Source organism: Streptomyces sp. NPDC052107, from assembly GCF_040680215.1.
GTDB lineage: Bacteria > Actinomycetota > Actinomycetes > Streptomycetales > Streptomycetaceae > Streptomyces.
On sequence record NZ_JBFAWG010000009.1, the window covers coordinates 1 to 223903 of the forward strand.

At 71.5% G+C, this 223903-nt stretch carries 216 protein-coding genes, 1 rRNA gene, 11 pseudogenes and 2 riboswitches (1 of these 230 cut by a window edge); of the genes and pseudogenes, 107 read left to right on the forward strand and 121 right to left on the reverse strand.

Features of this window, described 5'->3' with window-relative positions:
- From rrf to AB0M27_RS12230, 11 genes are all read left to right on the forward strand, one after another.
- Positions 1 to 95: ribosomal RNA gene (gene rrf, locus AB0M27_RS12180) — 5S ribosomal RNA — on the forward strand; the annotation flags it as partial.
- 107 nt (positions 96 to 202) lie between these two features.
- Entirely contained in the window at positions 203 to 811 is a 609-nt protein-coding gene (locus AB0M27_RS12185; RefSeq protein WP_365720635.1) for a CDP-alcohol phosphatidyltransferase family protein, read from the forward strand.
- A gap of 114 nt (positions 812 to 925) precedes the next feature.
- Complete coding sequence (locus AB0M27_RS12190) at positions 926 to 3421, forward strand: mannose-1-phosphate guanyltransferase (RefSeq protein WP_365720637.1); 2496 nt, start codon at positions 926 to 928, stop codon at positions 3419 to 3421.
- A 149-nt stretch (positions 3422 to 3570) separates the two neighbouring features.
- Complete coding sequence (locus AB0M27_RS12195; protein WP_365720639.1) at positions 3571 to 4485, forward strand: DUF881 domain-containing protein; 915 nt, start codon at positions 3571 to 3573, stop codon at positions 4483 to 4485.
- Entirely contained in the window at positions 4482 to 4814 is a 333-nt protein-coding gene (locus tag AB0M27_RS12200) for a small basic family protein (protein WP_003988855.1), read from the forward strand. Before AB0M27_RS12195 ends, AB0M27_RS12200 begins: the two co-directional genes overlap by 4 nt.
- A gap of 5 nt (positions 4815 to 4819) precedes the next feature.
- Positions 4820 to 5677, forward strand: a complete 858-nt coding sequence (locus AB0M27_RS12205; RefSeq protein WP_365720641.1) for a DUF881 domain-containing protein — start codon at positions 4820 to 4822, stop codon at positions 5675 to 5677.
- 190 nt (positions 5678 to 5867) lie between these two features.
- Positions 5868 to 6695 (forward strand): FHA domain-containing protein, encoded by an 828-nt coding sequence (locus tag AB0M27_RS12210; protein ID WP_365720643.1) that lies wholly within the window; start codon positions 5868 to 5870, stop codon positions 6693 to 6695.
- A 43-nt stretch (positions 6696 to 6738) separates the two neighbouring features.
- Positions 6739 to 7476 (forward strand): MerR family transcriptional regulator, encoded by a 738-nt coding sequence (locus AB0M27_RS12215; RefSeq protein ID WP_365720645.1) that lies wholly within the window; start codon positions 6739 to 6741, stop codon positions 7474 to 7476.
- 86 nt (positions 7477 to 7562) lie between these two features.
- Positions 7563 to 8036 carry a bifunctional nuclease family protein gene (locus AB0M27_RS12220; protein ID WP_053666762.1) on the forward strand — a complete coding sequence of 158 codons (474 nt, stop codon included), beginning with the start codon at positions 7563 to 7565 and terminating at the stop codon, positions 8034 to 8036.
- A 225-nt stretch (positions 8037 to 8261) separates the two neighbouring features.
- Complete coding sequence (locus tag AB0M27_RS12225; RefSeq protein WP_365720647.1) at positions 8262 to 8945, forward strand: MerR family transcriptional regulator; 684 nt, start codon at positions 8262 to 8264, stop codon at positions 8943 to 8945.
- Between the two features lie 66 nt (positions 8946 to 9011).
- Positions 9012 to 10502 carry a DNA polymerase IV gene (locus AB0M27_RS12230; protein WP_365720649.1) on the forward strand — a complete coding sequence of 497 codons (1491 nt, stop codon included), beginning with the start codon at positions 9012 to 9014 and terminating at the stop codon, positions 10500 to 10502.
- Here the strand turns inward: AB0M27_RS12230 and AB0M27_RS12235 are convergent.
- Entirely contained in the window at positions 10424 to 10795 is a 372-nt protein-coding gene (locus AB0M27_RS12235) for a PRC-barrel domain-containing protein (protein ID WP_365720651.1), read from the reverse strand. The genes AB0M27_RS12230 and AB0M27_RS12235 overlap by 79 nt on opposite strands.
- Before the next feature lie 119 nt (positions 10796 to 10914).
- Positions 10915 to 11009, forward strand: a riboswitch (glycine riboswitch).
- Positions 11010 to 11181: 172 nt separating this feature from the next.
- On the opposite strand from AB0M27_RS12235, the gene gcvP reads away from it, so the two are divergent.
- Positions 11182 to 14067 carry an aminomethyl-transferring glycine dehydrogenase gene (gene gcvP / locus AB0M27_RS12240; RefSeq protein ID WP_365720653.1) on the forward strand — a complete coding sequence of 962 codons (2886 nt, stop codon included), beginning with the start codon at positions 11182 to 11184 and terminating at the stop codon, positions 14065 to 14067.
- Between the two features lie 52 nt (positions 14068 to 14119).
- On the opposite strand, the gene AB0M27_RS12245 is transcribed toward gcvP, so the two are convergent.
- From AB0M27_RS12245 to modA, 4 genes are read right to left on the reverse strand one after another with little or no spacing between them, the layout of a single operon-like run.
- Entirely contained in the window at positions 14120 to 14539 is a 420-nt protein-coding gene (locus AB0M27_RS12245; RefSeq protein ID WP_365720655.1) for a TOBE domain-containing protein, read from the reverse strand.
- A gap of 28 nt (positions 14540 to 14567) precedes the next feature.
- Positions 14568 to 15830: an ABC transporter ATP-binding protein gene (locus AB0M27_RS12250; protein WP_365720657.1), complete on the reverse strand. Its 1263-nt coding sequence runs from the start codon at positions 15828 to 15830 to the stop codon at positions 14568 to 14570.
- Complete coding sequence (gene modB / locus AB0M27_RS12255; RefSeq protein WP_365720659.1) at positions 15827 to 16687, reverse strand: molybdate ABC transporter permease subunit; 861 nt, start codon at positions 16685 to 16687, stop codon at positions 15827 to 15829. Before modB ends, AB0M27_RS12250 begins: the two co-directional genes overlap by 4 nt.
- Positions 16684 to 17505, reverse strand: coding sequence for a molybdate ABC transporter substrate-binding protein (gene modA / locus AB0M27_RS12260; RefSeq protein WP_365720661.1), 822 nt, complete (start codon positions 17503 to 17505; stop codon positions 16684 to 16686). The genes modB and modA overlap by 4 nt, the downstream gene beginning before the upstream one ends.
- Positions 17506 to 17711: 206 nt before the next feature.
- Between modA and AB0M27_RS12265 the strand changes: the two genes are divergently transcribed.
- Positions 17712 to 18200 (forward strand): molybdopterin-dependent oxidoreductase, encoded by a 489-nt coding sequence (locus tag AB0M27_RS12265; RefSeq protein ID WP_365720663.1) that lies wholly within the window; start codon positions 17712 to 17714, stop codon positions 18198 to 18200.
- Here the strand turns inward: AB0M27_RS12265 and AB0M27_RS12270 are convergent.
- Positions 18115 to 18395: pseudogene (locus AB0M27_RS12270) on the reverse strand (aldehyde oxidase); the annotation flags it as partial. The gene AB0M27_RS12265 and the pseudogene AB0M27_RS12270 sit on opposite strands and share 86 nt — an antisense overlap.
- Before the next feature lie 90 nt (positions 18396 to 18485).
- Here AB0M27_RS12270 and AB0M27_RS12275 point away from each other — a divergent pair.
- Positions 18486 to 18611, forward strand: a pseudogene (locus AB0M27_RS12275) (hypothetical protein); the annotation flags it as partial.
- A 147-nt stretch (positions 18612 to 18758) separates the two neighbouring features.
- On the opposite strand, the gene AB0M27_RS12280 reads toward AB0M27_RS12275, so the two are convergent.
- A complete protein-coding gene (locus AB0M27_RS12280) occupies positions 18759 to 19154 on the reverse strand; it encodes a molybdopterin-binding protein (protein WP_031174036.1) in 396 nt (131 codons plus the stop codon).
- 125 nt (positions 19155 to 19279) lie between these two features.
- On the opposite strand from AB0M27_RS12280, the gene AB0M27_RS12285 reads away from it, so the two are divergent.
- Entirely contained in the window at positions 19280 to 19861 is a 582-nt protein-coding gene (locus tag AB0M27_RS12285; RefSeq protein ID WP_365721086.1) for a DUF1707 domain-containing protein, read from the forward strand.
- Positions 19862 to 19911: 50 nt separating this feature from the next.
- On the opposite strand, the gene AB0M27_RS12290 is transcribed toward AB0M27_RS12285, so the two are convergent.
- The 3 genes from AB0M27_RS12290 to AB0M27_RS12300 all read right to left on the reverse strand — a co-directional run bounded on the left by AB0M27_RS12290 (position 19912) and on the right by AB0M27_RS12300 (position 23427).
- Positions 19912 to 21867: an amino acid transporter gene (locus tag AB0M27_RS12290; RefSeq protein WP_365720666.1), complete on the reverse strand. Its 1956-nt coding sequence runs from the start codon at positions 21865 to 21867 to the stop codon at positions 19912 to 19914.
- 303 nt (positions 21868 to 22170) lie between these two features.
- Positions 22171 to 22728 (reverse strand): hypothetical protein, encoded by a 558-nt coding sequence (locus AB0M27_RS12295; protein WP_365720668.1) that lies wholly within the window; start codon positions 22726 to 22728, stop codon positions 22171 to 22173.
- Positions 22729 to 22896: 168 nt separating this feature from the next.
- On the reverse strand, positions 22897 to 23427 hold the full coding sequence (locus AB0M27_RS12300) for a universal stress protein (RefSeq protein WP_365720670.1): 531 nt from the start codon (positions 23425 to 23427) through the stop codon (positions 22897 to 22899).
- 207 nt (positions 23428 to 23634) lie between these two features.
- Between AB0M27_RS12300 and AB0M27_RS12305 the strand changes: the two are divergent.
- The 5 genes and pseudogenes from AB0M27_RS12305 to AB0M27_RS12325 all read left to right on the forward strand — a co-directional run.
- Positions 23635 to 25142: pseudogene (locus AB0M27_RS12305) on the forward strand (glycoside hydrolase family 43 protein).
- 112 nt (positions 25143 to 25254) lie between these two features.
- Positions 25255 to 26550 (forward strand): extracellular solute-binding protein, encoded by a 1296-nt coding sequence (locus tag AB0M27_RS12310; protein ID WP_365720672.1) that lies wholly within the window; start codon positions 25255 to 25257, stop codon positions 26548 to 26550.
- A gap of 8 nt (positions 26551 to 26558) precedes the next feature.
- Positions 26559 to 27575: a sugar ABC transporter permease gene (locus AB0M27_RS12315; protein ID WP_365720674.1), complete on the forward strand. Its 1017-nt coding sequence runs from the start codon at positions 26559 to 26561 to the stop codon at positions 27573 to 27575.
- Positions 27572 to 28402 (forward strand): carbohydrate ABC transporter permease, encoded by an 831-nt coding sequence (locus AB0M27_RS12320; protein ID WP_365720676.1) that lies wholly within the window; start codon positions 27572 to 27574, stop codon positions 28400 to 28402. Before AB0M27_RS12315 ends, AB0M27_RS12320 begins: the two co-directional genes overlap by 4 nt.
- 29 nt (positions 28403 to 28431) lie before the next feature.
- Positions 28432 to 28593: pseudogene (locus AB0M27_RS12325) on the forward strand (1,4-beta-xylanase); the annotation flags it as partial.
- Between the two features lie 112 nt (positions 28594 to 28705).
- Here AB0M27_RS12325 and AB0M27_RS12330 read toward each other — a convergent pair.
- Positions 28706 to 28912 (reverse strand): DUF5999 family protein, encoded by a 207-nt coding sequence (locus tag AB0M27_RS12330; protein WP_361699339.1) that lies wholly within the window; start codon positions 28910 to 28912, stop codon positions 28706 to 28708.
- Between the two features lie 271 nt (positions 28913 to 29183).
- Complete coding sequence (locus AB0M27_RS12335; protein ID WP_365720678.1) at positions 29184 to 29783, reverse strand: hypothetical protein; 600 nt, start codon at positions 29781 to 29783, stop codon at positions 29184 to 29186.
- Between the two features lie 569 nt (positions 29784 to 30352).
- Here AB0M27_RS12335 and AB0M27_RS12340 point away from each other — a divergent pair.
- Together AB0M27_RS12340 and AB0M27_RS12345 are read left to right on the forward strand one after the other, a co-directional pair.
- Positions 30353 to 31870, forward strand: coding sequence for a glutamate--cysteine ligase (locus AB0M27_RS12340; protein WP_365720680.1), 1518 nt, complete (start codon positions 30353 to 30355; stop codon positions 31868 to 31870).
- Between the two features lie 172 nt (positions 31871 to 32042).
- Positions 32043 to 32843 (forward strand): type II CAAX endopeptidase family protein, encoded by an 801-nt coding sequence (locus AB0M27_RS12345; protein ID WP_365721088.1) that lies wholly within the window; start codon positions 32043 to 32045, stop codon positions 32841 to 32843.
- A 19-nt stretch (positions 32844 to 32862) separates the two neighbouring features.
- On the opposite strand, the gene AB0M27_RS12350 is transcribed toward AB0M27_RS12345, so the two are convergent.
- The gene (locus AB0M27_RS12350) at positions 32863 to 33675 is read right to left on the reverse strand and encodes a PhzF family phenazine biosynthesis protein (protein ID WP_365720682.1); all 813 of its coding nucleotides are present in this window, start codon (positions 33673 to 33675) and stop codon (positions 32863 to 32865) included.
- Positions 33676 to 33851: 176 nt separating this feature from the next.
- Here AB0M27_RS12350 and AB0M27_RS12355 point away from each other — a divergent pair, with 176 nt between their 5' ends.
- Both AB0M27_RS12355 and AB0M27_RS12360 read left to right on the forward strand, forming a co-directional pair.
- Positions 33852 to 34031: a hypothetical protein gene (locus tag AB0M27_RS12355; protein WP_365720684.1), complete on the forward strand. Its 180-nt coding sequence runs from the start codon at positions 33852 to 33854 to the stop codon at positions 34029 to 34031.
- Between the two features lie 130 nt (positions 34032 to 34161).
- Positions 34162 to 34788, forward strand: coding sequence for a PadR family transcriptional regulator (locus tag AB0M27_RS12360; RefSeq protein ID WP_365720685.1), 627 nt, complete (start codon positions 34162 to 34164; stop codon positions 34786 to 34788).
- A gap of 63 nt (positions 34789 to 34851) precedes the next feature.
- On the opposite strand, the gene AB0M27_RS12365 is transcribed toward AB0M27_RS12360, so the two are convergent.
- Entirely contained in the window at positions 34852 to 35280 is a 429-nt protein-coding gene (locus AB0M27_RS12365; protein ID WP_365720687.1) for an SRPBCC family protein, read from the reverse strand.
- A gap of 355 nt (positions 35281 to 35635) precedes the next feature.
- Between AB0M27_RS12365 and AB0M27_RS12370 the strand changes: the two genes are divergently transcribed.
- The 3 genes from AB0M27_RS12370 (at position 35636) to AB0M27_RS12380 (ending at position 38344) form a co-directional block, all read left to right on the forward strand.
- The gene (locus tag AB0M27_RS12370) at positions 35636 to 36124 is read left to right on the forward strand and encodes a Clp protease N-terminal domain-containing protein (protein WP_365721090.1); all 489 of its coding nucleotides are present in this window, start codon (positions 35636 to 35638) and stop codon (positions 36122 to 36124) included.
- Positions 36125 to 36194: 70 nt separating this feature from the next.
- Complete coding sequence (locus tag AB0M27_RS12375; protein WP_365720689.1) at positions 36195 to 37199, forward strand: EamA family transporter; 1005 nt, start codon at positions 36195 to 36197, stop codon at positions 37197 to 37199.
- A 194-nt stretch (positions 37200 to 37393) separates the two neighbouring features.
- On the forward strand, positions 37394 to 38344 hold the full coding sequence (locus AB0M27_RS12380; protein ID WP_365720691.1) for an EamA family transporter: 951 nt from the start codon (positions 37394 to 37396) through the stop codon (positions 38342 to 38344).
- A gap of 14 nt (positions 38345 to 38358) precedes the next feature.
- On the opposite strand, the gene AB0M27_RS12385 is transcribed toward AB0M27_RS12380, so the two are convergent.
- On the reverse strand, positions 38359 to 39039 hold the full coding sequence (locus tag AB0M27_RS12385) for a pyridoxamine 5'-phosphate oxidase family protein (RefSeq protein WP_365720693.1): 681 nt from the start codon (positions 39037 to 39039) through the stop codon (positions 38359 to 38361).
- 76 nt (positions 39040 to 39115) lie between these two features.
- On the opposite strand from AB0M27_RS12385, the gene AB0M27_RS12390 reads away from it, so the two are divergent.
- Positions 39116 to 40447: an aminotransferase class I/II-fold pyridoxal phosphate-dependent enzyme gene (locus AB0M27_RS12390; protein ID WP_365720695.1), complete on the forward strand. Its 1332-nt coding sequence runs from the start codon at positions 39116 to 39118 to the stop codon at positions 40445 to 40447.
- 84 nt (positions 40448 to 40531) lie between these two features.
- Here the strand turns inward: AB0M27_RS12390 and AB0M27_RS12395 are convergent, their stop codons facing one another.
- On the reverse strand, positions 40532 to 41467 hold the full coding sequence (locus AB0M27_RS12395) for a DMT family transporter (protein WP_365720697.1): 936 nt from the start codon (positions 41465 to 41467) through the stop codon (positions 40532 to 40534).
- 74 nt (positions 41468 to 41541) lie between these two features.
- On the opposite strand from AB0M27_RS12395, the gene AB0M27_RS12400 reads away from it, so the two are divergent.
- Complete coding sequence (locus tag AB0M27_RS12400) at positions 41542 to 42444, forward strand: LysR family transcriptional regulator (RefSeq protein ID WP_365720699.1); 903 nt, start codon at positions 41542 to 41544, stop codon at positions 42442 to 42444.
- 10 nt (positions 42445 to 42454) lie between these two features.
- On the opposite strand, the gene AB0M27_RS12405 is transcribed toward AB0M27_RS12400, so the two are convergent.
- Entirely contained in the window at positions 42455 to 42925 is a 471-nt protein-coding gene (locus AB0M27_RS12405) for a pyridoxamine 5'-phosphate oxidase family protein (RefSeq protein WP_365720701.1), read from the reverse strand.
- A 147-nt stretch (positions 42926 to 43072) separates the two neighbouring features.
- On the opposite strand from AB0M27_RS12405, the gene AB0M27_RS12410 reads away from it, so the two are divergent.
- Complete coding sequence (locus AB0M27_RS12410; RefSeq protein WP_365720703.1) at positions 43073 to 43717, forward strand: cysteine hydrolase; 645 nt, start codon at positions 43073 to 43075, stop codon at positions 43715 to 43717.
- A gap of 6 nt (positions 43718 to 43723) precedes the next feature.
- Here the strand turns inward: AB0M27_RS12410 and AB0M27_RS12415 are convergent, their stop codons facing one another.
- Positions 43724 to 44230, reverse strand: a complete 507-nt coding sequence (locus AB0M27_RS12415; RefSeq protein WP_365720705.1) for a Rieske (2Fe-2S) protein — start codon at positions 44228 to 44230, stop codon at positions 43724 to 43726.
- A gap of 228 nt (positions 44231 to 44458) precedes the next feature.
- Between AB0M27_RS12415 and AB0M27_RS12420 the strand changes: the two genes are divergently transcribed.
- From AB0M27_RS12420 to AB0M27_RS12450, 7 genes are all read left to right on the forward strand, one after another.
- Positions 44459 to 45223, forward strand: coding sequence for a HipA family kinase (locus tag AB0M27_RS12420; protein ID WP_365720707.1), 765 nt, complete (start codon positions 44459 to 44461; stop codon positions 45221 to 45223).
- Positions 45220 to 45669, forward strand: a complete 450-nt coding sequence (locus AB0M27_RS12425; protein ID WP_365720709.1) for a DUF3037 domain-containing protein — start codon at positions 45220 to 45222, stop codon at positions 45667 to 45669. The genes AB0M27_RS12420 and AB0M27_RS12425 overlap by 4 nt, the downstream gene beginning before the upstream one ends.
- A 148-nt stretch (positions 45670 to 45817) precedes the next feature.
- Positions 45818 to 46579: a 3-oxoacyl-ACP reductase FabG gene (fabG, locus tag AB0M27_RS12430; RefSeq protein ID WP_365720711.1), complete on the forward strand. Its 762-nt coding sequence runs from the start codon at positions 45818 to 45820 to the stop codon at positions 46577 to 46579.
- Positions 46580 to 46592: 13 nt separating this feature from the next.
- Entirely contained in the window at positions 46593 to 47360 is a 768-nt protein-coding gene (locus AB0M27_RS12435) for an SDR family oxidoreductase (protein ID WP_365720713.1), read from the forward strand.
- Between the two features lie 187 nt (positions 47361 to 47547).
- On the forward strand, positions 47548 to 49125 hold the full coding sequence (locus AB0M27_RS12440; RefSeq protein ID WP_365720715.1) for an ABC transporter substrate-binding protein: 1578 nt from the start codon (positions 47548 to 47550) through the stop codon (positions 49123 to 49125).
- 106 nt (positions 49126 to 49231) lie between these two features.
- Positions 49232 to 49915, forward strand: coding sequence for a uracil-DNA glycosylase (locus tag AB0M27_RS12445; RefSeq protein WP_365720717.1), 684 nt, complete (start codon positions 49232 to 49234; stop codon positions 49913 to 49915).
- A 209-nt stretch (positions 49916 to 50124) separates the two neighbouring features.
- A complete protein-coding gene (locus AB0M27_RS12450; RefSeq protein ID WP_365720719.1) occupies positions 50125 to 50574 on the forward strand; it encodes a hypothetical protein in 450 nt (149 codons plus the stop codon).
- A gap of 41 nt (positions 50575 to 50615) precedes the next feature.
- On the opposite strand, the gene AB0M27_RS12455 is transcribed toward AB0M27_RS12450, so the two are convergent.
- From AB0M27_RS12455 to AB0M27_RS12465, 3 genes are all read right to left on the reverse strand, one after another.
- Positions 50616 to 51080: a hypothetical protein gene (locus AB0M27_RS12455; RefSeq protein ID WP_365720721.1), complete on the reverse strand. Its 465-nt coding sequence runs from the start codon at positions 51078 to 51080 to the stop codon at positions 50616 to 50618.
- A gap of 115 nt (positions 51081 to 51195) precedes the next feature.
- Complete coding sequence (locus AB0M27_RS12460) at positions 51196 to 51708, reverse strand: DinB family protein (RefSeq protein WP_365720723.1); 513 nt, start codon at positions 51706 to 51708, stop codon at positions 51196 to 51198.
- 43 nt (positions 51709 to 51751) lie between these two features.
- Positions 51752 to 52342, reverse strand: a complete 591-nt coding sequence (locus AB0M27_RS12465; protein ID WP_365720725.1) for a TetR/AcrR family transcriptional regulator — start codon at positions 52340 to 52342, stop codon at positions 51752 to 51754.
- A gap of 81 nt (positions 52343 to 52423) precedes the next feature.
- Here AB0M27_RS12465 and AB0M27_RS12470 point away from each other — a divergent pair, with 81 nt between their 5' ends.
- Entirely contained in the window at positions 52424 to 53593 is a 1170-nt protein-coding gene (locus AB0M27_RS12470) for an FAD-dependent monooxygenase (RefSeq protein ID WP_365720727.1), read from the forward strand.
- 10 nt (positions 53594 to 53603) lie between these two features.
- Positions 53604 to 54515 carry a Gfo/Idh/MocA family oxidoreductase gene (locus tag AB0M27_RS12475; RefSeq protein ID WP_365720729.1) on the forward strand — a complete coding sequence of 304 codons (912 nt, stop codon included), beginning with the start codon at positions 53604 to 53606 and terminating at the stop codon, positions 54513 to 54515.
- On the opposite strand, the gene lnt is transcribed toward AB0M27_RS12475, so the two are convergent.
- The gene (lnt, locus tag AB0M27_RS12480) at positions 54433 to 56007 is read right to left on the reverse strand and encodes an apolipoprotein N-acyltransferase (RefSeq protein ID WP_365720731.1); all 1575 of its coding nucleotides are present in this window, start codon (positions 56005 to 56007) and stop codon (positions 54433 to 54435) included. The genes AB0M27_RS12475 and lnt overlap by 83 nt on opposite strands.
- Positions 56008 to 56191: 184 nt before the next feature.
- Positions 56192 to 56668, reverse strand: a complete 477-nt coding sequence (locus AB0M27_RS12485) for a nuclear transport factor 2 family protein (protein ID WP_365720733.1) — start codon at positions 56666 to 56668, stop codon at positions 56192 to 56194.
- 92 nt (positions 56669 to 56760) lie between these two features.
- Here AB0M27_RS12485 and AB0M27_RS12490 point away from each other — a divergent pair, with 92 nt between their 5' ends.
- Positions 56761 to 57372, forward strand: a complete 612-nt coding sequence (locus AB0M27_RS12490) for a DUF4291 domain-containing protein (RefSeq protein WP_365720735.1) — start codon at positions 56761 to 56763, stop codon at positions 57370 to 57372.
- A gap of 27 nt (positions 57373 to 57399) precedes the next feature.
- On the opposite strand, the gene AB0M27_RS12495 is transcribed toward AB0M27_RS12490, so the two are convergent.
- From AB0M27_RS12495 to AB0M27_RS12505, 3 genes are all read right to left on the reverse strand, one after another.
- Complete coding sequence (locus AB0M27_RS12495) at positions 57400 to 57579, reverse strand: hypothetical protein (protein WP_365720737.1); 180 nt, start codon at positions 57577 to 57579, stop codon at positions 57400 to 57402.
- Positions 57580 to 57670: 91 nt separating this feature from the next.
- The gene (locus tag AB0M27_RS12500; protein WP_365720739.1) at positions 57671 to 58111 is read right to left on the reverse strand and encodes a hypothetical protein; all 441 of its coding nucleotides are present in this window, start codon (positions 58109 to 58111) and stop codon (positions 57671 to 57673) included.
- Between the two features lie 7 nt (positions 58112 to 58118).
- Positions 58119 to 58994 carry an undecaprenyl-diphosphate phosphatase gene (locus tag AB0M27_RS12505; protein WP_365720741.1) on the reverse strand — a complete coding sequence of 292 codons (876 nt, stop codon included), beginning with the start codon at positions 58992 to 58994 and terminating at the stop codon, positions 58119 to 58121.
- A 246-nt stretch (positions 58995 to 59240) separates the two neighbouring features.
- Here AB0M27_RS12505 and AB0M27_RS12510 point away from each other — a divergent pair, with 246 nt between their 5' ends.
- Genes AB0M27_RS12510 through AB0M27_RS12520 form a run of 3 tightly spaced genes read left to right on the forward strand, consistent with a single transcriptional unit; the run spans position 59241 to position 62070 of the window.
- Positions 59241 to 60422 carry a Gfo/Idh/MocA family oxidoreductase gene (locus tag AB0M27_RS12510; protein WP_365720743.1) on the forward strand — a complete coding sequence of 394 codons (1182 nt, stop codon included), beginning with the start codon at positions 59241 to 59243 and terminating at the stop codon, positions 60420 to 60422.
- Positions 60419 to 61348, forward strand: a complete 930-nt coding sequence (locus tag AB0M27_RS12515; RefSeq protein ID WP_365720745.1) for a PmoA family protein — start codon at positions 60419 to 60421, stop codon at positions 61346 to 61348. Before AB0M27_RS12510 ends, AB0M27_RS12515 begins: the two co-directional genes overlap by 4 nt.
- On the forward strand, positions 61342 to 62070 hold the full coding sequence (locus tag AB0M27_RS12520; protein ID WP_365720747.1) for a cupin: 729 nt from the start codon (positions 61342 to 61344) through the stop codon (positions 62068 to 62070). The genes AB0M27_RS12515 and AB0M27_RS12520 overlap by 7 nt, the downstream gene beginning before the upstream one ends.
- Positions 62071 to 62227: 157 nt before the next feature.
- Here the strand turns inward: AB0M27_RS12520 and AB0M27_RS12525 are convergent, their stop codons facing one another.
- Entirely contained in the window at positions 62228 to 62698 is a 471-nt protein-coding gene (locus AB0M27_RS12525) for a helix-turn-helix domain-containing protein (protein ID WP_351807960.1), read from the reverse strand.
- Between the two features lie 123 nt (positions 62699 to 62821).
- Between AB0M27_RS12525 and AB0M27_RS12530 the strand changes: the two genes are divergently transcribed.
- On the forward strand, positions 62822 to 63991 hold the full coding sequence (locus tag AB0M27_RS12530) for a thiolase family protein (protein WP_365720749.1): 1170 nt from the start codon (positions 62822 to 62824) through the stop codon (positions 63989 to 63991).
- A 12-nt stretch (positions 63992 to 64003) separates the two neighbouring features.
- Here AB0M27_RS12530 and AB0M27_RS12535 read toward each other — a convergent pair whose 3' ends face one another.
- Together AB0M27_RS12535 and AB0M27_RS12540 are read right to left on the reverse strand one after the other, a co-directional pair.
- Complete coding sequence (locus AB0M27_RS12535; RefSeq protein ID WP_365720751.1) at positions 64004 to 64771, reverse strand: VTT domain-containing protein; 768 nt, start codon at positions 64769 to 64771, stop codon at positions 64004 to 64006.
- A 101-nt stretch (positions 64772 to 64872) separates the two neighbouring features.
- Positions 64873 to 66024 carry a glutathione-independent formaldehyde dehydrogenase gene (locus AB0M27_RS12540; protein WP_365720753.1) on the reverse strand — a complete coding sequence of 384 codons (1152 nt, stop codon included), beginning with the start codon at positions 66022 to 66024 and terminating at the stop codon, positions 64873 to 64875.
- 139 nt (positions 66025 to 66163) lie between these two features.
- Between AB0M27_RS12540 and AB0M27_RS12545 the strand changes: the two genes are divergently transcribed.
- From AB0M27_RS12545 to AB0M27_RS12555, 3 genes are all read left to right on the forward strand, one after another.
- Complete coding sequence (locus AB0M27_RS12545) at positions 66164 to 66886, forward strand: DNA alkylation repair protein (protein ID WP_365720755.1); 723 nt, start codon at positions 66164 to 66166, stop codon at positions 66884 to 66886.
- A 270-nt stretch (positions 66887 to 67156) separates the two neighbouring features.
- Positions 67157 to 68329, forward strand: a complete 1173-nt coding sequence (tuf, locus tag AB0M27_RS12550) for an elongation factor Tu (RefSeq protein WP_365720757.1) — start codon at positions 67157 to 67159, stop codon at positions 68327 to 68329.
- A gap of 91 nt (positions 68330 to 68420) precedes the next feature.
- On the forward strand, positions 68421 to 69266 hold the full coding sequence (locus AB0M27_RS12555) for a fused MFS/spermidine synthase (protein ID WP_365720759.1): 846 nt from the start codon (positions 68421 to 68423) through the stop codon (positions 69264 to 69266).
- Here AB0M27_RS12555 and AB0M27_RS12560 read toward each other — a convergent pair.
- Both AB0M27_RS12560 and AB0M27_RS12565 read right to left on the reverse strand, forming a co-directional pair.
- Positions 69228 to 69365: pseudogene (locus AB0M27_RS12560) on the reverse strand (MFS transporter); the annotation flags it as partial. The gene AB0M27_RS12555 and the pseudogene AB0M27_RS12560 sit on opposite strands and share 39 nt — an antisense overlap.
- A 14-nt stretch (positions 69366 to 69379) precedes the next feature.
- Positions 69380 to 70390 (reverse strand): zinc-binding dehydrogenase, encoded by a 1011-nt coding sequence (locus AB0M27_RS12565; RefSeq protein ID WP_365720761.1) that lies wholly within the window; start codon positions 70388 to 70390, stop codon positions 69380 to 69382.
- Positions 70391 to 70784: 394 nt separating this feature from the next.
- On the opposite strand from AB0M27_RS12565, the gene AB0M27_RS12570 reads away from it, so the two are divergent.
- Positions 70785 to 71675, forward strand: coding sequence for an NAD(P)H-binding protein (locus AB0M27_RS12570; RefSeq protein ID WP_365721092.1), 891 nt, complete (start codon positions 70785 to 70787; stop codon positions 71673 to 71675).
- A 94-nt stretch (positions 71676 to 71769) separates the two neighbouring features.
- On the opposite strand, the gene AB0M27_RS12575 is transcribed toward AB0M27_RS12570, so the two are convergent.
- Entirely contained in the window at positions 71770 to 72786 is a 1017-nt protein-coding gene (locus AB0M27_RS12575; RefSeq protein ID WP_365720763.1) for a hypothetical protein, read from the reverse strand.
- Positions 72787 to 72934: 148 nt separating this feature from the next.
- Between AB0M27_RS12575 and AB0M27_RS12580 the strand changes: the two genes are divergently transcribed.
- Positions 72935 to 73387, forward strand: coding sequence for a DUF4442 domain-containing protein (locus AB0M27_RS12580; protein WP_365720765.1), 453 nt, complete (start codon positions 72935 to 72937; stop codon positions 73385 to 73387).
- Positions 73388 to 73447: 60 nt separating this feature from the next.
- On the opposite strand, the gene galU is transcribed toward AB0M27_RS12580, so the two are convergent.
- The gene (gene galU / locus AB0M27_RS12585) at positions 73448 to 74401 is read right to left on the reverse strand and encodes a UTP--glucose-1-phosphate uridylyltransferase GalU (RefSeq protein ID WP_365720767.1); all 954 of its coding nucleotides are present in this window, start codon (positions 74399 to 74401) and stop codon (positions 73448 to 73450) included.
- 286 nt (positions 74402 to 74687) lie between these two features.
- On the opposite strand from galU, the gene AB0M27_RS12590 reads away from it, so the two are divergent.
- From AB0M27_RS12590 to AB0M27_RS12620, 7 genes are all read left to right on the forward strand, one after another.
- Positions 74688 to 76604, forward strand: a complete 1917-nt coding sequence (locus AB0M27_RS12590; protein ID WP_365720769.1) for an RICIN domain-containing protein — start codon at positions 74688 to 74690, stop codon at positions 76602 to 76604.
- A 386-nt stretch (positions 76605 to 76990) separates the two neighbouring features.
- On the forward strand, positions 76991 to 84166 hold the full coding sequence (locus AB0M27_RS12595) for an SDR family NAD(P)-dependent oxidoreductase (RefSeq protein WP_365720771.1): 7176 nt from the start codon (positions 76991 to 76993) through the stop codon (positions 84164 to 84166).
- Position 84167: 1 nt separating this feature from the next.
- Entirely contained in the window at positions 84168 to 88985 is a 4818-nt protein-coding gene (locus tag AB0M27_RS12600; RefSeq protein WP_365720773.1) for a beta-ketoacyl synthase N-terminal-like domain-containing protein, read from the forward strand.
- The gene (locus AB0M27_RS12605; RefSeq protein ID WP_365720775.1) at positions 88982 to 89302 is read left to right on the forward strand and encodes an acyl carrier protein; all 321 of its coding nucleotides are present in this window, start codon (positions 88982 to 88984) and stop codon (positions 89300 to 89302) included. The genes AB0M27_RS12600 and AB0M27_RS12605 overlap by 4 nt, the downstream gene beginning before the upstream one ends.
- Before the next feature lie 3 nt (positions 89303 to 89305).
- A complete protein-coding gene (locus AB0M27_RS12610; RefSeq protein ID WP_365720777.1) occupies positions 89306 to 90106 on the forward strand; it encodes an alpha/beta hydrolase in 801 nt (266 codons plus the stop codon).
- A complete protein-coding gene (locus AB0M27_RS12615) occupies positions 90103 to 91284 on the forward strand; it encodes a glycosyltransferase (RefSeq protein WP_365720779.1) in 1182 nt (393 codons plus the stop codon). The genes AB0M27_RS12610 and AB0M27_RS12615 overlap by 4 nt, the downstream gene beginning before the upstream one ends.
- Positions 91281 to 92411, forward strand: a complete 1131-nt coding sequence (locus tag AB0M27_RS12620) for a class I SAM-dependent methyltransferase (protein WP_365720781.1) — start codon at positions 91281 to 91283, stop codon at positions 92409 to 92411. Before AB0M27_RS12615 ends, AB0M27_RS12620 begins: the two co-directional genes overlap by 4 nt.
- An 80-nt stretch (positions 92412 to 92491) precedes the next feature.
- On the opposite strand, the gene AB0M27_RS12625 is transcribed toward AB0M27_RS12620, so the two are convergent.
- Positions 92492 to 93553: a lysylphosphatidylglycerol synthase domain-containing protein gene (locus tag AB0M27_RS12625; protein ID WP_365720783.1), complete on the reverse strand. Its 1062-nt coding sequence runs from the start codon at positions 93551 to 93553 to the stop codon at positions 92492 to 92494.
- A gap of 250 nt (positions 93554 to 93803) precedes the next feature.
- On the opposite strand from AB0M27_RS12625, the gene AB0M27_RS12630 reads away from it, so the two are divergent.
- On the forward strand, positions 93804 to 94451 hold the full coding sequence (locus AB0M27_RS12630; protein WP_365720785.1) for a DedA family protein: 648 nt from the start codon (positions 93804 to 93806) through the stop codon (positions 94449 to 94451).
- Between the two features lie 90 nt (positions 94452 to 94541).
- On the opposite strand, the gene AB0M27_RS12635 is transcribed toward AB0M27_RS12630, so the two are convergent.
- Positions 94542 to 95069 (reverse strand): gamma carbonic anhydrase family protein, encoded by a 528-nt coding sequence (locus AB0M27_RS12635; RefSeq protein WP_365720787.1) that lies wholly within the window; start codon positions 95067 to 95069, stop codon positions 94542 to 94544.
- Between the two features lie 108 nt (positions 95070 to 95177).
- Between AB0M27_RS12635 and AB0M27_RS12640 the strand changes: the two genes are divergently transcribed.
- Positions 95178 to 95942, forward strand: a complete 765-nt coding sequence (locus AB0M27_RS12640; RefSeq protein WP_365720789.1) for an acyltransferase — start codon at positions 95178 to 95180, stop codon at positions 95940 to 95942.
- A gap of 81 nt (positions 95943 to 96023) precedes the next feature.
- Here the strand turns inward: AB0M27_RS12640 and AB0M27_RS12645 are convergent, their stop codons facing one another.
- Positions 96024 to 96881, reverse strand: a complete 858-nt coding sequence (locus AB0M27_RS12645; protein ID WP_365720791.1) for a DMT family transporter — start codon at positions 96879 to 96881, stop codon at positions 96024 to 96026.
- Between the two features lie 107 nt (positions 96882 to 96988).
- Between AB0M27_RS12645 and AB0M27_RS12650 the strand changes: the two genes are divergently transcribed.
- Positions 96989 to 97561 carry an XRE family transcriptional regulator gene (locus tag AB0M27_RS12650; RefSeq protein WP_351807939.1) on the forward strand — a complete coding sequence of 191 codons (573 nt, stop codon included), beginning with the start codon at positions 96989 to 96991 and terminating at the stop codon, positions 97559 to 97561.
- Positions 97562 to 97593: 32 nt separating this feature from the next.
- A complete protein-coding gene (locus AB0M27_RS12655; RefSeq protein WP_365720793.1) occupies positions 97594 to 98151 on the forward strand; it encodes a YbaK/EbsC family protein in 558 nt (185 codons plus the stop codon).
- Positions 98152 to 98290: 139 nt separating this feature from the next.
- On the opposite strand, the gene AB0M27_RS12660 is transcribed toward AB0M27_RS12655, so the two are convergent.
- The 3 genes from AB0M27_RS12660 to AB0M27_RS12670 form a co-directional block, all read right to left on the reverse strand.
- The gene (locus AB0M27_RS12660) at positions 98291 to 99514 is read right to left on the reverse strand and encodes a 4-hydroxybenzoate 3-monooxygenase (RefSeq protein ID WP_365720795.1); all 1224 of its coding nucleotides are present in this window, start codon (positions 99512 to 99514) and stop codon (positions 98291 to 98293) included.
- Positions 99515 to 99578: 64 nt separating this feature from the next.
- Positions 99579 to 101222 (reverse strand): APC family permease, encoded by a 1644-nt coding sequence (locus AB0M27_RS12665; protein ID WP_365720797.1) that lies wholly within the window; start codon positions 101220 to 101222, stop codon positions 99579 to 99581.
- 214 nt (positions 101223 to 101436) lie between these two features.
- Positions 101437 to 101844, reverse strand: coding sequence for a CoA-binding protein (locus AB0M27_RS12670; protein ID WP_365720799.1), 408 nt, complete (start codon positions 101842 to 101844; stop codon positions 101437 to 101439).
- Between the two features lie 107 nt (positions 101845 to 101951).
- On the opposite strand from AB0M27_RS12670, the gene AB0M27_RS12675 reads away from it, so the two are divergent.
- The 3 genes from AB0M27_RS12675 to AB0M27_RS12685 all read left to right on the forward strand — a co-directional run bounded on the left by AB0M27_RS12675 (position 101952) and on the right by AB0M27_RS12685 (position 104269).
- Positions 101952 to 102950, forward strand: coding sequence for a hypothetical protein (locus tag AB0M27_RS12675; protein ID WP_365720801.1), 999 nt, complete (start codon positions 101952 to 101954; stop codon positions 102948 to 102950).
- Complete coding sequence (locus AB0M27_RS12680; RefSeq protein ID WP_365720803.1) at positions 102947 to 103486, forward strand: histidine phosphatase family protein; 540 nt, start codon at positions 102947 to 102949, stop codon at positions 103484 to 103486. Before AB0M27_RS12675 ends, AB0M27_RS12680 begins: the two co-directional genes overlap by 4 nt.
- Positions 103487 to 103642: 156 nt before the next feature.
- Positions 103643 to 104269 (forward strand): YigZ family protein, encoded by a 627-nt coding sequence (locus tag AB0M27_RS12685; RefSeq protein WP_365720805.1) that lies wholly within the window; start codon positions 103643 to 103645, stop codon positions 104267 to 104269.
- A 1-nt stretch (position 104270) separates the two neighbouring features.
- Here the strand turns inward: AB0M27_RS12685 and AB0M27_RS12690 are convergent, their stop codons facing one another.
- From AB0M27_RS12690 to AB0M27_RS12730, 9 genes are all read right to left on the reverse strand, one after another.
- Complete coding sequence (locus AB0M27_RS12690; RefSeq protein ID WP_365720807.1) at positions 104271 to 104729, reverse strand: hypothetical protein; 459 nt, start codon at positions 104727 to 104729, stop codon at positions 104271 to 104273.
- Positions 104730 to 105504: 775 nt separating this feature from the next.
- The gene (locus tag AB0M27_RS12695) at positions 105505 to 105930 is read right to left on the reverse strand and encodes a hypothetical protein (RefSeq protein WP_365720809.1); all 426 of its coding nucleotides are present in this window, start codon (positions 105928 to 105930) and stop codon (positions 105505 to 105507) included.
- Positions 105927 to 106631: a vWA domain-containing protein gene (locus AB0M27_RS12700; RefSeq protein WP_365720811.1), complete on the reverse strand. Its 705-nt coding sequence runs from the start codon at positions 106629 to 106631 to the stop codon at positions 105927 to 105929. The genes AB0M27_RS12695 and AB0M27_RS12700 overlap by 4 nt, the downstream gene beginning before the upstream one ends.
- 55 nt (positions 106632 to 106686) lie before the next feature.
- Positions 106687 to 107904, reverse strand: a complete 1218-nt coding sequence (locus tag AB0M27_RS12705; protein WP_365720813.1) for a lipopolysaccharide kinase InaA family protein — start codon at positions 107902 to 107904, stop codon at positions 106687 to 106689.
- Positions 107901 to 109223 (reverse strand): serine/threonine protein phosphatase, encoded by a 1323-nt coding sequence (locus tag AB0M27_RS12710; protein ID WP_365720815.1) that lies wholly within the window; start codon positions 109221 to 109223, stop codon positions 107901 to 107903. Before AB0M27_RS12710 ends, AB0M27_RS12705 begins: the two co-directional genes overlap by 4 nt.
- The gene (locus AB0M27_RS12715) at positions 109220 to 109639 is read right to left on the reverse strand and encodes a hypothetical protein (protein WP_365720817.1); all 420 of its coding nucleotides are present in this window, start codon (positions 109637 to 109639) and stop codon (positions 109220 to 109222) included. Before AB0M27_RS12715 ends, AB0M27_RS12710 begins: the two co-directional genes overlap by 4 nt.
- A gap of 171 nt (positions 109640 to 109810) precedes the next feature.
- Complete coding sequence (locus AB0M27_RS12720; RefSeq protein WP_365720819.1) at positions 109811 to 110575, reverse strand: hypothetical protein; 765 nt, start codon at positions 110573 to 110575, stop codon at positions 109811 to 109813.
- 45 nt (positions 110576 to 110620) lie between these two features.
- Positions 110621 to 112963, reverse strand: coding sequence for a hypothetical protein (locus tag AB0M27_RS12725; RefSeq protein ID WP_365720821.1), 2343 nt, complete (start codon positions 112961 to 112963; stop codon positions 110621 to 110623).
- Between the two features lie 161 nt (positions 112964 to 113124).
- Positions 113125 to 113523 carry a hypothetical protein gene (locus tag AB0M27_RS12730; RefSeq protein ID WP_365720823.1) on the reverse strand — a complete coding sequence of 133 codons (399 nt, stop codon included), beginning with the start codon at positions 113521 to 113523 and terminating at the stop codon, positions 113125 to 113127.
- A 256-nt stretch (positions 113524 to 113779) separates the two neighbouring features.
- Here AB0M27_RS12730 and AB0M27_RS12735 point away from each other — a divergent pair, with 256 nt between their 5' ends.
- Positions 113780 to 114943 (forward strand): exonuclease SbcCD subunit D, encoded by a 1164-nt coding sequence (locus tag AB0M27_RS12735; RefSeq protein WP_365720825.1) that lies wholly within the window; start codon positions 113780 to 113782, stop codon positions 114941 to 114943.
- Entirely contained in the window at positions 114940 to 117930 is a 2991-nt protein-coding gene (locus AB0M27_RS12740; protein ID WP_365720827.1) for an SMC family ATPase, read from the forward strand. Before AB0M27_RS12735 ends, AB0M27_RS12740 begins: the two co-directional genes overlap by 4 nt.
- A 12-nt stretch (positions 117931 to 117942) precedes the next feature.
- Here the strand turns inward: AB0M27_RS12740 and AB0M27_RS12745 are convergent, their stop codons facing one another.
- Positions 117943 to 118389 (reverse strand): Lrp/AsnC family transcriptional regulator, encoded by a 447-nt coding sequence (locus AB0M27_RS12745; protein WP_365720829.1) that lies wholly within the window; start codon positions 118387 to 118389, stop codon positions 117943 to 117945.
- A gap of 94 nt (positions 118390 to 118483) precedes the next feature.
- On the opposite strand from AB0M27_RS12745, the gene AB0M27_RS12750 reads away from it, so the two are divergent.
- Together AB0M27_RS12750 and AB0M27_RS12755 are read left to right on the forward strand one after the other, a co-directional pair.
- Positions 118484 to 118969: a rhodanese-like domain-containing protein gene (locus tag AB0M27_RS12750; RefSeq protein WP_365720831.1), complete on the forward strand. Its 486-nt coding sequence runs from the start codon at positions 118484 to 118486 to the stop codon at positions 118967 to 118969.
- Between the two features lie 26 nt (positions 118970 to 118995).
- Positions 118996 to 119511 carry an immunity 21 family protein gene (locus AB0M27_RS12755; RefSeq protein WP_365720833.1) on the forward strand — a complete coding sequence of 172 codons (516 nt, stop codon included), beginning with the start codon at positions 118996 to 118998 and terminating at the stop codon, positions 119509 to 119511.
- 6 nt (positions 119512 to 119517) lie between these two features.
- On the opposite strand, the gene AB0M27_RS12760 is transcribed toward AB0M27_RS12755, so the two are convergent.
- The 5 genes from AB0M27_RS12760 to AB0M27_RS12780 all read right to left on the reverse strand — a co-directional run bounded on the left by AB0M27_RS12760 (position 119518) and on the right by AB0M27_RS12780 (position 123562).
- Positions 119518 to 120738, reverse strand: a complete 1221-nt coding sequence (locus tag AB0M27_RS12760; RefSeq protein ID WP_365720835.1) for a cytochrome P450 — start codon at positions 120736 to 120738, stop codon at positions 119518 to 119520.
- Between the two features lie 34 nt (positions 120739 to 120772).
- On the reverse strand, positions 120773 to 122164 hold the full coding sequence (locus AB0M27_RS12765) for an FAD/NAD(P)-binding oxidoreductase (RefSeq protein ID WP_365720837.1): 1392 nt from the start codon (positions 122162 to 122164) through the stop codon (positions 120773 to 120775).
- Positions 122154 to 122384 carry a ferredoxin gene (locus tag AB0M27_RS12770; protein WP_365720839.1) on the reverse strand — a complete coding sequence of 77 codons (231 nt, stop codon included), beginning with the start codon at positions 122382 to 122384 and terminating at the stop codon, positions 122154 to 122156. The genes AB0M27_RS12765 and AB0M27_RS12770 overlap by 11 nt, the downstream gene beginning before the upstream one ends.
- Positions 122385 to 122553: 169 nt before the next feature.
- Positions 122554 to 123231, reverse strand: a complete 678-nt coding sequence (locus tag AB0M27_RS12775) for a hypothetical protein (protein ID WP_365720841.1) — start codon at positions 123229 to 123231, stop codon at positions 122554 to 122556.
- Between the two features lie 130 nt (positions 123232 to 123361).
- On the reverse strand, positions 123362 to 123562 hold the full coding sequence (locus tag AB0M27_RS12780) for a hypothetical protein (RefSeq protein ID WP_365720843.1): 201 nt from the start codon (positions 123560 to 123562) through the stop codon (positions 123362 to 123364).
- 716 nt (positions 123563 to 124278) lie between these two features.
- On the opposite strand from AB0M27_RS12780, the gene AB0M27_RS12785 reads away from it, so the two are divergent.
- Positions 124279 to 125121 (forward strand): SDR family oxidoreductase, encoded by an 843-nt coding sequence (locus AB0M27_RS12785; RefSeq protein ID WP_365720845.1) that lies wholly within the window; start codon positions 124279 to 124281, stop codon positions 125119 to 125121.
- Between the two features lie 10 nt (positions 125122 to 125131).
- On the opposite strand, the gene AB0M27_RS12790 is transcribed toward AB0M27_RS12785, so the two are convergent.
- The gene (locus AB0M27_RS12790; RefSeq protein WP_365720847.1) at positions 125132 to 126823 is read right to left on the reverse strand and encodes a DUF885 domain-containing protein; all 1692 of its coding nucleotides are present in this window, start codon (positions 126821 to 126823) and stop codon (positions 125132 to 125134) included.
- 52 nt (positions 126824 to 126875) lie between these two features.
- Complete coding sequence (locus tag AB0M27_RS12795; protein ID WP_365720848.1) at positions 126876 to 127361, reverse strand: Lrp/AsnC family transcriptional regulator; 486 nt, start codon at positions 127359 to 127361, stop codon at positions 126876 to 126878.
- 60 nt (positions 127362 to 127421) lie between these two features.
- On the opposite strand from AB0M27_RS12795, the gene AB0M27_RS12800 reads away from it, so the two are divergent.
- A complete protein-coding gene (locus AB0M27_RS12800) occupies positions 127422 to 128621 on the forward strand; it encodes a PLP-dependent transferase (protein ID WP_365720850.1) in 1200 nt (399 codons plus the stop codon).
- A 160-nt stretch (positions 128622 to 128781) separates the two neighbouring features.
- Here the strand turns inward: AB0M27_RS12800 and AB0M27_RS12805 are convergent, their stop codons facing one another.
- From AB0M27_RS12805 to AB0M27_RS12820, 4 genes are all read right to left on the reverse strand, one after another.
- The gene (locus tag AB0M27_RS12805) at positions 128782 to 130230 is read right to left on the reverse strand and encodes a GNAT family N-acetyltransferase (RefSeq protein ID WP_365720852.1); all 1449 of its coding nucleotides are present in this window, start codon (positions 130228 to 130230) and stop codon (positions 128782 to 128784) included.
- A gap of 304 nt (positions 130231 to 130534) precedes the next feature.
- Entirely contained in the window at positions 130535 to 132118 is a 1584-nt protein-coding gene (locus AB0M27_RS12810) for an alkaline phosphatase D family protein (protein WP_365720854.1), read from the reverse strand.
- Between the two features lie 596 nt (positions 132119 to 132714).
- A complete protein-coding gene (locus AB0M27_RS12815; protein ID WP_365720856.1) occupies positions 132715 to 133545 on the reverse strand; it encodes an alpha/beta fold hydrolase in 831 nt (276 codons plus the stop codon).
- Positions 133546 to 133650: 105 nt separating this feature from the next.
- A complete protein-coding gene (locus AB0M27_RS12820; RefSeq protein ID WP_365720858.1) occupies positions 133651 to 134304 on the reverse strand; it encodes an NAD(P)-binding domain-containing protein in 654 nt (217 codons plus the stop codon).
- Between the two features lie 121 nt (positions 134305 to 134425).
- Here AB0M27_RS12820 and AB0M27_RS12825 point away from each other — a divergent pair, with 121 nt between their 5' ends.
- Both AB0M27_RS12825 and AB0M27_RS12830 read left to right on the forward strand, forming a co-directional pair.
- Positions 134426 to 135310: an RNA polymerase sigma-70 factor gene (locus AB0M27_RS12825; protein WP_365720860.1), complete on the forward strand. Its 885-nt coding sequence runs from the start codon at positions 134426 to 134428 to the stop codon at positions 135308 to 135310.
- 254 nt (positions 135311 to 135564) lie between these two features.
- Positions 135565 to 136326, forward strand: coding sequence for a GntR family transcriptional regulator (locus tag AB0M27_RS12830; RefSeq protein ID WP_365720862.1), 762 nt, complete (start codon positions 135565 to 135567; stop codon positions 136324 to 136326).
- Between the two features lie 356 nt (positions 136327 to 136682).
- On the opposite strand, the gene AB0M27_RS12835 is transcribed toward AB0M27_RS12830, so the two are convergent.
- The 3 genes from AB0M27_RS12835 to AB0M27_RS12845 form a co-directional block, all read right to left on the reverse strand.
- Complete coding sequence (locus tag AB0M27_RS12835; RefSeq protein WP_365720864.1) at positions 136683 to 137840, reverse strand: ROK family transcriptional regulator; 1158 nt, start codon at positions 137838 to 137840, stop codon at positions 136683 to 136685.
- A gap of 92 nt (positions 137841 to 137932) precedes the next feature.
- Positions 137933 to 138589, reverse strand: a complete 657-nt coding sequence (locus AB0M27_RS12840; protein ID WP_365720866.1) for a response regulator transcription factor — start codon at positions 138587 to 138589, stop codon at positions 137933 to 137935.
- Positions 138590 to 138603: 14 nt separating this feature from the next.
- Entirely contained in the window at positions 138604 to 139758 is a 1155-nt protein-coding gene (locus AB0M27_RS12845) for a histidine kinase (RefSeq protein WP_365721094.1), read from the reverse strand.
- A 117-nt stretch (positions 139759 to 139875) separates the two neighbouring features.
- On the opposite strand from AB0M27_RS12845, the gene AB0M27_RS12850 reads away from it, so the two are divergent.
- Genes AB0M27_RS12850 through AB0M27_RS12860 form a run of 3 tightly spaced genes read left to right on the forward strand, consistent with a single transcriptional unit; the run spans position 139876 to position 141994 of the window.
- Positions 139876 to 140796, forward strand: coding sequence for an ATP-binding cassette domain-containing protein (locus tag AB0M27_RS12850; protein ID WP_365720868.1), 921 nt, complete (start codon positions 139876 to 139878; stop codon positions 140794 to 140796).
- Positions 140797 to 140798: 2 nt separating this feature from the next.
- Positions 140799 to 141509, forward strand: a complete 711-nt coding sequence (locus AB0M27_RS12855; RefSeq protein WP_365720870.1) for an ABC transporter permease — start codon at positions 140799 to 140801, stop codon at positions 141507 to 141509.
- Positions 141510 to 141550: 41 nt separating this feature from the next.
- The gene (locus AB0M27_RS12860; protein WP_365720872.1) at positions 141551 to 141994 is read left to right on the forward strand and encodes a hypothetical protein; all 444 of its coding nucleotides are present in this window, start codon (positions 141551 to 141553) and stop codon (positions 141992 to 141994) included.
- Between the two features lie 81 nt (positions 141995 to 142075).
- On the opposite strand, the pseudogene AB0M27_RS12865 reads toward AB0M27_RS12860, so the two are convergent.
- Positions 142076 to 142147 (reverse strand): annotated as a pseudogene (locus AB0M27_RS12865) (mismatch-specific DNA-glycosylase); the annotation flags it as partial.
- Positions 142148 to 142510: 363 nt separating this feature from the next.
- On the opposite strand from AB0M27_RS12865, the gene AB0M27_RS12870 reads away from it, so the two are divergent.
- Positions 142511 to 142792 (forward strand): hypothetical protein, encoded by a 282-nt coding sequence (locus tag AB0M27_RS12870; RefSeq protein WP_365720874.1) that lies wholly within the window; start codon positions 142511 to 142513, stop codon positions 142790 to 142792.
- A 51-nt stretch (positions 142793 to 142843) separates the two neighbouring features.
- Positions 142844 to 143788, forward strand: coding sequence for a restriction endonuclease (locus tag AB0M27_RS12875; RefSeq protein WP_365720876.1), 945 nt, complete (start codon positions 142844 to 142846; stop codon positions 143786 to 143788).
- A 399-nt stretch (positions 143789 to 144187) separates the two neighbouring features.
- Here the strand turns inward: AB0M27_RS12875 and AB0M27_RS12880 are convergent, their stop codons facing one another.
- From AB0M27_RS12880 to AB0M27_RS12895, 4 genes are all read right to left on the reverse strand, one after another.
- Positions 144188 to 144775 carry a hypothetical protein gene (locus AB0M27_RS12880; protein ID WP_365720878.1) on the reverse strand — a complete coding sequence of 196 codons (588 nt, stop codon included), beginning with the start codon at positions 144773 to 144775 and terminating at the stop codon, positions 144188 to 144190.
- Positions 144772 to 145014 carry a hypothetical protein gene (locus tag AB0M27_RS12885; RefSeq protein WP_365720879.1) on the reverse strand — a complete coding sequence of 81 codons (243 nt, stop codon included), beginning with the start codon at positions 145012 to 145014 and terminating at the stop codon, positions 144772 to 144774. The genes AB0M27_RS12880 and AB0M27_RS12885 overlap by 4 nt, the downstream gene beginning before the upstream one ends.
- On the reverse strand, positions 144992 to 145597 hold the full coding sequence (locus tag AB0M27_RS12890; protein ID WP_365720881.1) for an ATP-binding protein: 606 nt from the start codon (positions 145595 to 145597) through the stop codon (positions 144992 to 144994). Before AB0M27_RS12890 ends, AB0M27_RS12885 begins: the two co-directional genes overlap by 23 nt.
- A 141-nt stretch (positions 145598 to 145738) precedes the next feature.
- The gene (locus AB0M27_RS12895; RefSeq protein WP_365720883.1) at positions 145739 to 145942 is read right to left on the reverse strand and encodes a hypothetical protein; all 204 of its coding nucleotides are present in this window, start codon (positions 145940 to 145942) and stop codon (positions 145739 to 145741) included.
- 220 nt (positions 145943 to 146162) lie between these two features.
- On the opposite strand from AB0M27_RS12895, the gene AB0M27_RS12900 reads away from it, so the two are divergent.
- Entirely contained in the window at positions 146163 to 147035 is an 873-nt protein-coding gene (locus AB0M27_RS12900) for a helix-turn-helix transcriptional regulator (RefSeq protein ID WP_365720885.1), read from the forward strand.
- Between the two features lie 9 nt (positions 147036 to 147044).
- The gene (locus tag AB0M27_RS12905) at positions 147045 to 147239 is read left to right on the forward strand and encodes a DUF397 domain-containing protein (RefSeq protein ID WP_365720887.1); all 195 of its coding nucleotides are present in this window, start codon (positions 147045 to 147047) and stop codon (positions 147237 to 147239) included.
- Positions 147240 to 147390: 151 nt separating this feature from the next.
- Here the strand turns inward: AB0M27_RS12905 and AB0M27_RS12910 are convergent, their stop codons facing one another.
- Positions 147391 to 147699, reverse strand: coding sequence for a hypothetical protein (locus tag AB0M27_RS12910; RefSeq protein ID WP_365720889.1), 309 nt, complete (start codon positions 147697 to 147699; stop codon positions 147391 to 147393).
- Positions 147700 to 147732: 33 nt separating this feature from the next.
- On the opposite strand from AB0M27_RS12910, the gene AB0M27_RS12915 reads away from it, so the two are divergent.
- A protein-coding gene (locus tag AB0M27_RS12915) for an IS5 family transposase (protein ID WP_365720891.1) occupies positions 147733 to 148589 on the forward strand; the annotation gives its coding sequence in 2 pieces (ribosomal slippage) (positions 147733 to 148122 and positions 148125 to 148589; 855 coding nt in all).
- 12 nt (positions 148590 to 148601) lie between these two features.
- Here AB0M27_RS12915 and AB0M27_RS12920 read toward each other — a convergent pair.
- The 3 genes and pseudogenes from AB0M27_RS12920 to AB0M27_RS12930 all read right to left on the reverse strand — a co-directional run.
- A pseudogene (locus AB0M27_RS12920) lies at positions 148602 to 148682 on the reverse strand (mismatch-specific DNA-glycosylase); the annotation flags it as partial.
- 330 nt (positions 148683 to 149012) lie between these two features.
- A complete protein-coding gene (locus AB0M27_RS12925; RefSeq protein WP_365720892.1) occupies positions 149013 to 149306 on the reverse strand; it encodes a hypothetical protein in 294 nt (97 codons plus the stop codon).
- Between the two features lie 42 nt (positions 149307 to 149348).
- Complete coding sequence (locus tag AB0M27_RS12930; protein WP_365720894.1) at positions 149349 to 149648, reverse strand: hypothetical protein; 300 nt, start codon at positions 149646 to 149648, stop codon at positions 149349 to 149351.
- Between the two features lie 30 nt (positions 149649 to 149678).
- Here AB0M27_RS12930 and AB0M27_RS12935 point away from each other — a divergent pair, with 30 nt between their 5' ends.
- Positions 149679 to 149804, forward strand: coding sequence for a hypothetical protein (locus AB0M27_RS12935; protein ID WP_365720896.1), 126 nt, complete (start codon positions 149679 to 149681; stop codon positions 149802 to 149804).
- Positions 149805 to 149999: 195 nt separating this feature from the next.
- Complete coding sequence (locus AB0M27_RS12940; RefSeq protein WP_365720898.1) at positions 150000 to 150323, forward strand: LysM domain-containing protein; 324 nt, start codon at positions 150000 to 150002, stop codon at positions 150321 to 150323.
- A 390-nt stretch (positions 150324 to 150713) separates the two neighbouring features.
- Here the strand turns inward: AB0M27_RS12940 and purB are convergent, their stop codons facing one another.
- From purB to AB0M27_RS12985, 9 genes are all read right to left on the reverse strand, one after another.
- The gene (gene purB / locus AB0M27_RS12945) at positions 150714 to 152159 is read right to left on the reverse strand and encodes an adenylosuccinate lyase (RefSeq protein ID WP_365720900.1); all 1446 of its coding nucleotides are present in this window, start codon (positions 152157 to 152159) and stop codon (positions 150714 to 150716) included.
- A 73-nt stretch (positions 152160 to 152232) separates the two neighbouring features.
- The gene (locus tag AB0M27_RS12950) at positions 152233 to 152610 is read right to left on the reverse strand and encodes a DUF4326 domain-containing protein (RefSeq protein WP_365720902.1); all 378 of its coding nucleotides are present in this window, start codon (positions 152608 to 152610) and stop codon (positions 152233 to 152235) included.
- A 10-nt stretch (positions 152611 to 152620) separates the two neighbouring features.
- Positions 152621 to 153409 (reverse strand): SGNH/GDSL hydrolase family protein, encoded by a 789-nt coding sequence (locus tag AB0M27_RS12955; RefSeq protein ID WP_365720904.1) that lies wholly within the window; start codon positions 153407 to 153409, stop codon positions 152621 to 152623.
- A 498-nt stretch (positions 153410 to 153907) separates the two neighbouring features.
- Positions 153908 to 154921, reverse strand: a complete 1014-nt coding sequence (locus tag AB0M27_RS12960) for a hemolysin family protein (protein ID WP_365720906.1) — start codon at positions 154919 to 154921, stop codon at positions 153908 to 153910.
- Positions 154918 to 156261, reverse strand: a complete 1344-nt coding sequence (locus AB0M27_RS12965; protein ID WP_365720908.1) for a hemolysin family protein — start codon at positions 156259 to 156261, stop codon at positions 154918 to 154920. Before AB0M27_RS12965 ends, AB0M27_RS12960 begins: the two co-directional genes overlap by 4 nt.
- 152 nt (positions 156262 to 156413) lie before the next feature.
- On the reverse strand, positions 156414 to 156875 hold the full coding sequence (locus AB0M27_RS12970) for a GNAT family N-acetyltransferase (protein ID WP_365720910.1): 462 nt from the start codon (positions 156873 to 156875) through the stop codon (positions 156414 to 156416).
- A gap of 45 nt (positions 156876 to 156920) precedes the next feature.
- On the reverse strand, positions 156921 to 157844 hold the full coding sequence (locus AB0M27_RS12975) for an LLM class F420-dependent oxidoreductase (RefSeq protein WP_365720912.1): 924 nt from the start codon (positions 157842 to 157844) through the stop codon (positions 156921 to 156923).
- A 46-nt stretch (positions 157845 to 157890) separates the two neighbouring features.
- Positions 157891 to 160461 carry an ABC transporter permease gene (locus tag AB0M27_RS12980; protein ID WP_365720914.1) on the reverse strand — a complete coding sequence of 857 codons (2571 nt, stop codon included), beginning with the start codon at positions 160459 to 160461 and terminating at the stop codon, positions 157891 to 157893.
- A gap of 4 nt (positions 160462 to 160465) precedes the next feature.
- Positions 160466 to 161266, reverse strand: coding sequence for an ABC transporter ATP-binding protein (locus AB0M27_RS12985; RefSeq protein ID WP_365720916.1), 801 nt, complete (start codon positions 161264 to 161266; stop codon positions 160466 to 160468).
- A gap of 116 nt (positions 161267 to 161382) precedes the next feature.
- On the opposite strand from AB0M27_RS12985, the gene AB0M27_RS12990 reads away from it, so the two are divergent.
- Both AB0M27_RS12990 and AB0M27_RS12995 read left to right on the forward strand, forming a co-directional pair.
- On the forward strand, positions 161383 to 161634 hold the full coding sequence (locus tag AB0M27_RS12990; RefSeq protein WP_365720918.1) for a toxin-antitoxin system HicB family antitoxin: 252 nt from the start codon (positions 161383 to 161385) through the stop codon (positions 161632 to 161634).
- A gap of 4 nt (positions 161635 to 161638) precedes the next feature.
- The gene (locus tag AB0M27_RS12995; RefSeq protein WP_365720920.1) at positions 161639 to 162013 is read left to right on the forward strand and encodes a fic family toxin-antitoxin system, toxin component; all 375 of its coding nucleotides are present in this window, start codon (positions 161639 to 161641) and stop codon (positions 162011 to 162013) included.
- 55 nt (positions 162014 to 162068) lie between these two features.
- Here AB0M27_RS12995 and AB0M27_RS13000 read toward each other — a convergent pair whose 3' ends face one another.
- The 4 genes from AB0M27_RS13000 to bioB all read right to left on the reverse strand — a co-directional run bounded on the left by AB0M27_RS13000 (position 162069) and on the right by bioB (position 166552).
- Positions 162069 to 162758 carry a class I SAM-dependent methyltransferase gene (locus tag AB0M27_RS13000; RefSeq protein WP_365720922.1) on the reverse strand — a complete coding sequence of 230 codons (690 nt, stop codon included), beginning with the start codon at positions 162756 to 162758 and terminating at the stop codon, positions 162069 to 162071.
- A 588-nt stretch (positions 162759 to 163346) separates the two neighbouring features.
- Positions 163347 to 164072, reverse strand: a complete 726-nt coding sequence (bioD, locus tag AB0M27_RS13005; protein WP_365720924.1) for a dethiobiotin synthase — start codon at positions 164070 to 164072, stop codon at positions 163347 to 163349.
- A gap of 1 nt (position 164073) precedes the next feature.
- Positions 164074 to 165363: an adenosylmethionine--8-amino-7-oxononanoate transaminase gene (locus AB0M27_RS13010; protein ID WP_365720926.1), complete on the reverse strand. Its 1290-nt coding sequence runs from the start codon at positions 165361 to 165363 to the stop codon at positions 164074 to 164076.
- Positions 165356 to 166552: a biotin synthase BioB gene (bioB, locus tag AB0M27_RS13015; RefSeq protein ID WP_365720928.1), complete on the reverse strand. Its 1197-nt coding sequence runs from the start codon at positions 166550 to 166552 to the stop codon at positions 165356 to 165358. The genes AB0M27_RS13010 and bioB overlap by 8 nt, the downstream gene beginning before the upstream one ends.
- 147 nt (positions 166553 to 166699) lie before the next feature.
- Between bioB and AB0M27_RS13020 the strand changes: the two genes are divergently transcribed.
- Positions 166700 to 167827, forward strand: coding sequence for an 8-amino-7-oxononanoate synthase (locus tag AB0M27_RS13020; protein WP_365720930.1), 1128 nt, complete (start codon positions 166700 to 166702; stop codon positions 167825 to 167827).
- Positions 167828 to 167889: 62 nt separating this feature from the next.
- On the opposite strand, the gene AB0M27_RS13025 is transcribed toward AB0M27_RS13020, so the two are convergent.
- The gene (locus AB0M27_RS13025) at positions 167890 to 168111 is read right to left on the reverse strand and encodes a DUF397 domain-containing protein (protein WP_365720932.1); all 222 of its coding nucleotides are present in this window, start codon (positions 168109 to 168111) and stop codon (positions 167890 to 167892) included.
- A 9-nt stretch (positions 168112 to 168120) separates the two neighbouring features.
- Positions 168121 to 168981 (reverse strand): helix-turn-helix transcriptional regulator, encoded by an 861-nt coding sequence (locus AB0M27_RS13030; protein WP_365720934.1) that lies wholly within the window; start codon positions 168979 to 168981, stop codon positions 168121 to 168123.
- A 214-nt stretch (positions 168982 to 169195) separates the two neighbouring features.
- Here AB0M27_RS13030 and AB0M27_RS13035 point away from each other — a divergent pair, with 214 nt between their 5' ends.
- Complete coding sequence (locus AB0M27_RS13035; RefSeq protein ID WP_365720936.1) at positions 169196 to 169654, forward strand: ATP-binding protein; 459 nt, start codon at positions 169196 to 169198, stop codon at positions 169652 to 169654.
- Between the two features lie 746 nt (positions 169655 to 170400).
- Here AB0M27_RS13035 and AB0M27_RS13040 read toward each other — a convergent pair.
- From AB0M27_RS13040 to AB0M27_RS13050, 3 genes are all read right to left on the reverse strand, one after another.
- Complete coding sequence (locus AB0M27_RS13040) at positions 170401 to 170874, reverse strand: C40 family peptidase (protein ID WP_365720938.1); 474 nt, start codon at positions 170872 to 170874, stop codon at positions 170401 to 170403.
- A gap of 3 nt (positions 170875 to 170877) precedes the next feature.
- Positions 170878 to 171099, reverse strand: a riboswitch (cyclic di-AMP (ydaO/yuaA leader).
- Between the two features lie 350 nt (positions 171100 to 171449).
- Positions 171450 to 171755, reverse strand: coding sequence for a hypothetical protein (locus AB0M27_RS13045; RefSeq protein ID WP_365720940.1), 306 nt, complete (start codon positions 171753 to 171755; stop codon positions 171450 to 171452).
- A gap of 7 nt (positions 171756 to 171762) precedes the next feature.
- On the reverse strand, positions 171763 to 172398 hold the full coding sequence (locus AB0M27_RS13050; protein ID WP_365720942.1) for an ATP-dependent Clp protease proteolytic subunit: 636 nt from the start codon (positions 172396 to 172398) through the stop codon (positions 171763 to 171765).
- A gap of 86 nt (positions 172399 to 172484) precedes the next feature.
- Here AB0M27_RS13050 and AB0M27_RS13055 point away from each other — a divergent pair, with 86 nt between their 5' ends.
- From AB0M27_RS13055 to AB0M27_RS13090, 8 genes are all read left to right on the forward strand, one after another.
- A complete protein-coding gene (locus AB0M27_RS13055; protein ID WP_365720944.1) occupies positions 172485 to 172790 on the forward strand; it encodes a type II toxin-antitoxin system Phd/YefM family antitoxin in 306 nt (101 codons plus the stop codon).
- A gap of 226 nt (positions 172791 to 173016) precedes the next feature.
- On the forward strand, positions 173017 to 173319 hold the full coding sequence (locus AB0M27_RS13060; RefSeq protein ID WP_365720946.1) for an urease subunit gamma: 303 nt from the start codon (positions 173017 to 173019) through the stop codon (positions 173317 to 173319).
- A gap of 9 nt (positions 173320 to 173328) precedes the next feature.
- On the forward strand, positions 173329 to 173640 hold the full coding sequence (locus AB0M27_RS13065; protein ID WP_351807854.1) for an urease subunit beta: 312 nt from the start codon (positions 173329 to 173331) through the stop codon (positions 173638 to 173640).
- The gene (locus AB0M27_RS13070; protein ID WP_365720948.1) at positions 173633 to 175354 is read left to right on the forward strand and encodes an urease subunit alpha; all 1722 of its coding nucleotides are present in this window, start codon (positions 173633 to 173635) and stop codon (positions 175352 to 175354) included. The genes AB0M27_RS13065 and AB0M27_RS13070 overlap by 8 nt, the downstream gene beginning before the upstream one ends.
- Positions 175354 to 176028, forward strand: coding sequence for an urease accessory UreF family protein (locus AB0M27_RS13075; protein WP_365720950.1), 675 nt, complete (start codon positions 175354 to 175356; stop codon positions 176026 to 176028). The genes AB0M27_RS13070 and AB0M27_RS13075 overlap by 1 nt, the downstream gene beginning before the upstream one ends.
- A 177-nt stretch (positions 176029 to 176205) precedes the next feature.
- Complete coding sequence (ureG, locus tag AB0M27_RS13080) at positions 176206 to 176883, forward strand: urease accessory protein UreG (RefSeq protein ID WP_365720952.1); 678 nt, start codon at positions 176206 to 176208, stop codon at positions 176881 to 176883.
- A complete protein-coding gene (locus AB0M27_RS13085) occupies positions 176871 to 177638 on the forward strand; it encodes an urease accessory protein UreD (RefSeq protein WP_365720954.1) in 768 nt (255 codons plus the stop codon). Before ureG ends, AB0M27_RS13085 begins: the two co-directional genes overlap by 13 nt.
- A gap of 146 nt (positions 177639 to 177784) precedes the next feature.
- Positions 177785 to 179383 (forward strand): alpha/beta hydrolase, encoded by a 1599-nt coding sequence (locus AB0M27_RS13090; protein ID WP_365720956.1) that lies wholly within the window; start codon positions 177785 to 177787, stop codon positions 179381 to 179383.
- Between the two features lie 76 nt (positions 179384 to 179459).
- Here AB0M27_RS13090 and AB0M27_RS13095 read toward each other — a convergent pair whose 3' ends face one another.
- Both AB0M27_RS13095 and AB0M27_RS13100 read right to left on the reverse strand, forming a co-directional pair.
- Positions 179460 to 180482, reverse strand: coding sequence for an NAD(P)-dependent oxidoreductase (locus AB0M27_RS13095; RefSeq protein WP_365720958.1), 1023 nt, complete (start codon positions 180480 to 180482; stop codon positions 179460 to 179462).
- 61 nt (positions 180483 to 180543) lie between these two features.
- Positions 180544 to 181269, reverse strand: a complete 726-nt coding sequence (locus tag AB0M27_RS13100) for a lysophospholipid acyltransferase family protein (RefSeq protein ID WP_365326940.1) — start codon at positions 181267 to 181269, stop codon at positions 180544 to 180546.
- Positions 181270 to 181817: 548 nt separating this feature from the next.
- Here AB0M27_RS13100 and AB0M27_RS13105 point away from each other — a divergent pair.
- Positions 181818 to 182561: pseudogene (locus AB0M27_RS13105) on the forward strand (transposase).
- Positions 182562 to 183276: 715 nt separating this feature from the next.
- Here the strand turns inward: AB0M27_RS13105 and AB0M27_RS13110 are convergent.
- Complete coding sequence (locus AB0M27_RS13110) at positions 183277 to 183483, reverse strand: hypothetical protein (RefSeq protein ID WP_365720960.1); 207 nt, start codon at positions 183481 to 183483, stop codon at positions 183277 to 183279.
- Positions 183484 to 183657: 174 nt separating this feature from the next.
- Here AB0M27_RS13110 and AB0M27_RS13115 point away from each other — a divergent pair, with 174 nt between their 5' ends.
- Positions 183658 to 185211: a hypothetical protein gene (locus AB0M27_RS13115; RefSeq protein ID WP_365720962.1), complete on the forward strand. Its 1554-nt coding sequence runs from the start codon at positions 183658 to 183660 to the stop codon at positions 185209 to 185211.
- Positions 185212 to 185305: 94 nt separating this feature from the next.
- Here AB0M27_RS13115 and AB0M27_RS13120 read toward each other — a convergent pair whose 3' ends face one another.
- The 10 genes from AB0M27_RS13120 to AB0M27_RS13165 all read right to left on the reverse strand — a co-directional run bounded on the left by AB0M27_RS13120 (position 185306) and on the right by AB0M27_RS13165 (position 197862).
- Positions 185306 to 186253: an alpha/beta hydrolase gene (locus tag AB0M27_RS13120; RefSeq protein ID WP_365720964.1), complete on the reverse strand. Its 948-nt coding sequence runs from the start codon at positions 186251 to 186253 to the stop codon at positions 185306 to 185308.
- 48 nt (positions 186254 to 186301) lie between these two features.
- Positions 186302 to 186946: an LUD domain-containing protein gene (locus AB0M27_RS13125; RefSeq protein WP_365720966.1), complete on the reverse strand. Its 645-nt coding sequence runs from the start codon at positions 186944 to 186946 to the stop codon at positions 186302 to 186304.
- The gene (locus AB0M27_RS13130) at positions 186943 to 188382 is read right to left on the reverse strand and encodes a lactate utilization protein B (protein WP_365720968.1); all 1440 of its coding nucleotides are present in this window, start codon (positions 188380 to 188382) and stop codon (positions 186943 to 186945) included. Before AB0M27_RS13130 ends, AB0M27_RS13125 begins: the two co-directional genes overlap by 4 nt.
- Entirely contained in the window at positions 188379 to 189143 is a 765-nt protein-coding gene (locus AB0M27_RS13135) for a (Fe-S)-binding protein (RefSeq protein WP_365720970.1), read from the reverse strand. Before AB0M27_RS13135 ends, AB0M27_RS13130 begins: the two co-directional genes overlap by 4 nt.
- Complete coding sequence (locus tag AB0M27_RS13140; RefSeq protein WP_365720972.1) at positions 189140 to 190054, reverse strand: carbohydrate ABC transporter permease; 915 nt, start codon at positions 190052 to 190054, stop codon at positions 189140 to 189142. Before AB0M27_RS13140 ends, AB0M27_RS13135 begins: the two co-directional genes overlap by 4 nt.
- The gene (locus AB0M27_RS13145) at positions 190051 to 190983 is read right to left on the reverse strand and encodes a sugar ABC transporter permease (RefSeq protein WP_365720974.1); all 933 of its coding nucleotides are present in this window, start codon (positions 190981 to 190983) and stop codon (positions 190051 to 190053) included. The genes AB0M27_RS13140 and AB0M27_RS13145 overlap by 4 nt, the downstream gene beginning before the upstream one ends.
- Complete coding sequence (locus AB0M27_RS13150; RefSeq protein WP_365720976.1) at positions 190980 to 192365, reverse strand: extracellular solute-binding protein; 1386 nt, start codon at positions 192363 to 192365, stop codon at positions 190980 to 190982. Before AB0M27_RS13150 ends, AB0M27_RS13145 begins: the two co-directional genes overlap by 4 nt.
- 95 nt (positions 192366 to 192460) lie before the next feature.
- The gene (locus AB0M27_RS13155) at positions 192461 to 193558 is read right to left on the reverse strand and encodes an enolase C-terminal domain-like protein (protein WP_351346749.1); all 1098 of its coding nucleotides are present in this window, start codon (positions 193556 to 193558) and stop codon (positions 192461 to 192463) included.
- A gap of 49 nt (positions 193559 to 193607) precedes the next feature.
- Positions 193608 to 196628: a discoidin domain-containing protein gene (locus AB0M27_RS13160; RefSeq protein WP_365721096.1), complete on the reverse strand. Its 3021-nt coding sequence runs from the start codon at positions 196626 to 196628 to the stop codon at positions 193608 to 193610.
- A gap of 385 nt (positions 196629 to 197013) precedes the next feature.
- On the reverse strand, positions 197014 to 197862 hold the full coding sequence (locus AB0M27_RS13165; protein WP_365720979.1) for an FCD domain-containing protein: 849 nt from the start codon (positions 197860 to 197862) through the stop codon (positions 197014 to 197016).
- Positions 197863 to 198238: 376 nt separating this feature from the next.
- On the opposite strand from AB0M27_RS13165, the gene AB0M27_RS13170 reads away from it, so the two are divergent.
- The 9 genes and pseudogenes from AB0M27_RS13170 to AB0M27_RS13210 form a co-directional block, all read left to right on the forward strand.
- A complete protein-coding gene (locus AB0M27_RS13170) occupies positions 198239 to 199072 on the forward strand; it encodes a fumarylacetoacetate hydrolase family protein (protein ID WP_365720981.1) in 834 nt (277 codons plus the stop codon).
- Between the two features lies 1 nt (position 199073).
- Positions 199074 to 199823: an SDR family oxidoreductase gene (locus AB0M27_RS13175; RefSeq protein WP_365720983.1), complete on the forward strand. Its 750-nt coding sequence runs from the start codon at positions 199074 to 199076 to the stop codon at positions 199821 to 199823.
- A 4-nt stretch (positions 199824 to 199827) separates the two neighbouring features.
- A complete protein-coding gene (locus AB0M27_RS13180; RefSeq protein WP_365720985.1) occupies positions 199828 to 200151 on the forward strand; it encodes an L-rhamnose mutarotase in 324 nt (107 codons plus the stop codon).
- Positions 200152 to 200255: 104 nt separating this feature from the next.
- Positions 200256 to 201089 carry an amidohydrolase family protein gene (locus AB0M27_RS13185; protein ID WP_365720987.1) on the forward strand — a complete coding sequence of 278 codons (834 nt, stop codon included), beginning with the start codon at positions 200256 to 200258 and terminating at the stop codon, positions 201087 to 201089.
- The gene (locus AB0M27_RS13190; protein WP_365720989.1) at positions 201086 to 202090 is read left to right on the forward strand and encodes an aldo/keto reductase; all 1005 of its coding nucleotides are present in this window, start codon (positions 201086 to 201088) and stop codon (positions 202088 to 202090) included. Before AB0M27_RS13185 ends, AB0M27_RS13190 begins: the two co-directional genes overlap by 4 nt.
- Before the next feature lie 51 nt (positions 202091 to 202141).
- Positions 202142 to 202247: pseudogene (locus AB0M27_RS13195) on the forward strand (IS5/IS1182 family transposase); the annotation flags it as partial.
- A gap of 249 nt (positions 202248 to 202496) precedes the next feature.
- Positions 202497 to 203033, forward strand: coding sequence for an isochorismatase family cysteine hydrolase (locus AB0M27_RS13200; RefSeq protein WP_365720991.1), 537 nt, complete (start codon positions 202497 to 202499; stop codon positions 203031 to 203033).
- 153 nt (positions 203034 to 203186) lie between these two features.
- Positions 203187 to 203417, forward strand: a complete 231-nt coding sequence (locus AB0M27_RS13205; protein WP_365720993.1) for a hypothetical protein — start codon at positions 203187 to 203189, stop codon at positions 203415 to 203417.
- A 47-nt stretch (positions 203418 to 203464) separates the two neighbouring features.
- Positions 203465 to 203815: pseudogene (locus AB0M27_RS13210) on the forward strand (restriction endonuclease); the annotation flags it as partial.
- A gap of 60 nt (positions 203816 to 203875) precedes the next feature.
- Here the strand turns inward: AB0M27_RS13210 and AB0M27_RS13215 are convergent.
- From AB0M27_RS13215 to AB0M27_RS13260, 10 genes and pseudogenes are all read right to left on the reverse strand, one after another.
- Positions 203876 to 204022, reverse strand: a pseudogene (locus AB0M27_RS13215) (protein phosphatase); the annotation flags it as partial.
- A gap of 68 nt (positions 204023 to 204090) precedes the next feature.
- Positions 204091 to 206559, reverse strand: a complete 2469-nt coding sequence (locus AB0M27_RS13220) for a SpoIIE family protein phosphatase (RefSeq protein WP_365720995.1) — start codon at positions 206557 to 206559, stop codon at positions 204091 to 204093.
- 109 nt (positions 206560 to 206668) lie between these two features.
- Positions 206669 to 207889 carry an ornithine--oxo-acid transaminase gene (gene rocD, locus AB0M27_RS13225; protein ID WP_365720997.1) on the reverse strand — a complete coding sequence of 407 codons (1221 nt, stop codon included), beginning with the start codon at positions 207887 to 207889 and terminating at the stop codon, positions 206669 to 206671.
- The gene (gene ddaH / locus AB0M27_RS13230) at positions 207889 to 208698 is read right to left on the reverse strand and encodes a dimethylargininase (protein WP_365720999.1); all 810 of its coding nucleotides are present in this window, start codon (positions 208696 to 208698) and stop codon (positions 207889 to 207891) included. The genes rocD and ddaH overlap by 1 nt, the downstream gene beginning before the upstream one ends.
- A 153-nt stretch (positions 208699 to 208851) precedes the next feature.
- The gene (locus AB0M27_RS13235; protein WP_365721001.1) at positions 208852 to 209337 is read right to left on the reverse strand and encodes an Lrp/AsnC family transcriptional regulator; all 486 of its coding nucleotides are present in this window, start codon (positions 209335 to 209337) and stop codon (positions 208852 to 208854) included.
- A 36-nt stretch (positions 209338 to 209373) separates the two neighbouring features.
- Positions 209374 to 209541, reverse strand: coding sequence for a hypothetical protein (locus AB0M27_RS13240; protein ID WP_107093214.1), 168 nt, complete (start codon positions 209539 to 209541; stop codon positions 209374 to 209376).
- A gap of 70 nt (positions 209542 to 209611) precedes the next feature.
- Complete coding sequence (locus AB0M27_RS13245; protein ID WP_365721003.1) at positions 209612 to 210562, reverse strand: cytochrome c oxidase assembly protein; 951 nt, start codon at positions 210560 to 210562, stop codon at positions 209612 to 209614.
- 102 nt (positions 210563 to 210664) lie between these two features.
- Entirely contained in the window at positions 210665 to 211690 is a 1026-nt protein-coding gene (locus AB0M27_RS13250; RefSeq protein ID WP_365721005.1) for a 6-phosphofructokinase, read from the reverse strand.
- A 237-nt stretch (positions 211691 to 211927) separates the two neighbouring features.
- Positions 211928 to 212656 carry a glutamine amidotransferase gene (locus tag AB0M27_RS13255; RefSeq protein WP_365721006.1) on the reverse strand — a complete coding sequence of 243 codons (729 nt, stop codon included), beginning with the start codon at positions 212654 to 212656 and terminating at the stop codon, positions 211928 to 211930.
- Positions 212657 to 212685: 29 nt separating this feature from the next.
- Positions 212686 to 213924, reverse strand: coding sequence for a MurT ligase domain-containing protein (locus tag AB0M27_RS13260; protein ID WP_362122277.1), 1239 nt, complete (start codon positions 213922 to 213924; stop codon positions 212686 to 212688).
- Between the two features lie 151 nt (positions 213925 to 214075).
- Between AB0M27_RS13260 and def the strand changes: the two genes are divergently transcribed.
- Positions 214076 to 214615 carry a peptide deformylase gene (gene def, locus AB0M27_RS13265; RefSeq protein WP_365721008.1) on the forward strand — a complete coding sequence of 180 codons (540 nt, stop codon included), beginning with the start codon at positions 214076 to 214078 and terminating at the stop codon, positions 214613 to 214615.
- A 95-nt stretch (positions 214616 to 214710) separates the two neighbouring features.
- On the opposite strand, the gene AB0M27_RS13270 is transcribed toward def, so the two are convergent.
- Positions 214711 to 215355: a TetR family transcriptional regulator gene (locus AB0M27_RS13270; protein ID WP_365721010.1), complete on the reverse strand. Its 645-nt coding sequence runs from the start codon at positions 215353 to 215355 to the stop codon at positions 214711 to 214713.
- A gap of 169 nt (positions 215356 to 215524) precedes the next feature.
- Between AB0M27_RS13270 and AB0M27_RS13275 the strand changes: the two genes are divergently transcribed.
- Entirely contained in the window at positions 215525 to 216751 is a 1227-nt protein-coding gene (locus AB0M27_RS13275; protein WP_365721012.1) for an acyl-CoA dehydrogenase family protein, read from the forward strand.
- On the opposite strand, the gene AB0M27_RS13280 is transcribed toward AB0M27_RS13275, so the two are convergent.
- The 3 genes from AB0M27_RS13280 to AB0M27_RS13290 are packed head-to-tail and all read right to left on the reverse strand — an operon-like array spanning position 216748 to position 219560.
- Positions 216748 to 217269, reverse strand: coding sequence for a cupin domain-containing protein (locus AB0M27_RS13280; RefSeq protein ID WP_365721014.1), 522 nt, complete (start codon positions 217267 to 217269; stop codon positions 216748 to 216750). The two genes, AB0M27_RS13275 and AB0M27_RS13280, sit on opposite strands and share 4 nt — an antisense overlap.
- Positions 217270 to 217276: 7 nt before the next feature.
- Positions 217277 to 218491: a cytochrome P450 gene (locus AB0M27_RS13285; protein ID WP_365721016.1), complete on the reverse strand. Its 1215-nt coding sequence runs from the start codon at positions 218489 to 218491 to the stop codon at positions 217277 to 217279.
- Positions 218492 to 218498: 7 nt separating this feature from the next.
- Positions 218499 to 219560, reverse strand: a complete 1062-nt coding sequence (locus tag AB0M27_RS13290) for a type III polyketide synthase (protein ID WP_365721018.1) — start codon at positions 219558 to 219560, stop codon at positions 218499 to 218501.
- Positions 219561 to 219745: 185 nt separating this feature from the next.
- On the opposite strand from AB0M27_RS13290, the gene AB0M27_RS13295 reads away from it, so the two are divergent.
- On the forward strand, positions 219746 to 220393 hold the full coding sequence (locus AB0M27_RS13295) for a transcriptional regulator (RefSeq protein ID WP_365721020.1): 648 nt from the start codon (positions 219746 to 219748) through the stop codon (positions 220391 to 220393).
- Here AB0M27_RS13295 and AB0M27_RS13300 read toward each other — a convergent pair.
- The 4 genes from AB0M27_RS13300 to AB0M27_RS13315 all read right to left on the reverse strand — a co-directional run.
- A complete protein-coding gene (locus AB0M27_RS13300; RefSeq protein WP_351811608.1) occupies positions 220390 to 220623 on the reverse strand; it encodes a DUF6213 family protein in 234 nt (77 codons plus the stop codon). The two genes, AB0M27_RS13295 and AB0M27_RS13300, sit on opposite strands and share 4 nt — an antisense overlap.
- A gap of 26 nt (positions 220624 to 220649) precedes the next feature.
- Positions 220650 to 222035 carry an NADP-dependent succinic semialdehyde dehydrogenase gene (locus AB0M27_RS13305; protein WP_365721022.1) on the reverse strand — a complete coding sequence of 462 codons (1386 nt, stop codon included), beginning with the start codon at positions 222033 to 222035 and terminating at the stop codon, positions 220650 to 220652.
- A gap of 74 nt (positions 222036 to 222109) precedes the next feature.
- Positions 222110 to 222583, reverse strand: a complete 474-nt coding sequence (locus AB0M27_RS13310) for an NUDIX domain-containing protein (RefSeq protein ID WP_365721024.1) — start codon at positions 222581 to 222583, stop codon at positions 222110 to 222112.
- On the reverse strand, positions 222580 to 223903 hold the 3' portion of the coding sequence (locus AB0M27_RS13315) for an ATP-dependent DNA ligase (RefSeq protein WP_365721026.1). It continues 215 nt past the right edge of the window; the window shows 1324 of its 1539 coding nt (coding positions 216–1539); its start codon lies beyond the right edge, outside the window; its stop codon occupies positions 222580 to 222582. Before AB0M27_RS13315 ends, AB0M27_RS13310 begins: the two co-directional genes overlap by 4 nt.

The window sequence follows — 223903 nt, forward strand, 5'->3', positions numbered from 1 at the left end:
AAACGCCCGGTTACATTCCGAACCCGGAAGCTAAGCCTCACAGCGCCGATGGTACTGCAGGGGGGACCCTGTGGGAGAGTAGGACGCCGCCGAACTCCTTTTACAGCTCCGGCCCTTGGGCACTGCCCAGGGGCCGGAGCTTTTTTGCGTTGAGGTAGGGTCAGGGGGCATCGTTGGCTCGTTTCGCACAGGAGGCCCCCGGGTGGAGGTCCAGGAGACGCGTGTCCAGACGGACCGTGTCCTCACCATCCCCAACATCCTCAGCATGGCACGGCTCGTCGGCGTACCCCTGTTCCTGTGGTTGATCCTCAGGCCCGAGTTCGGGGGCCCCAAGAGCGACGGCTGGGCTCTCCTCGTGCTGGCCTTCAGCGGGATCAGCGACTATCTCGACGGCAAGCTCGCCCGGCGCTGGAATCAGATCAGCAGTCTCGGCCGGCTTCTCGATCCCGCCGCCGACCGACTCTATGTTCTTTCCACGTTGGTCGGTCTCACCTGGCGGGAGATCCTGCCGCTCTGGCTGACCGCCTTCCTGCTCGCGCGAGAGCTGATGCTTCTGGTGATGGTGGGCATCCTCCGCCGGCACGGGTATCCGCCGCCCCAGGTGAACTTCCTCGGGAAGGCAGCCACCTTCAACTTGATGTATGCCTTCCCGTTGCTGCTCCTTAGCGATGGGAGCGGTTGGATCGCGTCACTCGCCGCTGTTTTCGGATGGGCGTTCGCCGGATGGGGTACAACGCTCTACTGGTGGGCAGGAGTGCTCTACGTGGTACAGGTCCGCCGTTTGGTTCGTGCGGACGCCATGGTCGATTGAGCTCGGCGATTGTCCGGACGTTACGCCACATGGCCCGCGGTGGAAAAGTGCGGGACAATCTGGACGGGTGAAGTCGGCTAGACCGTCGTCTCTTGTGAGGAGGACGCTTCCGACATGAAGGCCGTCGTGATGGCCGGGGGCGAAGGCACCCGCCTGCGCCCCATGACCTCTAGCATGCCCAAGCCGCTCCTGCCCGTGGCCAACCGCCCGATCATGGAGCACGTGCTACGGCTGCTCAAAAGGCACGGGCTCACCGAGACCGTTGTCACCGTCCAGTTCCTGGCATCGCTCGTCAAGAACTACTTCGGCGACGGTGAAGAGCTCGGAATGGAGCTCACTTATGCCAATGAGGAGAAGCCACTCGGTACCGCCGGAAGCGTCAAGAACGCCGAAGAGGCGTTGAAGGACGATGCCTTCCTCGTCATTTCCGGTGATGCCCTGACCGACTTCGACCTCACGGAGCTGATCAATTTCCACAAGGAGAAGGGCGCGCTGGTCACGGTCTGTCTGACCCGGGTGCCCAATCCGCTGGAGTTCGGCATCACCATCGTCGACGAGGAAGGCAAGGTCGAGCGTTTCCTGGAGAAGCCGACCTGGGGACAGGTCTTCTCCGACACGGTCAACACGGGCATTTATGTCATGGAGCCCGAGGTATTCAACTACGTCGAAGCCGATGTTCCGGTCGACTGGTCCGGTGACGTCTTCCCGCAGCTGATGAAGGAAGGCAAGCCGATCTACGGCTTTGTCGCCGAGGGCTACTGGGAGGACGTCGGCACCCACGAGAGCTATGTGAAGGCCCAGGCCGATGTTCTCGAGGGCAAGGTGAACGTCGACATCGACGGCTTCGAGATTTCCCCTGGGGTCTGGGTGGCGGAGGGCGCCGAGGTGCACCCCGATGCCGTACTGCGCGGGCCGCTCTACATCGGCGACTACGCGAAGGTCGAGGCCGGCGCGGAGATCCGGGAGCACACGGTCGTCGGCTCGAACGTCGTCGTCAAGAGCGGCGCCTTCCTGCACAAGGCCGTCGTGCACGACAACGTGTACGTCGGGCAGCACAGCAATCTGCGCGGCTGTGTCGTCGGCAAGAACACCGACATCATGCGGGCCGCGCGGATCGAGGACGGTGCGGTCATCGGTGACGAGTGCCTGATCGGTGAGGAATCGATCGTCCAGGGCAACGTCCGGGTCTATCCGTTCAAGACCATCGAGGCCGGTGCCTTCGTCAACACGTCCGTCATCTGGGAGTCCAGGGGGCAGGCCCATCTGTTCGGCGCCCGTGGTGTGTCCGGCATCCTGAATGTGGAGATCACGCCGGAACTCGCCGTGCGGCTGGCCGGCGCCTACGCGACCACCCTCAAGAAAGGCTCCACGGTCACCACGGCCCGCGACCACTCCCGAGGCGCCCGTGCGCTCAAGCGGGCGGTCATCTCCGCTCTGCAGGCCAGCGCCATCGACGTACGCGACCTGGAGAACGTACCGCTGCCCGTTGCCCGGCAGCAGACCGCGCGCGGCAGCGCCGGCGGCATCATGATCCGGACCTCGCCGGGCGTGCCGGACTCGGTCGACATCATGTTCTTCGACGGCAACGGCGCCGACCTGTCGCAGGGCAGCCAGCGCAAGCTGGACCGGGTGTTCGCGCGGCAGGAGTACCGCAGGGCGTTCCCCGGAGAGATCGGCGACCTGTACTTCCCGGCGAGCGTCTTCGACTCCTACACCGGATCGCTGCTGCGGAACGTCGACACGACCGGGATCGCCGAGTCCGGCATGAAGGTCGTCGTCGACGCCTCCAACGGCAGTGCCGGGCTGGTGCTGCCCAGCCTGCTCGGCAAGCTGGGCGTGGACTCCCTGACCATCAACCCCGGTCTCGACGAGTCCCGGCCCACGGAGACGGAGGAGATGCGGCGCAAGGGGCTGGTGCGGCTGGGGGAGATAGTGGCGTCCTCGGGGGCCGCGTTCGGGGTCCGGTTCGACCCCGTCGGCGAGCGGCTGTCGCTCGTGGACGAGAAGGGCCGGATCATCGAGGACGATCGCGCGCTGCTGGTGATGCTGGATCTGGTGGCCGCGGAGCGGCGCAGCGGCAGGGTGGCGCTGCCGGTGACCACGACCCGGATCGCCGAGCAGGTGGCCGCCTACCACGGCACCCAGGTCGAATGGACGACGACGTCGCCGGACGACCTCACGCGTGTGGGGGGCGAGGAGGGCACCATCTTCGGCGGTGACGGCAAGGGCGGGTTCATCGTCCCCGAGTTCAGCAGCGTCTACGACGGCACTGCGGCCTTCGTACGGCTGATCGGGCTGGTGGCGCGCACGCAGCTCACGCTGAGCCAGATCGACGCGCGGATCCCGCGGGCGCACGTCCTCAAGCGGGATCTGGCCACGCCATGGGCCGTCAAGGGTCTGGTCATGCGGCGGGTCGTCGAGGCTGCCGGGGATCGCTTTGTCGACACCACGGACGGTGTGCGGGTCGTGGAGACGGACGGGCGCTGGGTGATGGTGCTGCCCGACCCGGCCGAGGCCGTCACCCATCTGTGGGCCGAAGGGCCGGACGACGCCTCGGCGCAGGCCCTGCTGGACGAGTGGTCGGCCGTAGTGGACAGCGCCGGGAGGTAAGGCCGGAGTAGGTAAGGCCTGGCGTAGGGAGTGCACGTCGCCGGGCGGCAAAACCCACGCACGCGCGCGTGCCGGACAAGTGTCCTTCAAGGGGGCCTGTCCGGCACGCCGGTGGGGCCATTCGGAGGTACTCCTCGCGACATGCGACGATGTGCGGCATGCCGCAGCAACCCGTTCGGAGCAGCCCCACGCGGGCGCAGCGTCCGGACGCCTCCATGTCGTTGATCACCAACGTCATGGATCACAGCCTCGACGACGGGTACGCCGAGGCCGCAGCCCGCAAGAAGTCCCAGGGCGAGGGCGGCCTGCCCAAGACCCTCAGGGCGAAGCTCGGCCTCGCGGCCGGCCTCGTCCTCGCTGCGCTGGTCGTGACCGTCGGGGCGGCACAGACGCGGGCGGCGGCGCCAGTGGTGGCCAAGGAGCGGCAGGAGCTGATCGACCGCATCGACAGCGAGACCGCGAACGCGGACAAGCTGGAGGGCACGGTCGACAAGCTCAGGGACGACGTCGGCGCGCGCCAGCGGGCGGCGCTGAAGTCGAGCGGCGGCAGCGCACAGGCGGACCTGGTGGGCGTGCTGTCGGGCGCCACGGCGGTCCACGGGCCGGGCCTCAAGCTCGTCGTGAACGACGCCAAGGAGGCCAGCACCGGCGGTGACGGCACCAACCCGCGGGAGACCTCCGGGTTCTCCGACACCGGCCGGGTGCGCGACCGGGACATGCAGCGCGTGGTGAACGGCCTGTGGGGGTCCGGCGCCGAGGCCATCTCCATCAACGGGCAGCGGCTGACGGCCCTGTCCGCGATCAGGGCCGCGGGGGACGCGATACTGGTCGACAACAAGCCGCTGGTGCCGCCGTACACGGTGCTGGCGGTGGGGGACGGGGAACGGTTGAGCACCGAGTTCCAGAGCAGTGCGGACGGCCTGTATCTGCACGCCCTGGAGCAGAACTTCGGCATCCGCGCCACCATCTCCACGGAGGGCGACGTACGGTTGCCAGCCGCACCGAGTGTGATCGTACGCACAGCACAGCCGAGCACCGAGAAGACTGAGAAGGGCACATCGTGATCGCCGTACTGGGCCTCGTCGTGGGAGTCGTGGCCGGCCTGTTGGTCCGGCCAGAGGTTCCGGCGGTCGTGGAGCCTTATCTGCCGATCGCCGTCGTCGCGGCGCTGGACGCCGTCTTCGGCGGTCTGCGGGCCATGCTCGACGGGATCTTCGACGACAAGGTCTTCGTGGTGTCGTTCCTGTCGAACGTGGTCGTCGCCGCGCTGATCGTGTTCCTGGGCGACAAGTTGGGCGTGGGTGCTCAGCTGTCCACAGGCGTCGTGGTCGTCCTCGGCATCCGGATCTTCTCCAACGCCGCGGCTATCCGGCGGCACGTGTTCCGGGCGTGACACCGATGAGCGAGCAGAACGAGCCGAACAAGCGGAACGAGCAGCCGGAGAAGCCGGAGCACAGGCTGCGCAAGGAACTGCCCGAGGAGGTGCCCGCGCGGGCACCGGAGCCGGTGCCGGTGCAGAAGGCGGAGGAGCCGCTGACCGGTCGGCAGCGGCTGGTGAAGGGACTGTGGCCGCCACGGGTGTCCCGGGCCCAACTCATCGTCGCCCTGCTGCTGTTCGGCCTCGGCTTCGGCCTGGCCGTGCAGGTGGCGTCCAACAGCGACAGCGACAGCGCGCTGCGCGGCGCACGCCAGGAAGATCTTGTTCGCATTCTCGATGAACTGGATTCGCGTACGCAGCGTCTTGAGGACGAGAAGCAGGGACTCGAAAAGCAGCGCCAGGAACTGCAGAGCAGCTCCGACCAGGCGGCGGAGGCTCGTAAGCAGACGGCCGAGAAGGAGAAGCAACTCGGCATTCTGGCGGGCACGGTGGCGGCTCAGGGTCCCGGCATCACGATGACGATCGAGGACACGAAGGGGACGGTCAAGGCGGACATGCTGCTCGACGCGATCCAGGAGCTGCGTGCGGCCGGTGCGGAGGCGATCCAGGTCAATGGGGTCCGGGTGGTCGCTGGCACCTATTTCACGGACTCCGGCAAGAGCGTCGGTGTCGACGGGAACAAGATCAATGCCCCCTATCGTTTCAAGGTCATCGGCAAGCCGCAGGACCTGGAGCCGGCGTTGAACATCCCGGGAGGCGTGGTGCAGACGCTGGAGAAGGAGCAGGCCACGGTGACGGTCCAGCAGTCGGGCAAGATCGTCGTGGACGCCTTGCGACAGGCGAAGCGGCCTGACTACGCTCGGTCGTCCTCCCAGTGAACCGGTGGTGCATGGGGGACGTCCGGCAGGGGCATGAGGTTGCGGGGGGTCGGCGCACCGAACGGGTGGTGCGTGGTGGAAACTGTCTGATGGATACGGACGTTGTGAGAATGTCCGGCTCGGCCGGTGTAGGCAATCAGGGTTCGTCCTGCCCCACGGGCGGGTCTGTTTCGGTCAAGGGGAATCGCCCGTGAAGTTGTTTGCGAAGTTGTTCCGCAAGAGCGCGCGAGAGGGCAGCGACAACGCCACCGCTCGTCACCGCGCACAGCCTGACGCGGAGGGTCGGCGCCCGCTGTTCCGGGACCAGGTCGCTGGTCCGGGCGGTGACATTTCCGGAGGTCAGGGCGGGGCGTCGGTTGACCCTGCCCAGTCCGGCGGCATAGGTTTCGGGCAACCGTCAACCTCAGGTGCGGGTGGAGGGTTCGCCCCCGGTCCGTACGCGTCCAACGCCCCGGTGGGGCAGCCGCAGGAGGATCCGTCGATGTCGGTCCTGGTGTGTACGAGGTGCGGTAACCGCAACGCGGAGAACGCCCGCTTCTGTTCCAACTGTGGCGCGCCGCTGCGCCCCGGAGTGGCGCCGGAGCGTGCCTCCGAGACGACGTCCACGATCTCGATCTCCGGTCTCGAGGCCTACGACTCCGAGGTCACCGGCCAGACGCAGATGCCGATGCTGTCGCCCGAGGCACAGGCCGCGGTGGACGCGCTGCCGATGGGCTCGGCGCTGCTGGTGGTGCGCCGGGGACCGAACTCGGGCAGCCGCTTCCTGCTGGACAGCGACCTGACCACGGCCGGCCGTCATCCGCAGAGCGACATCTTCCTGGACGACGTCACGGTCTCGCGCCGGCACGTGGAGTTCCGGCGCTCCCCGGATGGCTCGTTCACGGTGGCCGACGTGGGCAGTCTGAACGGCACGTACGTCAACCGCGAGCGGATCGATCAGGTCCCGCTGTCGAACGGCGACGAGGTGCAGATCGGCAAGTACCGGCTGGTGTTCTACGCGAGCCGGCAGGGCATCTGACCCGCCCCCGGACCGGTGTCCGGGGGGACCCCAGGGAAGGTCCATGCTTCAAACACCGAGCGGCGGTGCCGGAAGCGGTACCGCCGCCAGGGACAGTGGGCTGATGAGCATCGGCACGGTGCTGAACGTGCTGCGCGACGAGTTCCCCGAAGTCACCATCTCCAAGATCCGTTTCCTGGAGTCGGAGGGGCTCATCGAGCCGCAGCGGACCCCTTCGGGATATCGCAAGTTCAGCGCCGGGGATGTCGAGCGCCTGGCGCATGTGCTGCGGATGCAGCGGGACCACTACCTGCCGCTCAAGGTGATCCGCGAGCACCTGGACGCCATGGAGCGGGGCGAGGCCGTCCAGCTGCCCGTGGTGGGCCTTCAGCGCACCACTGGGGACGTTCCGGAGCCGTCCGTGGCGCGCACGGTGGCCCGGATCGGCAGGGCCGAGCTGCTGGCGGCCGCGGAGATCGACGAGGGCGACCTCAAGGAGTGGGAGTCGTACGGGCTCATCGCTCCCCTGGAGGACGGGGCGTACGACGCCGAGGCGGTCACCGTGGCCTCGCTCGTCGCCGAACTAGGCCGGTTCGGGATCGAGCCACGCCACCTTCGGGTGATGAAGGCGGCCGCCGACCGCGAGGCCGGACTGGTCGACCAGGTGGTGGCCCCGCTCAGGCGCCACCGCAACCCGCAGACCAGGGCCCATGCCGAGGCCCGTGCGAAGGAGCTGGCGGCGCTCACGGTGAAGCTGCACACGGCACTGGTGCAGACCGCTCTCGGGGTGCGGCTGCCCTGAACAGCGGGGGGCCGTGAGCGGCCGGATCGGCCACCTGTTCCCGGCCCGACTACCCAAACGTCCCGAGCACGGCCTAGGGTTGCTGTGTGAACGAGCTCGATGTCGTAGGTGTCCGGGTCGAAATGCCCTCCAACCAACCGATCGTGCTCCTGCGCGAAGTGGGAGGCGACCGTTACCTCCCCATCTGGATCGGGCCGGGGGAGGCGACGGCGATCGCGTTCGCCCAGCAGGGCATGGCCCCCGCCAGGCCGCTGACCCACGACCTGTTCAAGGACGTGCTGGAGGCCGTCGGCCAGGAGCTGACCGAAGTACGCATCACCGATCTGCGGGAAGGTGTTTTCTACGCGGAGCTGGTCTTCGCCAGCGGCGTCGAGGTCAGCGCCCGCCCCTCCGATGCCATAGCGCTGGCCCTGCGCACCGGAACGCCGATCTACGGCAGTGACGCGGTGCTGGACGACGCCGGCATCGCCATTCCGGACGAGCAGGAGGACGAGGTGGAGAAGTTCCGCGAGTTCCTCGACCAGATCTCGCCCGAGGACTTCGGCACCAGCAGCCAGTGAGTCGGCCGGTGAGCGTCGGCGCCCCCTGCGCGCGGGCAATTGCCACCGGCCATTGAGAGCGTCCTACGGCCTCCCCCGAACGCATTCGGCTAGCCTTTCCCCGCGGTGGGACACGGGAAACCACTCCTAGGGTGATTATCACTCGGCGTGCCGAGTGTGGCGATCGTTGACGCACCCCTGGTGACTGCCTACCGTCGTGAAGGCAGGTCAAGGACGGAGGTCGGCGTGAGCACCAGCGGCGACGGTACGGCTGGGGGTGCCCCCGGACGCGGGTTCGGGGACAGCGGTCCGTACCCTCCCCCGAGCTCTCAGCTGCGTTCGAACAGCGGGTATCCCCAACCGAGCAGCGCGGTCGGTCACGCTCCGCAGCGGCCGACGGTGGTGCCGAACGGCGGAGGGGCGGCGTCCATGGCGGCGGAACAGATCGGCTACCGCGGGCCGACGGCCTGCGCGGCCGCGGGCATCACTTACCGGCAGCTGGACTACTGGGCGCGCACCGGCCTGGTCGAGCCGAGCGTGCGGCCCGCGTACGGGTCGGGCACGCAACGGCTGTACAGCTTCCGTGACGTCGTCGTCCTGAAGATCGTCAAGCGGTTCCTGGACACCGGGGTCTCGCTACAGAACATCCGCACGGCCGTGCAGCACCTCAGGGAACGCGGTTTCCGTGATCTGGAGCGGATGACCCTGATGAGCGACGGCGCCACGGTGTACGAGTGCACCTCGCCGGACGAGGTCCACGCCCTGCTGCAGGGCGGCCAGGGGATCTTCGGGATCGCCGTCGGCGTGGTGTGGCGGGACGTGGAAAGCGCGCTCTCCCAGCTGCACGGCGAGCGCATCGACACCGGCGAGACGCTGGTCGGGCACAACCCCGCGGACGAGCTGGCGCGGCGGCGCAACCGGGCGGTCTGAGAGCGGTCCGGACCCGGCGCGCTCCGGACCCGGGCGTTGTCAGTGCCGTGGTGCAGCATCGGAGATGTGAGAAACGCGCCCACGATCCTGCATCTCGACATGGATGCCTTCTACGCCTCGGTGGAGCAGGCATCCAAGCCGAGCCTGCGCGGGAGGGCGGTCGTCGTGGGCGGGCTCGGGCCGCGCGGGGTCGTGGCCACCGCTTCGTACGAGGCACGTGTCTTCGGGGTCCACTCGGCGATGCCCATGGCCCAGGCACGCCGGCTGGCACCGAATGCCGCGTATCTGGTGCCGCGCTTCGCTGTGTACCGGGCGATCAGCGAGCAGGTGATGGCACTGCTCCAGGAGCTGTCGCCGCTGGTGGAGCCGCTCAGCCTGGACGAGGCGTTCGTGGATCTGGAGGCCGGGGGGACGGCCTGGGACGAGGAGTCGGCGCGGCTGGCCGGGATCAAGCTGCGCGCGGACATCCGGGCGGTCACCGGGCTGACCGGATCGGTGGGGCTCGCCGCCTCCAAGATGCTCGCCAAGATCGCCTCGGAGCAGGCCAAGCCGGACGGCCTGGTGCTCATAGAGCCGGGCTCCGAGCGGGCCCTGCTGGGACCGATGCCGGTGCGGACCCTGCCGGGGGTCGGGCCGGCCACCGGGGACCATCTGCGCCGCGCCGGGATCACCACGGTCGAGGAGCTGGCCGAGGCGGGCGAGGACGAGCTGGTCCGGTTGCTGGGCAAGGCACACGGGCAGGCGCTGTACGCCATGGCCCTGGCCCATGACGAGCGGCCCGTGGTGGCCGAGCGTGAGGCGAAGTCGGTGTCGGTCGAGGACACCTACGACGTGGACATCCATGACCGGCTCCGGATCGGGCTGGAGGTGCAGCGGCTCGCCGACCGGTGTGTGGGGCGGCTGCGCGGGGCCGGGCTGTCGGGGCGGACGATCGTGCTGAAGGTGCGCCGGTACGACTTCTCGACCTTGACCCGCTCCGAGACGCTCAGAGGGCCCACGGACGATCCCGTGGTCGTGCGGGAGGCGGCCGCGCGGCTGCTGGACTCCGTGGACACCACGGGTGGGGTACGGCTGCTGGGCGTGGGCGTCTCCGGGCTCGCCGACTACACCCAGGAGGACCTGTTCGCGCAGGCCATGCCCTCGCGGACGGCGGAGGCGCCGGAGGAGGCTGGGGCCGAGGTCGTCGTGGAGCGGCCGGAGCCCGCCGAACGGCACTGGCGCGCGGGACAGGACGTACGGCATGCGGAGTACGGGCACGGGTGGGTGCAGGGGAGCGGGCTGGGGCGGGTGACGGTGCGGTTCGAGACGCCGCAGTCCCCTCCGGGGAGGGTGCGGACGTTCTTTGTCGAGGACCCCGCGCTGGAGTCCGCCGATCCGTTGCCGCTGGTCGCGGATCCTGCCCAGCCGCCGGCCTGTCTCGGTCCGTCAAGCAGTGGCCGACCCGGGGCTTTGCCCCGGACCCCGGAGGAATTCGGCGATCAGGTCTCCTCCGATCCCGCCAGCTTGCCGAAGTCGTGGTCCGGGGCCGAGGAAGGTGATGCCACGTCCAGACCGTAGTGATGGTAGAGCTGGAGCTCCTGCTCGGGGGAGAGATGGCGGCCCACGCCGAAGTCGGGTGCGTCCTTGATCAGGGCGCGGTCGAACGGGACCTGGAGGGAGCCCTCGATCAGCTCGCTCGGCTCCAGGGGTACGAAGGCGTCGCGGGAGAACAGGCCGGTGCGTATCGCCGCCCACTCGGGCACGCCGGTCGCGTCGTCGAGGTACACCTCGTCGATGGTGCCGATCTTGGTGCCATTGCGGTCGAACGCCTTGCGGCCGATCAGGTTGCGCGGATCGATCTCGGTCTGCACGGTCCCTCTCCCTCCACGTGGTCGCAACTCATCCGTAAGCACTACGAAAGAGCAGATTCGGGGAGGCGGCCACTCGAGGGCCCGGGCGTCGACCTCGCTGGTAGGCTGACAGCGGCTGCTGACCCCGTGCGGGAGAGTCCTCCGACCACCTCGGAGGCGCCGAAGGAGCAAATCCTCCCCGGAATCTCTCAGGCTCACGTACCGCACGGACGAGGTCACTCTGGAAAGCAGGGCGGATGTCGACGGCTTCCGCTCTCACCGACGGTGAAAACCGGGACCTCCAGGCCCCGGTGAAGCTCTCAGGTTGAGATGACAGAGGGGGAGGCCGTCCGGGCACCCGCGTCGTGGTGCCCTCGAAGGTCGCGTCAGACCAGGAGGCCTCCGCAATGACCGCCCATCGTATTCCGCTCTCGGAGCTCGAAGCGGGCATCCCGTTCGAGCAGCGCCACATCGGGCCCGACCAGGAGGCGCGGGCCAAGATGCTCGCGCAGGTCGGCTACGGCTCGCTGGACGAGCTGACCGCCGCGGCGGTCCCGGATGTCATCAAGAACGCCGACGCGCTCGACCTGCCGGGCGCCCGCACCGAGGCCGAGGTGCTCGCCGAGCTGCGCTCGCTCGCCGACCGCAACCAGGTCCTCGACTCCATGATCGGCCTCGGCTACTACGGCACCTTCACCCCGCCGGTGATCCTGCGCAACGTCATGGAGAACCCGGCCTGGTACACGGCCTACACGCCGTACCAGCCGGAGATCTCCCAGGGCCGCCTCGAAGCGCTGCTGAACTTCCAGACGACGGTCGCCGACCTCACCGGGCTGCCCACCTCCGGCGCCTCCCTGCTGGACGAGGGCACCGCCGCCGCCGAGGCCATGGCGCTGTCCAGGCGCATGGGCAGGAACAAGAAGGGCCTGTTCCTCATCGACGCGGACGCGCTGCCGCAGACCATCGCCGTCATCCAGACCCGCGCGGAGCCGACCGGTGTCGAGGTGGTCGTCGCCGACCTCAGCGAGGGCATCCCGGCCGACATCGCCGCGCGTGAGATCAACGGCGTGCTCATCCAGTACCCGGGCGCCTCCGGTGCCGTACGTGACATCAAGCCGGTCATCGACCAGGCGCACGAGCTCGGCGCGCTCGTCACCGTCGCCGCCGACCTGCTCGCGCTGACCCTGCTGACCTCGCCGGGTGAGCTGGGCGCGGACATCGCCGTCGGCACCACCCAGCGCTTCGGTGTGCCGATGGGCTTCGGCGGCCCGCACGCCGGCTACATGGCGGTGCACGAGAAGTTCGCTCGCAGCCTGCCCGGCCGTCTCGTGGGCGTCTCCGTCGACGCCGACGGCAACAAGGCCTACCGGCTCGCGCTGCAGACCCGTGAGCAGCACATCCGCCGGGAGAAGGCGACCAGCAACATCTGCACCGCGCAGGTGCTGCTCGCCGTGATGGCCGGCATGTACGCCGTCTACCACGGGCCGGAGGGGCTGCAGACCATCGCCCGGCGGACGCACCGGTACGCCACGATCCTCGCCGCGGGCCTGAAGGCCGGCGGTGTCGAGATCGTGCACGGCGCCTTCTTCGACACCCTCACCGCGCGGGTGCCAGGCAAGGCCGCCGAGGTCGTCGCCACCGCCCGGGAGCACGGCGTCAACCTGCACCTGGTCGACGCCGACCAGGTCTCGATCGCCTGCGACGAGACCACCAAGCGGGCCCAGGTGGCCGCCGTGTGGTCCGCCTTCGGGGTCGAGGGCGACATCGAGGCCGTGGACGCGACGGCCGAGGACACCCTGCCCGAGGCGCTGCTGCGCACCGACGCCTACCTCACCCACCCGGTCTTCCACCAGCACCGCTCCGAGACCGCGATGCTGCGCTACCTGCGCAGGCTGGCCGACCGCGACTACGCGCTCGACCGCGGCATGATCCCGCTGGGCTCCTGCACCATGAAGCTCAACGCGACCACCGAGATGGAGCCGGTCACCTGGCCCGAGTTCGGCCAGCTGCACCCCTTCGCCCCGGCTGAGCAGGCCGGGGGCTACCTCACCCTCATCCGCGAGCTGGAGGAACGTCTCGCCGAGGTCACCGGCTACGACAAGGTCTCCCTGCAGCCGAACGCCGGTTCGCAGGGCGAGCTGGCCGGTCTGCTCGCCGTCCGCGGCTACCACCGCGCCAACGGAGACGAGCAGCGCACCGTCTGCCTGATCCCGTCCTCCGCGCACGGCACCAACGCCGCCAGCGCCGTGATGGCCGGCATGAAGGTCGTCGTCGTCAAGACCGCCGAGGACGGCGAGATCGACGTCGAGGACCTGCGCGCCAAGATCGAGCAGTACCGCGACGAGCTGGCGGTGCTGATGATCACCTACCCGTCCACGCACGGTGTGTTCGAGGAGCACGTCGCCGACATCTGCGCCCAGGTCCACGAGGCCGGCGGTCAGGTGTACGTCGACGGTGCCAACCTCAACGCCCTGGTCGGCCTCGCCAAGCCGGGCCACTTCGGCGGTGACGTCTCGCACCTGAACCTGCACAAGACCTTCTGCATCCCGCACGGCGGCGGCGGCCCCGGTGTCGGCCCGGTCGCGGTCCGCTCGCACCTGGCGCCGTACCTGCCGAACCACCCGATGCAGCCGGCCGCGGGCCCCGAGACGGGCGTCGGCCCGATCTCGGCCGCTCCATGGGGCTCCGCGGGCATCCTGCCCATCTCCTGGGCGTACGTCCGGTTGATGGGCGGCGAGGGTCTGAAGCGGGCCACGCAGGTGGCCGTGCTCTCGGCGAACTACGTCGCCAAGCGCCTGGAGCCGCACTACCCGGTGCTCTACACCGGCCCCGGCAACCTGGTGGCGCACGAGTGCATCATCGACCTGCGCCCGCTGACCAAGGCGACCGGTGTGAGCGTGGACGACGTGGCCAAGCGCCTGATCGACTACGGCTTCCACGCGCCGACCATGTCCTTCCCGGTGGCCGGCACGCTGATGATCGAGCCGACCGAGTCGGAGGACCTCACCGAGCTGGACCGGTTCTGCGACGCGATGATCGCCATCCGCGCGGAGATCGAGAAGGTCGGCGCGGGCGAGTGGCCGGCGGAGGACAACCCGCTGCGGAACGCGCCGCATACCGCCGCCGCGCTCGGTGGCGAGTGGAAGCACGCCTACAGCCGCGAGGAGGCCGTCTTCCCGGCCGGTGCCTCGACCGCCGACAAGTACTGGCCGCCGGTGCGTCGTATCGACCAGGCCTTCGGTGACCGCAACCTGGTGTGCTCCTGCCCGCCGCTGGATGCGTACGAGGACTGAGCAAGCCGTGCCACAGGGCCCCGTCCGGTTTCCGGGCGGGGCCCTCGCCGTGTCATGCCGTCGCCAGAGACACCTCGGTCGCCTTGATCAGGGCGATCACGTCGGAGCCCACGAAGAGGCCGAGGTCGGCGACTGCGTCCTTGGTGATCGCCGCGGTCAGTTCGCCGCCGTCGACGGTGATCTTGACGGTGGCCATGACGGTGCCGGTCGTGAGGCCGGTGACCGCGCCGGGAAGCTGGTTGCGGATCGACAGGCCCTGGACCCGCTGCGTGGCCAGGGAGACCTCGGTCGACTTCACCAGCGCGTGGACGGGCGTGCCGGGGGCGAGGGAGAGGTCCTCGGCGGATTCCTTGGTGATGGCCGCCATGAGTTCCTGGCCGCCGTCCAGCCGGAGTCTGACGGTGGCCATGGCCTCGCCCGGGTGGACCTCGGTGACGGTGCCGGGGAGCTGGTTGCGGATGCTCAGGGTCATGGGCACTCACGGTAGAGCGCTCGTCCGGTCAGGCAGGGTATGCGTGCGTCTGGGTCGCTTTCACCGTCGCCCATACAGCGGCGCCGGGATGCAGGTCGAGTTCGGCGGCGGCGACCGTGGTGAGGTCGGCGGCGAGGGAGAGTTCCCCGGTGAGGTCGGCACGGATCTGGTCGCCGTGCGTCTCCAGGCCGGCCACCTCGCAGCGCCAGAGGTTCCGGGCGCTGGCGCCGGTGGGGCGGTCCCGGAACAGGGTGACGGCGGACGGCGGGAACGCCACGAACGCCGGACCGGACAGGTCTTCGGTGGTCGTGATCGCCGGACCCGCGTCGAGTCGTACCGTGTGTCCGTCCGCCTGGCCGCGGTAGAGGTTGAGGCCGACGAGCTGGGCGATGTAGTCGGTGCGTGGGTGGCGGGCGATGTCGGCGGGGGTGCCCTCCTGGACGACCCGGCCGTGCTCGATGACGATCAGCCGGTCGGCGAGCACCATGGCGTCCAGCGGGTCGTGCGTGACCAGGACGGCGACCGCCTCGAAGTCGGCCAGGTGGCGGCGCAGTTGGGCGCGGACCTCAAGTCGGGTGCGGGCGTCCAGGGCGGCCAGGGGCTCGTCCAGGAGCAGCAGCCTCGGGTGGGTGGCCAGGGCGCGGGCGAGGGCCACGCGCTGGGCCTGCCCGCCGGACAGGCGGCGCGGCTTGGCGCCCGCGTGGTCGGCGAGGCCCATGCGGTCCAGCCAGGCCGCGGCCTGTGCGCGGGCCTCGGTTCTGCTCGCGCCCTGGCAGCGTGGGCCGAAGGCGACGTTGTCCAGGGCGGAGAGATGGGGGAAGAGCAGGTAGTCCTGGAAGACGACACCGACTGGGCGGGACTCCGGGGGAGTGCGCTCCAGAGAGGTGCCGTCCAGGCGGAGGTGGCCGGCGGCGAGCGGGGTGAGGCCGGCGAGGGCGCGCAGGGCGGTGGTCTTGCCGGCGCCGTTGGGGCCGAGGAGGGCGAGGACGTCGCCGGGGGCGGCGGTGAGGGTTATGTCCAGGCGGAACGTGGTGCGGTCGACGACCAGGTGGGCGTCGAGTCCGGCCGTGGGCGGGTGCGGGTGCGTGGTGGGGCGCCGGCCTTCGGCCGGCTTCGGGTTCCCACCCGCACCACCCGTGCGGCTTTCGTCGTCGGGTGCGGGTGGACCCTGTGGGGGTGCGGCGCCGTCGTCGGGTGCGGGTTGTGGCGGTGGGGGTGCGGGGTGTCCCGGCCGGGCTGCGGCTGCGTCGGTAGGTGCGGGTTGTCCCTGCGTGGGGTGGGGGTTCGTCATGGTGTTGTCATCCAGCGGTCTCGCAACCCCGCCAGCACCGCGATCGACACCGCCAGGAGGACCAGGCTGAGGGAGATCGCGGCGTCGGGGTCGTTCTGCAGGGCCAGGTAGACCGCGAGCGGCATGGTCTGGGTGCGGCCGGGGAAGTTGCCCGCGAAGGTGATCGTCGCGCCGAACTCGCCGAGCGCACGCGCCCAGGCCAGGACCGCGCCCGCCGCGATGCCGGGTGCGATCAGCGGCAGCGTGACCCGGCGGAACGCCGTGAAGCGGGACGCGCCGAGCGTGGTCGCCGCCTCCTCGAAGCGCGGGTCGGCCGCGCGCAGGGTGCCCTCGACGCTGATGACCAGGAAGGGCATCGCGACGAACGCCTCCGCGATCACGACCCCGGCGGTGGTGAACGGCAGCGTGATCCCGAACCAGGAGTCCAGCACCTTGCCGATCACCCCGTTGCGACCGAGGGCCAGCAACAGTGACACACCGCCGACCACCGGCGGCAGCACGAGGGGCAGCGTCACCAGGGCCCGTACGAGGCCCCGGCCGGGGAACTCCGTGCGGGCCAGCAGCCAGGCCAGCGGCACGCCCAGGACGAGGCTGACGGCCGTTGCCGCTGTGGCGCTGACCAGCGACAGCTGGAGCGCCTGCCACACCTCCGTGCTGGACAGCTGGTCCGGCAGGCTGCGCCAGGGCGCGCGGATGATCAGCGCGACCAGCGGCAGCAGCAGGAACGCCAGCGCCAGCAGGCCCGGCAGCAGCAGCGGCAACGGCACCCCGCGTCGGCCCCCCGCGCCGACGCGGCGACGCCGCGGCCGGTCCGTGCGGGGACCGGTCGCGGCGCCGGGCTTGTGGAGCGAGGTCACGGCTTGAGGAAGCCCGCCTCGCCGAGCACCTTCTGGCCCTCGGCGGACTGCACCAGGGCGATGAACGCCTTGGCGGCCTTGGCGTTCGGCGCGTTCTTCAGCAGGACGATCGGGTAGTCGTTGATCGCCTCGGCGGACTCGGGGAACTCCACGCCCTCCACCTTGCCGGCCGCGGACTTCACATCCGTCTTGTAGACGACCGCGGCGTCGGCTTCCTTCAGTTCCACCTTGTTCAGGGCGGCCTTGACGTCCTGCTCGTAGGAGGCCGGGGTGAGCTTGAGCTTGCTGGCGTCCAGGGCCTTCTGCGCGGCGGCGCCGCACGGCACGGTCTTGTCGCACAGCACGACCTTCAGGCCGGACTTGGTGAGGTCCTTCAGGGAGGACACCTTGTCGGGGTTGCCCGGCAGGGTGGCGATCTCCAGCTGGTTGCGCACGAAGGTGGCCGGGGTGCCGACCGCGTCCTTCTTGTCCGTCACGATCCCCATGGTCTTGGGGCTGGCGGCGGCGAAGACGTCCGCCGGGGCACCGCCGGTGATGCTCGCGGCGAGCGTGTCGCTGCCGCCGAAGTTGAAGCTGACCTTGGTACCCGGGTGCTGCTTCTCGAACTCCTTGCCCAGGGTCGTGAAGCTCTCCTTCAGGGAGGCGGCGGCGAACACGGTGATGTCGCCGGACAGCTCCGGGGAGGCCGAGGTCGACTTGTCCGACGTCGTGTCCTTCGCGTCCGAGGACGAGGAGCAGGCGCTGAGGGCCATCAGGGCGGCGGCTCCCGCGCCGGCCAGCTGCAGCAACCGCCGGGTCCGGCGCACGGAACGGGTCATCACGGATCTACTCCTCAGGTTCTGTGGAACGACTGTCGCGCCCTGTCACGGCCCGGAGAACCGGCCGTGCGGCGATGATACTGCCGCATCTGCCAGCCGTAAGCCTCCTGTCTCATCGCATGAGCTGCGAACTCGCGACTTGGAGCTTGCATGTGCGTTTGCACGGTGTGCCGCGGCGGGTACGGTGCTGCGGGAGGTGGTCGCAGGTGACGCTCGCGGAACTCGCCCTGGCCGGCGATCTGGCCCGGCCCGCCCGGCTGACCGTGCCGGACCTGCTCCGCTGGCCGCAGCACCGGGTGGACGTCAGCTTCGAGTGCGCGACCAGCGGCATCCAGCACCACCGGTTCGCCGGCCCCCGGCTGTACGACGTCCTCGCCGACGCGGGTCCCGGCTTCGACCCGGCGCGGCGCAAGGACCGGCTGCGCTTTCTCATCGCGGTGACCGGCACCGACGGCCATCACGCCGTGCTGTCCTGGGCCGAGATCGACCCGGATTTCGCGGGCGCGCCCGTCCTGCTGGGTGTGCGCATCGACGACACCCCGCTGGACGAGGCCGGGCCCCAGCTGGTGCTCCCGCAGGACCGGTGCGGGGCCCGGCACATCAGCGGGATCACGGCGATCCGGGTGGACGGCGGCTACCGCTGTGCCGGTCCAGCGCCCGCCATACCCGGTCACGCAGCAGCGGCAGCTCGGTGACCGCACGCCCGTGGCGTCCCGCAGTGCGTTGGCCAGGGCGGGGGCGACCGGATTGAACGGGCTCTCGCTCATCGACTTCGCGCCCTGCGGGCCGATCGCGTCGGCGGTCTCCATGAAGTGCACCTCGGCGCGCGGCATGTCGGCGTACTGCGGGAACCGGTAGCGGCGGAAGGCAGCCGTGTCGACCGCCCCTCTCGGCCCGCACCACCGCGCCCGACGCCTCCCGCCTCACCGACGCCGGCTCCCTCACCACCCTGGACGCCCTGCTCACGGGGGGCGGCCGATGTGCGTGCCGCCTTCAGCCGTACGGTCCTCGGCCCGTTGCTGGACGCCGACCGGCCCGCCACCGCCGTCCCGCTGAGCACGCTGGAGACCTTCCTGGCCTGCGACGGCTCCTGGGCGCGCGCGGCGCAGGCGCTGCATCTGCACGTCAACACCGTGCACTACCGGGTGGAGCCATCGAGCGGCTCACCGGGCGTCACCTGTCCCGGCTGTGGGACCGGCTCGACCTGTGGGCGGCGCTGCTGTGCCGGTGATACCGGCGATGCCGGTGACGGCTCAGACGCGGTCGATGTGCACGTTGGTGGACTTCACGCGCGCGGTGGCCTCCATACCGACCTCCAGGCCGAGTTCCTCGACGGCCTCCCGGGTCAGCAGCGACACCAGCCGGTGCGGACCCGCCTGGATCTCCACCTGGGCGGCGACGTCACCGAGCTTGATCGCCGTGACGATGCCGGGGAAGGCGTTGCGCACGGAGGTGTAGGAGGCGTCCTCCTCGCCGCCGCCCGCCTTGGCCAGTTCGACCGAGAACGCGGCGAGATCCCTGCCGTCGATGAGCCGCCGCCCGGACTCGTCGCGATGGGTCGCCACCCGGCCCGCGTCGGCCCAGCGGCGTGCGGTGTCCGGGCTCACGCCGAGCAGCCGTGCCGCCTGGCCGATCGTGTAGGACTGCATGCCGGTCACGATAGGGCCACGCCGGGGGAACCGTGGACATGGGGTTGGCCGTTGGGTATAACGCGATATAGCGTTAGTTCGTGACGATGGGCCCCTGCGGGGACGTGCTGAATCGGGGTGAGGGTATGGCGGCCGAGCTGCTGCACACGGAGATGCCGTCCGGGCTGCGTGCCTCGCACGCGGACCGGGACCGGGCGGTGGACGTGCTGACGGTCGCCGCGGGCGACGGCCGGATCACGGCCGAGGAGCTGGACGAGCGCGTGACGGCCGCCCTGTCCGCCCGCACACTCCGCGAGCTGGCGGCGCTCACCGCCGATCTGCCGGACGCGGGCGGCGCCGCACCGGCCAAGGGCGTCGTGCGGATCGAGCAGCAGGGCGCATCGGCCGTACGCGCGGACGGCTGGGCGGTGCCGCGCCGGATGGAGATCGCGTCCGCGTGGGGAGACGTGACCCTCGACTTCACCAGCGCGGTGATCACGCACGACATTCTCCGCATCGACCTCGACATGCGCGGCGGCAACCTGCGGCTGATCACCCGGCCCGGTGTCGTCGTGGACGCCGACGAGCTGGTGATCGGGTACGGCAAGACCAAGGTGCGGCCCGCCGGCGATCCGGGGGCGCCGGCCGTGCTCCGCGTGGAGATACACGGCCGGCTCGGCCTCGGGCGGCTGGAGGTACGGCCGCCCAGGCGCTGGTTCGGCAGGTAGACCGCGCGCTCGACTGAAGCGGGCCGACCCCTGCCGAAGCCTGTCCGGCCTCAGCCGGTGTGGACGCGGGGGCGCAGCGGCCGGTTCGGTTCCGCCTCGCGCAGGACCTCGCGGGTGACCGGGGCGACCTCGCCCTGGCCGAAGAGGAAGAACCGGAGGAAGTTGGCGAAGGGGTTGCCCTCGGTCCACTCGAAGTAGATGTGCGGGGTGCAGCCGGTCATGTCGCGCACATGGAGGAGGAGCGCGGCAAGGGCGTTGGGGATGGAGGAGGACTCCAGGGTCAGGACGCGGTAGCGGTCGTGCAGGACTTCGCCGCGCACGGTCAGGCCCGCCTCGAACTCGGACGGGTCGGTGACCGTGACCTCGACGAAGACGAAGTCCTCCTGCTCCGGCATGTCGTTGTCGGCCCGGATCTGCCCGACCTTGTCGCGGTACTCGGCCTTGTCGCGGTGGCCGGGCTCGTTGGCGATGAACCGTATCTTCCGGCTGGCCATGTCCCGGATGAAGCGTTCCGCCATCGGGTCGAGCGTCAGGCTGGTCACGCGCAGTTCGAAGGCACGGGCGAGCCGGGACAGCAGCGAGACCAGGATGATGCCGACGATGAAGCAGGCACCGATCTTCACACCGTCCGGGCGCTCGATGACGTTCACCACGGTCGTGTAGAGGAACACCGCGGAGATCACGGCGAACCCGATGGTCCACTTGCGCTGCCCCGCCTTGTTCGCGGCGATGGTCACCGCGATCGCCGCGGAGCTGATGAGCACCAGCACACCGGTGGCGTAGGCGCCGCCCTGCGCGTCGACGTTGGCGTCGAAGAGCCAGGTGACCAGGAAGGCGATGAGCGTGAAGACGATGACCATCGGTCGCACCGCGCGGGCCCAGTGCGGCGCCATGCCGTAGCGGGGCAGATAGCGCGGCATCAGGTTCAGCAGGCCGGCCATGGCGGAGGCGCCGGCGAACCAGAGGATCGCGATGGTCGAGACGTCGTAGACCGTGCCGAAGGCATTGCCGAGGTACTCGTGCGCGAGGTACGCGAGTGCGCGCCCGTTGGCCTGACCACCGGTCTTGAACTCGTTCTCCGGGATGAGCAGCGTGGTGATGAAGCTGGAGGCGATCAGGAACGCGCTCATGATCAGCGCGGCCGTGGTGAGCAGCTTCTTGGTGTCCCGGATCCGGCCGGTCGGCTTCTCCTCGGTGTCCCCGGGATCGCCCTGGACGTGCGGCATGACGGCGACGCCGGTCTCGAAGCCGGACAGACCGAGCGCTAGTTTGGGGAAGACGATCAGCGCCAGGCCGATCATGACGAAGACGTTGCCGTGCTGGGCGGTCAGCGCGCTGGACCAGTCGGTGATCACATGTCCCGCGGTGACCACGTGATAGAGGCCGACTGCCACGACCACGACGTTCAGGGCGAGGTAGACACCGACCAGTGCCGTCGCGACGCCGATCGCCTCCAGGAAGCCCTTGAGGAACACCGCGCCGAGCAGCGCCACCAGGATCAGGGTGATCAGCATCTGCTTGCCGTGCAGGGCGTCGGCCAGATGCGGGTTCTCGATCAGGTGGGTGGAGGCGTCGGCGGCCGACAGGGTGATCGTGATCAGGAAGTCGGTGGCGGCGAAGCCCAGCAGCGTGAGGACGAACAGCTTGCCCTTCCAGAAGGACAGCAACCGCTCCAGCATGGCGATCGAACCCTCGCCGTGCGGGCTCTCCTCGGCGACCCTGCGGTACACCGGAAGCGCACCGGCCAGGGTGACGATGACGAGGACGATGGTCGCGATCGGCCCCAGCAGTCCCGCCGCGAGCGCCGCGATGCCCGGCTGGTAGCCGAGGGTCGAGAAGTAGTCGACACCGGTCAGGCACATCACACGCCACCAGCGCTGGCCCTTGTGCGGGGGTTCCGGCTCGGCGTGGGGCCCGGTGTGGCCGCCGTGCTTGCCCATGTCGGAGAGCCCCTCCAGCATCCAGTTGCGCAAGCGACTGGGAGGGGGGTGCTCGGTCGTGGCCATCGGTGGGCTCCTGTGTGCGGCTCAGCTCTTTTCCCGGCCATCGCGGACGGCGGGCACCAGCGTATGCAGAGAGTGACGCCTGGGCCCACGGATCCGGGGTGGGGAGGCGTCAATCTTGCGTTAAGAATGGCGCGGGAGCGGCAGGGCCGCAGCAAGAAGAGGAGGCCGGAGAGGCTTGCCGGGAGCACGGCCGCTCGGTCGACGGCCCGCGGCGCGGAGCCGGGGACGGCCACCGAGTGTCATTGTCCCGGGAGCCGTGCAGAGCCACCGATCGTCAGGTCGCAGGGCCTCGGACGCACCACCTCATTCCATGCCGGAGGCCCGGAACACCGCCCGAGCCGTCTCGCGGTCGAGGCGGTGCGCGAGGCGGTGCAGGGCGGTCGTGCCGCACAGCAGGGTGCCGGCGGCCTCGGATCGCCGGGCCCCCTCGTCGAGCAGGTGCCACAGGGCCGGGTTGCGGATCAGGACCTCGGGGTCGATCTCGGCCCGGTTGCCGAGGGTGTCCCGCAGGACCAGCCGCTGGGCGACGCCGTCCAGCGGGCGCACCGCGACGAGCAGATCGGTGCGGACCCGGCGGATGCGCAGCAGACGGCGCGTGGTGAGCCAACCCGCACCGGCCGAGACCCGCGCCGGGACCAGAACCAGGAACAACAGCAGGGCGATGCCCGCCCACAGGGCACCCCGCCACCAGGTGAGGGTGCCGGCCGCCCGGTCGATGAAGAGCAGCATCCCGAGCAGCACGGCCGCGCACCGGAGCGACGCGCGCACATCCGCTTCCCAGTCACGGTCGTACGCCGTGCCGGCGGTGCCGGTCGGGTACGAGCCCGTGAGCGGGGCGTGGGTGTCGTCGCGGTGCCTCATGACCGAGACGGTAGACACGCCCGGGCCCGCCGGAGCACTGCTGCTGGTCACCTTGACGGCGCCCTGACGGCCGGCGGGCCGTTCTTGACGCGACCCCAGCACGCCCGGCGCATCGAGATCCCGGGCCCCGTGGCGGCTCATCGCGCGATCAACGCGCCGGGGCCGGCCTCACAGGCGCCGGATGTCCATGCGCAGATGCCAGGTGTTGCGTCGGTGGACGGACAGCAGTTCCGACTCCAGCGGCGAAGGGGGCACCGCGAGCACCGGGCAGACCGCGTGCGCCAGGCAGTGCCGGGAGACGCGGCCCGAGAAGGCGCGCTGCAGACCGCGCCGGCCCGCGCCCACCACCAGGACGTCGTCCTCCCGGTCCGCGGTCGCCACCAACGCCGGGCCCGGGGCACCGCGGACGACGACGGCGTGTATCGGCACACCGGGGGCGTCCCCGCCGAAGATCTCCTCGAGCACCGAGGCCAGCCGCTGTCTGGCCAGCCGCTGCCAGTCCTCCACCAGCAGACGGGCGGCGGGGGAGCGGCGCGCGGCGGGGTCACCGCCCGGCGGCTCCCAGGCCAGCACCGGCCACAGTTCCGCGCCCAGCCGGCGGGCCAGCGCGGTGGCCCGCCGCAGGGCCGCGACGCTGCCCAGGGAGCCGCTCACACCGACCACCACCCGAGCGCTCGCCGAGCCGTCGTAACCGGACATCACTCCACCGTTCCTCGCGGGCGACCCCGGGGTGTCTCGCGCGCGGACGTGCCCGCCCTGCAAGGCCCTTGCTTCCTTCCATCCCACTCCCGTACCGGCGATTCGACCAGTGGGGCGGACGGTGTCTTTTCCACGGCAACCCGCACGACCGCTCGCTAGGATTCGGCGCCGCAGTCGAAACTTTCGAGCCCCTGATGGGGGCGAACCATGCGGACCTACGACAACCCCGTCCTCCCCGGCTTCCACCCCGACCCGAGCGTGTGCCGGGTCGGGGACGGCTACTACCTGGTGTGCTCCGGCTTCGAGTACTTCCCTGGCGTCCCGTTGTTCCACAGCCGGGACCTGGTGCACTGGCGTCAGATCGGCAATGTGCTCGACCGGCCCCGGCAGTTGACGCTGCCCGACGACACACCGGCCTCGGGCGGCACCTAGGCGCCGACGATCCGCCACCACGACGGGCTCTTCCACGTCGTCACCACGAACGTCAGCGCCGGCGGCACCTTCCTCGTCACCGCCGAGCGCCCCGAGGGCCCCCGGTCGGACCCCGTCTGGATCGACCTGCCCGGTATCGACCCCGACCTGTCCTGGGACGAGGACGGTTCCTGCTGGTGCGCCGTGGCCGGGGTCAGCGTGGCCCGGATCGACCCGCGCACCGGTGAGGTGCTCGAAGGCCCGCTGCGGATGTGGTCCGGCACCGGCCTCAGGGACCCCGAGGCACCGCATCTGCACCGGATCGGCGACTGGTGGTACCTGCTGCTCGCCGAGGGCGGGACCGCACTGGGTCACGGCGTCTCGGCCGCCCGCGCCCGCTCGCCGCGCGGCCCCTGGGAGCCGGCCCCCCGGCAACCCGTTGCTGTCCCACCGCGGCACCGGCCTGCCGATCCAGTGCACCGGCCATGCCGACCTGGTCCGGGCGGCCGACGGCACCTGGCGGGTGCTGCTGCTCGGCACCCGGCCGCGCGGCTCCTTCCCGGAGTTCCATGTCCTGGGCCGGGAGACCTTCCTGGTCCCGGTGGAGTGGGCCGACGGCTGGCCCCGGGTGGGCCCCGGTGCGTGAGCGGCATCCCGCGCCGGCCGCCTGGTCCCCCCGCGAACCGCCGCCGGTGCGCGACGACTTCACCTCGCCGGTGCTCGCGCCGTACTGGATATCCCCGCGCCGCAGGACCGAGGGGTGCTGGTCGCTCACCGAGCGGCCCGGCCGGCTCACGCTGACCGCCACCGGGGACAGCCTCGACCGGCCCGGGCACACCTTCGTCGGCCTCCGCCAGCAACACCACGACTGCCGGGCCGCCGCGCGGCCGGCGGACTGGACGGGCCGGGCGGGGCTGTCCGTCCGCCTGGACGAGGACCATCACTACGACCTGGAAGTGGCCGCGGGGCACGGCCTGGAGGCGGGAACCGCGGCCGTGATCGCCCGGATCGGCCCGCTGCGCCAGTGCGTCGCCGAACTCCCGCTGCCCGCAGGCCCGTTCACCCTGGTGGTCGACATCCGCGCGACTCGCGATCCCGAGCCCGGGAGCGGCCCCGACACCGTCGCCTTCGTCGTCGAAACTTCCGAGGGATCCGTCCGACTGGCCGAACTGGACGGCCGTTGTCTGTCCACCCAGGTGGCCACCGGATTCACTGGCCGCGTCCTCGGCATGTACGTCACCGAGGGCCGTGTGGCCTTCGACTGGTTCGAGTACGCGCCCGCAACCTCTTGCACGACACCTTGACGCTCTCAACGCGCGTTTCTAGAGTCGCGGTCCGGAACGTTCGAGGTTTTCTTCGAATGTTTCGGATCCAACTCTTCGAAGCAACTCCGAAACTTTTCGAAGGAGCGCAAAGATGGGCGACCCTGCACTGTCCCGCCGCGGCTTCCTGGCGGCCTCCGTCGCCGCCGGTCTCGGTGTGACCGCACTCAGCGGCTGCGGCGGCGACTCGGACGGGGGGTCGTCCTCGGGGACGACCACGATCGAGTGGTGGAACATCTCGACCACCGAACCCACCAAGACCGTTTGGGCCGGTCTCGCCAAGAAGTTCGAGGCGCAGAACCCCAAGGTCAAGGTCAAGATCGTCCAGTTGGAGAACGACGCCTACAAATCCAAGATGACCGCGCTGACCGCCTCCGGGAAGCTGCCGGACATCTTCCACACCTGGGGCGGCGGCGTGCTCAAGCAGCAGGTGGACGCCGGGATGGTGGAGGACCTCACCGACCGCACCAAGCCCTGGGCCGACGGACTGCTGTCGGTGGCCAAGCAGCCGTACCTCCTCGACGACAAGCTGTACGGCATCCCGTTCGACATCGGCATGATCGGCTTCTGGTACGACAAGGCGCTCTTCAAGAGGGCCGGGATCAGCGCGCCCCCGACCACCTGGAGCGCATACCTGGACGCCGTGAAGAAGCTCAAGTCCGCCGGGATCACCCCGCTCGCGCTGGCCGGCAAGGAGAGCTGGACCGGCATGTACTACTGGGCGTACCTCGCGATGCGCACCGCGGGTGTCGACGCCCTGCAGAAGGCCGGCGAGAAGAAGGACTTCAGCGACGCCGGCTTCGTCCAGGCCGGGCAGCATCTGAAGGACCTGGTCGGTCTCGAGCCCTTCCAGAAGGGCTTCCTCGGGGCCGCCTACTCCTCTCCGACCGGGCAGGCCGCGACCGTCGGCAACGGCAAGGCGGCCATGGAACTCATGGGCCAGTGGGCGCCGGTCGTGGAGGCGGACGCGGGCAAGGGGCTCGGCGCGGACCTCGGCTTCTTCCCGTTTCCCGAGGTCGAGGGCGGCGCGGGCAAGATCACCGAGGTGTTCGGCGGAGGTGGCGGCCACGCCCTGCGCAAGGGCGCCCCGCAGGCGGCCGTGGACTTCCTGAAGTTCTTCGCCTCCGAGACCACCGACACCGAACTGGTGAAGAAGACCGGCGTCCTGCCCGTCGTACCGGCGGCCGAGAGCGCCCTCACCGATCCCAACATCAAGGCCGTGCAGGCCCAGTTGAAGGGCGCAACCGGCTTCCAGCTCTACCTCGACCAGGCCTACGCCCCGGCGCTCGGCCAGCAGGTCAACGACAGCGTGGCCGGACTGATCGCCGGGTCCAAGTCCCCGCAGCAGGTCACGGACGCGATCACCAAGACGGCGAAGGAAGAGCAGTAGGCCGCCCGATGACCTCGACCTTCCTCCCGGACCACCAGGGCGAACGGGGCAGGCGGAGCGGACCGGACGCCGTCCTGCCGCCCCCCGTCGCCGGCGCGGCAGGGCAGCGCTCGCGCCGGCGGGCGCTGCACTGGCTCACCGCCGTCGGCCTCCAACTGCCCGCCCTGATCCTCTTCGGCGTGCTGGTCCTGCTGCCGATCCTGTTCGCGCTGTACGCGTCCTTCTTCCGCTGGGGCGGCTTCGGGATGCCGTCCGACTACACCGGCATCGACAACTTCAGCCGTCTGCTGCAGGATCCCGTCTTCCTCGGCGACCTGTGGCGCTGTCTGCTGCTGGTCGTGCTGTCACTGGCGCTGCAACTGCCGTTCGCGCTCGCCATGGCCGTCCTGCTCAACCAGAAGGTGCGCGGCCGGGCGGTGTACCGGATGCTGTTCTTCGCGCCGTACGTGCTGTCCGAGGCCATCACCGGCGTGCTGTTCAGCATGATCTTCGCCCCGGACGACGGTCTCGCCGACCACGTTCTCGGCGCGATCGGGCTCGACGGGTTCGGCGGCCAGTGGTTCGCCGGCACCTCCACCGTGATGGCTACGCTGTTCCTCGTCATGACGTGGAAGTACTTCGGCTTCCACATGATGCTCTACCTGGCCGGACTGCAGTCCATCCCGGCCGAGTTGACCGAGGCGGCGATCGTCGACGGCGCGAACCCCTGGCAGCGCTTCCGGCACGTCACGCTGCCGCTGCTCGCGCCGACGCTGCGGATCAGCGTCTTCCTGTCCGTGATCGGATCGATCCAGCTGTTCGACCTGGTGTGGGTGGTCACCGCGGGCGGGCCCGACCACCACTCCGAGACGATGGCCGTGACCATGTTCCAGTACGGCTTCAAGCGCTACCAGGTCGGCTACGCCAGCGCGATCAGCGTGGTCATGTTCGCCATCAGCCTCGTCTTCGCCCTCGCCTACCAGCGGTTCGTCCTGCGCCGCGACCTCGAAGGGGCCACCACGAACTTGAGGGGAGCCGGAGCATGAGTGTCCGCCGCAGGGGTCGCACGCTCCCTTTGCACGTCGTCCTGGTGGCGGTCGGCGCCGTCATGGCCGTACCGCTGCTGTACGCGCTGCTCTCCGGCTTCAAGTCCACAGAGCAGCTCTCCCGCAACCCGGTCGGGCTGCCCGAACCATGGGTGTTCTCCAACTACGGCGACATCCTCGGCTCGGGCTCCTTTTGGCGGCTGGTCGGCAACAGCACGCTGATCGCGGTCGGTACGACGGTCATCGTCGTCGCCGTCTCGGCGCTCGCCGCGTTCTCCTTCGCGCGGTTCGCCTTCCGGGGCCGGGAAGGGCTGTTCACGCTGTTCACGATCGGGCTGATGTTTCCCTTCGCGGTGGCGGCGCTGCCGCTGTTCCTGCTGCTGCGCTCGATGGGTCTGCTGGACAACCCACTCGGTGTGATCCTGCCGCAGGCCGCGTTCGGGCTGCCGATGACGATCATCATCCTGCGCGGCTTCTTTCGGCAGATCCCGGGCGAACTGGAGGAGGCGGCCACGCTCGACGGCTGCGGGCCGCTCGGCTTCTTCTGGCGGGTGCTGCTGCCGATGGCCCGCCCCGCGCTCGGCACGGTCTCCGTGCTCGCGGTCGTCACCAGCTGGAACAACTTCTTGCTGCCGCTGCTGGTGTTCACCGACAGCACCTGGTGGACCATCCCGATCGGCGTACAGCAGTTCCAGGGCCAGTACTCCGCCGACACCGCGCGCGTCTTCGCCTACCTCGTCCTCGCCATGGTCCCCGCCCTCGCCTTCTACTCGGTCGCCGAACGCCAGCTCGTCGGCGGCCTCACCGCGGGCGCGACCAAGGGCTGAACACACCGTTGAGAGACAGGAGTCGCACCATGCCCAGCAAGAGCACACGTCTCAGACTCACCGGCGCCCTCGCGGCCGCCCTCGTGGCCGCCGGACTCGCCGCTCCCGCCGCCCAGGCCCACGAGCGGCAGCCCACCCTCGCCGACCTCGCCGAACGCCACGGCCGTTACTTCGGGAGCGCCACCGACAACTGGGACGCACTCCGATAGCGCCCGGCTACGGTCGTAGCCGACCCCGGACACACGTCGGGGCCGGTGCGCACCGGATGTGTGCGGCCGGCCCCTCAGGTCGCTCTTCGTCCGCTCAGGCGGCGGTCATCACCTGGTCCGCACCGAGCGGGCGGTGCGGGGCGATGATCCGGCCGTCGGGCAGCAGCTCACCGGTGTCCTCGAAGAGCAGGACGCCGTTGCACAGCAGACTCCATCCCTGCTCCGGGTGGTGCGCCACGAGACGGGCGGACTCCCGGTCGGCGGACTCGGCTGTCGGACACGGCGGCTGGTGCTGGCACATGGGTGGGATCTCTCGCTCTGTCGTGGTCATGGCCGTCCCCCGTGGTGATAAGTCGGTCGGAACCCAGTGTTGCCTTCTCGGCGTCGTTCCGCAGGGATTTCGCAGCACCGCTTCTCACAGGTTCATGACGCGTCACCCGCGCGGACGGTTCAGTGCAAGTGCACTGTCACTTCGGGTGGTTCCCAGTGGCCGGATCGGGCTAGTCCCAGCAGGCCGGACCCCTGACGTACCCCGCTCGCCGTCCGGGCAAGCGGGGTACGCGGGCGTTCGGTCAGGCCGGCGAGCCCAGCACGGGCGGGCCGAGCAGCGGCAGCGGAGTCGCGCGATGGGTCAGTACCGGAAGCAACTCGGCGACCCGGAACGGGCGGTGCGCCGGGATGCCGGGTGGCGCCGGCGCCAGCGGGACGAGCAGATCGGTGCCGGCCGGGTGTCCCTCGGCTCCGTCGGCGGTGGTGTCGCCGTGCAGCCACAGGGTGAGCATGTACAGACCCGGCACGGACAGCAGCCGGGCCTGGTAGGGCTGTTGCAGCGCCTCGGCCTGCTTCAGGGCGCGCTCGGTGGAGGGGACGTACGGGCCCTCGAAGAAGTGCGAGAAGGCCCAGCCGTCAGGGGTCAGCATGGTCTCCGCCGCGGCCACCGCCCGGTCGCCACAGCGGATCAGGAAGCGCCAGCCGGCCAGCCGGGTCGCGGACAGGCCGGGTGCGGTGATGCGGTCCAGTACATGCACGGGCAGCGGGAGTTCGGGTGTCGTCGGCCCCTGCGCGGCGCGCAGGGAGGGAGTGCGGGCCTCACGCACCGCGGTGGGGGAACCGAGGGCGGTGAGGACGGAACGCAGTGCAGGCGCAGGGGCAGGGGGCACGTGAAGCGGCATGTGGGTCGCCTCTCTCGTTCGACAGGCGCGGCGGCGCGAGGAGGGGTCGGGCGGACGGCGCTGTCTGCTCACGGGAAGGCCGGAAGGGTGGAGGCCCGGGTCGGTGAACATGGGTGCGGCTCGGCCTGCCGCCCGTCACGGGACGGCCTGAACACGGCAGGAACCAGGACCGAGGCGTCAACCTTCCGCCTTGTGGGCGAAGTTTATATGACGCGTGTTCGGCCGTTGTTTCGTCTATCTCATCTCGGGAAGTCGCGCAAGGCGGTAATACGCCGACGATTTGCGGGACTCCTCCCGATTCCCGGCCGCCCCGCCGCCGCTGACCTCGTAATACGCACCGGTAACGGTCGGCCGAATGTCGTCGGCGTTTTTCACGAGGTGCTCGGGGAACCCGAGGCGGAGGCTGACGCATGCCCCGTGAATGTGCCGCGGGGAACATTCCGACACAGTAGCGGGTGCCCGGCTCGCGCGGGGCGTTATCGATCGCTTTCCACGGGGCATCATCCCCCCTGCACCCGGGAGCCCGGCGGCCGGACCGTCGGCCCGCCCATCCGAGGAGGGACACTTCGATGGGGGAGAAGGTCGTGGCGGGGCAGTTCGACCTGTCCGATCGCCAGCGCTACCGCGAAAAGCTCCAGAAGTGCCTCGCGGGACTGGAGCGACTGTTGCGGGAGAAGCGATTCGATCGTCCCAAGAACCTCATGGGAGTCGAGATCGAATTGAATCTCGCCGGGCCGGATGGTATGCCGAAAATGTTGAACGGGCAGGTACTGGAGCGTATCGCGAGCCGTGATTTCCAAACAGAACTCGCCATGTTCAACCTGGAAGTCAACATAGCCCCACACCGATTGGGTGGACGGGTATTCGACCGGCTCGCCGAGGAACTGCGCACCTCCCTCGCCTACGCCGACCGCAAGGCGGGCGAGGTGGACGCCGGCATCGTCATGATCGGCATCCTGCCCACGCTCGACCGCGACGACCTGGTCTCCTCCAACCTCTCCGAGGTGGACCGCTACACCCTGCTCAACGACCAGATCGTGGCCGCGCGCGGCGAGGACTTCCGGGTCGACATCGAGGGCGTGGAGCATCTCGTCTGCACCTCCAAGTCGATCGTCCCCGAGGCCGCGTGCACCTCCGTACAGCTGCACCTCCAGGTCACCCCGGCCCGGTTCGCGGACGTGTGGAACGCGGCGCAGGCGGCATGCGCCGCGCAGATCGCCGTCGGCGCGAACTCCCCGTTCCTGTTCGGTCACGAACTGTGGCGGGAGTCCCGGCCCCCGCTGTTCCTGCAGTCCACCGACACCCGCCCGCCCGAGCTCCAGGCCCAGGGCGTACGGCCGCGCACCTGGTTCGGCGAGCGGTGGATCAGCTCCGCCTACGAGCTGTTCGAGGAGAACCTGCGCTATTTCCCGGCGCTCCTGCCCATCTGCGACGACGAGGAACCGCTGGAGGTCGTCGAGGCGGGCGGCACGCCCCGACTGGCCGAACTGGTGCTGCACAACGGCACGATCTACCGCTGGAACCGGCCGGTGTACGGCATCGCCGACGGCGTACCGCACCTCAGGGTGGAGAACCGGGTGCTGCCGGCCGGGCCGACCATCACCGACGTGATCGCCAACGCCGCCTTCTACTACGGCCTGGTCCGCGCCCTCGCCGAGGAGTCCCGCCCGGTGTGGACCCGGCTGCCCTTCGCCGCGGCCGAGAAGAACTTCGACACCGCGTGCCGGTACGGCATCGACGCGCGGTTCGTATGGCCCAGGCGGGGCCGCTACGGCGGCACGGGCGAGGTCGACGCGGTCACCCTGGTCCGCGACGAGCTGCTGCCGCTGGCCTCGGCCGGGCTGGACGCGTGGGGCGTGGAGCCGGCCGACCGCGACCTCTACCTGGGCGTCATCGAGGAGCGCTGCCGGCGCAGGGTGAACGGGGCGTCCTGGCAGGCGGCCACGTTTCACCGACTGCTGGAACAGGGCCTGACCCGCGAGGCCGCGCTCGCCGCTACGACGCGGCGGTATGCCGAGCTGATGCATGTGGGGGAGCCGGTGCATATGTGGCCGGTGGGGTTGCCGGAGGCGGTTCCTCTCGGGTGATCAGCGGGTGAGGCGTTGGGGCGGCGTGGGGTGAGTGCCGGGCAGGCCGCCGGTCCGTGTCGTGAGGGCTGAGCGCCGTCGCGGTGGAGAGAAGTTCTGGTCTCTCATGTCCTTCTGCGATCCTTGCCAGGCAGAGGTGGGCCAGGGGCCCATGAGCCGGATGGAGGCAGGGGTGCAGGTGGAGGCTGACTCGGTGGCCGATTCCGGGACGCGGCGGCGCGACCCGCGGCGCATCCTGCGGGACGAGACGGTGCTCGTCCTGGCGCTGTCGCTGGGAGCCAGCGGGGTCTCCGCGCTCATCAGCTTCATCGGCGCGGTCACCAAGCCGGGCGGCCTGAAGGACCAGGCGGCCACCCTCAACGCCTCGGCCGCGCCCGGCCGCCCCTGGCTCGACCTGGCCTGGCAGCTGTTCGGCATCGCCAGCGCGCTGGTCCCCGTCGCCCTGGTCGCCCATCTGCTCATGCGCGAGGGCGGGAGCCTGCGGACGGTGGGCTTCGACCGCACCCGGCCCTGGACCGACCTGGGCCGGGGTGCCGGCGTCGCGGCGGTGATCGGCAGCACCGGGATCGCCTTCTACCTGGCCGCCCGCGGCCTCGGCTTCAACCTCACGGTCGTGCCCGAGGCGCTGCCGGACGTGTGGTGGAAGTTCCCGGTGCTGATCCTGTCCGCCCTGCAGAACGCGATCCTCGAAGAGGTCATCGTCGTCGGCTATCTGCTGCGCAGGCTGGGCCAGTTGGGCTGGACCCCGGGGACCGCGCTGGTGGCCAGCGCGGTCCTGCGCGGTTCCTACCACCTGTACCAGGGCGTCGGCGGCTTCATCGGCAACATGGTCATGGGCGTGGTGTTCGTGTGGCTGTACCGCCGCTGGGGGCGGGTCGGTCCGCTGGTCGTCGCCCATTCCCTGCTCGACATCGGCGCGTTCGTCGGCTACGCCCTGCTCGCGGGCAAGGTGGGCTGGCTGCCGACGGCCTGAGTGCCGGGAGACCGCCCGCTCAGGCGTGCAGTTCGCCGTCGATGACGGTGACCGCGCGGCCGGTGAGCAGGGTGCGCTCGCCTCGCAGACCGGTGCGGACCAGGCCGGTACGGCGGGAGGCCTGCAGCCCGGTGAGGTCGTCGCGGCCCAGGCGCGCGGACCAGTGCGGAGCGAGCGCGGTGTGGGCACTGCCGGTGACCGGGTCCTCGTCGATGCCGACGTTCGGGAAGAAGCAGCGGGAGACGAAGTCGTAGCCGCGGGACGGGTCGTCGGCGCGGGCGGTGGCGATGATGCCGCGCGAGGAGTAGGCGCCGAGGGACTTGTGGTCCGGCGCGAGGCCGAGGACCGCCTTCTCGTTCGCCAGTTCCAGCAGCAGGTCGCCGACGTTCGGACCGGTGTCGAAGGCGGCGACCGGTTCCGCGCCGAGGGCCTCGGCGACCCCGGCCGGGATCTCGGCCGGGGTGAGCGGCGCCGTCGGGAAGTCGAGCGTGATCGAGCCGTCCTCTGCGGGCGTGGCGATGAGCACGCCGCTGCGGGTGGTGAACCGCACCGGGCCCTCGTGGGCGCCTGTGGTGTGCAGGACGTGGGCGGTGGCGAGCGTGGCATGCCCGCACATGGCGACCTCGGCGACGGGCGTGAACCAGCGCAGCGCCCAGTCCGCCTCGCCGCCCTCGGGCAGCCGGTGGGCGAACGCCGTCTCGGCGTGGTTGACCTCCATGGCGACGTTCTGGAGCCAGTCGTCCTCCGGGAAGACGTCGTCCAGGAGCAGGACTCCGGCCGGGTTGCCGGCGAAGGGGCGGTCGGTGAAGGCGTCCACGATTCGAATGCGCATGACGTCGACGCTAGCCGCAGCGGCGGCCGCCGGCCCAAGTCCAATTCACGAACGCTGGCATGTCCCGCGCCCGGTGGCGGTCCGCAGTGCGTCCGCCCTTCTGGCGCGGAAGCCACCTGGTCGTCCATCGCCGAAACCCCCGCCCGGCCGCCGCTCGGCCCTCGCCCGCTGCCGAGTTGGAAGCGCTCGAGACCTACCTCGCCACGCAGGTCGACCCCGACTTCCTCGTGACGTTCCGGAACACCATCCGGATCGGGCGCGGCACGGCCTTCTGCCGTGTCGACCCCGCCCACGTGGCCACCGTTCTCTCGCGCCTCGCTCCCGGCGTCCGGCGCTTCGGCGACCTCGGCCGCTAGGCCGAGCCCCCGCGAGCCCCTGACACCGCGAAGGGGCTTGTCATGCGATCGGTTCCGATATATCGTTGAAGTATCGCGAACGATATGCGATGCAGACGTGACAGATCATCGATGGAATGGAGTGATCGCAATGCGTACCCACGGATTCGAGCATGGGCACCGGCACGAGGGTCCCGGCCCGCGGGGCATGGGTGGATTCGACCGGCGGCGGGCCGCCTTCGGGCCCTTCGGTCCGGGTGGTCCGGGGTTCGGCCCCGGCGGCCCCGGTTTCGGAGCGGGCCCCTGGGGACCCCGAGGTCGCGGTGGCCCGAGGGGGCGGGCGCGGCGCGGTGACGTGCGGGCCTCGATCCTGGCCCTGCTCAAGGACCGTCCCATGCACGGCTACGAGATGATCCAGGAGATCGCCGAACGCAGCGGCGGCGCGTGGAAGCCGAGCCCCGGCTCGGTGTACCCCACGCTCCAGCTGCTGGAGGACGAAGGGCTGATCGCCAGCGAGAGCGAGGGTGGCAAGAAGCTGTTCGCGCTCACCGAGGCCGGGCGCGCCGCCGCCGACGAGGGCCCGGACGCCCCCTGGGAGGAGGCCTCGCGCGGGGTCGACTGGGAGGCCCTGAGCGAGATCCGCCAGGCCGGCTTCGGGCTGATGGAGGCCTTCGGTCAGGTCTGGAAGACCGGCAGCAAGGAACAGCGCGAGAAGGCGCTGGCCGTCATCAACGACGCCCGCAAGAAGCTGTACCTGATCCTCGCCGACGAGCACTGACGCTCGTACGGCGGACCGGGCGCCCCGTGCGACACCGCGCGGGGCGCCTTCGAGTGCCCGGGCTCAGGCGACCAGGCCGGCCAGCTTGCGCAGCGACTCGTTCAGCGCGGCCGTCGCCGAGTCCTTCAGCCTGCCCGCCATCAGCGACACCGCCGCGCCGGTGAACTCGCCGTCGATGCGGACGGACGTGGCGTCGCCCTCGGGGGTGAGGGTGTAGCGGGTGGCGACCGTCACGGCCATCGGGCCCTTGCCGCGGATGGCGAACAACCGCGCCGGCTCCAGCTCCTCGATGGTCCAGTCGACCTCGGCCGGGAAGCCCATCAGCTTCATGTTCTCCTGGAAGGTCCCGCCCACCGCCAGGGCCTTGGGGCCCCCCTTGGGGAAGCTGGTGTGGGTGGCGTTCCACTCCCCGTACGACGGCCAGTCGGTGAGCTGGGCCCACACCTTCTCGGCCGGTGCCTGGATGCGTGCCTCCGCGCTGACTTCGGCCATGCGACCACCCCTTCGGATCGGGCGTAGCGGGCTAAGGTGTCGCGGAACGTAGCCGCAGCGGCGCGAACATTCAATACTGATGAACCGTCAGGAATTCCGGGCGGCGGGCGGCGCACGGCAAGGCGGCGCACGCTCCTCGGGTCGAATCGGCCGAATCTCCTCCGTAAGGATGAGATTTCGAACGCCCGGGTCCACTCTGTGTGGGACGCGAAGATGGTTCCACTCGTGGATGACTCGGCCCGTTGAGGCTGATGGGGTAGGGGTTGTGCAACCCCGTACAGCCCACTGGACCGCCCATGACGAGGCGGCTGCGCACCTGGACGACGATGCCTTGCTCGGCGCCGAGCTCGCAGCGGTGGTCGCCGGTGCCCGCAGGAGGGCCGTACGGGACGGGGACCGCCAGACCGACACCGCCCATCTGCTTCACTCTCTCCTGGACCACGCCCCCGAGGTGCGCGCCACCGTCGGCGGCCCGCAGCAGCTCGCCCGGCTGCTCGGCTACCTCGTGCAGCGCAGCATCGGCTACGGGCTGCGCTGGCAGGGCAGCGTCGAGGACTCCGGCGCGCTCGCCGTCGTCCCCGCCGCGGCCGTGCCCGGCGGGCGCGAGCCGAGGGACACCGCCGGCTGGTCGCCCGCGGCCGCCGCCGCCCTCGCCGCCGCCCGCGAGCGGGCCCGGCTGCGCGGCGGATCCCGCGTCACCGGCCTCGACCTCCTCGCCGCGCTCACCGCGGACCCGGCTTCCCGTGCCGTCGAGGTCCTCGAACGCGTCGGCGTCCGCGAGCTGAACACCCCGGACGAATCCGGCGTGGACGAGTACGCCGGCGACGGCGGACCGGCTCGCTGACACCGGCGGACGTCCAGCCCCTGAGACAGGTGTCAACAGGGATGACGCTCATGTCGCCGCCTGTCATCATGTGCCGGTGCATACGTCAAAGAGCAGTCAGGACAGCCGCGGCAAGGGCGTCGGGCTGGGGCTCGCGCTCGCCTCGGCGCTGGCCTTCGGCGGGTCGGGAGTGGCCGCCAAGCCGCTGATCGAGGCGGGACTCGACCCGCTCCAGGTGGTCTGGCTGCGCGTGGCCGGCGCCGCCGTCGTCATGCTGCCCGTCGCCGTACGGCACCGCGCACTGCTGCGCCGCCGCCCCGCGCTGCTCGCCGGGTTCGGACTGCTCGCCGTCGCCGGCGTCCAGGCCTGCTACTTCGCCGCGCTGTCCCGAATCCCGGTGGGCGTGGCGCTCCTCGTCGAGTACCTCGCTCCCGCGCTGGTGCTCGGCTGGGTCCGGTTCGTGCAGCGGCGGCCCGTGACGCGCGCCGCCGCGCTGGGCGTGGTCCTCGCGGCCGGCGGTCTCGCCTGCGTGGTGGAGGTCTGGTCGGGGCTGAGCTTCGACGCGCTGGGCCTGCTGCTCGCGCTCGGCGCCGCCTGCTGCCAGGTCGGCTACTTCGTCCTGGCCGACCACGGCGGCGACGCGGGCGACGAGGCACCCGACCCGCTCGGCGTCATCGCCTACGGCCTGCTCGTCGGCGCCCTCGTGCTGACGCTCGTCGCCCGCCCCTGGAGCATGCGCTGGTCGGTGCTGACCGGCTCCGCCGACATGAACGGCACCGCCGTACCCGCCCTCGCGCTGCTGGGCTGGATCGTGCTGATCGCCACCGTCGTCGCGTACGTCACCGGAGTGCTGTCCGTGCGCCGGCTGTCGCCGCAGGTCGCCGGGGTCGTGGCCTGCCTGGAAGCGGTCATCGCGACCGTGCTGGCCTGGGTGCTGCTCGGCGAGCACCTGTCGGCGCCCCAGGTGGCCGGTGGCGCGGTCGTCCTGGTCGGCGCGTTCATCGCCCAGTCCTCGACCCCCGCGAAGGGCTCCGCCGAGCCGGTGGCCGCGGGCGGGGCCGAAAGGGAGTTGTCGGCGCGCGGTACGGCTGCCTAAGGTGCTGATCATGCCGTTGAACGCACTCGTCCTTCCGCCCCCGGCCGCCTGAGGCGGGCCTCCGGGACCTCGGCCCCGCGCAGGTGCGCGCCGGGCCGGACGGTGCTGCCCGCAGACGAAGTCCGCGCGCCCCGCTGAAGCGGGCCGCCCCCGAACTTCCGCACCTCGTGGTGCGCTTCTGCGGAGAGAATCCCTTGACGACGTCGAACGCCGCTTCCGGCCCGCCCGTCGGGCGCGGCCTGCTCTACCTGATCATCACCGGTGCCACCTGGGGCACAGTCGGCGCCGCCGCCTCACTGGTCCACCGGACCAGTGACATGGGCGCCTTCGGACTGTCCTTCTGGCGCTGCGCGCTGGGTCTGGTCCTGCTGCTCGCCGGACGCGGACTGCGCCCCTGGACCCGGCCGGCCGGCACCGAACCCCTGGTCCGCAGGGCCGGCCGGGTCCTCGCCACCGGTCTCGGCCTGGCGGTGTTCCAGACCGCCTACTTCGCCGCCGTGGAGTCGACCGGCGTGGCCGTGGCCACCGTCGTCACCCTCGGCGCGGGCCCCGTCCTCATCGCGCTCGGCGCCCGGCTGCTGCTCGGGGAACGGCTCGGCGCCGGCGGGGCGCTGGCCGTCGCCGGGGCGCTCGCCGGGCTGGCCGTGCTCACCTTCGGCGGCTCGGCCGCGACCGTACGGCCGGCGGGAGTGCTCCTGGCGCTCGTCTCGGCCGCGGGCTACGGCGCCATGACGCTGCTGACCCGCTGGTGGGGGAGGGCCGGCGGCACCGACGCCTCGGACACCACCGTGGGGGCCTTCGCGGTGACCGGCCTGTGCCTGCTGCCGTTCGCACTGCACGAGGGCCTGCTCCCGCACACCGCCCACCCGGCGCGGCTGCTGTGGCTCATGCTCTACATCGCCGCGGTGCCCACGGCCCTCGCGTACGCCCTGTACTTCGCCGGGGCGGCCGTCGTACGGTCCGCCACCGTGTCCGTGATCATGCTGCTGGAGCCGGTGACCGCGGCGGTGCTCGCCGTCGTCCTGCTCGGCGAGCGGCTCACGGCGACCACCGCGGCCGGCACCCTGCTCCTGCTCGGCGCGGTCGCGGGCCTCGCGGTGGGCGAGGCCCGCGGGGCCGGCGGCCGGAAGTCGGTCCCGGTGTAGGTCCTGTCCGGGGCCTACAGGGCCTTCAGGTAGCCCGGAAGCTCGACGCCCGGTGCCAGGTCGGCGTCGGGGACCGGCGCGCCGTACCCCTTCTGCACCGGGACGACGCCGGCCCAGTGCGGCAGGCCGAGGTCCTCCGGGTCGTCGTTCGCGCCGCCGGTGCGGACCTTGGCCGAGACCTCGTCCAGGTCCAGCCGGATCACCGTGGTGGCGGCCAGCTCCTTCTTGTTCGCGGGCCGGGAGTCGGCGGCGCGGCCCGGCACGACGTGGTCCACCAGCGCGTCCAGGGCCACCCGCCGCTCCTCGGGGTCGGTGACCTGGCGTGCGACGCCGTGCACCACCACGGAGCGGTAGTTGATGGAGTGGTGGAACGCGGACCGGGCCAGCACCAGCCCGTCCACGTGCGTGACCGTCAGGCACACCGACAGGCCCGGGTCGGTCTCGCCGGTCATCCGCAGCGGGCGGGAACCGGTGGATCCGTGCACGTACAGCCGCTCGCCGACCCGGCCGTACAGGGTCGGCAGGACCACCGGCGCACCGTCGCGGACGAAGCCGAGGTGGCAGACGTACCCCTCGTCGAGTATCGCGTGCACCAGTTCCCTGTCGTACGACGCCCGGTGCGCGGAGCGCGTGGGCACGGTGCGGTCGGTCGGGGTGTAGGCGGCGGCCCGGGCTTCCTCGGTCGTCTCCTGCATGACGGTTCCTCCATGGGCGGGCAATGGCGATCTGACGGTCTTGCGATCCATATTGCACTAGTGCATAATGTTCTTTGTGCTAGGAGAGTATCCCATCGAAGGGCGCGGTGCAGCCGAGATCGCGGCCAGCGTCGAGCGCGCGGTCGGCGCCGGTGAACTGCGGCCGGGTCAACCCCTGCCTCCCATGCGGGAGTTGGCGACCCTGCTCGGGGTGAACCCCAACACCGTGGCGGCCGCCTATCGCATCCTGCGCGAGCGCGGGGTGATCGACACGGCCGGCCGCCGGGGCAGCCGGGTCCGGCCCAAGCCGGCCACCACCGGCCGCGAGGAACTGCGTGTGGAGGTCCCCGCCGGGGGCCGCGACCTGGCGGCCGGCAACCCCGACCCGGTCCTGCTGCCCGGGCTCGCCCCCGCCCTCGCCGCGGCGGCGGAGGAGGGCGACCGGCGGCCCGTCCTCTACGGCGACGACCCGGTCGACCCGGACCTCGTCCGCATGGCCCGCGCCGAACTCGACGCCGACGGCGTCCCGGACGGCCCGCTGACCGTGACGTCCGGCTCCCTCGACGCCATCGAGCGCGTCCTCGCCGCGCACCTCCGAGCGGGCGACGCGGTCGCCGTCGAGGACCCCGGCTGGGGCAGCGTCCTCGACCTGGTCCCGGCGCTGGGCCTGCGCACGCTCCCGGTCGGCATGGACGACGACGGACCGCGCCCCGAAGACCTGCGCCGGGCCCTGGAGTCCGGGGCCCGCGCGCTGATCGTCACCGACCGCGCGCAGAACCCGACCGGAGCCTCGGTGACCGCCACACGCGCGCGTGCCCTGCGCGCGGTGCTGCGCGAGCACCCGGGAACCCTGCTGATCGAGGACGATCACGGCCACGGCATCGTCGACCTCCCGCTGCACCCCCTGGCCGGCGTCACCCGCCACTGGGCCGTCGTCCGCTCCGCCTCCAAGGCCTACGGCCCCGATCTGCGCGTGGCCGTCGTCGCCGGCGACCCGGTCACCGTCGACCGGGTACGCGGCCGCCAGCGCCTCGGCCCGGGCTGGGTGAGCCTGCTGCTGCAGCGGGCCGTGGCCCGGCTGTGGTCCGAGGGCGCGGTGGACCGGGTGGCGGTGGCGAAGGCGTACGGCGCCCGGCGGGACGCCTTGGTCGACGCGCTGGCGGAACGCGGAGTCGCCGCCCACGGCCGCAGCGGCATGAACGTGTGGGTACCGGTCCCCGACGAGACCGGCGCGGTGGCCCGCCTGCTGCAGGCGGGCTGGGCGGTGGCACCGGGGGCCCGCTTCCGCGTGGCCTCTCCGCCGGGCATCCGCATCACCGTCTCGACCCTCACCAAGGAGGACATCGGCCTCCTGGCGGACGCGGTGGCAGCGGCGGTACGGCCGTCACCAGCGCGCGTTTACGGCTAGCGGTACGTGAACAAGGGGCGCGGGGAACCGCGCGACGAGCCACAACGGACCCGCACTCGCGCACGCACCCGACGCCCCTCCCCCTCAGGCGCCCTTCCGCCGCACCTGAGTCAGCGCGGCCCCCGCAAGAACCACGACCGCCCCCACCGGCGTGGTCCACCGCAGCGACTCCCCGAGAATCGCCACACCGGCCGCCGTGGCGATGACCGGAATGAAGTACGTGACCATCTGCGCGGTCGTCGGCCCGACCTCGGCAACCAGCCCGTACTGAATGAGGACCGCCAGCCCGGTCCCCAGTGCTCCCAGCGCGGCGATCGCCAGCATCGGCACCAGCGAGACATGCGTGGGGAACCCGGCGAACAGCGGTGTGACGACGACGGCCAGTTGAAGCGTCGCCAACAGCAGCTGCGCGCCCGTCATCGACAGATGGGAGTTGCCCGTCCCCGCGAGGGTGCGCCGGACGTAGATCCAGCCGACCGGGTAGCTCAGCGACGCCAGCAGGGCCATCGCCGTACCCGTGGCGTCCAGGCCGTGGAAGCCCTGCCAGGCACCCAGAACGGTCAGCACCCCGAGGAAGCCGAGACCGAGGCCGGCCACGCGGACCCGGGTCGGCCGGTCCTCGGAGAGGGCGACCAGGGACAGGGCCATGCCCCACAGGGGTGAGGTCGCGTTGCAGATGCCGGCCAGCGTCGACGGGATCGTCAGCTCGGAGTAGGCGAAGAGGGAGAACGGCAGGGCGTTCAGGAAGAACGCGGCGACCGCCATGTGCCCCCACAGCCGGGCCCCACGCGGCAGCTTCTCCCGCTTGACCGCCATCGCCGCCGCCAGCACCGCCGTACCGAACACCAGACGCCCCAGGGTCACCTGGAACGGTGCGTAGCCCTCGGTGCCCACCTTGATCAACAGGAAGCTGAAGCCCCAGATCAGGGACAGTGCGCCGAAGCGGAGCCGCCAGTCGAGGCGAGTGCGGGGGCGGGCGGGGGCGGGGGACTGGGTTCGGGGTGGGGTGACCGTGCTCATGGTCTCAAGGATGCTGGAGGCAACCTCGTAGCACAATCGAGATTTCTCACCTGGTACCTCGTAGAATTGCTTACATGTTGAACCTGGAGCGCCTGCGCACCCTGGACGCCCTCGCCCGGCACGGCTCGGTGAGCGCCGCCGCTGACGCGCTGCACGTCACCACGTCCGCCGTCTCCCAGCAGCTGGGCAAGCTGGAGCGCGAGATCGGACAGCAGCTGCTCGCCAAGAACGGCCGGGGGGTGCGGCTCACCGACGCCGGCCGGCTGCTGTCGGAGCACGCGGCACGCATCCTGTCGCAGGTCGAACTCGCCGAGTCCGACCTGGAGGCCCATCGCGGGCAGGTCGTCGGCGAACTGAGGCTGTCCGCGTTCCCGACCGCCGCTCGCGGGCTCTTCCCCGTAGCCCTCGGTGCGCTGCGGGCCCAGCATCCCGGGCTGCGTGTGCGCTCCAGCGAGCTGGAGCCGGAGCAGGGCATCGCGGCCGTCGTCCGGGGCGATCTCGATCTCGCGGTGGTCCTGGACTGGTACAACAAGCCGATGCCCGTGCCCGACGGCCTGGTCAAGGCACCCCTGCTGGACGACCCGGCCGATGTCGCCATGCCGGTCGGGCACCGGCTCGCCGACCGGGACGAGGTGGAGCTCACCGAGTTCGCCGAGGACGAGTGGATCACCTGGGGCGAGGGCGAGTTCTGCCACGAGTGGCTGATGTTCACGCTGCGGTCAAAGGGCGTCGAGCCGATCGTCGGTCACCGTGCCGGCGAGACCCACACCCAGCTCGGCCTGGTCGCCGCCGGGCTGGGCGTGTGCATCGCACCGCTGCTGGGCCGGCACCCGGTCCCGGAGGGCGTGGTCCTCGTGCCGCTCAAGCAGCGGGTGCGCCGGCACGTGTACGTGATCTGGCGAGCGGACGCCGACCGCCGCCCCTCGATCCGGGCGGCGGTGGAGGCCCTGCGCGCGGCGGCACGGAAGGTCGGCTGAGCGCCGGACCCTATGCCCCGCCCAGCTTGCGGAAGTCCCAGGAGACGATCTTCTCCGGGGTCAGCCGGGCCCAGGCGTGGCGGCCGTCGTGCGGCATCTCGTCCAGCCCGAAGTTCTTCCGCGCGAACAGCGTCTCGGGCGTGTCGAGTTCGGCGCACAGCTCCCCGGTGCGCGGCACCTCGCCCACGAACTCCACCCGGCCGGACAGCTCGACGCCGCGCAACTGGTCGTACTCCTCGCCCGAGTCGACCACGACGGCCACCCGCGGATCGCGGCGCTGCTGCTCCCAACGCCTGCTGCGCACCACCGAGTACAGCCACAGCGAGGTACCGTCCCAGGCGAACCACAGCGCGCTGACATGCGGAGTGCCGTCCGCCGAGACGGTCGCGACCCGGCAGGTGCGCTGACTGGTGAGGAACGCGTCAAGCTCGCCGGGCGTCATCATGATCTTCCGGCCCCGGCGCTGCTGAGTGACGGTCATGCGGCCCCCTCTTCTCCCACGTCGTGCCAGAGAACTATTGTGTGCTGTTGATCCTCTGACACCGCGTCAGAAAAGGAAATGGGTCGGCTTCAACGAGTCGGCTTCGACTGGATCGGCTTAAACGGATCGGCTTCAAGGGGGCGCGCCATGCCGTCGTACGAACAGCTCAGCGAACTCCTCGACCCCGCAAGCACCGTCCTGCTCACCGTGGAGTGCCAGCAGGGGGTCGTCGGCACGGACAGCGCCCTGCCGGAACTCGCCCGCGAGGCCCGCTCCTCCGGTGCGCTGCGCAATGTGGCCCGGCTGGTCGCCGCCGCCCACGACAGCGGTGTCCAGGTCGTCCACGCGATCGCCGAGCGCCGGCCGGACGGCCGGGGCGCGAGCCGCAACGCCCGGCTGTTCCGTGCCGCCGAGCGGCTTCCCGTGCAGCAGTTGAGCGGCAGTACGGCGGTGCGGGTCGCGCCGCCGATCGAGGTCACCGAGGAGGATGTCGTCGTACGCCGGCTGCACGGCCTGTCGCCGATCCACGGCACCGACGTCGACGCCCTGCTGCGCAACCTCGGCTGCCGCACGCTGATCGTCAGCGGTGTCTCGGCCAACGTGGCGATACCCAACGCGGTGTTCGACGCGGTCAACCTGGGCTACACCGCCGTCGTCCCGGCCGACGCCATCGCGGGGGTGCCCGCCGACTACACCCCCGCGATGATCCGGCACACCCTCGCGCTGGTCGCCACGGTCGCGACCACGGACGAGGTGCTCGGCTGTCTCAAACGGCCGCGCGGACGGGGCTGAGACGGCTCAGGCCAGCTTGATGTCCTCGCCGGCGACGGTGATCTTCGCCGCGGGCAGTGGTTGCGTGGCGGGGCCCTGCTTCACACTGCCGTCCTCGGCGGAGAAGTGGCTGTTGTGGCACGGGCAGACGATCACGCCGTTCGCCACGCTGCCGACCGCGCACCCCTGATGGGTGCACTTGGACGAGAATGCCTTGAACGTGCCCGCCGCCGGCTGTGTGACCACCACGCCCTGGTCCTTGAAGACCTTCCCGCCGCCCTCGGGGATGTCGGAGGTCTTGGCGAGCGCGGTGCCGCCGGCGGTGCCGCCGCTGTTCTGCGACGCTCCCGTGGAGCCGGTGGTCCCTGTCGATCCGGTGGAGCCGGAGGAACCGGACCCGGTGTTGACGGTGTCCGACGAGTTGTCGCCCGAACCGCAGGCGGTCAGCGCGGCGGCGAGCCCCGCCGCTCCGGCGGCCGCCACGACGGTACGGCGGGCCGGTCCGGCGTGGGGCTGGGGCGATGCGCTGGTCATGTGGGTTCCCTTCCGCGGAGCTTCTCGTAGTCCGTCCAGGGGTACGGCGCTCGGGCGCCAACCGTTCAGGCGGGCACCCAGATCCTTGCCGTCCGGGCATGAGACGGCCGTAAGCCACAGCTGTCGGCTTGCTGTCGGCCCCATCCCGCCGAGCCTGTCGCCCGATCTCGCCGAGCCCGTCGGTCCCTCCCCGCCGAGCCTGTCGGCCGCCACCAGTAACCTGGGGCGATGCTCAAGGAAGTCACCGCGACCCGCTATGTCACGCCCCTGCGTGAGGGGGGCTCGCTGCCGGGGCTCGTCGAGGCCGACGACTTCGGGACCTACGTCCTGAAGTTCACCGGCGCCGGACAGGGCCGCAAGACACTGGTCGCCGAGGTGGTGTGCGGCGAGCTTGCCCGCCGCCTCGGATTCCGGATGCCCCGGCTGGTCACCGTCCGGCTGGACCCGGTCCTCGGCCTCGGCGAGCCCGAACAGCAGGTGCAGGACCTGCTCAGGTCCAGTGGCGGCACCAACCTCGGCATGGACTTCCTCTCCGGCGCCCTCGGCTACGACCCGCTCGCCTTCCCGGTGAGCCCCGAGGAGGCCGGCCGGATCGTCTGGTTCGACGCGCTGATCAACAACGTGGACCGGTCCTGGCGCAACCCGAATCTCCTGGTGCACCGCGGCGAGCTGTGGCTCATCGACCACGGCGCGACGATGATCTGGCACCACAACTGGCCCTCCGCCGAGGCTTCCGCGGCGCGCCCCTACGACGCCTCCGACCACGCCCTCGCCCGCTTCGCCCCGGACGTCGCCGCAGCAGCGGCCGCCCTGGCACACCGGGTCACCGAGGACCTGCTCGCCGAGGTCACCGCCGAGATCCCGGACGCCTGGCTCGCCGACGAGCCCGGCTTCGACACCCCGGACGACCTGCGCCGGGCCTACGCCAGGCCGCTGCTCGCGCGGGCGGCCGTCATCGCCGAGCGCATCACCGGCATCGAGGGGACCAAGTGAGCGAGACCCACATCCACATGGCCGGCCATGTCACCGAGCGGCACATCACCCGGGCGGGCCAGGGCGGCGACCGGGACGTGTTCGAGTACGCGCTGCTCAAGGTCGTACCGCGCGTGGAGCGCGGCGAGTGCATCAACGCGGGCGTCGTCGTCTACAGCCGTGCACAGGCCTACGTCGGCGCACGCACCCACCTGGACGAGGCCCGGCTGCTCGCCCTGGACCCGCAGGCGGATGTGGCCGGGATCCGGGCGGCGCTCGGCGCGATCGAGCGCCACTGCGCGGGCGGTGCGGAGGCCGGGCAGGCCGCCGCGGACGACGCCGGGCGCCGCTTCCGCTGGCTGATCGCGCCCCGCTCCACGGTCGTCCAGCCGGGTCCCGTGCACACCGGCCTGACCACCGACCCGGCGGCCGAGACGGAGCGGTTGCTCGACCTCTTGGTGAGGTAATGGATCACACGCACCCGGTGTGCCGTTGACACCGGGTGCCAGGGCTTCTAGCGTCACGTGTACTGAAGGTACTAAGCGGTCGCTCACCGCATGAGGGCTCACTTCCGAGGGCCCCGACAGGTTCTCTCAAGGGCGAGGAGAAGCAGCAATGTCCACCACTGAACAGCGGGTCGCGGTAGTCACCGGCGCGGCGCGCGGCATCGGCGCCGCCACCGCCGTACGACTGGCCGCCGAGGGCCGTGCGGTCGCCGTGATCGACCTCGACGAGGCCGCCTGCAAGGACACCGTCGAGAAGATCACCGCCGCCGGCGGCAAGGCGATCGCGGTCGGCGCCGACGTGTCCGACGAGGCGCAGGTCGAGGCGGCCGTCGCCCGGATCGTCGAGGAGCTGGGCGCCCCGACGATCCTGGTCAACAACGCGGGCGTGCTGCGCGACAACCTGCTGTTCAAGATGAGCGTCTCCGACTGGGACACCGTCATGAACGTCCACCTGCGCGGCTCGTTCCTGATGACCAAGGCCGTCCAGAAGCACATGGTCGACGCGGGCTTCGGCCGGATCGTCAACCTCTCCTCCTCCTCGGCGCTCGGCAACCGCGGCCAGGCCAACTACTCCGCCGCCAAGGCCGGCCTCCAGGGCTTCACCAAGACCCTCGCCATCGAGCTGGGCAAGTTCGGCATCACCGCCAACGCCGTCGCCCCCGGCTTCATCGCCACCGAGATGACCAAGGCCACCGCCGACCGCGTCGGCATGGGCTTCGAGGACTTCAAGAAGGCCGCCGCCACCCAGATCCCGGTGCAGCGCGTCGGCGAGCCCGAGGACATCGCGGGCGCCATCGCCTTCTTCACCGGCGAGGCCGCCGGCTTCGTCTCCGGCCAGGTGCTGTACGTCGCCGGCGGACCGCTCAACTAAGGGAATCGGGTACATGACTTCCGCTGAACTCCCCGAGCTCTCGGGCAAGGTCGCCCTGGTCACGGGCGCCAGCCGCGGCATCGGCTACGGCGTGGCCGAGGCACTCGTCGCCCGTGGCGACCGCGTGTGCATCACCGGCCGCAACGAGGACGCGCTGAAGGAGGCCGTCGAGAAGCTCGGCGCGGACCGGGTCATCGGCGTCGCCGGCAAGGCGCACGACCTGGACCACCAGACCGAGGCCGTCGAGCGCACCATGGAGGCCTTCGGCCGCCTCGACTTCCTGGTCAACAACGCGGGCACCAACCCGGTCTTCGGCCCGATCGCCGACCTCGACCTGAACGTCGCCCGCAAGGTCTTCGAGACCAACGTGATCTCCGCGCTCGGCTTCGCCCAGAAGACCTGGCACGCCTGGCAGAAGGACAACGGCGGCGCGATCGTCAACATCGCCTCGGTCGCGGGCCTCGCGCCCTCGCCGTTCATCGGTGCCTACGGCGTCAGCAAGGCCGCGATGATCAATCTGACCCAGCAGTTGGCGCACGAGTTCGCCCCGAAGGCGCGGGTCAACGCGATAGCCCCGGCCGTGGTCAAGACCAGGTTCGCGCAGGCGCTGTACGAGAACCGCGAGGAGGAGGCGGCCGCCGCCTACCCCCTCGGCCGGCTCGGCGTGCCCTCCGACATCGGCGGGGCCGCGGCCTTCCTCACCTCCGAGCAGTCCGACTGGGTCACCGGTCAGACGCTCGTCGTGGACGGCGGCATCTTCCTGAACGCGGGCGTGGGCTGAGTCATCTTCCGGGCGCCGATTTTCGGACACATCGGCGCCCGGAAGCCCCCATGGAATCCGCACAGCGGACTGACAACGTCGTCATCGCGAAATCGATCAAGAAGCCCTGTTTCAGGGGAGGTTCAGGGGCGCGAACGCTGCGGTATGGTCTGCCGACCCTTGGTATGGCAGATCGAGGAGCGTGCGCGTGTTCAACCGGAACCGATTCCTGCGGAGAGTCGCGGCGATCGCGTCCATATCCCTGGTGGCCGGCTGCAGTCTGCTGTCCGACGGCAACGGCGACAGCAAGGGACCCATCGTCGTCGGTACCACCAGTGCCCCCAGCACGCTGGACCCCGCCGGCGCCTGGGACGGCTCCTGGGAGCTGTACCGGAACATCTTCCAGACGCTGCTGGCCTTCCCCAGCGGTGCCGCCGCCCCCCAGCCCGACGCCGCCGAGAGCTGCTCCTTCACCGACTCCTCCAGCCGCACCTTCAGCTGCACGCTGCGCGCGGGCATGAAGTTCGCCGACGGCGACCCGCTGAACGCCCAGGCCGTCAAGCACTCCATCGACCGCATCCGCACGATCGACGCCCCCGGCGGACCCGCCGGTCTGCTCGGCAGCCTGGACCGGGTGCAGGCGCTCGGCGACCGCGAGGTCGTCTTCCACCTCAACCAGCCCGACGCCACCTTCCCGTTCGTGCTGGCCACGCCGGCCATGTCGATCGTCGACCCGGACGACTACCCCGCGCGCTCCCTGCGCAAGGACGACAACGTCTACGGCTCCGGGCCGTACAAGGTCCAGTCCTACGAGGAGGGCAAGGAGGTCGTCCTCGCCGCCAACGGCAACTACCAGGGCTTCGCCAAGCGGCAGAACGACGCGGTGACCATCCGCTACTTCCAGGACTCGGCCCAGATGGTCAAGGCGCTGCGGGACAAGCAGATCGACGTCACCTACCGCGGCCTCGCCGCCGACGACATCCTCACCCTCCAGCAGCACGGCAACAGCAACCTCCAGCTGGTCGACGGCGCCGGCATCGACATCAGCTACCTGGTGTTCAACCCCAAGGACCCCTGGGTCAAGCAGCCGGCCGTCCGCAAGGCCGTCGCCCAGATCGTCGACCGCGGTGCCATCGCGCACAAGGTCTACAAGGACACGGTCGACCCGCTGTACTCGATGGTCCCCAGGGGCCTGACCGGACACACCACCGGCTTCTTCGACGACTACGGCGACCCGAGCGTCCCCAAGGCCCGCAAGATCCTCTCCGACGCGGGCATCCACCAGCGCGTCCCGCTCACCCTCTGGTACACCACCGACCGCTACGGCTCCGAGACCGCGCTGATGTTCCAGGAGCTGAAGCGGCAGCTGGAGGCCTCCGGGCTGTTCACGATCACGCTCAAGAGCCGCCCCTGGAAGACCTATGTGGTCGGCTACCAGAAGGGCGAGTACCCGGTGTTCGGGCGCGGCTGGTTCCCGGACTTCCCCGACGCGGACAACTTCATCGCCCCGTTCGTCGGCGAGCACAACGCGCTCGGCACGCCCTACCCGTCCAAGGAGATCACCGACAAAGTGCTGCCCCACTCGCGCGCCGAGAGCGACCGCGCCCAGACGGTCAAGGACATGGAGGAGGCCCAGCAGGTCATCGTCAACGACTCGCGGCTGATCCCGCTCTGGCAGGGCCGGCAGTTCATCGCCGCCAGCGAGGACATCTCCGGCGGCGAGCAGGCCCTCGACCCGTCTACGATCATGATGATGTGGGCGCTGCACCGCAAGACCAGCTGGTGAGCCTCGGCGAACCGGCCTTGGCGTGCCGGTTGTCAGTGGTCGCCTGTAGGTTCTGAATCCTGCAAGTGACCGCACGACGTAGTCGATCGACCATGAGGACGTTGACGTGACCGACATCGCCATGCTGCCCGAGTCCTGGCGCGGGGTTCTGGGCGACGAGCTGCAGCAGCCCTACTTCAAGGAGCTGACCGAGTTCGTCGAGGAGGAGCGGGCGAGGGGTCCCGTCTACCCGCCGCGCGAGGAGGTCTTCGCCGCGCTGGACGCGACGCCGTACGAGCAGGTCAAGGTCCTCGTCCTGGGCCAGGACCCGTACCACGGCGAGGGCCAGGGCCACGGCCTGTGCTTCTCGGTCCGCCCCGGCGTGAAGACCCCGCCCTCCCTGCGGAACATCTACAAGGAGATGCAGGAGGAGCTGGGCCTGCCGGTCCCGGACAACGGCTATCTGATGCCGTGGGCCCAGCAGGGCGTCCTGCTGCTCAACGCGGTCCTCACCGTCCGGGCCGGCGAGGCCAACTCGCACAAGGGCAAGGGCTGGGAGAAGTTCACCGACGCGGTGATCCGCGCGGTGGCCTCCCGCCCGGACCCGGCGGTCTTCGTCCTGTGGGGCAACTACGCGCAGAAGAAGCTGCCGTTGATCGACGAGAAGCGGCACGCGGTGGTCAAGGGCGCGCACCCCTCTCCGCTGTCCGCGAAGAAGTTCTTCGGCTCCCGCCCGTTCACCCAGATCAACGAGGCGATCGCCATGCAGGGGCATGAGCCGATCGACTGGCGGATCCCGAACCTGGGCTGAGGGTCCCTGGGCCTCGAAGCCGGCGGGACTGCAGCACCCCAGGGGCGCGGGGCTGTATCACTATGCGGCTCCGCCGCGTGGGCGCCACCAGCCACGACGGACCCGCGGCCGACCACCGGCCCACGCCACGACGGCGCCGCCTGACCAGGAATCCGGACGGCGCCGTTTAGCGTCAGAACCACACAACGGTCGACAGCCCGGAGGGCCCCGTGGCGGAGCAACAGGAGCAGGGGGCACCCGATGCCCTGCTGACGCGGATCGGGCAGGTCGTGATGCTGCACCACGGCGGCGACCGCGAGGAGGCCCGCAGCCGCTTCCTGAACCTGTGGGCGGAGATCGGCGAGGACGGCGACCCGCTGCACCGCTGCACCCTGGCCCACTACCTCGCGGACACCCAGGACGACCCGGAGGACGAACTCGCCTGGGATCTCAGGGCGTTGATCGCGGCGGAGGAGTGGGGCGCACCGCCGAGTGCGCGAGGGTTGATTCCCTCGCTCCATCTCAATCTTGCCGCCGACTATGTGAAGCTCGGCCGGGACGAGGCTGCCCGCGGCCATCTGCGCCGGGCGCGCGACGCCGCTGCCGCTCTGGCCGACGATGGGTACGGCGATGGGGTGTGGGCCGCGATCGGGCGGATGGAGTTGCGGCTGGGCGACTAGCGCCTTCCCGGGTGCCGCGCTGCGCGCCCCTTCGGGGCGCTTCAGCGGCCGTACGTCTGCTCGCAGATCTTCGCCTCCGGGCTGTCTGCTCGCCAGCCGCCGTACTGCCTGCCCAGGGCGCATACGTTCGGGGCCTTGGGGGCCGCGTTCGGCAGGTGGGGGACGGGAGTCCGCGGCCGCTGGGGCCGCTCGCGAGGACGCGGGGGAGCGGGCGGGGCGGCCGGGGGACGGTGTGCGACCGGGGGTGCCTCCCCCGTGTGCCGCGGCGTGGCCGGTGTGGCGTGCCTCGGCCGCCGCGACGGGCCCGTCATCTCCAGTGCCTCCTGGGCCGGTGCCTGTACCACCCGGGGCTCCGCGCTGCCGTCCGGCCGGGGGGCCGTCGGGAGGGAGGGTGCCGTGTCCCTCGGCGGCGCGGGTGGCGCGGGGCGCTGTACCGTCACACACCCGGAGAGGGCCGAGACGGCCACGGTGACCAGGAGCGCTGCGGTGGTCGTCGTTCGATGCACCCGGTCAACTCTGCTGGTTCCGCGCCCGGGTTGGCACCAGGGAGCCGAGGTTGATGCCCCCGCACGGGTGATCTCGTGCCCCGTACGGAGGGTTTCGGCGCGCCGGGGCTGACGTTCAGTCTCCGGTGGCGCCGTCGATCCGCTCGCGGATCAGGTCGGCGTGGCCGTTGTGCCGGGCGTACTCCTCGATCATGTGGGTGTAGATCCAGCGCAGGTTGAACGGCTCGTCGCTGAACCTGCTCTTTCCCTGGGAGAGATCGTCGAGCTCGAAGCCGGCCGAGTTCCGCCGGGCGATCTCGACCTCCGTCTGCCAGGTCGCGTACGCCTCCTGCCAGGTGTCGGCCTCGGCGAGATGGAACTCGCCGTCCCCGTCCTCCTCCGTGTAGTAGATCGGGCCGGGGTCGTCGCCCACCAGGACCTTGCGGAACCAGCCCCGTTCCACCTCCGCCATGTGCCGTACCAGGCCCATGAGGGACAGCTCGGAGGGCGGCACGGACGCGGTCCGCAGCTGCTCGTCGGTCAGCCCCTCGCACTTCCAGGCCAGCGTCCGGCGGTGGTAGTCCAGCCAGCCCTCCAGCATGGCGCGTTCACCGGCGTTCAGGGCGGGCTCTCGGCGTTCGGTCGTCATGTCCGTATCCTCATCGAAGAACAGGCGCCACCACCAGGGGTTTTCACCGGGCCAGCATCCCGGCGAGCAGTTCCCGCAGACCCTTGCGGATCTCCTGAAGGCCCGGTTCCTCCGCGCTGAACGACCCCGCCGCGCAGGAGAACATCAGCCCGTCCGCCCAGGCGACCAGGGACAGCACATGCCGCGCCGGGTCGGGTGAGCCCACGTCGGTGAGCATCGCGGCCAGTTGCTCCTTGAAGACGGCACCGGTCCGGTCGTAGAAGGCGCGCAGCTCGGGGCGGCGGGTGGCCTCCAGGGCGAGTTCGTAGCGGGCGATCAGCAGGTCGCGGCCCCGGGTCAGGGAGCGGTGCACGGCCAGGGCCAGCCCGTCGGCCAGTGCGTCGGGTCCGCCCCTCGGATCCGGCATCTCGGCCAGGTCCAGCACCCGGGCCTCGCGCTCGGCGTGCCGTCGTACCGCCAGTTCCAGCAGTGCCTGCCGGGTGCGCGCCACGTTCGACGTCGAGCCCAGCGGCAGCCGCGCCGCCTCGTCCACCGCCCGGTGTGTCAGCCCGCGCATCCCGCGCTCGGCGAGCAGGGCGAGGGCGGCGTCGGCGACGAGATCGGCACGGGAGGCGCTGGGGGTGCGTACGGGCATGAGGTGACCCTATCTGTCTCACTACGGCTGTAGTAGAGTCACACTCACTACAGATGTAGTCTGAGGAAATCGGGAGGAGCCATGGTTCGGTCGGCGCGCGCGATCGTCATCGGCGGCGGCATCGGAGGTCTGGCCGCGGCGGCGGCCCTGCACCGCGGGGGCTGGGACGTGACCGTGCTGGAGCGGGCCAGCTCCCTGGAACCGGTCGGCGCGGCCATCTCGCTCGCCCCGAACGCCCTGCGCGCCCTGGACGTGCTCGGCATCGGTGAGGAGATCCGCGACCTGGCCGCCTGGCAGGGCGACGGCGGGCTGCGCACCCCCAGCGGGCGGTGGCTGTCCCGGTCCAGCGCCGAGGCGGCCGCCGCCCGCTTCGGCGGACCGCTGGTCCTGCTGCCCCGCGCCACCCTGGTCGGCCGCCTCGCCGGCCTGCTCCCGCCCGGTGCCGTCCGCACAGCGGCCGCCGCGCACCTCGCCGACCCCGGCGACGGCCGGCGGCCCGCCCGGGTGATCATCGGCGACGAGGAGCCGGAGGCCGAGCTGGTGGTCGGCGCGGACGGCATCAACTCCCATGTCCGTCGCGCCCTGTTCCCGCAGCATCCCGGCCCGCAGTACGCCGGGTTCACCACCTGGCGGGTGCTGATCCCGGTGCCCGGCGTGCGGTTCGCTTCGCACGAGACCTGGGGCCGGGGCCGCATCTGGGGCACCCACCCGGTCAAGGACGGCCGCGTCTACGCCTACGCGGCGGCCATGACCCCGGCCGGCGGGCGGGCGCCCGACGACGAGAAGGCCGAACTCCAGCGCCTGTTCGGCGACTGGCACGATCCCATTCCCGCCGTGCTCGCCGCCGCCCGCCCCGAGGACGTGCTCCGGCACGACGTCCACCACATCGCCACGCCCCTGCCCGCCTACCACTCGGGCCGGGTGGCCCTGCTCGGCGACGCCGCCCACGCCATGCCGCCGACCCTCGGCCAGGGCGGCAACCAGGCCATGGAGGACGCCGTCGTCCTCGCCCACCACTCCGCCGACCTCGCCGCCTACACCGGCGCCCGCCTGCCACGCACCATCGCGATCGCCCGCCAGGCCGTCAGGGCCGCCCGCGTGAACATGGCCGGCAACCCCGTCGCCGTCGCCGTACGCGACACCGTGATCGCGGCCCTGTCCAAGGCCGGACCCGCGCTCCTCCTGCGCGGCTTCGACGACATCGCCGGCTGGCGGCCCCCGTATGCTGCCGGAGAGGCAATCAAGCGGTAGGGGAGAGCACGTGAAGGTCGGCTGCATCGGACTCGGGGACATCGCGCAGAAGGCATACCTGCCGGTGCTGGCCATGCAGCCGGGGGTGGAGCTCCACCTCCAGACCAGGACGCCCGCCACCCTCGACCGGGTCGCCGACAGCCTGCACCTGCCGGCCGGCCGGCGCCACGCCACGCTCGACTCCCTGCTCGGCGCCGGTCTCGACGCGGCCTTCGTGCACGCGCCGACCGCCGTCCACCCCGAGATCGTCACCCGGCTGCTCCAGGCGGGCGTGCCGACGTACGTGGACAAGCCGCTCGCATACGAACTCGCCGACTCCGAGCGGCTCGTGCGCCTCGCCGAGGAGCGCGGGGTCTGCCTGTTCGTGGGCTTCAACCGCCGGTACGCGCCCGGGTACGCGCAGTGCCTGGAGCACCCGCGCGAGCTGATCCTCATGCAGAAGAACCGCATCGGGCTGCCCGAGGAACCGCGCTCGATGATCCTGGACGACTTCATCCACGTCGTCGACACCCTGCGCTTCCTGGTGCCGGGAACGGTCGACGACATCACCGTGCGCGCCCGTGTCGAGGGCGGGCTGCTGCAGCATGTCGTGCTCCAGCTCGCCGGGGACGGCTTCACCGCGCTCGGCGTGATGAACCGGCTCAGCGGCTCGGCCGAGGAGATCCTGGAGGTCTCCGGGCAGGACACCAAGCGTCAGGTGCTCAACCTCGCCGAGGTGATCGACCACAAGGGCCAGCCGACCGTGCGCCGCCGCGGCGACTGGGTGCCGGTCGCCCGGCAGCGCGGCATCGAGCAGGCGGTCCTCGCCTTCCTCGACGCCGTCCGGGCCGGGAAGGTGCTCAGTGCCCGGGACGCGCTGGCGACCCATGAGCTGTGCGAGCGTGTGGTACGAGCGGTTCGGGACCGTTCCGCCGCAGCCTGAGCGCCCGCAGGCTCTCGGTGACGCACAGCGCCGCCAGCACCAGCAGCGCGCCGTGCACCGGCCAGTCGCCGTAGCGGACGTACGGCGTGATCCCGTGCGCGAGCGGTACGTCGTACACGCGGGCGCCGCTCGCGTCGGTGCCGAGCCACGGACCGAGCCGCTGCCCGCCCGGCCCGTACACGGCAGAGACGCCGGTGAGGGTGGCGTGCACCATCGGGCGGCCGGTCTCGGCGGCCCTGAGCGCCGCCAGCGAGGCATGCTGCTCCGGCGCCCAGCTGCCCTGGAAGGTGGACGTGGCGGACTGACCGAGCAGGACATCGGCGCCGTCCTCGGCCAGATGCCGGCTCATGTCGGGGAACGCGGTCTCGAAGCAGATCAGCGGGCCGATCCGCAGCCCGTGCCCGACGTTCATCACGACCTGCTCGGTGCCGCGCCCGCGGTCCTCGCCTGCCGCCTTGCCGACCGAGGTGGCCCAGCCGAGCAGCGAGCGGGCCGGTATGTACTCGCCGAAGGGCACGAGCCGCATCTTGTCGTACCGGTCGCCGGTCGGGCCGTCCGGACCGATCAGCACCGAACTCTTGTAGATCCCGGGGCGGTCGGAGCGTCGGGCGTCCACGTTGACCAGCACGTCCGCGCCGGTGTCGCGGGACAGCGCGGCGATCCGGCGGGCCAGGGCGGGCCGGTCGCCCAGGTCGTACCCCACGCTGGACTCGCCCCACACGACCAGGTCGACGTCCTGCCCGACGAGCCGCCGGGTCAGTTGCTCCTCCCGCGCGAAACGCCTCCCGGCGCTGTCCTGGCCGTCCACGACTCCGGGCTGTACGACGGCTATCCGCACCTGCCCGTCGACCTCCGGACGCGGTGCCCACACCCACGCGGCCGAGGTCGCGGCGGCGGTGGCGAGCAGCGAGGCCACGGCCGGGACGCGGGCCGCGCGCACGGATATCAGCACGGCCGCCACCACGTTGAGGGCCACCACCAGAAAGCTCAGCAGCCACACTCCGCCGACCGAGGCCAGCCGTAGCGCCGGCGACACCTGCCACTGGCTTGCGCCCAGCATGCCCCACGGCCCGCCGAGCCCCTGCCAGGACCGCACCAGCTCCACCATCAACCAGCCGGACGGCAGCACCAGCACCGCGGCGGCGCCCCGCCCCGGCGTCGGCTGCCCGCCCAGGAACCGGCGCACCAGCCAGCCCCAGGGCGCCCACAGCGCGCCCAGCAGGACGGCTATCAGGAAGATGAACACATGCAGGCTCGGCAGCAGCCAGTGGTGCACGGCCACCAGGAAGCCGAAGCCACCGCTCCAGCCGTCGTACGCCGCGCGGCGCCCGGTCGGCGCCGAGCGGGCCAGCAGGATCCAGGGGACCAGGGCGACGTAGGCGAACCACCACAGGGCCGGCGCGGGGAAGGCCAGCACGGGGAGGGCACCGGCGACTACGGCCACGCCGGAGCGCCGCCAAGGGGAGGTCAGCCAGCGGCCGATCGTCGTCATGTGGGCCCTCCCTACCCTGCGCTCGTTCCAGTGTGCGCGTCTGGAGCGATCTAGGACAGGGGGCATGGGGTATGCGCGGAGGAACTCTGTCCGGGCGGCTGCGGGCCGGTATGTGGCTGGTCGCGCCCACGCGGCGCAGCCGCATGTCGGTACGGCCTCGCGACCCTTGCCAGGCCTGCGCCCCCTACGGGGTCGGTGCGGCCTTGGCCGGCAGTTGTCGCCACTTTTCCTCGACGACCACCTTGCGCAGCCGCCAGCCCTCCGACGTGCGGAGCAGTGTGAAGCCGTAGCGGCCACCGCACACCAGGTCCGGAGCCGTAGGGCTGCCGTCGGTCGTGAAGCGCATCGGGTTGAGGTAGTCGGCCCGCACCGAGGCCGTGTCGCCGGTGTCGTGCTCCAGGAAGCCGAACCGGACCTGGCGGTTGACGATCAGGTGCTGTCGCATGGCGAACACCGCCAGGCTCTTCGCGAGCCATCCGGCGACCTGTCCCGCGTCGCCCTCTATGCCGCCGGCCGAACGGTAGTCGGCCCGTCCGTCCGCCGTGAACAGCATCCGGTACCCGGTCCAGTCCCCGTCGTCCACCGCCACCGCGTAGGCGGTGATCAACTCGTCCACGGCCAGCCGGTCCATCACGGTCGCGAGCTCAGCGCGCTGGGTCATCGGCACAGTTTTGGGCATGGCGGGCGCGGATCCAAGAGGCGTGCGGGGTTATTCGGTGGTGCGGGGCACGGAGGAGACCCCAACCTGTCCCCATGAACGAACAATCGATCGAGCCCGAACCGAAGTTCCGTATCCGGGCCCGGTACACGGACACCACGGTCAACGTCTATCAGGCCTACCGTCCGCAGATAGGCCGCCCGGCGGCCCGCACGGGACGCTTTCCGTCCTCGTGGAAGCGGGACCGGATGACCTGGATCAAGCCGTCCTTCCTGTGGATGATGTACCGCTGCGGCTGGGGCACGAAGGAGGGGCAGGAGACCGTCCTCGCCGTGGAGATCGACCGCGCGGGATTCGAGTGGGCTCTGCGGCACGCCTGTCTGTCGCACTACGTGCCCGCCCTGCACGAGGACCAGGCGTCCTGGAAGCGGCAGTTGCTTCGGGCCCCGGCCCGGGTGCAGTGGGACCCGGAGCGGGATCTGCACCACAACCCTTTGCCGTACCGGTCGTTGCAGCTCGGCCTGGCGGGGGAGGCGGCCGCGCGGTACGCCGACGAGTGGATCGTGGGCATCGAGGACGTGACCCCGCTGGCCACCGAGGTCCACGGCCTGGTGCGGGCCGGTGAACTGGAGCGGGCGACAGGGCTGTTGCCCGAGGAGCGGCCGTATCCGGTGGCGGACGAGGCCCTCGCGCATCTGCGGGCGTAGGCCGGCGGCAGCGGGCCGCCGCCCGGGTCAGGCCGCCTCGACGACCTCACCGCGGATCGCCTCGGCCCACTCGACCACCAACAGCTCGTACTCCGCGCGCTCCTGGGCCGACAGGGTGCCGCCCGCACGCAGCCACAGCGCCCGGATCTGCTCGTTCACCTCGGCGGCAGACCGCACGAAACCAGAGGGCAGGACATCGGGGGACATGCGGACAGCCTAGGGGCAAGAACTGACACTGCGCTACCGCCCGGCTACACGGAAGGTATGCGGTTGGCCACCGCCGCCGGCCGTCACGTCCTCAGTCGAGCGCCCCGGAGGGGCGTGGGGGCTGTGTCGATGTGCGACTCCGCCGCGTGGGCGCGACCAGCACACGACCGGCACGCAGCCGCGCAACTCGCCGCCTCCGCCCGAGCCATGCGGCGAGCGCTTTGAAGGCACCCACGTCGAGTTCGTCCAGGGCCCGGGAGATGTCCGAAACAGCGGCGACGCACAGGAGCCGGGGCGGATCACCGAAACCGTCGTGTACGTCTACGTCGGGGTGGTCGAGGAAGCCCACGTCCCGGTCGGGGTCGCCCCCGGTCACCCGGTCGAGCACGCGGGCCGCCGCGGCATCGATACCCAGGTCGCGGCAGAACCGGAGCATGCCCCACAGCGCCCAGTGGGTGTCCAGCGTGTCGCTCCCCGGCGGATCCCGGTCCGGCGCGGCGCCGGGAGAGTCGAGGGCCGCCGGCCGGTCCACGCCGTGCTCAGCTCGCCGACTCCGCCGCGTGCGGACTCAGGACGCCCGCCGAGACCAACGCGATGATGACGATCCCGAGGGTCACGCGGTACCAGACGAACGGCATGAAGCTCTTGTTGGAGATCCACTTCATGAACCACGCGATGACGGCGTACCCGGAGGCGAAGGCGATCGCCGTCGCGAACAGGGTCGGGCCCCAGGCCACATGCCCCTCGCTCACCGAGTCCTTCACCTCGAACGCGCCCGAGGCGAGCACCGCCGGGATGGCGAGCAGGAAGGAGTAGCGGGCGGCCGCTTCCCGCTTGTAGCCCATGAACAGGCCGCCGCTGATGGTCGCGCCGGAGCGGGAGACGCCCGGGATGAGCGCGCAGGCCTGGCACAGTCCGAAGACCAGGCCGTCCTTGACCCCGAGATCCTCCAGCGTCTTGCGCTGCTTGGGCGCGCGGTGCCGGCCGCCGGTCTCGTCGCGGGCCGCCAGCCGGTCGGCGACGCCGATGACCAGGCCCACGACGATGAGCATGGTGGCGGTGACCCGAAGATCGCGGAACGGCCCCTCGATCTGGTCCTTGAGTGTCACGCCCAGCACCCCGATCGGGATCGAGCCGACGATCACCAGCCAGCCCGTCTGCGCGTCGTGGTCCCGCCGTATCGCCTTGTCGAGCAGCGAGCGGAACCAGGCCGTGACGAACCGGCCGATGTCCTTCCGGAAGTAGATCAGCACCGCGGTCTCCGTGCCGATCTGCGTGATCGCCGTGAAGGCCGCCCCGGGGTCCTTCCAGCCCGAGAACGCCGCGGTCAGCCGCAGGTGCGCGCTGGAGGAGACGGGCAGGAACTCGGTCAGCCCCTGGACGAGTCCGAGGACGAGGGATTCAAACCAAGACATGGAGGTACGGCGTCCAAGTGCTGAGAAGGTAAAAGGATGATCAAATGCCGACGGCAGCGTAGCGGGCCCGGACAGTGGTGCGGAAGCGGGGGTCGGACAGCCCCGGACGGTTCGTGGTGTTGACCGCACCCGGCGCCGCCGCTTACGTTGCAGCGCAGGAGAAAGCGCTTGCTGCCTTGCTTGCCGTATTGCTTCCGCACTGTCGGCCCGCGCGCCCGCCGTACCGGAGGAGTGCTGAACCCGCCCATGCCACCCTCTCCCCTCCTGCCCAGGCCCAACAGCCCTAGTTCGACGACCCCGTTCGCCGGCCGGCGCATCCGGGCCGCCGTCATCGGCACCGGCGCCATCGGGCGCGGCTCCCACCTGCCCGCACTGGCTCAGCTCGCACGGGAGGGCGAGACCGAGGTCGTCGCCGCCGTCGACATCGACCGGGGCGCCGTCGAGGCCTTCTGTGCCGAGACCGGCATCCCGCACGCCTACACCGACCTCGACCGGATGCTGGCCGAGCAGCGGCCCGACCTGGTCAGCATCTGCACCCCGCCCACCCTGCACCGCGCGCAGACCGTGGCCGCGCTGCGCGCCGGCGCCTGGGTGTGGTGCGAGAAGCCGCCGGTGCCCTCGCTCGCCGACTTCGACGCGATCGAGGCGGAGGAGGGCGTGGGCGGCGGGCCGTACGCGGCGATCGTCTTCCAGCACCGGTTCGGGTCCGGTTCCCGGCATGTGCGCCGGCTGCTCGCCGAAGGCGCCCTCGGGCGGCCCCTGGTGGCGCACTGTCAGACCACCTGGTACCGGGACACCGCCTACTACGCCGTGCCTTGGCGGGGCCGCTGGCACACCGAGGGCGGCGGCCCGGCCATGGGCCACGGCATCCACCAGATGGACCTGTTGCTGGACCTGCTCGGGCCGTGGAGCGAGGTACGGGCCATGGCCGGGCGGCTGGTGCACGACGTCGAGACGGAGGACGTCTCCACCGCGCTGGTCCGCTTCGCGAGCGGCGCCCTCGCGACCGTCGTCAACAGCGTGCTCAGCCCGGACGAGGTCAGCCGCATCCGCATCGACTGCGAGCGCGCGACCGTCGAACTGACCCACCTCTACGGGCACGCCAACGACGACTGGCGCATCGTCCCGGCCCCGGACGTTCCCGCCGAACGGGCGCGGCGGTGGCGGGACTTCGGCCCGGACGTGCCCAGCTCGCACCTGGCCCAACTGCGTGAACTGGTCGCGAGCATGCGCGCGGGTATGCGGCCGCGCGGCAGCGGAGCGGACGGGCGTAAGAGCCTGGAGCTGATCACGGCCCTGTACAAGTCGGCCTTCACCGACACGACCGTCCGCGCCGGCGAGATCGTCCCCGGTGACCCGTACTACACCGCCCTGCACGGCGGCGCCCCCGGCTGGGCGCCCGTGTCCACCGAGGAGATCCCGGCATGACCGGCGGACTGCGGATCGTCCACGCGTACGGCGACCGGATCACCGTCTCCGAACCGGCCACCGGCGTCGAGCTGTTCGCCTACGTCTACCGCCCCGAGGCCGCCTGGGAGGCCCCCCGGCCCTACCTCCACCCGGTCCGCACCCTCGCCGGCGCCGTCGTCACCGACTACCGCCCCAACGACCACCGCTGGCACAAGGGCCTGTCCCTGACCGCCTCGCACCTGTCCGGAGCGAACCTGTGGGGCGGCAACACCTATGTGCACGGGCAGGGATACCTCGAACTCCCTGAGCGGGTCGGCTCGATGCGCCACGCCGGCTTCGACGAGGTCTTCGCGGCCGACGGCCGGGCGGTGCTCGCCGAGCGGCTGACCTGGCATCCGTACGACGGTGAGCTGTGGGCCGAGGAGGAGCGGCACATCGAGGTCCACGACGTGGACCCGGACTCCGGTTCCTGGGCGCTGACGTGGACCAGTGCGATCACCAACCGGCGTGCCGAGCCGCTCCGCTTCGGCAGCCCGACCGCCGCCGGGCGTGAACTGGCGGGCTACACCGGCCTGTTCTGGCGGGGCCCGCGCGCCTTCCGGGAGGGGCGGATCACCGGACCGGAGGAGGAAGGCCCCGCACTGATGGGCACCCAGGCGCCCTGGCTCGCCTACTGCGGTGAACACGACGGCATCGACGGCCACGCCACCCTCGTCTTCACGCACGCCCCGGAGAACGACCACTCCGGCGCGGGCGGCACCCATCCCGCCCACTGGTTCGTCCGCAACGAGCCCTTCGCCGCCGTCGCCCCCTCCTGGTCCTTCTTCGAGGAGCTGGAACTCGCCCCCGGCGACACGCTCCGCCGCCGCTACCGGGTCGTGGTGGCGGACGGTGCCTGGCAGCGGGAGGACGTCGCGAAGTACCTGGAGGCGCATCCGTGGTGAGCGCCGGGGAGTACACGTTCACTGGTCTGCCGGGCGGGGTCGCCGTGTCCCGGCTGTGCGTGTACGACTGGCCTGCCGCCGACGGGGTGCGGGGCGGAACTCCCCATGTGCATCTGGCCTGTTCGGAGGCGTACGTCGTCACCGGCGGCCGGGGCGTGGTGCAGACGCTGACCGTGTCCGGGTACGAGGTCACCCCGCTCGTGGCCGGCACGGTCGCCTGGTTCACGCCGGGCACCATCCACCGGCTGGTCAGCGAGGGCGATCTGCGCATCACCGTCCTCATGCAGAACGGCGGGCTGCCGGAGGCGGGGGACGCGGTGCTCACGCTCCCGCCGGAGTACCTGGCCGACCCGGAGACGTACGCCGCCGCGACCGCGATCCCGGCCGACGCCCCGGAGGCGGAGCGGGAGCGGATCGCCCGCGCTCGGCGCGACCTGGCCCTTGAGGGCTACCGGTCGCTGCGCGAGGCTTCGGGGCCGGAGGCGCTGGCCGCCTTCCACCGGGCCGCCGCCGCGCTGGTCCGGCCCCGGGTCGCCGAGTGGCGCCGGCGCTGGAGGAAAGGTGCGCTGGCGGCGGCGGAGGCGACGGGGCGGCATCTGGAGTGGCTGGCGGAGGGGGACGCGGCGCACCTCGCCGAGGCCGTCGTACGGGCCGAGCGGCCCTTCGAGGTGGGGCGGTTCGGGATGTGCGGGCGGCTCGATGTGTACCGGCAGGGTCGCTGAGCAGCGCCCCGAAGGGGCGCGGGGCCGAGTTTGATATGCGGCTACCGCCGCGATGGGGGTCTCCCCGGGTTCGAGCGGAGCCGAACTTGGGGGAGCGACCGACAACAATGGCGCCGCAGACGATCGACGGCCTGCAGCGGCTCCGCCCAGCGGAGCGTCACGCCGCCGCAGGACCGGTGCGCGTCCACCCCGGCGCCTGCGGATGGGCCGTGAGGTCCTCGTGGCGGACCTCGTCACCGCAGGCCCGGCAGGTGACGACCGGCACCAGTTCGTTGCCGCAGGCGTGCTCGATGGCCATGGGCAGGTCGGTGCCCTTGCGGATGTGGCGGTCGCCCCACTCCTTGAGCGTCATCAGGACGCCCTCCAGCTCCAGGCCCGCCTGCGTGGCCCGGTACTCGAAGCGCTGCGGGCGCTCGCTGTAGACGCGCTTGGTGAGGATTCCGGCGTCCACGAGCCGGCGCAGCCGGGTGGCCAGGATGTCGCGCGGCGCGCCGATGTTGCGCACGAGCTGGTCGAAGCGGCCGTTGCCCAGGAACACCTCGCGCAGGACGAGCAGGGAGTACTTCTCGCCGACCAGCGCGAGGGCGTCGGCGATGGAGCAGGGGCGCGGGTCTTTCGTGGCGGCCATGGGGCCAGTCTAAAGGAGGGTTTGATTTTCCAACCCTCAGGGTTATGGTGAGTTCGGATTTCCTACTCACCGGTAGCTGCCGTGAACCGTCACGGACAGCCAGGCGGCCAAGGAGGCCCCGCCATGCGCGACGCAGTGATCGTCGAAGCCGTACGCACCCCCATCGGCAAGGGCAAGCAGAACGGCTCCCTCGCCCACGTCCACCCCGTGCAGCTGCTCGCCCACACCCTGCGCACCCTGGTCGAGCGCTCCGGCGTCGACCCGGCGCTGATCGACGACGTCATCGGCGGCACCGTCGACCAGGTCGGCGAGCAGGCCATGAACACCACCCGGTACGCCGTCCTCTCCGCCGGCTTCCCCGAGACGGTCCCGGCGACCACGGTGGACCGCCAGTGCGGCTCCTCCCAGCAGGCCGTGCACTTCGCCGCGCAAGGCGTCATGTCCGGGGCGTACGACCTCGTGATCGCCTGCGGTGTGGAGTCGATGAGCCGGGTGCCGATGTGGTCCAACGTGCCCGCCGGCAAGGACCCCTTCGGTCCCGGCGTCGCCGAGCGCTACCCCGAGGGCCTGGTCCCGCAGGGCATCAGCGCCGAGCTGATCGCCGCCAAGTGGTCCCTCACCCGCGCGCGGATGGACGAGTTCGCCGTCTCCTCCCACCGCAAGGCCGCCGCGGCCTGGGACAAGGGCCTGTTCGACGCCGAGATCGCGCCGCTGGACGGCGTCGCCCGCGACGAGTGCGTCCGCCCGGGCAGCACCCCGGAGATCCTCGCCGGTCTCAAGCCCGCCTACTACGACCCGGGCTTCGCCGAGCGCTTCCCGCAGATCGACTGGAACGTGACCGCGGGCAACGCCAGCCCGACCAACGACGGCGCCTCCGCCGTGCTGATCACCTCCAGCGACACCGCGGCCCGCCTCGGCCTGCGCCCGCTGGCCCGCCTGCACAGCTTCGCCGTCACCGGCTCCGACCCGCTGCTGATGCTCACCGGGGTGATCCCGGCGACCGAGAAGGTGCTGGGCAAGGCCGGGCTGGAGGTGGCCGACATCGACCTCTTCGAGGTCAACGAGGCGTTCTCCAGTGTGGTCCTGGCCTGGCAGCAGGAGACCGGCGCCGACCTGGCCAAGGTCAACGTGCACGGCGGCGCGATCGCCCTCGGCCACCCACTGGGCGCCAGCGGCACCCGGCTGACCACCACGCTGGTCCACGCCATGCGCGAGCGCGGAGCCCGCTACGCCCTGCAGACCATGTGCGAGGCGGGCGGACTGGCCAACGCGATGATCCTCGAGGGCGTCTGACCGGTGTGACCGTTACCGGCCGCGCAGGTGGTGACGCTTGCGCCAGGCCACCACCGCGCCCAGCACCGCCGGTACGGCGATACCGGCCAGCGCGATCAGGAAGGCGGGAGACGTCGGCGCGGAGGCGCGGGCGCCGGCGACCGCGTAGGCGGCGGTGTTGGGGACCGAGCCGACGGTGGTGGCCAGCAGAAACGGCCACCAGCCCATGCGGGAGACGGCGGCGCAGAAGTTCGCCGCCCAGAACGGCACACCCGGGAAGAGCCGGGCCGCGAGCATGGACCGGAACCCGTGCCGGCTCAGCTGACCGTCGGCTGCCTTCAGCCAGCGGCCCCGCAGCAGCGGGCGCAGGGCGTCCTGACCGAGAACCCGGCCGAGCCCGAAGGCCACGCCCGCCCCGAGCACCGTGCCCGCCAGCGCCGTCACCAGCCCCAGCTGCGAGCCGAACAACGCGCCCGCCGCCAGGTTGAGCAGGGGGCGCGGCACGAACGCCACGGTGCACAGCCCGTACGCCATGCCGAACACCGCGGCCGCCGCCGCCCCGCCCAGCTGCGGCGGCCACCCGTGCGTCAGCAGCCGCTGCGGCTCGAAGGCCAGCACGCACGCCGCGGCACCCGCGAGCAGAGCGAGCAACAGCGACAGCCGGGCATAGGGATGCGCCAGCGCCCGCGCACACCGTCCGGCGAGCCCGGCGCGCGGCAGGGGCGACACGGGTACGGCGAGCTCCGTGGCGGCGGCCCGGGGAGAGGCCGTGGCGGTGCCAGAGCGGTTGGCATCGAGCATCCGGTGACATTAACCGACGAACGCGTGTGATCGCCGTCAAGCATGTCGCGACGAACGGGTCCGGGCACCACCTGGGGCGTCCGGACCCGTGGAGCCGTGCCTCACGCGGCGAGCGCGTGACCGGGGTGCAGTACCACCTTGGTGTAGCCCTCGATCCGCTTGTCGAACTTCTCGTACGCCTGCGGCGCCTGGTCCAGCGGCAGCTCGTGGGAGACCACGAAACTGGGCTTGGCGCGCCCGGCGATGATCAGGTCGCGCAGCTGGCGGTTGTACCGCTTGACGTTGCACTGACCGGTGCCCATCTGCTGGCCCTTCTCGAACATCTGGCCGATGGAGACCAGCAGCTGGCCGTGCCGGGCGTGATCGTCGGGACCGCCCGGGTCCGAGGGCACGTACAGGCCCGGCACGCCGAGCATGCCCGTCGGCCGTACCGTCATGACCAGCTCGTTGAGGACGATGGCGGGTTCCTCGTGGCTGGCGTCGTGAGCCTGGGCCTGGTAGCCGACGGCGTCGACGCCCGTGTCGGTTCCCTCACCTCCGGTCTGTTCCTTGATCTGCTCCGCCGGGTCGCCCTTGGTGAAGTCGATGGGGATGGCCCCGATCTCCTCCGCCTTGGCGAGCCGCTCGGGCACCCGGTCGACGGAGAACACCTTCGACGCACCGCGCAGCAGCGCCGAGTAGGCGGCCATCAGCCCCACCGGTCCGGCGCCGAAGACGGCCACGCTCTCACCGGGGGACACCTGGGCGAGTTCGCAGCCGTGGTAGCCCGTCGGGAAGATGTCCGCGAGCAGTACGAAATCGGTCTCGAACTCGTCGCCCGGAGGCAGTTTCAAGCAGTTGAAGTCGGCGAACGGCACCCGCAGCAGCTCGGCCTGGCCGCCCTTGTACGGACCCATCGCCACATAGCCGTAGGCCCCGCCCGCGAATCCGGGATTGACCGTCAGGCAGAAGCCGGTCTTCCCGGCCAGACAGTTCTTGCAGAATCCGCAGGCCACGTTGAACGGCATCACGACCCGGTCACCCTTGGACAGGGAGGTCACGCCGTTGCCGACCTCCTCGATGATGCCGAGGTTCTCGTGCCCGAAGACGATGCCGGACTCGGCCGCCGTGCGGCCCTCGTACATATGCAGGTCCGAGCCGCATATCGCGCTCGACGTGACGCGTACGAGCACATCGTTGGGATGCTGGATCCCGGGATCCTGTACGTCCTTCACCACCACGCTGAAGGGCTCTTCGTAGACAACGGCCTTCACCTCTGTCACCTCCGCCGCTGCACCGCCAGTACTTCCAGGGAACGCCGCTACGGAACGGGGTGCAACCCATGTTCCGAGGGCCGCCGTGCCGGGAGTCGGGCCACATGGGCGAACGTATATTCGATAGTAGAGTTCCTCCATGACCGTCACCGGCGCGGCCCCGCCGCACGTGCCGCGCAGCGCCCTCGCCGACACCCTGCTGGAGCGCGTGACGGGCGTGTTCGCGGCAGCCGCCGATTCCGGGCGGGCCGGCCCGATGCGGGCGTACATGAAGGACGTGGCGCCCTTCCTCGGCATCCCCACCCCGTACCGCCGCGCCCTGTCCCGCACCGTCCTCGCGGGTACCCCGCGCCCCGGCGAGGCCGACTGCGCCGCGATCGCACTGCGCTGCTGGGCGCTGCCCGAGCGCGAGTACCACTACTTCGCGGTGGACTATCTGCGCGGGCACGCCGGGCGGTGCTCCTCCGGTCTCCTGCCGGTGACCCGGCATCTCGTCACGACCGCCCCCTGGTGGGACACCGTCGATCCGCTCGCCGCGCACGTGGTCGGCCGCCTGGTCGCCGCCGACCCCCGGCTCACCGCCGACATGGACGCCTGGATCACTGACGGCGACCTCTGGCTGGTACGCACCGCCCTGCTCCACCAGCTGGCCCGCAAGGAAAGCACCGACGCCGACCGGCTGTTCACCTACTGCCTGCTCCAGTCCGGGCATCCCGACTTCTTCATCCGCAAGGCGATCGGCTGGGCCCTGCGCGAGTACGCCAAGACCGACCCCGAGGCCGTGCGGGCCTTCCTGGCGCGGGAACGGGGCCGGTTTGCCCCGCCGACCGTCCGGGAGGCGCTGAAGAACATCGGCGCCTGAGCGGGCTCCAACTCGCCGATCACCAAAAATCGTTCGACGCCGGACATCTGCTCGGCGATGATCGACCGCATGTTCCGGTACGCCTTCCTCCTCGCAGCATCCGCCGTCGCGGATGCGCCGAAGGCTGCCGTCCTGTTCCTCGCGGCCGCTGTCGACGGCGCCCGAAGCTGACCCTCTCCGGAACGTCCGGCGGACCCCGCAGGGGGAGGGTCGGCCAGTCCTCGGGGTCCCGCGTTTCTTCTCACGGCTGAGAGGCTTCGAGGTACATCCATGTCCAAAACGGCCTACGTGCGCACCAAGCCGCACCTGAACATCGGCACCATGGGTCATGTCGACCACGGCAAGACCACCCTGACCGCCGCCATCACCAAGGTTCTCGCCGAGCGCGGCACCGGCACCTTCGTGCCCTTCGACCGCATCGACCGCGCCCCGGAGGAGGCCGCTCGCGGCATCACCATCAACATCGCGCACGTCGAGTACGAGACCGACACCCGGCACTACGCCCACGTGGACATGCCGGGGCACGCCGACTACGTCAAGAACATGGTCACCGGCGCCGCGCAGCTCGACGGGGCGATCCTCGTCGTGTCCGCGCTCGACGGGATCATGCCGCAGACCGCCGAACACGTGCTGCTGGCCCGGCAGGTGGGCGTCGACCACATCGTCGTCGCACTCAACAAGGCCGACGGCACGGACGACGAGGAACTGATCGACCTCGTCGAGCTGGAGGTCCGCGACCTGCTCACGGCCCAGGGCTACCCGGGCGACGCCGTACCGGTCGTACGGGTCTCCGGGCTGCGCGCGCTGGAGGGCGACCCGCGCTGGACGGCATCCATCGAGGCGCTGCTCGACGCGGTGGACACCTACGTGCCCATGCCGGAGCGGTACCTGGACGCGCCGTTCCTGCTGCCCGTGGAGAACGTGCTCACGATCACCGGCCGGGGCACGGTCGTCACCGGCGCCGTGGAGCGGGGGACGCTCCGCCTGGGGGACCGGGTGTCGGTGCTCGGCGCCGACGTGGAGACCGTCGTCACCGGACTGGAGACCTTCGGCAAGCCCATGGACGAGGCACAGGCCGGGGACAACGTGGCGGTGCTCCTGCGGGGTGTGCCGCGGGACGCCGTGCGGCGCGGGCATGTCGTGGCTGCTCCGGGGAGCGTCGTGCCCGCCCGGCGGTTCTCGGCTCGGGTGTACCTGCTGTCGGGGCGCGAAGGGGGTCGTACGACGCCGGTGGCGACCGGATATCGGCCGCAGTTCTACATCCGTACTGCGGATGTGGTGGGCGACGTCGACCTCGGTGCGGTGGGTGTCGCTCGGCCCGGGGAGACGGTGGAGATGAGTGTCGAGCTCGGGCGGGAGGTGCCGCTGGAGCCGGGGCTCGGGTTCGCCGTCCGTGAGGGTGGACGGACCGTGGGTGCCGGGACAGTGTCGGCTGTGGAGTGAGGCAGGGGTGCGCGGGGGACTGCCGCGCCGCCGTCGCTGGTCGCGCAGTTCCCCGCGCCCCCAGGGGTTGTGGTCACCCCACAATGGACGAGTGAACGAATCGATACCCGTCACCCGCACCACGGACCACGGGACCGCCAAACTCATGCCCGACGTCGACCGTGCGCGGGCCTGGCTGCTCACCGTCGACGGGGCGCCGCAGTCGTACGTCGATCTGGATGAGCCGGCGTATCTGGAGTTCGAGTACGCGCGGCGGCTCGGGTATGTGCTGGACGTCGTGGCCGAGGCCGGGCGGCCGCTGGATGTGCTGCACCTCGGGGGAGGGGCGCTGACGCTGCCCCGGTATGTGGCGGCCACCCGGCCCGGCTCGCGGCAGGATGTCGTCGAGGCCGACCGGGGGCTGCTGGAGCTGGTCGCCGAGTATGTGCCGCTGCCGGAGGGCTCGGGTGTCGCGGTGCACGCCGCCGACGCCCGGGCCTGGCTGGAGGCGGCCCCGGACGATCACGCCGATGTGCTGATCGCCGACGTCTTCGGCGGGTCCCGGGTGCCGGCGCATCTGACCACGCTCGCCTACGCGCGGGAGGCCGAGCGGGTGCTGCGGCCGGGCGGGGTCTATCTGGCCAATCTCGCGGACGCCGCGCCGTTCGGGTTCCTGCGCTCCCAACTGGCCACGTTCGCCGCCGTCTTCGAGGAGCTGGTGCTGATCGCCGAGCCGGCGGTGCTGCGCGGCCGGCGGTTCGGCAACGCGGTGCTCGTCGCCGCGCACCGGCCCGTCGACACCGCCGCGCTGGCCCGCCGTACCGCGGCGGACGCCTTTCCGGCACGGGTCGAACACGGGGCGGTGGTACGGGAGTTCACCGGTTCCGCGCGGCCGGTCGAGGACGCCGACGCCGTACCGTCACCCGAGCCCCCCGACGGGGCGTTCGGCATCGGCTGACGCGGCCGGGGAGCCGACGACCGGCCGACTGCGGCGGGACAGCGTGCGGACGTCCGGGACCAGCAGCACCAGGGCGGTGACCAGCACGACCAGTCCGGCCGGTCGGCCCCGGCTTACCAGGTGCGGACGAGGACGGTGCCGACTTTGCCGGGCTGTACCGCGTGCTCCACGGCGTCGGGCACCTCGTCGAGGCCGTATGTGGCGGCCACGTCGAACTGGTCCTTGAGCGCCAGCGCGATCTGCTTCGCGGTGGCGATGTCGGACGCCCGCCGCTCGGGGGAGGCCTCGGACGGCCACCCGCTGATGATGTTCTTGCCCCGCAGCGTCAGGGACTTGCTCACCAGCGTCGACGCATGCACCGAGATCGGATCCTCGGCGATCATTCCGTAACTGACCAGCTTCCCGCCCGGCGCCAGGATGTCCATAAGACTCCGCGTCATCTTCCCGCCGATCGCGTCGAAGGCCACGCTCACCGGACGGCCTCCGGCCGCCTTGCGGACCTCGTCGGCCCAGCCCGGATGTTCCGTGGACACGACCGGCACGTCCGGGAACCGCTTGCGCAGCTCCGCGGCACCGCGCTCGCTGCGGACGATGTTGACGAGCGCGAAGTTGTGGAACTGGGAGACACCTGTCACCAGCCGCCCGACCGAGGAGCCCGCGGCGGTCTGCACCAGGCAGCCGTCGTATCCGAAGGCCAGGTGCTCCTGTGCCTCACGGCGCAGCATCACGGCAGTGAGCGGGTTCGCCAGCATCTGCGCGGCGACCTCGTCCGGCAACTCCTCTGGAACGGCGACGACCGCCTCGGCGTCCGCCACGAGCCGCTGGGCCCACGACCCCGGCTGGGGGAAGACCGTCACCCGGACGCCGACCTCGACTCCCGGCGCCACGCGCGTTCCCGGGCCGATCGCCTCCACCACGCCGGTGGCCTCGATGCCCGGCGTCACCGGATCCACGGCATCCCCCGGGCCGGCCTCGATGAGGTGGAGATCGCCAGGGTGTACCGGGAAGGCCGTGGTGCGGATGAGGACCTGGCCGCGCTCGGGTGCTACGGGCTCCGGCTCCTCGATGACGGTCAGGACGTCAGCGGGCGCCCCGCCGCGGGTGTAGACGACACGCCGGGTCATGGCTCTCCTCCTGCGCGCGGATGTGTTCGGGGCTTGGCCGAGACATCAGCCACCCGCCCTCACACTGCCCCCTGGTCACGTTCGCACGGTGGGCCATCAGCAGCACATCGGAATAGGCCGGTCAGGTGGCGAGCCTTGTGCGGCGTCGTTCTTCGACGGCGTCGGCGTCTGCTTACTCACTGCGTGCGGTCGGTGATGCCACGGCGCTGCTCCGGCAGAAGCGTGGATGCAGCCATTCACCTGCGCGCGTGCCGGTCGACCGACGACCAGGTGCCCCGCATTCCGCCTGTCGCCCAGGGGTGACAGGCGGTCGGCTCCGGTTGCGCCGTGGCCGTGGGCGCTGCACTGTGCACCTGTGGACCGCAGCCGGGAAGTCAGTGTGCTGCCCGTTTTGGTGACCGGCGCCGCGGGCAGCGTCGGTGCCGTGGGGCGATCCGTGGTCGAAGGGTTTCGGCGACGGGGCCTGCCCGTGCGGGCCATGGTGCGTCGCGATGACGAACGGGCAGAGGCGCTGCGCGCGACGGGCGCCGAGGTCGTCGTCGGAGACCTGACGCGTACGGGCGACGTCGTCGACGCGTTGGCCGGCTGTGGACGCATGTACTTCGGGATGGGCGTGTCGGCGCAGTATCTGGAGGCTGCCGTGACGTCGGCGGCCGTCGCGCGCGCGTACGGGCACCTGGAAGCGTTCGTCAACATGTCGCAGCTGACTGTCTCCGAGATGGACCTCACCAGCACCTCCGAGTCGCATCAGCAGCGACAGCAGTGGCTGGTCGAGCAGGTTCTCGGCTGGTCGGGCCTGCCCGTCGTCCAGATCAGGCCCACGGTGTTCCTGGAGAACCCCCTCTTCCGCGTCGGCTTCTCCTCGATCGCGAAGGACGGCACGATCAGGCTGCCCTTCGGCCGGGCGAAGACCTCCCCGGTGGCGGCCGGTGATGTCGCCGCGGTCGTGGAGGAGATCCTGGCCGATCCGGCCCCGCACATCGGCCGGATCTACGAACTGACCGGCCCCCGTTCGGAGGACATCACGGCCATGGCCGCGGAGGTTTCGTCAGCCCTGGGCCGGCCGGTCGGCTACACCGACGTCCCACTGCAGGAATGGATCGACACCGACCTGAGGTCCGCGGGGCTGCCGGACCACGCCTTCCAGCACATCTCCACCATGGCCCGCCTTCACGCGGAGAATCGGTACGACCGCAAGTCGGACGGGGTGGAGCAGGTCACGGGGCGGCCCGCGTCAGGGGTGGCCGATTTCGTCCGCAAGAACGACGACTTGTTCACCCGCTGAAGCCGGCTCACTCGAACCCTCCACCTGAGGGGCTGAGGCTCCCCGGTGTTCCGTCCCGCCGCGTCGCGGTGGGACGGAACATGCCGCGGGCTCACTAGTTCGTCGGGTCTCCGTGCAGGCGTACCGTGCGCAGGATTTTCAGAACGGTCGCCTTGGGCACCTCGCCGTTCACGCCCTTGGCCCCGTAGAAGTTGAACGACACATAGTCGTGCGCCGAGTTCTGGAAGCCGAAGGTGAGTGCCTTGCCGTCGCTGATGCACTTGCCCTTCTTCGGCGTGCGCGTCGACTGGGCCCACGCGTAACTGCCCTTGATGCCGGAGTCCGTGGTGAAGGCGGTGGCCTTCTTGTCCCAGGAGATGCTCTTCTTGTCGGGCTGGGTGTAGCCGCCGAAGACCCACCAGGCCGGCGTGTTGATCGCGATCTCGTCCGTGTTCTTGGCGCCACTGGCACCCTTGACGCCCACCGCCGCCAGCGAGGTGTCCTCGGTACGGCCGTCCTTGTCGTCGTCGGAGGTGCACCACTTGGGCTGGTACTCGGCGACGCCCGACATGACGATGCCCGTGTCCTGCTCGCTCTTCGGGAAGTCGAAGCCGATGCCCATACCCGGGGACTGCACCTCCCAGTCGGCGGGCACGTCGAAGGCCACGCCCCACTTGGGGTTCACCACGACCTTCCAGCCGGCGACGGTCGGCTTCTCCGAGTTGACGCCGCGCGGGTCGTCCGTCGCCGACGAACTGGCCGCGGGCTGGGACGAGGGCGACTGGCTGTGCTGCGCGCCCTTTCCGTCGGCCTGGTCGTTCTTGTCGTCCTTCCCGCCGAGGACGAGATAGCCGGTCACCGCGGCGGCCACCACGACCGCCGTGGCCGCGACGATCGCGATCAGCTTGGTACGGCCGCCGCCTCCCTGCGGGGGCTGCGGGACGGGCACGGTGGGCGGCTGCGGCTGCCCCCACTGCGGCTGCTGACCGTACGGCCCGGCCTGCGGATACTGCTGGTATCCGGGCTGCTGGTACGGGCTCGGCTGCTGGTAACCCGGCTGCTGGTACGGATTGTGCTGCGGGTTGTTCTGCGGGTTCGGCGCGCCCCCTGGCGGCTGCTGATCTGGCCACATGGCCAGTAACCCTAGTGCCGCCGGGGACACGATTCGGTCACCGGCCCTCGTCAGGGTCGTAGCGATGAGGGGCGGACGCAGTGGTGAAGCGGGGCGGGCGACGGCCCCGTGCTGGTCAGTTTCTTCTACTCGTGAGTAACATGGCGCCATGAGCGCAGACCAGATGTCGATCGGCGAGATGCTCGCCGCCACCGTGCCCATGGCCCGGACGCTGAACCTGGAGTTCCTGGAGACCTCTCCGGACAAGGCGGTCGTGTCCCTGCCGGACCAGGGCGCGTACCACAACCATGTGGGCGGGCCGCACGCCGGTGCGATGTTCACCCTCGGGGAGTCGGCCAGCGGGGCCATCGTGCTGGCCGCCTTCGGGGACCAGCTCTCCCGCGCGGTACCGCTCGCCGTCCGTGCCGACATCGCCTACAAGAAGCTCGCGATGGGCGCCGTCACCGCGACCGCCACGCTGGGCCGTCCGGCCGCCGAGGTCGTCGCCGAACTGAACGCCGGGCAGCGCCCCGAGTTCCCCGTGGCGATCGAGATCCGCCGCGCCGACGGCGCCGTGACGGGAGAGATGACCGTCGTCTGGACCCTGCGTCCCAACGGCTAGGAAGTTATGGGTGTTTGGAAGAGGGGCCCGGAGCAGGCCCCTCTTCCTGTGTGCGTCGCGCTACGCGGCCCGGCGCCCGGCCCGGCTGCCGGTTGCGCCCTCCTCCAGCCCCGCCACGAACTCCCGGAGCCAGCCGGTGAATTCGGGGCCGAGGTCGGGGCGCGCGCAGGCCAGCCGGACCACCGTGCGCAGATAGTCGGCCTTGTCGCCGGTGTCGTAGCGCAGACCGTCGAAGACGACCCCGTGCACGGTGCCGCCCGCCGCGAGGACCTGGAGGGCGTCGGTCAGCTGGATCTCGCCGCCGCGGCCCGGCGGGGTGCGCTCCAGGACGTCGAACACGGCCGGATCCAGGACATAGCGGCCGATGACCGCGTACCGGCTCGGCGCGGCCTGGGGTGCCGGCTTCTCCACCAGTCCGGTGACGCGTACGACCCCGTCCTCGCCGGCCGGTTGCACCGCCGCGCAGCCGTAGAGGTGGATCTGCGCCGGGTCGACCTCCATCAGCGCCACCACGCTGCCCGCGTGGCGCTCGCGGACCTCGAGCATCCGGCTCAGCAGGGTCTCGCGCGGGTCGATCAGGTCGTCGCCGAGAAGGACCGCGAAGGGATGGTCGCCGACGTGGTGGCGGGCGCACAACACGGCGTGGCCGAGGCCGAGCGGGTCGCCCTGGCGGATGTGGTGGATGTCGGCGAGCCGCGCCGGGTCGCGCACCGCGTCGAGACGCACGGTGTCGCCCTTGGCCGCCAGTGCCTGCTCCAGTTCGAAGGCGTGGTCGAAGTGGTCCTCGATGGCCCGCTTGTGTCGGCCGGTGACCATCAGGATGTCGTCCAGACCGGCCGCGGCCGCCTCCTCGACCACGTACTGGATGGCCGGCTTGTCGACGACCGGCAGCATTTCCTTCGGGGTGGCCTTGGTCGCGGGCAGGAAGCGGGTGCCGAGTCCGGCGGCCGGTACGACCGCCTTGCGGACCGTACGGGGGGAGGCGGGGGTCGCTGTGGAGTGGGGGGCGATCATGCGGCCCATGTTCGGGTGCCCGGATGAGAGCACTCCCGGAGAATCCTGGGAACCGGCTGTGGAAGCGATACCGGCGGTAACTCTCATGTAATTCACTGAATTTGAAGCCGAGTCAATCGAACTTCTTGTTTCCTGTGAGCCGCGTGTGCGAGGGTGAGCCTTCCCGCGGGAGGGCAAAGGCAGGCGTCGAGCGCCAAGGCCGGCCCAACAGGTATGCACCAATCGGCACTGCTTTCCGATAGGACGGCATTTTGTGTGCGTCCTGCGGCTGGAAGGAAATGGTTCCGTGCAGTCCCCCCACCCCCCACGCCCGCCCCATCCGCCGCTGCCCGGTTCGCCCGGGGAGGCCGACCGCGATCTCCTCGCCCGGCTCGGCGGCCCGCACCACACCCACCATCACGCCGTCGCCCTGCTGCTGGCCCGCCACTGGCGGGCCGCCCACGACTACGCCGTCGTCTGCCTGGCCTCCGCCGGCCACGCCCCGCAACTCGTGGCCACCGCCGCCTTCCACGAGGTCCTCGGCCGGATGACGGGCGGAACGGCCGGCGGAGCCCTGCGCCCGCAGCTGCTGGTCGCCGTCCGCGACACCGTCCGCGCCTGGGCTGCGGACGACGTGGCCTGCGCGACTCTGCCGGAATTGCGCAAACCCACCGGAGGCCGCGGACTGCGCGCGACAAAGCCCGGAACACCGGAAAGACGACAACTCGCGGAACGCGCCTTCCGGGCACTTCCCGGCGCCTCGCAATGCCTTCTGTGGCACACCGGGGTAGAAGCGGAACCGATAAACATACCCGCTGGTCTGCTGGGTATCGACCCGGCCACCGCCAGGGCCGCCCTGGAACAGGCCCGCGAGCAATTCCGGGCGGGTTGCGTACGCGCCCACCGAGAACTCGCGCCCTCCAGGGAATGCCGCTTCTACAACCGGCTCCTGGACGTCCCCATGCGCCGTGGCGGCACCCTGCTGCCGGATGTACGGCAGCATCTGACGGGCTGTGCGTACTGCCGGCACGGCGCCGAGACCTTCGCCCTGGTCGACGGCGGCCCGGGCCTCCTGCTCGCCGAGACCGTGCTCGGCTGGGGCGCCCGCCGCTACCTCGACTCGCGCCCCGGACGCGACGCCGCCGAGGAGGCGCCGTGTGCGCCGGTGCCCGAGCCGGTGGGAGGCAGACATCGCACCGGGGCCGGCAGTCGCCACCGCAAGGCAGTGGTCATCGGCGTCGGACTGACCTCGCTCGCGCTGCTCGCCACCGTCCTCGTGGCCAGGAGCTGGTCCGATGACAATGGTGTCCCCATGCCCGGCGCCACCTGGGGCGCCCCCGCCGGCCGCACCACGCACCCGGGCGGCACGGGCGCCCGGGCCGCCACCTCCTCCTCCGCCTCGCTCGGAGAACCCGTCGAGGTGGCCCACGGCGGCCTGCGCGGCCTCGCCTCCGGGCGCTGCCTGGACGTGCGCGGGAACGGCGTGCGGGCGGGCGCGGGCGTCGGGCTCGCGCCCTGCTCCTCCGCCGCCTCGCAGCAGTGGTCGTACCGGGACGACGGGTTGCTCCGCAGCGCCGCCGACCCGTCCCTGTGCCTGGCCGCCGACCCCGGGACGAAGACCGTCGTGCTGGCCGGATGCGTCGTGCACGTGGGTGAGGTGGTGTACGACATCACCGTGGGCGGCGAGATCTTGCCGCGCCGGCACGAGGGCCTCGCGCTCGCTCCCGGCTCCGGCGATGCCTTCGCACGCGTCGCGCTGGTAGCGCGGGACGGTTCCCCGGAGCAGCGGTGGATGCTGGAGCCGGGGGCGGATGGGGCGGGGCGGCAGGACGCGGCGCCGGGTGTTCCCGGTGCGCATGGCGGTCCCGGTGCTTCCGGGGAGGGCGGGGCGGTCGCGCCAGAGGGCCGGGAGCCGCGGTCCTCGGAGGGCTATGGGCCCTCGAAGGGGGATGCCGGGGGTCCGTCGTACGGGGACACCTCGCGTGGGAAGCCGGAGGGTGCGGGCGGCGGACCGGGGGAGTCGGGCGATCCGGGGAGGAAGGACCCGGGGCGGTCGGGTGAGGCGAACGAGACCCGGGTCGCCCAGGTCCGCGCCGGCCACGACCGGCGGCGAACCGGGTCCGCGTCGCCCGCCCGGGCGATCCGCGCGCTGCACCGGATCCTTCCGCCGGTCACCGACGTGGTCGCCGCCGTACCGGCGACCACGGGCACACTGCTCCGCTGACGGGCGGCGCGGGGCATCCCCGGACCCCCGGCCGCGATCGAGCCACGGCGCCGAAGTCATGCGGAATTTACAGACTTCCAGCGGATGTCCCGCCGCGTTGCGGCCGGGTGAGTGCGCGGTGAAGTGGACGGGCACTTTGCCCGGGTTGTGGTGGTGTGGCGCGAGGACCCTGGTGGTCCCGCGCCCGCACCGGTGAGGGGAATTACCGCGTTTTCCGGTTCTTGCGGGGAATTCGACCCGATGGCCGAATCGATGTCACCGGGCGCGAAAAGGGACCGTCGTTATTGACCCGTGAGTAGGCCGAGGCTAGTTTCCGATGCCCTCGCACCAGAGCGTTCCGCCGCACACCCCCCACCGTGCTGTCTCGCCGATCGTGCCGGAGCATCATGACCTCGCCTGTGCGCCCCCATGACCTCATCCTGTGCCTCACCCCCTTCGGAGAACCCGACGCGGGCCTCACCGCCGCGGCCTGCGCCACCGGTGCGCTGGGCATCCTCGACCTCGGCACCGGAGACCGCAGATCCCGGGAGGCGCTGTCCCGGCTGAGACGATCCGCGCCGGGCCCCTTCGGGGTACGGGTGACCGGACGCTGCGCGCTGACCCCGGCCGAGGTCGCAGACGCCCCCGACACCGTCGTGCTGACCGCGGACGCGACCTGGCACCGGACCGAACTCCCCTCTGGCTGCCGGGTGTTGGCGGAAGTCACGGACATCGGGCAGGCGCACGCGGCCCTGCGCGCAGGTGCCCAGGGCCTCATCGCCCGTGGGGGTGAGAGCGGTGGCCGGGGCGGTGAGCTGAGCACCTTCGTCCTGCTGCAACAGCTGCTGTCCGACGAGGAGTTGTGCCGCGTCCCGGTCTGGGCCTGCGGCGGCATCGGCCCGCGTACGGCGGCGGCCGCCGTGGCCGGCGGTGCCGCCGGGGTGGTCCTCGACAGCCAGCTGGCCCTGCTCGCCGAGTCCGGGCTGCCCGAGACGGTCCGGTCGGTGCTGCGCTCCCTGGACGGCTCGGAGACCGTGGTGCTGGGCGGCCACCGGGTCCTGCGGCGCCGGGGACCGGACGCCCTGCGCCCGCCGGCCGACGACCCCGGGGCGGTCGCGTCCCTGCTGGGCGCCGACGACCTGCGCGGCCGGCTGCTGCCGGTGGGCCAGGACGGCTTCCTCGCCGCCCGGTTCGAAGAACGATTCGGGGATGTACGGCGGTTGGTGCGGGAGCTGTCGGCGGCGATACACGCCGTGGCCGACGTCGGTGCGGCCACCGCACTGAGCCCCGGTTCGCCCATGAGCCGGGTGCTCGGCACCCGGCTCCCGGTCGCGCAGGGACCCATGACCCGGGTCAGCGACCAGGCAGTCTTCGCCGCGGCCGTCGCCGCGGACGGGGCGCTGCCGTTCCTGGCGCTGGCCCTCGCCGACGGCGAGCGGACCCGGTCGATGCTCACCGAGGCGCGGGCCGTGCTGGACGGGCGGCCCTGGGGCGTGGGCGTGCTCGGCTTCGCGCCCGAGGAGATCAGGAACGCCCAGCTGGACGCCGTACGGGAACTGCGGCCCACGCACGCCGTCATCGCCGGCGGACGGCCCGCCCAGGCGGAGACGCTGGAGCGGGCCGGGATCCACACTTTCCTGCACGTCCCCTCGCCGGGACTGCTGCGGCAGTTCCTGGACGCGGGCGCGCGCCGGTTCGTGTTCGAGGGGTCCGAGTGCGGCGGCCATGTCGGACCCCGGGCCGCCTTTCCCCTGTGGGAGGCCCAACTCGCCGTGCTGCAGGACTTCCTGGCCGACGCCGACGACGCGACCGCCCTGCGGCTGGAGGTGTTCTTCGCCGGCGGCGTCCACGACGAGCGGTCGGCGGCGATGGTCGCGGCCCTGGCCGCACCGCTCACCGCCCGGGGTGCCGCCGTCGGCGTACTCATGGGCACCGCCTACCTGTTCACCGAGGAGGCCGTCGCGCACGGCGCCGTCCGGCCCCAGTTCCAGCGGCAGGTGCTCACTGCCACTACGACCACGCTGCTGGAGACCGCCCCCGGCCACGCCACCCGCTGCGTCCCGAGCCCCTTCACCGCCGACTACCGTGCGCGCGAGGCCGCTCTACGCGCCCAGGGGCTGACCGACCGCGAGGTGTGGGAGGGGCTGGAACGGCTCAACGTGGGACGGCTGCGCATCGCCAGCAAGGGCGTCGAGCGCGGAGCGGACGGCGCGTTGGCGACCGTGGACGAGGAACGGCAGCTCGCCGACGGCATGTTCATGGCTGGCGACGTCGCCGTGCTGCGCTCGGCGACCACCACCCTCGCGGACCTGCACCGCTCGGTCACCGACGGCGCCGCCGAGCTCCTGACGCGGCGCGCCGGCGACTTCCGGACGCGGCAGTCGGCCCACCCGAGCGCGGCTTCCGCCGCCGAGCCGGAGCCCCCCGCACCGCTGGACATCGCCATCGTCGGCATGGCCTGCATGTTCCCCGAGGCCCCCGACCTCGCCGCCTTCTGGTCCACCATCGTCACCGGCCGCGACGCCGTCACCGAGGTGCCGCCGGAGCGCTGGGACCCGGCCGTGCACCACGCGGCCGGCAGCACGGCGTCCAAGTGGGGCGGCTTCCTGCCCCGCATCCCCTTCGACCCGCTGCGCTACGGCATCCCGCCCGCTTCCCTCGGCAGCATCGAACCCGTCCAGCTGCTGTCCCTGGAGGCGGCGCGCCGGGCGCTGGAGGACGCCGGATACGGCGAGCAGGGACGGGGGTTCGACCGCGCGCGGACCTCGGTCGTCTTCGGCGCCGAAGCGGGCAGCGACCTGTCCAACGCCGTCACTCTGCGCGCGGTCCTGCCGTCGTACTACGGCACGGTGCCCGACGGGCTGGACGAGCAACTGCCCCGGCTGACCGAGGACTCCTTCCCCGGCATGCTCGCCAACGTCATCTCCGGCCGGATCGCCAACCGGCTGGACCTTGGCGGCGCCAACTTCACCGTGGACGCGGCCTGCGCCTCCTCCCTCGCCGCGCTCGACGTGGCCTGCAAGGAACTCGTCTCCGGCACGAGCGACCTGGTGCTGTGCGGCGGCGCCGACCTGCACAACGGCATCAACGACTACGTCCTGTTCTCCTCCGTCCACGCGCTCTCCCCGACCGGACGGTCCCGCGCCTTCGACGCCTCCGCCGACGGCATCGCCCTGGGCGAGGGCGTGGCCTGCCTGGTACTGAAACGGCTCGCGGACGCCGAACGCGCAGGCGACCGGATCTACGGCGTGGTCAAGGGCCTCGGCTCCGCCAGCGACGGCCGCTCCCTCGGCCTCACCGCACCCCGCCCCGAAGGCCAGCGGGCGGCGCTGGAGCGGGCGTACCGCAACGCCGGTGTCTCACCTGCGGACGTCGGCCTGGTCGAGGCGCACGGCACCGGCACGGTCGTCGGCGACCGAACCGAACTCACCGTGCTCGCCGAGGTGTTCAGCGAAGCGGGCGCGGGGACGGGCGGCTGTGCGCTCGGCTCGGTCAAGTCGCAGATCGGGCACACCAAGTGCGCCGCCGGCCTCGCGGGCCTGATCAAGACGGCCCTCGCTCTGTACACCGGGGTCACCCCACCCACCCTGCACCTGGAGCGGCCCAACCCGGCCTGGGCGGAGGGCGACAGCCCGTTCGTCTTCCACACCCGCGCCCGGCCATGGACGGCACCGGCCGCCGAACGCCTCGCCGGGGTCAGCGCGTTCGGCTTCGGCGGCACCAACTTCCACGCGGTGCTGGCCGCCCACGCCGACGCCGTACCACCCCGCCAGTCCCTGGATGCCTGGCCGGCCGAGCTGTTCCTCTTCCGGGGCCGCGACACGGCGGCCGCCCTCCGACAGGCCGAGGAGATCCTCCGGGCCGCCGAGGCCGACGGCCAGCCCTGGCGCCTGCGCGACCTCGCCCTTGCCACAGCCCACCGCGCCGACACCTCGCACGAACCGGTCCGGGCCGCACTCGTGGCCCGCGACACCGAGGAACTCACCGCACAACTGCGGCGGCTCCTCGCGGGGGAGCGTGATCCGGGTGCCGGGATCCATGTGGCGGATGCGGTGCCGGGGGTGGAGAGGGAGGGGCTGGGTGCCGGGCAGCCGGTGCAGGTTGACGCCGCGCATCCGGGGCAGGGCGGCGTGACGGGCCTGGTGGAGGGCGCGGCCGCGGGCCGGGCGGAGGGCGGGGGCGCGGACCGGGTGGGCGTCGGGCTCGCGGGTCCGGTGAAGGGTGGGGACGCGGAGTCGGCGGTGAGCAAGGTCGCCTTCCTGTTTCCCGGTCAGGGCAGTCAGCGGCCCGGGATGCTCGCCGAGCTCCTGGTCCACCTGCCCGAGCCGCGGTACTACCTGGACCTCGGCCGCGCGCACGCCGGCACCCTCCATCCGCCCGCCGCTTTCGACGACGCCGCGCGGGAGCGCCGGCGGGCCGCCCTGACCGACACCCGGGCCGCGCAGCCCGCCCTCGGCATCACGGGCCTCGCCGCCCACGCCTTCCTCACCTCGGCCGGGGTCCAGCCCGACCTGGCCGCCGGGCACAGCTACGGCGAGCTGGTCGCCCTTGCCGCGGCCGGCGCCCTCGACCCCGAGACACTGCTGGAGCTGAGCGCCGAGCGGGCCGCCACGATCCTGGCGGCGGCGGGCGACGACCCGGGCACCATGGCCGCCGTCGGCGCCGGCGCCGAGACTGTCGTACGCACTCTGCGCACGACCGGCGCACCCGCCTCCGTCGTCGTCGCCAACATCAACTCACCTGAGCAGACAGTGATTTCCGGACCTACGGTGGACGTCGAGACCACCGTACGGCTGCTGCGCGACGCCGGGCTCGGCGCGCGGCGCATCCCCGTGGCCTGCGCCTTCCACAGCCCGCTCGTGGCTGCGGCGGGGGAACGGTTCGCCAAGGTCCTCGCGGACAAGACGGTCCGAGCCCCGGAGTTCCCCGTCTGGGCCAACCGCACCGCCGCGCCCTATCCGCCCGACCCGGACGAGGTGCGCGCCGAACTCGCCGCCCAGATCGGTGCCCCCGTCGCGTTCGCCGCCCAGATCGAGGCCATGTACGAGGCGGGCGCGCGTGTCTTCGTCGAGGCGGGCCCCGGCACGGTCCTCACCCGGCTCGTCGCACGGATCCTCGGCGACCGCCCGCATCGCACGGTCGCCTGCGAACCGGACGCCGACAGCGGGCTGCGCGGCTGGCTCGACGCCCTCGCCCGACTCGCCGTCGCAGGACAGCCGGTGCGCGTCGCCTGGCTCCTGCGGGGCCGCGACGCCGTGGACGCCCTGCGCGGCCCGGCACCGAAACGGCCCGGCTGGACGGTCGACGGACACCTCGTCCGCACCGCCGACGGAGCACTCCTGCCCGGTGCCCTCGCACCGGCCCGACGAGTCGTGGAGGCGACCGTGACCACCGACCAGCCGTACGGCGCCCCGGCCGACAGGGACGCGCTCATCTCCGAATTCCTGCGCAGCAGCCGGGAGATGATCGCCGCCCAGCGCGATGTCCTGCTCACCTACTTCGGCGCGGCACCAGGCATCACACCGCCGGCGCCCGTCCTTCCGGTGACGCATCCAGTCGAACTCCCGCAAGCGGAATCGGAGTTGACTGAGTCAGACCATGTAGCGCCGGTGAACGACGTCGAGCGGGTCGTCCTGGAGATCATCAGCGAACGCACCGGCTACCCCGTCGACATGATCGAGCCCGACCTCGACCTGGAGGCGGAGCTCAGCATCGACTCGATCAAGCGGGCCGAGATAGCGGGCGAACTCGCCAAGCGGCTGGGCATCGCGGGCGGCGCCGACATGTTGGGCGACGCCGAACTGGAGGAACTGGCCAAGGCGCGTACGGCTGCCGCGGTGACGGAGTGGCTGACGGCGCGGGTGGGGACGGCGCAGTCCGGTGACAGGGGAGGCCGGCGCGAGGAGTCCCGCACCGGCGGCCAGGTCGGGAACGCGGAGGAGCGGACCGAGGGGGTCTTCACCGGGACGGGGGGCGGGCCAATCCTGGAACAGGCTGGGCGGGCCCAGGCACCGGCTGCGCGAACCCAGGAACCGGCCGGGCGGACCCGGGAACCGGCCGAAGCGGCACACGCCCCGGCCCCCGTCCTCGGCGTTCCGCCCCGGCGCTTCGAGCTGCGGCCTGTACCACTCCCGGAGCCGGACCCGCCTGCCGCCGACGACCAACAGAACCACGCCCTGTCCGGCCGGCGTTTCGCCCTCCTCGGGGACGGCGCGGGCACGGCGGCGGAGATCGCGGCGCGGCTCGGCGAGTACGGGGCCGAAGCCGTGCTGTTCGACACGAACCACCTCCTCACCGCGGCCGACGGCCCGGTCGACGGCGTCGTCTACCTCGGCGCGTTGCCCGGCCCGGACGTCCCGGTGCTGCCGGACGCCTTCCCGGTGCTCCGCGCGGCGCTCGCGTGCGGCCCGCGCGGGCTGCTCGCCCTGCGGTCCACCGACCACGCGAGCGCCCTCCGAGCAGCCGGCCTGGACGGCCTGTTCCGCAGCGTCGGCCGCGAGTACCCGGATCTGCTCGCACGGGTCGTAGCCGTCGCGGACACCGCCCCGGCGGCCGTCGCCGACGCCCTGCTCGCCGAGCTGCGGGCACCCGAACCGGCCCCCGTCGTCCTGCGTACGGCGGCCGGTGCCAGGCACGGACTCGCGCCGGTGCCCGCGCCCCTCGGCCCGCTCGCCGCCACCGGTGCCGGACCCGCCCAGGACGGCGCCGCCGAGGCGGCCGCGCTCGGCCTCGACCGGGACTCCGTCGTCCTGCTGGTCGGCGGCGCCCGGGGCATCACCGCGAGGTTCGCGGCCACGCTGGCCGGCGCCTGCCGGTGCCGTATCGAGCTGCTGGGCCGTACGCCCGCGCCCACCGCACCCGAGGCCCCGCACACCGCCGCCGCGCGCACCCCCGTCGAGCTGCGGGCGGCGCTCGCCGCCGGACCCGGCGCGGCGCCCGGCCCCGCCGAGATCAACCGGGCCGCCGAACTGATCCTCGCCCAACGGGAGATCACCACGACCCGCGCGGAACTCGGCGCACTCGGCAGCGAGGCACGCTACCGCTCGGTGGACTTCCGGGACCGGGACGCCGTCGTGCGGGCGGTCAAGGAGATCCATGCCGAACACGGCCGGCTCGACGCGGTCGTCTTCGCCGCCGGGGTGATCGAGGACCGGCTGATCGCCGACAAGACCCCCGAGTCCTTCCAGCGGGTCTACGGCACGAAGATGGCCGGGGCCGCCGCCCTGTTCGCCGCCCTGGACGACCTGCCGGACGCCCCCGCGTTCACCGTGCTGTTCGGCAGCGTCGCCGCCGTGCTCGGCAATCGCGGCCAGGCCGACTACGCCGCCGCCAACGACGCCCTGGAAGCCCTCGGCGCCGACTGGGCCGCCCGGACCGGCGCTCGCGCGCTGACCGTCCACTGGGGACCCTGGGCGCCGTCCGCGACACACCGCGGCATGGTCGGTGCGGAACTGGGACGCGAGTACGCCCGGCGCGGGATCGAGCTGATCGACCCCGACGAGGGCACCGCGGCCCTGCTGCGGGAACTCGCCTGGGGCGAACCGTCCGTCCGCGCCGTCGTCTACACCGCGTCGGGCTGGTGACATGACGGTACGCCAAACTCCCGTCGCCATCGTTGGGATGGCGGTGCTGCTGCCCGGCGCCCCCGGCCTCGACGCCTTCTGGCGCAACCTGCGCGACGGAGTCGACGCGATCAGCGACGTCCCGGCGGACCGCTGGGACGCCGCCTACTACCGGCCCGGCTCGGCCACCGGACCCGCCGCCCCCGACCGGATCTACTGCCGGCGCGGCGGATTCGTGGACGGCCTCGCCGAGGTCGACGTCACTCGTTACGGCATCATGCCCGCCTCGGTGCCCGGCACCGAGCCCGACCAGCTGATCGCCCTCGACGTGGCCGCCGCCGCGCTCGCGGACGCCGGCGGCGAGGAACGGCTCCCGGCTCGGGACCGGATCGGCGTGGCCCTGGGCCGCGGCGGCTACCTCACTCCGGGCCTGGTCCGCCTGGACCAGCGCGTGCGCACGGCCGGACAATTGACCCGCACCCTCGGCGAGTTGTTACCCGACCTCTCCGAGGGCCAACTCGGCCGCATCCGCGCGGCGTTCACCGAACGGCTCGGCCCCGACAGCCCGGAGTCCGCGATCGGCCTGGTGCCCAACCTGGCCGCCTCCCGCATCGCCAACCGGCTCGACCTGCGCGGCCCCGCATACACCGTGGACGCGGCCTGCGCCTCCTCCCTGGTCGCCGTGGACCAGGCGGTCACCGCACTCACCACCGGCCGCTGCGACCTGATGCTGGCCGGGGGAGTGCACCACTGCCACGACATCACGCTCTGGAGCGTCTTCGCCCAACTGCGGGCGCTGTCCCCGAGCCAGCGCATCCGCCCCTTCCACCGCCACGCCGACGGCATCCTCATCGGCGAGGGCACGGGCGTCGTCGTGCTGAAGCGACTCGCGGACGCCGAACGCGACGGCGACCGCGTGTACGCGGTGATCCGCGGCACGGGCGTGGCCGGCGACGGCCGCACGGCGGGGCCGGCCGCACCGGACCCGGGCGGGCAGTCCAGAGCCGTGCGCCAGGCCTGGCGGGCCGCCGGGCTCGACCCGGCCGCGCCGGACTCCCTCGGCCTGCTGGAGGCCCACGGCACCGCCACCCCCGCCGGTGACACGGCCGAACTCACCACTCTCGCCGAGGTGTTCGGTCCCGCCGAGGGCCAGGGCTTTCGCCCCGTCATCGGCTCGGTGAAGTCGATGATCGGCCACATCATGCCGGCCGCCGGGGTCGCCGGCCTGGTCAAGGCCGCCCTCGCCCTCCACCACGGCACCCTCCTGCCCACCCTCCACTGCGACGACCCCCACCCGGCCCTCGCGGCCACCCGCTTCCGCACGCTGGACCAGTCCCGCCCCTGGGAGACGGACACCCGACAGCCGGTCCGCCGAGCCGCCGTGAACGCGTTCGGCTTCGGCGGGATCAACGCCCATGTGGTGTTGGAGGAGGCACCGGGTCTCGGTTCCCTGCCGGGGGAGACCGGGGGTGCGGGGGGTGCGCCTTCCGGCCGGGCGGGGGCCGCGCCTGCCCGATCCGTGCCGGACGAGGCGCCCGGTGCGCGCTCGGTGTCCGGTTCCGCACAGGTCGCCGAGCCCGAGCGGATCCTGCTGCTCGCCGCCGAGAGTGCGCCGGACCTCGCGGCCGTACTCGGCGCCGACGACTCCCAAGTCCTCGCCGCTGGTCTCGACCCCGGCCGGCCGCACCCCGACGCCGGTCCGGTCCGGCTCGCAATCGTGGACCCGACGCCGAAGCGGCTCGCCCTGGCCCGCCGTGCGGTCGGCAAGGGGCGGGGCTGGCACGGCCGGAGCGATGTGTGGTTCCGGCCGGGCCCGCTGCTCGGCCCGCGCGGCGGTGGCGGGCTGGCGTTCGTCTTCCCCGGCCTGGAAGGCGACTTCACGCCTCGCACCGACGACATCGCAGCCCACTTCGGCCTCACCCCGCCGCCCGGCACGGACGTCCGGGTCGGTGACGTCGGCCGGCACGGTTTCGGGGTCGTCGGGGTGGGCCGCCTGCTGGACCAGGCCCTGCGCCGCATGGGTGTCGTACCGGACGCGGTCGCCGGACACAGCGTCGGCGAGTGGACGGCCATGGCGGCGGGCGGGCTGTACGCGCCGGACCAAGTGGACGCGTTCATGGCCGAGTTCGACCCGGACACCGTCACCGTTCCCGGGCTCACCTTCGCCGCCCTCGGCACCTCCGCCGCGCACGTCCGCGCGCAGCTCGCCGAGTCCTGGGCGGACTCCGGCATCGAGCTGTCCCACGACAACGCGCCCCGCCAGTCCATGGTCTGCGGGCCCGGCGCGGCGGTCGCGCAGTTCGTACGATCCCAGCGCGGGCAGGGCGTGATCTGCCAGGTGCTGCCCTTCCGCTCCGGCTTCCACACGCCGATGCTGGAGCCGTACCTGGCGCCCATCCGGGCGGCCGCCGACCGCTTCCGGCTCCACCCGCCGACCGTTGCGGTGTGGTCCGGGACGACCGCCGCGCCCTTCCCTCGGGCCGAGCGGGCGGTGCGCGAGCTGTTCGTACGGCATCTGCTGGAACCCGTCCGCTTCCGCGAGCTGACCGAGGCCCTGTACGCCGCAGGGCACCGCGTCTTCGTCCAGGCGGGCCCCGGCCGGCTCACCTCCCTGGTCGCCGACACCCTCGGCGACCGCGACCACCTGACCGTGGCCGCCAACGTGCCCGAGCGCGGCGGCATGCCCCAACTGCGCCGTGTCGCCGCGGCGTTGTGGACCGCAGGAGCGGCCGTGGCAGCGGCGGTGCCACCGCACACCGCAGCCACGGGGGCCACGGTGCCGCCGCCCAGCGGAGCGACGGTGCCGGCCACGCCCTTGCACATCACGGCGACCACACCGGCTCCCCGGCGCCGTCCACCCGTCCGGCTCGACCTCGGCGGAGCTCTCGTCTCCCTGGACGGACCAGCACTCGACGCGCTCCGCGCAGAACTGCGCCCCGGACCGCCTGCCGTGCAACGCGCGCCCGCGCACCGCCCGACCGGCCCAGGCCTCGGCGAACTGGACGACCTTGCCCCGCACTTCCCGGCCGCCGCCGAGCTGACCGCCCTGCTGCGGGACACCGCCGACACGGCAGCACAGTTGATCGCGGCGAGCGCCCGGCGCGACCGAAGCGGCGCCGCCCCCACAGCCACGGCCCCCGCGCCCGCCGCCCCAGCCCCCCAGCCCTCCCCGCCCACCAGGCCGACCGCCCCAGCCGCTCCCACCACCACCCCCACCACAACCCCGCCCCCGACCACCACCACCGTCCGCATCTCCCCCCACACCATGCCCCACCTCCTCGACCACTGCTTCTTCCCCCAACGCGCCAACTGGCCGGACGTCGAGGACCGTTGGCCGGTCGTTCCCGCCACCACGATCGTCCGGCACATGATGGACGCGGCGGAGGCGGCGGCCCCCGGCCTGCGGGCGGTCGCCGTGCACGAGGCCCGTTTCGACCGCTGGCTCACCGCCACACCCCCCGTCGACGTACCGGTCACCGTCACCCCGGCCCCCGGGCACCCGGCCCGCGTCACCGTCGCCTTCGGCCCGACGGCCCGCGGCACCGTCGAGCTCGCCCCACGTCACCCCGCACCGCCCCCGCCCAGCCCCCTCCCGGACGCCTCCGAACGCCGTCCCGAGCACACGGCCGCCCAGATCTACCGGGAGCGCTGGATGTTTCACGGTCCCGGCTTCCAGGGCCTGACCGACCTCACCGCGATCGGCGAGCGGCACATCCGGGGAGTGATCAGCGCGCCCGCCGCCCCCGGCGCACTGCTGGACAACGTGGGCCAGCTGCTCGGCTACTGGATCATGGCGACCCGTACCGAGCGGACCGTCGTCTTCCCCGTGCGGATAGGGCACCTGCGGATCCACGGACCGCACCCGGCCCCCGGCACCGAGGTCGGCTGCGTGCTGCGGATCACCGCCCTCACGGACACCGTCCTGGAGGCCGACGCGGAACTCACCGTCGGTGGCCGGGTGTGGGCCGTGATCGCCGGCTGGCAGGACCGCCGCTTCGACAACGACCCCACCACCCGGCCCGTCGAACGTTTCCCGGAGCGCAACACCCTCTCCCAGGCCATGCCCGGCGGCTGGACGCTGGTGCACGAGCGCTGGCCGGACCTCGCCTCCCGCGAGCTGATCATGCGCAACTCGCTCGGCGGCGCCGAACGGGCCGAGTACGCCGAACGCCCGCCGCGCGGCCGCCGCCAGTGGCTGCTCGGCCGGATCGCCGCCAAGGACGCCGTACGGCAGTGGCTCTGGCAGCACGGCGAAGGCCCCGTCTTCCCCGCGGAACTCCGAGTGTGCAACGACGAGTTGGGGCGGCCGTACGTCACCGGCGTGCACGGCCGTGCCCTGCCCCCGCTGGACGTCTCGCTCGCCCATCGTGCCGAGGCGGCCGTGGCGATCGTCCGGCCGCACACCCCGCGGCCCGGCCCCGGCATCGACGTCGAAGAGGTCACCGAGCGCGACCCGGCGACCCTCGCCACCGTGCTCGGCCCCGCCGAACTGCGCCTGCTGCGCGACCATGGGGCGCAGGGCGGGGAAGCCGTGTGGTTCACCCGGTTCTGGGCCGCGAAGGAGGCGGTCGCCAAGGCCGAGGGCGTCGGATTCGGGGGCAGACCACGGGACTTCGCGGTGCTGGAGGCCGTACCGGACGGCAGCCGGCTCCTGGTCTCCGGCCGCCTGGAACGCGTCTACACCGTGCACTGCGCGCCGGTGACCAACCCGCCCGCCCTGCCACAGCGCACCTACGTGGTGGCCTGGACGACCGGGCCTGGCGCCGACGGCGGCCATCCGGGCGACGGACATCCTGGCGCCGGACACCCCGACGAACCAACCGAGGAGTACCCCCGATGAACCCCACCCAGCCGGCCCCGGCGCAGCCCACCGCCGACACCGTGCTCGCCGACCTCACGGGCATGCTCCGCACGGTGCTCGCCGAGTACGGCGACGACGACGTGGTCATCGGCATGTGCACCACCTTCAACCGCGACCTGGAGCTGGAGAGCATCGACCTCGTCACCCTGGCCGGGCTGCTGGAGGAGCGCTACGGCCGGTGGGTCAACCTCGCCGAGTTCCTGGCTGGCATGGAGTTCGACGAGATCATCGAGCTGACCGTCGGCCGGCTCGTGGAGTACGTGGTGTGGAGCCTGAAGACCACGCAGGCGGGCTGAGCCATGGCGATGGTCGACGCCGGCGGGATCCGGCTGCACGTCCAGCGCACGGGGCCGGCCGACGGCCGTGTCCCGCACGCCACGGTCGTCCTGGTGCACGGGCTGCTCACCGACAGCCTGGCCAGCTACTACTTCACCGTCGCGCCCGCGTTCGCCGCCACCGGCCTCGACGTCGTCATGTACGACCTGCGCGGCCACGGCCGCAGCGAGCGCCCGCCGCGGGGCTACACCCTCGACCACAACATCGACGACCTGGAGGCCCTCCTCCACCGGCTGGCCGTCACCGGCCCCGTCCACCTCGTCGGCAACTCCTACGGCGGAACGATCGCCTTCGGCTTCGCCGCCCGCCACCCGGAGCGCACGGCCAGTCTGACGCTGATCGAGTCCGAGCCCGCCACCGCCGCGTGGGCGGCGAAACTCGGCCGCATCCTCGACCGGGTCATGGACCAGCTCGCGTACAACGAGCCCGACGCGATCGCCTGGATCACCGCCCACCGCGGCCACAACACAGCCCGGCTGGCCAAGGGCGCGGCCCGACTCGCCCGCGAGACCACCCTCGGCCGGGACATCCCGGCCAGCCGGGTGCTGACCGAGGCAGCGATCAGGGCCGTACGCTGCCCGGTCCTCGGCGTGTACGGCGGTGAGTCGGACCTCGCGGACCTGGTGCCGCTGATGCGGGCGCTGCTGACCGACTACCGGGCGGTGGTGCTGTCCGGGTACGAGCACTCGGTGCTGGTGGAGGCGCCGACGGCCGTCGGCGGGCACATCCTGGACCTGATCGGCGCCGGGGCGGGGGTCGGATGAGCGCCTTCCTCTTCGTGGTGCCGCCGCTGACCGGGCACGTCAACCCGGCCGTCGGCGTCGCCGCACGGCTGGCCGCGCGCGGGCACCGCGTGGCCTGGGTGTGCGCGGACCCCGCGCTGGTACGGCGCCTCGCGGGCGCGGACGCCGAGGTGTTCGGCTGCGCCGGCCCGGTGCCGGGCGCCGAGGGTGCCGTACGGCCGCCGGACCTGCGCGGCGCGGAGGCGCTGAAGTTCCTGTGGGAGTGGTATCTGCTCCCGCTGGCCGACGCCATGGCACCGGGGGTCCGGGCGGCCGCCGAGGCGTTCCGGCCGGATGTGGTGGTGGCCGACCAGCAGGCCTTCGCCGGCGCCCTGGCGGCCGAACGCCTCGGACTGCCGTGGGCCACCTCGGCCACCACCTCGGCGGAGTTCACCGGCGCCTACGACGGCCTGCCGAAGGTAGCCGCCTGGCTGCGGCACCGCCTGAGCGAACTGCGCGCCCGCATCGGGGACCCGTCCGGCACCGCCGACCCGCGCTCCTCGCCTCATCTCCAGCTGATCTTCAGCACGCCCGAACTCATCGGTCCCCAGGCGCCGTTGGCGCCGCACATCCACTACGTCGGCCCCTCCCTCGCCGACCGTCCGGCGGGTCCTGGTTTCCCCTGGGAACTGCTGGACCAGCCCCGGGCGAAGGTCCTGGTGACCCTGGGCACGGCGAACGCCGACGCGGGCGGCCGGTTTCTCGTCGAGTGCCTCGCCGCGCTGCGGGAGCGCGCCGACCGGGTGCAGGCGGTGATCGCCGACCCGGGTGGCGCCCTCGCGGTGCCGGCTGGCGACAAGGATGTCCTGGTCCTTCCGTCCGTGCCCCAACTCGCGCTGCTGGAGCGGGTCGACGCCGTCGTCTGCCACGCCGGACACAACACCGTGTGCGAGGCCCTGTGGCATGGCGTCCCACTCGTCGTCGCGCCCATTCGCGACGATCAGCCGGTGGTGGCCGGACAGGTCGTGGACGCCGGCGCCGGAGTCCGGGTCCGCTTCGGCCGGGTCCGCGCGGACCAGCTGGGCGCGGCCCTCGACGCCGTCCTCACCGATCCCGCCCACCGGGCCGCCGCCGCCCGGATCCGCACCGCGTTCCGCGCGGCGGGCGGCGCCCGGGCCGCGGCGGCCCATCTCGAACGACTCGCAGCGGAGGGCCGATGAGCGACCACGACGAAACGAAGGCCGACAGCGCCAAGAGCGCCGAGCACAGCAAGAAGGCCAAGAGCGCCAAGAACGACAAGACGGAGCGTATCGCCGCCCTGCGCCCTGCCTATCAGAAGGACCTGGCCGCCGGCGCGGACCGCTTCCTCGCGCCCAGGCGCACCCACTGTCCCTGGTGCGGCTCGGGCCGCCTCACCCCCCGCCTGCGCACCACCGACCTGCTCCAGCACAAGCCGGGCCGCTTCACCCTCGACCGCTGCGCCGACTGCGGTCACCTCTTCCAGAACCCCCAACTGACCGAGGAGGGGCTGGAGTTCTACTACCGGGACTTCTACGACGGCCTCGGCGAACAGCGCATGAGCGGCGCCTTCGGCGGCCGTGGTGCCATGTACCGGGCGCGTGCCGAGGCGCTGCTTCCGCACGACCCCGCCCCGAAGACCTGGCTGGACGTCGGCACCGGCCACGGCCACTTCTGCGAGAGTGCCCGCGCCGTCCTGCCCGGCACCGCCTTCGACGGGCTCGACTTCACCGACGGCGTCGAACTCGCCGCCCGCGAGGGCCGCGTGGACCACGCCCACCGCGGCGCCTTCCCCGATCTCGCCCCTGAACTCACCGCCCGTTACGACGTGGTGAGCATGTTCCACTACCTGGAGCACAGCACCGACCCGGACCGCGAACTCCGTGCCGCCCACGAGGCCGTACGCCCCGGCGGCCACCTCCTCATCGAGGTGCCGGACCCGGAGAGCCGCTACGCCCGGCTGCTCGGCCGCTGGTGGCTGCCCTGGCTCCAGCCGCAGCACCTGCACTTCATGCCGGTCGCGAACCTCCGGCGCCGGCTGGCCGGGCTGGGCTTCACGGTGGTCGCCGAGCAGCACGCCGCGGCGCACGACCCGGTCGACCTGCTCGCCGCGGTCTGGCTGGCCCTCGACCACACCGCCCCACGGGAGGACGCCCCCTGGCTGCCCGAGCCGCCCGGCGCCCTGCGCCGTACGGTACGCACCGCGCTCCTCCTCGCGGGGGTGCCCGCGCTCATCACGGCGACGCTCCTCGACCGGTTCGCGATACGCCCCCTGTCCCACCGCCTCGGCCTGGCCAACGCCTACCGTCTGGTGGCCCGCCGCGAGTGACCACGGCACGGACGCCCGGCACGGACGCCTTCAAGGCCGCCTCACCGACACTCCATTCGGGCGGACGGGCAGATCGGGGCTCACAGCACTTTGGCGCGGATCAGCGCGGACAGCGTCAGGGTGCCCGGCAACAGTGGCACCCAGTCGGTCAGCACCCGGTAGCCGATGACCGTCGCCGTGGCCGCCGCCGGCGTGGCACCGAAGGTGATCAGCGTCCACACCAGCGCCGCGTCGACGGCGAACCCGCCCGGCGCCGGCACCGCCCCGACGGCCGTGCCCGCCGCGAGATAGGCGAGCACCACGTGCTCCCAGGCCAGCCCCAGCCCGAGCGAGGCACCGACACAGGCCAGGGCGGTTCCCTGCACCAGCGGCATCGCGACCGCTCCGCCCCACAGCGCGACCACGCGGGAGGGCCGCGTGTGCACCTCCCGGGCATCGGCGAGGGCGGTGCGCAGCAGCCCGGTCACCGGCCGCCGCAACGGCCGTACGACCGTCATCAGCACCCCGGCCACCGCGACGGCCCCGCCCACGACGACGGCGACCGGAATCACCAGCCGTCCGTCCGGGACCAGATCCCCGAGGCGCCGCCAGGCCGGCGAGGCCGCGAGGAACGCCAGCAGCACCAGCGTCTTCGCGCCGGACTTGGCCAGCGAGTACAGCCCGATCGACGCGGTGGCCCGGGCCGGCGGCACCCCTTGGCTCCGCAGGAAGCGCAGCGTGACGGCATGGGCGCCGAGCCCGCCCGGCAGCGCGTGGTTGGCGGCACCCGCGGCGAACTGCGAGGCCAGCAGCAGCCCCGGTGGCACCCGGTCGGGCAGGGCGCCCTGCCGGACGCACGCGGCCGCCACACAGTTCAGGCAGCTGAAACCGGCCCCGGCCAGCAGCCACCCCGGGTCGGCCGCGACCAGCCGCCGGACCCCCTCGTACATCACCGGCCGGTTGGCGACGGCCCAGCCGGCGGCGAGCAGCAGGGGAGCCAGGCAGAGGGCCAGCCGTATGTGCCGGGCCGCGAGGGGGGACGCGGGCCGGGGAACGGATTCGGGACCGGTGTCCGGAGGGGCACCGGAGTCGACGGGGAGCGGATCCGCCGTCCGGGGACACGGCGGGGAGGGGAGCGAGGGGGACGGAGACAGTGAGGACACGGGGACGTCGTCCTTCCGCAGCGGGTCCCGGCGGGGACCTGGGGGAGGCGGGTCGGGCGATACCGCGGGGAGCCTTCCCCTCCCGCGTGACACGGGGATGTCCGAAAACCGAAGGCGCGAGGGCGGGACGGTGCCGCCGGGCGGGTGCGCGCAAGCCGCCGTTCACCGCCGACCAGGTAGCCTTCCCTTGGGGCGCGCTTTACATGCGGCGGCCCGGAAGGCAAGGACAGCGACAGGGGAGGATCCCGCGGTGCACGTCCAGGAATGGCTCGACACGGTGCCCGCGGCCGCCGTCTACGCCGTGGTGGCCCTGGTGATCGGACTGGAGAGCCTGGGCATCCCGCTTCCAGGAGAGATCATCCTGGTCTCGGCGGCGCTGATGTCCTCCCAGCACTCGGGCGTCAACCCGGTCGTCCTCGGCGCGTGCGCGACCGCGGGCGCCGTGATCGGCGACTCCATCGGCTACGCGATCGGCCGCAAGGGCGGCCGCCCGCTGCTGGCATGGCTGGGCGGGAAGTTCCCGAGGCACTTCAGCGAGGGTCATGTGGCCACCGCCGAGCGGTCGTTCGAGAAGTGGGGCATGTGGGCCGTCTTCTTCGGCCGCTTCATCGCCCTCCTGCGCATCTTCGCCGGCCCGCTCGCGGGCGTCCTCCACATGCCGTACTGGAAGTTCCTGATCGCCAACGTCCTCGGCGGCATCTGCTGGGCGGGCGGCACCACGGCCGCCGTCTACTACGTCGGTGTGGTCGCCGAGGGCTGGCTGAAGAAGTTCTCCTACGTGGGCCTGGGGGCGGCGGTGGTGCTCGGCCTCGCCACCATGCTGATCATCAAGCGCAAGGCGAAGAAGGCCCAGCAGCGGGCGGACCGAGAGGCAGAGCCCGTAAGCGCCGGGGAGTAAAGCGCCCCGGCAGGGGCGCGGGGCTGTATCGATATCCGGCTCCGCCGCGCGGGCGCGAGCAACCCCCACACACCCGCACCGCGACCGCTCCTACTGGTGCACATCCTTGTGCGTCTTGGCCAGCTCGGCATACACCGTGCCGTTGAGGGTGACCCCCTGCCGCTCCTCCTCCGTGAGCTCCCGCCTCACCTTGGCCGGCACCCCGGCCACCAACGACCCCGGAGGCACCACCATCCCCTGCGGGACCAACGCCTGAGCGGCCACCAGCGAACCGGCGCCGATCACCGCCCCGTTCAGCACGGTCGCCCCCATACCGATCAGACAGTCGTCCTCGACGGTCGCCCCGTGCACCACCGCGTTGTGCCCGATGGAGACCCGCTCCCCGACAGAGACCGGAAACCCGGGATCCGCATGCAGGGTGACGTTGTCCTGCACATTCGCCTGCGCTCCCACGGTGATCTTCTCGACATCCCCGCGCACCACAGCCCCGTACCAGACGCTGGCCCCCGCGTGGAGCGTGACATCCCCGATCACGGAAGCCGTAGGCGCCACGAACGCCTCGGGATCGACCTGGGGCTCCTTGTCCCCTATGCCCACGATCAGCGCCTGCTGTGTCATCACCGTCTCCTCGCATCCGTAAGTACCCGCACGCTACGACACCGCGTGGGGCAAAGATCACAGCAGCCCACCCTCTCGCCGAAGGCAACCGCTGAGTAACGTAAGCCCGTGCCGAAGCCCAAGAACACGTTCTCGTCCTGGCGCCGCCGTCTCGCCCAACGTGTGGTGCACGCGGCCTGGGCCTGGGCTCAGCGCACCGGCTCCGTCACCGCCGACCACCCCGGCCGTCTGCGCTTCGGGGCGATCGGCGAAGCCACCCGGCTCGCCTTCCCGCTCGGCACCGTCTTCGGCGAGCCCTGGATCCACCTCGGCTCCCACTGCATCATCGGCGAACAGGTCACGCTGACGGCCGGCCTGATGCCGGACCTGGACCTCGGCCCGGACCCGATCCTGCGCATCGGCGACGGCGTGGTCCTCGGCCGCGGCAGCCATGTGATCGCGGACACGACGGTCACCATCGGCAGTGACTGCTACTTCGGCCCGTACGTCTACGTCACCTCCACCAACCACTCCTACGACGACCCCCACCAGCCCATCGGCAGGCAGTGGCCGCGCATGGAGCCGGTGGAGATCGGCCCGGGCTGCTGGATCGGCACCGGCGCGGTGATCCTGCCGGGCGCACGCATCGGCCGGAACGTGGTCGTCGCGGCCGGCGCGGTCGTACGGGGCATGGTGCCGGACCACGCCGTGGTGGCGGGGGCGCCCGCCCGGGTCGTACGGCGCTGGACACCAGAGGGGGGCTGGCAGCCACCGCTGAGGACCCCCGCCCCGGTGCCCATCCCGGACGGGATGACGCCGCAACAGTTGCGGGCGCTGGCGGAACTGGACGAGGACGGGGTGGCCCGGCTCGCGGAACTGGAAACCGAAGGCTGATCCGGCCGGAACGGGAAGTCGCATGCCGGCTAGGCCGGAACCGGGGGGTCGGCTTGGCCGGGCCGGGAACCGCAGGCCGGCTCAGCCCGTCGCCAGCAGCAGTGTGCCGAGCAGCGCCAGCCCCGCGCCTGCCGCCTGGATCGCCCGCAGCCGCTCGCTGAGGAAGCCGCGCGCGGCCAGCGCGGTCACCACCGGATACAGCGAGGCGAGGACAGCCGCCACGGTGACCGGGCCGTGCTGGGCGGCGACCGCGTAGGTGCCGTTGGCGGCCACGTCGGCCAGCCCGACGAAGGCCAGCGCGGGCAGCGAGGCCCACGGGAAGCCACCCTCCGGTACCGCCCGGCCGCCCCGCCGGACGGAGACGGCCAGTGCGGCCCCGCCGACCGCGACGCTCGTCAGCCGCTGGACGAACAGGGCGAGGAACAGGCCCGTGACGGTGGTGGAGGCCTCCGTGATCAGGGCGAATACCGTGCCGAAGCCCAGTGCCGAGACCAGCGTGAGCAGGATCGTCCGCCGCTGTACGGGGGCGCCGCGCAGCTGCGGACCGCCCGCGAGGACGACCCCGGTGACGGCGACCGCGATGCCCGCGAACTGGAGCAGTCCCGGACGCTCGCCGAGGAACAGGCCGACGCCGACCGGAACGGCCACACTCAGCGTGGCGAGCGGCGAGACGACCCCCATCGGGCCGAGCGCCAGGGCCTTGTAGAAGGAGAACAGGGCGATCGGTCCGACCAGCCCCGCGGCGAACGCGAACCACAGGCGGGGCCCGGCCTCGCTCCATCCGCCGGTCGCGACCACGATCGCGCCGAGGACCGTCGCGGCGATGGCCTGCGAGACGACCACGACCGTCAGCGCGGGCGTACGCCGGGTCAGCAGTCCGCCGCCGAAGTCGGCCAGTCCCCACAGGAGGCTGGTGGTCAGGGCGAAGAATGCTGTCACGGTCGGCCTCGCAGTACAGTTTGATGAACAAGCGGGTACACCCCACCGTAGTTCAGTCAAGTGAACTCTGTCATCCTCTATATTGAACCTTCATCGATGGACGTGATGTGTCGGACCTCGACCTGCTGACCCAGTCCCTGGCGCGCAACGTCAAGCGCTGGCGCACGGAGCGCGGCTTCACGCTGGACGCGCTCGCCGCCCGCGCGGGCGTCAGCCGCGGCATGCTCATCCAGATCGAGCAGGCTCGGACGAACCCCAGCATCGGCACCGTCGTCAAGATTGGCGACGCGCTCGGCATCAGCATCACGACCCTGCTCGACTACGAACAGGGCCCCACCGTCCGCATCGTCCCCGCCGAGCAGGCCGTACGGCTGTGGCACACGGACGCCGGCAGCTACAACCGCCTCCTCGCCGGCACGGAAGCACCCGGACCGCTGGAGATGTGGGACTGGCGGCTGATGCCCGGCGAGCAGAGCCCGTCCGAGCCGCACCCGGTGGGCACGGTGGAACTCGTCCATGTCACCGCCGGCGAGCTGACCCTCACCGTGGACGGCGTGAAGCACCTGGTGCCGACCGGCGCGAGCGCCACGTTCGAGGCGAGCACCTCGCACACCTACGGCAACGAGGGCGACGTACCGATGGAGATGGTCATGGCCGTCTCCGTGCCGCCCGTACGCTGAACCGCGCCCCGGCGGGCTGTTAGCGTGCGGCCATGCGCGCACCCATCGGAGACTTCGACACCGCCACCCCCGTCCCGGACTGCCTGCAGGAGCTGACCGCCCCGGTCGCCGACGCCGTACGCAACTGGCAGGGCGCAATCCCCGCCGACCGCGTCCTCTACGTCGAGACGGACCCGCGCTGGGCCGACACGGCCGTCTTCGTGGAGCACTACGGCCGCGACCTGCTGCAGCAGTCGGCGAACTGTGTGGTCGTCGCGGGCAAGCGGGGCGGCGAGACCACGCTCGCCGCGTGTGTGGTCCTCTCCACGACCCGGGCCGACGTCAACGGCGTCGTCCGCCGCCGGCTCGGCGCCCGCAAGGCCTCCTTCGCCTCGATGGAGACGGCGACCGGCGAGACCGGCATGGAGTACGGCGGCATCACCCCGGTCGGACTGCCCGCCGGCTGGCCGCTGCTGATCGACTCGGCCGTGGTCGACCTGCCCTACGTCCTCGTCGGCAGCGGCCGCCGGCGCGGCAAGCTGCTGGTCCCCGGCAAGGCCCTCGCCGACCTGCCGGGCGCGGAGGTGCTGGAGGGCCTCGGGGTCGCCTGAGGCCGGCGATTGGCAGATCTGTTCCACGGGCCTTGGAGAGATCCGCAGGCCAGACCGGGCGTGGGAACGCCGCGGCTGGAACAGGTCTGCCGGCACCAGCCCACTCGCGCCCGCGACCGCCTCGCCCTGCTGCACGCATTCAGTAGGCGGTCGCCGTGCCGAGGTACTGTTCGGCGAAGGCCGCCGCCGCGGTCGGTGAGGTGAACAGGCGGCGCAGTCGGGCCAGTGTGGTGCCGGCGCGGAACGGGTCGCCGGACGCGACACCGTGATAGATGTCCGACAGCCACTGCGAGAACTCCTGGTAGTCCCACACCCGGCGCAGACACGCCGCCGAGTAGCCGTCCAGGCCGCTGCCGTCGCCCTTCGTCGCGTATGCCGTGAGCGCGTCGCCGAGGAGGAAGGCGTCGTGCAGGGCGAGGTTCATGCCCTTCGCGGCGATGGGTGCGACCAGATGACCGGCGTCCCCGGCCAGGAACAGCCGCCCGTGGGCGAGGGGTTCGACGACATAGTGGTGCATGTCCAGGACGCGTTTCTCGATCAACCGGCCCTCGGTGAGCGGGGGCGCTCCGGCCGCGCCGAGCCGCTCGCGCAACTCGGTCCATATCCTGTCGTACGGCCAGTTGTCCGGATCGTCGCCCGGCGGGCACTGGAGGTAGAACCGGGTCAGCTCCGGGCTGCGCGGCATCTGACCGGCGAAACCGCGCGGATGGACGCCGAACAGGACGCAGTCCGTCGACGGCGGGACCTCCGCGAGCAGCGCCAGCCAACCGATGCCGTCGTCCTGCCGCGCGATCCGCCTGCGCTGGGCGGGTATGGCGTCCCGTGTCACCCCGCGCGCCCCGTCGCAGCCCGCGACGAAGTCGCAGTGCAGCAGCCGCCGTTCACCCGTCTCCGGGCACCGGTACGACACCGCCGGCCGGTCCGAGTCCAGGTCGTGCACCGTGACGTCGCGCACGCCGAAGCGGATGTCGCCGCGGCGTACGTCGGCGTACTCCCGCACCAGGTCCGTCACCAGCAACGGCTGCGGGTAGACATAGTGATGGATGCCGGTCAGGTCGGCGTACGGGAAGCGGTACCGCTCGCCGTCGAAGCGGAACTCGCAGGCGCTGTGCGACTCGGCCCGCTCCAGGAGCCGTTCGGACAGTCCGCGTCGGGCGAGTTCGCGCACCGCCCATTCCTCGATGACACCGGCGCGCGGCCGGGTCTCGATGAACTGCCTGCTCTCGGTCTCCAGGACGACACAGTCGACGGAGGCGGCCCGCAGGATGCTGCCGATGGTGAGCCCGGCTGGCCCGGCGCCCACGACGACGACCGTACGGCGTTCCGCGGGCGCGGAGCCCAGGTGGGGGGAAGGGGAGATCATCCCCGCATTATGACGGTGTCCCGTCAGCCGGATCCGGCCGACGGGACACCAGGGGAGAGCGGGGTCAGTGCGCCGGGGCGTCGGTGACGACGACGTCCTCGATGTCGCGCTCGATCTGCTCGGGCTTGGAGGCGGTCGCCTTGGCCCAGTAGTAGATGCCGAGCGAGAAGACGGCGACGACCAGGATGTCCCACCACAGCGGCAGGTCACCGGTACCGCCGAAGGTGCTCAGGTAGGAGATCACGCCGATGCCCGCCAGGTAGGGGAGCAGCCACTGCGCGGCCTTGAAGTCCAGCCGCGGCGCGTTGGGCAGGCCCTTGCGGATCGCGTACCAGGCGTAGGAGCCGAGCAGCACGTAGCCGATCAGGATCGCGAAGCCCAGGCGCCACAGGGTGTCCCAGCCGGACCAGAAGATGATCAGGTTGGCGACCACGAACGACAGCGGCGAGATGAGGTTGCCGAAGGGCAGCTTGTACGGACGGTCGTGGTTCGGCAGCCGGTCCTTGAAGACGCCGTAGGCCAGCGGAGCACCCGCGTACATCAGCACACTCGCCGAGGTGATGAAGCCGACCAGCGTCTGCCAGCTCGGGAAGGGCAGGAAGCAGATCACGCCGGTCACGAACGACATCGCCAGGCCGAACCACGGCACACCGCGCTTGTCCGTCTTGGCGAAGACCTTCGGAGCGTAGCCGTTCTTGGCCAGGCCGTAGGAGATACGGGAGGTGGCGGTGGTGTAGATCAGGCCGGTGCCACCGGGGGAGATGATCGCGTCGGCGTACAGGACCCAGGCCAGCCAGCCCAGGCCGACCAGCGAGGCGAGACCCGCCCAGGGGCCGCTGATGCCGGCGTAGGCCAGGTTCGCCCAGCCCTTGGCGAAGGCGGCGTGCGGCAGAGCGGCGATGAACACGACCTGGAGCAGGACGTAGATCACGGCGCCGATCGCGACCGAACCGAGCGTCGCACGCGGCAGGTCACGCTTCGGGTTGCGGCTCTCGCCGGCCAGCTGGATCGCCTGCTCGAAGCCGAGCAGCGCGAAGATGATGCCGCTGGAGCTGATCGCGGTGAGGACGCCCTTGGCGCCGAACGGCGCGAAGCCCTCGGAGGTGAAGTTGCCCGGGTGGAAGTTGCCGATGGCGATGACGAAGATCGCCGCGAGCGGGACCGCGATCTTCCACCAGGTGGCGGCGCTGTTGGTGTGCGCCAGCACGCGGACGCCGAGGAAGTTGACCGCGACGAACACGGCCATGAGGAGCACCGCGACGATGATGCCGCTGGTGGTGAGCGTGCCATTGGCGTTCTGCAGGCCGTCGGCGAAGTGCCAGTGCTTGGCGTAGCCGATCATGGCTTCGACCTCGATCGGGGCCACCGTCGCCGCCTGCAGCCAGGAGAACCAGCCGAAGGACATGCCGGCCAGGCCGCCGAAGGCGTAGTGCGGGTAGCGGGCGGTACCACCCGCCACCGGGAACATGCCGCCGAGTTCGGCGTGCACGAGGGCGAGCAGCACGATCGCCACCGCGCCGATCACCCACGAGATGATCGCCGCGGGCCCGGCCGCGGTGACAGCCTTCTCGGCACCGAAGAGCCAGCCGGAGCCGATGATGGAACCCACCGAGGCCCACATCAGGCCGATGAGTCCCACATCTCGGCGCAGGCCGCCGCCGGAGTCGCTTGTGGCTACCGGCGTAGCAGCCTGGTCGACTTTCGCCATGTCTAGTGGCCTCTCAGATCTATACGCATCGTTAACGAGCAAGGAGGCCACAGGCTAGGGATGCTTACCGAGTGAGCAAAAGAGTGTTAACCAAAATTTGACCCGGGATCTCCGGTGTCTTGGGCCCACACTCGGTCACGGAGTTGTCACAGGTCAGGTGCCTAGTCGGAATGTCAATATTCAGCGCCCAATTGTGAGTAGAAGGAGAGATTCGTTAGCCCAGAAGGGGAATTTCGATCGCCGGGCACCGGTCCATGACCATGTCAAGACCGGCCGCCCGGGTCCGCTCGTAGGCGGCCTCGTCCACGACACCGAGCTGGAACCACACCGCCCGTGCACCCTTGGTCACGGCCTCGTCGGCCACCGCGCCGGCCAGCTCGCCGTTGACGAAGACGTCGACCACGTCGACCCCGAAGGGGATGTCCGCGAGGGAGGCGTACGCCCGCTCGCCGTGCACGGTCTCCGCCTTCGGATGCACGGGCACGATCCGCTTGCCGAACCGCTGGAGCACCTGCGCCACCCCGTACGCGGCCCTGCTCCGGTTGGTGGACAGGCCGACGACCGCCCAGGTGTCGCCCAGCTCGTTCAGGATCCTGCGGATCGTCGCTTCGTCGCCGTACACGGCGGCCTCCTCGGGGCTGCGGGAAACTGTTCCCCTGGGCAACAGCACCCCGGCGGGTCCGGATTCCCGGCCCGCCACCCCGCCACCATGTCCGGAATGGACACCAGATGCCTGCGTACGACCGTTCAGCCGCCTACGCTCAGCCCGTGCTGCGCATCCTCGACGCCCGAACCGGTGAGTCCGTCCCCGCCGCGCCCGCCCGCCGCGGCCTGACCCGCATCGAGGCCCACGCCTGTGGCCCCGACCCGACGGCGCTGCGCGTGCTGCTCACCGCCGACCTTCTGGTCCGCGCCCTGGAACTGGGCGGCACACCGGTCTGGGCGACCCTCGCCGCACCCCACCGCCCCGCCGAACTCCGCACCGCCGCGACCACCCTGTCCATTCGCCCCTTCGAGGACGCCCACGACCTCACACCGGGCCTGGGCGAGGCGCAGACGCTCCATGTGACGTCCGAAACCCCGGATGCCTCGGGCAGGGGGCCGGTGGTGTGGGTGGCACCGGTGGAGTGGACGGGGGAGCCGATGGGCGGGCGGGGAGTGGATGCGTCTTCGGCGCAGGTGATGGGCTCGTCAGGGGCGGGGATCGCCGGCTCGTTTGCGGCGGGGGCCACGGGATCGTCTGCGGCCCGAGTGGCCGACCGTGGTGAGGTGCCGGCGCCTGACCCCGCTCCCGAGCCCGCTCCTGGCCCCGCTCGCGAACCCGATCTCGGCCCCGCTCCCGAGCCCGCTGCCCACCCCGCGCTCCCGGCCCTCCTTTCGTGTCTCTCCGACCCCTGTGCCCTACGGCTGGCTCTGCTCTCCGTCCCGCGCGGCGAGCCCCTGCGGCTGGACTCCGGCGTGCTGGAGGAGGCCGCCGGGCGGCTGGCGCGGTGGCGGCGGGCGGTGGCGCGGTGGGCGCGGCAGCCCTCGCGGCCCGTGCCGGACGAGGTGCGGGCGCGGCTGCGTTCCGCGTGGGAGGACGACCTCGGCCTGCCCGGAGTGCTGGAGGTGCTGCGGTCCGTGGAGAGCGCTCCGGAGCTGCCCGACGGAGCCCGCTTCGAGACCTACGTCTACGCCGACCGTCTGCTGGCCCTCGACCTCGCCCGTGACCTCGGGAGCCCGGCGTGACCGCGCGGGCGGGCACGGGCCCGCTGCGCCGGCTGGTGCTCCTGCGGCACGCCAAGTCCGCCTGGCCCGAGGGCGTCGAGGACCACCGCAGGCCGCTCGCGCCGCGCGGCCTGCGCGACGCCGCGGCCGCCGGCCGCGCCCTCGCCGAGGCCGACTGCCTGCCCGACCTCGCCCTGTGCTCCCCGGCCGTACGCGCCCGCCGCACCTGGGAACTGGCCTCCGCCGAGTGGGGCACCCCGCCGCCGGTGCGGTACGACCGGCGGTTGTACGCGGCCGGCGTACCGGAGCTCCTGGAGGTGGTCCGCGAGGCGCCGCCCGAGGTCGAGACGCTGCTGCTGGTCGGCCACAACCCCGGTCTCGAGGAGCTGGTCCTGGAGCTGGCGCGGGACGGTCTCGAGGACACGCTGGAGCGGGTGCGGACGAAGTTCCCGACGTCCGCGATCGCCGTCCTGTCCTGGTACGGCAACGGCTGGCCCGCCCTCGTCCCCGCAACGGCCCTCCTGACCTCGCTGATCGTGGCGCGCGGTAAGAAGTAACGGGAAGTAGAACGGCGAGAAGAAGTAGCACCACGCGCGCGTGCGCCTGCCCGGGCCGCGACGACCGGAGTACGCGCGTGTGCCCGGCTGCCCGTGGCCCCACCGCCGGCATGCGCCCGTCGCCGCCCACTCCCCGTCACCACATAGGCTTGCGGGATGCAGGACGAGTACCGCACAGTCGCCCGCGCGGGCGTGCACGAGATCGAGATCAACCGCTCCCGCTTCCTGTGCGCCCTCGCCCCGGCCGCCACCGAGCAGGAGGCACAGGACTTCATCGCCTCCGTGCGCAAGGAGCACGCCGACGCCACCCACAACTGCTGGGCGTACGTCATCGGCGCCGACGCCTCCGTGCAGAAGGCCAGCGACGACGGCGAACCGGGCGGCACCGCCGGCGTCCCCATGCTGCAGATGCTGCTGCGCCGTGAGATGCGCTACGTCGTCGCGGTCGTCACCCGCTACTACGGAGGCGTCAAGCTCGGCGCCGGCGGACTCATCCGGGCCTACGGCGGCGCGGTCGGCGAGGCCCTCGACACCCTCGGCACGATCACCAGGCGCCGCTTCCGGCTGGCCACGGTGACCGTCGACCACCAGCGCGCCGGCAAGGTCCACAACGACCTGCGCGCCACCGGACGCGAGGTCCGGGACGTCCGCTACGCCGAGGCGGTCACCATCGAGATCGGCCTGCCGGACGCGGACGTGGACGCCTTCCGCGCATGGCTCGCCGACGCGACGGCGGGCACGGCGGGCTTCGAACTGGGCGGGGAAGCCTACGGCGACGCGTGAGTCAGGACGGTGACGGCTCCGGAGTCAGCTCCTCCTGGCCGATGCGCCTGCCCGACTGGTACACCGTGACGACGCCGTCATGGATGACGTAACGGTACTCGCCGTTGCGGGCCTCGTAGCCCCCGCCCGTCGTCTTCGCCTTCATGGCGATACCTTTCTCCCGGCCGTCGCTGAACTCGCCGTAGTAATACAGCGATCCCGACGTCGTACGGCACAGGGTGATCTGCTTGTTCTTCGTGCGGAAGGCCCCGACCAGCTCGGCGCCGCCGCCCGGCAGCTCGGCGGCGATCCGGTCCGGGCAGGTCGGCGCGATACCGGCGTGCGTCGAGCCGCTGGATCCGGACGAGCTGTCGCAGCCCTTCCCCACCAGACCGAGCACGAAGAGCACGACGAAGACCCCGATGCAGCCGCTCAGGCAGCCGCCGGTCCTGGAACTCCTGGCGGGCGGGGTGTAACGCACTTTGGGAGGCGGCGTGTAGACGGGCGCGGGACGCGGGGGCGGGACGGTCGGACCATGCGGCGCGGCCGGCCGGTAGCCGGTGGTGGCGGACGACGGGAAGAAGACGCCTTCCTCGGTGCGCGGCCGGTACGGGCCCGGTGCCGCGCCGGCCCGTCCGCCCGCCGTACCGGACGTGCCCGGAGGTGACGTCCGCGGCGTGCTCCGGGGCGTCGAGGGGGAGGAGGGCGTACTGCGCGGTGCGGTCCAGGGCGAAGAGGACGTGGAGGGGGTGCTGCGCGGCGCGGTCCGGGGCGTGGAGGATGACGGTGGCGTGCTCCGGGGTGTGCTCTTCCTGGGCGGTGTCTTGCGGGGCGTCGGCTTCTTGGCGGCCGTGGCCCCGGACGACGGCGGCTTCGGGGTGCTCCCGCGTGCGGCTTTCCAGGACGTGCCGCACGCGATGCACGACAGATCCGTACGCGCGTTGTTGGTGTCGCACTCGGAGCAGCGCCAAGGGGCCGGCGGGCGTCCCGCACCACCGGGCCGCTTGGCGGCGGGGCGTGCGGCGCCCCCGCCGGATCCCGGCTTCTTCGCAGCCGGCTTCGCGCCCGGCTCCGGCTTCGCGCCCGGCTTCGGCCCGGACCTGGGAGGAAGCGGTGCGGTGTCACGCCGGGTCCCGCCACAGGTCGGGCAGGACGCCTCCGTGGGTTCGTTGAACGTGTCGCAGTCCGCGCAACGCCAGTTGGCCGGTGCCGCCACGTCGTGCTGCCCTCCTTCTCGTGGTCGTCCGGGTGCGCGGTCAGCCCGTGTCGCTGTCGACGCGGGCCATCACCGCGGCGAACAGGTCCTCCGACGTGCCGGAGGCGGGCGCGGCCAGCCACTCCGGGGCGTCGAGCGGTACCCGCTCCAGCCCGGCCTCCTCGGCGGCGTCGGGCGCCTGCTCCAGGACACCGAAGCGCCGCCGCAGCACCTCGGTGTACTCCTGCGCCTCCTCCTGCCGGTCCGCGGGGACGTCCACCCGGACCACCAGGAGTCCGGGTGTCGGCCCCTCGGGGAAGCGCAGATGGAAGACCCACTGGGACAGCCCGTCCGAGCCCTGCGGCAGCAACCGCAGCTGGGAGCAGTGGCGCACATGGGACCTGAACCGGCCGTAGCGGAGCCAGTGGAAGGTCAGGTAGCCCGCGTCGTCGCACTCCAGCTCGAACTCGGGCCAGTCCAGCTTCACAGGCTGTTCGCGATCGTCTCGATGATCTCGTCCATCTCGAACTCCTCCAGACCCTGACCGGCCTTGGACGCGAAGTGCAGGGTGAGGTCCCACTCCTCGGCGATCGGATCGGACCACGGCGCCTGGTCGGGAGCGAACAGCACCAGCCGCTTCGCTGACTGTTCCATCACCGCCGTCTGGCTGCGCGCGTAGCCCCACTGCTCGAACAACTCGTCCAGGCTGCGCGGGACGCCTGCCGGATACGAGGGCACGGAGGCGTGCTTGCCCAGCGGGTGGGCCGGGGCGTCGGTGAACATCACGATGACGTGACGTCTGCGGTCGAGTCCCCGCTCCCAGGGCGAGTTGATGGCGAGCGCGAGCGCCTCCAGACCCGACTCGGGGATGTCGCCGCCGCCGGAGGCGTCGATGCCGCGCACGAACTCCTCGAAGTCGCGGGCCTGTTCCGGCAGGCGGAGGAACCCGGTCTGCTGGATGGCGTCCGAGGCGTCGTCGCCGAAGTCGCGGAAGGCGATGACCTTCAGCCGCAGCTGGCTGATCGCCTTGCCCTTCTTCGCCATCACGTCGTTGAGCCGGTCGTGGAACTGCAGCGCGCTGGCCTTCACGTTGTCGAGGACCGGGAACATGCTGCCGGTCGCGTCGACGCACAGCACGATGTCGACGGCGTACTGCAGATTCCCCTGGTACTGCTCGATGTTGCTCATGCGGAGTCTCCTGGGTGGAACGGGCGGGGTACGTCGGTTGCCGGTGGCGCCGGGGTCAGGACGAGCCGGGGCGAGGGCGCCGGTCGCCGAGGTTGATGCGGACGCGGGAGGTGCGTTCCGCGGGCGCCTCGGCGGCCGGCGGCGTCGCGGGGGCCGCCGGTGCCGTGGGGGGCGCCGGCGCCGCGGACGGTGCGGGTCTGTCGGCGTCGGTGGGTGTACGGGGCGGCTCCGGCAGGGGCGTCTTGGCACGCGGACGCGCTGTCGATGTGAGGTTCTTGGCCTTGATCCGGCTGGTGCGCGCGCCCGAGGGCTTGGCGGTTCCCGGCGCCGAAGCGGGCTTGCCCGCCGGGGACTTGCCCTTGACGGTGCCCGGGCGACGATGCCGCAGCGCGCACACCTTCGGGTCGGACAGCGTCTTGAGGAAGGTCGCGATCCGCGGCCGGCTGCCCGGCGCCCGGGCGGTCATGGCGCGCAGCAGGCCGAGCATGTCGTCCGACAGCCGGGTGTCCAGGTCGAGGTGTTCGCCCGCGTTGACGGCGTCGGCGGGTGATCCGTAGCGCTTGTCGTGGTGCGGCAGTTCGCCCGTCAGGTACAGATGGGTCATCAGCCCGAGCGCGAAGACGTCCACCGCGCAGGTCAGGTGATGGGGGCCGACCGAGTCGTCGCGCTGCATGTAGCGGCGCCACTCCGGGGCTCCGTAGACGGAGTCGCCCGCGATGTCGTCGGGCTCCGGCGGCTTGCCCGAGACGTACGAGTCGTCGAAGTCGATCAGCTTCGCCGTGTGGAACGCCGCGCCGTCCCGCTTCTGCACCAGTACGTTCAGCGGTTTGAGGTCGCCGTGCACGATGTCGATGTCGTGCAGCTGCTTCAGACTGTTGCCCAGGGTCTTGAGCAGCACCGTCTTGTTCCGGGGCTCCAGGCTCTGCGGCTTCTCCAGGCTGGTGGTGTCGATCCGCTCGGTGACCTTGTAGTAGGTGCTGCCCTCGTGGAAGAAGTCGGTGGCCAGCACCAGGTTGCCGCCGCCTCGCGCGTCCGGGCGCAGCCGCTCGGTGATCGTGCGGTGCCGGTCCTCGAATTCCCGGGCCAGTTGGCGCCGGATCCGTACGCTCGGCGAGTCGGCGGCGTCGTCACGGGGCCGCTTGGGCTCCAGGAACCGCTTGACGAAGTACTGGCTGCCCCCTTTCTCGGCGAACGCCCACATGCATTTGCCGCCGTTGGCGTTCGTGGGCTCGCTGATGATGCGGTAGCCCCCGATGACATCGCCCTTCTTCATGCGTGCTCCTCGAGTGCCGGAGGCAGGTGGGTCTCGTAGCCGGGGCGGTATGCGTGCCAGGTGCTCTCCTGCCAGGTACGGACCCGGGCCGGCAGGTCCGCGAGATCCTCCGGCGTGGCCGCCGGGCCGAGCCCCGCCCCCTCGCTCCCGGCGGGCGGAAGCCGGTCCAGGCCACGTGGCCGGGTGCGGACGTATCGGTCGTTCAGCTCGTCCAGACGTGCGGAGAACTGCTCGCGCAGATCCTTGAAGCCGTGGAAGCCGAGTGCCACGACGGCGAGAGAGGCGTCGTCCGCGGTGCAGGTCTGTACCTCCCGCCGGATGAGGTCCGCCCACTCGTCGGCCGTGCCGGCCTGGTGCAGGGTGCGCAGCAGCAGCGTCTCGAAGTCGGCCGGGGTGTGCACATAGCCGAAGCACCCGTCGGTCGCGGCCACCAGCACACAGGGGAACGGATGTGTCAGCCGCTGGCCGTCGATCTCGAACTGCCGGTCCGCGCACACCAGATTGGTCATCGGCGGGTCCGTTCGCAGCAGCTCCAGCGCGTCGCTCTCCCGGGTGTGGTCGCGGGTGAGCACCTGCAGCCCCGTGCGGGGGCGCAGCACGTACGCGCGCGAGTCACCGGCCCACAACGGCCGCAGCTCCAGCTCCGGCTCGTCGTGACGGCGCACCAGGCGGTAGTGCACGGCCGCGAGGGTGGTGGGCAGTTGGCGGCGCATGGTGCCGCTGATCTTGCTGCGGCGCTGCGGGGCGTAGCCGAGGAAGAACTGGAGATACTCGCGCAGGGTCTCCGGCGTGGCCGGTTCGCCGTCCGCCGCGACGTCGTGGAACCAGACGTCCGTGGCCAGCCGGGCCGCCCGCGCGCCGACCCAGGCACCGGTGCGGGTCTCCCCGTCGGGCGCCTGCCACACGGGGGCCGCGCCGGCGCCGCCCGATCCGTCGAAGACCGCGAGCATCCCCTGGTGACTGTCCATGTGGTGGGCGACGAACGGCTCCGCGTCCTCGCCGCGTCCCGGCACCCGCTCGGTCCACACGGACAGCGCCAGCAGCCCCATCCGGTCGAGGTCCTCGCACCAGATCCGCTGGGGCACCGGCCGGCCGGCCGATCCGCCGCCGGCTCCGGTCGGCGGGCCCTCCGGTGCGTCGGCCACGGACGGCGAGAGCGCACGGGCGGCCGGGGGCGGGGGCTGGGCGGTGGCCCGGGACCCCGGCGCGGGCGGCGCGGCCGGGTACCCCGCCGGTGTGCGGCCCGGGGCGGGTGGGCGTTCCGCCGGCGGCCCGACCGGGGCCGGGGGCCGCGCCGTGTCGTCCTGGTGGCCGGTCATCGCCGCTCCCCGTCACTGCCGGATGCGTCTGGGCGGTTCTTCTTGGCGGTACCGCGCACGCGGCTCACCCTGGGCGCGGCGTCGTCCGTACGGCGCGCGGTCCCGGCGTCATCGGCGTGGGAGCCGGCCCTGCCGCCGTCGGACCGGCCTGCGCGGTCGCGGAAGCCGGGACGATCCGTCGTATCGCGGTCGGCCGGGTGGGCGTCGCGGTGACCTGCTTCCGTCCTGCGGTCGCCGGCCCGTGCTCCGGCGTCGCCGGGCAACGGCTCGTCTTCGGGTGGTCGCGCGGACCTCTCCGGGCGGGGGCGACGGCTGCCGGGGCCGGTCAGCCGCGAGCGGAGCGTGCCTTCCTCCTCCCGGGGGCGGGCACCGTCCGAGGCGCGGTCGCCGTCGTCGCCGTACCGGTCCCGCAGCACCTCCCCCTTGAGCGGCTCGCGCTCCCCGCCCCGGTCTGCGTCGCGATCGCCGGTGCCCGGCTCCAGCGCCCGGGTGAGGCTGCCGCGCAGCCGCCCGCGCCGTGTGGCCGTGTCGAACAGGCCGTCGCCGTCCCGCAGGACCTCCTCCAGTACGGCGCGCTCCAGCTCCGCCTATTCGAAGGGCTCCCGGTCCGCGTCGCCGCGCTCCAGGACCATGCGCATGACCTCGCGCCGCACCTCCCGTTTCTCCGCCTCGCCCTTCTCGATCCAGGCGAGGGCGGCACGCGGGCCCTCCTTCTCCATGATCCCGGCGATGAGCCCGTCGACGCCCTCCTCGCGGATCATGTCCAGGTGCCGTCTGCGGCGCATGCTCTCCAGCCGGGTCTCGCGCACGACGTCCCGGTACTCGCGCCCGCTGCCAGCGATCTCGTCCTCGTCGACGAGGAGTTCGATCTGGATGTTGCGCAGCCGGATCGCGTCGTCGCCGCTGAATCCGGCCAGGGCCGCGTTGAGCGCCATCTCCGTCTCGTGGAACTCGGCGATGTCGTAGTCCCGGGCGACCGACTGCAGCTGCTTGCGCAGATAACCGTAGAGCGCGCCGCTCATGTCGCGGATGCCGCGCGCGACCACCTGGGCGGGATCGGCGACCCGGCACACGAGGTCCACGCGGCTGCGGAACGAGAAGGTGGGGTCGCGGCTGAGCAGCGGGATGTCCAGGATCAGCCGGTGCTCGGTCATGTCGACGGTGAACACGCTGCGGTACGTCCCGAACCGCGACGAGGGGATCTCCTCGCCGCTGCGGATCGTCAGCGACGGGCCGCTGTCCCGGACGAGGACCAGGGCCCGGCCGGGAGCCGGCGGCCGCAGCGGGTTCACCAGCCGCCACTTGGGCACGTCGTCACTGCTCAGAACCGGGTCGTAGGTCTGCTCCTCCATGTCTCCCCCTCTCCTTTCGGTGTCGCGATGCCGGCGCGGTGGGCCTCACCGGGCGCGGTCCAGTGTGCGGAGCAGGCGTGCGGCTCCGGCCGAAGGCTTCTCGCGGTCGCGGGCCCACTTCTCCAGCCACCAGGTGAGCCGCTCGTTGTGCCGTCCGGGCCGGCCGGCGACGGAGACCAGCAGCGCGCCGATGGCGTCGAGGGCACCGGGGCATTTGCCGGCGTAGATGTCGATCCACGCGTGCAGGGCTTCCAGCGCGGACTCCTGCACGGGCCGGCGGGCCAGGGCGCGCGCCCACAGCTCGGCGAGCCGGTCCTGGTGCCGCGGCAGTTCGCTGAGCAGGACGGGCACGCCCGGCACGCGCGCGTGGTCGTGGTCGTCGGCGGCGTCGATGACCGGCTCCTCGTACGGCTGGGACAGCGCGAACACGAACGCCGACAGCGACTTGACGACCATGGGGGACAGGTTCTGTGGCTCGGACCAGTTCAGGTAGGCCTCCAGGACCGCCGCCGTCTGCCCCTGGTGGATGAGGTGGACGCCGCCCCATGCCACCGACGGCAGCGTGCCCCAGTCGTCCTCCCGGTCCAGTGCGCTGCGCAGGACGGCCACGGCCCGGTGAGGGGCCGCACGCCCGAGCAGCCCGCCCACCGCGTTCGCCGCCGTGCCCGCCAGTCGGCGCTGGTGGGCTGATGCGTCGCCGCTCGCCCACTGGTGCAGCAGCTGCCACACCGCCTCCGCCGTCTGCGGGCGGCTGCCCGCCACGCCCAGGGCGGTGGCGGCGGCCTGCCGCAGCGGCCAGGAGGTGCTGCCCGCCCAGGTCGTGAGGAATCGGTGCACCGCGTAATGCGGATCGGTCAGCGCCAGCATGCCGGCCGCGACCGCGGCGCGGGCCCGCACCTCGAGGTCACGGTGGGTCAGCAGGCCGCGCAGCCAGCCGAGTACGGCCTCGCGGCGCCCGTCCAGCAGATTCCAGGCGTAGGTCAGGATGGCCTGCCCCAGCAGCGAGTTGCGGAACCGGACACGGGGCGGGGCGAAGCCGCCCTCGTCGGGCACCTCCAGCCGGATCCATTGCTGCTCGTGGCCGAGCCGATCCCCGAACCTCAGGTCGGACGGGGCGGTTTGGGGCTCTACGAGAGCCGCGTGCAGCTTCACCGCGGCGTCCGCGACGGTGAGGTAACCGGACTCCTCCAGCACGGCGGCCGCCAGCGCGAAGGCCAGCGCGTCCGGTGCGCGGTACCGGTTGAACCAGGCCCGTACCTGTTCGCTCGGGTCGCGCAGCTGAGCCACCGTGGCGGTCACGTCGCCGTCCGCGCGGATCACGGAGGCGAGCCGTGCGGCGTTACGGGCCGCGGGCTGCTCGCGCAGTGCCGTCGTGGCTCCGGTGCGTTCCAGCAGCCGGTGCAGATCGGCGTACGCGTCCGGGCTGCCGCCGTGGCCGAGCACCCGGCGTTCGACGATGGCCAGTGGGTCGACCGGGGCGAGCGCGTGCCGGGCCACCTGGTCGCCGCCCGGTCCCGCGGCGAGCACGTCCAGGTCATGGCCGCCGGTCAGGACCAGGAAGCAGCCGGAGGCGCGGAGCGCGGCGACGACCGCGGCCCACTGGGCCGTGCCATGGGTGTGCCCACCGAGGAAGGAGGCGGCGAACGAGTCGTCGACCGCCGGCCCGTCGTCGAGTGGCGCGAGGTACCCGGAGTTCTTCACGGGCGGTTCCCATCCCGCCTCCAGCACGGCCGCGGGTCTCAGCAGCCGGTGGCAGCCGGCCCCGCCGCCGTCCATGGCGAGCGCTTCCCCCAGCAGGTTCACGGCGACGGCCTCCCGGCCGCTGCCCGGCGGGGCGGTGAGCAGCAGCACCCGCCGCTCGCGCAGGGCGTCCAGCGCCTCGCCGTAGCCCTCGGGGGCGACGAACAGCTCGGTGTGGTCGGCGACGTCGGTCGCGTCGATGGCGAGCACGGACATCCCACCCGTCCGCGGCCCGCCGCTTCGTCCGCCACCGGTGTGGAAGCCGCCGCCGAAACTCACGTCCGCGTTGAACAGCGCGAGCGTGCCGATGCGGGTGCCGGAGGCGTCGGCGTTCAGCCGCCGGGCGATCTCGTCGGCGATGGCCCCGGCGCGCAGCGCTTCGGACCGCTCGGCGTCGTCACGCCCGCTGCCCCCGGTCAGGGAGCGCAGCGCGTCCTGCTCGCTGACCGGGCCGTCGTGCTCCTCGGCGTCCCTGCGCGGCGGCTCGGCGTCCCGCGCGGCGGCGTCCTTCTCTGGTTCCGGCGTACTCGCCTCTGCGCCTGAGCCGCGCTTGGCGGGTTCCTTGTCCTTGTGCCGGGGCGGATCGCCCGGACGGTCCGCGGTGTCGGCTAAGGACCGGGGGCTCGCGGAAACGCTGTCCTCGCTCATGATCTGGTTCTTCGGCCTTCGAATCAGCGGTGCGGTCGGTGGGGTGGCCGTCGGGCACCGGGCGGAAACCCGGCGCGCTCGCGCGTTCCCGGGCCCGCGTGGATGAGGGGACGCCGGACGCGCTGCCGCGCGACGGGCCCCCGGGGGCGACGGCGGTGGCGTTACGACGTCGTCCAGTTCCCCAGCACGTCGACCTTGCCGTTGAACACCTGGGCGTTCTTGATCAGTGCTGCGCTGATCTGGGCTCCGGAACGGCCCTGAGCGGCGACGGCCTCGTCCACGAATCGGCGGATCTCCGCCTCGAAGCCCGGGTCGAGCAACATGTGCGCGGCGAGCTGCCGCTCCAAGGCCTGCTGGGCGCTCTCGTCGTCCGGTGTGTCGGTGAGCCGGTCCAGGGCGCCCTCGGCGTCCGCGTTGCCCCGGAACCGCGCGCGGATCCGTTCCACCAGGTGGGCACCGCTGGCCCAGCCCGAACGGCCGGCCTCCTGCCCCGCCGTCTCCAGCGCTCCCTTGACCACGAGCGCCACGCCCGCCGCTGCCACGGCCGTCACCGGATCCATGCCGTTCCCCCCGAAACCCAGCCCGAACAGGACAGTCAATCTAGGGGACGTCCACGGGCCCCGGAGTGCTTCTTCTCACATTGGCCGAAATTCGCCGAACCTGATCCGTGGCGGAGCGATCCGACCACCCGTCGGGGACTGCCCGCAAACGACCACCGGGGCCGCGGCGTTCGCCGATACGGGACGAGAGTGGTGAAGCGACGAAGACGGGAGTAACCGCCCGTGATGTCGGACCCGGCCGTTAGTCTCGGGGATCATGAGACTCCTGCACACGTCCGACTGGCATCTCGGCCGGGCCTTCCACCGGGTGAACATGCTCGGGGCCCAGGCAGAGTTCATCGGTCACCTCGTCACCACCGCGCGGGAGCGCGAGGTGGAGGCGGTGGTCGTGTCGGGCGATGTGTACGACCGCGCGGTGCCCCCGCTCGCCGCGGTCGAGCTGTTCGACGACGCCCTGCACCGCCTCGCGGACGTCGGCGTGCCCACGGTGATGATCTCCGGCAACCACGACTCGGCCCGCCGGCTCGGCGTCGGCGCCGGGCTCATCGGCCGCGCGGGCATCCATCTGCGCACCGAGCCGTCGGCCGCCGGCAACCCCGTCGTGCTGACCGACGCGCATGGGGACGTCGCGTTCTACGGGCTGCCGTATCTCGAACCCGCCCTGGTGAAGGACGAGTTCGTGGTGGACAAGGCCGGTCACGAGGCCGTGCTCGGCGCCGCCATGGACCGTGTCCGTGCCGACCTCGCCACGCGCGCGCCCGGCACCCGCTCGGTGGTCCTCGCCCACGCCTTCGTCACCGGCGGCCAGGCCAGCGACAGCGAGCGGGACATCACCGTGGGCGGGGTCGCCGCCGTACCGGCCGGGGTCTTCGACGGCGTCGACTATGTGGCGCTCGGCCATCTGCACGGCTGCCAGACCATCACCGAGCGCGTGCGCTACTCGGGCTCCCCGCTCGCGTACTCCTTCTCGGAAACCGACCACCGCAAGAGCATGTGGCTGGTGGACCTCGGCGGCGACGGCTCGGTGCGCGCCGAGCGCGTCGACTGCCCGGTGCCGCGCCCGCTGGCCCGTGTCAGGGGCACGTTGGACGACCTCATCGCCGATCCCGCGCTGGCCCGCCACGAGGGCGCCTGGGTCGAGGCCACCCTCACCGACGCGGTCCGCCCCGCCGACCCCATGGCCCGGCTCACCGAGCGCTTCCCGCACACCCTCAGCCTCGTCTTCGCCCCCGAGCGCGCCCCGGACGACCCCCAGGTCTCGTACGCCCGGCGCCTCGCGGGCCGCAGCGACCAGCAGATCGCCGAGGACTTCGTCGCCCATGTGCGCGGCGCCGGGCCCGACGAACGGGAGGCGGCCGTGCTGCGCGAGGCCTTCGACGCCGTGCGCGCCGACGCCACCGTGCGGGAGGTGGCCCGGTGAGGCTGCACCGGCTCGACATCACCGCCTTCGGGCCCTTCGGCGGCTCCCGGAGCGTCGACTTCGACGCCCTGTCCGCCGCCGGGCTCTTCCTGCTGCACGGCCCCACCGGCGCCGGCAAGACCTCCGTCCTGGACGCCGTCTGCTACGCCCTGTACGGCTCCGTCCCCGGCGCCCGCCAGAGCGGCCAGGGCATGCACCTGCGCAGCGACCACGCCGAGCCACGCACCCGCACCGAGGTCCGCCTCGACCTCACCGTCGCCGGCCGCCGCCTGGAGATCACCCGGCAGCCGCCCTGGGAGCGGCCCAAACTCCGTGGCACCGGCACGACCGTCGACAAGGCCCAGACCTGGCTGCGCGAGTACGACGCGACGGCCGGCGCCTGGAAGGACCGCAGCCGCTCCCACCAGGAGATCGGCGAGGAGATCGCCCAGTTGCTCGGCATGAGCCGTGAGCAGTTCTGCCAGGTCGTGCTGCTGCCCCAGGGCGACTTCGCCCGCTTTCTGCGCGCCGACGCCGAGGCCCGCGGCCGGCTGCTGGGCCGCCTCTTCGACACCCAGCGCTTCGCCGACGTCGAAAAGCGCCTCGCCGAGCGTCGCCGTGCCACCGAGGCACGCGTGCGTGAGGGCGACGCGGCGCTGCTCGCCGACGCCCACCGCATGCAGCAGGAGGCCGGCGACGCCATGGAGCTGCCCGAGCTGGCCCCCGGCGACCCTGGCCTGGCCGACGCCGTGCTCGGCGCCGCCGCCGTCGCCCGTGCCACCGCCCGCGAACGCCTGACCGTCGCCCACTGCGGGCTCGCCGCCGCCGAATCCGCCCACGCCGCGACCCGGCGCGCCCTGGACGACGTACGCGAACTCGCCCGGCTGCAGGGCCGTTTCGCCGAGGCCCGGCAGCGCGCCGAGCGGCTGCAGGAGCGGGCCGGCGCCCATCACGAGGCCCAGCGGCGCATGGAGCGGTCCCGCAAGGCGGAGGCGGTCGCGCCCGCGCTGGAGCTGCGCGAGGTGGCCGAGGAGGAGCACCGCAGGGCGGCCGCGGCCGAGGCACGCACGCGTGGCATGCTCCCCGACTCCTACGCCGACGCGGGCGCGGGCGGACTCGCCGCCGCCGCCCGCCGGGCCGCCGGCGAACTGGGCGGCCTGGACGCGGCCCGGCGCGCCGAGCAACGGCTCGCCGAACTGGCCGAGGAACGGTCCGGGCTCGACCGCCAGGAGCGCGACGACGAGGACGTGCTCCGCGACGCCGAGGCCTGGCTCGCCGAGTGGGACGCCACCCGCGCGGCGCTGCAGTCCCGCGTCGACTCCGCCCAGGAGGCCGCCACCCGCGCCGAACAGCTCGCCGTCCGGCGGGAACCGATGCGCGGGCGCCTCGACGCGGCCCGTACCCGGGACCAGCTGGCCGCGGACCTTCAGGACGCCCAGCGCCGGGCACTCGCCTCCGAGCAGCGCGCCCTCGACGCCCGCGCCCACTGGCTGGACCTCAAGGAACAGCGCCTGAACGGCATCGCCGCCGAACTGGCCGCCCACCTCACCGACGGCGAGCCCTGCGCCGTCTGCGGAGCCACCGAACACCCGGCGCCGGCCTGCAAGGTCGCCGGACACGTCGACCGCGAGACCGAGGAGCGGGCCCTCACCGCGTACCAGCGCGCCGAGGAGCAGCACACCGAGGACCAGCGGCGGCTCGGCGTCGTCCGCGAGGCCCTGGCCGCCGCCACCGCCGAGGCCGGCGACACGCCCACCGGCCAACTCGAAGAGGCCGCCGTCGAGTTGGAGCAGGAGTACGCCCGCGCGCGCCGCGACGCCTCCGCGCTGCACGCCGCCCACGAGGAGCTGCGGCGCGCCGAGCACGAGCGTGAGCAGCGCCTCGCCGACCGCCAGCAGGCCGCCGTACGGGCCGCCTCCCGGCTCACCCGGCGCGAGATGCTGGAGCGTGAACAGGCCCAGCTGGAAGCGGAGTTGACCAAGGCGCGCGGCAACTCCGGCAGCGTGGCCGCCCGTGCCGCGCAGCTGGAGCGGCAGGCGGCACTGCTCACCGCCGCCGCCGACGCCGTACGCGCCGCCGAGGATGCCGCCCAGCGCCTGAAGGACGCCGACGCCCGCCTGGCCGACGCCGCATACCGGGCCGGATTCGACACCCCGCAGGCCGCGGCCGCCGCCCTCCTGGACGCCGCGGCCCACCGCGAGCTGCAGCACCGCCTGGACGCGTGGCAGGCCGAGGAGGCCGCCGTACGCGCGGTGCTGGCGGAGTCCGACACCGCGGCCGCCGCCCAGCGCCCGCCCGCCGACCCGGCCACGGCCGAGCGCGCGGCCGCCAAGGCCGAACACCGGCTGCGCGAGGCGGCGTCCGCGCGCGACGCGGCGGCCCGCTGCTGCGCAGAGCTGGACCGCCTCTCCGCGCGAGCCGGCGAGGCCGTACACCGGCTCGCCCCGATCCGCGAGGAGTACGACCGGGTCGCCCGCCTCGCCACCCTCACCGCGGGCACCTCCGCCGACAACGAACGCAAGATGCGCCTAGAGTCGTACGTGCTCGCGGCCCGCCTGGAGCAGGTCGCCGCCGCCGCGACCGCCCGGCTGCAGCGCATGTCCTCGGGCCGCTACACCCTCGTGCACTCCGACGACCGCACCGGGCGCGGCCGCAGCGGGCTCGGGCTGCACGTGGTCGACGCCTGGACGGGACGCGAGCGCGACACCGCCACCCTGTCCGGTGGCGAGACCTTCTTCGCCTCCCTCGCCCTCGCCCTCGGCCTCGCGGACGTCGTCACCGAAGAGGCCGGCGGCATCCGCCTCGACACCCTCTTCATCGACGAGGGCTTCGGCAGCCTCGACGACCAGACCCTCGACGAGGTCCTGGACGTCCTCGACTCCCTGCGCGAACGCGACCGCAGCGTCGGCATCGTCAGCCACGTCCCCGACCTGCGCCGCCGGATCCACGCCCAACTGGAGGTCGTCAAGGGCAGATCGGGGTCGGCGCTGCGGCAGCGGGGTGTCTGACCAGGTACCGGGTCAGCGGCCCAGCGCGCGCCGGGGCAGCGGTGAGGAGTACACCACGCTGGTGGTCACCGAGCCCAGCGCGCCGATCTTCCCGGAGATCTCCTCCAGGTGCGGCATGGAGCGGGCGGCGACCTTGATGACGAAGCAGTCGTCGCCCGTCACATGGTGCGCCTCCAGGATCTCGGGCGTCGCGGCCACCAGGTCGTGGAACGGCTTGTAGTTGCCGTTCGGATAGCGCAGCCGTACGAACGCCAGGATCGGCAGCCCGAGCCGCTCGGGATCCACGACAGCCGCGTACCCCTGGATCACGCCCGCCTCCTCCAGCCGCCGGACCCGTTCGGTGACGGCGCTCGGCGACATGGAGACGGCCCGCGCCAGCTCGGCGTAGCTGGCCCGTCCCTCCCGCTGGAGGACCTCGAGAATGCGCCAGTCGGTGGCGTCCGGGGAATACACGGTCATCCCGGATGGATAGCAGCGGAATCCCGGCTTGGACAAGGGGAACGCCGTGGAGTCCCACTTCAGGGAGCGAGCCGGGCGCCGTAAATTTCCAGTCATGATCACGGACACCACACAGACCTCCGCGAACCCCGTCCTGCGCGTCGCCCCCGCCGTCCCCGCCGAGGCCGCCGCCCACTTCCGGGCGAGCCTGGCCTTCCACGCCGACGTCTCCGACGTGGCCGCGGCGCTCGCGGCCGGCGGCGACCCCGGCTTCGTCGTCGTGGACTCGCGCTCGACCGAGTCCTGGGACCAGGGCCACATCCCGGGCGCCGTCCACCTGCCCACCGCGCTCATCCCCGAGCGGGCCGGGCAGCTCCTGGACAAGTCCGTGCCGGTGGTGACGTACTGCTGGGGCCCGGGCTGCAACGGCGCCACCCGCGCCGCTCTCGCCCTCGCCGAACTCGGCTACCAGGTCAAGGAGATGCTCGGCGGCTTCGAGTACTGGGCGCGCGAGGGCCTCGCCTACGAGACCTGGCAAGGGCGTGCCCAGCGCGACGCCGACCCGCTGACCGCGCCCGTCGAAGGCGAGTGCGGCTGCTGATCGACACCCGTGTAGGTTCTCTGCCCATGGCTCGATACGCGGATCCAGGCGCGCTGGAGTGGGTGGAATCGGGCGGCGGCCCGCTGATAGCCGTGCCGGAGACGGTGCTGCCGTTCTGGACGGGCGCCGACAGCGAGGAACTCGACACGGACTACGACCGGGCGTGCGAGGTCGACGGTTACGTAGGCCTGCTGCCCGTCGGCGACAGCGCGGCCCTGGTGTTCGGCGACGAACCCGCCGCCACCTCGTACCTGCCGGACCACACCACCTTCGTACGGTGGTCCGCCGCGGACTCCGAGGCGGAACTCCTCACCGGTGTCGCCGCCGCCCTGGACGCGGCGGTGTGGGGGAGCGAGGTGCGCTGGCGGGTGCCCGGGCCGGTGCTGCTGTTCGACTCGGCCTGGCCTGGGCGGGCGGCCGGCCGCAACGAGCACCTCCGGGTGCCGCTGGAGGCCGGCACGTACGCGGTGCGGGCCGCGTACGTGCAGCCGGGGCCGGAGACCTGGGTCGGGCTGGTCCAGCTCAGCCGGCTCGCGCACTGACCGAGGTCAACGCAGGCCGTCGAAGGCGATGTTGAGGTGCCGGGGGCCGCGCAGCACCGCGTTCTGCCGGTACGGCGGCGGGTCCTCGACCAGACGGGGATTCTCCAGGCGCCGGGCCAGTTCGGACAGCGCGATCTGGGCCTCCAGCCGGGCCAGCGGAGCGCCGAAGCAGCTGTGGATCCCGCTGCCGAACCCGAGGTGCTGGATGTCCTGACGGTCCGGGTCGAAGCGGTCGGGGTCCTTGAACCGCTCCGGGTCCCGGTTGCCCGCGGCCAGGACCAGCCAGATGCGTGAGCCCTCGGGAATGGTCACCCCGTGCACCTCGATGTCGGCGATGCAGGTGCGCTGCGGCAGGAGCTGCACCGGCGGCTCGTAGCGCAGCAGTTCCTCCACGATCCTGACCGACAGGCCGGGGTCGTTGCGCAGCCGCTCCAGGACCTCCGGGTGGCGCAGCAGCGTGAGCATGCCGTTGGTGATGAGGTTGACGGTCGTCTCGTGACCGGCGATGAGCAGCAGCACCGCCGTGCTGAGCACTTCCATCGTCGTCATGGCGCCGTCCGGACCCTTGCTGTCCACCAGGTCGGACAGCATGTCGTCGCGAGGCTCCTTGGCACGCTGCTCCACCAGCCCGTTCAGGTACAAGCCGAGCTGCAGCCGTGCCTCCTGCGCGGTCCGCTCGGAGTCGGCGCTGGTGCGGGTGTCGGGGTCCAGGCCGGCGACGATCGGGTCGACCCAGGCACGGAAGCGGGGCTCGTCCTCGCGCGGCACGCCGAGCAGCCGGCAGATCACGGTCACCGGGAAGGGGTAGGCGAACTGGTCGACCAGGTCGATCTGCCGCGCGTCCCCGAAGCCGTCGATCAGCCCGGTGACGATCTCACCCAGGTCGCCCCGCAGGTTCTCGATCCGCCGCGGCCGGTGCGGTGGCCCGAAGGAGCTGTTGGCGATCCTGCGCAGCCGGTCGTGCTCCGGCGGGTCGAGCCGGATGAAGCTCGGGGGCAGCCCCGTGGCCTCCTGCCCGGACAGCTCGTCGTCCCCGCCGGCGGTCACGTTGCCGGCGTCCGAGCTGATCCGCGGGTCGTGGAGCAGGGCCTCGATGTCGTAGTACGTGCTGATGACGTAGGGGCCGTCCTCCTCGTGGAGCACCGGCGTCCTGCGGAGTTCCTCGTAGATCGGATACGGGTTGGCGCGGTTCGCGAAGTCGGTGATCTGGCGCAACATCGACGGCATGACAGGTCCTTGAAGCATCGGAGCCGGGCGGCGGTCAGGGGTGGGCGGGGTGGAAGAGCAGCTGCTGGTCGGCCGGCGAGTAGCCGCTGAGCGTCACCATGGGGCCGTGCGTCGGCAGGGAGGGGTCGGGGAAGTCGGCATCCACCGGCTGCCGGCCCTCGGGGCGCCGGTCCACCGTCGGGAACTCCACCGGGAACGGCGTGCCCCGCTCGATCTGCCGCTGGTAGAACTCCAGCCACCGCGTGTTGTCGAAGCTCACCGCGGCCACGATGCGGCCCTGATAGCCGTAGACGCCGACGAACCGGCGCTCGGCCAGCGAACCCTGCGTGATCATGAGCTGCTCGCCCATGGGCGGCACGCCGACCGACTTGATGTTCACCCCGAACATCGAGGACCAGAAGGCGGGCATCCACAGGTGCGGTCGGCGGTCGGCGCCATGGCAGATCATGTTGTGCGCCGCCGTCTCCGCCTGCGCCACGGCGTTGCCCCAGTGCTCCAACGAGAGGAACTGGTAGCCGAACAGGGCGTGCGGGGACCGCGCCACGTCGCCCGCGACGAAGACGTCGTCGGTGACGATGCCCCGGAAGTCGAAGGCCCGGCACCCCGCGTCACAGGCGATGCCCCGGGGCCCCGCGCCGAGCCCCGACCCGGACAGCCAGTCGGTGTTGCGCACCGACCCCAGCGAGACGAGCACGACATCCGCCTCGACGCTGCTCTCGTCGGACAGATGGACGGCCCGCACCCGGCCGGCCGAGTCGCCCTCCAGCCCCGTCACCGTGACCCGGGTGCGCAGATCGACGCCGTTGTCGGTCTGCAGGTCGGCGGCGACCGCGCCGATCACCCCGCCGAGCGCACCCACCAGCGGCGCACCCGCGCGCTCCGCCACGGTGACGGCCAGGCCCATCTCCCGGCAGGCCGAGGCGACCTCCGAACCGGCGAAACCCGCGCCGATGACGAACACCCGGCGCGGCCCCGCCTTCAGCCGCTGGTACAGATCGGCCGCGTCGTCCCGCGTCCGCAGCAGGCAGACGCCGTCCAGCCGGGCCTCCTCCTCCTTCGGCCAGGGCCGGGCGCGGACGCCGGTCGCGATGAGCAGCCGGTCGTACTCCACCTCGTCCCCGTCGGCCAGCCGGACCCGCTTGGCCGCCAGGTCCAGGCCGGTCGCCGGGACACCGAGCCGCCACTTGGCGTCGATCTCCCGGCGATGCGGCAGCTCGGTGCGGTGCGGGGACGCCCGCCCCAGCAGGACGGACTTGGACAGCGGCGGCCGGTCGTACGGTTCGTACGGCTCGTCACCGATCAGGGTCAGCTCACCGGTGAAGCCCTCGGCGCGCAGCGTCTCGGCGGCCCGCAGACCCGCCAGCGAGGCGCCGACGATGACGATACGGCCTTCGCGCCGTAGCCACTCCATGTGGTCAGCAGCCATCGGACGACTCCCGGACGTCTCCGGCGTCGTCCAGCCCGTCCGCGGTGATCGCCTGCACCGGGCAGGCGGCGACGGCGCGGGCCAGCCGTTCCCGCTGTTCCTCGGGGGCCTGCGGGTTGTAGATCAGCGCCTCTTCGCCGTGCAGGGCGAAGACGTCGGGCGCGAGGAACGCGCACTGGGCGTACCCCTGACACTTGTTGAGATCGACGACGAGCCGCATCGACGCTCAGCCCTTCCGGTGGCCAGGTCCGGTGAGTGCCGGCCGTTTCGCGCGGCATTCCCGGACGGCGGTCATGTCCCCTTGTCAGCATGAGACCGGTGCGGCGAGATCGCCCGTCGGGGAACCCGTCCGGGGCGGCGGCCACGCCGTGGCGCACCTCTTCGATCCGTCACGCCGGGGGTGCGGGAGGCACCCGGGGGCGACCGCTCGCCAGCAGGATGTGGACACTGAGCACCAGCGACCAGCCCGGGAAGACCAGCTCCGACCAGGGCACGTTGCTCGAGACGAAGAGCAGGGTCAGGGCGGTGAGGAAGCCCAGGGCGGTGAGCCGGCGAGGCAGGACCCCGAGACGGTGGCCGATCGCCGACACGACGGACACGAAGACGGCCGCCATCCGCATCGCGTACCCCGTCATCATCGTGTACGCGAAGTGGCGGCCGAAGTCCCAGGACGCGGGCGCGGGCGCGGTGCCGGCGGGGTGGGCGACCGAGAGCACGGCACCGGCCGCCGCGGCGGCGCCGAACAGCGTGGCGGTGAAGACCAGGCCGCTGCCCAGGAACACGGTGGCCAGAAACCTGTCCTCGACCGCACCGACATGCGCCCGGATCGTGCCCATGAACCACAGGAAGAAGATGCCGGCGAACGGCACGAGCGCGAGGGCCGTCTGCAGCGCGCCGCGCCGCGCGGCGTTGGTGAACCCCTGGGCGGTGACCGCGTCGGCTCCCTCGGGCATCCCCAGCCGGACCAGGACGATCGTCGCTGCCAGCAACAGCGCGAACACGACTCCGGCCAGCCCGGCGGCCCGCGGCGTCTCCAGCGCCTGCTGCGCCGACCCCTTCTGCTGCATGCCGGCCCGCCTCCTCCGCTTCGCTCCGGCACCAGCTAGCCCACACCCAACCGGCCACGCCACCGGGGACGGCCGGACGGCCGAGCGATGTGCGGTACGGGGTGATGACGCCGGTGGCCTACGGCGCCGCCTACTGGTAGCAGGGGGTTCCGCACAGCACGGTGACCGTGCCGGTGCCGCCGGCCGGCGTGGAGGTGGTGTCGTGGGTGGTGACCGTGGGGGTCTTGCTGGTCTCACAGGGCATGGGAGCGGCCACGGCCTGGGAGGCGAGGGCGGTGAAAGCTGCGGTGGCCACGAACACTGCGGCAACTGCTCGCTTGCGCAGACGCATCTGGACTCCCTGGTCGACGATCGGCCCGTGAGGTTCGGCGGCCGTCGCACTGCTCGGACGGGTCGCGAGTGGCGGCTGCCAGTCTCAAGGTGCGTGCGGCCTCGAGCCAGGTCCGCCGGGGGAGTTGGGCACATCTCCATACGATCGGCGCGAATGGCGAACTCCGTTCCCGGCGAACGGAAGTCGTTGATCGACGGGTTTCGGGAGTCAGCGCAGCCGCTGTCGCGGCCGTCGAGTGCACAGCTGGTCGGATGTCGGTGTGCTCGCGCTCGGGGTCGGGGCGTGGCCCGGCGGACGGACGATCGGCGGTTGCGCTCCGAGTCGGTGCGGCATTCGCTTGCGCCGGGAGCCGGTCTCCACGCTCGTGTGCCTCGCCCGGCCCAGGCTTCCACGCGCGCGTGCCTCGGACCGGCCGAGCCTTCTACGGGCGTGTGCCTCGGCGGACCCCACGCGTGCGTCCTTCGGCTCGGCTCCTCAACGCGCGTGTCGTTGGCCTCGGCCCCGCCACGCGCGCGTCTTTCTGCCCAGCCCCTCAACACGCGCGGGCCTCGCCCCGGTCCCCGATAGTGCCTCATCCCGGTCTCCGACGCGGTCGCGTCCGCCGCCTGCCCTCACATCCGCACCCCTCCCACCCCCGCCGCCGGCCCAGGTGCCCAGCCCCCGCCGCCCCGAATTCGCTCGCGCCCCGCTGCCCCGGCCCCCTAAGGTGATCCGCCATGCCTGCGAACAAGCTCCCCGCCCCGGATGAGCTGCGCCGCGACCCGTTGCCCCTGCGCGGCCGTACCGCCCTTGTCACCGGGGCGAGTCGGCGGGCCGGGATCGGGCATGCCGTGGCGCGGCGGTTGGCGGCGTACGGGGCGAGTGTGTATCTGCATCATCATGTGCCGCACGACGCTGCGATGCCGTGGGGTGCCGACAGTCCCGAGGCCGTCCTCGGCTCCGTGCGTGCCGTGCTCGGCGACCCCGCGGCCCGCGTCGTCTCCGGACCCGGCGACCTCGCCGACCCGGCGGAACCGGCCCGGCTGATCGACACGGTCGTCGGTGAGTTCGGCCGCCTGGACATCCTTGTCGCCAACCACGCCCTCAGCGGCTCGGACGGCACCCTGGACGAGATCGACGCCGCGATGCTCGACGCGCACTGGGCGGTCGACACCCGCTCGGTCCTGCTGCTCCTCCAGGCCTACGCCCGCTCGCGCGCCCGGCTGCCCGCGGGCACTCCCGGCGGACGGGTGGTGCTGATGACCTCCGGACAGGACCTCGGCGGCGGCATGCCCGGCGAGATCGCCTACGCCCTCCAGAAGGGCGCCCTCGCCTCGATCACCCGCTCCCTGGCGGGCACGCTGGCCGGGAACGGCATCACGGTGAACGCCGTCAACCCCGGCCCGGTGGACACAGGTTACGCCACCGGCGAGGCCCATGCCGCCGTCGCCGCCCGCTTCCCCGGCGGACGCTGGGGCCTCCCCGACGACCCGGCCCGCCTCATCGCGTGGCTGGCCACCGACGAGGCCGGCTGGATCACCGGGGAGGTCATCAACTCGGAGGGCGGCTTGCGGCGCTGACGCCGGGGGGTCAGAGCCGGGCCAGCTCGTCCACCAGGTCGTCCAGGCCCAGCGAACCCTGCGACAGCGCCGCCATGTGCCAGGCCTTCAGGTCGAACGCGTCGCCGTGTCGCTCGCGCGCCTTCTCCCGCCCCAGCAGCCACGCCCGCTCACCGAGCTTGTAGCCGATCGCCTGGCCAGGAATCGTCAGATACCGGGTCAGCTCGCTCTCCACGAAGTCCGCCGGCCGGCTGCTGTGCGCGCCGAAGAACTCCTGCGCCAGCTCCGGCGTCCACCGCTCACCGGGGTGGAACGGCGAGTCGGCGGGGATCTCCAGCTCCAGGTGCATGCCGATGTCCACGATCACCCGGGCCGCCCGCATCATCTGCGCGTCCAGGTAGCCGAGCCGTTCCTCGGGATTGGTGAGGTAGCCCAGCTCGTCCATCAGCCGCTCGGCGTACAGCGCCCAGCCCTCGGCGTTGGCGCTGACCCCGCCGATCGTCGCCTGGTAGCGGGAGAGGTTCTCCGCCACGTGCGCCCACTGCGCGAGCTGGAGGTGATGCCCGGGCACGCCCTCGTGGTACCAGGTCGAGACCAGGTCGTAGACCGGGAAGCGGGTCTGCCCCATGGTGGGCAGCCAGGTGCGGCCGGGGCGGGAGAAGTCCTCCGACGGAGGCGTGTAGTAGGGGGCGGCGGCGCCGCCGGGCGGGGCGATGCGCGACTCCACCTTCCGCACGCGCTCGGCGAGTTCGAAGTGTGTGCCGTCCAGGTCCTCGATGGCCTTGTCCATCAGGCCCTGCAGCCACTCCCGCACCTCCTCCACACCCTCGATGTGCCGGCCGTGCTCGTCGAGGTGCGCGAGCGCCACCCACGGGGTCTCGGCGCCGGGCAGGATCTTCTCCGCCTCCTGCTTCATCTCGCCGAGGATCCGGTGGAACTCCGACCAGCCGTACGCGTACGCCTCGTCCAGGTCCAGATCGGTGCCGTTGAAATAGCGGGACCAGCGCGCGTACCGCTCGCGGCCCACCGTGTTCGGGGCGCCCTCGATCCCCGGCGCGTACACGTCCCGCAGCCAGTCCCGCAGCGCCACCAGGGCCGCGGTCGCCGCACGGGCCGCCTCGTCCAGCTCCGCGCGCAGCGCCTGAGGCCCGGCGGCGGCGAAGTCCTCGTACCAGCCACGGCCCTTGCCGTCCGTGTCCGTCCACTCGGTGAGCTGCTCGATGTACGTCGCCGTCGGCCGCGGCGCCGCGAACAACTTGCGGTCCAGGCCGAGTTGCAGCGACTCACGGTAGCCCGCCAGCGCGCCCGGCACCGCGCGCAGGCGCTCGGCGATCGCCGCCCAGTCCTCGTCCGTCTGCGCCGGCGTGACCGTGAAGATGTCCCGCACCGAGTGGCCCGGCGTGGCCATGTTGCCGACCGCGCGCAGGTGCTCGTCCGCCTCGTGCACGGCGAGCTCGGCGGTCAGCCGCTCCCGCAGCAGCCGCCCGCAGCGCCGCTCCGCGTCACTGTCCGCCCCCGGCTGCCGCTCCGCCTCGTCCAGCTTCGCCAGCGTGGTCCGCGCCAGCTCCGCGAGGGCCGCCTGCCCCGCGGGCGAGTAGTCGGGCAGCCGGCTCGAACTCTCCTTCACACCGAGGTAGGTACCGGTGACCGGGTCGAGGGCGATGAGGTCGTCCACGTACGCGTCTGCCACCTGGCGGGGCAGCGGGCTCTTGGTCTCAGACATGGGCCCATCCTCGTACGAGAAGGATCACCGCGTCACCCACGTATGGGGGGATTCAGCTCTGGGCGTGGCCGGGCGGCAGCAGCGGCCCGCAGTCCCACTGCTGGAAGATCAACCGGGTCTCCACCCGGGCCACCTCGCGCCGCGCGGTGAACTCGTCCAGCACCAGCCGCTGCAGATCGGCCATGTCCGCGACGGCCACATGCACCAGATAGTCGTCCGGCCCGGTCAGATGGAACACGGTCAGGGTCTCCGGCAGTGCCCGGATCCGCTCCACGAACGGCCCGACCAGCTCCCGCCGGTGCGGCCGCACCTGCACCGACAGCAGCGCCTGGAGCCCGCGCCCCAGCTTGGCCGGATCCAGCCGCAGCTGGTGGCCGAGGATCACTCCGGAGCGACGCAGCCGGGTCACCCGGTCCAGACAGGTCGACGGCGCCACGCCCACCTGTGCGGCGAGATCGCGATAAGTGGTCCGGGCGTCGTTCTGCAGCAGTCGCAGCAGATGGAGATCCACCGGATCCAGTACGACAGATTCGGTCATGGGCCGAACGTAGCACGGTGTTCGCAGCCGGAGAACCGTTCGCTGTTCACCCTTCCGTGCATGGAAACGAGCACCGGTGCCTACCACGGCGTACGCACCGCATGGAGAGCCCTGGCCACGGAAGCCGTGCACGCCGGCCGCGACGATCTCGCCCGCCAGGGCCTGCACGCCCCGCCGATCGACCTGTCGACCACCTACCCCTCGTACGACAGCCGCGGTGAGGCCGCCCGCATCGACGCCTTCGCCACCGACGGCGCCGACCCGGTCGGACCGCCCGTCTACGGCCGGCTCGGCAACCCGACCGTCGCCCGCTTCGAGACCGCCCTTGCCCGCCTGGAGGGCACCGAGTCCGCGGTCGCCTTCGCCAGCGGGATGGCGGCGCTCAGCGCGGTCCTCCTCGCCGGCTCCTCCACGGGCCTGCGGCATGTCGTCGCGGTACGGCCCCTGTACGGCTGCAGCGACCATCTGCTGACCGCCGGGCTGCTCGGCACCGAGGTCACCTGGACCGACCCGGCCGGCATCGCCGACGCCCTGCGTCCGGACACCGGCCTGGTGATGGTGGAGTCCCCGGCCAATCCGACCCTCGCCGAGCTCGACCTGCGGGCCGTCGCGCACGCCTGCGGTTCGGTCCCGCTGCTTGCCGACAACACCTTTGCCACGCCCGTGCTGCAACGCCCGGCCGAGCACGGCGCCCGCCTGGTGCTGCACAGCGCCACCAAGTACCTCGGCGGCCACGGCGATGTGCTGGCCGGAGTCGTAGCCTGCGACGAGGAGTTCGCGGGCCGGCTACGGCAGATACGGTTCGCCACCGGTGGGGTGCTGCATCCGCTGGCGGGCTATCTGCTGCTGAGGGGACTGTCCACGCTCCCGGTGCGGGTGCGGGCCGCCTCCGCGAACGCCGCCGAACTGGCCGGCCGGCTCGCCGCCGACCCGCGCGTGGCCCGCGTCCACTATCCGCGCATCGGCGGCGCGATGATCGCCTTCGAGGTGCTTGGCGATCCGCACGAGATCATCTCCCGGGTCCGGCTCGTCACCCCGGCGGTGAGCCTCGGCAGCGTCGACACGCTCATCCAGCACCCCGCCTCCATCAGCCACCGCATCGTCGACGCCGACGACCGGCGCGGCGCGGGGGTGAGCGACCGCCTGCTGCGGTTGTCGGTGGGGCTGGAGGACGTCGACGATCTGTGGGCGGACCTCGACCAGGCGCTGGGCGAACCCGCCGCCCGGACCCCGGTGCCGCTGCGGGAAGCGGTGCGCTGAGCGGTAGCGGCCGGTGGTGGGTGCGGGTGAGTGGGGCACCGCCGGACACCGCCGTGGTGGCTGGGCGCCGTTGCGGCGGATTCATGGCGCGGCTGCCTGTGTAGGGCGCCCGGGGCCGGGCCCCGGGCGCATGGAAGGGTGGTCGCGGCTGTGCCGTGGGTCAGTCGCGGCGGGCCTGAGTGCCGAGGTGACGGAGGGCGGTGTCGTACGGGCGCGGGGTGGGGGTCGGAGCGGCGTCCAGACGGGCGGTGATGACGAGCGTGCCCTCCTCGATCTGGTAGTCCAGGGGCAGGCCGAGGCGGCGCATCGCGGCGACCATGCCGGTGTTGGACGCCTGGGTCACGGCGTACACGCTCTCGCAGCCGGCGTCCACGGCCATCGCCACCAGCCGGCCGAGCAGCTCACCGCCGACGCCGCGCTGCTGCCAGTCGTCCTCGATCAGCAGCGCGACCTCGGTCTCGTCGCCGTCCCACAGCAGGTGGCCGAGTCCGACGATGCGGCCCGAGGTGGTCTGCGCCGCAAGCGTCCGGCCGAAACGGGGGCTGAGCAGGTGGTTCAGATAGCGGTCCGCGTCGCCGACCGGGCCGTGGTAGCGCATGCCGAGGGTGCGCGGCGAGCACCGCTCGTGCATCGCCTTCGCCGCGGCCAGGTCTCCGGTGTCCGCCCGGCGGACGGTGATCTCGTTGCCCTCGGGCAGGGTCAGCACGTCCTTGCCGCGCGGGATCCGCGGACCGAGCCGGTTGTCGAGGTCCACCAGCGCCCGGGCCCGGGCGAACTCGGTGGGCGTGAACGGCAGATACGGCCGCTCCACGGTGAGCACCCCGCCCTCCGGCGCCGGCAGCCGCATCACGGTGTCCTCCAGCACGCCCTCGACCGGCACCGGCTCGGGCCCGCGGCCCCCGCCGGCCGGTGTCCCGGGCAGCGAGCGGATCGTGCACCGGCCCAGCAACTGGCGCAGCGCCAGCGGCAGTTCGGCGGCGTCCAGCGCGGTGCGGGCGGCCAGCCCGAGCACGCGGGTGGGGGCGTCGACCAGGTCGTGCGCGTCGGCCCGCTCGATCCAGGTGGACTCCCCGCCGGCCTGCGAGACCGCCCGGGTGATCTCGGCCGCCTGCAGCGCGCCCGGCGCCCGCAGCAGGAACTCGTCCACGGTGCCGTCGGCGAGCGGGTGAGTCTGGAGGCTCAGGATGTCGACGCGCCGCTCGGCCAGTGCCGTGCACAGCGCCGCCAGCGAGCCCGGCTCGTCCTTCACGGTGGTCCGCATCCGCCACAGCGCACCGGTGTCGACCACGTCGTCCGTGGCGTCGCCCGGCTGCCCGGAAGGCCCGGCCGACCGCGTCTCGGCGGTCGGCCGGGCGCCGGTATCACCGGCCGGCGGTGCATGTCCGTGGTGCCGTGCCCACCAGGTGTGGAAGCCGGCCGTCGCGGCCAGCATGAGCGCCGAGATCACCAGCAGGGCGGGACCGTCGGGACCGTGCCCGATCAGGTTCGCCACTCCGTCGGCCACGGCGACGGCCGTGAACAGCGCGGCGAGTTCGACGACGTCCCGCCGCCAGTGGTGCACGGGGCGTCCGTGTTTCGCTCGGGTCACATCAGACATTTCTGCAGTCATGCAGCCACTGTGAAGGAAAGGTGTTGCGTGATCACGAACTGATTGTGACCGATGGGTAAAGCATGCTCCGTCCGGTTTGTTGCATTTTCTAGGGCTGTCCGGCCCCGTACCGCCCGACCCCAGATCGTGGCGTTGTCGTCATCGAGTGCTCGCGTCATACGAAAACCGTAGAGGCGGCCACTGACAATCCGTGCGACCTGCGAAAAGGGCCGTGGAACGGAGGAGTTGACCGTGCCGCGCGCCGTGGGATGACGCCGGTGCGCGGCACGGATGAAGGGTACGGGACCGGCGGGCCGGTCGGTGCCTACTGGCCGACGCGGCCCGGCTGGAGCGTCTGCGTGAACAGCACGGTGCCGTCGTACTCGCGCAGCCGTACCGTCAGTTCAGCGCTGCCGCCGTCGATGTCGACCTCGCCGAAGAACTGGTAGCCCTGGGCCGGCGACACGTTGGACGCGGTGGGCGCCTTGACGAACACCCGGTCCGGGCCGAACGTGCCGTCCAGCGCGCTGGCCGGGAAGGCGCCCGCGTTGAGCGGGCCGGAGACGAACTCCCAGAAAGGCTCGAAGTCCTTGAACGCGGCCCGCGACGGGTCGTAGTGCTGGGCGGAGGTGTGGTGCACATCGGCCGTCAGCCACACCGTGCCGGTGATCCGCCGGTGCTTGATGAAGCGCAGCAGCTCGGCGATCTGCAGCTCGCGGCCGAGCGGAGCGCCCGGGTCGCCCTGTGCGACGGCCTCGAAGTTCGGCTTGCCCTCGACCGGGTCGGGCACGACCAGCCCGAGCGGCATGTCGTTGGCGATCACCTTCCACACCGCGCGGGACTTGGCGAGCTCCCGCTTGAGCCACTCCAGCTGCTCGCGGCCGAGGATGCCCACCGGGTCCGTGGTCTGGTTGTCGGGGGAGTTCGCGTTGCGGTAGGTGCGCATGTCGAGCACGAACACGTCGAGCATCGGACCGTGGTGGACGACCCGGTAGATCCGGCCGTCCGGGCGCTCGCTGACGGTCGAGATCGGGAAGTACTCGGAGAACGCCTGCCGGGAGCGCAGCGCCAGGTCGTCGAGCCTGGTGCCGGCCGGGTAGGGGGTGCCTGTGCCGATGACCTCGCCCGGGTACCAGTTGTTGCGGACCTCGTGGTCGTCCCACTGGATGATGTTCGGCACCTGGGCGTTGAACCGGCGCAGCGCCGAGTCCAGCAGGTTGTAGCGGAAGTTGCCCCGGTAGTCGTCCAGGCTGATCGCGACGTGCGACTTCTCCTCGGTGGTGACATTGCGGTAGACGCTGCCGTCGGGCAGGGTTGCGGTCGCCGCGATCGGGCCGTCGGCGTAGATGTTGTCGCCGCTGCACAGGAAGAAGTCGGGGTCGACCTTCGCCATCGCGTCGAAGATGCGGTAGCCGCCGATGGACTCGTTGATTCCCCAGCCCTGTCCGGCCAGGTCGCCGGACCACACGAACCGCACGTCCTGGCGGCGCCGGGCGGGCGCGGTACGGAAGGTGCCGGTGACCGGCTCGCTCGTGCGGCGCGTGTCGTCCGGGTCGGCGAGCGTCACGCGGTAGTGGATCTGCTCGCCCGAGGGCAGACCCCGCAGGCGGGTGGTGCCGGTGAAGTCCGTGCCGGAGCCCAGCAGCGGACCGCGCCATCTGCGCGGGTTGCGGAACGACTCGGTGGCCGAGGTCTCCACGATCATCCGGGCCGGCCGGTCCGAACGCACCCACACCAGGCCGGAGTCGGTGGTCACATCGCCCGCCTGCACGCCCCAGCTCGCCTGGGGGCGCCCGGAACGGGCGAACGCCGGGGCCGCGCCGAGGCCGACGGGCAGGGTGAGGGCCGCCGACGCGACCAGGGAGCCGCGCAGAACGCTGCGGCGGCCGGGGAACGGACGGTCTGACATGGCTGCGCCTCCAGGAACGGGATCCGGCCAGTGTGCAAAGCCACACCTACTGGGACGCTGCGGCGCGCGCGGAAACCCGAAGTGAACAACGGGCCTTGGGAAGGCACCGCCGACCGGCCGCCGTGGTCGCGCATGGTTTGTTGTGCGGCAGTGCGGTTCGAGTGCCGCCACTCGGGGCCGCACGTACGAGCACGTACGCGCGCGTGCTGGCGTGCAGGGGCAGACGCGGGCCGGTGCAGGGCGGTCTGCCTGACCGGCCAGGCGGTAGTTTCCCGCCCACACGCACCCGCGTGCGGCGCGATACCTACGGCCGGGGCAAGTCGCTTCGGCAGGGCCCCGCACCCGGCGGCCGGCCCAGGCCCTTCGGCGGGACGTGCGCGACTACGGGCCCCGCGCCTCCCGTGAAGCGGCACACCCTGCGATCGGCCCGGCGCCGTCATCGTCGGGCGCGCCGGTTGTCGGGTGCGGCCCCTTCAGCGAGCCGATACCGACGACCGGCTCGGCTCTACGCGTGAGGGGCCCCCTCGGAAGTCGGCTCGTCCATCGCAGCGAGCTCGACCCGGCCGGTCCGCCGCCCGTCGCCGACGTCGGCACGCTCACTGGCTGCCGTCCAGAATGACCCGCGCGACCAGCGCCGGGTCGTCGTTCATCGGGCAGTGGCCGCAGCCGGGCAGCCGTACCAGCCGGGCGTGCGGGATCAGCTGCTTGGCGCGCACGCCCTGGCGGCGTACGAGGAGCCGGTCCCTGGTGCCCCAGGCCACCGTGACCGGCAGACCCGGCAGGGCGTCGGTGAACCGGACGGTGGTGCCCGCCCGCAGCGTCGCCTCGAACCCGGCGGCCCCCACCAGTGCGAGCGTCTCGGCGACCACGGCCTCCGGGGCGCGCAGCGCGGGGCGCGCGTAGATGGTGCTCGTCAGCGCGGTACGGCCGGCCGCGGTGCGCGACAGCCGCTCCACCAGCGGCAGCGGAAGCCGCTGGGCGATGCCCCGCATCGCGAGCAGCACCGTGAAGGCGTACCGGCGCTCGGCCTCCGTCCAGAAGCCGGCCGGGGAGAGGGCCGTGATGGACCGTACGAGCTTCTCCCGGCCGAGCTCCAGGGCGAGCAGGCCGCCCAGCGAGTTGCCCGCGATGTGCGGCCGGTCCAGCTCCAGCGCCTCGAACAGGGCGCCGAGTACGGAGTTGGTGGTGGGCAGGTCGTAGGCGAGGCCGTCCGGCAGGCCGGGGGACGCGCCGAAGCCCGGCAGGTCGACGGTGATCACGTCGCGCTCGGTGGCGAGGATGTCCACGACCGGGTCCCAGGCCTGCCGGTGGTGACCGATGCCGTGCAGCAGGACCAGCGGTTCGCCGCGTCCCACGCGCGCGTAGGACACGGTCACGTCCTTCGGGCCGAGCTGAGTGGGGACCTTGAAGGAGACGGTGGCGGACATGGGGGTGCTCCTCGTCTGGGTGCTGACGGACGCCGTAGACAGCTTGTCAGCAATTGCTACCGGTCGGTAGCCCCCAGTGGCCGTACGTGCTCGCTCCCGTGGTGGTCAATCCGCCCGGCGCACCTCGATGTTGAAGTCCGCGGTCCCCAACTGCCGCATCATGGCCAGCCACAGCGGCAGGTACATCTCCGTCGCCCGCGCCGCCTGGATCCCACCCAGGTCCAGCACCCGCTCGGCCGGCCATCCGAACTCCCCGAGCAGCGCCGTCACCTGCTTCTTGGCCCCGGCGTCCTCACCGCACACGAACAGGTGGTGCGCACCCGGCACCCGGCCCGGATCCACCATCACCTGACAGTTGACCGTGTTCAGCGTCTTCACCACGCGCGCGTGCGGAAAGGTCCGCTGGATCTGTTCGCCCACGCTGTCCGACTCCACCGGGTCCAGCCGCGGTTGGCCGTCCTCGAAGGCCAGCGGATTGCAGACGTCCACCACGACCTTGCCGTCGAGGTGTTCCGCGCCGGCCGCCCGCAGGGCGTCGAGTGCCACCCGGCCGCCCACCGCGTTGATGACCACCTCGGCCGAGGCGGCCGCCTCCGCGAACGTGCTCGCGCGGGCCCGCTCCGCCGAAGCCGTGGCCCACTCCAGCGCCACCGGGTTGTCCTTGACGCGCGATCCCAGGGTCACCTCGTGCCCCAGCTCGAGCAGTCTGCCGCCCAGCGTGCGGCCCACCTCGCCCGTGCCCAGCACCGCGTATCGCATCGGCCACCTCCCGTCGCCGGCCGCCGGCTTCCGGCGGTCCGCGGTCATTGTGAGCCGGACCGGCGTCGGACGGGCCGATTCCGGGTGGACAGCCCCCGCGCGTGTCGGATGGGATGGAGCGGTGACCACCGAGACCGCGACCGACGTCTTCGAAGAGCACCGCCCTCTCCTCATGGGTGTCGCCTATCGCATGCTCGGCCGCGTGGCCGACGCCGAGGACGTGGTCCAGGACGCCTGGCTGCGCTGGTCCCACGCCGACCGGGCGGAGGTCCGCGCACCGCGCGCCTACCTGGTACGCATCACCACCCGACTGGCCATCGACCGGCTGCGCCAGGTGCAGACACGCGGCGAGGCGTACGTCGGGCCATGGCTGCCGGAGCCGTACCTCACCGAGTTCGGCGAAGCCGCCCCGGACGCGGCGGAGCGCGCCCTGCTCGCCGACAGCGTCGCGCTCGCCCTGCTGGTCGTGCTGGAGTCGCTGTCGCCGCTGGAGCGAGCCGTCTTCGTGCTCCGAGAGGCGTTCGGCTACCCGTACGCCGAGATCGCCGGCCTGCTCGACCGCGGCGAGGCGGCGGTACGGCAACTGGCCGGGCGGGCGCGCCGGCACGTCGATGAGCGGCGGCCGCGCTACGAGGTCGACCCCGCCCAGCGACGCGAGCTGACCGAACGTTTCCTCGCCGCCGCGGCCGACGGTGACCTGGACGGGCTCATGTCCCTGCTCGCCCCGGACGTCCGCCTGGTCGGCGACAGCGGCGGCAAGGCCAAGGCGCCCCTGCGGATCCTGTACACCGCCGACAAGGTCGGCCGGTTCCTCGTCGCCGTCGCGCAGCAGTCCGCGGCGGCCCTGTCCTACCGCTTCCTGGAGGTCAACGGCGGCCCGGCGCTGCTGGTCCTGCTCGACGGCAAGCCCGAGAGCCTGGTCCAGGTGGACGTCGTCGACGGCCGCGTCACGACCGTGTATATCGTGCGCAACCCGGACAAGCTTGGGCGCCTCGCCGACCGCTGAGCCCCACACCCCGAACCGCCCGCGTGCCGCGAGCCCCCGTCCTGTGACGGGGGCTTTGCCGCGCTGTCACACACACCGGCGCGTACGAACGCCTCATGAACGCTCCGTGGCAGGTCGGCTGTGCGTTGCCCAGGGGAAGGAGGATTGGTCTTGACCAAGGGTGAAGGCCGCCCTATGGTCGCAGAGAAGTGCAACAACCTTTAATAAACAAGGGCGCTAAAAACCGCCGGACGACGGCTCTTGCGGAGGACAGGGTGGGGACCACGCAGCTGGAATCGGTGCCGGAACCGAAGTACTGGCATCTCAAGACCGTGCTCAGCGAGGCACTGGACTCCGAGTTCTCGGTCGGCGAGATCCTGCCCAACGAACGCGACCTCGCCGCCCGCTTCGGGGTGGCCCGCGCCACGCTCCGGCAGGCCCTCGAACAGCTCGAGCTGGAAGGCCGGCTGCAGCGCCGCCGCGGTGTCGGTACGACCGTCGCGCCCCCGCGTGTCGGCGTGGCCGTCGGCATCGAGCAGCACGTCTGGCCGGGCGCCGCTTCGGACGCCTGGCAGCCTGTCGACTGTGACCAGGCGGTGCCGCCCGCCGCCGTCGCCACGGCCCTGGAGACCGGCGCGGACGAGCCCGTGCACACCGTGCGCCGCTCCCGGATGTCCCACGGCCAGCGGGTCGCCACAGAACTTCTCTACATCCCGGCGGCCTCGATCCCCGACCTCACCGCGATCGACGCCCCGTCCGGCCCGGCACGCGCGCGTGCGGTGCTGCGCGAGCTCCAGCACCTGACGCTCGAGGGCCAGGACCGCGCCGTCGAACTGGGCTCCGCCCGCGCCGACGACGCCAAGGACCTCGACCGGCTCCCCGGCTCCCCGGTCCTCGTCGTCACCACCCGCTTCTTCGCCGCGGGCCGCACCACCGCCCTGTCCGTCGCCACCTACCGCGCCGACACCTGCCGGCTGACCTTCGGCGACTCCCCGGACGTGGAAATACACCACGACCCGGAACGCCAGGCCTCCTGACCTCCGGGCCGCCAAGGGGCGCGGGGAACGGCGCGACCAGCCACGGCGGTGCCGCGCCAGCAAGGCGACCGGCACCCGGCACCACGTGGGCAGATTCCCGCGTCTCCGGGCAACTCCGCACCGCCGGGCGGGGCGAACCCCCAAGGGGCGCGGGGAACGGCGCGACCAGCCACGGCGGTGCCGCGCCAGCAAGGCGACCGGCACCACGTGGGCAGATTCCCGCGTCTCCGGGCAACTCCGCATCGCCGGGCGGGGCGAACCCCCAAGGGGCGCGGGGAACGGCGCGACCAGCCACGGCGGTGCCGCGCCAGCAAGGCGACCGGCACCGCTACCCGCCGCTCCCCACGGCGCACCGCTCAGCGCCGCCCCGTCACCGAGCTGTCCACCGCGAACAACTGCTCCTCGACGTGGTCCAAGGCCAAGCGCAGCGCCCCCGTGGCCACCGCCGCCTCGCCCAGCAGAGACAGCGCCACCTCGGGCGGACGTAGGCAGTAGCGGGCCAGTTCGCGCCGCAGCGGTTCCAGGACGCCGTCCAGGCCCGCCGCCCACCCGCCGATCACCACCAGCTCGGGATCCAGCGCCAGCACCAGCGCGGCCACGTCGTGCACCAGCCGCTGGATGAACCGCTCCACGGCCGCCCGCGCCCGCTGGTCGCCCTCCCGGGCCAGCGCGAACACCTCGGCGACCGCCTGCTCGTCCAGCGGATGCAGCGGCTGGTCGGTGGTGGACAGCAGCGTCTCCGGAGTCGCCTCGCGTCCCAGCAGATGCAGCGCGCCGATCTCCCCGGCCGCGCCGCCGTAGCCTCGGTGCAGCCGCCCGCCGATCAGCGAACCCGCACCCGGGCTCAACCCGGCCAGCACGAACACCACGTCGTCCGACTCGCCGGCCACGCCCTTCCAATGCTCGGCGACGGCCGCCGCGTTGGCGTCGTTCTCCACCAGCACCGGGCACTTGAAGGAGCGGCTGAGCCGCTCACCCAGGTTCAGGCCCGTCCACTGCGGCAGAGCGGTGCTCAGCCGTACCGTGCCGTCGGCCTCCACGATCCCCGGCGTGCCCACGCCCACGGCCCGCAGCGAGCCGCGCGCGACTCCGGCCCGGCGCAGCAGCTCGGCGACCGCGCCGCGCAGCCTCTCCAGCCGCTCACCCGCCGGTGCCGTCTCGTCGACCTCCTTGGCCTGCGCGCCCAGCACCCGCCCGTCCAGGTCGGACAGCAGCGCGGCGACCCGGTGCGGGCCGATCTCCAGGCCCAGCAGATGCCCCGCCTCGGCCCGGAACCGGAACCGGCGCGCGGGCCGTCCCTGACGGCGCGCGGTGCCCTCGTCGGCCGCGGTCTCCACGACGAGCCCGCCCTCGATGAGCCCTTCGACCACGCCCTCGACTGTCGGCCGGGACAGTCCGGTGACCCGGGTGATCTCGGTGAGCGTCGCGCAGTCCGTGGCACGCAGCGCGTGCAGCACCACCGCGGAATTGATCCTTCGCAGCAGCGAGGGATCGCCGCCGGTCAGCTGCCCCACCGTCCGTCCTTCCAGCTCGCGGGCGTGTTGGGCGGATCGTACTCGGCCCGGCGCGCCCCGGCGAGTGCCGGCTTCCGCACGGCCGGCCCGGCTCACCCCGGCTCGACGAACCCCGACTCGTACGCCGCGATCACCGCCTGGGTGCGGTCGCGCGCGCCGAGCTTGGCCAGCACGGCGCTCACATGCGACTTGACCGTCTCCGTGCCCACGACCAGCCGAGCGGCGATCTCCGCGTTCGACAGTCCGCGCGCCATGAGCCGCAGCACCTCCGCCTCCCGCTCCGTCAGCCGGGCCCGCTCCAGTGCGGCACGCGCCGGCCGGTCGCCGTCGCCGTACCGGGCGGCGAGGCGCCGTACGGATGCCGGGAACAGCAGCGACTCGCCCTCCGCGACCAGCCGGACCGCGTGCACGATCTCGGCCGGACGGGCCCGCTTCAGCAGGAAGCCGTCGGCGCCCGCGCGCAGCGCCTCGTACACGAACTCGTCGTCCTCGAAGGTCGTCACGACGAGGATCTTCGGCGGCTCGGCCACCGTCCGCAGCACCACGCGCGTGGCCTCGATGCCGTCCAGCAACGGCATGCGGACGTCCATGGCGACGACGTCCGGCCGCAGTTGCCGCACCAGTGGGACGACCGCGGCCCCGTCGGCGGCCTCGCCCACCACCTCGATGTCGGGCTGCGCCTCCAGCACGGCCCGCAGACCCGCGCGAACCAGTGGTTCGTCGTCGACGAGGAGTACGGTGACCGGCATCCGGCCAGACTAGATCAACTGATCGGCAGCTCCGCGCGCACCTGCCAGTCGCCCTCGTCCGGACCGGTGCGGGCGCTGCCCCCGAGCAGTGCGGCGCGCTCCCGTATGCCCCGCAGGCCGCTGCCCCGGCCCGCGCCTGACATCGGCCCGGGCAGCGGATTGCGGACCTCCAGGGTGAGCAGATCGCCGGTGACCGCGACCCGGACCCGCACCGGCGCGGCTCCGGCGTGCCGCAGCACATTGGTCAGCGCCTCCTGCAGGATCCGGTAGCCCTCGCGGGACACCGGCCCGGGCACGGCAGCGACCGGGCCCGTCACCTCGGCGTCGACCTTCGCGCCGGAGGCCCGCGCCGACTCCAGGAGCCGGCCGGCGTCGGCCAGGGTGGGCCGGGCACTCACCGGACGATCGGCCTCCCGCAGCACGCCCAGCACCCGCTCCAGGTCCTCCAGGGCCGCCCGGCCGGTCTCCTCGATGGCGTCCAGGGCGCGGTCGGTGAACTCCGGGTCGCCCGCCGCCCGGGCCGCGCCGGCCTGTACCACGGCCACCGTCAACGCGTGCCCGATCGAGTCGTGCAACTCCCGTGCGATACGGGTGCGTTCCAGCAGCCGGTCGGTGCGCTCCTCCAGCGCGGCAAGCCGCTCGGCGGCCGACGGGCCGAGCAGCCGGCGCGCGCAGACCGTGACCAGCTCGCCCAGCCCGACGACCACGCCGTACAGGGCGAGCAGCGCAAGCGGCGTCAGCAGGGCCCACCAGCGGTGCGGCGGCAGCCGGTCCAGCAGCGGCAGCCCGGTCGGCGCCCGCCCCCAGGCGCAGCGGGCCAGTTCGAAACCGGTGCCGAGCAGCCACACGGTGGCGAACACGGCCGCCGTGCCGAGGACCATCCGCAGCTGAAGCCACAGCACCGTGCGCCACCGGTCCCGCCAAGTCGCCGACGGCGCCTCGGAGATGCCGGGCTCCGCCTCGCCGGGCGTGAGCAGCAGCCGCGCCTGCGCGCCCTCGCCCCGGCGCACCGCGGGCACCAGACCGAGCGGGACGAGCACCAGCGCGGGCACCCAGGGAGTCGACATGTCGATGAAGAGCCAGACACTGACCACCAGCATCGGCACCCACAGATGCAACAGGCGCGTGTACGTCGTCCCGCGCGACAGCGGGCGCAGGAAGCGGAGCATCCGGGCCATGACGCCATCGTCGCAGGCGGCACCGACAACGGACCTCCCCCGCGCGGGGGAGAGGCTCTCCACCGGCGGGGGAGGACCCGGGCTCCCGCCGTCGCCAGGCTGATTGCCATGACCAGCATCGACGTACGCGACCTCAGCAAGGAGTACGGCGGACGGCGGGCCGTGGATCAGCTCACCTTCAGCGTGCGCCCCGGCCGCGTCACCGGCTTCCTCGGCCCCAACGGCGCCGGCAAGTCCACCACCATGCGCCTCGTCCTCGGCCTCGACCGGCCCACCTCCGGCACGGCCACGATCGGCGGCCAGGCCTACGCGGATCTGCGCGAACCCCTGCGCCGGGTGGGCGCGTTGCTCGACGCACGGGCCGCGCACGGCTCCCGCACCGCCCGCGACCATCTGCGCGCCCTCGCCGCGAGCAACCGCATCCGCGACCGGCGGGTCGACGCCGTACTGGAGGAAACCGGGCTCGCCCGGGTGGCCCGGCGGCGGGTACGGACGTACTCCCTCGGCATGCGCCAGCGCCTCGGCATCGCCGCCGCCGTCCTCGGGGACCCCGAGGTGATCCTGCTCGACGAACCCGCCAACGGCCTCGACCCCGAAGGCATCGTGTGGATCCGCACGCTGCTGTGCCGGCTCGCCGCGGAGGGCCGTACGGTGCTGGTCTCCAGCCATCTGATGGGCGAGACCGCCGCCTTCGCCGACCAACTCGTGATCCTGGGCCGGGGGCGCCTGCTGGCCGACACTCCGGTCCGGGAGTTCATCCACGCGCGCGTGCGGCCGCACGTCCGGATCCGCACCACCGAGCCCGCCGCGCTGGACGACCTGCTCGCCCGGCACGGCCTCGACGCCGCACCGGCTCCGGACGGGGCCCGTACCGTGTGGCACGCGCGTGTGGACGACATCGGCCGGCTCATGGCCGAGGCGGGCCTACCCGCCCTGGAACTCGCCGCGTACGAGGCCACCCTGGAGGAGGCCTACCTCGATCTGACCGCGGCCGAGGCCGAGTTCACCGCACTGCACCAGGAGGCCTGACCATGCCGTTCGCTCCCGTTCTTCGTGCCGAGTGGATCAAGATCCGTACGCTGCGCTCACTCGTCGGCGGCCTGGCCGTGATCCTCCTCGCCACCACCGCGTTCTCGGCGCTCGCGGCCGCGGACGCCGACGGCTCGGACCCGCTGTACTCGGTGTTCTTCGGCGTGGGCCTCGGCCAGATCGCCGCGATCGCCTTCGGTACGACGGCCGTCTCCGCCGAGTTCCGGGGCGGCGCGCTGCGGCTGACGCTGTCGGCGGTGCCCGACCGCCGGCGCTGGTTCGCCGCCAAGGCCACCGCGATCGCCCTGCCCGTGCTGGCCGTCGGCCTCCTCACGGGGCTGGTCACCCTGCTCGTCGGCAAGTCGGTCCTCGGCACCTCCGGTCCGGCCTGGAGCGAAGGCCTGCGCGGCGCCGTCTGCTGCGCACTGCACCTGACGCTGATGGCACTGTTCGCCGCCGGACTCGCTGCCGTGCTGCGCAGCGGAGTCGCGACCCTGTCCGTGCTGATCCCGTTCCTGCTGATCGTGTCCTTCGTGATCGGCGACCTGTCCGCCGGCGTCGCCGACTTCCTGCCCGACCGGGCCGGCCAAGTCGCCCTGCACAGCGCCTGGGACGGCCCCCTCGGCCCGTGGAGCGGGCTCGCGGTGACCGCGCTGTGGTCGGCGGCCGCCCTGGTCGCGGGCGCATGGGCCCTGGACCGCGGGGACGCCTGACAGCCCGCCAATTGTCAGTGGTGCCCGCTTTACTGGATCACATGGACATCGCGAACCACCTCGCTGTGATCGACCGGCTGTGCGCCCGGGAGTTCCCGGCGGAGCACGGCCGGTCCGGGGCGGGCACGGCAGGACCCGGTTACGCCACCGTGGCGTTAGAGACGAGCCACGGGATGCGAGTGGGCCACGCCTCGGTGCGGGAGCGGACCGCTGTGGATTTCCAGGCGTACCGGGAGGCCATAGCGGAGCGGCTGCACGACCGCTGGGGCCGTCAGCCGCCGTGGGGCCAGCTCACGGTGCGCCTGCGCCTGAGCCGGGGCGAGGAGATACCGGAACCTTGGGCCACCCTGAGCCTGCTCACCGACGAGCTGGATGTGTGGCAGTTGGCGGAGGCCGGCCGCTGGGTCGCCGTCGGCGTCGCCGACCGGGACGCCGCGGACGAGATACGGCTCCTGGCCGTGGTCACGGAGATACCTCCGCCGTGACCACCGGCCGCGTGGCGTCGGCAGCCCGCCCGACTCCGCGCTGGGACACCTCACGCAGACCCCCGGCCGCGACCGCTGGGCCTGCGCAGCGAGCCGCAGCCGGGCGAACTCCTCCGCGATGGTTGCCGCCGTCCAGTGCGCGTTCAGCCCGCTCAGGGTTCCCGGAACTGCACCTTGGCGCCTCCAGGAGCCTCCACGGACCATGATCGTTACGCCGCCGGGCTGGACGCCCAACTGACCCCGTGACCTGGGCAGACGCGGCGATCCGGGGTCGGGTGACCCGTCGCCCCCTGCGCTGCTGATCTTGGGCCAGGCTCGCCCTGGTGGACGGCAGCACGATGAAGCATCATCCGGCCGGACTGCGGGGCACAGATAAGCCCCAAGTAACGCGTGCACATCGGACGTTGCAGACGTATTGGTCCGGAGCATGACCAGCCGTAGCATCGGAAGATCCTGTGGCACTACGCCACTTATGGACTCGCTAGGCGGCCATGGCACAGCGCGGGGGTGCGGACCATGTGGAGCGATGACTACGACCAATGGGGCAGCTTCCTCAAGGACGAGTGGCGGCAAGAGCGGTTCATCAAAGCTGTCGAAGCCAAACCACCCCAAGAATGCTGGATGGCAGGAGCCGGACTACGTAGGCGAGGGCCGCTACTACTGGCTCTGACGAGCACCAGCCACGGCGCTTGTGCTGACATCATCCGCTTGTGTCATCGCCTCGCCGGCGGCCGCTGGATGACGGGCCATCACGGCTCACTGGATCAAGCCTTGTCGTATGGGCTGGTCATCAACTGATCGCGCGGTACCGTGATAGGTCGGTGACAGTGCGTATGGAGGAGGGGGCCGGTGCAGCAACATGGTGCCCGTAGCAAGAAGATCAACCCGAACGCGTACAACGCACTAGCCGATGCGCTCTGGCGGATCTACTGGAACAAGGGCCACTTTGAGCGCTACGTGCGCGGCATGCTGCAAGACCACAGTGAGCTCCTGGCCCGCCTCGACTTCGGCCGAACCAAGCGCGAGACGTCGGGGGAACTGGTCGACCTTCTCCGGGCCAACGAGGCGCGCTACCTCGACGTGACCGTGGCACTCATGCTCGACATCGCGGGCATGGACCGGTTCCCAAACCTCGAAAGCCAGGTCGATGGTGCCGACATGGTGGCCAAGGCCGAGGCTGCCGTGACCGAGCTGCGCCGCTGGACTGGCAAGCAGCAGGAGGTCATCAAGGAGCACGAGGAGCACGCCGCATCCATCGCCGAGAGCGCCAAGCAGGCCCAGGCCATCCGGGCGTTCATCGAGGCCCATGAAGACCTGAAGCAACGCTTCTTCGTGATGCACTCCGCCACGGACAAGCACCAGCGAGGCCGCGACTTCGAGGGCTTCATCAACGAACTGTTCGCCCTGTACGACCTGGAGCCGCGGGCGTCATACAGCCTGGAGCATGAGCAGATCGATGGTGCGTTCTCCTTCGACACTGACCACTACGTCCTGGAGGCGAAGTGGTGGAAGGACGCCATCGGGCGGCCGTTGCTCGACATCTTCAAGACCAACATTGAGCGCAAGGGGAAGAACACCCTCGGCCTCTACATCAGCATGAGCGGCTTCACCTCGGACGCCTTGGACATGTACGCCTACAGCACGCCGTTCATCACGATGGACGGGGCCGACTTCATGGCGGTGCTTGACCAGCGCATCCGGCTGGACGACCTGATGACTCACAAGCGGAAGCACGCCAGCCAGACTGGTCACTGCTACCTGCCGGTCTCCAAAATCTTTTCGGAGTCGGAGTAGGCGGCAGTACTGCCCATCATCCGCTTGTGTCATCGCCCCGCCGGCGTGGATGGCATGACCGGATGATGACGGCCGCGGGCTCGTCGACGTAACGGGCAGCCCACCACAATGAGAGGCCGCTGAACGTGCTTGGACTGTGCCACTGCATCTTTGGTCGTCCTCGACCTGGCGGCCGTCCTGCAGCCGCTCAACGGGGTTGAGGGGCGCCCGCCATGACGCATCATCGGGCGCGGCCGGCGTACCCCGGAGGATGCGTCATCGGACACGACAAGGCACCCCCAACGCAGGAGCATCGCTCAGGGCCTCACGGGGAGAAGACCCGTTACCGCGTCGGGGGTGCCGCTTGAAGGGTGGCCCCTACTCGGGGAGTGGTAAGCAGAGACCACCCGGCATGGTGAGTTACGGCTTGAGCTTGATCAGCGGGCCGTACCGGTTGCCGTCGATGTCGTGGAAGAAGGCCACCGCATCACCGATGGGTTCGGGAACGTTGCGGAAGATGCCGCTTACGGCCACGGTCTCTCCCGGCTCGAACCATCTGCCGATGTTGGGCATCGACGAGCAGGAGAAGCTACTGGCGTCACTGGGACCGATCACCGTGTTGTCGCTGTTCCCGGCATCCAGGACCAGGAGGTTAGGTACGGGCTCACTGCGGTCCTTCAGTAGGTTGGTCATGGTGAGCCGGACGGCCACGTTGGTGTGACCAGGAGATGCGTCAAAGCCGCCCTGAGTGCAGTTGTCAGCGTGCACCCTCGGGCCGTTCTCGCCCACCTGGATGGCGATGCGCCAGCGGTAGCCGGACTGGTCCTGGTAGACGAAGGACTGCCCACCCTCGATGCCTTCCGTCGCTTCAGATGACGGCTTGTCCTGGCCCGCCGCGGCGCTCGTGGTGGCGGCCGGCCGCGCGTTGGTACTGGCGCTTGTGCCGCCGGATGAACAGCCGGAGATGGTCAGTCCGGCTACGGCAGTAGCGACCGCAAGGCGCTTCACTCGTCCCCCTTGATGGGTGGTGGTGGGATGGTCTGAGGTAATACGTCCGGCTGGATGATCGAGCCGTAGTAGCGGATGACGTGCGGGCTTTTGGCTTTTGGCAGCGGGCCGTCATACGGCTGGTACTCTCGCGGGCCGGTCGCTTCACCCGGCGCCACCATGCGCACCCCGGCGAACAACTGGCGTTCCCATGACGACAGTTCAGGGCCCGGGGCTTCAGTGGGTGGTGGGCTGTCCATACCGCATCACCCCGTCCCGGAAAGCCGCTATGTTCGCCGTCCTGGTGACGCGGTCATCACGTAGCTGGGGCTCGACTGGACGCGACGGCGGCGGCAGATGAAGCCGCTCATGCTCGGGCAGGTCCGTGGGGGCGGGCTTGCCGGGAAACTCGATCTGCGCCCAGACGACCTTGCCGGATGACGGGTCGGGAGTGGGGAAGGTGTAGCCCCACTTGCTGCTCAGGCTGTCGACCAGATGAAGGCCCCGGCCGTTGGAGTCGAGCGCCGTTGAATCGCGCATGACGGGCGGGGTGCGGTCTTCATCCTGCACGTAGACCTGGACGTGATCCGGGTAGCACCACAGCACCAGCACGAAGCGCCGGATGGTGGACTGGCCCGCCCAGGGCGGTGGGTCTTCCGGTTTCTTGCTGTGCCTGACGGCGTTGGTGGCCAGCTCGGAGACGACCAGAACCGCATCATCGACGACGCTTTCCGGGACGCCCCAGTGCCTCATGGTGTCGCGGGTGTGGATGCGGGCCCAGCCGACAGCGGTTGACTCACAGGCCAACTCCAGCTTGCTGAACCAGGGCATCGGCGGGTTCATGGCCCCACCTCCCGGACAGTCCGGTCGAGCAGACAGAGCGGTTGGTCGGGGGCGGGATTCTCTTTCCGTGCGTTCATTGGTGGCCTTGTCGCATACAGCGGCCGATGGGGGACGGCCGCATTGGTGGGGGAGTTGCGGCGATCAGTGACCCGTCGGCCGGGCGAGCGACAAGCCCAGTTCACGGGCTAAGTCGGTGGCCAGCGTCATGGCCTGGGCCTCGGTGATGACCTCGATGCGCTCACCATCCCGGCCGAAGTAGAGCAGGAAGCCGTGCTCACCGGGGACGGCGCGGCGCATGAGCGGCACCCGCAGTCCCGGCGTCTGGCCGAACTCCGTGCCTGTCATCGGGCTCCTTTGGCTCGTGACTGGTGGCGAAAGCCGTAACGGCCTGTAGCCGGAGGGGCGTTGGCGCGTAACGGGCTACCTAAGCTAGACCGGAATCCGTGCCGCTCGCAACGGTTCCAACGGAACGGTTCCGTTCGCCAGGAACGGTTCCGAGATCACTCGGTACCGTTGACTTGGGAAAACGGGCAGACTGGTCGCACAGAAGTGAGGGAGGAACGAGGTGGCCGAGCAGACACCGACGGTGCGTCGCCGTCGTCTGGGCTCTGAGCTGCGAAAACTGCGGGAGGAAGCTGGGGTAAGTCTGGAGCAGGCCGCCGAAACCCTGGAGTGCAGCCGTTCCAAGATCAGCCGCATCGAGCTGGGTTATCTCGGCATCAGGGTGCGCGATGTACGCGACCTCTTGGCCAGCTATGGCGTCAAGGATGATGAGCTGCTTGAGCGGTTGACGGCTCTGGCTCGGGACGGCAGTAAGCGCGGATGGTGGGACGCCTACGGCCAGATCATTCCGCCCGCCTACGCCAACTACCTGGGCCTGGAAGCCGATGCCAACTACATCCGCACCTTTCAAAGCATCTTGATCCCCGGCCTGCTTCAGACCGAGGAGTACAGCCGGGCCGTCATGAAGGCCAACCCGGCGATGGTGCGCGATGAAGTCGTCGACACCCTGATGAAGGTGCGGGCTGAACGACAAGCCATCCTGACGCGCGACACCGACCCGGTGCGCTTCTGGGCCATCATCGGGGAGGCCGCGCTACGGACTCCCGTTGGCGGAGTCGAGGTCATGCGCGCCCAGCTCGACCACCTGACGAAGATGACGGAGCGGGGCAACATCACGCTTCAGGTGCTGCCGTACTCGGTCGGCGCTCATGCTGGGTTGTCCGGCCCCTTCCTGGTGCTGTCGTTCGCCGTGCCCAACGACTCGGGCGTGGTGTGGCTGGAGAATCTGTCATCCAGCCTGTACCTCGACACTCAAGAGGAAGTGTCCGGGTACACCCTCGTCTTTGATGACCTGCGCTCCAGTGCGCTCAACCCCGCCGACTCCCTGGAACACATCGCCAGGATCGCTCAAGAACTCGGGACAAAGGGAAGTTAAGAGGTATCGATGGACACCCCGATGAACTGGCGCAAGTCCAGCTACAGCGGCAGTACCAATGAGTGCGTGGAGATAGCCGACCTGGCCGACGGCGGCCGGGCCGTCCGCGACTCCAAGAACCCTGATGATGGCTTCTTCCGCTTCACCGCGGCCGAGTGGTCCGCCTTCATCCAGGGCGTCAAGGCAGGCGAGTTCGACCTGTAGCCTCGTGAGCACAAGAGCCCGACCAGGACGCAAACTGGTCGGGCTCTTGGTGCGTCTGGGCGAGGGATGACGGCCGAGCTGGCTCGACACTGCCGCCAGTCGTACGGACGCCGGCGGGGCGATGGCCTAAGCGGAGGGTGCGCAGTACCCGCTACTGGAGCTGGTCGATACACACCCGCAGGAGGGCGTTGATGTACGCGCGCAAGGGAACGTCGTGCATCGTGATGACGCCTCGACTGGTGCGGATTTGGCGGTGCATGACGTCGTCCGCCTGGTTCTTGAACTCCAGCAGCTTCTTGGCGTACTTACGGTCTGCATCCGTAGGCCAGGCGTAGTTGCTCGCCACCGCCTGAAAGGACTTCTGCCCGAGGATGGGCGGGACGTGGTCGATGATGGCCCGCACCAGCGCGTGACAGGCGTATGCATGACCATCCCGGAAGCACGCGTTTAGCTCCCGCATGAGCTGCAAGAGCTTGTCTGGGCTCAGCCGGGTATGACCCTGCTTAGACGTCATCTCATTTGGCTCGGTAGGCTGTCGGTCGTGGTTTCGATCGTTGAGCGGCTGGTGCCGGATGAGTTGTGGGAGCTGTTCCAGCGGGTGGTTCCGGAGGCTCCGTCGCGGCCTCAGGGTGGCGGTCGGCGCCGGCACGGTGACCGGGAGGTGCTGGCTGCGATCGTGTTCGTGGCCATGTCGGGCTGCACGTGGCAGCAGCTGCCGTCCGCGTCGTTCGGGCCGTCGGGGGCGACGGCTCACCGGCGTTTTGCCGAGTGGACGAACGCCAGGGTGTGGGCGAAGCTTCACCGCTTGATCCTCGACGAGCTCGGCGCCCGCGGTGAGCTGGACTGGTCCCGCTGCGCGGTCGACTCGGTGAACATGCGGGCCCCGAAAAGGGGGGCCTGACAGGTCCGAATCCTGTCGACCGGGGCAAGTACGGCTCGAAGATCCACCTGATCACCGAACGGACCGGTCTGCTCCTGTCGGTCGGAATCTCGGGGGCGAACCTGCACGACAGCCAGGCGCTGATCCCGCTGGTGAAGGGGATACCGCCGATCCGCTCCCGGCGCGGACGCCGACGGCGCAGACCGGGAAAGCTCCACGCCGACAAGGGATACGACTGCGACCACCTGCGGCGATGGTTACGCGGGCGCGGCATCAGGCACCGCATCGCCCGCAAGGGCATCGAGTCCTCCACCCGCCTGGGCCGCTACCGCTGGACCATCGAACGCACGATGTCCTGGCTCGCCGGATGCCGCCGACTACACCGCCGCTACGAGCGCAAAGCCGAGCACTTCCTCGCCTTCACCAGCATCGCCTGCACCCTCATCTGCTACCGCAGACTCACCAAATGAGATGACGTCTTACTCCCCGGCGGTCAGCTCGTCGGCCCGCGCGGTCGCCCGCGCCACGACGTTCGTGATGCCCAGTCCGTACGACAGCAGCTCCTCGATGGTCTCGGGCCGGCCACCCGACTGTTCCAGGTCTTCCGCGGTAATGCCGACGGCGTGTGCCATGCGGGCGACCGTGGCGAGCGAGGTGTTGACCGGCACGCCGCGATTGTGGCCGGCGATGACGCGCCGCCAGCAGGACTCGTTGATGCTTGCTCGGCGCGATGCCTCCCGCTGGGAGATTGAGGAGCGTTTCAGGGCCGTGCTGATGGCGTAGGCCTCCGGCGGGGGGTCGGCCGCATCTTGGGCTCACCCTTCTGGCTGCCCACGTCCCCAGTGTCCGCGCTGGTCCGCGCGCCTGCTCGACGCGGATCAGGCCGTGATCGGTCACTCTGTGCCGACGTGGGGCTGGATCTCCACCGTGAAGACGGCGTCGTCCGGGCCGGTGCCTTCTTTGTGCGCCCACACGATCACGCGCACGTGTTGCTCGCCGATGCCGTTCACCTTCCACTCGGTCACCAGGTCGGTGACGACGAGCGCAGCGACGTACTTGGCGCCCTGCCTGGGGGTGTCGGTGGTGATCTTTCCCCGCCAGCGATGGGAGCGGCCGGCGAGGGGGCGCCAGCCAGCGGAGCCGTGCGGCTCCTCCACCCGGTACGCCCACGTCCTCTCGGTGCCCATGGGACCGATCCTGTCACCGTGAGGAGCCTCAGGCGCCGGAGATCACCCTGCGTCGAAGTCCGACCGGGGCCGGACATCCACGACGAAGTCCGCATCCTTCAGGTCGCCCACTTCCTCGTGCCAGAGGAAGACCCGCACGTGCATCGCGTGGTGGAAGCCGGCCCTCTCCCACTCGGCCATCAGGTCGGCGACGATCCGGCCGATGGCGTGCTTGGCGCCCTCGGCCGTGTCGGGGGCGGCGATCGCACCGTGCCACCGTTCGGGGTCGCAGCCGTAGGGGCGCCAGCCCTCGGACCCATGCGGCTCGAACACCCGGTACGCCCAGTCCGTATTGGTGTTCATAACACCGATCGTGTCACCGCAAGGAGCCTCATGCGCCGCATCGGATCGACGCCCGCAGAGCGCGGGTCCGTCGGAGCGAACAACTGCCCCGACGTCCTGGAGCTGGACGACGGCGACTTTCTCATGATCGGGCCGCGCCCGAGGCGGAGCGGATGAACGGGCTGGGCGCATCGATCGGCGAGGACGAGTCCCTGGTCGTGGTGCCGCGCGACTGCATCCTGGCCGCCGCGAAGCAGCCGGCGTTCGAGGGGGTCGCCGGGGTGACGTGATAGGGGGCGGCCGGCTGTGCTCGTCGGGTTGCGGGCGCGGCCCAGTGACCACGAAATTCGAACACGTGCTTGAATTCGGAGCATGTCCCGCCGCAAGAACGAGCACCTCACCGACCGCCAGGAGAAGATCGTCGGTTCCTCCGCGCGTACGTCGCGGACGAGCGGGAGTATCCGACGACGGCCGATCCACTACACCGTCTGGCCGGGCGACAGGCTCTCGACGATCGCGCCGCGGTTCAAGGAGAGCTGGCAGCAGCTCTACGCCGACAACCGCAAGGTCGTCGGATCCGACCCCGACGTCATCTGCCCGGGCATGGTGCTCAGCGTCCGTCACGCGGGTACGGGCTCCGCCGTCTCTCACATGTCCGTTGCGGCACTGAACGCGAGAACGGTCCCGCTTTCGTAATGGGTGCGATCTGTGATCTCGCGGGTCTTCGTTCCGTCGGATAGCTCGATCATCGTTTGTGTAGGTCGAGAGGGGAAGACAACCGGGGCGCCCCGGCGGGCCCTTGCACTCAGCGCGAGTCGAGCGCCCGCAGCGCCGCGTTGATCACATTCTGAGCGTCGGCTCCGTACACCGCGGACTCCTGCAAGGTCTTCCACACCTCCCACCGGCGGATGGGCGGGGCCTTTCACGTGCCTGGATCACGGAGCGGAGTGTTCGTATTTTTCAGGGATTCAGCCCGCAGAAGAGCACCCGGAGGCCGTCCGCGACGACGTCCGGTACGAGACGGTCGCGGGCGGCCTCCAGTTCCGCCTGGGTGAAGCGGGGGAACGGGGGAGGGGGCAGAGGTGGTCAGAGGATCGCGCCGGGGGTGTACCCGGCGGCCTCCGGGTGCTGCTTGACGATCTCCTCGATCCGGCCGACGAGCACACCGACCTGGTCGGCGGCGGCACCGGTGAAGGACAGCTTGTCGGCCATCAGGGCGGCCAGCTGGTCGCGGTCGAGGGGCAGGCGGTCGTCGGCGGCGAGCTTGTCGAGCAGGTCGTTGCGCTCGGCGCCCTGCTCGCGCATCGCCAGCGCGGTGGCGACGGCGTTCTCCTTGATCGCCTCGTGCGCGACCTCGCGGCCGACGCCGGCCCGCACCGCGCCCATGAGCACCTTGGTGGTGGCCAGGAACGGCAGGTAGCGGTCCAGTTCGCGGGCGATGACGGCGGGGAAGGCGCCGAACTCGTCGAGGACCGTCAGGAAGGTCTCCAGCAGGCCGTCCAGCGCGAAGAACGCGTCCGGCAGCGCGACCCGGCGCACCACCGAGCAGGACACGTCGCCCTCGTTCCACTGGTCGCCGGCCAGCTCTCCGGTCATCGAGGCGTAGCCGCGCAGGATGACCATCAGGCCGTTGACGCGCTCGCAGGAGCGGGTGTTCATCTTGTGCGGCATGGCGGAGGAGCCGACCTGGCCCGGCTTGAAGCCCTCGGTGACCAGCTCGTGCCCGGCCATCAGCCGGATCGTCTTGGCCAGCGAGGACGGCGCCGCCGCCAGCTGCACCAGGGCGGTGACGACCTCGTAGTCCAGCGAGCGCGGATAGACCTGGCCGACCGAGGTGAACGCCTGCGAGAAGCCCAGGTGCCGGGCGATCCGGTTCTCCAGCTCGGCCAGCTTCGCCGCGTCACCGCCGAGCAGGTCCAGCATGTCCTGCGCGGTGCCGACCGGGCCCTTGATGCCGCGCAGCGGGTAGCGGCCGAGCAGCTCCTCGACGCGGCCGTGGGCGACGAGCAACTCGTCGGCGGCGGTCGCGAAACGCTTGCCGAGCGTGGTGGCCTGCGCGGCCACGTTGTGCGAGCGGCCGGCCATGACCAGCTCGGCGTACTCGCCGGCCAGCTTGCCGAGGCGCGCCAGCACGGCCACCGTACGGTCGCGCATCAGCTCCAGCGAGAGCCGGATCTGCAGCTGCTCGACGTTCTCGGTGAGGTCGCGGGAGGTCATGCCCTTGTGCACGTGCTCGTGCCCGGCGAGGTCGTTGAACTCCTCGATCCGCGCCTTCACATCGTGCCGGGTGACCTTCTCGCGCTCGGCGATCGAGGCCAGGTCGACGGTGTCGAGGACACGCTCGTAGTCGGCGATCGCCTCGTCCGGCACCTCGATGCCGAGGTCCTTCTGGGCCCGCAGCACGGCGAGCCAGAGCTGCCGCTCCAGCTTCACCTTCTGCTCGGGGGACCAGAGCGTGGCGAGCTCGGCGGAGGCGTAGCGTCCGGCGAGGACGTTCGGGATGCGAGGCTTGGCGGGCGCGGCAGAAGTCACGTGTCCAGATTCTACTGGCGATTCGTGCAGGCCAGCGCCACGCCCCTGTTCGGCGGAAGCTACGAGGGCCGCGTCACTGGGTGGCGTCCGTCGGCTCGGCAGGCTCCGGCGGCCCGTCTGTTTCGGCCAGCTCCGCCAGCACGTCCGCGTGGCACGGCTCCGGTGCGCACCAGCACGCCAGCGTCTTTCCCCGCAGCCCCTCGACCAGCTCCAGCAGCTCCGGGCGCTCCAGCAGATGGGCCCGGTACATGGTTATGACCTCAGCCCGGGTGCCGTCCCGCTTCTTCTCCGGGGTGTCGTACGCGAACGGGTTGTACAGCGGGTGCCGGGGCAGGTCCCAGCCGCCCATGGTCCAGCGGCGGCCGACGTAGACCACGTCCGCGGGCGCGTGTTCCAGCCGGGGACCGAACTCGTGGATCCGGCCCCGGACGTTGATCACGCGGGTGGTCATGACCGTGAGGTTACGCCTGAGCCTCGTACGGCAGCAGCTCCGGACGTTTCGGCGGGCGGCCGTCCCCGGAGGAGCGGCCGGTCAGGCGCCGGCCTATCCAGGGGAGCAGGTGCTCACGGGCGAACCGCGCGTCCGCCACCCGGCGCGTCACCCAGTTCGGCGGCACCGTGGCCGGCATCGGCACATGCCAATCGGTGTCCTCCGGGTCGTACCCGAGCGTCTGCCACACCGCCTCGGCGACCCTGCGGTGCCCCTCCGCCGTCAGATGCAGCCGGTCCACGTCCCACAGCCGGGGGTCGCCCAGCGCGGGCGCACCGTACAGGTCGACCACGACCGCGCCGTGCCTCCCGGCCAGCTCCTCCACGCAGGCGAACAGCTCCTCCATGCGCGGCCGGAACCGCTCCAGCACCGGGCCCTGGCGGCCGGGACTGCGCATCAGCACCAGCTGCTTGCAGGAGGGAGCCAGCCGCTCCACGGCCTCGGTCAGCAGGCCCTTCACCCGGCCCATGTCGCACTTGGGCCGCAGGGTGTCGTTGAGCCCGCCGACCAGCGTGATGACATCGGCGTTCATGCTCGCCGCCACGTCGACCTGCTCGTCGACGATCTGTCCGATCAGCTTCCCGCGCACGGCCAGGTTGGCGTACCGGAAGCCCGGCGTACGGGCGGCCATCCGCGCGGCGAGCAGGTCGACCCAGCCCCGGTAGGAGCCGTCGGGCAGCAGGTCCGACATGCCCTCGGTGAAGGAGTCGCCGACCGCGACCAGGCTGCTGTAAGGGGGAGGTGTGGGATTCGTCTGCATGGCGTGTGCGATGGTATCCCGGGCTCCATACCCGCCGGTCGGTCACCCCGCAATCACCCGGGTCCGGTTCTTGGGTCTGGCTGGTCGGCGGGGAATCGTCCGGGACTGGCTCTCGGGTCCGGCTGGTCGCCGGGGGATGACCCGGGTCCGGCGCTGGGTCCGGCTGGTCGCCGGGGGATGACCCGGGTCCGGCGCTGGGTCCGGCTGGTCGCCGGGGGATGACCCGGGTCCGGTTCTTGGGTCTGGCTGGTCGGCGGGGAATCGTCCGGGACTGGTTCTTGGGTCTGGCTGGTCGGCGGGGAATCGTCCGGGACTGGCTCTCGGGTCCGGCTGGTCGCCGGGGGATGACCCAAGACCGGCGCTGGGTCCGGCTCGGAGCCCCGGAATGACCAGGACCCGGCCCCGGCTCGCGGCCGTTCCTCCGGAAACACCTGCCTCACCCCGTTACGGACCCGACCGGAGCCCCGGCCAGTCAGCCCCGCCGGATCCGCCGGAGGCTCACGCAGGCTGTCCGAACAGTTCCCGCAGCACGTCCTCCATGGTCACCAGGCCGGCCAGCCGGCCGTCGTCGCCGAGGACCGCCGCGAGGTGCGTACGGCTGCCGCGCATCGCGGTGAGCACGTCGTCCAGCGGGGTCCGTTCCCGTACGCGTGCGATGGGCCGCATGTCCCGCAGCCGGAACGGCACGTCCCGCGGCGAGGCGTCCAGCGCGTCCTTGACGTGCAGATAGCCCACGATCCGTCGGCCCACGTCTACCACAGGGAACCGCGAGAAGCCCGAGTCGGCCGAGAGCCGTTCCAGCTGCTCCGGGGTCACGCCCATGTGCGCGTACACCACCCGCTGCAGCGGCACCACGACATCCCGCACCGGCCGGCTGCCCAGCTCCAGGGCGTCGTGCAGCCGTTCCTGCGCCCGGTCGTCGATCAGGCCCGCCTGGCTGGCGTCCTTGACGATCTCGGCGAGTTCGGCGTCCGTGAAGGTGGCCGCGACCTCGTTCTTCGCCTCGACCCTGAGCAGCTTCAGCAGGCCGTTCGCGAAGGCGTTGACCGTGAAGATCACCGGGCGCAGCGTCCGGGACAGCGCGACCAGCGGCGGGCCGAGCAGCAGCGCGCTGCGCACCGGTTCCGCGAGCGCGATGTTCTTCGGGACCATCTCGCCCAGCAGCATGTGCAGATAGGTCGCCAGGGTCAGCGCGATCACGAAGGACACGGCGTGACCCGCGCTCATGGGCACACCGAGGGCATGGAACACCGGTTCCAGCAGGTGCGCGATCGCCGGCTCGGCGACGACACCCAGGACCAGCGTGCACAGCGTGATGCCGAGCTGGGCGGCGGCGAGCAGCGCGGAGACGTGCTGCAGGCCCCACAGCACGCTCTTCGCGCGCCGGTCGCCCTCCTGGGCCAGTGGCTCGACCTGCGAGCGGCGTACGGAGATCAGCGCGAACTCGGCGCCCACGAAGAAGGCGTTGACGACGAGGGTCGCCAGACCGATCAGCAGCTGTACGACGGTCATCGCGCCCCCTCCGTGGTCTCGTGGGCCCGCTCGTCGTCCAGGGGTGCGTGCAGCAGCACCCGCGCCGCCCGGCGGCCCGTGGCGTCCACCACGTCCAGCCGCCAGCCCGCGACCTCGACCGTGTCCCCGGTCACCGGTATCCGGCCCAGCAGGGTCGCGACCAGGCCCGCCAGGGTCTCGTACGGCCCCTCGGGCATCCGCAGTCCCACGCGCGCGAGCTGGTCGGTGCGGGCGTAGCCGTCGGCGGAGTACAGCGCCCGGCCCTGCTCGTCCGCCCCGGCGGGGGCGAGGTCGGGCGTCTCGTGCGGGTCGTGCTCGTCCCGCACCTCGCCGACGACCTCCTCGACGATGTCCTCCAGGGTCGCCACGCCGGCCGTACCGCCGTACTCGTCGATGACGACGGCCATGGTGCGCTTGCCGCCGAGCCGGTCCAGCAGCCGGTCGACGGTCAGGGACTCGGGGACCAGCAGCGGCTCGCGCATCACCTGGGAGACACGGCGGTGGCGGCGCTGCTCGGCCGGCACGGCCAGGACGTCCTTGATGTGGGCGACGCCGACGACCGAGTCCAGGCTGCCCCGGTAGACCGGGAACCGGGACAGACCGGTGGCCCTGGTCGCGTTCGCCACGTCCGCGCAGGTCGCCTGGGCTTCGAGGGCGACGACCTGGACGCGCGGGGTCATCACGTTCTCCGCCGTCAGGTCGGCCAGGTTCAGCGTCCGCACGAACAGTTCGGCGGTGTCCGGCTCCAGGGCACCCTCCTTGGCGGAGTGCCGGGCGAGCGCCGCCAGCTCCTGCGGACCGCGCGCCGAGGCCAGCTCCTCGGCGGGCTCGATGCCGAATCGGCGCACGACACGGTTGGCCATGTTGTTCAGGTGCGTGATGAAGGGCCGGAAGACCGCGCTGAACCAACGCTGCGGATTGCCGACCCGCTTGGCCATGGCCAGCGGCGCGGAGATCGCCCAGTTCTTCGGCACCAGTTCGCCGACGACCATCAGGAACACCGTGGACAGGGCCGTACCGACCACCAGGGCGGCCGTGCTCGCAGTGGTGCCGGACAGCCCCATCGCCCGGAACGGGCCGGCGAGCAGCTTGGCGATCGATGATTCGGCGAGCATACCGACGACCAGGTTGGTCACGGTGATGCCGAGCTGGGCGCCGGAGAGCTGGAAGGTCAGATTCCGTACAGCCTTCAGGGCACCCGGGGCGCCGCGCTCGCCGCGTTCGGCGGCCCGCTCCAGTTCGCCGCGCTCCACCGTGGTCAGCGAGAACTCCGCCGCCACGAAGGCGCCGCAGGCCAGTGACAGCAGGATGGCCACCAGAAGGAGCAGCACTTCGGTCATCGGGTCACCCCCGTCCCATGATCGGACAGGGCGTGACGGGACGCGCGGTGACGCGGACTGGGAGGCTCGCCCATCGGCGGACGCTCACAACCTTTCATAGAGGGCCGAGTGCTCCCTCCATGGTAAAGGATGGGCAAAGAGGGCTCGGTTTCTCAGTCGGTGAGCGGTTTCACCCAGCGCCGCCAGTGCTCCTGCGGGCGGTAACCGGCGGCGCCCCAGGCGTGGTGCGCGGTCTCGTTGCGGACCAGCACCATCGCGTCCACGCGCCGCCCGCCGAGCCGTACGAACCGCTCCTCGGCGGCGGCCAGCAGCGCCGAGGCGATGCCCTGCCGGCGCCGCTCCGGATGCACCGCGAGCCGGTACAGATGGCAACGCCAGCCGTCGAAGCCGGCGATCACCGTGCCCACCAGCTCGCCGTCCCTCCCCCACGCTCGGCTTCGCTCGCGCGGGGGGACCTCCATGGCGAGGATCAGCGCCTCGGGGTCGCGGGCGACCAGCCGCTCCACCCCGTTCCGGTCGTCGCTGATGCTGGTTCCCTCGGCGGCCGTCTTCCAGAAGGCGAGCACGGCGTCGAGATCGTCATGAAGAGCGGGGCGTATCCGCAGGTCGGTCATGTGAGGATCGCATCACGGGAGCTGAGTCCGGCGCGTGGATTTCCATCATGCGGACTCCGCGCGGAGCCGCTCCATCACCGGCGCGAAGGCCTCCATGTACGGCTCCAGCACGGTCAGATAGGAGAAACCGAACCGCTCGCGCTGCGCCCGCACCCGCGCCACGAGCTCCTCCAACGGACCGGCCAGCACGATGGGCAGGGCCAGTGCGGCGTCCAGGGTCAGCTGCGGCTGCCGTTCCAGCAGCGGCTTCAGCACGGGCTCCGGATCGTCGGTGACCGCCACGAGCTGGATGAGCAGGTTCAGCTCCGCCGGTTGCGCCCGGCCGGCCGCCAGGCCCCGGTAGCGCGCCACCCGCTCGTCCAGCTCCTCGGCGGTGAGCGGCTCCAGCGATCCCGGGGCGGAGCCCGGCCGGGCTCCGGTGAAGGCCGCGATGTCCGCGTGCTCGGCGGTCAGCCGCAGCATCCGGTCGCCGTTGGCGCCGATCAGCAGCGGCACCCGGGACTGGGTGGCACGAGGCATGGGGGTCCCCCCGGTCGAGCGGAGCCGAGACTGCGGAAGTTCGCCGGAGCCGAGCAGCCGGCCGAGTTCCGCCACCGTGTGCCGGAGGTGGTCCACGCGCTCGCCCGGTGAACCGTACGGCAGGCCCGCGCTCTCGTGCTCGGCCGGCACGTACCCGGTGCCCAGTCCGAGTTCGAGGCGCCCGCCGGTGAGCGCGTCCGTGGTCGCCACCTCACGGGCCAGCAGGGCCGGGTTGTAGAACCCCGCGTTGAGCACGAACGTGCCGAGCCGCGGCCTGCGGGTCGCCTCGGCCGCCGCGACCAGTGCCGGGAAGGGGGCGGGCATCCCGAGGTGATCGGGGACGAGGATCACGTCGTAGCCCAGTTCCTCGGCGCGCCGGCACTTCGCACGCCATTCCCCTGCGGGCGCGGGCGTGAGCAGATTGACCCCGAAGCGGAACGGACGTGACATCAACTCTCCCCGTCGGCAGGTGACTTGGACTACCGGCACGATTCCATCACTCGTGTGCGATCGCCGCCAGCACGTTCAGCCGCGACGCCCGCAGTGCCGGCAGCAGGGCCGCCACCACGCCCACCACCGCCGAGCCGATCACCACGGCGACGATCGTGCTCCACGGGAACGCAAGCGCCGTCAGCCCGCGCAGGGCCAGCACCTGCTGCATGCACACGCCCCACACGAGCCCCAGCGCCAGCCCGAGGACCGCGCCGAACACCGCGATCACCACCGACTCCAGCCGGATCATCCGGCGCAACTGCCGTCGCCCCAGCCCGATCGCGCGCAGCAGCCCGATCTCCCGGGTGCGCTCCACCACCGACAGGGCGAGGGTGTTGACCACACCGAGCACGGCGATGACGATCGCCAGTCCGAGCAGCGCGTACACCAGGTAGAGCAGGACGGCGATCTGGTCGTGGACGAGCTGCTTGTAGTCGGTCTGGTTGCGCACCTGGACCTGCGGGAACGGCTTGAGCGACCGCTCCAGGCGGGGCCGCAGGTCCTGCGGTTTCGTGCCGGTGGCCGCGTTGACGTAGAGCGCGGAGTCCTGGGCGGCCGGCGCGTACTTCTCGAGCGTGGCGAGGCCCACGTAGAGGCCGCCCTGCGCGCCGAAGCCCTCGGCCGTCTCCTGCTTGGTGAGTGCGGCGACGGTCAGCTCACTGTGCCCTCCGCCCGGGAAGTCGACCGGGAGGACGCTGCCGACACGCACGCCGTGGTCCCTGGCGTAGTCGGCGTCCATGGCGAGGTGCCCGTCCGCCAGGGCGGCCCGTGAACCGCCCTGCGCGTAGGTGATGTGCACGACGTCGTCGAGCCGGGGGCCGTACGCGGCGGCGGCCGTCGTGACCCGGTCGCCGTTCGGCAGCCGTACGGCGACCTGGGTGAGCCGCTGCTGTACGACGAGCCCGACGCCGCGGGTGCGGGCCACGGTGTCCCGCACCTCCCTGGTGAACGGGGTGAAGTTGGTGTTCTGGACGATGAAGTCGGCACCGAGCGTCTTGTCGATCTGCCGGTCGAACGACGCCGACATCGAGGCGCTCGCCACCGACATCCCGCCGACCAGGGCCAGGCCCACCATGAGCGCGGCGGCGGTGGCGCCCGTACGACGCGGGTTGCGCAGGGCGTTGCGCTGGCTCATCAGGCCGACCGGGCCGAACAGAGCGGGGAAGGCCGCGCCCAGCACCCGGATCACCGGCCGCACCAGCAGTGGACCGGCGACCACGGTCGCGATCAGGGTCAGGGCCACGCCGAGACCGAGCAGCGAGGCCGCCTGGGAGGTCTTCGTGGCCGCCGCGCACCCGGCCAGCGCCGCCGCGCCGACCGCCCCGATCAACGCATCGACGATCGCCCGCGTCCGCAACGGCTTGCCCACACCGGCGACTTCGGCGTCCACGAGAGCCGCCATCGGTGAGACGGCCGCCGCACGCCGTGCCGGCAGATAGGCGGCCACGAACGTGACGCCGACACCGACGACGTACGCCGCGACGGGCGTGCCCCAGCCGATGACCATCTCCGTGGCCTTCAGGTTCATCCCGAACGCGCTCATCAGCCGGATCAGCCCCAGCGCCAGCCCGATACCGGCCGCGAGGCCGAGCGTGGAACCGACCAGCCCGAGCAGCAGCGCCTCAGTGAGCACCGAGCGCCGCACCTGCCGCCGGTCGGCGCCGAGGGCCCGCAGCAGGCCCAGTTCGCGGGTGCGCTGGGCGATCAGCATGGAGAAGGTGTTGACGATGAGGAACACGCCGACGAGGAGGGCGACACCGGCGAATCCCAGCATCACGTACTTGATGACGTCCAGGAACGTGCCGAGACTGGCGGCCGCCGACTTGGCCTGCTCGTTCGCGGTCCTCAGGTCGTAGGTGCCGGTGCCGATCGCCCGGCCGACGCGCTGCTTCAGCTCCGCGTCGGTGACCCCCTTGGCCGCGTCCACCGCGATGCTCGTCGCCTGGGCGGCGGAACCGAGCAGTTCACGGCCCGCGACCGCCGGGTCCAGGAAGACCAGGGCCGCGCCAGGGTTGGTGGTGGTGAACGTGGCGATGCCGACGACCCGCACCCGGAACGTGCCCGGCTGCGCCTGCACGGTCAGCGTGTCACCGATCCGTACGTGCTTCTTGTCGGCCGTGTCGGCGTCCAGCAGCGCCTCACTGGCGCCGCGCGGGGCATGGCCGGAGGTGAGCCTCACCGGGCTGCGGTGAGTGACGTACCAGGCCATCGCGATGGTCGGGGCGCCGGTGGTGGGGCCCACGGACCTGTTGTGGCCGTCGACCACGACGGCGTTCTGCACGGACACCTCGGCGCGGGCCGCCGCGACCCCGTCGACCCTCGCCACGCGGTCCCGCAGCGCGGCCGGCAGCGTCTGCACCGCACCGCTCACCCGGGCCGACCTTAGGTCCAGCTGTTTCGGCTGGACCGTCACATCGGCGGCGGTGGAGGCGAACAGCCGGTCGAACGTACGCGTGACGGTGTCGGAGAAGATCAGGCTGCCCGCGACGAACGCAACGGACAGGATCACGGCCAGCGCGGACAGCGCGAGCCGCCCCTTGTGCGCGAGGAAACTCCTCAGGGTCGCCTTGAGCACCCGGTCAGTCCTCTCGGACGATGTCGTCGTCGCCGAGCCGGCCGCGGACCACGTCGAACCGTTTCATCCGTTCCAGTACGGCGTCCGCCGTCGGCCGTTCCATGCCGTCCACGATGCGCCCGTCGGCCAGGAAGAGCACCAGGTCGGAATGGGCGGCGGCGCCCGGGTCGTGGGTGACCATGACGACCGTCTGCCCGAGATCGTCCACCGCGCCGCGCAGAAAGCCCAGAACCTCCAGGCCGGCCCGCGAGTCGAGGTTCCCGGTCGGCTCGTCGGCGAAGATCAGCTCCGGCCGGGAGGCCAGCGCCCGCGCACACGCGACCCGCTGCTGCTGACCGCCGGAGAGCTGGGCGGGCCGGTGCGTGAGGCGGTCGCGCAGGCCGAGCGTGTCGATGACCTGGTCCAGCCACAGTGGATCGGGCTTCCGGCCCGCGATGTCCATGGGCAGGGTGATGTTCTCGGCGGCGGTCAGCGTCGGGATGAGGTTGAACGACTGGAACATGAAACCGATCCGGTCCCGCCTGAGCCGGGTCAGCTCCCGTTCCCGCAGGCCGGTGATCTCGGTGTCGCCCAGCCACACCTGGCCCGCCGACACGGTGTCGAGCCCCGCCAGACAGTGCATCAGCGTGGACTTCCCGGACCCCGACGGCCCCATCACGGCGGTGAAACGGCCGCGCGCGATGTCCACGTCCACCGAGTCCAGGGCGATGACGGCCGTCTCGCCGGAGCCGTACGCCTTGGTCAGTCCGCGGGCGCGGGCCGCGACGGCACCGCCTGGCGCGTGCTGCGCAGCAGGTGTGGACAAGACCGCCTCCCGGTCGCCGAACCGCCCGTCCCGGGCGAGCGTAGGCGACAAGCCGCCCCGGCGCACCGGTGCCGCGCGCCCTTGCTTTGCTAGCACCCCGGCGCTAGCGTCGAAGCATGGCGAAGACCCAGCTGAACGTGCGCGTGGACGAGGGCACCGCCCGCGCGGCCCGCGAACGCGCCCTGGCCCGCGGTATCAGCGTCAACCGCTATATCGAAGAGCTGGTCAGACAGGACACCGGTGAGGCCGGCCGTACGTTCGTCGAGGCCGCCGCCGACTTCATGAAGCAGTACGAGTCCGTGTTCGCCGAGGAGTTCACCGAGACCCGCGGCACCGGTACCGGCACCGGCGTCGAGGACGGCCGCTGATCCCTTGAACGAGCTCAGCATCGACCTCGCCTGGCTCCTCATGCTCGCCGAACAGAGAACCCCCGGGGACCCACAGGTCACCGACTGGGGCGCACTCATCGCCGCCGTCGCCCGGCACCGCGCCGACATATTCGGCGTGCCCGTCTACGACGACCCGCACACCCGTGCCGCCTCCCTGCTCCAGCTGCTGATCCACCTGCCGGCACTGGAGCGTTCCAACGCGCTGTTCGCCTCGGCGGTCGCCTATGCCTACCTGGTCACCAGCGGCGTGAAGGTGGTCACCTCACCCGAGCAGGTGCGGGACCTCGCCCGGCTGGTGAAGGAGGGCGCGGCCGGCGTCGACGACATCGCGCGCGAGCTGCGCCGCTGGAGCCTGTGAGGTCGGTTGCCGCGCTGGGACCCGTCACCGGAGTTGCTGCGCCGGGTCCTGTGAGTCAGCGCGCGTTCGGCTCGTCCGGCCGCCAGGCGACCCCGAGCGCGCAGTACGAGGACGGCAGCGCCGGACCCCTCTCCGGCATCATCACCTGACGCTGCGGGCCCAGCGTGAACCCGGCCTCGCGCAGCGCGGCCACCGGCTGCCGGGCCAGATGGCAGCCGCCGGTCAGGATGGGCCACAGGGTTCGGTCCAGCGTGCCCTGGGTCAGCCGCATCGCCGGGCCGCCGCCCTGCCCGTGCTCGAAGAACCGCACCTGGCCGCCCGGTTTGAGCACCCGTCGTACCTCGCCCAGCGCCCGCGACACGTCCCGCACGCTGCACAGCACCAGGCACAGTACGACCGCGTCGAAGGCCTCGCTCTTGACCGGCAGCGCCTCCGCCGCGCCGGGCACCACGTCGACCGGGACCTGGGACCGCAGGGCCGACTCCAGCGCCAACTGCCTGAGCAGCGGCTCCGGTTCGATCGCCACGACCTCCGCGACGGTGCCCGGATAGTGCGCGAAGTTCAGCCCGTTGCCCGCGCCGATCTCGATCACCCGCCCGGAGAGCCCGGCGAGCAGCCGCTCCCGTATCCCGGCCATGCCCATCCGGGTCTCGGCGCTCACGCTGAAGCGGGCGTAGTAGCGGGCGAACAGCGGGTGGTGGACGGGACTCGGCGGCACCTTGTCGGGGCCGGACAGCAGCCGCATGGGGAACCTCCCGGAACAGGACGGACTAGGAGGAGTCTCCCCCGCGCGAGGCCGTCGCACCCTCGGCGTCGGCGCCCGGCCGCCACGGGGCTGCGCCCCGGCCCCCGCCAGGGGCTCCACCGTGGATCCCGGCCTCGCCCACCCACCACCCGACTCGGTCGGCCGGAGAGCGGGCCTGTCATTCGCCTCGCCCGGCCGGCAGGTGGGCGAGGCCGGGCCGGCGGGGGCTGGTTGGCTGGAGGGCCGGGGACTCGGTCCGGGAGGGTGCTCGGCTCGGGCCGCCGGACGGCGGGCGGCTCGCTACGTGCGGTGGGCCTGACGCGGCACTTGCCGAAGCCGGGTTGGTGCATCGGCCTGGTTGTGGCACTTGCCGGAGCCGGGTTGGTGCATCGGCCTGGTTGTGGCGCTTCTTGGAGTCGGGTTCGTACGTTGGCCTGGTTGTGGCGCTTCTTGGAGCCCGGCTCGTACGTCGGCCTGGCTGTGGCGCTTCTCGGACCCGGGCCCGTACTTCAGCCCGGGGCCGCACCTGCCGGACCCGGGTCCGCCCAGCACCCCGGCTGCGACACCTCCCCGACTCACCCCCGTGCATCACCCCGGCTGCGGTGCCACCCGTACCCGGAACGCCTCCGCGTCCCATGTGCCGTCCAGGCGGGGTGCCAGCCATTCCGGGGCCGACTTGCGGAAGTCAATCGATGGCAGGGCACCCGCTCCGGAGGGGATCGCGCCGAGCAGCGGGGCTCCCGCGACCTCCGGCAGGTCCGTCACGTTGCAGCGGGTGGCGAGGTCGGGGGAGTCGGGCCAGCTGCCGATCACCACGCCGGCCAACTCCAGCTTCCGGCGCCGTAGTTCGAGCGCCGTCAGCTCGGTGGTGTTGAGGGTGCCCAGGCCTGCCTGGGCGACCACCAGCACCGGTGCGCCGAGCAGCCCGGCCGCGTCGGCCAGGGTGCCGCCGGCCGCGTCGAAGCGGACGAGCAGCCCGCCCGCCCCCTCGACCAGCACCAGATCGTGCTCGGCCGCCAGCTTGGCCGCCCGGTCGGCCACCTCGTGCGGGTGAACCGGAGCCATGCCCGCCCGTCGGGCCGCCGTGCCCGGCGCCAACGGCTCGGGGTAGCGCGCCAGTTCGGCGGCCGTGACCGGGCCCGCGAGCCGCGCGACCTCGTCGGCGTCCCCGCGCTCGTCCGGCCGTACCCCCGTCTGCGCGGCCTTCAGCACGGCCACCGAGCGCCCGGCCGCGAGCGCCGCGGCGGCGACGGCGGCGGTGGTGACGGTCTTGCCGACCTCCGTGCCCGTGCCCGTGATCACCAGTACCGGCATGTCATCCCTCCCGCGCCGCGGCGCACACCGCGCGCGCGATCGTCGCCAGGTCCTCGTCCGAGGTGATGTACGGCGGCATCGTGTAGATCAAGTCGCGGAAGGGGCGCAGCCAGACGCCCTCCCGCACGGCCGCCGCGGTGGCCGCCGCCATGTCCACCTCGTGGTCGAGCTGGACGACGCCGATCGCCCCGAGGACGCGGACGTCCCGTACACCGGGCAGCTCGCGAGCCGGTGACAGGCCCTCCGAGAGGCCGGCCTCGATCCGCTTGACCTCCGCCCGCCAGTCCTGCCCCAGCAGCAGCTCGACGGACGCGCAGGCCACGGCCGCCGCCAGCGGGTTGCCCATGAACGTCGGTCCGTGCGCGAGCACCGGCACCTCGCCCCGCGAGATGCCGTCGGCGACCCGCGCGGTGCACAGTGTGGCCGCCAGCGTCAGATAGCCGCCGGTCAGCGCCTTGCCCACGCACATCACATCCGGGGTGACGCCCGCGTGCTCCGCCGCGAACAACGCACCGGTGCGGCCGAAGCCGGTGGCGATCTCGTCGAAGACGAGCAGCACGTCGTGCGCGTCGCAGGCCTCGCGCAGCACGCGGAGATACACGGGGGAGTGGAAGCGCATCCCGCCCGCGCCCTGCACGACCGGCTCCACGATCACCGCGGCCAGCTCGTCCGCGTGACGGGCGATCAGTTCGCGCACATGATCGGCGTACGACTCCTCGTACTCCGTCGGCGGCGCGTCCGCGAACACCTGGCGCGGCAGTGCGCCGGACCACAGCGCGTGCATCCCGCCCTCCGGGTCGCACACCGACATCGGGTTCCAGGTGTCGCCGTGGTAGCCGCCCCGCCAGGTCAGCAGCCGCTGCTTGCCGGGCCGGCCGAGCGAGCGCCAGTACTGCAGGCACATCTTCACCGCGACCTCGACCGACACCGAACCGGAGTCCGCCAGGAAGACGTGCTCCAGGCCTTTTGGCGACATGTCGACAAGGTGCTTCGCAAGCCGTACGGCTGGCTCGTGCGTGAGCCCGCCGAACATCACATGGCTCATCCGCCCGAGCTGCTCGTGCGCCGCCTCGTTGAGGACCGGGTGGTTGTAGCCGTGGATCGCCGACCACCAGGACGACATGCCGTCCACCAGCTCGCCCGAGCCGTCGGCGAGGCGCAGCCGGACCCCGCTCGCCGACTCCACGACGAGTGGTTCGCTACGTCCGGGCATGGGGCCGTACGGGTGCCACACATGCCGTCGGTCCAGCTCCAGCAGCTCGGGCACGGTCAGGCCGGGCAGATCAGGCATTGGGCGCGAGGTCCGTTCCGGCGCCCCGGCGGCGTACGGAGACGAGATCGGTGCGCGCCTCCTGTGCGGCCGGCGCCGCCGTCGTACCGCACGCGTCAGCCGTCGTACCGCACGCGTGCGCGCCCTCGTGCGAGCCGCAGCCCTCGTGCGTGCCGCAGACCGATCCGCAGCCGGCCGCGGCCGCGACCCGGTGCTCCGGCAGCGTCACCTCGCCGGCGCCCTCCACCTCGAACCCGGCGTCCGCGATCATCTCCAGGTCGGCCTTGCCGGCCTGGCCCTCGCTGGTCAGGTAGTCGCCGAGGAAGATGGAGTTGGCCAGGTGCAGCGCGAGCGGCTGCATCGTGCGCAGATGGACCTCGCGGCCGCCCGCGATACGCACCTCCACGTCCGGGCAGACGAACCGGACCATCGCGAGGATCCGCAGACAGCGCTGCGGGGTGAGGTTCCACTCCTTGGCCAGCGGGGTGCCCTCGAACGGGATGAGGAAGTTCACCGGAACCGAGTCCGGGTCCAGTTCGCGCAGCGAGAAGACCACGTCGACCAGGTCCTCGTCGCTCTCGCCCATGCCCGCGATCAGACCGGAGCAGGCGGACAGACCGGCCGCGTGCGCCTTTTGCACCGTGTCCACCCGGTCGGCGTACGTGTGCGTGGTCGTGATGTCCGCGTACGTCCCCTCGGACGTGTTGAGGTTGTGGTTGTAGGCGTCCGCGCCCGCCTCCCGCAGCCGCTCGGCCTGGCCGTCGGAGAGCAGACCGAGACAGGCGCACACCTCGACCTGCTCGTTCTGCTCCTTGATGGTCCTGATGGTCTCCGAGACCCGGTCCACGTCCCGGTCCGTCGGGCCGCGCCCGCTGGCCACCAGGCAGACCCGCTTGGCGCCTCCCGCGAGGCCCGCGGCGGCCGCCTGGGAGGCCTCGTCGGGCTTGAGCCAGGTGTACTTCAGGATGTCGGCCTTGGAGCCGAGCCGCTGGGAACAGTAGGAGCAGTCCTCCGGGCACAGGCCCGACTTGAGGTTCACCAGATAGTTGAGTTTCACCCGTCGCCCGAACCAGTGCCGGCGCACCTTCCCGGCCGCGGCCACCACATCGAGTACGTCGTCGTCGGAGGTGGCCAGAACGGCGAGCGCTTCCTCGCGGGTCGGCAGCTCGCGCCGAAGCCCCTTGTCCACCAGCGTGTTCAGCAGGTCCATGAGGCCTGATCCTGTCCTACGGGACCGCCCGGGGCCAAGGAGAGTTTGCACAACGGAGACGGTTCACCGTGTGGGTATTGCCACACCCTGGGCGGCTGGTCGTGCCGCTAGGGTCTGTCCGCTACCTACAAAAGCCCCGGAGGACCCATGGCGTTCGGCTGGATCGACGAGCAGGCCGAGGCGCGCCGCCGCGCCGGACTCGTACGCACCCTGCGCCCGCGCCCCGCCGACTCAGCCCTGCTGGACCTGGCGAGCAACGACTACCTGGGCCTCGCCCACCACCCCGAGGTCACCGAGGGGGCCGCCCGGGCCGCCCGGACCTGGGGCGGCGGGTCCACCGGTTCCCGGCTCGTCACCGGCACCACCGAGCTGCACACCGAGCTGGAGCGCGAGCTGGCCGCCTTCTGCGGCTTCGAGGCGGCGCTGGTCTTCTCCTCCGGTTACGCCGCCAACCTGGCCGCGGTCACCGCGCTCGGGCCGCACGGCTCGCTGATCGTCTCCGACGCCGGCAACCACGCCTCCCTCATCGACGGCTGCCGGCTCGCCCGGGGAGACAGGCAGGTCGTCGGACACGCCGACCCCGAGGCGGTGCGCAAGGCGCTGGCCACCCATCAGGGTCCGGCGATCGTCGTGTCCGACACCGTGTTCTCGGTGGACGGCGACCGGGCGCCGCTGGCCGGGCTCGCGGAGGCGTGCCGGGAGCACGGCGCGGGGCTGGTCGTGGACGACGCGCACGGGCTCGGGGTGCTGGGCGACGGCGGCCGTGGCGCGCCGTACGCGGCCGGTCTTGCGGGCGCCTCGGACGTGGTGGTCACGGCCACCCTGTCCAAGTCGCTCGGCAGCCAGGGCGGTGTGGTGCTCGGCCCGGCGCGGGTGATCGACCATCTGGTCAACGCGGCCCGGACCTTCATCTTCGACACGGGCCTGGCCCCGGCGGCGGCCGGCGCGGCGCTCGCCGCGCTGCGGCTGCTCGTCCGCGAACCGGAGCGCGCGGCGCGGGCCCGGGCGGTGGCGGCGGACCTGCACGCACGGCTGACCGCCGCGGGTCTGGAAGCGGTGCGTCCGGACGCCGCGGTGGTCTCCGTGCGGGCTCCGTCCCCGGAGCAGGCGGTGCGCTGGGCGGCCGACTGCCGTACCGCGGGGCTGGCCGTGGGCTGTTTCCGTCCTCCTTCCGTGCCCGACGGCATCTCACGGCTGCGGCTGACCGCCCGCGCGGACCTGTCCGGGACCGAGATCGAGCGCGCTGTACGGGTCATCGGCGAAACGCGACCATGAGTCGGCGTGACACGGCAGTGCTTCGCGCGTGGTCGTCGGGGGTCTCCGTGGTGGTCTTCGGGTCAGAGGGCGGTGAGGAAACCGGCCCAGCTCTCGGCGGAGAAGAGCAGCGCGGGTCCGGCCGGGTTCTTGGAGTCGCGCACGGCGAGCAGTCCGGCCCCGGGGCCGGAGCGCGGCCGGGCCGTCTCCACGCAGTTGTTGGCTCCCGTGCTGTAGCTGCTGCGCAGCCAGCGCACGTCGTGCAGGTCGGTACTGGCAGGGACGTTCCGAGGCAGAGCTGACATGGTGCCTCCTTACGCGCCGTCACCTATCCCGGCGATGTAATCCAACGTGTCCTCGGGTGAAAGGGCGTGCATCCGAAGGGTGTCGAAGGCCTCCGCATAGGCCATGAGGTCTTCTTTCCGCTCCAGGTAGAGGCTACTCGTCAGCTGGTCGAGAACAACAACGTCCAGATCAGAAGTGCTCGGAAATGAGAAAATAACGAAAGCTCCGGTGAGGCCGACATGCGCTCCGGCGCCGAACGGCAGTACCTGGAGCCGGACTTGGGGCAGCCGGGCCGCCTCCATCAGCCGCTCCAGCTGCCGGGCCATCACCCCCGGGCCGCCGACCTCGCGCCGCAGCACCGACTCGTCCAGCACCGCGCTCAGCTCCAGCGGCGGGTCGGTGCGGAGCACGTCCTGCCTGGCCAGCCGCACCTCCACCAGCGCGTCCAGGCCTTCCTCGTCCAGGTCCGTCACGGCCGCCCGGGTCACCGCGCGGGCGTACTCGGGCGTCTGCAGCAGCCCGGGCACGACCGTGGTCTCCAGGGTGCGCATCGTGCTCGCCTGGGACTCCAGGCTGATGAAGTCCCGGTAGGTGGGTGGCAGCACCCCGCGGTAAGCGTGCCACCAGCGGTGCCGGTCGCCCGAGTCCTCGGAGCCCGCCAGCATCATCAGCAACTCGCGCAGTTGCCCGTCCCGCACCTCGTAGGCGTCGAGCAGTAACCGGACATCGGCTGGTTTCACGCCGCTGGCACCGGTCTCGACACGGCTGACCTTCGACTGGTGCCAGCCGACCAGCCGGGCTGCCTCACCGCTCGTGAGCCCAGCACCGGTACGCAGCGTGCGCAGTTCGGCGCCCAGTTTGCGGCGGCGCACTGCCGGCCCGTTCTGCATGGGCTCCTCCTTACTCCTTCCGGGCCGCCCAAATACGGCCTCGCGTCGTAGAGTTCACCGCTTCGGGCGACAGATATATGCATATCTAGGGGGATCGCTCCCCGTGACCGGCCCCGTGATGGCAGGCTGACGAGCAAGCACCAGTCCGGGACCGTACTCGAACCATCCGGCTCCGTGTCGGACCGCGGTCCCGCGGGAAAGGGACGACGTCGCCATGGCAGACCATCTGGAAGCATCCGTCACTCTGCCGAGCGATCCCGCCTCGGTCTCCGCAGCCCGCACGTACGTCGTGGGCACGCTCGCGGAGTGGGGCCTGCCGTCGGACACCGACGTGGCCGACACCGTGCGGCTCATCGTCTCCGAACTCGCCACGAACGCCGTACAGCACACCTTCGGTCAATCACCCACCTTCACGGTTGACATCGCCCTGGACCGCGACGAACACCTCCGCATCGGCGTCACGGACAGTCATCCACGTTTTCCGAAGAGACTGCCCGCCGCCGTCCAGCAGGACAACGGTCGCGGCATGGTCATCATCCGCTGGCTCACCGCGGAGTGCGGCGGCAGACTCCGCGTCCGCCCCACCCGTGAGGGCGGCAAGACGGTCTCCATCGAACTCCCCTGGATCATCCCGGCCGAGCCGGTCCCGGCAGCGGGCCAGCAGGAGCCGTAGCCCTCCGGGCGGGGGCGGTTCGGTGGGGCGAGTTCTCTCCGGGGCACTACTCGCCGGGTCCGCGGACGACCGGTCGGGGACGTCGGGTGCGGGGGATGAGCGCTCGCCGGCGACACGCGCGCGGACGAGGGGGCGGTGGCGATGGGCCGGGGAGATCGGGCACGGGGATGAGTGTCGGGGGACGTCGGCGCGCGGTGACGGGGGCTCGGCGACGTCGGTGCGGCGCGAGTGGCCGGTGAGTGAGGGGCCGAGGCCGGCGGGCCGGGAGGTGGCGGCCGTATGAGGTTCTTCGGTGCGAGGCCAGGATGTCTGGCTGGGATGGGTGGGGCTCGGGCTTCCGCGATCGCCCGGTCCGGACGAAGCGGTATCGGGCCGCAGCGGCCCTACGTGCGGCGTGTCGAGACTCGGACCAAGAGACCGGGCTGCCGGGCCACCGCGCAGCAGGCATCGGAGCGGCTCGTCCGCGCCCGGCGCGGCCTGGTACGGCCGAGATGACGTAAGGGAGCGTTCCGGCCGTCGAGGGCCGCACCGGTCCGACGCCGCCGAGGTGCTCCACGGCGGACAGGGGCGTTGCTGCGCCCTGGGCCGACCCCCGGGCCGCCCGTGGGCTTCAGGCGGGCACCGGGGTGGCGCCGACTGTAATGGGAGCGGCCCAGCTGCTGGAGCCGCTCCCGCCCTGACAGGGGGTCAGCCGACCTGCCGTAGCAGACCGGATCGGCCAGCCGACCCCGCCGTAGCAGACCGGATCAGTTGACCCGGCCGTACCAGACGCTCTTCGTCCAGATCTTCTGGAGCCGCACCACGTCCCCGGTCCTCGGCGCGTGCCAGATCTTCCCGTGTCCGGCGTAGATGCCGACGTGGTAGACGTAGGAGCCGTAGTGGAAGAACACCAGGTCACCGGCCCGGCGACGGCCGACGGAGATGTGGTGCGTCTTGTTGTACTGCTGGGCGGCGGTACGCGGCAGGGTCTTGCCCGCCCTCTTGAACGAATAGAGCGTCAGCCCCGAGCAGTCGAACCTGCGCGGCCCGGTGGCCCCGTACTGGTACGGGGCCCCACTCTCGGAGGCCGCGACCTTCAGTGCTTTTGCCGCGAGCGTCGCGGCCGAGGCATCGGGGGCGAGACCGGGGACCACGATCGAGCCGCCGACGGCGGCGAGGGTGAGGGCCGAGGCCGTACCGGCCCGGGCCATGAGTGACGGGACACGATTGAGCGCAGTCATGCGCAACCCTTCGTCAGCCGCCTGTGAAGGATGACCTGTCGGATTCGGGCTGGCGAAGTTGCCCGGCCGCGTTGCCGCGGCTTCACCCCAAGGGCTGCGCGGAACCTCGGGCCGTCTGCGACGAGCAGACGAACATCCGTTCCGGCGACCCGTCTTGCCTGGGTCCTCCACTCCTGCCGATCCACTCCTGTCGACCGGTCATCCGGGCGGCGGCAGGACTCGGCGTCCGCCCGGACCGCCCCGCCGCGGTGGCGGGGGCTTGTCGTCGGACGGGATCTTCGCTCACACCGGTCCGAAAATCCCAACGCATCCGGGGATTTGTGGCGTTACTCACCACTCGCCCGTTCGGGTGGAGTGCGTGATGTTCGAGACATCGTCAGGTTCCGTGCGTAGCCCCGGACCTGGGATGACGCGCCTTTCCGCGAACGACGCACCGGTCTGGAGCGCAAGTCGCGAGGCCCGGAGAACGCTCCGGATATACACCGGACAGCGGTACGTCATTCGGGCCATTTCAAGTCCCGCCCGAGTAGCGCCGGTCGACGAGTGGATCCCGTACGGCTGGTCCGGCGTCCGGATCAGCCGACGCCGTCGGGCGGGAGCGCGACGCGCGCGGTACGGCGTTCACCGTCCAGGACCCGCAAGGCCCGTGCCAGCGTGTACCCGTGAAGCTCCGTCTCGCCCCGCTGGTGCATCAACGCGAGGGCGTCCCGCAGCTCTGCGGCCTTGCGCACCAGGGCCTGGGCGGCGCGCAGCCCGCGATAGGTGTCCCCGCCCTGCGCGGGGTTGATGCGGCCCAGCAGGTCGGCGGCCTCCAGGTAACGGTCGATCAGGTCGCCCTCGGCATGCGTCAGTGCGGGCAGCGGCGGCAGATCGGGCAGCATCGGCGGCTCACCTCGCGTCCGGTGCGCCGGGGGTGACCCGACGGCCGGGCACGACGGCGTCCACCAGGCCGTAGGCCACCGCCCCAGGGGCGTCCAGGACCAGGTCCCGCTCCAGGTCGCGGTGCACCTGTTCGGCCGTGCGCCCGGTGTGCCGTACCAGCATCTCCTCCGTCAGCGCGCGGACCCGGACCAACTCCTCGGCCTGGATGAGCAGGTCGCTGGGCTGGCCCTCCATCGGCTCGGCGAGCTGCGGCTGCGAGAGGACCATGCGCGCGCCGGGCAGGGTGAACCGCTTGCCCGGCGTGCCGGCCGTGAGCAGCAGGGCGGCGTGGGAGGCGGCCTGGCCCAGGCAGTAGGCCGCCACGTCGCAACTGACGTAGCGCATCGTGTCGTAGACCGCCGTCAGCGCGCTGAACGAACCGCCGGGGGAGTTGACGTACAGCGTGATGTCCCGCTCCGGGGCCGCGTGTTCGAGGTACATGAACTGCGCCATCACGTCGTTCGCGGCAGCGTCGTCCAGTGCGGTGCCGAGGAAGACGATCCGGTCCTCGAACAGCTTGCCGTAGGGGTCGAGCGTGCGAGTTCCGCCGCTGGTGCGCTCGGTGAACTCGGGCAGGACATGACGGGCGGACGTTCGGGACATGGGCACACCCCTTCTCATCGCACGGGCCTCGGGTGGACCCGGCTCTGTAAAAAATGTACAGGACGTACATGACGTAAGGTTGGGGCATGACCTACGAGATTCCGGTGACGCAAGCCAGGGCTGAGCTCGCCGAGCTGATCAACCGCGTGGTGTACGGCGGTGAGCGCGTCGTCGTGACCCGGCACGGCAAGCCGCTGGTCGCGCTGGTGTCGGCGGCCGATCTGGAGCGGCTGGACGCGCTGGAGGAGGCGGCCGAGGAGCAGGTCGTCAGCTCGGTCTCGGGCGTCCACGAGGTCGGTTCCGCCCCGCGCGAACAGCAGCGGTTCGGGATCGCCGCCGAGCATCGCCGTCCCGGCACGGCCGCCGAGCATCGCGGCCCGGGCGTCTCCTGACCCGCGCGGGTATCGGGGGTCCCATCGCGCGGTCATCTGTGGATCAAGGTCTGGTTAACGTCGCTGAAACTCCGGCGTTCTAACCTGCCGATCCACGCCATCAGGGGTTTTTCTGCCCGGATTGAGCACGATCCGGGGATTTGTCTGTGTGTTACATCTATCCCCGTCGTGATGGCTGCGGCAACCGGACCCCGCACGGTCCGGAGCAAGGACTGTGAGGTGGGACGTGCAACTGACCCCGCACGAGCAAGAGAGGCTGCTGATCCACGTGGCGGCCGACGTGGCCGAGAAGCGCAGGGCCCGCGGGCTCAAGCTCAACCACCCGGAAGCGGTCGCCCTCATCACGTCGCACATCCTCGAGGGCGCACGTGACGGCCGTACGGTCGCCGAACTCATGTCCTCCGGTCGCAAGCTCCTCACCAGGGACGACGTCATGGACGGGATCCCCGAGATGATCCACGACGTCCAGGTCGAGGCCACGTTCCCGGACGGCACCAAGCTCGTCACCGTCCACGAGCCGATCATCTGAGGGGCCGCGATGATTCCCGGAGAGATCCTGTTCGCGGACGACCCGGTCGTCTTCAACGAAGGCCGTGAGGTCACCCGTCTCACCGTCCTCAACGCCGCCGACCGGCCGGTCCAGGTCGGCTCCCACTACCACTTCGCCGAGGCCAACCCCGGCCTGGAGTTCGACCGTGCCGCGGCCCGCGGCAAGCGGCTGAACGTCGCCGCCGGCACCGCCGTGCGCTTCGAGCCCGGCATCCCCGTCGACGTCGAACTCGTGCCCCTCGCCGGCGCCCGGATCGTGCCGGGACTGCGCGGGGAGACCGGAGGTGCCCTCGATGCCTGAGATCGTCCGCGGCGCCTATGCCGACCTGTTCGGTCCCACCACCGGGGACCGCATCCGGCTCGCCGACACCGACCTGCTGATCGAGATCGAGGAGGACCGCTCCGGCGGACCCGGCATCTCCGGCGACGAGGCGGTGTTCGGCGGCGGCAAGGTCATCCGCGAGTCCATGGGCCAGTCCCGCGCCACCCGCGCCGACGGCACCCCCGACACCGTGATCACCGGTGCCGTCATCGTCGACCACTGGGGGATCGTCAAGGCCGACGTCGGAATCCGCGACGGCCGGATCGCCGCCATCGGCAAGGCCGGCAACCCGGACGCCATGGACGGCGTCCACCCCGACCTGGTCATCGGCCCCGAGACCGAGATCATCGCGGGCAACGGGCGGATCCTCACCGCCGGCGCCATCGACGCGCACGTCCACTTCATCTGCCCCCAGATCGCCGACGAGGCGCTGGCCTCCGGCATCACCACCCTGGTCGGCGGCGGCACCGGTCCCGCCGAGGGCTCCAAGGCCACCACCGTCACGCCCGGCCCCTGGCACCTCGCCCGGATGTTCGAGGCGATGGAGGCCTTCCCGGTCAACGTCGGCTTCCTCGGCAAGGGCAACACCGTCTCGCACGAGGCGATGCTCTCCCAGATCCGGGGCGGCGCGGCCGGCCTGAAGCTGCACGAGGACTGGGGCTCGACCCCGGCCGTCATCGACGCCGCGCTGACCGTCGCCGACCGGACCGGTATCCAGGTCGCCATCCACACGGACACCCTGAACGAGGCCGGTTTCGTCGGCGACACGCTCGCCGCCATCGCGGGCCGGGGCATCCACTCGTACCACACCGAGGGTGCCGGCGGCGGACACGCGCCGGACATCATGACCGTGGTCTCGCAGCCCAACGTGCTGCCCAGCTCCACCAACCCCACCCGGCCCTACACCGTCAACACCGCCGAGGAACACCTCGACATGCTGATGGTGTGTCACCACCTCAACCCGGCGGTCCCCGAGGACCTCGCGTTCGCCGAGTCCCGGATCCGGCCGTCCACCATCGGCGCGGAGGACGTCCTGCACGACCTCGGCGCGATCTCGATCATCTCCTCCGACTCCCAGGCCATGGGCCGCGTCGGCGAGGTCGTCCTGCGCACCTGGCAGACGGCCCACGTGATGAAACGCAGGCGCGGGGCGCTGCCGGGTGACGGACGTGCGGACAACCACCGCGTACGTCGATATGTCGCCAAGTACACGATCAACCCCGCGCTCGCCCAGGGCCTCGCCGCCGAGATCGGCTCCGTGGAAACCGGCAAGCTCGCCGACCTCGTGCTGTGGGAGCCGGCGTTCTTCGGGGTCAAACCGCACCTCGTGGTCAAGGGAGGGCAGATCGCCTACGCGCAGATGGGCGACGCCAACGCCTCCATCCCCACCCCGCAGCCGATCCTGCCCCGCCCGATGTACGGCGCGATCGGCCGGGCCCCGGCCGCCAATTCGGTCAACTTCGTGGCCCCGCCGGCGATCGAGGACGGACTGCCGGAGCGGCTCGGGCTCGGCAAGCGGTTCGTGGCGATCGCGTCCACGCGTGCGGTGACCAAGGCCGACATGCGCGAGAACGACGCCCGGCCCGACGTCCGGATCGACCCCGACAGCTTCGCCGTGCACATCGACGGCGAACTGGTGGAAGCGACTGCCGCGGCCGAACTGCCCATGGCCCAGCGTTACTTCCTCTTCTGATGTCCAGGGCAGCACTTCTCGTCCTGGCCGACGGCCGCTTCCCCGCCGGAGGGCACGCGCACTCCGGCGGGGCGGAGGCCGCCGTCAAGGCGGGCCGGATCACCTCCGCCGCGAGCCTGGAGGACTTCTGCCGGGGCCGGCTGCACACCGCCGGGCTGGTCGCGGGTGCGCTGGCGGCGGCCGCCGTACTCGGCGTGGCTCCAGGGGAGCTGGACGCGGCGGCGGACGCCCGTACGCCGTCGCCCGCGCTGCGGACCGCTGCGCGCAGGCTGGGGCGGCAGCTGCTGCGGGCCGCCCGAGCGAGCTGGCCGTCGGCCGAACTCGACGCGTTGGCCCGGCAGTTCCCGAAGGGCGCGCACCAGCCGGTGGTCCTCGGTCTGGCCGCGCGGTCCGCCGGGCTGGGGCCGGACGACGCGGCCTACTGCGCGGGGTACGAGAGCGTGAGCGGTCCGGCGACGGCCACGGTACGACTCCTGAGCCTCGACCCGTTCGATGCGACCGGTGTGCTGGCCCGGCTCGCGCCGGAGCTGGACCGCGTCGCGGATGCGGCGGTGGAGGCGGCGCGAAGAGTGCCCGAGGAGGGTGCTGATGCGCTGCCGGCCGCGTCGGGGCCCTTGCTGGAGGTCGGTGCGCAGTGGCATGCGAGCTGGCCCGTGCGGCTGTTCGCGTCGTAGATCGCCCCCGCCGCCCCTGCTTTTCCCGTCCTCCAGGGGCGCCGTCCCTTCGACCCCGCCAGGGGCTCCGCTCCCTGGACACCCGATCGGCCTGAACGGCCTCGTCCTCGAGTTCCCCCAGAGGGGGTGCCCCCAGACGGGCTGAGAGGACGAGCCTTCGTCACATTGGAGCCGTACATGCACCTCGACCACACCCACTCCGGCCCCGCCGCCCTCAGCGCGGACGCGCACCGGCCCGACGGATCGCGGCGCGCCCTGCGCATCGGGCTCGGCGGGCCCGTCGGGTCCGGGAAGACCGCGACCGTGGCGGCGCTCTGCCGGGCCCTGCGCGACGAGCTGTCGCTGGCCGTCGTCACCAACGACATCTACACCCGTGAGGACGCCGAGTTCCTGCTCCGGGAGGCCGTGCTGCCGCCCGAGCGGATCACGGCCGTGGAGACGGGCGCCTGCCCGCACACCGCGATCCGCGACGACATCTCCGCCAACCTCGAAGCCGTGGAGGACCTGGAGGACGCGGTCGGCCCGCTGGACCTGATCCTCGTCGAGTCCGGTGGCGACAACCTCACCGCGACCTTCTCCAAGGGGCTGGTGGACGCGCAGATCTTCGTGATCGACGTGGCGGGCGGCGACGACATCCCGCGCAAGGGCGGCCCTGGTGTCACCACCGCCGACCTGCTCGTCGTCAACAAGACAGACCTCGCGCCCCACGTCGGCTCCGACCTCGCCCGGATGGCCGCCGACGCCAAGGTGCAGCGCGCCGAACTCCCGGTCGTCTTCCAGTCGTTGCGCAGCGAGCCCGGCGTCGCCGACGTGGCCGCCTGGGTACGCGAGCGGCTCGCCGCGTGGACGGCGTGACCGGCACCGGGGTGCGGGCGGACGCGCGGATCGTGGCCCGCGCCGACGGCCGGGGTGGCACCGCGCTGCCCGTACTGGACAGCGACGGCCCGCTGGCCCTGCGCCGCACCCGGTCCGTCGGCCGCGAGGCGAGAGTCATGGTCGTCGGCGCGATGAGCGGCCCGCTCGGCGGCGACCGTTTCACGCTCACGGCGAGCGTGGCGGAGGGCGCCCGGCTGCACGTCGGCTCGGCCGCCGCCACCCTCGCCCTGCCCGGTCAGGCCAAGGGCGAGGCCCGCTACGACGTACGGCTCGACGTGGCCGACGACGCCGAACTGCACTGGCTCCCGGAGCAGTTGATCTCGGCCCGCGGCAGCGACCTGCACGTCACCACCCGGGCCGAACTCGCCGCGGGAGCCCGGCTCGTGCTGCGCGAGGAGCAGGTGCTCGGGCGGGCCGGGGAGGAACCCGGGCGGCTCGGTAGCAGGCTGACCGTGCGGATCGCGGGCCGTGTGGTGCTGGACCAGGAACTGTCGTGCGGCCCGGGCGCCCCGGGCGGCTGGGACGGACCGGCGGTGCTGGCGGGGCATCGCGCGGTGGGCCAACTTGTCGTCGTACGACCCGATTTCGCTCAAGAGCCGCCCGAGCCTCAGGTGCTGGGCGACTGCGCAGCCCTGATGCCACTGGCCGGTCCGGCAGCACTGGTGAGTGCCGTGGCGCCGGACGCACTGCGCCTGCGACGAGTCCTGGACGAGGCACTGACGTACCTCGGCTGAAGTACGCCTCTCCCAACCGAACATGACCATCCGTTTATCGGATTGGTAAAGATGGCGGGCACCCCCTGTTCTCAGACGGTCCACAGCCGAGAGGATCCCCCGAACTGACCACTCGCAGTGATCCTGATGTAGGGGGAGGGGCCCACTTGAGGGAGAACAGACCGAAGAGCCGCCTGCTGGCGCTCGGTTCGGCCGGAGCGCTCGTCACCGCCACCCTGATCGCCGGTGCCGTCTCGGCGCCTGCGGCCAGCGCCGCCGGCCGGCCCGGCCCGGACCGGGAGGCCAAGGGCGCCGAGATCGCCGCCGCCCGCGCCGCCAAGGCCGGCATCGACTGGAAGGACTGTCCGGCCGACTGGGGGCTGGAGAAGCCCATCCAGTGCGGCTGGGTGAGCGTCCCGCTCGACTACGCGCACCCGTACGGCAAGCAGATCGAGCTCGCCGTCGACCGCATCGGCAACACGGGGACCAAGGAGGAGCGCCAGGGCGCCCTCGTCTACAACCCGGGCGGTCCCGGTGGCTCCGGCCTGCGCTTCCCGCGCCGGGTCACCACCAAGAACCCCGTCTGGGCGAACGTATCCAAGGCCTACGACTTCGTCGGTTTCGACCCGCGCGGCGTCGGCCACTCCGCGCCCATCTCCTGCGAGGACCCGCAGGAGTTCGTGAAGGCGCCGAAGATGGACCCGGTGCCGGACACCGAGGCGGACAAGACCGCCCAGCGCAAGCTGGCCCGCGAGTATGCGGACGGCTGCCTGGAGCGCACCGGCCAGGCGATGCTCCAGCAGATGACCACGCCGAACACCGCCCGCGACCTGGACGTCATCCGCGCCGCCCTGGGCGAGAAGAAGCTCAACTACCTCGGCGTCTCCTACGGCACCTACCTCGGCGCCGTCTACGGCACCCTTTTCCCGGGCCACCTGCGCCGCATGATCGTGGACAGCGTGGTCAACCCGGCCCGCGAGAACATCTGGTACCAGGCCAACCTGGGCCAGGACATCGCCTTCGAGGGCCGCTGGAAGGACTGGGAGGACTGGGTCGCCGCGAACGACGCCACCTTCCACCTCGGCACCACCCGCGACGCCGTCCAGGCCAAGTGGCTCCAGCTGCGCGCCACCGCCAAGAAGAACCCCATCGGCGGGGTCGTCGGCCCGGCCGAGCTGATCGCCTTCTTCCAGAGCGCGCCGTACTACGACTCCTCGTGGGTGCCGGTCGCCACGGTGTTCAGCAAGTACGTCGCCGGTGACACCCAGGCGCTGGTCGACGCCGCCGCACCCGACATGTCCAACACGGCCGGCAATGTCTCCGCCGAGAACGGCAACGCCGTCTACACGGCCGTCGAGTGCACGGACGCCAAGTGGCCCACCAGCTGGAAGAGGTGGGACAAGGACAACACCGAGCTCAACAAGAGCTACCCGTTCATGACCTGGGCCAACGCCTGGATGAACCTGCCCTGCGCCACCTGGCCGGTCAAGCAGCAGACCCCGGTCGACGTGCGGACCCACAAGGGCCTGCCGCAGGTGCTGATCGTGCAGTCCACCCGGGACGCGGCCACCCCGTACGAGGGCGCCGTCGAACTGCACAAGCGGTTCCAGGGCTCCCGTCTGATCACCGAGAAGGACGCCGGCTCGCACGGTGTGACCGGCCTGGTCAACCCGTGCGTCAACCAGCGCGTCGACTCCTACCTGGTCGACGGCAAGCTGGACGGCGCGGACGTGACCTGCGACCCGCACGCCACGCCCAAGCCGTAACCGGGATCGTACGGCGACGAGGGGCGGCCGGGCTCTCCGGCCGCCCCTCGCTCATGCCCTCGCTCTCGCCACGCGCTCACGCGGCGAACCGGGTGTCCTCGGCCGTGTAGTCGAACAGGTCCGGATACACCTGGGCGAGGAGCGGGAAGCACTCCCGCCAGTCCCGGCCGGCGAGCGCGTCCGTCAGCCACTCGACCGTCTCCGGCAGGCTCTCGGCGTACGAGACCACCGGCCGGTAGCCCAACTCCCGTTCGGCGGCGGACATGTCGAAGACGACCGGCAGCGGAACCGACCAGGGGGTCCGGCCGACGGAGCCGTCGGGAGGGCCGTCGAGGAGGGTCGTCTCCGTCTCCACGCCCATCACCGCGTCGACCGCCGCGCCGATCTCGGTCGCCGTCGGGGCCTCGCCGTCACAGGCGTTGAGCACCCGGGCACCGGGCCGGGCCGCGGCCAGCCGTACGAGCTCGGCGATGTTCCGGGCACTCGACGGATGGAACCGGCTCTCGCCCTCGTACGACAGCACCCGCCTGCGCCTGCCGTCCAGATTCCGCTTGACGAAGTACAGCTCACGGGGCAGCGGGCTGTACGGCCCGTGCACCGCGCCCGGCCGCAGCACGGTCACCGGCAACCGGTCGGCCACCACGAGGAGTTCGTGTTCCAGCGCGACCTTGCGCGTGCTGTACGACGCGTCGGCCGGAGCCACCGTCGGCTGGGTCTCGGGGACCGGCACCGGGTAGGCCGGAAAGCCGTCCGGCTCGTGCAGCGTGTCGAAGTTCCGGCCCTTGCCGTCGTCGTACACGGACACGCTGGAGATCACGACCGCCGAGCCGACACGGCCCGCCAGGGACGTCAACTGCCGTGCGTGCGCGGCGCCGTAGGCGACCATGTCGACCACCAGGTCGCAGCCGTCGCCGACCACCGCGGCCAGGGCCGTGTCGTCGGAGCGGTCCAGCCGGACCGTCCGTACCCCGTCACCCCACGCCCGGTCCCGGCCGCCGCCCCGCGAGGCCGCAGTCACCTCCCAGCCGTCCCGTGCCAGCGCCTCCACCGCCGGACGGCCGATCTGTCCGCTCGCCCCGATCACCACAGCTGTCTTCATGGGGCGAGCCTAGGTACGCGGGCCGCCGCGGCGGTGGAGCTTCTGCCGTCGGCAGAGGCGTTCAGCTCAGCGGCGCACGCGGGAACCTGCGTTCCCTGGTGCCCTGCTCCGCGGCCGACCGTTCCTTGACGACGGCCGCGTACTCGTCGACGTACTCCTGCTCGGACAGCACCAGGATGGCGTACATGATCTCGTCGGTGACGGCCCGCAGGATTGCCTTCTCCTGTTCCATGCCGGCGTAGCGGGAGAAGTCGAGCGGCTTGCCGAAGCGGATGGTGACCGGATGGACGTTCGGGATGACCTTCCCGGGCGGCTGGGCCTCGAACGTGCCGATCATCGCGCACGGTACGACCGGCACCCCGGCCTTCAGCGCCATCACCGCGACGCCGACCTTGCCCTTGTAGAGCCTGCCGTCGTGCGAACGGGTGCCCTCCGGGTAGATCCCCAGCAGCTCGCCCCTGCCCAGCACCTTCAGGCCCTCGCGGATCGCCGCCTGACCCGCATCCTTGCCCGAGCGGTCCACCGGGATCTGCCCGGCGCTGCGGAAGAAGAACGCGGTGAGCCGGCCCTTGAGCCCCGGGCCGGTGAAGTACTCCGCCTTGGCGAGGAAGGTGATCCGGCGCCTGAGCATCGCCGGCATCAGGAAGTGGTCGGAGAAGGACAGATGGTTCCCGGCGACGATCGCGGGGCCGGAGTCCGGCACGTTCTCCAGGCCCTCGATCCGCGGCCGGAAGACCAGTCTCAGCAGGGGACCCAGCAGCACGTACTTGAGCAAATAGTAGAACATGGCTCGCTCCTCACATTACCAGCTCCCCGTGGAACCGGCGTTTCCCCAGGTCAACTCATCAATGGCGGGTGCAGACCGATGTGCACCTGTCGTCATCTGTAGCCACGTTCGGTCGGTCTCATGCTGACCCTTTGCTGAGTTACCTGATGACCCGTTAGGTGAGGCGCGTACCCCAGGACCGCCGCAAGTAGGGCTCAGCACTTCGGCCGCCTGACCACCACCGACTCCAAGACCTCGACCTCGCAGAACCACAGCCCGACCAAGAAGCCGACAGGCGAACCCGCTCACACTCCGTGCGTGCCTGCCGGTAAACCCAACGACGACACCCCTGACAGATCGAAGCCCATCTTGTCGGACTTCACTACGCCGGGCGCCGACTTCTCGCCCGCTCTTTGAGCAGACGTGACCGACGAAGCAACGTGGGCAATCGCCGGCCAGTTCCCGCGCCTACGCCGGAGTCGACGCCCCCCTGGGCGAGTGGGTCTGATGCGCGATCGGGTGACATCTGAACTGGCTTGCCTTGTCGGGCGGGTGGAAAGGATGTCGCTGTGCCCAAGCCTTATCCGGAAGAGTTCCGCCAGGACGTCGTGCGGGTCGCGAGGAACCGCGGCCCGGGTGTGACGGTGGAGCAGGTGGCCACCGACTTCGGGGTCCACCCGATGACGTTGTGGAAGTGGATGCGCCGGGCGGATATCGACGACGGGACCAAGTCCGGGGTGACCAGCCCGGAGAGCGCGGGACTGCGGGAAGCACGTCGGCGGATCAAGCTGCTGGAGCAGGAGAACGAGGTCCTGCGCCGGGCCGCGGCCTATCTGTCGCAGGCGCATCTGCCGGGAAAAGGATCTACCCGCTCGTGAAAGAGCTGGCCGCGGACGGGGTGCCGTCACGGTGACGTGCCGGGTGCGCGGATGAAGTCCCGCCTCGCCGTAGCCGCCCTGGACAACGCCGTGGCCCGGCGTGAACACGTCGCCGGGTGCATCCTGCACAGCGATCGCGGATCGCAGTTCCGGTCCCGGAAGTTCGTCCGAGCCCTCGACCACCACCAGATGGCCGGATCGATAGGGAGAGTCGGGGTGGCCGGCGACAACGCGGCCATGGAGTCCTTCTTCAGCCTGCTGCAGAAGAACGTCCTCGACCGCCGGACCTGGGCCACCCGTGAAGAACTGCGGATCGCGATCGTGTCCTGGATCGAGAGGACCTACCACCGGCGCCGCAGACAAGCCGCACTCGGCCGGCTGACACCCGTCGAATTCGAGACCGTCATGACCACACCGGCCCTCCAGGCCGCGTGACCGAACCTGTCACCCGAACCTGCATCAGACCCCACCTGCAGGCGCTCCAGACGGGTGACAGGTGGGGTGTGGGGCCGGGCAGGTGCGGCAGCGCGGCCGGTCGAGGCAGGCCGGCAGGGTCCTCGCCGGGGGCGGTCCGGGACGCCGCAGCCGGCGTATTCGACGAGGGCCCGGCAGGTCAGTCCACGGACGGGACGAGAATGCTGCTGAGCGGCGGTTTCCCGGTGATCAGGGGCAGGTGCGAAACCCTTGGGCCGTCAGGGGGCCGTCGGGGGCTCGCGGGCCGTGCGGTACATCGCGTCGACAGCCTTCCGCGTACGCGCCCCGCCGCTCGGCAAGAGACGGGTGCAGGTCCGGAGCGTGAACCCGGTGTCGGCACGGCCGAGGTAGGCGATCAGGGCCCTGACGCTCTCTCTCCTGCGTCGAGGGCACCGAAGCGGAGAAGTGCCGGAGCGCGCGCATGCCGTCTTCGCGCGCTTCCTTGTACCGCTTCCCCGGCCCGGGCTCGGGGATCGGTCCCGCCGCAGCGAGGGCGGGCTTCCAGGCGTGCGCGTTGAAGGCGTTGCGCCAGACGGCCCCGCCCTCGGCGGCTGTGGAGAACAGGAGCTTGTGCAGGACCCCGGGCAGCGGATCCGCCTCGTCAACCGGCAGGCTGGATATCTCCCTTTGCCGAACTCCGCAACCGGCTCCGACATCGACCATGGCCCGGAACCCGTCAGGCAGCCCCCACCGCACGGCGGGATTGCACGCGGCGGCCGTCGTCAACAGCGGCGGAGAGCACCGCCGGCACGTTCCCCGGTCTCACCGGTTCGGGCGTTGCCCGGTCGGTGTAGTGCTTTTCCTCGAATTCGACGGGGCTGAGGTAATCGACCCGTTTCTGGCGGCGGGTCAGGGCGCCGTCGAACGGGTCCGCTTGATGCACGTGCACTGCCCCGGGCTCAAGGAAACGTCGCAGCACATATGGGCTTCAATGACCCGAGTCGTGTGTTGACTTCAAGGCACCCAGGCCACGTGTGATTATATCGTGACAGTGAAGGGTCCTCGCCTTCCATTTCCCCTGGCCCCCCGATGCGCATGAGTGGGAGGAATCCATTTCATGACAGATGGCAACGAAAATGCGCGTGCGGAACGATCACGCGGGAACTTGAGCAGGCGACGCCTTCTTCAAGGGACAGCGGGCACCTTCGGTGCCGCTCTGGCCTCCGCCGGCATCTACGAGATGATCGACAGCATTGCAAAACCACCGGACCGGGCCGCTGCCGCCGACAGCATCCAGGAACAATACATCCTGCAGAACGAGCAGGTGGTCAAGGTCGATGGCTCGGGCGTGAAGAGCAGCAAGGGCACGATTGCGGTCCGGGTGCCGGCCCTGCATGATCATGTCATTACCGCAAAGCTGAATGTGCCGGCGAAAGCCAAGGCGTTGCAGGAGGCGCAGCACCACCTCGAGTCCGCCCTCCTGGATCTGGAAGGCAGATTTCCGCCCACTCCGACAGGAGTGGCCACCACGGTGGCCTGGGGACTTCCCTACTTCCACCACTACATCCCGACCCTGGGCAAGACGTCAGACTTCTTCAAGGCGGGAACACGTTACCCAACGTATCTGCCGGTCGATTTGACGTCCTCCAAGGCGGAGGGCCATACCGTGTACGCGCTGCAGGAGGCCAGGACGTTTCCCAGCGACGAGCCCCCGCCCGGTTTCGGGCCGGTCCGCCTGGAACAGAACGACGTGGCCGTGCTACTCCGCAGCGACTCGCTCGCCCATGTCAAGGAGGCCCAAAAGGCCCTCTTCGGGCTTGGGAGCAACCAGGCGGGCAGCTTGTTCAAGGTGACGAGTATCCGCCAGGGCTTCTCCGGGGGCGGTTTCTACGGGCAACAGGGCCTGCCGAGCAAGCTGGCGCTGGCGGCCAATATCCCCGGCGCACACTCGATCCCTCGACAGGCGCAGGGTTTCCTCGGCTTCGCCACCACCCTGGACTCGAACATGGGACCCGGCAACATCGCGAGTCTGGAGACCCTGCCTGGCGTCACCGATCAGTGGCCCAACGGTTACTTCAAACAGGGGACCACCATGCATCTCTCGCACCTGTTTCAAGACCTGGTGGCCTGGTACGAACAGAAGTACCGCACGTACGCCGATCGCGTCCAGGCGATGCTGCAGCCCGGCCTCTCGCCCGCGCCGGGTACGTTCGCCCTCCAACCGCCAGGTCAAAGTGAGGCCGAAGTGGCGCAAGGGGTCAAGCAGTACCACGCCTACGGCCACACGGGGAGCATGTCGAAGGTGGACAGCACCACATCATCGACGACCAGCAATTACGGGAAGGTCTACCCCAGCGGGACGACCATCCCCGTGCGCGGGGATTTCGACACGCTGGACAACCCGTTCCACTACACATCCGATCCGACGGGAGACCACTACAGCAGCAAGAAAGCGGCCGGGCTGCACTTCATTTCGTTCCAGCCGACTATTGGGATCTTCAATCTCGTTCGGCTCTCGATGGACGGCCACTATCCCGACAGGACACTCCCCATCGCACCGCGCAGCCCCCACGCCGGCATCAACTCGGTCCTGCACACGACCCACCGGCAGAACTATCTGGTTCCACCACGCCGCCACCGCTCCTTCCCGCTCGCCGAGTTCCTCGTCTGAGTGGGTGTCGTGCCGGAGAGCGAAGCGCCCGGGTCGTGTGCCGGCGGTGGCCCCCGGCGTGCGCCGGGGCGGGCTCACTCGGCCGAGCGCGGGGTCACGGGGCAACCGGCCGGATTCCCGCGGCCCGGTCGGTCGCGGGGCGGCGCAGGTGATGGGCGAGGAAGGCGACGCAGCGGGCGACGACCGGAGCGACGTCGGCGTTGAGGAAGATGTGCTCGGCGTCCGGTACGGCGACGAGCTCCGCGTGGTTGCCTGCGGCCCGCAGGAGTCCGGCCAGGCGCTCGCTGTGCTCGAAGGGGACAAGCGTGTCGTGGGTCCCGTGGACCAGGAGGAAGGGCGGCGCCGGGGACCGCGCGTAGCTGACCGGGCTGGCGGCCGCCGCCAGGTGCAGCCGGTCGGCCGGGTCGCCGCCCAGGAGGGTGACGAAGGGGTCGTGGGGGCCAGGCGCGTCCGGCAGTAGCGCCCCCACGTCGGTGATCCCGTACCAGTCCACGACTGCTCCGACCGTCGTGTCGCCCTGTGCGATCCCTTCCGTTCCCTCGAGCGAGGGGTGGGCTGCGCCGGTGAGCCCGGCCAGCGCGGCCAGGTGCCCGCCGGCGGACTCCCCCCACAAGCCGATCCGCGTCCGGGCGATCCCGAGCGTCCCGGCGTAGTGGCGCAGGTAGCGGATGGCCGCCTTGACGTCGTGCAGTTGGGCGGGGAAGGGGGCTTCGCGGGCGTGGCGGTAGTCGATGGTGGCGACGGCGAGTCCGGCCCGCAGCAGGGAGCCGAAGAGGAGGTCCGCGCTCACGGTCGGCGGCGGGTGGCGCCGGTCGCCCTCCATCCAGGCGCCGCCGTGGATCCAGACCACCACGGCGGGGGGTTCGGCAGCCGTCGGCACGGACAGGTCCAGCAGCCGCGGCCGGTAACCGGAGTTGGTGGCGTAGCTCAGCCCGTCGTATCGGCGGACGCCGTCGGCGGCGGTGGTGGGGGCGGTCGGTGGGAGCTGTACCGGCGGTACGGCGAGTTCGGGCGGCGGCCAGGTGATGGGCTCGGAGGGCAAGGCTGCTCCAGGTGTCGTCGGGGGAGGGGTGCGCGGCGCCGGTGCGGCTCAGGGGTGGACGAGGACGACGTCGAGGATTCGGGGGCCGTGGACGCCTTCGACACGTTCGAGTTCGATGTCGCTGGTGGCGGAAGGACCGGAGATCCAGGTGAGCGGGCGGTTCGGTGACAGCCTCGCCACGGCGGCCGGAACCGAGGCGACGACCTGTTCCGGGGCGCGCACTACGCAGAGGTGGTGGTCGGGGATCAGGCTCAGCGCACGCCGGCCCTGTCCCGGGCCGCCGTCCAGCACGATCGTGCCCGTCTCGGCGATGGCCAGAGCGCAGCCCGTCACCACGCTGTCCGCCTCGTCGCAGGCGCGCGGGCTCAGCGGCGGGGTGTCGGTGAGCCGTTTGACCACGGCCTCGGACAGCCACTCCTCGGGCAGCCCCTCGGGGACGACGACCGTACGCGCGCCCCGCAGGGCCAGCACCGCGGCCAGCGTCGCGGGCAGCGCGGCGGGGTCGCACCGGTGCACGGTCGCGCGGTACTCGGTGAGATGGTCCTGGAGCAGGTCCAGCAGCGCACCGGGGTCGTCCGCGGCGTGTGCGGCCCGGTAGTCGCGGGCGACGGGGACGTCCTCGGGCCGCTCCTGGCGGGGGACGTCGCTCAGGGCCGTGCGGATACGGCCGAGCACCATGTCCCGGCTGCTCATGGGCGCTCCTCGGTCGTTCGGTTGGCGCGCCACCAGTCGCGGAAGGGCTCGGCCGGCATACGGGGCAGATCGCGGGACTCGCTCCAGGCTCCGCTGCCGGGGCCGGGCAGGCGGCGGGGGTGCAGCCGTCGGGTACGGGAGGCGGTGCGCTCGGCCGCGGCGAGAACCGCCGGTCGGTCGAGGATCCAGCCGGCCGCGCGAATGGCGGCCTTCTCCAGCCGGTGGCCCGCACCGCCCTCTTCGGCCACCCGTTCGCGGAGGTGGACGAGGACTTCGGGGATGTCGATGGCGACCGGGCAGACCTCGTAGCAGGAGCCGCACAGCGAGGAGGCGTAGGGCAGGGAGGCGTCCAGTGCGGTACCGGTCCCGCGGAGTTGGGGGGTGAGGATGGCTCCGATGGGGCCGGGGTAGGGCGAGCCGTAGGCGTGGCCGCCGGCGCGTTCGTAGACGGGGCAGACGTTGAGGCACGCGGAGCAGCGGATGCAGCGCAGCGCCTGGCGGCCCACTTCGTCGGCGAGGATGGCGGTGCGGCCGTTGTCGAGCAGGACCAGGTGGAATTCCCGGGGCCCGTCGCCTTCGGTGGTGCCGGACCACATCGAGGTGTACGGGTTCATCCGTTCGGCGGTGGAGGAGCGGGGCAGGGTCTGGAGGAAGACCTCCAGGTCCCGCCAGGTGGGTACGACTTTCTCGATGCCCACCACGGAGATCAGCGTCTCGGACAGGGTCAGGCACATCCGGCCGTTGCCCTCCGACTCCACGACGACCACCGTGCCCGTTTCGGCGACCATGAAGTTCCCGCCGGAGACGGCCACTTTGGCGCGCAGGAACTTCTCGCGCAGGTGCAGGCGGGCGGCCTCGGCAAGTTCCGCGGGATCGTCGGTGAGCCCCTCGGGCGCCGGGCGCCCCCACTGGCTCATGCTCTCGCGGAAGACGTCCCGGATCTCGCCCCGGTTTTTGTGGATCGCCGGGACCAGGATGTGGGAGGGCCGGTCGTCGCCCAACTGCACGATCAGTTCGGCGAGGTCGGTCTCGTAGGCGGTGATGCCTTCGGCGGCCAGGGCTTCGTTGAGGCCGATCTCCTGGGTGGCCATGGACTTGACCTTGACGACCTCGGTCTCCCCGGTGGCCTTGATCAGGTCGGCGACGATCCGGTTGGCCTCGCCGGCATCGGCCGCCCAGTGCACCACACCGCCGGCTCGGGTGACAGCCGCCTCCAACTGCTCGAGGTAGTGGTCGAGATGGCGCAGCGTCCGGTCCTTGATCGCGGCTCCGGCGGCGCGCAGTCGTGCCCAGTCGTCCAGCTCGGCGACGGCCTGCGCGCGCTTGGCGCGGATGGTGCCGGTGGCCCGGGTCAGGTTCGCCCGCAGACGGGTGTCCTGGGTGGCGGCGGCGGCCGCGCGGGGGAAGGCGGGCATCCCCAGGTACGTACCGGTCATCGCAAGGGTTCCGTTCGGGTGGAGGCAAGGATTTCGGCGAGGTGCAGCGGGCGCAGGTCACTGCCCCGCCGGCGCAGCATCCCGTCCAGGTGCATGAGGCAGGAGTTGTCGGCGCCGCACAGCACGCGGGCGCCGGTGGACTCGGCGTTGCGGATCTTGTCGGCGCCCATGGCCGCCGAGACATCGGAGTTCTTCACCGCGAAGGTGCCCCCGAACCCACAGCACTCGTCCGCGCCGGGGAGTTCGACCAGTGCCAGGCCCTCGACCGCCTCCAGCAGCCGCCGGGGACGGTCACCGAGTCCCAGCACCCGCAGTCCGTGACAGGACGGGTGGTAGGTGACGGTGTGGGGGAAGTACGCGCCGACGTCGGTGACGCCCAGTACGTCGACCAGGAACTCGGTGAACTCGTGGACGCGGCCGGCCAGGGAGCGAGCCTGTTCGGCGAGGTCGTCGCCCCGCCCCTCGGCGGCGGCGCGGGCACCGAGCCGGGGATAGTTGTCTCGGATCATGGCCACGCAAGAGCCGGACGGGGCCACCACGTGGTCGTATCCGTCGAACGCCCTGGCCATGCGGCGCACCAGCGGCTCGGTCTCCCGGCGGTAGCCGGTGTTGTACTGCGGCTGGCCGCAGCACGTCTGTTCGAAGGGGAAGTCCACCTCGACGCCGAGTCGTTCGAGGACAGTGACCGTGGCGATCGCCGTGGCGGGGTGGACGGCGTCGTTGACGCAGGTGGGGAAGAGGGCGACGCGGAGGGGACTCATTCCTTGGTCGCTCCGGCGAGCATCCCGGAGACCAGTGTGCGCTGCGAGAACAGGAAGAGCACCAGAACGGGCAGGATGGCGACGATGATCGCCAGGGCCAGTTCCGGGATGGTGATGTTCAGACCCGCCCCGGCGACCGGGTTGAACGACGGGGTGGACGTCAGCAGCTGGTTCAGGCCCACCTGGACGGGGAACTGCTCGCTGTTCGGCAGGACGAGGTACGGCAGGAAGAAGTTGTTCCAGTTGCCCACGAAGCTGAAGAAGGCGACCAGTCCGACCACCGGCTTCGCCAGCGGAAGCGCGATGCGCGAGAAGAGCTGCCACTCCGAACAACCGTCGATCCGCGCGGCCGACAGCAGGTCCCTGGGCAGGCTGCTCCCGAAGTAGATGTACACGAGGTACACGCCGAACGGGTAGAAGGAGAAGGGCAGGATCACCGACCATATGGTGCCGATCAGGTGGAAGCGGTTGAGTTCCAGGAAGACCGGCAGCACCAGGGTGGCCTGCGGCATGATCATCGTGACCAGGGTGATCATGAGGAGCGTCTTGCGTCCGCGGAACTTCGTCAGGGCCAGCGCGTATCCGGCGGGCACGCTGACGGCCAGCGTCAGGATGAGCGAACCACCGGAGTAGATGGCCGAGTTGCGCAGCCAGGTGACCATGGCGCCGTCCTGGAAGGCGAACAGGTGCCGCCAGGCGGCGCCGATCTGCCGGAACGAGCCGAAGGAGAACGGGTTGTCCTGCACCACTTGGCCGGCGGTCTTCGACGGCGCGAGCAGCAGCCAGATCACCGGCAACACGAAGAACACCAGCAGCAGGGCCAGCAGGAGGCCCACCACCAGGAAGGAGGCGGCCCGGGAAGGGTGGAAGCGCCGGCCCGCCGCTGCCGAGGGGAGAGTGGTCTTTGTCATTTCTCGTCCAACTTGAACAGGTTCGATCGGGCCACCAGCAGTCCGGCCGCCAGGAGCCCCAGCGCAAGCAGGAAGACGGAGATGGCGGCGGCGCCGTTGAAGTCGCCCTGCTGGAAGGCGTAGACGTAGGCGAGCTGGTTGGGTGACCACGTGGGGCTCACCCGGCCGAGGCTGGCGGTCTGGAGCAACTGGGGCTCGACGAACAGCTGGGTGCCGGTGGCGAACGCCATGATTGCCATGTAGACGATCCACTGCCGGATCATCGGGATCTGGATGTGCCAGGCGGTGCGCCAGGGCCCCGCGCCGTCCATCCGGGCGGCTTCCAGCACCTCGTCGGGGATGTTGTTCAGCGCCCCGTACATCACGACCATCCAGCCGCCGGCGCCGGTCCAGAAGGCGATCAGCATGAGGATCAGCGGCAGGTTGCCGGGCGAGAGCACGGCCGCGAAGGTCTGCAGTCCCATGCTCTTGAGCATCCAGGCCACCGGGCTGACGTCCGGGTCCAGCATGAACAGCCATACCAGGACGCTGGCGACCCCGGCGAGGGCGCCGGGAATGTAGTACAGGAAGCGGAAGAGCGCCGAGGTGCCCGGCCGCACCCGGCTGCGCAGGACCACCGCGACCAGGACCACCAGGACGACGAGTGTGACCAGCCACATGACCAGGTAGATCAGCATGTTCGTGAAGGCCGGCACGAAGCGGTAGTCCTGGGCGACCTTCACGAACTGGTTGAGTCCGGTGAACTGGCCGTGGTCGTTGGTGAGCGCCAGGTAGAACGAGTAGCCGGTGGGGAAGACACCGAACGCCAGCAGCAGCACCGCGTAGCCGGCGACGAAGAAGTAGCCCGCGAGACCGCGGCCCCTCCGCCGCGACGTGATGCCGCGGCGGAGGGGGGAGACGGCGACGCGCTCGGTCTCCAGCAAGGTCATTGGTTGACCACCTGGTATCCGTGGGCCTTCGCCTCGTTGCTGATCTCCTGCTGCCACGCCGGCAGGGTCGAGGTCAGGGACTTGCCGGCGGTCAGGGCAGGCAGCACGACGCTGGACCAGGCGGTGGCGTCCGGGAACTTGGTGTTCGACCAGCCGGTCCACACCTCGTTGGCGGCCTCCTGGAAGGGCTTGCTCACGTCGTTGGCGAAGTAGTCGCTGTTGGCCGGGTTGGCCAGCCACGCCTGCGCGGCCTTGGTGTAGGCCGGGTAGGTCGGCGCGGACGTCTGGTTCTCGTCGGAGGTGGTCAGCCAGGTGGCCAGGTCCGTGGACGCCTTGAGGTTGGCGCTGTGCGAGGACACCATCCACACGCCGCCGCCGACGTTTCCGGTGGCGGTCGTGGTCTCACCCTTCCAGGTCAGCGGGGACGCCGCGGCGATCTGCTTGGCCGGGGCGTTGAAGGCGGCCTTGAAGAGGTACTGGCCGTACCAGGACGGGCCGTACGCCATCAGGACCTTGCTGCCGCTCTGCTTGGCAAAGCCCTGGCTGAAGAAGCCCTTGGTGGTGACGGCCTTCGCGGAGATCAGCCCGTCCAGCAGCTTTGCCATCCGGGTGCAGTTCGGGTCCTGCAGGGCGCTGCGCAGAGTGTCCGGCTTCGTCAGGCTGAACGCCGGGCACCGGCCGGACCAGAAGTACGACTCGTGGGAGTTGGTGTCGCCGACGGAGCCCACGAGGTAGCCGGGGTGGTCCTTGGCGACCTGCTTGCCCAGGGCTTCGTAGTCCTCCCAGGTGGTGGGGACCTTGTATCCCCACTTGTCCATGAGGGTCTTGTTGTACCAGAGAACGACCTGCGCGATGTCGTTGCGCAGGCAGTAGGTGTGGCCGTTGAACTGGCAGGGCGCGAGGGAGCCCTTGGCGAAGCCGTCCAGCGTGCTCTGGGGTACGAGCTTGTCGTCCAGGGGCGCGGCGAACGGCTGTGCGCCGGGCTTGGTGGGCTCCGACGCCCAGGTCACGTCGGTGGGTGAACCGAACACCACGTCCGGCCAGCCGCTGCCGGTCCGGTCGAAGAGCTGCACCTTCGTCTGGAGATACGTGGAACCGTCGGCACCGCCGTCGTACGTGACGATCTTCATCTTCACGTTCGGGTGCGACTTCTGGTAGGCCTGCACCGACGGCAGGCGGGTCGAGTCGGCCCACACCGTGATCTGCGAGCCGTCCTTCTGCGTGACCGGCTTGAACGCCGACCCCGAGGAGGAGGCATCGGTGGAGGTGTTGGCGCTGGCGCACCCGGCCAGCACAGCCGCCATGGCCAGCGAGAGCACGGCCCCGGCAGTGCGCAGCACCGTGCGGCGTCGGCCGACTCTCGGAGATCCGGAAGACCTCATCGTCTTGCCTTTCTTGTTTCTTGCGTGGGACAGGTAACGCGCCTGATGGGGGGCGCCGGCTGTGGTGGCGGTCCGGGCGGACGGCCACCATCCGGTCAGCGCGGCTGCTCGACGAACGGCAGGAGTTCCTTGCCATAGCCGAAGTCGAGCGGGAGGGCTATGCCAGGCCCCGTGGGGGCGTGCACCAGACCCTGGTCGTCCACATGGCGCTCGCGGACGACCTTCGCCGCGGTCACCAGGGACTCGTAGTAGGTGGTGTTGGAGATGGCCATGCACAGGTGGTGGTTTGGGATGTCCGAACCGTGCACCTCGGCCCGCAGCCGGTAGGCGTCGGCGAGGTGTGCGGTGCGCATGGCGCCGGTGATGCCACCCCGGAGGGTGGTGCCGGCCCGCACCCCGAAGGTGGCGGCACCGGCCCGGATGAAGTCCGCGGAGTTCATGTGCGCTCCGTCGGAGGTCTCGGCCACCAGCAGCGGTATGTCCACGGCCGCTGCCAGCCTCTGGTACGCGGAGATGCTGAACTCGCGCATCGGCTCCTCGTACCAGAGGTAGTCGGCCTCGGAGAGCGCCCGGCCCAGGCGGATCGCGTCGGGCAGGTCGAAGCCGGCCGACCCGTCGTACATGAGGGGGATCGACGGACCGACGTGGTCGCGCAACGCCAGGCACAGCTCGGCGTCACGCCGGGCATCGCCCCAGGCGTGCAGCTTGATACCGCGGTAGCCCAGTTCCAGGCACTGGTCCGCCACGTCGAGGAACTCCGCGATGCTGGAGAACGTCGAGGTGGAGGCGTAAGCGGGGATCGCCTCCCGGAAGCCGCCCAGCAGGCGCCAGACCGGCTGACCGTGGTACCGGCCGGCCAGGTCCCACAGGGCGGTGTCGATCAGGCCCAGGGCGGGGAGCGGGAGCTCGTGGATACGGTCCAGCTCCCACACCCGGTGCCACAGCCATTCCCGCTGGAACGGGTCGGCTCCGACCAGTTCCTCGCGGAAGACCCGCTCCACCAGGTCCCGCAGGGTGGCGAAGGCTCCGGGCCGGGCGAACAGCGCCACCCCCTCGGCTCCCTCGTCGGTGCCGATGCGCAGCACCGCGCCGTCGCCCACCGGAGCGCTTCCGCTCAGTCCGTCCCTCCAGCGGAAGGGCGGGCTGGCCGCCGGAACTTCGATCCGGTGTACCTCGACATGGGTGATCTTCATCCTGATGTCATTTCTCTGTGAGCGGGCGGGCTCCAGGGGCGCGTACGGGTCAGAAGTCGCCGTATGCCTGGAGCTCGTAGATGCTGCCGCCGTTCCAGCTGGATCCGGTGACGGTCAGCCGCAGATAGCGGGCGGTGACGGGCGAGTCGGCGAACGAGTAGTTGGTCGCCGAGACGGTGTTCTCGGAGGTGTGGTCCTCGAACGTGGACCACGTGACGCCGTCGGCGGAGTACTCGAGCAGGTACTTGTAGCCGCTGGGCTTCTCGAAGGTGGTCGCCACGCTGGAGACCGAGGTGTCCTGGCCCAGGTCCACCTGGATCCACGACGGGTCGGGCAGCCCCAGGCCCTGGGCCCAGCGGGTGGACAGGTCGCCGTCCACCGCCTTCTGAGGCGTGTTGTCCTCCGAGTACGAGGAAGCGGTGACCGCCTTGTTCTGCGCCAGGTCGTGGTCGGCCGGCATGGTGATGACGGCCGCCGGGCTGGGGTCGGAGGTGTTCAGCGCGGCGTCGCGGGCGACGACCGTGAAGGAGTACTGCTTGTCCGGAGTCAGGCCGGGGACCCGCAGGGTCGTGGCGTCGGTGACGGCGATCCGCTTGCCGTCCTGGTAGACGGCGTAGGTGGTCACGCCGGTGTCATCGGTCACGGCGGGCCAGGTGAGGTCCGCCAGGCTGGGCAGCAGCGGCTTGACGGTGGGCTGCCCGGGGGCCGCGGGAGGCGTGTGGTCGGAACTGGGCGCCCTGGGCGTGCCGTAGACCTGGAAGTCGTAGATGCTTCCGCCGTTGCCGCTGGAGCCGGTGACCGTCAGCCGCACGAAGCGGCCGGCGACCGGATCGGCGGTGTGGGAGTAGTCGGTCATCGCCGTGGTGTTCGCGGAGGTGTGGTCCGCCAGCGTCCGCCAGTGGACCTCGTCCGGGGACACCTCGATGCGGTACTTGTAACCGCTGCTCTTCTCGAAGGTGGTGATCGCGCCGTTCACGTCGTACTGGGCACCGAGGTCCACCTGGATCCAGGACGGGTCGGGCAGACCGAGGCCCTGGGCCCAGCGGGTGGACAGGTCGCCGTCCACCGCCTTCTCGGGGGTGTTGTCCTCGGAGTACGAGGAGTAGGTGACCGGCTTCTTCAGCGCCAGGTCGGAGCCGGAGGGCATGGTGACCTGCAGTGCCTGGCTCGGCTGGGACTCGTTGCCGGCCGCGTCGCGGGCGGTGATCCGGAAGCTGTACGTCTTCCCGCCGGTCAGGCCGGAGAGGCGCACCGAGGTCTTGCCGGTGGCGCTGACGAGCGTGCCGTCACGGTAGACGGAGTAGCCCGTGACACCCGTGTCGTCGGTGGACGCCGGCCAGCTGAGGTCCGCGACGGTCGGGAAGTCGGTGACCGCGGTCGGGGTGCCGGGCGCGGTGGGTGCCTGGCGGTCGGTGACGTCCGGGCCGGGGTCGAGGTGACGGTAGCGCGGCTGGAGACCGGCGTTGTTCACGATCGAGGCCGGGAGCTGGTCGCAGGAGCCGACGGTGGTGTTGCCGCTCACGTTGTTGCCCGTGCTGTTGGCCTGGGTGGTGAACGCGGGCTGGGTGGTGAAGTTGCCGGTGGCGGTGATGTCCATGCCATGGTTCATCAGCAGCCACTGGTACGCCACGTCGCAGAAGGCGTTGCCGGTGTTCTGCCAGTAGCGGCTGCCCTCGTCGTGGTAGACGGCACCGTAGGCCGGGGCCGGGACGCCGTGGATGTAGTTGCCGGCGACCACGCCGCCGGGGTTGGTGCTGAGGGTGTAGACGGCGCCGCCGTCGGCCTGCGACTTCATGATGTCGGAGATGTCGTTGTCGGTGACCTTGTTGTCCCGGCTGGTGGTGTCGGTGTTCCAGATCGGTACGCCGGAGTTGCCGGGGTAGTTGGTGTCGCCGCCCTTGTCGGTCAGACCCCAGCCCCAGCCGACGGAGATGCCGCTGTAGGGCAGGTCGTAGACCTTGTTGTGGGTGATCACCGTGTGGTCGGTGTAGCCGGCCAGGATGCCCACCGAGCCGTTGTACTGGTCGGCGACCTTGGTGACCACGTTGTTGTCGACCGTGGTGTCCTTGGTGATGTCACGCGGGTCGTCGGGGTGGGCGTCGATCACGTCGGTGCCGCCGATCTGGATGCCGGTGGCGGCGATCTGGCGGAAGACGTTGCCCGTGATGTCGGTGCCCTGGGTGCCGGTGTTCAGATTGAGACCGACCGCGCCGAGGTGGGTGAAGGTGTTGTCCTGGAAACCGACGCCGTGGCCGTAGCTCACGTTGACCGCGCCCGGCGTCTTCTGCCACTTCAGACGGGTCGAGTCGAAGTCGGGGTTGTTGTCACCGACCATCCGGAAGCCCGCCTGACCCTCGATGAGGCCGTCGGACGAGCTGGGGGCGAGCCAGGTGGAGTACGAGAAGGTGATGTCCTGGAAGGACACGTTGGTCACCGGGTCGGCCCTGGTGCCGTTCAGGTCGACCAGGTCCTGCACGCGCGGGACCGTGACGGTCGCGGTGGACAGGTCCTGACCGTCCTTGGGCATGTAGTAGATCTCGCCCGCGCCCTTGTCCAGGTACCACTCGCCGGGCGTGTCCAGCAGCTCGCGGGCGTTCTCCAGCCAGGTCGGATTGGTGATCTCCTGACCCTGCTGGAGGTTGGCGTTGTGCCAGCAGGGCTGCTGCACCGTCATCGTGTTGCCGGAGATCGACTGTACGGGGCAGCGCATGAGCTTCCAGCCCCAACTGCTGACGACCTCCAGGTCCGAGGGACGCTTGTAGTCGCTGAGGCTGCTGTCGGTGAAGGTGTAGCCGGTCGACGTCTTGCTGAAGCCGGCCGGGTTCTTCCCACCCCGCGCCCGGGTCTCCAACTCGCCGTTCACATAGAGCTGACGGGTGTCGAGGTCGCCGACCTTGGCCTTGTAGACCTTCCCCGACGAGTCGGCCGGGGTCCAGCCGGTGACCTGCGTGCCGCCACTGATCACCGGGTGCGCGCCGGGGGCGGCCTCATAGACGACCCGGTGCCCGGCACTGCCCGAATCCTGGGCAGTGAGGGTGAAGGTCCGGCTCAGCCGGTAGGTACCCGACATCAGCCGCACGCGGACGTCGCCGGAGACCTTCTTCTTGACGTCACGCACGTAGTCCCGTGCGTGTTCCAGCGTCTTGAACGGATGCTTGGCGGTACCGGAGCCGGCGTCGCGGCCGGCCGGCGAGACATAGACGTCCAGGCCCGACGCGTGCGATGGGGACGCCTGGGCCGGCACGGTGGCCAGCGGCGTCGTTATCGCGGCGAGGGACAGAGCGGCCACGAAAACTCTTCGGAGGGACACGCATATTCGTGGAGAAACAGACGGTACAGACACAGAAATCCAATCGCCTGAATGAGGTGACGTTCCGGGAGCCCGCTCGTCCTGCGGGTTCCTCCGGCGTTGGGTGGCTCGGCCCGCGAGCCCGTGCTACTGGCGCGGTGCCGGTCTACGAGGCGGATGTCTCCGGGGACGACGGCTCGTCCGCGGCACCGGCGCTCCTCGGCGGCTGCGCCGACGCCCCGGAGGCGCCGCGGCCGTCAAGATTGAACAGCCGGTCACGGATCTTGCGTTCGAACTGGCTCCGCGTGGTTGCGATGTGCCCCACCATCAGCTCCGCGGCGAGATCGGCCTCCCCCGCGGCGACCGCCTCAGCTATGGCGAGGTGCTGTCCTGCGGCCACTTCCAGCGACCCGGGCACGTCACCGTGGAAGAGCAGTACGTCGGACTGTGATGCGAAACGCCGCACGTTGGCGACGCTCGATCTCAGAAAGACATTGTGTGCGGCGGCGCCCACCGCGTCGTGGAACGCCGTGTCGGCCCCGGCGAAGGCGTGACCGTCCGCCGCCCGGGCCGCCTCCAGGGACGACTCGGCGCACTCCCGGATGGTCCGGACCTCGAGCGGCGTGGCGAGGGAGGCCGCACGGCGCGCCGTCTCCGACTCGATCACCGTCCGGTAGTCAAGCAGCATCAGGACGTGTTCCATGCTCGTCGGCCGGAAGTGCGAGAGCTGGTCGTCCACCAGCCCGCCGGTGGACTCGGCGACGAAGATGCCCGCGCCACGCCGCACACTCAGCCGGCCGATGGCGGCCAGGACCTTCACCGCCTCGCGGGTGACATTGCGAGAGGCGCCCAGGATCTCAGCCAGGCCCTGCTCCGTGGGCAGCCGGTCGCCGGCCCGCAGGTTCTGCTCGTCGATGTAGTTCAGCAGCTGCTCGGCGACCAGCTCATAGCCCGGCCGGTAGCGAGGCGACGCCTCGTCATCCCCTTCACCAGGGACCTGTGTTGCGGCTGCCACGGGGCGACCCTCCTCTTGCCTGTTTCGCATTAATCAGGTTCATCGGCGAGGGCAACTATGACATCGACGTTACGGACTGGAAAGAGTCCGAGGAGTTTTTTGTTCGCTCCTTCCTTGAAACGCCCATCTACCATGACAAATAGGGTATCCCGCTCGGAACTATTGCACAGGAAGGGTTGGATCCTTATGGTCCTGCCTGTCGGATGAAGCAGATCCTTCACGATGGAGATCACGTCGGCCCCCGGAGGGGCGGTCCGCGCGGCTGCCATCAGGACCCGCATCCGGCTCGAGCCGCTAATCGGAGCGCGGGGCCGTACGGCCCGGCGGCGCCCCATCCGGCGGGAATTCCGAGCGCGCACCGGTGGGAGAGACCCCTATGAGACTGGCCCGGCACGGCACGGCAGGAGCCGAACGCCCCCTGATATCCGGGGCGGACGGACCGTGGCACGACCTGCGCCCCGTCGTCGAAGACCTGACGCCCCACACCCTTCCCACGGTCCTGGACGGTGTCGACCTCGACGCGCTGCCGGTGGTCGAGTCGCCCGGCCGGTTCGGACCGCCGCTGACCGGGATCGGGAAGATCGTCTGCATCGGGCTGAACTACCGGCAGCACGCCGCGGAGACCGGCGCCGCCGTCCCCGAGGAGCCCATCGTCTTCCTCAAGACGCCGGACACCGTGGTCGGCCCCGACGACGAGGTCCTGATCCCCCGCCGCTCCCTGAAGACCGACTACGAGGTCGAACTCGCCGTCGTCATCGGCCGCGAGGCCCGCTATCTGCCCGACGAGGCCGCCGCTGCCGCGTGCGTGGCCGGTTACGCGATCAGCAACGACGTCTCCGAGCGCGATTTCCAGCTCGAACGCGGCGGCCAGTGGGACAAGGGCAAGAACTGCGAGACGTTCAATCCGCTGGGCCCCTGGCTGCTCACTGCGGACGAGGTGCCCGACCCACAGACGCTCGGCCTGCGGCTGTCGGTCAACGGCGAGCCGCGCCAGGACGGCAACACCTCCGACATGATCTTCGGTGTGCACCACCTGATCCGGTATCTGAGCCACTTCATGGTGCTTCGTCCCGGTGACGTCATCAACACCGGTACCCCCGCGGGCGTCGCACTGGGCCGGCCCGGCCTGCCCTACCTGCGAGCGGGCGACGTCGTGGACCTGGAGATCGACGGCCTGGGCCGCCAGCGGCAGACATTCGGGCAGGCCTGACATGGGTGCTTTCGACGGACTCAGGGCTCTGGTCACCGGCGGTGCCTCCGGCATCGGCCTTGCCACCGCCCGGTTGCTCGCCGCCGAGGGGGCCCGGGTGGCCGTGCTCGATCTGCAGGCCGCGCCCGAGGGCTTCACCGCTCACGTCCGGGCCGACATCGGCGACGACACCTCGGTCAGGCACGGCGTCGGAGCGGCCGTCGCCGCCCTCGGAGGCCTGGACGTGCTGGTCAACAACGCCGGGATCGGCGCGCAGGGCGGCATCGAGGACAACCCCGACGAGGAGTGGCACCGCGTCCTGGACATCAACGTCCTGGGGCTGGTGCGGGTCACGCGCGCCGCGCTGCCCGCGCTGCGTGCCTCCGCCCACGCGGCGGTCGTCAACGTCAGCTCGATCGCCGCGACGGCCGGCCTGCCGCAGCGGGCGCTGTACTCGGCCAGCAAGGGCGCCGTGCTGTCGCTGACCCGGGCGATGGCCGCCGACCTTCTGCCGGCCGGCATCCGGGTCAACGCCGTCAACCCCGGCACCGCCGACACACCGTGGGTCAGCCGGCTGCTGGACCGGGCGGACGACCCGGCGGCCGAACACGCGGCGCTGGCCGCCCGGCAGCCGCACGGCCGCCTGGTCAGCGCCGACGAGGTCGCCGCCGCCGTCGCCTATCTGGCCTCCCCGGCCGCCGCCTCCACGACGGGCACCTCTCTGGCCGTGGACGGCGGCATGGACGGACTGCGACTGCGGAAGGAGGGCTGAGCGGATGCAGCGCTTCGCCGCCGTGATCCGTCTGCGGCCCGAGAAGGAGCGGGAGTACCGCGAACTGCACGCCGCCGCGTGGCCGGGGGTGCTCGCGGCCCTCAAGCGGGCCAACATCGGCAACTACTCCATCTTCCTCCGGGACGGCCTGCTCTTCAGCTACCTCGAGTACACAGGGACCGACTACTCCGGCGACACCGCGGCGATCGCCGCCGACCCGGTCTCCCGCGAGTGGTGGGAGTTGACCGATCCGTGCCAGCGGCCGCTGGACAGCGTGACCGAGGGGCAGTGGTGGGCACCCGCCGAGGAGGTCTTCCACCTCGACTGACGGCACGTGGCCGCCCCCGGTCCGTGCCCACGCCGCCCTCGCGGAGGTCAGGCCCCGCTCCCAGGCCCTGTCGACATCCATCCACCGACCCAAAGGACCGAACGGTGCGCATCGACGCTCATCACCATCTGTGGGACCTCACTGTGCGGGACCAGCCGTGGACCCGCGACCTGCCCGCCCTGCGCCGCAACTTCACCACCGCCGAACTGCGGCCGGCACTCGACCGGAACGCGATCGACGCCACCGTCCTCGTACAGACCATCGCCGTTGCGGAGGAGACCCCCGAACTGCTCGCCGTGGCCTCCGGAGACCCGCACGTGCGAGCGGTCGTCGGCTGGACGAGCCTGACCGACCCCGGCATCGCCGACCACCTCGCGCGACTGCGCGAGCTGCCCGGGGGATCCGCGCTCGTCGGCATCCGGCACGGCATTCAGGACGAGGCCGACCCGGACTGGCCGGCGCGTCCCGAGGTCCGCCGCGGCATCGAGGCGGTGGGTGCCGCGGGCCTCGTCTACGACCTGCTCGTCCGGCCCGACCAACTGCCCGCCGCCGTCCGGACCGTACGCGAGCTGCCCGACGTCCGCTTCGTCCTGGACCACGCCGGCAATCCGGTCGTCGGCACCGACGGACTGAGGCCGTGGACCTCGCTGCTGACCGACTTGGCCGACTGCCCCAATGTCGCGGTGAAACTGTCCGGCCTGGTCACCCGGACCGAAGCCGACCCGGCCCGCGCTCTGCGTCCCTTCGCGGACGTACTGCTCGCGACAATGGGCCCGGGCCGCCTCATGTACGGCTCGGACTGGCCAGTCTGCCTGCTTGCGGCCGGATACGACGAAGTCCTGGCCGTCGCGGAGACGCTCACCGGCCACCTGAGCCCCGTCGAGCGCGAGGCGGTCTTCGGCACGACGGCCGCCCGCTGGTACGGGATCGCCGCGTGACGGCCCGCCGGCTCGGCCGTACGGGCGTCCGCGTCAGTGCACTGGGGTTCGGCGCCGCCCCCATCGGCAACCTCTACGCCCCGCTCGACGACGACCAGGCGCGGGCCGCGGTCGAGGCCGCCTGGGACGCTGGCGTGCGCTATTACGACACCGCCCCGCACTACGGCCTGGGGCTGTCCGAACGCCGGCTCGGCGCGGCCCTCGCCCACCGGCCACGAGCGGAGTTCACCCTCTCCACCAAGGTCGGCCGCCTGTTGGAGCCGCACCCCGCCCCCACCGGATCCGACCTGGCCGCAGGCGGCTTCGCCGTACCGGACACGCTGATCCGCCGCCCCGACTACTCGCGCGACGGCGTCCTGCGAAGCCTGGAGGGCAGCCTGACCCGACTGGGTGTGGACCGTGTGGACGTCGTCTACGTCCACGACCCCGACGATCACCTCGACGCGGCCGTCGACCAGGCACTGCCCGCGCTGGTGGACCTCCGCGACCAAGGCGTCATCGGAGCCGTCGGCGTCGGCATGAACGCCGTCGCTCCACTACTGCGGGTCGTCGCCGAGGCGGACGTGGACACGGTGATGATGGCCGGTCGGTGGACTCTCATCGACCGCACCGCACGCCCGCTGCTGGAGGCGTGCACGAAGCGAGGTGTCTCGGTGGTCGCCGCGGCCCCGTTCAACTCGGGCCTCCTCAGCCGGCCCTGCCCTCCCGACAACGCCACCTTCGACTACGGCCCCGCCCCCGACGCGGTGCTGCGTCGTGCCCGGCGCCTTGCCGACGTCTGCGCCCGGCACGGAACCGTCCTCCCCCATGCCGCCGTCCGCTTCCCGCTCCGCGACCCCGTCGTGGCCTGCGTGGTCGCGGGCTTCCGTTCCTCCGACGAAGTGACCTCCGCCGTCGCATGGGCCGGCACCGACCTGAGCGACGCGGCGTGGGCGGAGCTCGACGCGGCCGCGGAAGCGGCCGGGGACGGGCCCGGTGGTATCGGTGGCGACGGCGGGTAACCTGCATGCGAAGTTGAGCGTCATCCCTGGTGGGGAGGTGCGCCGTGGAGCGTGCCGGATGAGCTGGGCGACCGCTTGGAGCCGCTGCTGCCGCAGCGCGAGCGCCTCTTCCGGTATCCAGGGCGTCAAGCCCCTGCCAGACCGGGACGCGCTGTGCCCCAGCGTGGCCAGGTGATCGCCGTGCTCGAGGTCTTCGAGCAGTGTCGGCTGAGTGAGCGACCAGCCGGCACTACACGCCGCCGCCGAAGGGGTGACGTCATCCGTGAACGCGCACGCGCGGAGGTTACTGTTGTGAATGCGTGTCAAAGGGGCGCATGAGGAGAAGTGAGGGTGGTTACTCCGACATGTGATCCCACGGGACGGAGACCGTGGTCGCCTGACTCACCCTGGACGGAGACCTGATCCCGTGAGCAAGGCCGCTCTGATCATCATCGACATGATCAATACGTACGACCACGAAGACGCCGAGCTGCTACTCCCCTCGGCCGAGTCGGTCGTGCCGGTCGTGTCCGACCTTGCGGAGCGCGCGCGGCGCCGTTCGGTGCCGGTCGTCTACGTCAACGACAATTTCGGTGAGTGGCGCTCCCATCACGGTGAGCTGCTCAACCGCGCCCTCGCGGGGCCACACGCCGATCTCGTGGAGCCTCTGCGGCCCGATGCGGATTCCCTGTTCGTCCTCAAAACCCGCCACTCGATCTTCTTCGACACCCCGCTTCAGTACCTGCTGCAGCAGCAGGGCATCGAGCAGCTGGTGCTCTGCGGACAGGTCACCGAACAGTGCGTGCTCTATTCAGCCCTGGACGCCCACATCCGTCATTTCCAGGTGACCGTCCCCGAGGACGCTGTCGCGCACATGCATGAGGATCTGGCTCGGGCGGCACTGCGGATGATGGAGGGGAACATGGGCGCGCGCGTCTGCACGGGCCAGGACCTCTGGATGTGACGGGCCCTGCGGTGCGGGCCGTGTGCGGAGGTCGGGAGTCCAGTGCCCCGCGTGGGTCGTACGGCACAGCCCCGGCCCTCACGGCTGTGGATTCCTCGATCTTGGGCATGCGTAGATCACTGATCTTCACTCGCTGCCCAGGAGGAAGCCCGGATGGCCATACCGACGCGCCCTGTTCGCCGTGGACATCGAGAACGACGGTTCGATCTGCGGGCAACCGCTCTGTTCTTCATACTGCTGGCGATCATCTTCTGCGTCCTGGCGTTCTTGGTGCGCACCGCGGCCGGAATCATCGAGCGTCGCCCCCTGTGGGCCGTTGCCCTGGCCCTGCTCGGTGTCGCGAGCTTTTTGATTCCCGGTCCGGGTGGCGCAAGGCGTCTGTGACGCGCTGCGGCGGCCGGGCTGCCCGGGCGCTGGAGGAGGCAGCCGAGATGGCGTCCGACGACCTGCGCGACACGGTGGTGGTGGACGCCGGCCGTCCGACGGTACCGGTCGGCGGACCGACAGAGCACGTCTCTGACGCGGTGACGACAGCCACGGGCGCCTGCTTGGCCGACTATGCCGAGCTGGACCCCGACGGTTGCGAGCGAGCCATAGCCGACCTGTGCGCCGGAAACGGCTGTCGGGAGGGGGAAGTGGTGGGCGGCGCGGGCGATTTGGGAGCGGACGTCGTCGCGCTCACGCCGGACGGACGGCGCCTGGTCATCCAGTGCAAACAGTACGGCGACACCCACAAAGTCGGCTCACAGGACGTGCAGCGCTTCGGGGGCACCTGTTTCACCATTCACGAGGCCGATGTCGCAGCGCTCGTCACGACGAGCGAGTTCACGGAACCCGCTCTAGCGCCCCACCACCTGCTCGCGGGTGCGCCCGGCCGCCCGCAGGAACTCCTCGTCGGCGTCCGCGAAGAGCAGGTCGGGGGTCAGCAGCGCCACCATGCCCGGCAGCGCCTGGAACACCCCCGCATAGTCGATGGCCCCATCGTTCATGGCTACCGTCCGTATGCGAAGTGACGCCATTTTCCCACGTCATGCGACGTATGCACGTTCCGTGTGGGTCAGCCGCGCGGGTCCGTCGTGGACTGCTCGGCCCAGATGATCTTCCCACCGGGGGCGTAGCGGGTTCCCCATCGCTCGGCGAACTGGGAGACCAGCAGCAGTCCGCGGCCGCCCTCGTCCGTGGCGCGCGGATGGCGCAGATGGGGTGCGGTGGCGCTGCCGTCGGAGACCTCGCAGATCAGGGCGGTCCGGTCCCTGATCAGCCGGAGCCGGACGGGGCCCTCCGCGTGCCGGATGGCGTTGGTGACCAGTTCGCTCACGACCAGTTCCGTGGTGAACACCAGCTCCTCCAGCCCCCACTCGCTCAGCTGCCGGGCGGCCTCCTTGCGGGCGTCGGCGACCACGGCCGGGTCGGCGGCCAGGTCCCAGTCGGCGACCCGCTCGGCGCCAAGCAGCCGGGTGCGGGCCATCAGCAGGGCCACGTCGTCGTGCGGCCGGTCCGGGACCAGCGTGTCGACCACGGCCCGGCAGCTCATGTCGAGCGTGGGGGCGCGCTGTTCCAGGGCGCGGCGCAGCCGGTCGTGGTCCGCGGCATCGGCCCCGGCGCTGTCCGCGTCGTCTCCGTGGACCAGCAGCCCGTCGGTGTGCAGGGCCAGCGTGCTGCCCTCGGCCAGGGTCAGCTCGACCGCCTCGAAGGGCGGACCGCCCGCCCCGAGCGGCGGCCCCTGCGGCAGCTCGACGAAGCTGACGGCGCCGTCGGGCAGGACGACGGCGGGCGCGGGATGGCCCGCGGCGGCCATCGTGCAGCGCGCGTTGACGGGGTCGTAGATGACGTACAGGCACCCGGCCCCCACCGCCTGGATACCGGCGGCCTCCGGGTCCTCGGGCCGGATGCCCTCTTCCCGGGCCATCCGCCCCACCAGGTCGTCGAGGTGCGCGAGGACCTCCTCGGGCGGCAGATCGAGCGCCGCGAGAGTGTGCACGGCGGTGCGCAGCCGCCCCATGGCCGCCGCGGCGTCGATCCCGTGCCCCGGCACCTCGCCCACGATCAGGGCCACGCGCGCACCGGACAGCGGGATGATGTCGTACCAGTCGCCGCCGAGGCCGGTCAGCTCGTCGGCCGGCCGGTAGCAGGCGGCCACCTCCACCGCGTCCTGCTCGGGCAGCCGCCGCGGCAGCAGGCTGCGCTGCAGGACCAGGGCCGCGTCCCGCTCGCGGGTGTAGCGGCGGGCGTTGTCCACGCACACCGCCGCCCTGGACACCAGGTCCTCGGCAAGACTCAGATCGTCCTCGTCGAAGGGCTCCTGACGGCGGCGCCGGAAGAAGGTGGTGACGCCCATCGTGACGCCCCGCGCGCGGATGGGCACGATCATCACGCTGTGCACACCGAGCTCCAGGAAGGTCGCCATCCGGCCGCCCGGGATGTCCGTCGCCCAGTCCTTGGCCAGCGGGTCCAGCCGTTCCTTACGCCAGGACCGGCCCGTGGTCAGACTGCGGATCGGGGGCGATCCGGCGAGATAGGTGGCCATCGCGCCGATCTCGACGACGGCCTCCGGGACCCCGGGGTTCACCGACTGGTGCCCGGCCCGCCGCAGCGGCACCTGGTCCCTGTCGCTCGGCGGCTCGGGCTCCGCACCCCGAAGCACGGACTCCAGCAGGTCCACGCTGACGAAGTCGGCGAAGTCCTGCACGGCCACGTCGGCAAGTTCCTGTGCCGTCCGGACGATGTCCAGGGTGCGGCCGATCTGCTCGCCGGCCCGGTCGAGCAGGGCCAGTCGCTGCCGGGCGCGGTGCCGGTCGGTGATGTCGACGACCGTGTAGTACACGCCCATCGGGTGGCCCCGGTCGTCGTCGAGGCGGGTGAACGACATCATGTGCGCCGTCTCCCGGTGCGGCGCGGACCGCACTTGGCCGACATGCTCGTACCCGACCACCGGCAGGCCGGTCTCCAGCACACGCCGCATCTGCGTCTCGATGTCCGCGGAGTCGATGCCCGGCTGGATCTCCGCGAGCCGCCGGCCCAGCCGCTCGCCCGGGGAGCCGCCGCCGTACCGCTCCAGGGCCTCGTTCGACCACACGCACCGCAGATCGGTGTCCACGATCGCCATCCCGACGGCGGAGTCGGTCACCATCTGCTCCAGCACCTCACGGCTCATGTCCCAGCCGCGTTCCCCGGCCACGTCGGAGATGAGAACCAGCCAGTGCGGTGCCCCGCCGGGTTCCATCGCCGGTGTGATCCGCACCATCACCCGTATCGGCTGCCCGTCCTTGCGCCGTGCGGTCAGCAGCCCCGCCCAGCCGCCGTCCCTGAGGCACCGCTCGGCCAGTTCGGGCACCCGCGCGGCGTCCTCGGCGGACAGCAGGCGGGTCGCCCTGGTGCCCACCACCTCGGTGGCCGTGTACGCCAGCAGGCGCTGGGCGCCCTGCGTCCAGCTCGTCACCACGCCCTGTGCGTCGAGCAGCAGGGGCGCGGCGTCGGCCACGTCGAACCGCCGTCCGGCAACGTCCCGCTCCTCGTGAATGCTCACGGCCGACCTCTCTGTAGCTGAGAGTGGTCTACCCCCTCATGGCTCAATCTTCACCCTTCGGGCAAGCGGGCGATCGGTGTGGGGCGGCCTCGGCCGCCCCACACCGGCCTCACGAACCCAGCACCTTCTCCAGTGCCGCCAGCGCGGACCGCAGCTCCTCCGCCGTGATGGTCAGCGGCGGTGCCAGCCGGATCGTGGAGCCGTGGGTGTCCTTCACCAGGATCCCTTCCCGCATCAGCCGCTCGCTGATCTCGCGGCCGGTGCCGATCGCCGGGTCGACGTCGACGCCCGCCCACAGGCCGCGGGAGCGGAACCCGACCACGCCCCGGCCGGCCAGCTCGGTCAGCCCGTCCCGCAGGATCACGCCCAGCTCGGCGGCCCGGCGCTGGAACTCACCGGACTTGAGCAGCTCGACCACGGCCGTGCCGACCGCCGCCGCGAGCGGGTTGCCGCCGAACGTGGAGCCGTGCTCGCCCGGGTGCAGCACACCCAGCACCTCGCGCCGGGCCACCACCGCCGACACCGGCACGATCCCGCCACCCAGCGCCTTGCCGAGCAGCAGCACGTCCGGCACGACGTTCTCGTGCTCGACGGCGAAGGTGCGGCCGGTGCGGCCGAGGCCCGACTGGATCTCGTCCGCGATGAACAGGCAGCCCTTGCGGCGGGTCAGCTCCCGCACCCCGGCGAGGTAGCCCTCGCTCGGGATGATCACGCCGGCCTCGCCCTGGATGGGCTCGATCAGCACGGCCGCCGTGGTCTCGTCGACGGCCTCCTCCAGCGCGGCCAGGTCGTCGTACGGCACGATCTTGAACCCGGGCGTGAAGGGGCCGAAGCCGGCCCGGGCCGTCTCGTCGGTGGAGAAGCTGACGATGGTCGTCGTACGGCCGTGGAAGTTCTCCGCCGCGACCACGATCGTCGCCCGGTCGGCGGGGACGCCCTTCACGTCGTACGCCCACTTGCGGGCCACCTTGATGCCGCTCTCCACCGCCTCCGCGCCGGTGTTCATCGGCAGCACCATGTCGAGGCCGGTCAGCTCCGCGAGCTGCTCGGCGAACTCGGCGAGCCGGTCGTTGTGGAAGGCGCGGGAGGTCAGCGTCAGCTGGTCGAGCTGGCGGTGTGCGGCCTCGATGAGCGCGGGGTGACGATGGCCGAAGTTCAGAGCCGAGTAGCCGGCGAGCATGTCGAGGTAGCGGCGGCCCTCGACGTCCTCCACCCAGGTGCCCTCGGCGCGGGCGACCACCACGGGCAGCGGGTGGTAGTTGTGTGCGAGGACCGGCTCCTCCGCACGGATCAGGTCGTCGGACGTACGCGTGCGCGCGGGTGCGGTCATCAGCGAATCTCCTGGGTGCAGCACTTGATGCCGCCGCCGGCCTTGTGGAACTCGGACAGGTCGACGGGGACGGGGGTGTAGCCGTGGCCGGCCAGGCGCTCGGCGAGCGCCTCGGCCCGGGGGGCGATGAAGACGCTCCGGCCGTCGGAGACGGAGTTCAGGCCGAACGCCATCGCGTCCTCGCGGGTGGCGAGCACCGCGTCCGGGTACAGCCGGCGCAACACCTCCCGGCTGCCCGCCGAGAACGCCTCGGGGTAGTAGCAGATGTTGTCGTCGTCCAGGACGAACAGCGCCGTGTCCAGGTGGTAGAAGTACGGGTCCACCAGGGTCAGGCCGATCACCGGATGGCCGAGGAACTCCTGCGCCTCGCGGTGCGCCTCACGGGTGGTGCGGAACCCGGTGCCGGCGAGCACGTAGCGGCCCGTCCACACCAGGTCGCCCTCGCCCTCCGTCACCGACTCCGGGCGGTACACGTCGTAGCCCGCGGCCTTGAACCAGGTGTCGTAGTGCAGCGATTCCGGGCGCCGCTCCGGGGCGTGGAACAGGGAGCCGAAGACCCGGCCGCCCACCACGAACGCCGCGTTGGCGGCGAAGACCATGTCGGGCAGGCCGGGGACCGGCTCGACCGACTCGACGGTGTGACCGTGGGCGCGGTAGGCGCTGATCAGCGTCTGCCACTGCTCCCGGGCGAGATCCACGTCGACCGGCTTGTCGGGGTGCATCCAGGGATTGATCGCGTACTGCACGGCGAAGTGTCTGGGTTCGCAGACGAGAAAGCGCCGAGGACGCCGCGCACGGCTTTCGGACACAGAGGGTTTCCTCCGCTTTGCTGAGTGTCACTGGGGGTGTACACCACGGTAGAAAGGGAGGCAGACGGCCGACAAGAAAAAAAAGCTGCGTAGATGCGCAGCATCGCTGCGTATTTCAGGGCGTTTACGCAGGACTCCTGCGCAGGCCTCGGCTCATTCCGGCGCGGCGTGGGTCGCGCCCGCCTCCGGGCTTTCCGGGAGCAGGTGGGACAGCACCATCACGCTGATCGTCTTCCGGATGAACGGCTCGACCCGGATCCGCTCCAGCACCTCCTCGAAGTGCTCCACGTCCCGCGCCCGCACGTGCAGCAGCGCGTCGGCGCCGCCGGTGACCGTCATGGCCGCGGTGATCTCCGGATGGTTGCGCACCACCTCCGCCAGCCGCCGGGGCGGGGCCGCGCCCTCGCAGTACACCTCGACGTACGCCTCGGTGCGCCAGCCGAGCGCCGAGGGCTTGACCGTCGCCGTGAACCCGGTGATCACCCCGGCCTCCCGGAGCCGGTCCACGCGCCGCTTGACCGCGGTCGCGGACAGCCCGATGCCCGCGCCGATCTCGGCGAAGCTGGTCCGGGCGTTCGCCATCAGCGCGGTGATGATCTTGCGGTCGAGGTCGTCGAACGAGGTCGTCCTGCTGCTCATGCGGGCACTGTAGTCAGCTCCGCCGGGCGGCCGGCCTCACGACTGGGTGACGACCATGGCGAGCGTCAGCAGCCCCAGCACCACCCATCCGAACCACAGCCAGCCGTTGCTGCCGAGCGCGACCGTGTAGGCGGTCACGACGACGAGCCCGCCGACCGTGAGAGCCCCCATCGCCTTGGTGGAACCGTTCGTGGAACCGGGCATCGCGACACCCTCCTTTTGGTCCGTCCATGACCATGGTGCCCCGGTTCCCGCCCGGACGGGACGGCTCCGGCTAGCTCTCGCGTGCGTTCAGCGAGGCCAGATAGGCGTTGTACGCCTCCAGCTCCTTGTCGCCGTCCCGATCCGCGGCCCGGTCCTTGCGCCTGGCCTGTCGCTGTTCGGAGCCGTACCACTGGAACAGCAGCGCGATCAGCACCAGCACGGACGGGATCTCGCTGAACGCCCAGGCGATGCCGCCGGCCGCGTTCTGGTCGGACAGCGCGTCGATGCCGAGCGAGGCCGGCGGGTGCTCGAAGGTGCTCACCATCGGCGCCGTCGCCATCATCAACGCGATGCCGAAGAACGCGTGGAACGGCATTCCCGCGAACAGCTCCAGCATCCGCATCACGTATCCCGGCCGGTGCGGACCCGGGTCGACGCCCATGATCGGCCAGAAGAACACCATGCCCACGGCGAAGAAGTGCACCATCATCGCGATGTGCCCGGCCTTCGACCCCATCAGGAAGTCGAACAGCGGGGTGAAGTACAGGACGTACAGGCTCGCGATGAACATCGGGATCGTGAACGCCGGGTGCGTGACGATCCGCGTGTAGCGGCTGTGCAGCAGCGCCAGCAGCAGCTCGCGCGGGCCCTTGCGACCCCGGCCGGCGGTCGGCAGCGCCCGCAGCGCCAGTGTGACCGGGGCGCCGAGCAGGATCAGGATCGGTGTCAGCATGCTGATCACCATGTGCTGCACCATGTGCACGCTGAACATCACCATGCCGTAGTCGTTCAGTCTGGTGCACATCACCAGGGCGACGGTCAGCACACCGACGACGTACGACACGGTACGGCCGACCGGCCAGGCGTCCCCGCGCCGCCGCAGCCGTACGACACCCCAGCCGTACAGGGCGAGACCGAGCAGGCAGGCGACGAGGAAGAACGGATCAGCGGACCACTCCAGCCCCCGTCCCAGCGTGAACGGCGGCAGATCCATCATCATGCCGTGCCCGCTGTGATCCATCCGTCGGCTCCTGATTCGTGGGGGTTGTGCAAGTTGTCCGCCCCAAGAGTAGAACCGCCCCCGGTCACGGTTGTGACCGGGGGCGGTTTGTTCTCAGCCGAACTACAGCACGCACTCCGCCTCGTCGTACCGCTCCACCGGGACGGTCTTCAGGGTCTCCACGGCCTCCGCCAGCGAGACCATCACGATGTCGGTCCCGCGCAGAGCCGTCATCCGCCCGAACTCACCCCGGTGCACGGCCTCCACCGCGTGCCAGCCGAAACGGGTCGCCAGCACTCGGTCGTACGCCGTCGGCGTGCCGCCCCGCTGCACATGACCCAGGATCACCGGCCGCGCCTCCTTGCCGAGCCGCTGCTCCAGCTCGACCGACAGCTGCCGGGCGATGCCGGCGAAGCGCTCGTGGCCGTAGATGTCCTTGCCGCCCTCGTCGAAGTCCATGGAGCCGGGCTTGGGCTTGGCGCCCTCGGCCGCGACGACGATGGCGAACCGCTTGCCCGCATCGAAGCGCTCGCCGACCTTCGCCGCCAACTCCTCGATGTCGAAGGGCCGTTCGGGGACGACGATGGCGTGGGCGCCGGCCGCCATACCGGAGTGCAGCGCAATCCAGCCGGTGTGCCGGCCCATGACCTCCACGATCAGCACGCGCTGGTGCGACTCGGCGGTGGTCTTGAGCCGGTCCAGCGCCTCGGTCGCCACGGTGACGGCCGTGTCGAAGCCGAAGGTGACGTCCGTGACGGCGATGTCGTTGTCGATGGTCTTGGGCACGCCCACGATCGGCAGCCCGTTGTCCGACAGCAGCCGGGCCGCCTTCAGCGTGCCCTCACCGCCGATCGGGATGATCGCGTCGAGACCGAGTTCCGCGACATGGCCCCTGGCCCGCTCGACCCCGTCCCGCAGGTGCTCCGGGCGGACCCGGGAGGAGCCGAGGATGGTGCCGCCGCGCGCCAGGATGCCGCCCACGGCATCGAGGTCGAGCTTGAGATAGTCGCACTCCAGGAGGCCCTTCCAGCCGTCCCGGAAACCGATGACCTCGTCGCCGTGGTCGGCGACGGCACGGTGCACGACGGACCGGATGACGGCGTTCAGGCCGGGGCAGTCGCCGCCGGACGTGAGGACACCAATGCGCATAGCCCGAAATACCTTCTCAACGTGGGCCGGGAAACCGGACCACGTTGTCCGGCGGATTCCCGGCCACCATACCGGCGTGAGGGGGTGGCTCCGTAGCGGGCGTCCGCCTGCTGGACGCGCCCGCACATGTGAGCGGACGGGCCGTCAGGCGGGCCTGCCACGAGGCTGCCGGAACGCGCTGAGATGGTGCTGAGGTCGTGCTGTCGCGCCGCTTACGCGGCTGCAGCGCGGCCGTGCCTACGCGGGCTGCTGCGCCGCCGTGATGCGCTCGTTGCGCAGCGCCTCGTACCAGCGGTCGTCGGTCGGCGGCAGCGCGTTGACGTCGAGCGCCAGCTTCAGCAGCAGGTCGGCGATCTGCGGGTTGCGGGCGAGGACCGGGCCGTGCATGTACGTGCCGAAGACGGTCCCGTTGTACGCGCCCTCCGTGCCGTCCCCGGTGCCGTTGCCCTTGCCGATCTTCACCCGTGCGAAGGGGCGGGCGGTGGGGCCGAGGTGGGTGACGCCCTGGTGGTTCTCGAAGCCGGTCAGCTGCGGCAGGCCCAGCTGAGGGTCGATGTCGGCGAGCACGTCACCGACGCACCGCTCGCCCTCGCCGCGCACCGACACCACGTCGAGCAGGCCGAGACCCGGCTCGCGCTGGCCGAGGTCGTTGATGAACTCGTGGCCGAGGATCTGGTAGCCGGCGCAGACGGAGAACACGATCGCGCCGTTCTGCACCGCACGGGACAGGTGCCCGTCGCGGCGCAGCCGTTCGGCCGCCAGCCGCTGCGGACGGTCCTCGCCGCCGCCGATCAGGTAGATGTCGCCGGAGGTCGGGATCGGCTGGTCGCTGCGCACGTCGAGCCGGGCCACGTCCAGGCCGCGCTGCCGGGCCCGCCGCTCCACGACGAGGGCGTTGCCCTGGTCGCCGTAGGTGCTCAGCAGGTCCGGGTAGATCCACACCAGCCGCAGTTGGTTGTCGCTCATGAGGTGATCGCCCTTCGAGGATCAGAAGATCAGTTGCCGACGCGGCGGCGCAGGTCCTGGAACGCGGTGTAGTTCGCGATGACCTCGATCCGGCCCGGCGGGCACATCTGCACGGCCTGGTCGAGGTTCTCGCAGACCTGGAAGTGCTGGTTCGCGACCTCCAGACGGACGGCGAGGTCCAGCTTCCGGTCGCCGATGACGAAGATCGGGTGGCCGGTCAGCCGGGTGTAGTCGACGTCCCACAGCCAGGAGGTGTCGGTGCCGTCGGCGCCGCGGGCGTTCACGGACAGGATCACCGGGGCGGGCGGCGGGTCGATCAGGGAGAAGGTCTCCAGCCAGCCGGCCGGGTTCTTGGCCAGCAGCAGCCGCAGATCGCGGTTCTGGAACTGTACGACGTCATAGCGTCCGGCAACGGCCTGCACCTGGTACATCCGCTCCAGGGCGACCTGCGGCGGCACCCCGAAGACGGCGGCGACGGCCGCGGAGGAGGCGGCGTTCGCCTTGTTGGCGCGGCCCGGGAGCTGCAGATGAATGGGCCAGGCGGACCCGTGCGGATCCAGCACGTGGTCCCCCGACAGCGCCCAGGTCGGCGTCGGCCGGCGGAACCCGCACTCACCGCAGAACCAGTCGTCGCCCGGGCGCTGCATCACACCGCCGCAGGACGGGCAGGACCAGGCGTCGTCCTTCCACATCTGCCCGGCCGCGACCCAGATCACATTCGGGGACGAGGAGGCGGCCCACACCACCAGCGGATCGTCGCAGTTGGCGACGACCACGGCCTTGGACCCGGCCAGACCCTCGCGCCAGTTCTCGGCGAGCATCCGGGTCTCTGCGGCACGGTCGAGCTGGTCGCGGGAGAGGTTGAGCAGGGCGATGCACTTCGGGTCGGTGTCCCGGGCCACACCGGCCAGGTACTTCTCGTCGACCTCGATGACACCGAACTTCGCGTCCGAGCCGCCCGCGAGCGCGGAGGTGATACCGGCCGGCATGTTGGCGCCCAGCGCGTTCGACACGACCGGGCCCGCGGCGCGCAGCGCCTCTGCGATGAGCCGGGTGGTCGTCGTCTTGCCGTTGGTCGCCGACACCAGGACGACGTCCAGGTTCTGCGCGAGCCGGGCGAGCAGGTCGGGGTCGAGTCTCAGTGCGACCCGGCCACCGATCACCGACCCGCTGCCGCGTCCCGCGGCGCGCGATGCCGCAGCGACCGCCTTGCCCGCGGTCACGGCCAGCTTGGCCCGCGGCGTGAGCGGGTCCGAGTTGCCTGCCATCAGTTCTCGATCCTCCTTGCGTACGCGCCGCGCCTGGGGCCATCCGGCAGCGTGGTGTGACCTCAGCCTATCGAGATCCGTTCGCACACCCGAATCCCGGCCCACGCCTTGAGCGGCGGGCATGGGCTGAACGAACCGTACCCTTGCCGCCATGCGACACGGTTCCATTCCGGGCGCCCACGGGCGCGTCCGGCCTCTCACCCTGCTCGGCGACGCGCCGCTGCGCGAACAATGCCGGGAAGTCACCGAATTCGGCCCCGAACTGGCGGCCCTCGTGGAGGACCTGTTCGCCACGATGTACGCGGCGCAGGGGGTCGGTCTGGCGGCGAATCAGGTGGGGGTGCCGCTGCGGGTGTTCGTGTACGACTGCCCGGATGACGAGGATGTGCGGCATCTGGGACACGTGGTTAACCCGCGCCTGGTGGAGGTCGACGGGGTGGTGATCCGGGGACCCGAGGGATGCCTGTCCCTGCCGGGTCTGGAGGCGGGGACGGAGCGTTACGACCATGCGGTGGTCGAGGGCTCCACGATGACGGGGGAGCCGGTGACCGTGCATGGCACCGGGTTCTTCGCACGGTGCCTGCAGCACGAGTACGACCACTTGGAGGGCCGGGTGTACGCGGATCACTTGGGCGGGTGGCGCAGGCGCAGACTGGCGAGACAGATCGAGCGAGCCGCATGGCACCGGTGAGGGGATCTGCCTGAAGGGGCGCGGGGCGTATCGATATGCGGCTCCGCCGCGTGGGCGCGAGCAACCCCCACGCACCCGCACGTGGAAACCGCCCGTCAGAACCCCGGACCTCCTATTTTGTCCCCCGCAGCCGCAAGCCGCCCCCACAGCAGATCGGCGAGGGACCGCACCAACTCGGCCCGAGAACAAGGTCGTTCGCCCAGCCACCAGTCACCCGCGGCATGCATCATCCCGACGATCCCATGCCCCCACACCCGAGCCAGCTGCTGGCTCTCCGGCCCGAGATCCACCCGCTCCTCGATGACCTGAGCCAACTCCTCGCCCATCCTGCGGAGCAACGGCGCGGAGTGCTTACCGACATCGAAGCCCTGGTCGCCGCCCGTGCTCCCCTCCGCCGGATGCATCAGGAACCGGTACACCTGAGGCCGCGCCTCGATTGCGGCGAGATACGTGTCCAGTGTCGACTCGACCCGCTCCCGCCGGTCGGCAGGAGCGTCCAGCGCCGCCCGCAGCGAATCGAGCAGCGCGTCCGTGTGCCGCTTGGCCAAAGCGGCGTAAAGGCCACCCTTGTCGCCGAAGTGGCGGTAGAGGATCGGCTTCGTGATGCCGGCTTCCGCGGCGATCGCGTTCATCGACGCCTGCGGGCCGTCGCGCAGCACCACCCGGTCCGCGGCCTCCAGCAGCTCGCGCCGTCGGCGGTCGGCGGATCGCTGCTGATCGGTCCGCTGTGTGGTGTCCATGTGCTCTCCCCACCCGTGGTGATTCGGTGACGCCTGCGCAAACTAACACTGACTGTGCCCCTGACATCGAACGGGATGCCGAGCGTCATCACCGGTTGACTTTTCCTACCGGTCGGTAACAGACTCGTGTTACCGCTAGTAACATCGCACCGCCGCCGCTGGAGGGGACATGGCCGAGTTCACCATGGAGCTGAACGACGAACAGAGGGAAGTCCGGGAGTGGCTCCATGGCTTCGCCGCCGACGTGATCCGCCCCGCGGCCGCCGAGTGGGACGAGCGCGAGGAGACTCCCTGGCCGATCATCCAGGAGGCCGCGAAGGTCGGCATCTACTCCCTCGACTTCTACGCGCAGCAGTACTTCGACCCCACCGGTCTCGGCATCCCGATGGCGATGGAGGAGCTGTTCTGGGGCGACGCGGGCATCGCCCTCTCCATTGTGGGTACCGGTCTCGCCGCCGTGGGCGTTCTCGCCAACGGGACCGAGGAACAGATCGGCACCTGGATCCCGCAGATGTACGGCGACGTCAACGACGTCAAGGTCGCCGCGTTCTGCTCCTCCGAGCCCGACGCCGGCTCCGACGTCGCCTCCATGCGCACGCGTGCCGTGTACGACGAGGCCAAGGACGAGTGGGTGATCAACGGCACGAAGACCTGGGCGACCAACGGGGGCATCGCGGGCGTCCACGTCGTCGTCGCCGGCGTCGACCCGGAGCTGGGCTCCAAGGGTCATGCCTCCTTCATCGTCCCGCCGGGTACGCCGGGCCTGGCCCAGGGCCAGAAGTTCAAGAAGCACGGCATCCGCGCCTCGCACACCGCCGAGGTCATCCTCGACAACGTCCGCGTCCCCGGCTCCTGCCTGCTCGGCGGCAAGGAGAAGCTGGACGAGCGGCTGGCCCGGGCCCGCGAGAGGGCTGCCAGAGGTGGTGAGCGTGTGAAGAACGCGGCGATGGCCACCTTCGAGGCGTCCCGCCCGGCCGTCGGCGCGATGGCGGTCGGCACCGCCCGGGCCGCGTACGAGGTCGCCCTCGACTACGCGAAGACCCGGGAGCAGTTCGGCCGGCCGATCATCGACAACCAGGGTGTGGCGTTCCAGCTCGCGGACATGCGGACGCAGATCGACGCCGCGCGGCTGCTGGTCTGGCGCGCGTCCTGGATGGCGATCAACGGCAAGCCGTTCACCGCGGCCGAGGGGTCGATGTCCAAGCTGTTCGCGAGTGAGACCGCGAAGAAGGTGACCGCCCAGGCCATCCAGATCCTCGGCGGCAACGGGTACACCCGTGAGTACCCGGTCGAGCGGATGCACCGGGACAGCGCGATCTACACGATCTTCGAGGGCACGAGCGAGATCCAGCGGCTGGTGATCGCCCGCACGCTCTCGGGCATGCCCGTCCGTTAACGGTGCCTGAGCGGAGTGAGTTGCTGGATGTCGTACTTGGCCCGCAAGGCCTCGATCGCCTCCTGGTCCGGCGGACCCCCGTTCCCCAGGATCTCCAGCAGCTCCTCGAAGTAGCGTTCGTGATCCGGTGGCGGACTAGCCTGGAAGAACATCTTCGCTGGCGTGTCCGTCGGATTGGCGAACGCGTGCGGGCACCCCGGTGGTACGACGATGACCGTGCCCGGCGTCGCCCGCACTACCCGGCTGCCCGAACTCGACTCCCACTTCTGCCAGTTGTCGGGAGTGCGGATGCGCGGCTCGAAGGCGAGGACGTCCAGTTCGCCCTCCAGGACGTAGAACAGCTCCTCGCTGCGCGTGTGCACATGCGCGCCCACGTCGAAGCCCGGCGGGACCTCCACCTCGAAGGTGGAGGCCATCCGCGAGTGCGTTCCGGTGACCTTGTACGTCACCCGCTGGGCCGGTGTCTCCACGACACGGCCGTGGCCCGGCGGTACGTACAGTCCCTCGGCCTCCGTCATCGGACACTCACCAGGTCACCGGAAGGGCCTCGGGGCCCCGGATCAGCGCGCCCTTCTTGAAGGGCACCTTCTCCGGCGGTACGGAAAGCCTCAGGCCTGGAATCCGGTCCAGCAGGGTGTCCACCAGCAGCTCCGACTCCAGCCGGGCGAGCTGGCCGCCGGGGCAGTAGTGCGGGCCGAAACCGAAGGACACATGGGGGTTCGGGCTGCGGGAGAAGTCGATCGTCTCCGGGTCGGGGAAGACGTCCGGGTCGCGGTTGGCGGCCAGGTAGGAGACGTAGACAGGGTCGCCCGCGCGGATGCGGACGCCTCTGATCACCACGTCCTCCATGGCGATCCGGGACAGGCCCACCGCGTTGCGGTGCGGGATGTAGCGCAGGAGCTCGTCGATCGCCCGGGGGCGGATCTCCGGTTCCGCGCGCAGCCGCTGCACCAGGTCGGGGCGGGTCAGCAGCAGATAGAACATCTGCCCGGTGTTGTTGGTGACCGCCTCGCCGCCGATCTGCAGCAGGCCGGCGAGCCCGACGGCCTCCCCGAGGGTCACCTCGCCCCGGCCCACAGCGGCGCCGAGCAGTGAGGTGACGTCCTCGGCCGTGCTGTTCTCCCGCAGCCCGATCAGGTCCGAGAAGTAGGCGGCCATCTCCCGTTTGGCCTTCTCGCTGACCTCCTTGCCGTTCGAGGAGGAGAGGATGAGCTGGGTCCAGGTGTGCATGGTGTGCCGGTCACCGGCCGGGACGCCCATCAGCTCGCAGATCACCGCGATCGGGAACGGGCTGAGGACCGTCGCGGTGAGATCGGCGGGCGGGCCGTCCTGGAGGAGTTCGTCGACCAGCTCCTCCAGCATGGCGCGCGCCTTCTCCCGTACCCGCTCCACGCCCTTCGCGGTGAACGCGGCCGCCACCGAGCGGCGCAGCCGGGTGTGGTCGGGCGGGTCGAGGAAGCCGACCGCGCCCGGGTCGGGGATGAAGTGCGGGGCCAGCCGGGTGACCGGCTTCTCCATGACGGCCTCGCGGCTGAAGCGGGGGTCGTTGGTCACCATGCGCACGTCGTCGTACCGGGTCACCAGCCAGGCCCAGCCTTCGCCGTTGGGCAGCTGGATGCGGGTGACCGGCCCTTCGCGCATCAGCTCGGTCAGCACCGGGTCGAAGTCCGTCCCGGTCAGGTCGAGCGCCGGCCAGTGCCGGATCGGGGGCAGGGTCTCGGTGAGCGTCTCTTCGGTCATGCCGTACTCATGCCGTCTCTCGGTCGGTGCGCCAGCGGCCCAGCGCCATTTCCGCGGTGATGCCGGGCCCGAACCCGGCGAGGAGCCCGCGCGCCCGGTGTTCGATGCCGCCCTCGTCGAACATCCGGCGCAGCGCGTCCAGCACGACGCCGGAGGCGATGTTGCCGTACTCGGTGAGGGTGGCCCGGCTGAACCGGAACGCGTGCGGGTCTACCTGGAGGAACTTGCTGAGGTCGTCGAGGATGCGGGGCCCGCCTGCGTGGACGATGTAGAAGTCCAGGTCGGACGCGTCCCAGCCATGCATCCCGGCGAGGTCCTGCAGCGCCGGGGCCAGCGGTTCCATGGTGGCCGGCACCCGCTTGTCGAGCAGGAAGTGGAATCCGGTTGCCCGGACGTCGTACATGATCCACTCCTCGGTCTTGGGGATCAGGTACGAGCCGTTGCGTTCCAGCTCGATGCCGGTGCCGCCTTTGCCGCGGACCACGGCGGCGGCTATGCCGTCACCGAACAGACCGTTGGAGAGCAGCGAGCCGACGCCCAGGTCGGTGGGCTGGTAGCACAGCGAGCAGAACTCGCAGGCCACGATGAGCGCGTTGGCGTCGGGATAGGCCGTGCAGAAGTCGTGCGCGCGGTTGATCGCAGCGCCGCCCGCCGCACAGCCCAGCTGGGCTATCGGGAGCTGTCGGGTGGTCGGGTCGAAGTCCATCTCGTTGATCAGCCACGCTGTGAGCGAGGGCATCATGAAGCCCGTGCACGAGACGTAGACGATCACGTCGATGTCGGTGGTGAGCAGCTCGGCGTCGTCGAGCGCCCGCTGGATCACCGCGGGAACCCGGGCCTTGGACTCGGCTTCGTAGAGCTTGTTGCGCTCCTCGAAGCCGGGATGCTTGAGGGTCTCCTCGATGGGCTGCACTATGTGCCGGGTCTTGACGCCCGTGTTCTCGATCAGCCGCAGCGCGAGCGGAAGTTGGGGGTGGTCGGCATGCCGGGTCCGCGCCAGTTCCAGCGTCTCCTCCATCGTGATCACGTGCTCCGGCACCGACACCGTGGGTCTGCACAAAGTCGCCATGAACCGTGCCTGCTTTCAGCCTTCCGGAAGGCCTGCGCCCGCCGGTCAGAGGGTCGTTCACCTCAGGAGGTGGTTCACCCACGATCACTCGACCTGGCGACGATCTCGCGCCGAACTACTCCAGACCGGGGACAACGGAGTCGGGGGCCGGTAGGAAACCGCACGTCCGCGGGAGGGAGAACACCATGGCGCAATCGGCCGAGGATCTACTGGAAACGACCACCAGGGCACTCGCCCCGGACCCGGTCGCCAACCCCTTCGTCCCCCTGGTGGAACGCGGCGAGGCAGCTCCTCGGACGCTCGCCCGTCTGGCCCTGGAACAGCAGTGGGTGATCCCCGCCGACCGCCGCTCGTTCGAGTATCTGGCCCAGCGCGCCGACCCCGCCTCGGCGGCCTTCTTCACCACGCTCGCGACCGGCGAGGAGCTGGCCGCACGGCACCTGACCGCCTTCTCCCGGGCCTGCGGCGTCACCGAGGACCGCTCCCGGACATACGTCCCCCTGGCGGGCTGCCAGGCCTACCCCGCCCACGTCTCCTGGCCGGCCCTCAACGCCGCCCCGGCAGACGTCGTCCTGGCCCTCACGGCGAACTTCTCTGCCTGGGGCGACTACTGCGCCCGCATCGCGACGGGTTTGCGCACGCACTACGGTTTCACGGACGAGTCCTGCGCGTTCTTCGACTTCTTCGCCGAACCGGCCCCGGACCTGGACGGACAGGCGACGGCGGCGGTTCAGGCGGCCCTGGACGCCGGCACCCTGGACACCAACGGCGCGCACACCTACGGAAGCCTGCTTCAGGCGTACGAGGGAATGTTCTGGACTTCGCTGGGCTAGGGCGCCCCACTGCTGTGCGCAATGCACGCCACGTCGATACGATCCGCAAGCTTGGCCAGCTCGATGGTCAACGCAGCAACCGTGTCCTCGTCCAACCCCGGCTCCCCGGCCTCGACAAGCCGCAGCCACCGCCCGCCCACGGTCCGCAGCAACTTGCTCACGTCGGCCGCTGCCACCTGCAAGGTACCGCGGTCGTCGACGATCAGAGGCAGGGTCACTTCGCGGTTCACAAAAGGGGATGGTAGCCGCGCAGCGCTCAAGTACCCTGCCAAACCGTGGTGATGTTGCAGAACTCGCGGATTCCGTGCCCGGACAGCTCACGCCCGTACCCCGACCGCTTGACCCCGCCGAACGGGAACGCCGGATGGGAGGCGGTCATCCCGTTGACGAACACGGATCCGGCCTCCAGGTCGCGCGCGAACCGCTCCACCTCGCTCTCGTCCCGCGTCCACACATTCGAACTCAGTCCGAACAACGAGTCGTTGGCGATGAGCAGCGCCTCGTCCAGGTCGCCGGCCCGGTACAGCGTGGCGACCGGCCCGAACGCCTCCTCCCGGTGGATGCGCATCTCCCGGGTGATCCCGGCCAGCACGGTCGGCGGATAGTACCAGCCGGGCCCGTCCCGCCGCTCGCCGCCGCACAGCACCTCGGCGCCGCTGCGCCGGGCGTCGTCGACCAGCTCCTCCAGATCCTTCCGCCCCCGCTCGCTGGAGAGCGGTCCGACCTCGGTGTCCTCCTCCAGCGGGTCGCCGACCTTGAGCGCCTTCATGCCGGCGACGAACTTCTCGGCGAAGGCGTCATAGACGTCGGTGTGCACGATGAACCGTTTGGCGGCGATGCAGGACTGCCCGTTGTTCTGCACGCGCGCGGTGACCGCCACCTCTGCCGCCCGGTCCAGGTCGGCGGAGGGCAGCACGACGTATGGGTCGCTGCCGCCCAGTTCCAGCACCGTCTTCTTGATCATCTCCCCGCAGGTGGAGGCCACCGCCCGGCCCGCCGGCTCACTGCCGGTGAGCGTCGCGGCCTTCACGCGCTCATCGCGCAGGATGTCGTCCACGGCGCCCGAGCCGATCAGCAGGGTCTGGAAACAGCCCTCCGTGTAGCCCGCCCGGTGGAACAGGTCCTCCAGGTACAGGGCCGTCTGGGGGACGTTGGAGGCGTGCTTGAGCAGGCCCACGTTGCCCGCCATCAGCGCGGGCGCGGCGAACCGGATCACCTGCCAGAGCGGGAAGTTCCAGGGCATCACCGCGAGGACCGGCCCCATCGGCCGGTACCGCACCCGGACCCGGGACGCGCCGGAGTCCTTCACGTCCGACTCGGCGGGCTCCTCGTCGGCCAGCAGTCTTTCGGCGCGTTCGGCGTACCAGCGCATCGCCTTGGCGCACTTCGCGGCCTCCGCGCGGGCCTGCTTGATCGGCTTGCCCATCTCGGTGGTCATGACCCTGGCGACCTCCTGCTGATCCTCGTCCAGCAGATCGGCGGCCCTCAGCAGCAGCCGGCCACGGTCGACGAACGACATCGTCCGGTAGGTGCGGAACGTGGCCTCGGCGAGCTGGAGCCGGCGTTCCAGCTCTTCCTCACCCATCGGCTCGTACGTCTTGAGCGTCTCGCCGTTCGCCGGGTTCACCGTCGCGATGGGCATGGCTGACCTCCCTGGGAGCGGGCTTGTTTAGACCTTCGCGCGCGGTGCGGCCGTCCGCAACGCGTAGGGTCCCTTCAGGCCGAGTGCTCCGCCAGCCGGTCGAGAAACGCGGTCTGCGCCGTGATGATCAGCTCACGGGCCCGGTCCAGGCCGAGCCACTCCACGCGGTCCAGCTCCGGGAACTCCTGCACCCGCCCGGACCGCGGCGGCCACTCCAGGGTGAAGGTGCCGGGGCTGAAGCCGCTCAGGTCCGGGTCCCCCTCGACGGCCCAGGCCGTGACGACCTTGCCGTTCTTCTGCGCCACCTCGCCCAGCGGTACGGCCTTCCCGTCGGGCGGCGCCAGTCCCAGCTCCTCCTGGAACTCGCGCCGGGCGGCCTCCCAGGCGGGCTCGTCGGGGTCGTACTCGCCCTTGGGCACGGTCCACGCCCCGGCGTCCTTCTTCGCCCAGAGCGGACCACCCATATGGCCGAGCAATACCTCCAGTCCGTCGTCGGTATGCCGGAACAACAGCAGTCCCGCGCTGCGCTTCGTCGCACGCACCGTCACGGCTTGACCTCCGGATGGGCCGCCAGCAGGGCCTCCACGGTATCGGCCTCCTCGGGGCGTTTGTCCTCGCGGTAACGGACCACGCGGGCGAAGCGCAGGGTGACGCCGGCCGGGTAGCGGGAGGAGCGCTGGAGGCCGTCGTAGGCGATCTCCACGACGAGTTCGGGGCGGACCCGGACCACCCAGCCGTTGTCCTCGACGGCCAGCTCCCGCAGCCGCTCGGTCTGCCAGGCGAGCATCGCGTCGGTCATGCCCTTGAAGGTCTTGCCGAGCATGGCGAAGCCGCCGTCGGGGGTGCGGGCGCCCAGGTGGAGGTTGGACAGCCTGCCGGTGCGGCGGCCGTGGCCCCACTCGGCGGCCAGCACCACCAGGTCGAGGGTGTGCACGGGCTTGACCTTCAGCCAGGCTCCTCCGCGCCGGCCCGCGCTGTACGGCGCGTCCAGCGCCTTGACCACCACGCCCTCGTGGCCGCGGGCCAGGGTCTCGGCGAGGAAGCGTTCCGCCTCCCCGATGTCCCCCGGCCCGGAGGCGACCGTCCGGCGCACCCGCATCGGCTCGGGCACCAGCCGGGCCAGCTCCGCGTGCCGCTCGGCGAACGGCAGGTCCAGCAGATCGGCGCCGTCGACCGACAGGACGTCGAAGAAGACGGGGGAGACCGGGACCTCCCCGGCCGCCTTCGCCACGTCCGTCCGGGAGCCGACCCGGCCCGCCGTCTCCTGGAACGACCGGGGCCGCCCGGCCGCGTCGAAGGAGATCACCTCGCCGTCCAGGATGAACCGCTCGCCCCGCAACTCCCGTGCGGCGGCGGTCACTTCCGGCAGCCGGTCGGTGATGTCGTCCAGGGTGCGGGTGTGCACCCGGACCGTGTCACCGTCCCGGTGGACCTGCACCCGGATGCCGTCCAGCTTCTCCTCCACCGCGCAGGCGCCCAGCTTCTCCACCGCCTCTGCCACCGAGGACGCGCTGTGCGCCAGCATCGGCAGCACCGGGCGGCCCACGGTGAGCCGGAACCGGTCGAGCGCGCCGGCCCCCTCGCCGAGCAGGGCCTGGGCGACCGTCTGCAGCGACCCGGCGAGCATCACCGCCCGGCGTACGGCGGCCGGGTCGGCGCCCGTCGCCTGCGCGAGGCCCTCCACGGCGACCGCGTCCAGCGCGCCCTGGCGTACCTCGCCGGTGAGCAGACCGAGCAGGAAACGCTGCTCCTCCTCGGTGGCCGCGCCCATCAGCTCGCCGACGAGCCGGACCCGCTCCACCTGCGAGCCCGGCCCCGACACCTTGCCCAGCTCGCCGAGCAGGGCGTCGACCTCCCGGACCGAGAGC

Coding starts and splice junctions, on each gene's coding strand:
- AB0M27_RS13035 (WP_365720936.1), top strand. CDS start 169,196: ATGGCAGACCATCTGGAAGCATCCGTCACTCTGCCGAGCGATCCCGCC.
- AB0M27_RS12405 (WP_365720701.1), bottom strand. CDS start 42,925: ATGACCGTCACTCAGCAGCGCCGGGGCCGGAAGATCATGATGACGCCC.
- AB0M27_RS12335 (WP_365720678.1), bottom strand. CDS start 29,783: ATGCCGCTTCACGTGCCCCCTGCCCCTGCGCCTGCACTGCGTTCCGTC.
- AB0M27_RS12600 (WP_365720773.1), top strand. CDS start 84,168: ATGACGGTACGCCAAACTCCCGTCGCCATCGTTGGGATGGCGGTGCTG.
- AB0M27_RS12330 (WP_361699339.1), bottom strand. CDS start 28,912: ATGTGCCAGCACCAGCCGCCGTGTCCGACAGCCGAGTCCGCCGACCGG.
- AB0M27_RS13280 (WP_365721014.1), bottom strand. CDS start 217,269: ATGACGGAGGCCGAGGGACTGTACGTACCGCCGGGCCACGGCCGTGTC.
- AB0M27_RS12750 (WP_365720831.1), top strand. CDS start 118,484: ATGATCACGGACACCACACAGACCTCCGCGAACCCCGTCCTGCGCGTC.
- gcvP (WP_365720653.1), top strand. CDS start 11,182: ATGACCGCCCATCGTATTCCGCTCTCGGAGCTCGAAGCGGGCATCCCG.
- AB0M27_RS12250 (WP_365720657.1), bottom strand. CDS start 15,830: ATGACGAACCCCCACCCCACGCAGGGACAACCCGCACCTACCGACGCA.
- AB0M27_RS13025 (WP_365720932.1), bottom strand. CDS start 168,111: ATGTCAGCTCTGCCTCGGAACGTCCCTGCCAGTACCGACCTGCACGAC.
- AB0M27_RS12785 (WP_365720845.1), top strand. CDS start 124,279: ATGCCTGCGAACAAGCTCCCCGCCCCGGATGAGCTGCGCCGCGACCCG.
- AB0M27_RS12300 (WP_365720670.1), bottom strand. CDS start 23,427: ATGTCCGGTTACGACGGCTCGGCGAGCGCTCGGGTGGTGGTCGGTGTG.
- AB0M27_RS13255 (WP_365721006.1), bottom strand. CDS start 212,656: ATGAGCGACAACCAACTGCGGCTGGTGTGGATCTACCCGGACCTGCTG.
- AB0M27_RS12705 (WP_365720813.1), bottom strand. CDS start 107,904: ATGAAGAAGGGCGATGTCATCGGGGGCTACCGCATCATCAGCGAGCCC.
- def (WP_365721008.1), top strand. CDS start 214,076: ATGCGACACGGTTCCATTCCGGGCGCCCACGGGCGCGTCCGGCCTCTC.
- AB0M27_RS12725 (WP_365720821.1), bottom strand. CDS start 112,963: ATGAGCGAGGACAGCGTTTCCGCGAGCCCCCGGTCCTTAGCCGACACC.
- AB0M27_RS12845 (WP_365721094.1), bottom strand. CDS start 139,758: ATGCTCCGCTTCCTGCGCCCGCTGTCGCGCGGGACGACGTACACGCGC.
- AB0M27_RS13115 (WP_365720962.1), top strand. CDS start 183,658: ATGACAGATGGCAACGAAAATGCGCGTGCGGAACGATCACGCGGGAAC.
- AB0M27_RS12940 (WP_365720898.1), top strand. CDS start 150,000: ATGTCCCGCCGCAAGAACGAGCACCTCACCGACCGCCAGGAGAAGATC.
- AB0M27_RS12365 (WP_365720687.1), bottom strand. CDS start 35,280: ATGGCCGAAGTCAGCGCGGAGGCACGCATCCAGGCACCGGCCGAGAAG.
- AB0M27_RS12760 (WP_365720835.1), bottom strand. CDS start 120,738: ATGCCGTCGATGTTGCGCCAGATCACCGACTTCGCGAACCGCGCCAAC.
- AB0M27_RS12310 (WP_365720672.1), top strand. CDS start 25,255: ATGGGCGACCCTGCACTGTCCCGCCGCGGCTTCCTGGCGGCCTCCGTC.
- AB0M27_RS12340 (WP_365720680.1), top strand. CDS start 30,353: ATGGGGGAGAAGGTCGTGGCGGGGCAGTTCGACCTGTCCGATCGCCAG.
- AB0M27_RS12770 (WP_365720839.1), bottom strand. CDS start 122,384: ATGCGGCTCGTCGTCGATCTCAACAAGTGTCAGGGGTACGCCCAGTGC.
- AB0M27_RS12655 (WP_365720793.1), top strand. CDS start 97,594: ATGCGCGCACCCATCGGAGACTTCGACACCGCCACCCCCGTCCCGGAC.
- AB0M27_RS12615 (WP_365720779.1), top strand. CDS start 90,103: ATGAGCGCCTTCCTCTTCGTGGTGCCGCCGCTGACCGGGCACGTCAAC.
- AB0M27_RS13175 (WP_365720983.1), top strand. CDS start 199,074: ATGGGTGCTTTCGACGGACTCAGGGCTCTGGTCACCGGCGGTGCCTCC.
- AB0M27_RS12465 (WP_365720725.1), bottom strand. CDS start 52,342: ATGCCCGTACGCACCCCCAGCGCCTCCCGTGCCGATCTCGTCGCCGAC.
- AB0M27_RS12535 (WP_365720751.1), bottom strand. CDS start 64,771: ATGCTCGATGCCAACCGCTCTGGCACCGCCACGGCCTCTCCCCGGGCC.
- AB0M27_RS12415 (WP_365720705.1), bottom strand. CDS start 44,230: ATGACCAGCGCATCGCCCCAGCCCCACGCCGGACCGGCCCGCCGTACC.
- ureG (WP_365720952.1), top strand. CDS start 176,206: ATGCACCTCGACCACACCCACTCCGGCCCCGCCGCCCTCAGCGCGGAC.
- AB0M27_RS12665 (WP_365720797.1), bottom strand. CDS start 101,222: ATGGCGAAAGTCGACCAGGCTGCTACGCCGGTAGCCACAAGCGACTCC.
- AB0M27_RS13125 (WP_365720966.1), bottom strand. CDS start 186,946: ATGAGCAGCCGGGACATGGTGCTCGGCCGTATCCGCACGGCCCTGAGC.
- AB0M27_RS13135 (WP_365720970.1), bottom strand. CDS start 189,143: ATGAGTCCCCTCCGCGTCGCCCTCTTCCCCACCTGCGTCAACGACGCC.
- AB0M27_RS12720 (WP_365720819.1), bottom strand. CDS start 110,575: ATGGAGGAGCAGACCTACGACCCGGTTCTGAGCAGTGACGACGTGCCC.
- bioB (WP_365720928.1), bottom strand. CDS start 166,552: ATGGACCTGCTGAACACGCTGGTGGACAAGGGGCTTCGGCGCGAGCTG.
- AB0M27_RS12815 (WP_365720856.1), bottom strand. CDS start 133,545: ATGTCCGCCACCGTCTCCTTCAAGGTCCCCACTCAGCTCGGCCCGAAG.
- AB0M27_RS12395 (WP_365720697.1), bottom strand. CDS start 41,467: ATGAGCACGGTCACCCCACCCCGAACCCAGTCCCCCGCCCCCGCCCGC.
- AB0M27_RS12735 (WP_365720825.1), top strand. CDS start 113,780: ATGAGACTCCTGCACACGTCCGACTGGCATCTCGGCCGGGCCTTCCAC.
- AB0M27_RS12565 (WP_365720761.1), bottom strand. CDS start 70,390: ATGACCCGGCGTGTCGTCTACACCCGCGGCGGGGCGCCCGCTGACGTC.
- AB0M27_RS13150 (WP_365720976.1), bottom strand. CDS start 192,365: ATGAGGTCTTCCGGATCTCCGAGAGTCGGCCGACGCCGCACGGTGCTG.
- AB0M27_RS12195 (WP_365720639.1), top strand. CDS start 3,571: ATGTGCGGCATGCCGCAGCAACCCGTTCGGAGCAGCCCCACGCGGGCG.
- AB0M27_RS13170 (WP_365720981.1), top strand. CDS start 198,239: ATGAGACTGGCCCGGCACGGCACGGCAGGAGCCGAACGCCCCCTGATA.
- AB0M27_RS13305 (WP_365721022.1), bottom strand. CDS start 222,035: ATGCCCATCGCGACGGTGAACCCGGCGAACGGCGAGACGCTCAAGACG.
- AB0M27_RS12515 (WP_365720745.1), top strand. CDS start 60,419: ATGACCGGCGGACTGCGGATCGTCCACGCGTACGGCGACCGGATCACC.
- AB0M27_RS12910 (WP_365720889.1), bottom strand. CDS start 147,699: ATGCGGGAGCTAAACGCGTGCTTCCGGGATGGTCATGCATACGCCTGT.
- AB0M27_RS12890 (WP_365720881.1), bottom strand. CDS start 145,597: ATGAACCCGCCGATGCCCTGGTTCAGCAAGCTGGAGTTGGCCTGTGAG.
- AB0M27_RS12215 (WP_365720645.1), top strand. CDS start 6,739: ATGCTTCAAACACCGAGCGGCGGTGCCGGAAGCGGTACCGCCGCCAGG.
- AB0M27_RS13140 (WP_365720972.1), bottom strand. CDS start 190,054: ATGACAAAGACCACTCTCCCCTCGGCAGCGGCGGGCCGGCGCTTCCAC.
- AB0M27_RS13050 (WP_365720942.1), bottom strand. CDS start 172,398: ATGTCCCGAACGTCCGCCCGTCATGTCCTGCCCGAGTTCACCGAGCGC.
- bioD (WP_365720924.1), bottom strand. CDS start 164,072: ATGCCGGTACTGGTGATCACGGGCACGGGCACGGAGGTCGGCAAGACC.
- AB0M27_RS13045 (WP_365720940.1), bottom strand. CDS start 171,755: ATGCTGCCCGATCTGCCGCCGCTGCCCGCACTGACGCATGCCGAGGGC.
- AB0M27_RS12620 (WP_365720781.1), top strand. CDS start 91,281: ATGAGCGACCACGACGAAACGAAGGCCGACAGCGCCAAGAGCGCCGAG.
- AB0M27_RS12505 (WP_365720741.1), bottom strand. CDS start 58,994: ATGTCTTGGTTTGAATCCCTCGTCCTCGGACTCGTCCAGGGGCTGACC.
- tuf (WP_365720757.1), top strand. CDS start 67,157: ATGTCCAAAACGGCCTACGTGCGCACCAAGCCGCACCTGAACATCGGC.
- AB0M27_RS12840 (WP_365720866.1), bottom strand. CDS start 138,589: ATGCCGGTCACCGTACTCCTCGTCGACGACGAACCACTGGTTCGCGCG.
- AB0M27_RS12885 (WP_365720879.1), bottom strand. CDS start 145,014: ATGGACAGCCCACCACCCACTGAAGCCCCGGGCCCTGAACTGTCGTCA.
- AB0M27_RS12930 (WP_365720894.1), bottom strand. CDS start 149,648: ATGAACACCAATACGGACTGGGCGTACCGGGTGTTCGAGCCGCATGGG.
- AB0M27_RS12605 (WP_365720775.1), top strand. CDS start 88,982: ATGAACCCCACCCAGCCGGCCCCGGCGCAGCCCACCGCCGACACCGTG.
- AB0M27_RS12820 (WP_365720858.1), bottom strand. CDS start 134,304: ATGCGATACGCGGTGCTGGGCACGGGCGAGGTGGGCCGCACGCTGGGC.
- AB0M27_RS12960 (WP_365720906.1), bottom strand. CDS start 154,921: ATGACCGTCGTACAGCTGCTGATCGGTCTGGCGACCCTCGTCGTCAAC.
- AB0M27_RS12685 (WP_365720805.1), top strand. CDS start 103,643: ATGCAGGACGAGTACCGCACAGTCGCCCGCGCGGGCGTGCACGAGATC.
- AB0M27_RS12400 (WP_365720699.1), top strand. CDS start 41,542: ATGTTGAACCTGGAGCGCCTGCGCACCCTGGACGCCCTCGCCCGGCAC.
- AB0M27_RS12850 (WP_365720868.1), top strand. CDS start 139,876: ATGACCAGCATCGACGTACGCGACCTCAGCAAGGAGTACGGCGGACGG.
- AB0M27_RS12765 (WP_365720837.1), bottom strand. CDS start 122,164: ATGGCTGCTGACCACATGGAGTGGCTACGGCGCGAAGGCCGTATCGTC.
- AB0M27_RS12730 (WP_365720823.1), bottom strand. CDS start 113,523: ATGGATCCGGTGACGGCCGTGGCAGCGGCGGGCGTGGCGCTCGTGGTC.
- AB0M27_RS12280 (WP_031174036.1), bottom strand. CDS start 19,154: ATGCAGTCCTACACGATCGGCCAGGCGGCACGGCTGCTCGGCGTGAGC.
- AB0M27_RS12295 (WP_365720668.1), bottom strand. CDS start 22,728: ATGAGGCACCGCGACGACACCCACGCCCCGCTCACGGGCTCGTACCCG.
- AB0M27_RS12745 (WP_365720829.1), bottom strand. CDS start 118,389: ATGACCGTGTATTCCCCGGACGCCACCGACTGGCGCATTCTCGAGGTC.
- fabG (WP_365720711.1), top strand. CDS start 45,818: ATGTCCACCACTGAACAGCGGGTCGCGGTAGTCACCGGCGCGGCGCGC.
- lnt (WP_365720731.1), bottom strand. CDS start 56,007: ATGACGACGATCGGCCGCTGGCTGACCTCCCCTTGGCGGCGCTCCGGC.
- AB0M27_RS13130 (WP_365720968.1), bottom strand. CDS start 188,382: ATGACCGGTACGTACCTGGGGATGCCCGCCTTCCCCCGCGCGGCCGCC.
- AB0M27_RS12895 (WP_365720883.1), bottom strand. CDS start 145,942: ATGACAGGCACGGAGTTCGGCCAGACGCCGGGACTGCGGGTGCCGCTC.
- AB0M27_RS13290 (WP_365721018.1), bottom strand. CDS start 219,560: ATGGCGACTTTGTGCAGACCCACGGTGTCGGTGCCGGAGCACGTGATC.
- AB0M27_RS13155 (WP_351346749.1), bottom strand. CDS start 193,558: ATGAAGATCACCCATGTCGAGGTACACCGGATCGAAGTTCCGGCGGCC.
- AB0M27_RS12530 (WP_365720749.1), top strand. CDS start 62,822: ATGCGCGACGCAGTGATCGTCGAAGCCGTACGCACCCCCATCGGCAAG.
- AB0M27_RS13000 (WP_365720922.1), bottom strand. CDS start 162,758: ATGCGGCTGCTGTCCGGCCCCGACAAGGTGCCGCCGAGTCCCGTCCAC.
- AB0M27_RS12315 (WP_365720674.1), top strand. CDS start 26,559: ATGACCTCGACCTTCCTCCCGGACCACCAGGGCGAACGGGGCAGGCGG.
- AB0M27_RS12350 (WP_365720682.1), bottom strand. CDS start 33,675: ATGCGCATTCGAATCGTGGACGCCTTCACCGACCGCCCCTTCGCCGGC.
- AB0M27_RS12805 (WP_365720852.1), bottom strand. CDS start 130,230: ATGACTGCAGAAATGTCTGATGTGACCCGAGCGAAACACGGACGCCCC.
- AB0M27_RS12575 (WP_365720763.1), bottom strand. CDS start 72,786: ATGTGGCCAGATCAGCAGCCGCCAGGGGGCGCGCCGAACCCGCAGAAC.
- AB0M27_RS13205 (WP_365720993.1), top strand. CDS start 203,187: ATGGCCATACCGACGCGCCCTGTTCGCCGTGGACATCGAGAACGACGG.
- AB0M27_RS13160 (WP_365721096.1), bottom strand. CDS start 196,628: ATGTCGGGTACCTACCGGCTGAGCCGGACCTTCACCCTCACTGCCCAG.
- AB0M27_RS12950 (WP_365720902.1), bottom strand. CDS start 152,610: ATGACCACCCGCGTGATCAACGTCCGGGGCCGGATCCACGAGTTCGGT.
- AB0M27_RS13055 (WP_365720944.1), top strand. CDS start 172,485: ATGACCTACGAGATTCCGGTGACGCAAGCCAGGGCTGAGCTCGCCGAG.
- rocD (WP_365720997.1), bottom strand. CDS start 207,889: ATGACCGCACCCGCGCGCACGCGTACGTCCGACGACCTGATCCGTGCG.
- AB0M27_RS12855 (WP_365720870.1), top strand. CDS start 140,799: ATGCCGTTCGCTCCCGTTCTTCGTGCCGAGTGGATCAAGATCCGTACG.
- AB0M27_RS12460 (WP_365720723.1), bottom strand. CDS start 51,708: ATGACGACCGAACGCCGAGAGCCCGCCCTGAACGCCGGTGAACGCGCC.
- AB0M27_RS12860 (WP_365720872.1), top strand. CDS start 141,551: ATGGACATCGCGAACCACCTCGCTGTGATCGACCGGCTGTGCGCCCGG.
- AB0M27_RS13095 (WP_365720958.1), bottom strand. CDS start 180,482: ATGAAGACAGCTGTGGTGATCGGGGCGAGCGGACAGATCGGCCGTCCG.
- AB0M27_RS12795 (WP_365720848.1), bottom strand. CDS start 127,361: ATGACCGAATCTGTCGTACTGGATCCGGTGGATCTCCATCTGCTGCGA.
- AB0M27_RS12935 (WP_365720896.1), top strand. CDS start 149,679: ATGCGCCGCATCGGATCGACGCCCGCAGAGCGCGGGTCCGTCGGAGCG.
- AB0M27_RS13275 (WP_365721012.1), top strand. CDS start 215,525: ATGGCCGAGTTCACCATGGAGCTGAACGACGAACAGAGGGAAGTCCGG.
- AB0M27_RS12545 (WP_365720755.1), top strand. CDS start 66,164: ATGACCGTCACCGGCGCGGCCCCGCCGCACGTGCCGCGCAGCGCCCTC.
- AB0M27_RS13240 (WP_107093214.1), bottom strand. CDS start 209,541: ATGCCCGGTTCCACGAACGGTTCCACCAAGGCGATGGGGGCTCTCACG.
- AB0M27_RS12700 (WP_365720811.1), bottom strand. CDS start 106,631: ATGAGCAACATCGAGCAGTACCAGGGGAATCTGCAGTACGCCGTCGAC.
- galU (WP_365720767.1), bottom strand. CDS start 74,401: ATGATCGCCCCCCACTCCACAGCGACCCCCGCCTCCCCCCGTACGGTC.
- AB0M27_RS12285 (WP_365721086.1), top strand. CDS start 19,280: ATGGCGGCCGAGCTGCTGCACACGGAGATGCCGTCCGGGCTGCGTGCC.
- AB0M27_RS12675 (WP_365720801.1), top strand. CDS start 101,952: ATGCCTGCGTACGACCGTTCAGCCGCCTACGCTCAGCCCGTGCTGCGC.
- AB0M27_RS12435 (WP_365720713.1), top strand. CDS start 46,593: ATGACTTCCGCTGAACTCCCCGAGCTCTCGGGCAAGGTCGCCCTGGTC.
- AB0M27_RS12190 (WP_365720637.1), top strand. CDS start 926: ATGAAGGCCGTCGTGATGGCCGGGGGCGAAGGCACCCGCCTGCGCCCC.
- AB0M27_RS13260 (WP_362122277.1), bottom strand. CDS start 213,924: ATGGCAGGCAACTCGGACCCGCTCACGCCGCGGGCCAAGCTGGCCGTG.
- AB0M27_RS13065 (WP_351807854.1), top strand. CDS start 173,329: ATGATTCCCGGAGAGATCCTGTTCGCGGACGACCCGGTCGTCTTCAAC.
- AB0M27_RS13100 (WP_365326940.1), bottom strand. CDS start 181,269: ATGTTCTACTATTTGCTCAAGTACGTGCTGCTGGGTCCCCTGCTGAGA.
- AB0M27_RS12495 (WP_365720737.1), bottom strand. CDS start 57,579: ATGTCCCCCGATGTCCTGCCCTCTGGTTTCGTGCGGTCTGCCGCCGAG.
- AB0M27_RS12970 (WP_365720910.1), bottom strand. CDS start 156,875: ATGACCGACCTGCGGATACGCCCCGCTCTTCATGACGATCTCGACGCC.
- AB0M27_RS13180 (WP_365720985.1), top strand. CDS start 199,828: ATGCAGCGCTTCGCCGCCGTGATCCGTCTGCGGCCCGAGAAGGAGCGG.
- AB0M27_RS12925 (WP_365720892.1), bottom strand. CDS start 149,306: ATGGGCACCGAGAGGACGTGGGCGTACCGGGTGGAGGAGCCGCACGGC.
- AB0M27_RS12775 (WP_365720841.1), bottom strand. CDS start 123,231: ATGCAGCAGAAGGGGTCGGCGCAGCAGGCGCTGGAGACGCCGCGGGCC.
- AB0M27_RS12595 (WP_365720771.1), top strand. CDS start 76,991: ATGACCTCGCCTGTGCGCCCCCATGACCTCATCCTGTGCCTCACCCCC.
- AB0M27_RS13245 (WP_365721003.1), bottom strand. CDS start 210,562: ATGGATCACAGCGGGCACGGCATGATGATGGATCTGCCGCCGTTCACG.
- AB0M27_RS12470 (WP_365720727.1), top strand. CDS start 52,424: ATGGTTCGGTCGGCGCGCGCGATCGTCATCGGCGGCGGCATCGGAGGT.
- AB0M27_RS12320 (WP_365720676.1), top strand. CDS start 27,572: ATGAGTGTCCGCCGCAGGGGTCGCACGCTCCCTTTGCACGTCGTCCTG.
- AB0M27_RS12580 (WP_365720765.1), top strand. CDS start 72,935: ATGAGCGCAGACCAGATGTCGATCGGCGAGATGCTCGCCGCCACCGTG.
- AB0M27_RS12610 (WP_365720777.1), top strand. CDS start 89,306: ATGGCGATGGTCGACGCCGGCGGGATCCGGCTGCACGTCCAGCGCACG.
- AB0M27_RS12290 (WP_365720666.1), bottom strand. CDS start 21,867: ATGGCCACGACCGAGCACCCCCCTCCCAGTCGCTTGCGCAACTGGATG.
- AB0M27_RS12780 (WP_365720843.1), bottom strand. CDS start 123,562: ATGCGTCTGCGCAAGCGAGCAGTTGCCGCAGTGTTCGTGGCCACCGCA.
- AB0M27_RS12710 (WP_365720815.1), bottom strand. CDS start 109,223: ATGACCGGCCACCAGGACGACACGGCGCGGCCCCCGGCCCCGGTCGGG.
- AB0M27_RS13040 (WP_365720938.1), bottom strand. CDS start 170,874: ATGACTGCGCTCAATCGTGTCCCGTCACTCATGGCCCGGGCCGGTACG.
- AB0M27_RS12790 (WP_365720847.1), bottom strand. CDS start 126,823: ATGTCTGAGACCAAGAGCCCGCTGCCCCGCCAGGTGGCAGACGCGTAC.
- AB0M27_RS12905 (WP_365720887.1), top strand. CDS start 147,045: ATGGACACCCCGATGAACTGGCGCAAGTCCAGCTACAGCGGCAGTACC.
- AB0M27_RS12965 (WP_365720908.1), bottom strand. CDS start 156,261: ATGACCGAAGTGCTGCTCCTTCTGGTGGCCATCCTGCTGTCACTGGCC.
- AB0M27_RS12510 (WP_365720743.1), top strand. CDS start 59,241: ATGCCACCCTCTCCCCTCCTGCCCAGGCCCAACAGCCCTAGTTCGACG.
- AB0M27_RS12385 (WP_365720693.1), bottom strand. CDS start 39,039: ATGCAGGAGACGACCGAGGAAGCCCGGGCCGCCGCCTACACCCCGACC.
- AB0M27_RS13285 (WP_365721016.1), bottom strand. CDS start 218,491: ATGACCGAAGAGACGCTCACCGAGACCCTGCCCCCGATCCGGCACTGG.
- AB0M27_RS12635 (WP_365720787.1), bottom strand. CDS start 95,069: ATGACACAGCAGGCGCTGATCGTGGGCATAGGGGACAAGGAGCCCCAG.
- AB0M27_RS12525 (WP_351807960.1), bottom strand. CDS start 62,698: ATGGCCGCCACGAAAGACCCGCGCCCCTGCTCCATCGCCGACGCCCTC.
- AB0M27_RS12485 (WP_365720733.1), bottom strand. CDS start 56,668: ATGACCCAGCGCGCTGAGCTCGCGACCGTGATGGACCGGCTGGCCGTG.
- AB0M27_RS12975 (WP_365720912.1), bottom strand. CDS start 157,844: ATGTCACGTCCGTTCCGCTTCGGGGTCAATCTGCTCACGCCCGCGCCC.
- AB0M27_RS12420 (WP_365720707.1), top strand. CDS start 44,459: ATGCTCAAGGAAGTCACCGCGACCCGCTATGTCACGCCCCTGCGTGAG.
- AB0M27_RS12360 (WP_365720685.1), top strand. CDS start 34,162: ATGCGTACCCACGGATTCGAGCATGGGCACCGGCACGAGGGTCCCGGC.
- AB0M27_RS12870 (WP_365720874.1), top strand. CDS start 142,511: ATGTGGAGCGATGACTACGACCAATGGGGCAGCTTCCTCAAGGACGAG.
- AB0M27_RS13020 (WP_365720930.1), top strand. CDS start 166,700: ATGGCGTTCGGCTGGATCGACGAGCAGGCCGAGGCGCGCCGCCGCGCC.
- AB0M27_RS12490 (WP_365720735.1), top strand. CDS start 56,761: ATGAACGAACAATCGATCGAGCCCGAACCGAAGTTCCGTATCCGGGCC.
- AB0M27_RS13235 (WP_365721001.1), bottom strand. CDS start 209,337: ATGAGCAGCAGGACGACCTCGTTCGACGACCTCGACCGCAAGATCATC.
- AB0M27_RS12990 (WP_365720918.1), top strand. CDS start 161,383: ATGGCGAAGACCCAGCTGAACGTGCGCGTGGACGAGGGCACCGCCCGC.
- AB0M27_RS12955 (WP_365720904.1), bottom strand. CDS start 153,409: ATGCAGACGAATCCCACACCTCCCCCTTACAGCAGCCTGGTCGCGGTC.
- AB0M27_RS13030 (WP_365720934.1), bottom strand. CDS start 168,981: ATGCAGAACGGGCCGGCAGTGCGCCGCCGCAAACTGGGCGCCGAACTG.
- AB0M27_RS12810 (WP_365720854.1), bottom strand. CDS start 132,118: ATGTCAGACCGTCCGTTCCCCGGCCGCCGCAGCGTTCTGCGCGGCTCC.
- AB0M27_RS13145 (WP_365720974.1), bottom strand. CDS start 190,983: ATGACCTTGCTGGAGACCGAGCGCGTCGCCGTCTCCCCCCTCCGCCGC.
- AB0M27_RS12410 (WP_365720703.1), top strand. CDS start 43,073: ATGCCGTCGTACGAACAGCTCAGCGAACTCCTCGACCCCGCAAGCACC.
- AB0M27_RS13075 (WP_365720950.1), top strand. CDS start 175,354: ATGTCCAGGGCAGCACTTCTCGTCCTGGCCGACGGCCGCTTCCCCGCC.
- AB0M27_RS12660 (WP_365720795.1), bottom strand. CDS start 99,514: ATGATCTCCCCTTCCCCCCACCTGGGCTCCGCGCCCGCGGAACGCCGT.
- AB0M27_RS12755 (WP_365720833.1), top strand. CDS start 118,996: ATGGCTCGATACGCGGATCCAGGCGCGCTGGAGTGGGTGGAATCGGGC.
- modA (WP_365720661.1), bottom strand. CDS start 17,505: ATGACCCGTTCCGTGCGCCGGACCCGGCGGTTGCTGCAGCTGGCCGGC.
- AB0M27_RS12245 (WP_365720655.1), bottom strand. CDS start 14,539: ATGACCCTGAGCATCCGCAACCAGCTCCCCGGCACCGTCACCGAGGTC.
- AB0M27_RS13295 (WP_365721020.1), top strand. CDS start 219,746: ATGGCGCAATCGGCCGAGGATCTACTGGAAACGACCACCAGGGCACTC.
- AB0M27_RS12800 (WP_365720850.1), top strand. CDS start 127,422: ATGGAAACGAGCACCGGTGCCTACCACGGCGTACGCACCGCATGGAGA.
- AB0M27_RS13250 (WP_365721005.1), bottom strand. CDS start 211,690: ATGCGCATTGGTGTCCTCACGTCCGGCGGCGACTGCCCCGGCCTGAAC.
- AB0M27_RS13010 (WP_365720926.1), bottom strand. CDS start 165,363: ATGCCTGATCTGCCCGGCCTGACCGTGCCCGAGCTGCTGGAGCTGGAC.
- AB0M27_RS12205 (WP_365720641.1), top strand. CDS start 4,820: ATGAGCGAGCAGAACGAGCCGAACAAGCGGAACGAGCAGCCGGAGAAG.
- AB0M27_RS13270 (WP_365721010.1), bottom strand. CDS start 215,355: ATGGACACCACACAGCGGACCGATCAGCAGCGATCCGCCGACCGCCGA.
- AB0M27_RS13070 (WP_365720948.1), top strand. CDS start 173,633: ATGCCTGAGATCGTCCGCGGCGCCTATGCCGACCTGTTCGGTCCCACC.